General features: G+C 59.8%; 184 protein-coding genes and 3 pseudogenes (1 of these 187 cut by a window edge). 93 read left to right on the top strand and 94 right to left on the bottom strand.

Translation table 11 applies throughout. The features are described from left to right. From AF71_RS07340 to kduD, 3 genes are all read left to right on the top strand, one after another. On the top strand, positions 1–272 hold a 272-nt coding region (locus AF71_RS07340; protein ID WP_169680632.1), incomplete at its 5' end, for a 5-deoxy-glucuronate isomerase. Positions 273–282: 10 nt separating this feature from the next. Continuing rightward, positions 283–621: a cupin domain-containing protein gene (locus AF71_RS07335; protein WP_169680630.1), complete on the top strand. Its 339-nt coding sequence runs from the start codon at positions 283–285 to the stop codon at positions 619–621. Between the two features lie 8 nt (positions 622–629). Beyond that, complete coding sequence (gene kduD / locus AF71_RS07330) at positions 630–1,382, top strand: 2-dehydro-3-deoxy-D-gluconate 5-dehydrogenase KduD (RefSeq protein ID WP_169680628.1); 753 nt, start codon at positions 630–632, stop codon at positions 1,380–1,382. A gap of 133 nt (positions 1,383–1,515) precedes the next feature. On the opposite strand, the gene AF71_RS31535 is transcribed toward kduD, so the two are convergent. After that, a complete protein-coding gene (locus AF71_RS31535; protein WP_018858147.1) occupies positions 1,516–1,728 on the bottom strand; it encodes a hypothetical protein in 213 nt (70 codons plus the stop codon). A gap of 111 nt (positions 1,729–1,839) precedes the next feature. Beyond that, entirely contained in the window at positions 1,840–2,919 is a 1,080-nt protein-coding gene (locus AF71_RS07320; RefSeq protein WP_169680626.1) for a glycosyltransferase, read from the bottom strand. Positions 2,920–3,197: 278 nt separating this feature from the next. On the opposite strand from AF71_RS07320, the gene AF71_RS07315 reads away from it, so the two are divergent. Next, the gene (locus AF71_RS07315) at positions 3,198–3,977 is read left to right on the top strand and encodes a WecB/TagA/CpsF family glycosyltransferase (RefSeq protein ID WP_169680624.1); all 780 of its coding nucleotides are present in this window, start codon (positions 3,198–3,200) and stop codon (positions 3,975–3,977) included. Positions 3,978–3,991: 14 nt separating this feature from the next. Then, positions 3,992–4,852 carry a DUF6492 family protein gene (locus AF71_RS07310; protein WP_169680622.1) on the top strand — a complete coding sequence of 287 codons (861 nt, stop codon included), beginning with the start codon at positions 3,992–3,994 and terminating at the stop codon, positions 4,850–4,852. Positions 4,853–4,858: 6 nt separating this feature from the next. Here AF71_RS07310 and AF71_RS07305 read toward each other — a convergent pair whose 3' ends face one another. The 3 genes from AF71_RS07305 to AF71_RS07295 all read right to left on the bottom strand — a co-directional run bounded on the left by AF71_RS07305 (position 4,859) and on the right by AF71_RS07295 (position 8,763). Further along, complete coding sequence (locus tag AF71_RS07305) at positions 4,859–5,791, bottom strand: glycosyltransferase family 2 protein (protein ID WP_169680664.1); 933 nt, start codon at positions 5,789–5,791, stop codon at positions 4,859–4,861. A 97-nt stretch (positions 5,792–5,888) separates the two neighbouring features. Then, positions 5,889–7,277 carry an O-antigen ligase gene (locus AF71_RS07300; RefSeq protein ID WP_169680620.1) on the bottom strand — a complete coding sequence of 463 codons (1,389 nt, stop codon included), beginning with the start codon at positions 7,275–7,277 and terminating at the stop codon, positions 5,889–5,891. Next, positions 7,270–8,763, bottom strand: coding sequence for a GumC family protein (locus AF71_RS07295; protein WP_169680618.1), 1,494 nt, complete (start codon positions 8,761–8,763; stop codon positions 7,270–7,272). The genes AF71_RS07300 and AF71_RS07295 overlap by 8 nt, the downstream gene beginning before the upstream one ends. Before the next feature lie 204 nt (positions 8,764–8,967). Between AF71_RS07295 and AF71_RS07290 the strand changes: the two genes are divergently transcribed. The 4 genes from AF71_RS07290 (at position 8,968) to AF71_RS07275 (ending at position 14,011) form a co-directional block, all read left to right on the top strand. Further along, entirely contained in the window at positions 8,968–10,050 is a 1,083-nt protein-coding gene (locus AF71_RS07290; protein WP_169680616.1) for an endo-1,4-beta-xylanase, read from the top strand. After that, positions 10,047–11,465, top strand: a complete 1,419-nt coding sequence (locus AF71_RS07285) for an oligosaccharide flippase family protein (RefSeq protein WP_112666053.1) — start codon at positions 10,047–10,049, stop codon at positions 11,463–11,465. Before AF71_RS07290 ends, AF71_RS07285 begins: the two co-directional genes overlap by 4 nt. A 147-nt stretch (positions 11,466–11,612) precedes the next feature. Beyond that, on the top strand, positions 11,613–13,409 hold the full coding sequence (locus tag AF71_RS07280) for an alpha/beta fold hydrolase (RefSeq protein ID WP_169680614.1): 1,797 nt from the start codon (positions 11,613–11,615) through the stop codon (positions 13,407–13,409). A gap of 242 nt (positions 13,410–13,651) precedes the next feature. Beyond that, positions 13,652–14,011: an SPW repeat protein gene (locus AF71_RS07275; RefSeq protein ID WP_169680612.1), complete on the top strand. Its 360-nt coding sequence runs from the start codon at positions 13,652–13,654 to the stop codon at positions 14,009–14,011. Positions 14,012–14,147: 136 nt separating this feature from the next. Here AF71_RS07275 and AF71_RS07270 read toward each other — a convergent pair whose 3' ends face one another. Continuing rightward, on the bottom strand, positions 14,148–15,278 hold the full coding sequence (locus tag AF71_RS07270) for a calcium:proton antiporter (protein ID WP_169680610.1): 1,131 nt from the start codon (positions 15,276–15,278) through the stop codon (positions 14,148–14,150). A gap of 368 nt (positions 15,279–15,646) precedes the next feature. Between AF71_RS07270 and AF71_RS07265 the strand changes: the two genes are divergently transcribed. Both AF71_RS07265 and AF71_RS07260 read left to right on the top strand, forming a co-directional pair. Next, positions 15,647–16,096, top strand: coding sequence for an SRPBCC family protein (locus AF71_RS07265; RefSeq protein WP_062368954.1), 450 nt, complete (start codon positions 15,647–15,649; stop codon positions 16,094–16,096). Between the two features lie 48 nt (positions 16,097–16,144). Then, positions 16,145–17,203, top strand: a complete 1,059-nt coding sequence (locus tag AF71_RS07260) for an adenylate/guanylate cyclase domain-containing protein (RefSeq protein ID WP_169680608.1) — start codon at positions 16,145–16,147, stop codon at positions 17,201–17,203. Between the two features lie 18 nt (positions 17,204–17,221). Here the strand turns inward: AF71_RS07260 and AF71_RS07255 are convergent, their stop codons facing one another. From AF71_RS07255 to AF71_RS07230, 6 genes are all read right to left on the bottom strand, one after another. Further along, positions 17,222–17,659 carry a GFA family protein gene (locus tag AF71_RS07255; protein WP_192241017.1) on the bottom strand — a complete coding sequence of 146 codons (438 nt, stop codon included), beginning with the start codon at positions 17,657–17,659 and terminating at the stop codon, positions 17,222–17,224. A gap of 147 nt (positions 17,660–17,806) precedes the next feature. Then, positions 17,807–18,385 carry a sugar transferase gene (locus AF71_RS07250; protein ID WP_169680606.1) on the bottom strand — a complete coding sequence of 193 codons (579 nt, stop codon included), beginning with the start codon at positions 18,383–18,385 and terminating at the stop codon, positions 17,807–17,809. 43 nt (positions 18,386–18,428) lie between these two features. Then, positions 18,429–19,340 carry an NAD-dependent epimerase/dehydratase family protein gene (locus tag AF71_RS07245; protein WP_169680604.1) on the bottom strand — a complete coding sequence of 304 codons (912 nt, stop codon included), beginning with the start codon at positions 19,338–19,340 and terminating at the stop codon, positions 18,429–18,431. Positions 19,341–19,383: 43 nt separating this feature from the next. Further along, complete coding sequence (locus tag AF71_RS07240) at positions 19,384–21,309, bottom strand: nucleoside-diphosphate sugar epimerase/dehydratase (RefSeq protein ID WP_169680602.1); 1,926 nt, start codon at positions 21,307–21,309, stop codon at positions 19,384–19,386. A 6-nt stretch (positions 21,310–21,315) separates the two neighbouring features. Next, positions 21,316–22,683 carry an O-antigen ligase family protein gene (locus AF71_RS07235; RefSeq protein ID WP_169680600.1) on the bottom strand — a complete coding sequence of 456 codons (1,368 nt, stop codon included), beginning with the start codon at positions 22,681–22,683 and terminating at the stop codon, positions 21,316–21,318. Then, a complete protein-coding gene (locus AF71_RS07230; RefSeq protein WP_169680598.1) occupies positions 22,680–23,459 on the bottom strand; it encodes a glycosyltransferase family 25 protein in 780 nt (259 codons plus the stop codon). Before AF71_RS07230 ends, AF71_RS07235 begins: the two co-directional genes overlap by 4 nt. Before the next feature lie 518 nt (positions 23,460–23,977). Here AF71_RS07230 and AF71_RS07225 point away from each other — a divergent pair. The 3 genes from AF71_RS07225 to AF71_RS07215 all read left to right on the top strand — a co-directional run bounded on the left by AF71_RS07225 (position 23,978) and on the right by AF71_RS07215 (position 26,344). Continuing rightward, complete coding sequence (locus tag AF71_RS07225) at positions 23,978–24,751, top strand: DeoR/GlpR family DNA-binding transcription regulator (protein WP_025660595.1); 774 nt, start codon at positions 23,978–23,980, stop codon at positions 24,749–24,751. Positions 24,752–24,803: 52 nt separating this feature from the next. Further along, positions 24,804–25,262: a YbaK/EbsC family protein gene (locus tag AF71_RS07220; protein ID WP_112824032.1), complete on the top strand. Its 459-nt coding sequence runs from the start codon at positions 24,804–24,806 to the stop codon at positions 25,260–25,262. A gap of 86 nt (positions 25,263–25,348) precedes the next feature. Then, positions 25,349–26,344: a Tim44 domain-containing protein gene (locus AF71_RS07215; protein WP_169680596.1), complete on the top strand. Its 996-nt coding sequence runs from the start codon at positions 25,349–25,351 to the stop codon at positions 26,342–26,344. Between the two features lie 12 nt (positions 26,345–26,356). On the opposite strand, the gene AF71_RS07210 is transcribed toward AF71_RS07215, so the two are convergent. Continuing rightward, a complete protein-coding gene (locus AF71_RS07210; RefSeq protein ID WP_169680594.1) occupies positions 26,357–27,022 on the bottom strand; it encodes a J domain-containing protein in 666 nt (221 codons plus the stop codon). A 371-nt stretch (positions 27,023–27,393) separates the two neighbouring features. Here AF71_RS07210 and panC point away from each other — a divergent pair, with 371 nt between their 5' ends. Together panC and panB are read left to right on the top strand one after the other, a co-directional pair. Then, positions 27,394–28,269 carry a pantoate--beta-alanine ligase gene (gene panC, locus AF71_RS07205; RefSeq protein WP_169680592.1) on the top strand — a complete coding sequence of 292 codons (876 nt, stop codon included), beginning with the start codon at positions 27,394–27,396 and terminating at the stop codon, positions 28,267–28,269. Next, positions 28,269–29,090 (top strand): 3-methyl-2-oxobutanoate hydroxymethyltransferase, encoded by an 822-nt coding sequence (panB, locus tag AF71_RS07200; RefSeq protein WP_169680590.1) that lies wholly within the window; start codon positions 28,269–28,271, stop codon positions 29,088–29,090. The genes panC and panB overlap by 1 nt, the downstream gene beginning before the upstream one ends. Before the next feature lie 85 nt (positions 29,091–29,175). Here panB and AF71_RS07195 read toward each other — a convergent pair whose 3' ends face one another. Next, a complete protein-coding gene (locus tag AF71_RS07195) occupies positions 29,176–30,387 on the bottom strand; it encodes a TIGR03862 family flavoprotein (RefSeq protein ID WP_169680588.1) in 1,212 nt (403 codons plus the stop codon). Between the two features lie 203 nt (positions 30,388–30,590). Continuing rightward, a complete protein-coding gene (locus AF71_RS07190) occupies positions 30,591–30,794 on the bottom strand; it encodes a DUF2735 domain-containing protein (RefSeq protein WP_169680587.1) in 204 nt (67 codons plus the stop codon). Positions 30,795–31,287: 493 nt separating this feature from the next. On the opposite strand from AF71_RS07190, the gene AF71_RS07185 reads away from it, so the two are divergent. The 6 genes from AF71_RS07185 to AF71_RS07165 all read left to right on the top strand — a co-directional run bounded on the left by AF71_RS07185 (position 31,288) and on the right by AF71_RS07165 (position 37,111). Then, a complete protein-coding gene (locus AF71_RS07185) occupies positions 31,288–32,328 on the top strand; it encodes a glutamine synthetase beta-grasp domain-containing protein (protein WP_018858119.1) in 1,041 nt (346 codons plus the stop codon). A gap of 232 nt (positions 32,329–32,560) precedes the next feature. Continuing rightward, positions 32,561–34,504, top strand: coding sequence for a BTAD domain-containing putative transcriptional regulator (locus tag AF71_RS07180; RefSeq protein WP_169680585.1), 1,944 nt, complete (start codon positions 32,561–32,563; stop codon positions 34,502–34,504). Between the two features lie 125 nt (positions 34,505–34,629). Beyond that, a complete protein-coding gene (locus tag AF71_RS32110) occupies positions 34,630–34,761 on the top strand; it encodes a hypothetical protein (RefSeq protein ID WP_007795609.1) in 132 nt (43 codons plus the stop codon). A 12-nt stretch (positions 34,762–34,773) separates the two neighbouring features. Further along, positions 34,774–36,033, top strand: coding sequence for a YcaO-like family protein (locus AF71_RS07175; protein ID WP_169680583.1), 1,260 nt, complete (start codon positions 34,774–34,776; stop codon positions 36,031–36,033). Then, positions 36,030–36,776, top strand: coding sequence for a TfuA-like protein (locus AF71_RS07170; protein WP_169680582.1), 747 nt, complete (start codon positions 36,030–36,032; stop codon positions 36,774–36,776). The genes AF71_RS07175 and AF71_RS07170 overlap by 4 nt, the downstream gene beginning before the upstream one ends. A gap of 65 nt (positions 36,777–36,841) precedes the next feature. Then, complete coding sequence (locus tag AF71_RS07165; protein ID WP_018858115.1) at positions 36,842–37,111, top strand: hypothetical protein; 270 nt, start codon at positions 36,842–36,844, stop codon at positions 37,109–37,111. A gap of 29 nt (positions 37,112–37,140) precedes the next feature. On the opposite strand, the gene AF71_RS07160 is transcribed toward AF71_RS07165, so the two are convergent. Continuing rightward, a complete protein-coding gene (locus AF71_RS07160) occupies positions 37,141–37,536 on the bottom strand; it encodes a helix-turn-helix transcriptional regulator (protein ID WP_018858114.1) in 396 nt (131 codons plus the stop codon). A 368-nt stretch (positions 37,537–37,904) separates the two neighbouring features. On the opposite strand from AF71_RS07160, the gene AF71_RS07155 reads away from it, so the two are divergent. From AF71_RS07155 to nadC, 4 genes are all read left to right on the top strand, one after another. Beyond that, complete coding sequence (locus AF71_RS07155; RefSeq protein WP_169680580.1) at positions 37,905–38,807, top strand: hypothetical protein; 903 nt, start codon at positions 37,905–37,907, stop codon at positions 38,805–38,807. 69 nt (positions 38,808–38,876) lie between these two features. Next, positions 38,877–39,848 carry a quinolinate synthase NadA gene (gene nadA / locus AF71_RS07150; protein ID WP_018858112.1) on the top strand — a complete coding sequence of 324 codons (972 nt, stop codon included), beginning with the start codon at positions 38,877–38,879 and terminating at the stop codon, positions 39,846–39,848. Further along, positions 39,845–41,383 carry an L-aspartate oxidase gene (locus AF71_RS07145; RefSeq protein WP_169680578.1) on the top strand — a complete coding sequence of 513 codons (1,539 nt, stop codon included), beginning with the start codon at positions 39,845–39,847 and terminating at the stop codon, positions 41,381–41,383. The genes nadA and AF71_RS07145 overlap by 4 nt, the downstream gene beginning before the upstream one ends. Before the next feature lies 1 nt (position 41,384). Then, on the top strand, positions 41,385–42,236 hold the full coding sequence (gene nadC / locus AF71_RS07140) for a carboxylating nicotinate-nucleotide diphosphorylase (protein WP_210258172.1): 852 nt from the start codon (positions 41,385–41,387) through the stop codon (positions 42,234–42,236). A gap of 47 nt (positions 42,237–42,283) precedes the next feature. Here nadC and AF71_RS31530 read toward each other — a convergent pair. Then, positions 42,284–42,475: pseudogene (locus AF71_RS31530) on the bottom strand (ATP-dependent DNA ligase); the annotation flags it as partial. 71 nt (positions 42,476–42,546) lie between these two features. Then, entirely contained in the window at positions 42,547–43,365 is an 819-nt protein-coding gene (locus AF71_RS07135) for a ferritin family protein (protein ID WP_169680576.1), read from the bottom strand. 141 nt (positions 43,366–43,506) lie between these two features. Here AF71_RS07135 and AF71_RS07130 point away from each other — a divergent pair, with 141 nt between their 5' ends. From AF71_RS07130 to AF71_RS07100, 7 genes are read left to right on the top strand one after another with little or no spacing between them, the layout of a single operon-like run. Further along, a complete protein-coding gene (locus AF71_RS07130; protein WP_169680574.1) occupies positions 43,507–45,789 on the top strand; it encodes a NosR/NirI family protein in 2,283 nt (760 codons plus the stop codon). Between the two features lie 23 nt (positions 45,790–45,812). Next, a complete protein-coding gene (gene nosZ / locus AF71_RS07125) occupies positions 45,813–47,723 on the top strand; it encodes a TAT-dependent nitrous-oxide reductase (protein ID WP_169680572.1) in 1,911 nt (636 codons plus the stop codon). A gap of 32 nt (positions 47,724–47,755) precedes the next feature. After that, on the top strand, positions 47,756–49,096 hold the full coding sequence (locus AF71_RS07120) for a nitrous oxide reductase family maturation protein NosD (RefSeq protein WP_246733597.1): 1,341 nt from the start codon (positions 47,756–47,758) through the stop codon (positions 49,094–49,096). Then, positions 49,093–50,010, top strand: coding sequence for an ABC transporter ATP-binding protein (locus AF71_RS07115; RefSeq protein ID WP_025660615.1), 918 nt, complete (start codon positions 49,093–49,095; stop codon positions 50,008–50,010). Before AF71_RS07120 ends, AF71_RS07115 begins: the two co-directional genes overlap by 4 nt. After that, positions 50,007–50,834: an ABC transporter permease subunit gene (locus AF71_RS07110; protein WP_169680568.1), complete on the top strand. Its 828-nt coding sequence runs from the start codon at positions 50,007–50,009 to the stop codon at positions 50,832–50,834. Before AF71_RS07115 ends, AF71_RS07110 begins: the two co-directional genes overlap by 4 nt. After that, positions 50,831–51,367, top strand: a complete 537-nt coding sequence (locus AF71_RS07105) for a nitrous oxide reductase accessory protein NosL (protein WP_169680566.1) — start codon at positions 50,831–50,833, stop codon at positions 51,365–51,367. Before AF71_RS07110 ends, AF71_RS07105 begins: the two co-directional genes overlap by 4 nt. Further along, on the top strand, positions 51,360–52,352 hold the full coding sequence (locus tag AF71_RS07100; protein ID WP_169680564.1) for an FAD:protein FMN transferase: 993 nt from the start codon (positions 51,360–51,362) through the stop codon (positions 52,350–52,352). The genes AF71_RS07105 and AF71_RS07100 overlap by 8 nt, the downstream gene beginning before the upstream one ends. A gap of 161 nt (positions 52,353–52,513) precedes the next feature. Here AF71_RS07100 and AF71_RS07095 read toward each other — a convergent pair. From AF71_RS07095 to AF71_RS07085, 3 genes and pseudogenes are all read right to left on the bottom strand, one after another. Further along, positions 52,514–52,828, bottom strand: a pseudogene (locus AF71_RS07095) (Na+/H+ antiporter); the annotation flags it as partial. Between the two features lie 148 nt (positions 52,829–52,976). After that, positions 52,977–53,315 (bottom strand): hypothetical protein, encoded by a 339-nt coding sequence (locus AF71_RS07090; RefSeq protein WP_156932718.1) that lies wholly within the window; start codon positions 53,313–53,315, stop codon positions 52,977–52,979. A gap of 527 nt (positions 53,316–53,842) precedes the next feature. After that, entirely contained in the window at positions 53,843–54,622 is a 780-nt protein-coding gene (locus tag AF71_RS07085; RefSeq protein ID WP_169680562.1) for a hypothetical protein, read from the bottom strand. A 713-nt stretch (positions 54,623–55,335) separates the two neighbouring features. On the opposite strand from AF71_RS07085, the gene AF71_RS07080 reads away from it, so the two are divergent. Both AF71_RS07080 and AF71_RS07070 read left to right on the top strand, forming a co-directional pair. After that, positions 55,336–55,983 (top strand): hypothetical protein, encoded by a 648-nt coding sequence (locus AF71_RS07080; protein ID WP_169680561.1) that lies wholly within the window; start codon positions 55,336–55,338, stop codon positions 55,981–55,983. Between the two features lie 676 nt (positions 55,984–56,659). Beyond that, positions 56,660–57,943, top strand: coding sequence for an ATP-binding protein (locus AF71_RS07070; protein WP_169680559.1), 1,284 nt, complete (start codon positions 56,660–56,662; stop codon positions 57,941–57,943). A gap of 298 nt (positions 57,944–58,241) precedes the next feature. On the opposite strand, the gene AF71_RS07065 is transcribed toward AF71_RS07070, so the two are convergent. Then, positions 58,242–58,412: a hypothetical protein gene (locus AF71_RS07065; RefSeq protein WP_169680557.1), complete on the bottom strand. Its 171-nt coding sequence runs from the start codon at positions 58,410–58,412 to the stop codon at positions 58,242–58,244. 216 nt (positions 58,413–58,628) lie between these two features. Here AF71_RS07065 and AF71_RS07060 point away from each other — a divergent pair, with 216 nt between their 5' ends. The 9 genes from AF71_RS07060 to AF71_RS07020 all read left to right on the top strand — a co-directional run bounded on the left by AF71_RS07060 (position 58,629) and on the right by AF71_RS07020 (position 70,354). Further along, entirely contained in the window at positions 58,629–59,657 is a 1,029-nt protein-coding gene (locus AF71_RS07060; RefSeq protein WP_169680555.1) for a substrate-binding domain-containing protein, read from the top strand. A 187-nt stretch (positions 59,658–59,844) separates the two neighbouring features. Then, positions 59,845–61,368 carry a sugar ABC transporter ATP-binding protein gene (locus tag AF71_RS07055; protein WP_169680656.1) on the top strand — a complete coding sequence of 508 codons (1,524 nt, stop codon included), beginning with the start codon at positions 59,845–59,847 and terminating at the stop codon, positions 61,366–61,368. A gap of 16 nt (positions 61,369–61,384) precedes the next feature. Further along, the gene (locus AF71_RS07050) at positions 61,385–62,374 is read left to right on the top strand and encodes an ABC transporter permease (protein WP_169680553.1); all 990 of its coding nucleotides are present in this window, start codon (positions 61,385–61,387) and stop codon (positions 62,372–62,374) included. A gap of 1 nt (position 62,375) precedes the next feature. Then, positions 62,376–63,383, top strand: a complete 1,008-nt coding sequence (locus tag AF71_RS07045; protein WP_169680551.1) for a sugar-binding transcriptional regulator — start codon at positions 62,376–62,378, stop codon at positions 63,381–63,383. Then, on the top strand, positions 63,380–64,375 hold the full coding sequence (locus AF71_RS07040; RefSeq protein WP_169680549.1) for an aldo/keto reductase: 996 nt from the start codon (positions 63,380–63,382) through the stop codon (positions 64,373–64,375). Before AF71_RS07045 ends, AF71_RS07040 begins: the two co-directional genes overlap by 4 nt. Positions 64,376–64,387: 12 nt before the next feature. Beyond that, the gene (locus AF71_RS07035; protein WP_169680547.1) at positions 64,388–66,151 is read left to right on the top strand and encodes a glycerol-3-phosphate dehydrogenase/oxidase; all 1,764 of its coding nucleotides are present in this window, start codon (positions 64,388–64,390) and stop codon (positions 66,149–66,151) included. After that, positions 66,124–66,966 carry a class I fructose-bisphosphate aldolase gene (locus AF71_RS07030; RefSeq protein ID WP_169680546.1) on the top strand — a complete coding sequence of 281 codons (843 nt, stop codon included), beginning with the start codon at positions 66,124–66,126 and terminating at the stop codon, positions 66,964–66,966. Before AF71_RS07035 ends, AF71_RS07030 begins: the two co-directional genes overlap by 28 nt. Positions 66,967–67,172: 206 nt before the next feature. Then, positions 67,173–68,702, top strand: a complete 1,530-nt coding sequence (locus AF71_RS07025; protein ID WP_169680544.1) for an FGGY-family carbohydrate kinase — start codon at positions 67,173–67,175, stop codon at positions 68,700–68,702. A gap of 53 nt (positions 68,703–68,755) precedes the next feature. Continuing rightward, a complete protein-coding gene (locus tag AF71_RS07020) occupies positions 68,756–70,354 on the top strand; it encodes a GMC family oxidoreductase (protein ID WP_246733596.1) in 1,599 nt (532 codons plus the stop codon). A gap of 214 nt (positions 70,355–70,568) precedes the next feature. On the opposite strand, the gene AF71_RS07015 is transcribed toward AF71_RS07020, so the two are convergent. The 3 genes from AF71_RS07015 to AF71_RS07005 are packed head-to-tail and all read right to left on the bottom strand — an operon-like array spanning position 70,569 to position 73,779. Next, complete coding sequence (locus AF71_RS07015) at positions 70,569–71,435, bottom strand: TIGR01459 family HAD-type hydrolase (protein WP_169680542.1); 867 nt, start codon at positions 71,433–71,435, stop codon at positions 70,569–70,571. Then, positions 71,432–72,715: an FGGY-family carbohydrate kinase gene (locus AF71_RS07010; protein WP_169680540.1), complete on the bottom strand. Its 1,284-nt coding sequence runs from the start codon at positions 72,713–72,715 to the stop codon at positions 71,432–71,434. The genes AF71_RS07015 and AF71_RS07010 overlap by 4 nt, the downstream gene beginning before the upstream one ends. After that, on the bottom strand, positions 72,712–73,779 hold the full coding sequence (locus AF71_RS07005; RefSeq protein WP_169680538.1) for a class II aldolase/adducin family protein: 1,068 nt from the start codon (positions 73,777–73,779) through the stop codon (positions 72,712–72,714). Before AF71_RS07005 ends, AF71_RS07010 begins: the two co-directional genes overlap by 4 nt. A 174-nt stretch (positions 73,780–73,953) precedes the next feature. On the opposite strand from AF71_RS07005, the gene AF71_RS07000 reads away from it, so the two are divergent. The 6 genes from AF71_RS07000 (at position 73,954) to AF71_RS06975 (ending at position 80,670) form a co-directional block, all read left to right on the top strand. After that, on the top strand, positions 73,954–74,727 hold the full coding sequence (locus tag AF71_RS07000; RefSeq protein WP_018856003.1) for a DeoR/GlpR family DNA-binding transcription regulator: 774 nt from the start codon (positions 73,954–73,956) through the stop codon (positions 74,725–74,727). Next, entirely contained in the window at positions 74,724–76,127 is a 1,404-nt protein-coding gene (locus AF71_RS06995) for a carbohydrate kinase (protein WP_169680536.1), read from the top strand. Before AF71_RS07000 ends, AF71_RS06995 begins: the two co-directional genes overlap by 4 nt. Further along, the gene (locus AF71_RS06990) at positions 76,124–77,686 is read left to right on the top strand and encodes a sugar ABC transporter ATP-binding protein (RefSeq protein ID WP_169680534.1); all 1,563 of its coding nucleotides are present in this window, start codon (positions 76,124–76,126) and stop codon (positions 77,684–77,686) included. The genes AF71_RS06995 and AF71_RS06990 overlap by 4 nt, the downstream gene beginning before the upstream one ends. A gap of 22 nt (positions 77,687–77,708) precedes the next feature. After that, a complete protein-coding gene (locus tag AF71_RS06985; protein WP_245307374.1) occupies positions 77,709–78,683 on the top strand; it encodes a ribose ABC transporter permease in 975 nt (324 codons plus the stop codon). A 65-nt stretch (positions 78,684–78,748) separates the two neighbouring features. Continuing rightward, on the top strand, positions 78,749–79,687 hold the full coding sequence (locus AF71_RS06980) for an ABC transporter substrate-binding protein (protein WP_029792295.1): 939 nt from the start codon (positions 78,749–78,751) through the stop codon (positions 79,685–79,687). A gap of 83 nt (positions 79,688–79,770) precedes the next feature. Further along, on the top strand, positions 79,771–80,670 hold the full coding sequence (locus AF71_RS06975) for a sugar phosphate isomerase/epimerase (protein ID WP_169680532.1): 900 nt from the start codon (positions 79,771–79,773) through the stop codon (positions 80,668–80,670). A gap of 246 nt (positions 80,671–80,916) precedes the next feature. Here the strand turns inward: AF71_RS06975 and AF71_RS06970 are convergent, their stop codons facing one another. The 6 genes from AF71_RS06970 to AF71_RS06945 form a co-directional block, all read right to left on the bottom strand. Then, positions 80,917–81,663: a ribonuclease activity regulator RraA gene (locus tag AF71_RS06970; RefSeq protein ID WP_025660642.1), complete on the bottom strand. Its 747-nt coding sequence runs from the start codon at positions 81,661–81,663 to the stop codon at positions 80,917–80,919. A 22-nt stretch (positions 81,664–81,685) separates the two neighbouring features. Then, the gene (locus AF71_RS06965) at positions 81,686–82,849 is read right to left on the bottom strand and encodes a mandelate racemase/muconate lactonizing enzyme family protein (RefSeq protein ID WP_169680530.1); all 1,164 of its coding nucleotides are present in this window, start codon (positions 82,847–82,849) and stop codon (positions 81,686–81,688) included. A gap of 33 nt (positions 82,850–82,882) precedes the next feature. Further along, the gene (locus tag AF71_RS06960) at positions 82,883–83,980 is read right to left on the bottom strand and encodes an ABC transporter ATP-binding protein (protein WP_169680528.1); all 1,098 of its coding nucleotides are present in this window, start codon (positions 83,978–83,980) and stop codon (positions 82,883–82,885) included. Positions 83,981–83,991: 11 nt separating this feature from the next. Next, positions 83,992–84,882 (bottom strand): carbohydrate ABC transporter permease, encoded by an 891-nt coding sequence (locus AF71_RS06955; RefSeq protein WP_169680526.1) that lies wholly within the window; start codon positions 84,880–84,882, stop codon positions 83,992–83,994. Then, positions 84,879–85,838, bottom strand: coding sequence for a sugar ABC transporter permease (locus AF71_RS06950; protein ID WP_169680524.1), 960 nt, complete (start codon positions 85,836–85,838; stop codon positions 84,879–84,881). The genes AF71_RS06955 and AF71_RS06950 overlap by 4 nt, the downstream gene beginning before the upstream one ends. Before the next feature lie 71 nt (positions 85,839–85,909). Continuing rightward, positions 85,910–87,388, bottom strand: a complete 1,479-nt coding sequence (locus tag AF71_RS06945) for a sugar ABC transporter substrate-binding protein (protein ID WP_169680522.1) — start codon at positions 87,386–87,388, stop codon at positions 85,910–85,912. A gap of 210 nt (positions 87,389–87,598) precedes the next feature. Here AF71_RS06945 and AF71_RS06940 point away from each other — a divergent pair, with 210 nt between their 5' ends. The 4 genes from AF71_RS06940 (at position 87,599) to AF71_RS06925 (ending at position 92,173) form a co-directional block, all read left to right on the top strand. Beyond that, positions 87,599–88,309, top strand: a complete 711-nt coding sequence (locus tag AF71_RS06940) for a GntR family transcriptional regulator (RefSeq protein ID WP_062369108.1) — start codon at positions 87,599–87,601, stop codon at positions 88,307–88,309. 54 nt (positions 88,310–88,363) lie between these two features. After that, a complete protein-coding gene (locus AF71_RS06935) occupies positions 88,364–89,530 on the top strand; it encodes a mandelate racemase/muconate lactonizing enzyme family protein (RefSeq protein WP_169680520.1) in 1,167 nt (388 codons plus the stop codon). A 64-nt stretch (positions 89,531–89,594) separates the two neighbouring features. Next, entirely contained in the window at positions 89,595–90,956 is a 1,362-nt protein-coding gene (locus AF71_RS06930; protein WP_169680518.1) for a mandelate racemase/muconate lactonizing enzyme family protein, read from the top strand. 17 nt (positions 90,957–90,973) lie between these two features. After that, complete coding sequence (locus tag AF71_RS06925) at positions 90,974–92,173, top strand: mandelate racemase/muconate lactonizing enzyme family protein (protein WP_169680516.1); 1,200 nt, start codon at positions 90,974–90,976, stop codon at positions 92,171–92,173. A gap of 117 nt (positions 92,174–92,290) precedes the next feature. On the opposite strand, the gene hutC is transcribed toward AF71_RS06925, so the two are convergent. After that, positions 92,291–93,037 (bottom strand): histidine utilization repressor, encoded by a 747-nt coding sequence (gene hutC, locus AF71_RS06920; protein ID WP_029792280.1) that lies wholly within the window; start codon positions 93,035–93,037, stop codon positions 92,291–92,293. Between the two features lie 189 nt (positions 93,038–93,226). Between hutC and AF71_RS06915 the strand changes: the two genes are divergently transcribed. The 6 genes from AF71_RS06915 (at position 93,227) to solA (ending at position 99,074) form a co-directional block, all read left to right on the top strand. Then, positions 93,227–94,069: a transporter substrate-binding domain-containing protein gene (locus tag AF71_RS06915; protein ID WP_169680514.1), complete on the top strand. Its 843-nt coding sequence runs from the start codon at positions 93,227–93,229 to the stop codon at positions 94,067–94,069. Between the two features lie 100 nt (positions 94,070–94,169). Continuing rightward, on the top strand, positions 94,170–94,895 hold the full coding sequence (locus AF71_RS06910) for an ABC transporter permease subunit (RefSeq protein WP_169680513.1): 726 nt from the start codon (positions 94,170–94,172) through the stop codon (positions 94,893–94,895). 9 nt (positions 94,896–94,904) lie between these two features. Continuing rightward, on the top strand, positions 94,905–95,609 hold the full coding sequence (locus tag AF71_RS06905) for an ABC transporter permease subunit (protein ID WP_169680511.1): 705 nt from the start codon (positions 94,905–94,907) through the stop codon (positions 95,607–95,609). 28 nt (positions 95,610–95,637) lie between these two features. Beyond that, a complete protein-coding gene (locus tag AF71_RS06900) occupies positions 95,638–96,414 on the top strand; it encodes an ATP-binding cassette domain-containing protein (RefSeq protein ID WP_025660654.1) in 777 nt (258 codons plus the stop codon). Further along, positions 96,411–97,904 (top strand): histidine ammonia-lyase, encoded by a 1,494-nt coding sequence (hutH, locus tag AF71_RS06895; protein WP_169680509.1) that lies wholly within the window; start codon positions 96,411–96,413, stop codon positions 97,902–97,904. The genes AF71_RS06900 and hutH overlap by 4 nt, the downstream gene beginning before the upstream one ends. A gap of 9 nt (positions 97,905–97,913) precedes the next feature. Next, a complete protein-coding gene (gene solA, locus AF71_RS06890) occupies positions 97,914–99,074 on the top strand; it encodes an N-methyl-L-tryptophan oxidase (RefSeq protein ID WP_169680507.1) in 1,161 nt (386 codons plus the stop codon). 9 nt (positions 99,075–99,083) lie between these two features. On the opposite strand, the gene ugpC is transcribed toward solA, so the two are convergent. The 6 genes from ugpC to AF71_RS06860 form a co-directional block, all read right to left on the bottom strand. Beyond that, positions 99,084–100,154, bottom strand: coding sequence for a sn-glycerol-3-phosphate ABC transporter ATP-binding protein UgpC (gene ugpC, locus AF71_RS06885; protein WP_169680505.1), 1,071 nt, complete (start codon positions 100,152–100,154; stop codon positions 99,084–99,086). Then, positions 100,151–101,080, bottom strand: a complete 930-nt coding sequence (locus AF71_RS06880; RefSeq protein ID WP_169680504.1) for a carbohydrate kinase family protein — start codon at positions 101,078–101,080, stop codon at positions 100,151–100,153. Before AF71_RS06880 ends, ugpC begins: the two co-directional genes overlap by 4 nt. Beyond that, the gene (locus tag AF71_RS06875) at positions 101,080–102,102 is read right to left on the bottom strand and encodes an SIS domain-containing protein (RefSeq protein ID WP_169680502.1); all 1,023 of its coding nucleotides are present in this window, start codon (positions 102,100–102,102) and stop codon (positions 101,080–101,082) included. Before AF71_RS06875 ends, AF71_RS06880 begins: the two co-directional genes overlap by 1 nt. Next, the gene (locus AF71_RS06870) at positions 102,099–102,944 is read right to left on the bottom strand and encodes a carbohydrate ABC transporter permease (protein ID WP_169680501.1); all 846 of its coding nucleotides are present in this window, start codon (positions 102,942–102,944) and stop codon (positions 102,099–102,101) included. The genes AF71_RS06875 and AF71_RS06870 overlap by 4 nt, the downstream gene beginning before the upstream one ends. Beyond that, complete coding sequence (locus AF71_RS06865) at positions 102,944–103,828, bottom strand: sugar ABC transporter permease (RefSeq protein WP_018856030.1); 885 nt, start codon at positions 103,826–103,828, stop codon at positions 102,944–102,946. Before AF71_RS06865 ends, AF71_RS06870 begins: the two co-directional genes overlap by 1 nt. A gap of 75 nt (positions 103,829–103,903) precedes the next feature. Beyond that, a complete protein-coding gene (locus tag AF71_RS06860) occupies positions 103,904–105,139 on the bottom strand; it encodes an extracellular solute-binding protein (RefSeq protein ID WP_062369017.1) in 1,236 nt (411 codons plus the stop codon). A gap of 224 nt (positions 105,140–105,363) precedes the next feature. Between AF71_RS06860 and AF71_RS06855 the strand changes: the two genes are divergently transcribed. Further along, positions 105,364–106,569 carry an ROK family transcriptional regulator gene (locus AF71_RS06855; protein WP_169680500.1) on the top strand — a complete coding sequence of 402 codons (1,206 nt, stop codon included), beginning with the start codon at positions 105,364–105,366 and terminating at the stop codon, positions 106,567–106,569. Positions 106,570–106,575: 6 nt separating this feature from the next. Here AF71_RS06855 and AF71_RS06850 read toward each other — a convergent pair whose 3' ends face one another. The 4 genes from AF71_RS06850 to AF71_RS06835 all read right to left on the bottom strand — a co-directional run bounded on the left by AF71_RS06850 (position 106,576) and on the right by AF71_RS06835 (position 108,966). Further along, positions 106,576–107,061, bottom strand: coding sequence for a cupin domain-containing protein (locus AF71_RS06850; RefSeq protein WP_169680499.1), 486 nt, complete (start codon positions 107,059–107,061; stop codon positions 106,576–106,578). A 51-nt stretch (positions 107,062–107,112) separates the two neighbouring features. Further along, complete coding sequence (locus AF71_RS06845; RefSeq protein WP_169680498.1) at positions 107,113–107,445, bottom strand: chaperone modulator CbpM; 333 nt, start codon at positions 107,443–107,445, stop codon at positions 107,113–107,115. Between the two features lie 2 nt (positions 107,446–107,447). Further along, positions 107,448–108,362, bottom strand: a complete 915-nt coding sequence (locus AF71_RS06840; protein ID WP_025660666.1) for a J domain-containing protein — start codon at positions 108,360–108,362, stop codon at positions 107,448–107,450. A 97-nt stretch (positions 108,363–108,459) separates the two neighbouring features. After that, a complete protein-coding gene (locus AF71_RS06835) occupies positions 108,460–108,966 on the bottom strand; it encodes a hypothetical protein (RefSeq protein ID WP_062369021.1) in 507 nt (168 codons plus the stop codon). Between the two features lie 224 nt (positions 108,967–109,190). Between AF71_RS06835 and AF71_RS06830 the strand changes: the two genes are divergently transcribed. The 4 genes from AF71_RS06830 to AF71_RS06815 all read left to right on the top strand — a co-directional run bounded on the left by AF71_RS06830 (position 109,191) and on the right by AF71_RS06815 (position 114,177). Next, positions 109,191–110,276 carry a patatin-like phospholipase family protein gene (locus tag AF71_RS06830; protein ID WP_113161628.1) on the top strand — a complete coding sequence of 362 codons (1,086 nt, stop codon included), beginning with the start codon at positions 109,191–109,193 and terminating at the stop codon, positions 110,274–110,276. Between the two features lie 23 nt (positions 110,277–110,299). Continuing rightward, complete coding sequence (locus AF71_RS06825; RefSeq protein WP_169680497.1) at positions 110,300–111,754, top strand: GntP family permease; 1,455 nt, start codon at positions 110,300–110,302, stop codon at positions 111,752–111,754. Positions 111,755–111,942: 188 nt separating this feature from the next. Next, positions 111,943–112,710 (top strand): SDR family oxidoreductase, encoded by a 768-nt coding sequence (locus AF71_RS06820; RefSeq protein WP_062369024.1) that lies wholly within the window; start codon positions 111,943–111,945, stop codon positions 112,708–112,710. 549 nt (positions 112,711–113,259) lie between these two features. Further along, positions 113,260–114,177: an MBL fold metallo-hydrolase gene (locus AF71_RS06815; RefSeq protein WP_169680495.1), complete on the top strand. Its 918-nt coding sequence runs from the start codon at positions 113,260–113,262 to the stop codon at positions 114,175–114,177. 177 nt (positions 114,178–114,354) lie between these two features. Here AF71_RS06815 and AF71_RS06810 read toward each other — a convergent pair. After that, a pseudogene (locus AF71_RS06810) lies at positions 114,355–114,582 on the bottom strand (IS5/IS1182 family transposase); the annotation flags it as partial. 113 nt (positions 114,583–114,695) lie between these two features. Further along, positions 114,696–118,151, bottom strand: a complete 3,456-nt coding sequence (locus AF71_RS06805; RefSeq protein ID WP_169680493.1) for a TM0106 family RecB-like putative nuclease — start codon at positions 118,149–118,151, stop codon at positions 114,696–114,698. 548 nt (positions 118,152–118,699) lie between these two features. Between AF71_RS06805 and AF71_RS06800 the strand changes: the two genes are divergently transcribed. After that, a complete protein-coding gene (locus tag AF71_RS06800; protein ID WP_169680491.1) occupies positions 118,700–120,400 on the top strand; it encodes an adenylate/guanylate cyclase domain-containing protein in 1,701 nt (566 codons plus the stop codon). A 573-nt stretch (positions 120,401–120,973) separates the two neighbouring features. Here AF71_RS06800 and AF71_RS06795 read toward each other — a convergent pair. The 8 genes from AF71_RS06795 to AF71_RS06760 form a co-directional block, all read right to left on the bottom strand. Continuing rightward, positions 120,974–121,741 (bottom strand): fumarylacetoacetate hydrolase family protein, encoded by a 768-nt coding sequence (locus AF71_RS06795; protein WP_169680489.1) that lies wholly within the window; start codon positions 121,739–121,741, stop codon positions 120,974–120,976. A 79-nt stretch (positions 121,742–121,820) separates the two neighbouring features. Then, on the bottom strand, positions 121,821–123,197 hold the full coding sequence (locus AF71_RS06790) for an FGGY-family carbohydrate kinase (RefSeq protein WP_169680488.1): 1,377 nt from the start codon (positions 123,195–123,197) through the stop codon (positions 121,821–121,823). Further along, complete coding sequence (rhaM, locus tag AF71_RS06785) at positions 123,194–123,514, bottom strand: L-rhamnose mutarotase (protein ID WP_112644411.1); 321 nt, start codon at positions 123,512–123,514, stop codon at positions 123,194–123,196. The genes AF71_RS06790 and rhaM overlap by 4 nt, the downstream gene beginning before the upstream one ends. Further along, positions 123,511–124,524 carry an ABC transporter permease gene (locus AF71_RS06780; protein ID WP_169680486.1) on the bottom strand — a complete coding sequence of 338 codons (1,014 nt, stop codon included), beginning with the start codon at positions 124,522–124,524 and terminating at the stop codon, positions 123,511–123,513. Before AF71_RS06780 ends, rhaM begins: the two co-directional genes overlap by 4 nt. Continuing rightward, on the bottom strand, positions 124,521–125,522 hold the full coding sequence (locus AF71_RS06775) for an ABC transporter permease (RefSeq protein ID WP_169680485.1): 1,002 nt from the start codon (positions 125,520–125,522) through the stop codon (positions 124,521–124,523). The genes AF71_RS06780 and AF71_RS06775 overlap by 4 nt, the downstream gene beginning before the upstream one ends. A 10-nt stretch (positions 125,523–125,532) precedes the next feature. After that, on the bottom strand, positions 125,533–127,068 hold the full coding sequence (locus tag AF71_RS06770) for a sugar ABC transporter ATP-binding protein (RefSeq protein WP_169680483.1): 1,536 nt from the start codon (positions 127,066–127,068) through the stop codon (positions 125,533–125,535). Between the two features lie 73 nt (positions 127,069–127,141). Beyond that, positions 127,142–128,137 carry a rhamnose ABC transporter substrate-binding protein gene (rhaS, locus tag AF71_RS06765; protein WP_025661576.1) on the bottom strand — a complete coding sequence of 332 codons (996 nt, stop codon included), beginning with the start codon at positions 128,135–128,137 and terminating at the stop codon, positions 127,142–127,144. A gap of 50 nt (positions 128,138–128,187) precedes the next feature. After that, entirely contained in the window at positions 128,188–128,997 is an 810-nt protein-coding gene (locus AF71_RS06760; protein WP_025661577.1) for a DeoR/GlpR family DNA-binding transcription regulator, read from the bottom strand. A 200-nt stretch (positions 128,998–129,197) separates the two neighbouring features. Here AF71_RS06760 and AF71_RS06755 point away from each other — a divergent pair, with 200 nt between their 5' ends. Both AF71_RS06755 and rhaI read left to right on the top strand, forming a co-directional pair. Continuing rightward, positions 129,198–131,294 (top strand): bifunctional rhamnulose-1-phosphate aldolase/short-chain dehydrogenase, encoded by a 2,097-nt coding sequence (locus AF71_RS06755; RefSeq protein WP_169680482.1) that lies wholly within the window; start codon positions 129,198–129,200, stop codon positions 131,292–131,294. A 62-nt stretch (positions 131,295–131,356) separates the two neighbouring features. Next, positions 131,357–132,649: an L-rhamnose catabolism isomerase gene (rhaI, locus tag AF71_RS06750; RefSeq protein ID WP_169680481.1), complete on the top strand. Its 1,293-nt coding sequence runs from the start codon at positions 131,357–131,359 to the stop codon at positions 132,647–132,649. A gap of 62 nt (positions 132,650–132,711) precedes the next feature. Here the strand turns inward: rhaI and AF71_RS06745 are convergent, their stop codons facing one another. After that, positions 132,712–133,170: a carboxymuconolactone decarboxylase family protein gene (locus tag AF71_RS06745; RefSeq protein WP_025661580.1), complete on the bottom strand. Its 459-nt coding sequence runs from the start codon at positions 133,168–133,170 to the stop codon at positions 132,712–132,714. 109 nt (positions 133,171–133,279) lie between these two features. Between AF71_RS06745 and AF71_RS06740 the strand changes: the two genes are divergently transcribed. Then, positions 133,280–134,152, top strand: a complete 873-nt coding sequence (locus AF71_RS06740; protein ID WP_169680480.1) for a sigma-70 family RNA polymerase sigma factor — start codon at positions 133,280–133,282, stop codon at positions 134,150–134,152. Positions 134,153–134,228: 76 nt separating this feature from the next. Here the strand turns inward: AF71_RS06740 and AF71_RS06735 are convergent, their stop codons facing one another. Continuing rightward, complete coding sequence (locus tag AF71_RS06735; RefSeq protein ID WP_062369044.1) at positions 134,229–134,441, bottom strand: hypothetical protein; 213 nt, start codon at positions 134,439–134,441, stop codon at positions 134,229–134,231. Positions 134,442–134,569: 128 nt separating this feature from the next. Here AF71_RS06735 and AF71_RS06730 point away from each other — a divergent pair, with 128 nt between their 5' ends. Both AF71_RS06730 and AF71_RS06725 read left to right on the top strand, forming a co-directional pair. Further along, positions 134,570–135,193: a TetR/AcrR family transcriptional regulator gene (locus tag AF71_RS06730; RefSeq protein ID WP_169680479.1), complete on the top strand. Its 624-nt coding sequence runs from the start codon at positions 134,570–134,572 to the stop codon at positions 135,191–135,193. 68 nt (positions 135,194–135,261) lie between these two features. Continuing rightward, entirely contained in the window at positions 135,262–135,450 is a 189-nt protein-coding gene (locus tag AF71_RS06725) for a hypothetical protein (RefSeq protein WP_025661584.1), read from the top strand. 6 nt (positions 135,451–135,456) lie between these two features. Here AF71_RS06725 and AF71_RS06720 read toward each other — a convergent pair whose 3' ends face one another. Next, positions 135,457–135,894: a DUF1810 domain-containing protein gene (locus AF71_RS06720; RefSeq protein WP_169680478.1), complete on the bottom strand. Its 438-nt coding sequence runs from the start codon at positions 135,892–135,894 to the stop codon at positions 135,457–135,459. A 70-nt stretch (positions 135,895–135,964) separates the two neighbouring features. After that, positions 135,965–136,273, bottom strand: a complete 309-nt coding sequence (locus AF71_RS06715) for a hypothetical protein (protein ID WP_169680476.1) — start codon at positions 136,271–136,273, stop codon at positions 135,965–135,967. A 225-nt stretch (positions 136,274–136,498) separates the two neighbouring features. Here AF71_RS06715 and AF71_RS06710 point away from each other — a divergent pair, with 225 nt between their 5' ends. From AF71_RS06710 to AF71_RS06700, 3 genes are read left to right on the top strand one after another with little or no spacing between them, the layout of a single operon-like run. Beyond that, positions 136,499–137,869: an amidase gene (locus AF71_RS06710; protein WP_169680475.1), complete on the top strand. Its 1,371-nt coding sequence runs from the start codon at positions 136,499–136,501 to the stop codon at positions 137,867–137,869. 30 nt (positions 137,870–137,899) lie between these two features. After that, entirely contained in the window at positions 137,900–138,763 is an 864-nt protein-coding gene (locus AF71_RS06705; protein WP_169680473.1) for a TIM barrel protein, read from the top strand. 19 nt (positions 138,764–138,782) lie between these two features. Further along, a complete protein-coding gene (locus AF71_RS06700; protein WP_169680472.1) occupies positions 138,783–139,577 on the top strand; it encodes an aldolase/citrate lyase family protein in 795 nt (264 codons plus the stop codon). A 1-nt stretch (position 139,578) separates the two neighbouring features. Here the strand turns inward: AF71_RS06700 and AF71_RS06695 are convergent, their stop codons facing one another. Further along, entirely contained in the window at positions 139,579–140,250 is a 672-nt protein-coding gene (locus AF71_RS06695) for a hypothetical protein (RefSeq protein WP_169680471.1), read from the bottom strand. A gap of 97 nt (positions 140,251–140,347) precedes the next feature. Then, positions 140,348–140,644, bottom strand: a complete 297-nt coding sequence (locus tag AF71_RS31525) for a hypothetical protein (RefSeq protein ID WP_246733595.1) — start codon at positions 140,642–140,644, stop codon at positions 140,348–140,350. Positions 140,645–140,846: 202 nt separating this feature from the next. Between AF71_RS31525 and AF71_RS06690 the strand changes: the two genes are divergently transcribed. Both AF71_RS06690 and AF71_RS06685 read left to right on the top strand, forming a co-directional pair. Further along, the gene (locus AF71_RS06690) at positions 140,847–141,131 is read left to right on the top strand and encodes an acylphosphatase (protein WP_169680470.1); all 285 of its coding nucleotides are present in this window, start codon (positions 140,847–140,849) and stop codon (positions 141,129–141,131) included. A 204-nt stretch (positions 141,132–141,335) separates the two neighbouring features. Further along, on the top strand, positions 141,336–142,043 hold the full coding sequence (locus AF71_RS06685; protein WP_169680469.1) for a L,D-transpeptidase: 708 nt from the start codon (positions 141,336–141,338) through the stop codon (positions 142,041–142,043). A 29-nt stretch (positions 142,044–142,072) separates the two neighbouring features. On the opposite strand, the gene AF71_RS06680 is transcribed toward AF71_RS06685, so the two are convergent. From AF71_RS06680 to AF71_RS06670, 3 genes are all read right to left on the bottom strand, one after another. Next, complete coding sequence (locus tag AF71_RS06680; protein ID WP_169680467.1) at positions 142,073–143,869, bottom strand: PAS domain S-box protein; 1,797 nt, start codon at positions 143,867–143,869, stop codon at positions 142,073–142,075. A gap of 118 nt (positions 143,870–143,987) precedes the next feature. Then, positions 143,988–144,665: a dimethylsulfonioproprionate lyase family protein gene (locus AF71_RS06675; RefSeq protein WP_169680466.1), complete on the bottom strand. Its 678-nt coding sequence runs from the start codon at positions 144,663–144,665 to the stop codon at positions 143,988–143,990. Positions 144,666–144,856: 191 nt separating this feature from the next. Beyond that, entirely contained in the window at positions 144,857–146,191 is a 1,335-nt protein-coding gene (locus AF71_RS06670) for an aspartate aminotransferase family protein (protein ID WP_169680465.1), read from the bottom strand. Positions 146,192–146,333: 142 nt separating this feature from the next. Between AF71_RS06670 and AF71_RS06665 the strand changes: the two genes are divergently transcribed. Beyond that, positions 146,334–146,882, top strand: coding sequence for a cupin domain-containing protein (locus tag AF71_RS06665; protein ID WP_169680464.1), 549 nt, complete (start codon positions 146,334–146,336; stop codon positions 146,880–146,882). A gap of 5 nt (positions 146,883–146,887) precedes the next feature. On the opposite strand, the gene AF71_RS06660 is transcribed toward AF71_RS06665, so the two are convergent. From AF71_RS06660 to AF71_RS06635, 6 genes are all read right to left on the bottom strand, one after another. Next, positions 146,888–147,709 carry a pyrroline-5-carboxylate reductase gene (locus tag AF71_RS06660; RefSeq protein WP_169680463.1) on the bottom strand — a complete coding sequence of 274 codons (822 nt, stop codon included), beginning with the start codon at positions 147,707–147,709 and terminating at the stop codon, positions 146,888–146,890. Positions 147,710–147,793: 84 nt separating this feature from the next. Continuing rightward, complete coding sequence (locus AF71_RS06655; protein ID WP_169680462.1) at positions 147,794–148,336, bottom strand: hypothetical protein; 543 nt, start codon at positions 148,334–148,336, stop codon at positions 147,794–147,796. Positions 148,337–148,358: 22 nt separating this feature from the next. After that, complete coding sequence (locus tag AF71_RS06650) at positions 148,359–149,537, bottom strand: hypothetical protein (protein ID WP_169680461.1); 1,179 nt, start codon at positions 149,535–149,537, stop codon at positions 148,359–148,361. Between the two features lie 40 nt (positions 149,538–149,577). After that, positions 149,578–150,333, bottom strand: coding sequence for a TfuA-like protein (locus AF71_RS06645; protein ID WP_169680460.1), 756 nt, complete (start codon positions 150,331–150,333; stop codon positions 149,578–149,580). 9 nt (positions 150,334–150,342) lie between these two features. Continuing rightward, the gene (locus AF71_RS06640) at positions 150,343–151,557 is read right to left on the bottom strand and encodes a YcaO-like family protein (protein WP_312867214.1); all 1,215 of its coding nucleotides are present in this window, start codon (positions 151,555–151,557) and stop codon (positions 150,343–150,345) included. After that, positions 151,541–154,612: an AAA family ATPase gene (locus tag AF71_RS06635; protein WP_169680459.1), complete on the bottom strand. Its 3,072-nt coding sequence runs from the start codon at positions 154,610–154,612 to the stop codon at positions 151,541–151,543. The genes AF71_RS06640 and AF71_RS06635 overlap by 17 nt, the downstream gene beginning before the upstream one ends. Before the next feature lie 222 nt (positions 154,613–154,834). Here AF71_RS06635 and AF71_RS06630 point away from each other — a divergent pair, with 222 nt between their 5' ends. The 3 genes from AF71_RS06630 to AF71_RS06620 all read left to right on the top strand — a co-directional run bounded on the left by AF71_RS06630 (position 154,835) and on the right by AF71_RS06620 (position 157,380). Then, the gene (locus tag AF71_RS06630) at positions 154,835–155,365 is read left to right on the top strand and encodes a DedA family protein (RefSeq protein ID WP_169680458.1); all 531 of its coding nucleotides are present in this window, start codon (positions 154,835–154,837) and stop codon (positions 155,363–155,365) included. A 346-nt stretch (positions 155,366–155,711) separates the two neighbouring features. Continuing rightward, positions 155,712–157,019, top strand: a complete 1,308-nt coding sequence (locus AF71_RS06625) for a hemolysin family protein (protein WP_169680457.1) — start codon at positions 155,712–155,714, stop codon at positions 157,017–157,019. An 88-nt stretch (positions 157,020–157,107) separates the two neighbouring features. Further along, the gene (locus tag AF71_RS06620; RefSeq protein ID WP_210258166.1) at positions 157,108–157,380 is read left to right on the top strand and encodes a DUF1236 domain-containing protein; all 273 of its coding nucleotides are present in this window, start codon (positions 157,108–157,110) and stop codon (positions 157,378–157,380) included. Between the two features lie 134 nt (positions 157,381–157,514). Here the strand turns inward: AF71_RS06620 and fhuB are convergent, their stop codons facing one another. The 7 genes from fhuB to AF71_RS06585 all read right to left on the bottom strand — a co-directional run bounded on the left by fhuB (position 157,515) and on the right by AF71_RS06585 (position 166,824). Then, complete coding sequence (fhuB, locus tag AF71_RS06615; RefSeq protein ID WP_246733602.1) at positions 157,515–159,497, bottom strand: Fe(3+)-hydroxamate ABC transporter permease FhuB; 1,983 nt, start codon at positions 159,495–159,497, stop codon at positions 157,515–157,517. 7 nt (positions 159,498–159,504) lie between these two features. Next, positions 159,505–160,392 (bottom strand): ABC transporter substrate-binding protein, encoded by an 888-nt coding sequence (locus AF71_RS06610; protein WP_169680455.1) that lies wholly within the window; start codon positions 160,390–160,392, stop codon positions 159,505–159,507. A 61-nt stretch (positions 160,393–160,453) separates the two neighbouring features. Next, positions 160,454–162,613, bottom strand: coding sequence for a TonB-dependent siderophore receptor (locus AF71_RS06605; protein ID WP_246733594.1), 2,160 nt, complete (start codon positions 162,611–162,613; stop codon positions 160,454–160,456). A gap of 188 nt (positions 162,614–162,801) precedes the next feature. Next, on the bottom strand, positions 162,802–163,686 hold the full coding sequence (locus AF71_RS06600) for an AraC family transcriptional regulator (RefSeq protein ID WP_169680453.1): 885 nt from the start codon (positions 163,684–163,686) through the stop codon (positions 162,802–162,804). 78 nt (positions 163,687–163,764) lie between these two features. Then, positions 163,765–165,483 carry an ABC transporter ATP-binding protein gene (locus AF71_RS06595; RefSeq protein ID WP_169680452.1) on the bottom strand — a complete coding sequence of 573 codons (1,719 nt, stop codon included), beginning with the start codon at positions 165,481–165,483 and terminating at the stop codon, positions 163,765–163,767. Positions 165,484–165,640: 157 nt separating this feature from the next. After that, positions 165,641–166,582 (bottom strand): efflux RND transporter periplasmic adaptor subunit, encoded by a 942-nt coding sequence (locus tag AF71_RS06590; RefSeq protein ID WP_169680451.1) that lies wholly within the window; start codon positions 166,580–166,582, stop codon positions 165,641–165,643. Next, positions 166,579–166,824, bottom strand: coding sequence for a DUF3302 domain-containing protein (locus tag AF71_RS06585; RefSeq protein WP_169680648.1), 246 nt, complete (start codon positions 166,822–166,824; stop codon positions 166,579–166,581). Before AF71_RS06585 ends, AF71_RS06590 begins: the two co-directional genes overlap by 4 nt. A 266-nt stretch (positions 166,825–167,090) precedes the next feature. Between AF71_RS06585 and AF71_RS06580 the strand changes: the two genes are divergently transcribed. From AF71_RS06580 to AF71_RS06560, 5 genes are all read left to right on the top strand, one after another. Beyond that, entirely contained in the window at positions 167,091–167,399 is a 309-nt protein-coding gene (locus tag AF71_RS06580) for an MliC family protein (RefSeq protein ID WP_112644491.1), read from the top strand. 84 nt (positions 167,400–167,483) lie between these two features. Then, positions 167,484–167,807, top strand: coding sequence for a DUF6665 family protein (locus AF71_RS06575; protein ID WP_169680450.1), 324 nt, complete (start codon positions 167,484–167,486; stop codon positions 167,805–167,807). A gap of 202 nt (positions 167,808–168,009) precedes the next feature. Beyond that, a complete protein-coding gene (locus tag AF71_RS06570) occupies positions 168,010–168,465 on the top strand; it encodes a (2Fe-2S)-binding protein (RefSeq protein WP_169680449.1) in 456 nt (151 codons plus the stop codon). 4 nt (positions 168,466–168,469) lie between these two features. Then, positions 168,470–170,620 carry a molybdopterin cofactor-binding domain-containing protein gene (locus AF71_RS06565; RefSeq protein ID WP_169680448.1) on the top strand — a complete coding sequence of 717 codons (2,151 nt, stop codon included), beginning with the start codon at positions 168,470–168,472 and terminating at the stop codon, positions 170,618–170,620. Then, a complete protein-coding gene (locus tag AF71_RS06560) occupies positions 170,620–171,264 on the top strand; it encodes an Isoquinoline 1-oxidoreductase subunit (protein WP_169680447.1) in 645 nt (214 codons plus the stop codon). Before AF71_RS06565 ends, AF71_RS06560 begins: the two co-directional genes overlap by 1 nt. A gap of 88 nt (positions 171,265–171,352) precedes the next feature. On the opposite strand, the gene AF71_RS06555 is transcribed toward AF71_RS06560, so the two are convergent. The 7 genes from AF71_RS06555 to AF71_RS06525 form a co-directional block, all read right to left on the bottom strand. Then, positions 171,353–172,183 carry a shikimate dehydrogenase gene (locus AF71_RS06555; protein ID WP_025661611.1) on the bottom strand — a complete coding sequence of 277 codons (831 nt, stop codon included), beginning with the start codon at positions 172,181–172,183 and terminating at the stop codon, positions 171,353–171,355. Then, on the bottom strand, positions 172,180–173,256 hold the full coding sequence (locus tag AF71_RS06550; protein ID WP_169680446.1) for a Gfo/Idh/MocA family oxidoreductase: 1,077 nt from the start codon (positions 173,254–173,256) through the stop codon (positions 172,180–172,182). The genes AF71_RS06555 and AF71_RS06550 overlap by 4 nt, the downstream gene beginning before the upstream one ends. Positions 173,257–173,275: 19 nt before the next feature. After that, positions 173,276–174,040 (bottom strand): amino acid ABC transporter ATP-binding protein, encoded by a 765-nt coding sequence (locus AF71_RS06545; protein ID WP_281412449.1) that lies wholly within the window; start codon positions 174,038–174,040, stop codon positions 173,276–173,278. Positions 174,041–174,072: 32 nt separating this feature from the next. Further along, positions 174,073–174,714, bottom strand: a complete 642-nt coding sequence (locus AF71_RS06540; protein ID WP_169680445.1) for an amino acid ABC transporter permease — start codon at positions 174,712–174,714, stop codon at positions 174,073–174,075. Positions 174,715–174,723: 9 nt separating this feature from the next. Continuing rightward, complete coding sequence (locus AF71_RS06535) at positions 174,724–175,392, bottom strand: amino acid ABC transporter permease (protein WP_018856115.1); 669 nt, start codon at positions 175,390–175,392, stop codon at positions 174,724–174,726. A gap of 9 nt (positions 175,393–175,401) precedes the next feature. After that, complete coding sequence (gene aroQ / locus AF71_RS06530; protein WP_169680444.1) at positions 175,402–175,845, bottom strand: type II 3-dehydroquinate dehydratase; 444 nt, start codon at positions 175,843–175,845, stop codon at positions 175,402–175,404. Positions 175,846–175,947: 102 nt separating this feature from the next. Next, on the bottom strand, positions 175,948–176,778 hold the full coding sequence (locus tag AF71_RS06525) for a transporter substrate-binding domain-containing protein (RefSeq protein ID WP_025661617.1): 831 nt from the start codon (positions 176,776–176,778) through the stop codon (positions 175,948–175,950). A 248-nt stretch (positions 176,779–177,026) separates the two neighbouring features. On the opposite strand from AF71_RS06525, the gene AF71_RS06520 reads away from it, so the two are divergent. Continuing rightward, positions 177,027–178,916, top strand: coding sequence for a sugar phosphate isomerase/epimerase and 4-hydroxyphenylpyruvate domain-containing protein (locus AF71_RS06520; protein WP_169680442.1), 1,890 nt, complete (start codon positions 177,027–177,029; stop codon positions 178,914–178,916). Between the two features lie 11 nt (positions 178,917–178,927). Here the strand turns inward: AF71_RS06520 and AF71_RS06515 are convergent, their stop codons facing one another. From AF71_RS06515 to AF71_RS06475, 9 genes are all read right to left on the bottom strand, one after another. Continuing rightward, complete coding sequence (locus AF71_RS06515; protein ID WP_169680441.1) at positions 178,928–179,602, bottom strand: GntR family transcriptional regulator; 675 nt, start codon at positions 179,600–179,602, stop codon at positions 178,928–178,930. Positions 179,603–179,641: 39 nt separating this feature from the next. After that, positions 179,642–180,358, bottom strand: coding sequence for a GntR family transcriptional regulator (locus AF71_RS06510; protein ID WP_169680440.1), 717 nt, complete (start codon positions 180,356–180,358; stop codon positions 179,642–179,644). 553 nt (positions 180,359–180,911) lie between these two features. Then, on the bottom strand, positions 180,912–181,961 hold the full coding sequence (locus AF71_RS06505; protein ID WP_169680439.1) for an Ldh family oxidoreductase: 1,050 nt from the start codon (positions 181,959–181,961) through the stop codon (positions 180,912–180,914). Position 181,962: 1 nt separating this feature from the next. Then, positions 181,963–183,948 (bottom strand): FAD-dependent oxidoreductase, encoded by a 1,986-nt coding sequence (locus tag AF71_RS06500; RefSeq protein WP_169680438.1) that lies wholly within the window; start codon positions 183,946–183,948, stop codon positions 181,963–181,965. A gap of 248 nt (positions 183,949–184,196) precedes the next feature. Next, positions 184,197–185,273: a glycine betaine/L-proline ABC transporter ATP-binding protein gene (locus AF71_RS06495; RefSeq protein ID WP_169680436.1), complete on the bottom strand. Its 1,077-nt coding sequence runs from the start codon at positions 185,271–185,273 to the stop codon at positions 184,197–184,199. Next, complete coding sequence (locus tag AF71_RS06490; RefSeq protein WP_018856124.1) at positions 185,266–186,153, bottom strand: proline/glycine betaine ABC transporter permease; 888 nt, start codon at positions 186,151–186,153, stop codon at positions 185,266–185,268. Before AF71_RS06490 ends, AF71_RS06495 begins: the two co-directional genes overlap by 8 nt. 99 nt (positions 186,154–186,252) lie before the next feature. Beyond that, complete coding sequence (locus tag AF71_RS06485) at positions 186,253–187,254, bottom strand: ABC transporter substrate-binding protein (RefSeq protein ID WP_169680435.1); 1,002 nt, start codon at positions 187,252–187,254, stop codon at positions 186,253–186,255. 68 nt (positions 187,255–187,322) lie between these two features. Beyond that, a complete protein-coding gene (locus tag AF71_RS06480; RefSeq protein ID WP_169680434.1) occupies positions 187,323–188,117 on the bottom strand; it encodes a pyrroline-5-carboxylate reductase dimerization domain-containing protein in 795 nt (264 codons plus the stop codon). 7 nt (positions 188,118–188,124) lie between these two features. Then, entirely contained in the window at positions 188,125–188,754 is a 630-nt protein-coding gene (locus AF71_RS06475; RefSeq protein WP_169680433.1) for a TetR/AcrR family transcriptional regulator, read from the bottom strand. A gap of 144 nt (positions 188,755–188,898) precedes the next feature. Here AF71_RS06475 and AF71_RS06470 point away from each other — a divergent pair, with 144 nt between their 5' ends. Genes AF71_RS06470 through AF71_RS06455 form a run of 4 tightly spaced genes read left to right on the top strand, consistent with a single transcriptional unit; the run spans position 188,899 to position 193,343 of the window. Next, the gene (locus tag AF71_RS06470; protein WP_169680432.1) at positions 188,899–190,935 is read left to right on the top strand and encodes an NADH:flavin oxidoreductase; all 2,037 of its coding nucleotides are present in this window, start codon (positions 188,899–188,901) and stop codon (positions 190,933–190,935) included. Positions 190,936–190,973: 38 nt separating this feature from the next. After that, positions 190,974–191,609: a dimethylsulfoniopropionate lyase gene (locus AF71_RS06465; protein ID WP_169680431.1), complete on the top strand. Its 636-nt coding sequence runs from the start codon at positions 190,974–190,976 to the stop codon at positions 191,607–191,609. Beyond that, the gene (locus tag AF71_RS06460; protein WP_169680430.1) at positions 191,606–192,367 is read left to right on the top strand and encodes an electron transfer flavoprotein subunit beta/FixA family protein; all 762 of its coding nucleotides are present in this window, start codon (positions 191,606–191,608) and stop codon (positions 192,365–192,367) included. Before AF71_RS06465 ends, AF71_RS06460 begins: the two co-directional genes overlap by 4 nt. Before the next feature lie 25 nt (positions 192,368–192,392). Then, the gene (locus AF71_RS06455) at positions 192,393–193,343 is read left to right on the top strand and encodes an electron transfer flavoprotein subunit alpha/FixB family protein (protein WP_169680428.1); all 951 of its coding nucleotides are present in this window, start codon (positions 192,393–192,395) and stop codon (positions 193,341–193,343) included. A 44-nt stretch (positions 193,344–193,387) separates the two neighbouring features. Here AF71_RS06455 and AF71_RS06450 read toward each other — a convergent pair whose 3' ends face one another. Genes AF71_RS06450 through AF71_RS06435 form a run of 4 tightly spaced genes read right to left on the bottom strand, consistent with a single transcriptional unit; the run spans position 193,388 to position 197,597 of the window. Continuing rightward, positions 193,388–193,882 (bottom strand): DUF1643 domain-containing protein, encoded by a 495-nt coding sequence (locus AF71_RS06450; protein ID WP_169680427.1) that lies wholly within the window; start codon positions 193,880–193,882, stop codon positions 193,388–193,390. 57 nt (positions 193,883–193,939) lie between these two features. After that, on the bottom strand, positions 193,940–195,214 hold the full coding sequence (locus AF71_RS06445; protein ID WP_169680426.1) for a Xaa-Pro peptidase family protein: 1,275 nt from the start codon (positions 195,212–195,214) through the stop codon (positions 193,940–193,942). A 51-nt stretch (positions 195,215–195,265) separates the two neighbouring features. Then, a complete protein-coding gene (locus AF71_RS06440; RefSeq protein WP_169680425.1) occupies positions 195,266–196,354 on the bottom strand; it encodes an FAD-binding oxidoreductase in 1,089 nt (362 codons plus the stop codon). Beyond that, on the bottom strand, positions 196,344–197,597 hold the full coding sequence (locus AF71_RS06435; RefSeq protein ID WP_169680424.1) for an aromatic ring-hydroxylating dioxygenase subunit alpha: 1,254 nt from the start codon (positions 197,595–197,597) through the stop codon (positions 196,344–196,346). The genes AF71_RS06440 and AF71_RS06435 overlap by 11 nt, the downstream gene beginning before the upstream one ends. Positions 197,598–197,705: 108 nt before the next feature. Here AF71_RS06435 and AF71_RS06430 point away from each other — a divergent pair, with 108 nt between their 5' ends. The 3 genes from AF71_RS06430 to AF71_RS06420 form a co-directional block, all read left to right on the top strand. Beyond that, positions 197,706–198,593: a LysR substrate-binding domain-containing protein gene (locus AF71_RS06430; RefSeq protein ID WP_210258163.1), complete on the top strand. Its 888-nt coding sequence runs from the start codon at positions 197,706–197,708 to the stop codon at positions 198,591–198,593. Between the two features lie 243 nt (positions 198,594–198,836). Beyond that, entirely contained in the window at positions 198,837–199,544 is a 708-nt protein-coding gene (locus AF71_RS06425; RefSeq protein WP_169680423.1) for a GntR family transcriptional regulator, read from the top strand. 154 nt (positions 199,545–199,698) lie between these two features. After that, positions 199,699–200,137 carry the start of a dihydrodipicolinate synthase family protein gene (locus AF71_RS06420; protein ID WP_169680421.1) on the top strand. The gene runs 449 nt beyond the window's last position, so the window shows 439 of its 888 coding nt (coding positions 1–439); its start codon is at positions 199,699–199,701; its stop codon lies beyond the right edge, outside the window.

The following is a 200,137-nucleotide window of genomic DNA, read 5'->3' as shown; positions in this document are numbered from 1 at the left end:
TCTGGAACACCATGCCCTGCCACGTCCACGACCGGCGGATGGAGGCGTATCTCTATTTCGATCTGCCGGAAAAGGCCCGCGTCGTGCATCTGATGGGAGAGCCGAACGAAACGCGCCACCTGATCGTCAAGAACGAGGAGGCGATCCTGTCGCCGGGTTGGTCCATCCATTCCGGTGTCGGTACATCAAGCTACACATTCATCTGGGCCATGGCCGGTGACAATGTCGACTATACCGACGTCGACCTTGTCGCCATCGAAGATCTTAGGTGAGGAGGGGGATATGGCAGCCAGTGATCTTTTCGTGCCGGCCAAGGATGCCGAGTGGACCAGTCCGGAACCGGGCGTGACCCGTCGCATCATGGCCTACCTGCCTGAGATGATGATGGTCGAGGTGGTTTTCGAGAAGGACGCCGTTGGTGCGCTCCATTCCCATCCCCACATCCAGGCAAGCTATGTGGCTGAGGGCAGTTTCGAGGTGACGATCGAGGGCAGGACGGAAACCCTGCACCAGGGAGGCAGTTTCATCGTTCCCCCCGATCTGGTGCATGGGGTCAAGGCTCTCGAGAAGGGCCGCCTGATCGATACGTTTACGCCACATCGCGCCGAATTCCTCAAGTGAGGTCTGCTATGACCATGTTCGATCTTTCCGGGCAGGTGGCGGTCGTCACCGGTGCCAATACCGGCCTTGGTCAGGCAATCGCCGTGGCGCTGGCTGCGGCCGGCGCCTCGATCGTTGCCGTTGGCCGCTCATCGATGGACGAAACCGAGGCTGCGGTTCGCAAGATAGGTGCTGGCTTTCACGCCATCAAGGCCGATCTTGGATCGATCGAACCGACAAAGGCCATCGTCGACGAAACGGTAGCGACCTTTGGCAAGCTTGACATCCTGGTCAACAATGCCGGCATCATCCGCCGCGCCGACGCCATCGACTTCACGGAAGCCGATTGGGATGCGGTCATGGACATCAACCTGAAGAGCGTCTTCTTTCTGTCGCAGGCCGCCGCCCGGCATATGCTCGAACGAGGCGGCGGCAAGATCATAAATATCGCCTCGCTATTGTCATTCCAGGGCGGCATCCGCATTCCCTCCTACACGGCCTCGAAGAGTGGACTTGCCGGACTGACGCGTCTCTTGGCCTGCGAATGGGCGGGCAAAGGCATCAACGTCAATGCCATTGCTCCGGGCTATTTCGTGACCAACAATACCGCGGCCCTTCGTGAGGATCGTGATCGCAGCGCCGGTATCCTTTCGCGTATCCCCGCCGGACGCTGGGGAGATCCCGCGCAACTCGGTGGCGCAGCCGTGTTCCTGGCATCACAGGCGTCCGACTATGTCCACGGGATCGTCTTGCCTGTCGATGGCGGATGGCTTGCGCGCTGAACCAGCCAAGCAAGTCTTTGGCCGGGTGAACCGAGGATCGGGAAATTGTAGATAAGCGGCACAAAAGCCCAGCGTCTGGCCAGGACTGATGTCCGGGTCAGAAAATGAAGAACCCTTCCTCATCCCCCCGCAATTACGGGGAGTTGATAGATGGCAGGAAGAATTCGACTTCCCTTCGGCGACGCATTTCCAAAGCTTCGACACGATCATGCCAAAACTGCTCGGCGGCGGGCGGGTCTGCCTCCCATGCGCGGACAGTTTGCTGATTGTCGTCGATCTTGACGCGCCTCTTTCCGCCTAGCCGGAGATATTCCTCCGCAAGCTGACGGCCCTCCGTCATTTCCATCTTGAATCACGTCCTTTCGATGAGCCTCGCGACGCACCCGTCGCTGACTCAAAGAACGTTTGTCGCCGGCCATTGTTCCGCAGTCTCGGCATCGATTGCGCCGGTGCAATGTCACCAATGCGTGGCCTTCCCGCCGTCAACCGCGTCGATAACGGCACCCCACAAGGCATCGACTTCTGCCTTCGCGTCAATCGATGCCAGATGGCTTTGGCTTGCTTCCAGCACCGCGTCGGCCATGGCGTTTATGTCGGCCTGGGTGTCGACCATGCGGATCGCACCGCCCTCTATCAGCTTGCAGAACAGGCCATGGTGGGCGAGGGCATCTCGCTGTCGCGGCGCGTTGACGACGACGGGCTTTCCCGAGAAGCTTGCCGCAAGCACGCTTGCCCGGCGCGCCGTCAGCCCTTCAGCGAAGAGATAGCAGAACACGTCGACATGTCTGAAGATCCCGAAGAGCTCCTCGGCGTCGGCAACATAACCTGTTACGACGACCCGGTCTGAAATGCCGAGCTTGTCTGCGAGCGCATAAAATTCCTGCTCCACATTGTCGGTGCCGCGGATGAACGATCCGGCGAAGACCACGCCGACGTCGTGGCCAAGCGCCAGCAGCCGGGCAGCAGTCTCCAGAACTGCCGTTGACTGCTTCTTGGGATAGATCGAACCGAACTGCCCAAGGATCAGCCGCCGGGCCTTGCGCTGTGCGTCAAGTCTCCGGGCGATCGGGCCGTCGTGGAGTGTGGTAGGCAAGGCAAGATTTGGCGGGATCGGGATGACTGCTCGCCGACTGGTCGACAGGGCGGACAGAGGGCTCTTGGCAAATTCGGCGGCGACTTCCGGCGCTGAAAACAAGATCCGTGTTGCGAGCATCACCACCGGAACCAGCACCAGGCGACGCTTCCAGTCGAGAGCGTGCCATTCGTGCAGTACCACGACAAGCTGTTTGCGCTGCAGCCGGGAAACGAATGCCGCGACGACCGGCTCTGCCAGCTTTTTCTTCCAGGCAACGACAGGAAAATTGAGGATGGCGGCGTCCGCATCGTCGAGCGCGGATTTGAGCCTCCCGATATCGCCGTCAAGCACGTGCCGAGTGGCGCGCCCGTCGAGTCGCAAAGCCGCCTGTCGGGCAAACTCTTCGACACCACAGGTTTGGGCGGCGTCGGAGACGAATGCGAGGTAGCGACGTTTCGGCATATCAGACCTTTTGAACAGGCGGACGGCGGGTGACCGCGCTGCGTTGATACCGTCTTTTGGTAAAAGCCGGCTTACAATTTCAGGTTCAATGTTTGACATGCCGTCGGCAAAAAGGCCTGCCACCATCACGTGTATAGCGAGGGTTAACTATAGCTCGAGGTTTTACAGCGATGGGTCTTCGAAACAGCTAATTGTCGGATCCGTTCTTGACCGATGCTCGTTTCGAAGGTGCGTGAATGACTAGGCATAGCAGTGCATCAGCGCGTCTGAGTTATTCGATGAACGAATGGCCGACGAACCGGCTCGGAAGCCTGCCGATCGTGCGGGCCGGCATGGAAGAATCCGCAGACGCCTTCATTCAGTTGGCGCTCGAGCGCAGGGGGGCCGGCGGGCGTCCCTTCTACTCCACCTCCGCAAACGGTCAGGTCATTGCGCTTTGCGAGCATGATGCCAATTTCCGCTCGTTGACGCGTCAGGCCGACCAGATCCATGCCGATGGAATGTCGGTCGTGCTCTTCTCCAAGCTATCCTCGGCCGAGCCTTTGCCAGAACGCGTCGCCACGACCGATCTCGTTCATGCCGTGGCGGAACGCGCGGCGGAAGCCGGGGTCAGTTTCTACTTTCTTGGTGCCAGCGAAGAGGTAAATGCCCGGGCGGTCGAGAACATGTCGAAGGCATATCCGGGACTTCGCTTTGCCGGCCGACGCAACGGTTATTTTGATCGCGCCGAGGAAGAAGCGGTTGTCGAGGCGATCAATGCGGCGGCTCCGGATATCCTCTGGATCGGCTTCGGCGTGCCGCTGGAGCAGCAGTTCGTCGTTCGCAACATCAACAGATTGCACAATGTCGGCTTGATCAAAACTTCCGGCGGCCTGTTTGATTTCCTCGCCGGAGGCAAGAGCCGCGCCCCCCGCTGGATGCAGAAGGTTGGCCTTGAGTGGTTCTACCGCATGCTCCTCGAGCCGCGCCGGCTGGCAACACGCTATCTGACCACCAATCCGGTTGCCATCTACGCGATGCTCCGGCATTCGCTGCGAGCCCTTTCTGCAGGCCGGTGATCGGACCAACGATCTTGAGTTCCTCGATTTCGCTCATCACACCGAGTTATCGTGGCGACCTCGACAGTTGCCGTCTTCTCTGCGACTCGATCGACCGGTATGTGACGGGCTACGACGTGCATTACATCGTGATCGGCGACGAGGATGCGGACGCCTTCGTGAGCTTCGAAGGGGAAAAACGCCGCGTGATCGTCTCGTCCAGCCTGCTTCCATCCCTTTGGGCCCTGCCGAAATGGCGGGGGCGACGCTACTGGTGGGCACCCCATTTGCGCCTGCCAATCTACGGCTGGCACCTGCAGCAGATGCGCAAGATCGCAATGACGCTGGCGCAACCGAGCGAGCGGGTCATGTGCATCGACTCCGACAACTGCTTCTGCCGCCCACTGGATCTGAGCGCAATGGCATCGACGCCGAAGCTCGCCCACCACGTCGCGTCTGGAGATATCAATCCCACGCGACCTAGCCACGTCCGCTGGTGGCAAAATGCGCATCGGCTGCTTGGCTTGAGGGCACCTGCGCTGCCGGGCGACGATTTCATCAGCCAGATGGTTCTGTGGGAGCGGCGAGCGGTGGCGACCATGGTGAAGCGTATCGAGGGCGCTAGCCGCCTTCCGTGGTGGCAGGCGCTGGCCCGCATCCGGCATTTTTCAGAATATCTCATTTACGGTGTCGCGGTCGCCAATGACTCCGAGCTTGCGCAACGACATGAACGCATTTCGCAAAGCCCATGCCTGACCTATTGGGAGGGGCCGGCTCTAGACCGGGAAGGATTGGCGGCATTCATCGAAGGCTTGAAACCGGGGCAGACGACGATCGCGATCCAGTCGCATACGCACACACCGATCGAAGTGATCCGAAAGGCAGCTCTTGGCTGAGAGAGCCTAGTTGCTGGCCCGATATGGGGTTGGCAGGAAGCCGAGGCTTGCCAGTGTACGACCGAGCGACACGAGCAGCGGATGGCTTGCCGGCAGCAACCGCCGGGTCCTGAGGAACAGCGCCATCGATCGAAGGCAGCCGGCGCCGAGACTGAGCGCGTTTTTTGCAATCACCCTGATGGCCGACGTGCAGTGGATCCGATCGATAACATAATTGATGCTTCCGGTGCGCAGCGAGCGCGTCATCAGGAAACGGGCCGAGACGCGTTCCTCGGGTACGAATTCGCGGATAACCGCCTCGGCGCACCACCAGGTCTTGAAGCCGGCCTTGCGGCATCTCGTAAAGAACTCCATGTCCCCACCGCCCAGAAAATTGAAGCGGACATCGAAAAGCGGCGAAGCAAGACCCGCAAATACCCGGCGGTGGATCAGGCAGTTGCCGGAACCGTGGATCTGATCAATTGCCCGGGTCGAGCCTTCTATCGAGCCGAAGAGCAGATGCTGTGTGACTGCGTCGGACACTGGTACTTCGAACTGCCGGACAACAGGCCCGCCGACGATGTCGGCGCCCTCCCGCCGAGCCGTGCCAACGATTGCGGCAAGCCAACCGGGCATGGCCATTTCATCGTCATCGATCATCAGCAGAAACTCGGCCTCCGGAAAGCCAGCCGTTGCCTCGCCGAACGCACGGTTGATGGCATGGCAATTGCCCTGCCGCTCTTCCGTGGTGACCAGGAATGGCAGGCCGACCGTGGTGAGAAACTTGCGGGCAAAGTGGGCGCCGGCCGGGTTGGCTGCGTCGTTGTCGACAACGACGATGGCGAAGGGGAAATCGGTCACCTGCTCGGCGAGCGATGTCAGGGTGCGCGCCAGCCATTCCGGTCGACGAAACGTCGGGATGCAAACGACTGCCTCAACGGACCCCTTGCTTTCCTGCATCATCCAAACCTCGATCGCGCGGAGATTGTTCGCCTTGCGGCGTTAGCCGACTTGGCCCGGCCATTGGCGGTGAAGCTGTAATTGGCTGGCGCCCACTCTACAATCGACGGCTGAGTATGAGGTTAACGGGCCTTCTCAGAACCGTTGCGTCGATCCGAGGCGCGGGGACGGGAGTAACGCGCGATCCTGGTGCGTCAGCCTCCTTGACGACAAGCCCGGCATTGGCCTGCAATCTCAAACCGAAGACCGCAATCAGCATCGTGAACCAGATCGGTCCGCTATTGCCGAAGAACGGGCTTTCGAGGCAGGCGAGAAACAGGGAAAAGAGCCAGATCCGCAAGAACAGGCGCGTCAATGCCATGTCGTTGCTACCGGCAAGCGCGCGGCGGGCATAGCCGACAGGAAGGACCACCAGCCAGATGAACGTCATCACGAGCGCCGGGATGCCGCCATTGATCAACTGTTCCACGTAGCCGTTGTGTGAATTGGCGGCAGTGACGGCCCAGGTGGTCATGGCTTGGCCGCTGTTGAACAAGGCGTCGGTCTGCCAGAAGGACTGAAAGCCGTAGCCAATGATGGGCCGCTCGGCGATCGCGGAGAGTGCAAGCCGCCAGATCGAGCCACGGTCGGTAAAGGTCGGATCGATGCCCGCGGAAGCAAGCAGGCTGCTGAAGGAAGGCGAGACCGCCGCAGTCAGCAAGATCAGGTTCAAGCCGACAAGGCCGCCAAGAAGCATCACCACGCCGAGTTTCGTCCAGCGTTCAAAAATCCAGGCAAGCAGCAGGATTGCCGGAAGCATCGCGGCGGAGGTTTTCCCTCCCGCGTGAAGCACGAAGAACCCTGCTGACAATGCAATCAAGAAGCCAAGCCGGGCGTGTCCTGACCTTCTTGCATAGAGGCCGAAGAATACGGCATAGACCATCGCGGCTGCAGCAACGTTCTTATGGCCAAAATGACCGCGCCAGTCGCCGGCAAGCGACTGCTCTAGCGCGTCTGTCGCTTGATGGATGGCGAGGTGCGGCAGGAGAAGTACACCAAAATAGGAAAGGCCGATCGTAAAGGTCAGGCCAAGGCACATGAGCCTTGCAAATTGCTCGCCGTTTCTTGGAATGAAGAGCATTGCGTTCGCGCACAGGCAAACAAGGATTGCGAAAACGAGGCGCCTGAAGGCTGCGCTGGGGTCGCCGGCAAAAAGACCCGTGAAGAGCAGCCAGACGAGCAGGCCAATCAGCAGGCCATATGGGCGCAGCAGCAAGTGGCGCGCGGGATTCTGCAGGACCGTGCCAAGGACCACTGCCGACATGGCGATGACGATCAACTGATTGAAAACGTTGGACGTGCTGCCATAAGGTGTGGAAAAGCTTGTGGCATTTGGATCGGGAAACGGGCTCAATCCGATCCAGAAGTAGCCGAAGACAGCCAGGAAGAGAAAGCCTGCAAAGGTACTGCCTTTGCCCGCAACTACACTCTTGCCGCTGTCAGCCATAGGCCTTGGCCTGGATCGCGCTCAAGCGGCGATAGTCTCGCCAAAGCCCCGACAAGACCGCGATGGCAAGGCCAAGTCCGAGGCCGACAACGCCGCCGGCGCCAGCCAGCACATAGCCCCGCGGCGGAAAGCTCCGCGCTGTCGGTACGACCGCCGGTGAAACGATCCGCACGTTGGTCGTGTCGATCTGCTGGCGTTCGGCGGCTTCTCCGGCACGTGCCATGAAGGCTTCGTAGACAGTCGCCTTGGCGCGCGCTTCACGCTCCAGTTCGCGCAGGTGAATCTGCGCGGCGGTGTCCTGGAAGACCGAGGATTTCATCTGGTTTGCCTCGGAGTTCAGCGCGTCGAGTGCCGATCTTGCCTGGTCGAGTTCGGCTTTCGCGGCTTGCACGATGCGTGCCGTTTCCGCGTCGATCTGGCCCTCCAGCGCCCTGAGCTGTGGTTCGAGCGCCAGGATCATGGGATGACGCGGCCCGAGGACGGCCGATTGAGAGGTCACGCGTTGTCGCAGCGTTGAATATTGGGTGCGCAGCATCGTCATCGTTTCCGATTGCAGCGCAGAGGCGTTCAGGCGGTTCTTCGGGTTGGTGGACACGAGTTCGTTGTAACGCGACTGCGCCTGAATGACGCGCGCCTTGGCGTCGATCAGCTGCGTGTTCGTCTGATTTGACATGAGGGTGCTGACGAGTTCTCCCGAACTCGATTGCAATCCCTGTTCGCGCTTGAACGTCTCAACCGCAGCCTCTGCCTTGGCAACCTCCACCTTCAGGTCACCGAGGCGAGCAAACAGCGAGCTCGCAGCCCGGCCGGCCCCTTCCGATTCCGCCTTGGCGAGCTCTTCCTGGAAGGCGGTCGCGATGGCATTGGTGATGGTGACTGACTTGGCCGCGTCCTGCGTCCACACCGCGATATTGACGATGAAAGAGCGTTCGTCACGACGGGCCGTAACCCGCTTTGCCAGCGTGCGCAGCGCGTCACCGGCCGGGTCCTTGGCTTCAGGCGCAACAAACTCCGGGTCATCGGTGAGCTTTAGCTCGCCAATCACACGGCTCAGCACGTTACCCGATGTCAGGACCCGCAGCTTGCTTTCGACATCAAGCAGCTGCGTATCCCGCTGCATGCTCTCGGAGAAGATGTCGTCAGCGACAACCCGGAGATTCGACGGGTCGACGAGAAGGTCGATTCCGGCCGTAAAACGCGGCTTGACCACAAGAACAACCGCATAGCCGGCGACAGCGCCGAGGATGGTAAAGGCAAAGATCCAGACGAGACCCACGCGCAGCCAGTTGAGGATACGGGTCAGGTCGAACTGAAAGAGTTCTTGAAAGACCGAAGGCCAGTTTTCTGAGGAAGGGGTGGAAGCAGGGGGAGGCGCAACTTTCAGCACCGGCCGCGGCGATGCGGCACCGTCATCCTCTTCCCGGCTCGTCGTCCAGCCACGCGTACTGATGACCGGAGTCTGATGTCGGGATGCGGCTTCATACATGGCAGCGGGTTCTGATTTACGTGGGCGCGGGAGCGCAAACCTATGGTTAAGAGACCTGATTTTCCTTAAGTATCCATTAATGGCGATTTCAATTTTCGCGTGCGCGTGAAGCAGCTCTCCAATAAAAAAGCAGAAGTTCAAGGCCTTGCACGCTTGCGCGGTCGAATTCTGGTTCATTTATACGCAATCCAAGGATATCCATTTATGCGCAGGCGGGACTTCGTTCTCGGCGCAATGGGTGCCGGACTGGCATCCACAGGCGCGCTCGACCCTTTTGTCCGGGGTGATCTGACTGCCAGGGCGGTGCCTGCCAGAGGCCCCATTCCCTACGGTGCGGCCGTGCGCACCGATCTTCTCGACACCGAATTCGACTACAAGCAGGCCATCGTCGATCACTGCCAGCTTGTCGTCGGAGAGGGCGGCTTGAAGTGGTTCGACCTGCGTCCGAGCCAGGATCAGTTCGTCTTCGACCAGCCTGACCGCCTGATCGATTTTGCCGATCAAAACGGCATGCAAATGCGCGGCCACACACTTGCCTGGTATGGCGCGATGCCCGATTGGACAAACAGCATCGGGAGCGCGTCGGAAGCCGAACGCGAACTCGTCCATCACATCACCACCGTCGTCGGACGCTATCGGGGGCGGATTCCGAGCTGGGATATCGTCAACGAGGCAATCGCCGAACAGCCGGAGAGTGGTGCGACGATCCGCGGCTCGATATGGCAGGAGCGGCTCGGCAAGCGCTACATCGAGCTTGCGCTGCGCACGGCTGCCGCCGCCGATCCTTCGGCTCAGCTCGTCATCAACGATTACAACATTGAAAATCCGACACAGCAGTGCCGCGACCGGCGCCAGGCCTTGCTCGACCTGCTACGTGATCTGAAGGACCGCGATGTGCCGCTCCACGCCGTCGGTATCCAGGGACACCTCCCTGGCGACATGGACATCGACAAGGAGGGCCTATCGAGATTTGTCGAAACGTTGAAGGGAATGCAGCTTGACGTTCTCGTGACCGAACTCGATGTGATCGACAACAAGCTGCCCGCCCGTGAATATGACCGGGACCAGGTCGTCGCAGCACGCGCACGCGAATTCCTCGGTGCGATTTCCGAGGCGGCGCGCCCGAGCGCCATTCTGACCTGGGGCATCACTGATCGCTATACATGGGTGCCGATGTGGTTCAAGCGCGACGACGGCAAGCCCAACCGTCCGTTGCCCCTCGATGCCGGGTGCCGGCCGAAGGCGCTGATGAAGGTCATCGACGAATTCACGCGTGCGGCCGAATGATGTTTCGTCAGATCTCGGCATACATGATTGCGAACGCCGTTTCGGCCCTTTTCGGGTTCGTTTCGGTCGTGCTTTTCACGCGCATGCTTAGCCCGCACGAATACGGCATCTATGTCGTGGGTACGGGCGTTGCTGGTGTCATATCGACCCTGCTTTTCGGCTGGATCAAATTCTCCGTGCTGCGCTTCGATTCCGAAGGTGGATCGAAGGACGTGCGCACCACTGCCCTTTTCGCGTATGCGGGACTGATGCTTCTCAGTCCTCTTGTCATCCTCGCGACGTGGCTCTTTGCGGAGGATTCGTCGACCTATGTCGTGCCGGCCGTGTTCGTCGCCTTCATGGTAGGGTTGTTCGAATTCGTGCAGGAAGTGTTCCGGTCTCGCCAGCAGACGGGGGCCTACATGTGGTCGGTCATCCTGCGGGCGGTGCTGACGGTCGTCTTCTCTGCCGTCCTCGTAATGGTATTCGGCATGGGCGGGCAGGGTCTCCTTGTGAGCGTCGCCTGCTCCTATCTCGTGACTTTGTTGGTCTACGCGCCGGGCGTCTGGCGCCGACCGCGCCACCCGTTCGATACCGGGCTGATGAAGGAAATGATGCGCTTCGGCCTGCCGATGACCGCCTCGTCCTTCATCTTCGTGTTGCACACGGTTCTCGACCGAATGATCATCATAACCTATATCGGCGAGACGGCCGCGGGCGTCTATGGTGCCGCTGCCGATCTCGTCCGACAGATCATCCTGTTTCCGGGCGTTGCAATCGGATCCGCAACAATTCCGGTGGCGATCCGTTTGCTGGCGCAGGACGGCCATACGGCTGCCAACCGGCATCTGATGGAAACCGCCGAGGTGCTCCTGACAGTGCTGATGCCGATGGTCGTCGGACTGGCTTTGGTGGCGCCCGGTTTTGCAAGCCTGATCCTCGGCCCCGAGTTTCGCGACGCGGCTGCCATCCTCATCCCGATCCTCGTATTTGCCTGGCTGTTTCGCTCCATCTCCTATCAGTTCGTGCATGTCAGTTTCCAGCTGGCGAAGAAGCCGAGCCTGATGGGGGCGCAGGGCATGATCATTCTGGCGATCAACATCATTGGCATGGTTGTCCTCGTACCGCGCTTCCAGCTTGTCGGTGCGGCTTGGGCGCTGCTGATCGCCGAGATCGGCGGTGTAATTGCCGGCTACTTCCTGTCCTATCGCGCCCATCGCCTGCCGCTCGAACTCCGTCCGATCGTCAAGGTCAGTCTCGCAACCGCAACGATGGCGGTGCCGACCTTCATCGTGGGCAGGCTTCAGACCGGCAACGCTGTCTTCGACCTGACTGTGCCGATCGTCACCGGTGTCGTCGTCTATGCGGCGGCTGCGTTTGCGCTCAACCTGGCCGGCGTCCGCATGGCATTGACGAGGCGACCGCGGCCAGCCTGACCGGGATCACTTTCTTTTGATCTGGCGCCGAATAGAAGGCGAGACAATGCCATTCCGACTTCCGCCAATTCTTAACGTCTCAAGTATATCGGTGAGGAATACGCACGGCGGTCTCTCAGTCGGAACGCCTTGCGAGGGAGGTCAATGGTGACGCAGACGGATGTGAACTCGCAAGAAGAGAAGGGGCATTCCGCCTCTCAGCCGACGGTCTTCGGGTCGCATACCGGTTTGTTCACGGCAGCTTATGACGATGCGCCAAGGAGCGATCTAGCAGTGCTTTTCCTCAGCCCTTGGGGGCTCGAGGAGATGTGTACACGCAGGTTCTATCGCATCCTGGCGGAGCGCTTCGCAGAGATTGGTGTCGCGAGCCTCCGCTTCGACTATCCCGGAACGGTGAATTCGCTGGACGACAGGTCGGCCGAACGCGGCCTGTCGGGGTGGTCCGAGGTGATCGGCAAGGCGGCTGAAGAACTCAAGATGCTGTCCGGCACCCGCAAGCTGGTCTTCATTGGTCAAGGTATCGGCGCGAGCCTCGCGCTCATGCAGGCGCGTTCCGCGTCATCACTTGCAGCGATTGCCCTTTTGGCGCCGGTCCTGAAAGGAAGGGCCTATCTACGCGAGCTCTCGTTGTTTTCGCGGCTCATTGATGATGGTCTTGGCATAAAGCCTGAACTGCGTGACAGCGCGCCTGGATCGATCGCCGGATTGCGCATGCCCCGTACTGTCGCAGAGGACATCAAGGCGGTCGATCTCAACAGCATCGAAATCACGGCCGTACCACATGTCTTCCTCGCCGAGCGCCCGGGCTTTGAAGCCGATACGACGTTTCGCGATCGGCTGACGTCGGCTGGCTGCCAGCTGCGGGCGATACCATTTTCCGGATATGATACGCTGGTTTCCAACCCGCTGGACCAGGAACTCCCCGAAGCGCTTGTCGATGAGCTGATCGACTGGCTGAAATCGCTGCCGCAATATCAGGATCACCGCCCGCTTCCGGCGAAAAAGCCTTCGCCGATCGCATCGGTCCGTTCGGAGAAAGTTCGCGAAACGTCCGTCCGCTTCGGTCAGGATGAACGGCTCTACGGGGTCTTGTGCGAACCCGCTGAAGGTTCGATCGGCGTGACCGCCGTTATTCTGACGACGGCTTACGATCACTCAGCTGGGTGGGCACGCTCCTCGGTCGCGCTTGCGCGCGAGCTGGCGAAAGTCGGCGTATCGTCCTTGCGCTTTGACAGCGCCGGCGTCGGTGACAGCCCGCCGGTCGCAGCCCGTCGCAAACAGGTCCTCTATGACGAAGCCCAGATTGCCGATGTCGGAATGGCCCGGGATTATGTCGACAGTCTTGGTCTGGGCGACCGGACCTTACTGATTGGACGCTGCAGTGGCGCCTACGTCGCCTTTCGAAGTGTGCTGGCCGATCGACGCTGGGACTCCTGCGTGATTGTCAATCCGGTTGCTTTCCGCTGGCGCTTCAAGGGCCTGCCAAAGACATTGAAGGCCTATGTGAGGAATGCCCTCGATCTCGATACGGTTCGCCGCCTCTGGACCGGTGACGTGGACCTTGGGGCGGTGACAAAAAATATCTCCATGCGTCTGGTGGACCGGATGGCGAACAGGCTGTCTCCCATCTTCGCGCCCGCCAAGCCGATCACGCAGCTTACAAAGCAGGTGCATCGCGATTTTCAGGCCCTGGCCAGCCGCGGCACCCCGCTTTCGATCATCTATACGGAAGGTGACGAGGGGCAGGAGATGTTTCGGATCAATTTTGGCGATGCGGGCGAAAAGCTCTCTGCCTATCCGAACGTTCAACTGCATCTGTTCCCCGACGCCGACCACAATCTGACGCCGCTGCCGGCACGTGAGAAGATGATTGCGCTGGCAAAGCAACAAGCTCTTTCACTTGGCAACCGCAGCGAACGGCACATTGCAAGCGCGGTTGCCTAGTGCAGTCAGGTCGCCTCCCTCGTCCGGCACCGGATTGGCGGAGTTGGTGCCGTCCGACCGACTGTTTTAGGCTCGTGGATGACACGCTGAATACTGCCAGAACGCCGTGCATGATGATTGCAAGCGCGGGGTTTCAACTATTGTTTGGCTGTATCTTGATTTGGCTCCTGCTGCTCATAAATTCATATACTTAAGCGTGAAGTTCACGCGACGCCTGATAAGCTTCATATTGGGAGGTCATCATGGCAATCTCACTGATGGATGGAAGGAAAAGGCAGGATTGGGCTAACCTGGTTCTGGCGGTTTGCTTGTTTGTTTCGCCGTGGGTCATGGGATTCGCGGCCGAAGCAGTGCCGAGCTGGAATGCCTGGATCGTTGCCGTCATGCTCGCCGCTATGGCAACGGCAGCGCTGTCGGTATTTTCCGAATGGGAGGAATGGGCAAATCTCGTACTCGGCCTCTGGCTGATTGCGTCGCCCTGGCTGCTCGGTTTCACGGCCAATGCGAACGCGATGTGGACGGTTGTCGTGCTTGGCTTGCTCGTTGCGGCCGTATCGCTGTGGGCCGTCTGGGATGTTCATCATCCGCACGCCCACGCATAGACCGCGGCCCGGTCCGGTCACTGCGGTGGGCTAGGTGAGCCGTGTCCACCGCTCAAATGATGGTGTGGTCTTAATTCGCGACCAGCATTGATCGCGAACATATGGCAATGGTTATCGTGTCGCCGCGAACCGGCCCTCAAACTTCGAATATCAGCAGGAAATAGGCAACGAAGAGAACGAGATGCACGGCGCCCTGCATGAGGTGCGTGTAGCCGCTCGCAAACGTAATGGTGCTGAGAGCCAGAGTGAGAACGAGCATCACGGTCTCGGTGCGCTCGAGGCCAAGCACGACAGGATGGCCAATGAGGTGGCTGACGATCAGCATCGCAGGGACGGTCAAGCCGATTGTGGACAGAACGGATCCCAGGAAAATGTTGACCGACCGTTGCAGATGATTGGCGACGGAGGCCCGCACGGCGCCAATCGCCTCAGGTGTCGCGACGAGGATGGCCATGACAACGCCGCCGAGTGCCGCCGGAGCACGAATTGTCTCGATAACGAAATCGATTGGCGCTGCCAGTTGTTCGACAAGAAAAACAACGAGGGTCATGTAGGCAACCAGCAGGATGACGGGAAGCCATAAAGGTCCTTCCCTGGTCCTGACATGCTCGACTGAAACCTCACCGGTGTCTTCGATGAAGAAGCCTCGATGCCGTCCGGTTTGCAGGATCAAAAATACGCTGTAGAGCCCGACGGAGATGAAGACGAGAACCGCTTGCTGCACAGTCGAATAGGGCAGACCGTTTGTCGGGTGCGTGAAGTTCGGCATGATCATGCTGAGCGTTGCCAGGGGCACGATAACGCCGAGATAGGCATTGGCTCCCTGGAGGTTGTGGTGCTGTTCATGCCGCCGCCAGCCTCCAATCAGAAGGCACAGTCCGACCATTCCGTTGAGGATGATCATCACCACGGCAAAGAGCGTGTCGCGCACCAGCGTCGGATTGTTTTCGCCGTGACGCATGACAGCAGTGATGGCCATGACCTCTATCGACGTGATGGCTAGCGTCAGAATAAGCGTCCCATACGGCTCGCCCAGTCGCTCCGCGAGATGATCGGCATGACGCACGACCGCAAGTGCAGAACCGAGCACGACTGAAAACAACCACACAAAGATGACTGCAAGCCATATCGGATTGACGAGCAACCCGAAGAGAGACTCACCAAAGAACAGGAATATGACGCTCGTCGCAATGCTGACGGCGAGTAGCCATTCCCGGCGCATCGGCGCCGACCAGTGACGTTGCTGCACGGCCACTTCCGGGTTCATTCCTGCGGGGCCCTCGAAGTCGTTTCGATGAATACGCCACAACCCGGCCCGTCCGTCCACTCCCATCGCACAAGTGGTGTCTGGCTGACCGTGCGGCCACTGTTCCGCTAGAATAAATCCTTTCCGACATCGCTGGCCAACCTCAACCCCGAATGTCGCGTCTCCAACGTTCCTCGGTTTTGGCAGGCCATTGGCATGCGGATAACGCTATGCAACTCCAGACCGAGTTTGATGCCGCGCGGCCCGAACATGGCGCGCTGGTCTACTTGCTGGGGAAACTCTCCTGCCTATCTCCCCTCACGAGGGATCATGACAGGCGCCTTGCAGACCGTAGGCGGCCTGGATTGTGCCAATCGAAGGAGGAGTTGATGCCGGAGCCTTTTGTCGTTCATCGCGAGACACACGTCGCGGCGCCACCTTCGGCGGTTTTTGCCTTGCTCACCGATCCCGAAAAGATCCTTCGCTGGATGGGGACTGAAGCACAGGTCGAACCTCAGCCCGGTGGGCTCTATCTGGTCAACGTTACCGGCGCTCGCTTCGCGCGTGGCTCGTTCCGAGAGGTCGTGCCTGTCCATCGGCTCGCCTACAGCTTTGGCTGGGATGGCAGCGAGATAGTCCCGCCGGGGTCGAGCCTGGTGGAGATAGATCTGATCGAGAAACCCGACGGAACCCTGTTGAAGCTGACACATACCGGATTGCCGAATGCCGAGCAGTGTGCCGGACATGCCGAAGGCTGGGAGCATTATCTTGGCCGAATGGCGCAGTGCGCGGCTGGACGCGATCCGGGTCCGGATCCGTGGGCCGGTCGAACTGGATGACGGTCCGGCGTGGGTGACAGCTCTCAGCCGGCATGGCATGATTTAAGCATGGATCTGCCCAACTCGCTTGCATGGTTGATCGATGAAGCCGGCACATCGCCGGATCCCGACTGGTTCCTGGCCGAATTGGGCCGGCGGCTGCTGATAGATGGTCTGCCGCTGGCAGGCGGTGCCCTGACCCTTGCGGCACCGCACCCAATCATCGCCCGCCGCACCTGGTTATGGCGAGCCGAGACCGGAGCCGTAATCGAGGCTTTGAGCTTCACTGATATTTCACGCAATCAAGCTGGGCGTGAATGGTTGTCTGGTCTTGGGCCGGTGGCTGAGGACGTCGTGGGCCTTGCGCCGGACAGCCCGGTTCTCGGATGGGCCGGGACGCGTGCGTTCACGCCCGCGGAGGCCGGTGACCTGCATGAGGTGGCGCGTTTTGCAGCGCCATCCTTGGCCGCGTTAGCAGCTAGGGTTGGATTGACCGCGCTTCTCGAAGCCTATCTTGGCAAACGAAGCGCTGCCCGCGTTCAGGCTGGCGCTCTGTCTCGCGGTACCGGTGAGACGATACCGGCCGCTCTGCTCTGCGCGGATCTGCGAGATTTCACTGCGCTCTCGGAAGCAACCGAGCCAGCGGTGATGATCGCCACGCTCGATGCCTGGTTTGATCGTATTGCCGGTGCGGTTCATGCCTTCGGGGGCGAGGTGCTGAAGTTCATGGGGGATGGGGTATTGGCAATCTTCCCCGTCACCACTACGCCTGCCAGTGCCTGCGAGGCGGCACTTCGCGCCGTTGCTTCGGCCCGCGCTGGCATGGCCCATCTCGATACCGTGCGCCAGGGCCAGGGTTTGCCAACACTTCCCTTCGGTGTGGCACTGCATTTCGGGGAAATCCTCTGGGGTAATATAGGTGCTGCCGACCGGCTGGATTTCACCGCAATCGGCCCCGCAGTGAATTTGGTCAGCCGGCTTGAAGGCCTCTGCAAGCCCTTGGGGCGTACCGTACTGCTTTCCGGGGAGGTCGCGGCAGAGACGACCACCACCCTGGTTTCCATGGGTTACCATTCGCTGCGTGGCATTGCCGAGCCCTGTGCCGTCTTCACGCTTCCCGGCGACTGAGGTCACGGAGAGCGATCACTAGAACCAGACATCGGCGACTGTGCGCCCGTCCGACGGCAGATCCTCGAAACTGTGGAGGCCATCAAACCGCAGCAGGGGTATGTCGGCGACGTCAGCGGGCTCGGCGAGACGAAGGTTGACGGCGATTCTCGTCTGCCCGTTGTCGCCTGGCCTCAATCCACGCCAACTGACGAGATTGCCGCAGCGGCGACAGAAGTTGAAGGAAAGGCTTTGTGAGCCGCGGATGTAAGCGGTGAGTGCGTCGGTCGTGTCTTCGACGCGAATTCCTTGGCCATCATATTCATAGGCCCAGAGGACGCCGTAGCGCCGGCAAACCGTGCAGTTGCAGATCGTCGCATCGGGAATGGTGCCGCGAAACTCCCAGTGAACCGCTCCGCAATGACAGGATCCGCGGGTTATTTTGACGGCGGTCTGCTGCGCTTCCCCCGTGGTCATGAAAACTCTCCCCCGACGATTGCCTCATATCTTCTAACGCAGATGGGGCGGGTACGACAGGTGCGACGTCCCAAGTTGGGCGGCCGCAATCGCTGCCGGGTGCGTCGAGGTTGTCAAATGGAGCCGTGGATTGAGGATCGCCCCGGCCTATTTTGCGGCCGCGTCCCCTGTTCCTCGTCCTGCCAACGTACTGAGCACGAGCACGATGTCCTGCCAGAAACCAGCCTTTTGAATGTAGCGGGCATCGGCTTGCGCGAGAGCCTCAGGCGTCGACATGTCAATTCCCTGAAGCTGGGCCAGTCCGGTTATGCCAGGCCTCACGGAAAACACCTTGAGTTTACGTCGTGCGGCGATGACGTCATGCTGCGATGGGAGGCATGGGCGAGGACCGACGAAGCTCATTTCACCGCGCAGGACGTTGATCAGTTGAGGCAGTTCGTCGAGCTTGTAAGCGCGCAGCTTTCTGCCGAGCGGTGTGATCCAGGAGGAAGCCGCATCATGAGAGCCGACGTTCGGAGAACCCGCTGCCATCGTCCGGAACTTGATGCACACAAACGGTACCTCACTCCGGCCAACGCGCTCCTGAAGAAACAACGCGCCGCCAGGCGACGATCTGCGTACGAGGACCACAAGGAGGAGCAGAACCGGAGAGAGAACGATAAGTCCGAGGCACGCAGCGCAGATATCAAACAGCCGCTTCAAAGACCTGTTAAAGCTGTTGACCATCGGGATATTCGTGTTCCTGTCTCAAAAATTCATGCCAAACGTTTCAGCACGAGCGCTTCAGTGCGGTTCGCATATCAAAAGGCGGCGTCCAGTCCAATAGCGCGCGCGTATGCGAAATGTCCACTTCCAACCAGTCGGTGAGACGGTTCACCAGCTCTGCCTTGCCGGTTGCCCGGCCGAGGAAATTGAGAACGCCGGGAGGGCACGGAAGCAATCGCGCCGAACACCCCATGGCGGTCGCCAGCCGCCTCATCAATTCTGGCGTCGAGACCGCTTCGCCGTCGCCCGCCAGGAATATTTGGCCAGCGGCAGCGGGATGAGATGCGGCGGTCACGATCAGATCGGTGAGATTTTCGACGTATATCATGGATCTTCGATTGTCGATCGAAGCCAGGGGCAAAGGAATGCCGCTCCGAACGAGCCGTTTGAGCGCTCGGAAGCTTCCTTCAGCGCCACGTCCATAGACCAGCGGCGGGCGGATAATGACGATCTCCATCCCGATTGTCTTCGAAAGCGCGATCAGGGCTTGTTCCGCTTCGAGCTTTGAGACGGCATATTCTGTCGTCGGAGCAGCTGGATCATTCGACGTGAATGCACGCCCGGCGGCCGATCGTTCCCCGTTCACCTTGATCGTGCTGATGAACACGAACCGATTGACCCCTGCGGCGACAGCCTGTTTAGCAAGGTTGATGGTTCCCTCGGCGTTCACTCTACGGAAGGAACCTGGCCCCGAGTCCGACCCATCGATGACATTCTGGTTTGCCGCCGCCAGATGGATGACGACATCGACGCCGCTCAGGGCGGCTTTCCAATCCGTCTCAGCATCGATCTTCCCGACGGCAACAGACCCTGCTCGGGGAGAGCGGCTGGCCGTCCTGTAGGCGAGGTTGCGGACACGGAGTGCCTGCTGGAGATCCTGACCGACAAAACCTGTCGCGCCGGTAACGAGTAGCATTCTCAGCTCCGAGCCGATTGCAGAATGGCAAGCGATATCCCGATCAACTGGAGGCACCCTGGCGAACAGACACCAGATCGACCACTCCGTCGAACGGGTGAAAGTCCTGCACAAGCTCGCTCAGAATGCGTCGCAGTGCCTCGACATCTCCTTCGTCTGCGGCGGAACTCAATTGCTGGAGTTTCGGCATCAGCATCTCCAATGCAATGAACCGCTCCCGTGCGCGCATGATCTTGGCATGTTCCGTCAGCTCGGGATTGTCACCAATCAGCAACTCTTCGTAAAGCTTCTCTCCCGGCCGCAGGCCGGTCGTAACGATGCTGATGTCGCCGGACGGGTTTCGTTCGTCTTGGACGACCAGGCCGGAAAGTTCGACCATGCGCCGAGCGAGATCGATGATCTTGACCGGCTCGCCCATGTCGAGGACGAAGACATCGCCTCCCTTGGCCATGGAGCCGGCCTGGATCACGAGTTCGGTCGCCTCAGGCACCGTCATGAAGAAGCGCGTGATCTCGGGATGCGTCAACGTGATCGGGCCGCCCTGGCGAATTTGCTGGCGAAACAGCGGAACGACCGAACCGGAGGATCCGAGGACATTGCCGAACCGCACCATGGTGAGAACCGTCGAGGCGCCTTCGGCCGCCAACCCTTGAAGCGCCATTTCCGCGAGCCGCTTGGTGGCGCCCATGATATTGGTCGGCCTGACAGCCTTGTCCGTGCTGATCAGTATGAACCTTTCGGCGCCGGCATCGATCGCTGCCCGTGCAACCGTCACCGTGCCAAAAACGTTCGTTTTGACGCCTTCGACCGGATTTTTCTCGACCAGCGGCACATGCTTGTAGGCGGCAGCGTGATAGACCATGTTCGGCCGCCAGGTCTCCATGATCTTCTGGATACGATGTTCGTCGCAAACGCTGGCAAGCAGGGGAACGATCTGAAGCCCGCTTTCCGGGTTGCTGCCGAGAAGTTCGTTCTCCAGGGCGTAGAGCCCGTATTCATTCTGGTCGAGAATCAACAACAGAGCGGGCTTCAATCGAGCCAGTCCGCGACAAAGCTCGCTGCCGATCGAGCCGGCCGCGCCTGTGACGAGCACCACCCGCCCGCGGATGTTCCGTTCCAGCAGCGTCTGGTCGGGCGCAACCGGCGTGCGGCCCAAAAGGTCCTCGATATCCAGTTCCTGCAGATCGGTGAATTCTGCCTGGCCGCCGGCCAGGGCGTTCAGATCGGGGATCGTGCGAACGGCAACGCGCGCGCCCCTGAGCTTCTCCAGGATCTCGTTGCGACGCGATCGGTCGATCTTGGGAAGTGCCAGAAGGATCGTGCGCACGTTCAGACGTGCGCTCAATTCGACGATCTTTTCAGGATCGTAGACCGCCACGCCGCCAATGAGGCTGCCATGGAGGTTCCTGTCGTCGTCGAGATAGCCGACAACCTTCAAGTCGGCACTGCTGCTCAAGGCGCCCGCAACCTGCCGGCCACGGAAGCCGGCACCGTAGACGAGCATGTTTGTCTGCGTGCTCTGACGGAGGATCCGCTTGTAGGCTTCATGCAGGAAGTACCGCGCCGTAAAGCGCGAAAGGCCGATCGCGAGCAGCAGCAGCAGGGGTTGCATGATCCCCACCGTGCGAGGCACTCCGGGGAAGCTGATCGCCGTAAACACGGCCATGAAGACAAGGCCATAAATGGTCACGGCCTTCAGAACGGTAACGAAGGCCGACCAGCCAAGGAAGCGGAAGATGGCCCGATATAGACCCATCGTGATGAAGATCGGCAGGGCAATTATGAGTGAAACGGGAATGGTCAAGAGCTGAATTCCGGTCAGCGCCACCCATTCGTTCAATCGAAAGCAGAAGGCGAGCCAGATGGTCAGGATGCAGAGGCAGGAATCGACCAGCAGCGCCAATACCCGCTTGGCCGGCCTCGGCAGATCGAGAATGTTTTGAACGTACCTGTCGGAAAGCGCCCGCATCTTATCCTATCCGTGCACGCCCGCCGGGATTGCGTCGGACGGGCCGCTGATATCAGGAGCAACGCCACTTCGCTGACCCAAGCGCGAACGCAGCCTCATCGAACAGGCAAAACATGTGGCGGCAAACAGCAAGGAATAGGATTCGCCCATCGCAAGCCGGTTGTTCGAATTGGTCAGGATCGTGAAGCCAAAGTAAACCGCGAACGTCAGGTAGCAGGCAAAGGCACTCCTGCTGATCACGCCTGCCGATGAAGCACGATAGACACGATAGATGCCTGAGACAACGATCAGCGCCAATATCGCGAGGCCGGCGATCCCATATCGAACCAGAATCTCCAGATAGCCATCATGCAACAACGTGTATGGAACGCTGGCATAGGGTGTTGTCCGCCAGATCGTAAGCCAGCCGTTCCCGCTGCCGAAAATCGGCGAGACGGATATGACATGCAGCGCGTTGGTCCAAAGCTGCAGCCGCTCATCCATCGACATCGGGGTCTGTGGTGATTCGATTGCCTCCTTCATCACCCGCTCAAGCGGCGCGCCGCTATCCAATCGTTCCGCGATCATCACAGTGGCATTGAGCGTCGCGGCCCCGTAATGCGCGACGTTGTCACGAACCTCGTAGATGCCCCACGACAGAAGCAGGAGCCCACCGATCGCGGCGACCAGCACGGTCTTTTTCCTGAGGTAAAGGAGGGTCGTGATAGTCATCAGACCAACTGCAGGCAGCAGCGCCAGCCACACACCCTTGGACTTGGCGCCATAAATATTGAAGATCGCCAAGCCAATGACAGCCACGGCGATCGCCAGCACAATTGCCTTTGCCCGTGCGGAACTGCCAATCTCCCACTGATGCACCGCCCAGTAGAAGGCTCCGATGAAGATGAAGCCGCACCCGACGGCGCCGTGAATGGAATTATGATGGAAAGCGGGAGATATGTACTCGCCCGCCATGATCGCTGAAAACGGCGTCGAGACAGCAAGAAGGACGAGCGCACCGCAGAAGAAAGCCAACAAGATTGGCTTTATGAGATGCCAGCTCGTCTGCAGTGCCACGCCCATCGCGGGAAAGAAGATTGCGAAAGCGTAGAGCCATTCTGATGCGCCTTTCTCACCGGCTGAAATCACGCCGAAGAGGAATCTCGACAGGGCGAAGACGCCCCAGGCAATGCAGACGATCGAAAGCCAGTCACTCATTACCGGGCGGAAAGGGGCCTTGCGAAGCGTGAAGGTCAAACCCATGATGAGGATGGCAGCATATCGATAGGCATCGCTTTCTATCAACGTCACTGACATCATGGCCAGCCATAAGATACCGGTGGTGATATCGAGGGCTGACGACTTCACCAATTTGCGAAATACAGGTGCCGTCATGATAGTGCGTACCGAATTCGGCGTGCATACTCGATCACGCGAAGAAAATGCGTCGCGAGCTTGCGGGCGCCTCGCAGTTTTACGGCGCGGTATTGAGCCCGATCGGCAATCTGGCTCATAGCCGAGCGCTCGGACAACTCGACGATATTTTGTCGAACCGTGTAAATGCTGACGCCGGTCTTCCACCCGCGCTCGAGTGTCATATCATAGGGGAATTCGATATTGTCGGCGCTTTTAAGCAGCTTGCGAGCCCCTTCACGCGTGACCAGGTAGCAAGCCGCAGACCCCTGCGGACCGTGCAGACAGCGCCCGACCGCGTCTCCATACTCAGAAACAGCCACTGTCCGGCACCACCTTGATCTGTGATTAAGCAACTTTACTACCTCGGCGGAAGGCACTGCTCGCAAGATTGCCTCTGCTCTATTGGTAAAATCATGACGCAATTCGACGTCATCTTCCATGATGATGGCGTTTTCGTAGTCGCTGGAAAGAAAGGCTTCCAGGGCTCTGATATGAGCGCGATAGCAACCATATTCGCCGGGCAGCATCGCCCGGCCATTTCGGCGCAGGAACGCCTTCTCGTTGAACCCTGATCTTTGCGTCGATGGGATCACCCTTCCATCGACGCCGGGAACTCTGTTGATTTCCATGCCAGCAAGAGTTGCTTGCGACGAAACGTCCGCCCATCGCTTTGACGAACTGTCCAGATTGATCACATACGCGCCGGTCAAACCTTGCAAACGCCCCATTCCCGTCAATGTGTTCAGTTTCAGCATCTGATCCGCGTCATTTGTGGCACTTCCCTGGCTCTGCGTCGCTCCTGCCTCGAAGAGGCTGCGGATGCCACAAGCAATCGGCCGCCTTGGCCGGCTTTAATGAATAGTATTTCCGTCGATCCTTATCTACAACACCTTCTACGTGTGCATCCACAATTGCGACGGTGATCATGCCGCGTGACCGAGGCCAACGCGACAAATCACGTCCTGCTGTGGTGAACCACGCAAAATCCAGCGCAGGGCCTCCTATCTTCAACATGGCCGGTCTTTGCAAGCCAAATGTGGAACCAGTGCATCAGTTTTCGACGATTGCTGTCCCGCTCCCGAGCTTTGCCTTAACCCAATGCGTTGGGTTGGCTGGCTGTCGAAAGAGACGGCAGCCGCGAAAAGTCGCGATCGAAATCGAAACTCCCTGCACAGACATCCTGTTGCTGCCAGATCGCCCCTTGCGTGCGCTTGTGCCTCTGCTAAGCCTTCTCAGGCTGCAAAACGAAACGCAAGTGAAAGAGACAGGGCTCATGTTCCTGAGCGATCGCCAAACGGAAATAGTCGGAATGGCCAAATCGAACGGCCGCGTTTTCGTCGAGGATCTGGCTGCCCATTTCTCCGTCACGCCGCAGACGATCCGCAAGGATCTGAACGACCTCTGCGATGCACAGATCTTGACGCGTGTTCATGGTGGAGCGACCTTCCCGAGTGGTACCGAGAACGTGAAATACGAGGCGAGACGCCAGATCGCGGCCACGGAGAAACAGGCAATCGGCGTTGCAGCAGCCGGTCTCATTCCCAATAACGCCTCGCTTTTCATCAATATCGGCACGACAACCGAGGCGGTCGGGGATGCGTTGACGAACCATCACGAACTGATGGTCATCACCAACAACATCAACGTTGCCAACAGACTGCGACTGTTCCCGACGATAGAGGTCGTCATCGCTGGCGGCGTGGTGCGTGGCTCCGATGGCGGTATTGTGGGGGAGGCAGCCGTCGATTTCATCAGGCAGTTCAAGGTGGACTATGCGGTTATCGGCGCGTCTGCGATCGACGAGGATGGCGCACTGCTTGACTATGACTTTCGCGAGGTGAAAGTCGCGCAGGCAATCATCGCAAATGCGCGGCATGTCATCCTCGTTGCCGATTCAACGAAATTCGAGCGGACTGCGCCCGTCCGCATCGCGCAACTTCCCCAGGTGCATACGTTCATCACCGATCGGTGCATTGCGCCGTCGATCCGCCGCCTCTGTCAGGAAAACAGCGTGAAGTTGATCGAGACCGGATCAGCGGATGCATAGACACTGACAATTTGGGGTTCATTTCATCCAGGTCCTACGCTAGCGTTTGCCCATGAGTCTAGAAACCGTTCGCGCGTTCTTCCGCGCATATGCTCCCGACGTCGAGATCATCGAAACCGCCGAAAGTTCCTCGACGGTGGCGCTGGCTGCGGAGGCGCATGGGGTCGATCCCGCCCAGATAGCCAAGACGATCTGCCTGCGTGTCGGTGAGAAAACGATGCTTGTCGTTGCCGGCGGGCTTGCGCGGCTCGACAACAGGAAGTTCAAGGATACCTTCGGGGGCAAGGGCCGGATGCTTGGGCCAGACGAGGTCGTGGAGGTTACCGGCCATCCCGTGGGGGGTGTCTGCCCCTTCGGTTTACAAACGATTATGCCGATTTATTGCGACGTCTCGCTGAGGCAATTTGACGAGGTGGTACCGGCAGCCGGCTCCACCAATTCAGCTGTACGCATATCGACCGAACGCTTGGCCGAACTCACCAAGGCAACCTGGGTCGATGTCTGCCAATGAAGATCGTCCCCTAAGGCTTCAAACCCGCGGGGCAATCCCTATATAAGCTCCCGACATGCATCATTTGTCATGACAGGAGAGATTGGATGCCGAGTGCCGTTTCGCGTTTTGCCAAGATTGCGGCGATTGCCGCTCTGACAGGCGCTACCGTGTTTGCCTCGATCGGCGAGGCTGATGCGCGCCGGGCTGGCGGCTTCGGATTCGGCAGCCGTGGTACACGGACCTTCCAGGCGCCGCCCGTTACCCGCACCGCGCCTTCGCCTGCCGCACCGATTGAGCGTTCGATGACGCCTCGCCCGCAGACCAACGCGCCGTATGCCGGCCAGCAACCGCTCGGCGCGCAGAGGCCCGGCTTCTTCAACGGCTTCGGACGGTCGATGATCGGCGGCCTCATCGCTGGCGGTCTTCTTGGCATGTTGCTCGGCCACGGTTTTGGTGGCGGCTTCGGCTTCCTCGGCATGTTGCTGCAAATCGCTCTGATCGCGATTGCGATTTCCTTTGCCATGCGCTTCTTCGCCAATCGCCGCCAACCGGCCTACGGCGGTCCTGGTCGCGCAACGGCTAGCAATATGACTCCAGCCGGCAACGGGTCGTTTCAGATCCCGTCGATTGGATCGGGGCTAGGTTATCAACAGCCACAGGCAAGCGCGAAACCAAATGACGAGCTCGGGTTGAGTCCACGCGATCTTGATCGCTTCGAGCAACTGCTGACGGAGGTGCAGACCGCTTATGGTGCCGAAGACTACGGTACATTGCGTCGTCTGACGACACCGGAGGCCATGTCCTACCTGGCCGAGGAACTGGGGGAGAATGCGACGAACGGCGTGCGCAACGAAGTCTCCAACGTCAAGCTGCTGCAGGGCGATATCGCCGAAGCCTGGCGGGAGGATGGCGCGGACTACGCGACGCTCGCGATGCGCTATTCGTCTATCGATGCGCTTGTCGAGCGGGCAAATGGCAAGCTCGTCAGTGGGGACAACAGTCGGCCTACGGAAACAACGGAAGTCTGGACCTTCGTCCGCAAAGGGGCGGACGAGTGGAAGCTTGCCGCGATCCAGGGCACGGAGCAGCGCGCCGCGTAACCTCGCGGCGCATCAACCTTCCTGGGCAGTCGGGACGACCCAAAGCGGGCGATCGTCGCGCTTGCCGCGCAGGGCCGGCGCCGACTGGTCCTCCACGGCAAGTCCCTCTTCGCCTTCCTGAACGTCTACTTCATAGGTATAGTCGTAGAGCATTTCACAGGCGCGCTCATTGGCCTTGATCTTCGCCTCGGTCTCGCCGATTGCAGTCGAAATCGCCTTGATCCGTGCGCGCAACATGGAACCGAGGATGTCGGTCGCCGGTCGCTTCTCCAGCCGTTCCAGGTGATGCTCGATGCGTGAGGCGTGGCGCTCGAGTTCTCTTTTGCTGAAACGCGCCTTGCGCATTTCCTCAGAAAGGTCGGACCGCATGCGGGCGAGGGGATCGAACGTGCCTGGCTCGCGCTCGTCCAAGGTCAGTTGATTGACGAGCTTTTCGATGACGATAAGTGCCTGCAGATCGATGGGATCGGCCAGTTCGACATCGTAGCCGGTGTCGTCGAAGACCTTTCTGCGAACTGGATCCAATAGAAGCTCGTAGGCCTTCTGGACGCGGCTGAAAGCCTCCGGGTCGCCACCAGAGTCCGGATGCGTCGCCTTTGCGCGACGCCGATAAGCAGCCTTCACCTGTTCGTCGGTCGCGTCTCGCCGGACCCCAAGAATCTCATAAGGATTGGTCACCATCCCTCCGTCGCTGTTCGGACATTGCCGTGACACCCATGAAGGGCATTCGTCCATCGAGGCCTTCTTCTACCATCACTGGGGCGGAGTTTGGACAAAAAGAATAAACAAAATCCCCTGATTCAATGCAGGCATGACACGGTTATCGGACGCGCGATCGCGGTTGATGGAGATCCACCCGTTCAACACCCTGGCCCTTTGAGCATGCCAGGCGCGTCATCGCGCTCCCGCTGAAAATAACCCATGCCCAGTCTGCTGCTTAATCGATATAATCCCGCGGCCCGCGTTGACGCATTTCGTCAAATCGAGTTCTATCCGCCACCATTTGTCCGGCCCCTCCTGGAGGTCCCGGAGAATTCGGAGGAGGTTTCATGCGCACTATCCGCAAGATCGCAGAATTGCGCGATCAGCTTGGTGCCTATCGGCGCGACGGCAAGACGATCGGCTTTGTGCCGACGATGGGTTTTCTGCACGTCGGACACATGGAGTTGGTCAGGCGCGCGCGCGCCGAAAACGAGGCGAGCGTTGTATCCATCTTCGTCAATCCGCTGCAGTTCGGGGCCAATGAGGATCTCGCCAAATATCCGCGTGACCTGACGCGCGACAGCGCGATGCTCGAGGCCGCCGGCGTCGATATCCTGTTTGCACCTGATGTCAGCGAAATGTATCCGGAGCCGATGCTGACGGTCGTCGATGTGCCGGCACTCGGAAACCAACTGGAAGGGGAGGTCCGCCCCGGACATTTCGCGGGTGTCGCGACCGTTGTGACGAAGCTCTTCAACCTCGTGCAGCCGGATCGTGCCTATTTCGGCGAGAAGGATTACCAGCAGGTGGCGCTCATCAAGCGGATGGTCAGGGATCTCGCCCAGCCGGTTCGTGTCGTTGCCGTGCCGACCGTACGGGAGACCGACGGCCTGGCTTGCTCGTCGCGCAACGTCTATCTCAGCGAGCGTGAGCGGGCGGCCGCCATTGTCGTGCCGAATGCGCTGGCGCAAGCCGAGCGGCTCTATGCGAAGGGCTGCGATAGTCCCGAGGAGCTGGAGGCTTCGTTGAGGCAATTCATCGCGATGGAGCCGCTCGCCACGCCCGAAGTGGTCGCGGTGCGGCACCCGGAAACCCTGGAACGATTATCCTCGCTGCAATCGGCGCCTGCCCTTGTCGCGCTTTTCGTGCGAGTCGGCACGACGCGACTTCTCGACAACAAGATCATCGGGCTCAAATCGGTCAAGAATTCGAGGGCAGCGTAGTGAGCACCCATAGCAAGCAGAAGCGGCTGACGACAGCCTCGATTCGGGCGATGAAGGGCAAGGACCGTGTCGTCTGCCTGACGGCCTATACGACGCCGATCGCCCGCCTGCTCGATCCACACTGCGACCTTCTCCTGGTGGGCGATTCGCTTGGGATGGTCCTTTACGGCATGGAAACAACAGTTGGCGTGACGCTCGACATGATGGCTGCCCATGGCCGCGCCGTTATGCGCGGCGTATCGCGTGCCTGCGTCATCGTCGATCTGCCATTCGGTAGTTACCAGGAATCAAAGGAACAGGCCTTTCGAAGCGCCGTCCGGCTGATGCAAGAGACCGGATGCGACGGCATCAAGCTGGAAGGCGGCGAAGAAATGGCGCAGACGATTGCGTTCCTGACAGCAAGAGGCGTTCCGGTCTTCGGTCACGTGGGGCTGATGCCCCAGCTCGTCAACACGGCCGGTGGCTTCCGGTCGCTCGGCCATTCCGATGAGGAGGCCGCAAAGATCAGGCGCGATGCACTGGCAGTCGCAGAAGCCGGTGCCTTCGCGGTCGTGGTCGAGGGAACCGTCGAGCCCGTTGCTCGTGACATCACGGCTTCCATTCCCGTGCCGACGATCGGCATCGGCGCATCCCCTGCCTGTGACGGGCAGGTACTCGTGTCAGACGATATGTTGGGGCTTTTCAACGACTTCAAACCGCGCTTCGTGAAACGCTACGCTGATTTGAGCCCTCTGGTGACTCAAGCCGTCGAAGCTTACGCCGAGGAGGTCCGCACCGGGCAGTTCCCCACCAAGGAACATACGTTCCAACGCAAGTCATAGTGTCTAGCCGCCACCTGTGATCCCGTACGTCACGGGTGACTGGCAAGGCCTCCGCCATAGGCGCTGGAACACGGATTGGGGGCGTTTAGCGTTCGCGGAGCCAGGTGTCGATCCCTCGCGCGGCGGCCCGGCCGGTGGCGAAGCATGCCGTTAGAAGATAGCCGCCTGTCGGGGCTTCCCAATCGATCATCTCACCGGCGACGAAAAGGCCGGGGAGTGCCTTCAGCATATAGTTCCGGTCAATCTCCCCCCACTCGACGCCACCTGCCGAGGAAATCGCCTCGGCGATCGGGCGCGTTCTTTGAACGGGGATCGGCAGGGCCTTGATCAGACGCGCCAGTCGATCGGGATCATTGAGGTCTGTGGCACTTGCGAGCTCTCGCAGAAGCGCCGCCTTCACGCCATCAAGGCCAACTGCCTTGCGGAGCCGGTTTGACAGGCTTGCTTTCGGATCTTGCTTTCCAAGCGCGTTGGCGATGCGATCCTGTGTGCGTGCCGGCAGCAAATCGACGTCAAGCGTTGTGGTTTGGCCAGCCGCCAAGCTCTCTCTCAGCACGGCCGCGTGGGCGTAGACGAGGCTGCCCTCGATGCCATGCCGGGTTATCACGAATTCTCCCGGAATGGTGCCGACCCTCGAGGTTGCCGTGACCGATTTGACCGGCTCACCGGAAAAACGCTGCCGCAGGTGCCCGCTCCAATCGACATCGAAGCCGCAGTTGGCAGGCTGAAACTCATCGATGGCGATGGTCTTCTCTCTCAGCCAGGGCAGCCAGCATCCATCGGAACCAAGCCGTGGCCAGCTCTTTCCGCCAAGTGCGAGCAGGGCTGCATCTGGTTTGACCACATATGCAGCCCCCCTTGCCTCGATCACATAGCCTCCATCCGAAAAACCTGTCCAGCGGTGCCGGGTGAGGATCTGAACCCCTTGCGCCTCAAGCCTTCGCAGCCAGGCGCGCAGGAGCGGCGAGGCTTTCATGGCCGTTGGAAATACCCGACCCGAAGATCCGACGAATGTTTCGGTGCCGAGCCCGGCGGCCCAGGCTCTCACATCCGACGGCTTGAAGCCGTCCAGTGCTTGGCGGAGGCGGGCATTCGACGTGCCGAAGCGTGACGCAAAGCGGTCGTAGTCCTCGGAGTGGGTGATGTTTAGCCCGGACTTGCCGGCAAGGAGAAACTTCCGCGCAACGGTCGGCATCGCTTCATAGACTATGACGGTGTGCCCGGCCGACGACAGGCTTTCAGCGGCCATGAGGCCTGCCGGTCCGCCGCCGAGGATCGCGATTTGCTTCTTGACCATGAAATGTTGCCCAGGCTCGATCTGCAAACTCTCTCATGGCCCGCGCGAGCGCCGTGTGCAAGAGCGCTGCGATGGGTATGGGACGCTCCAGCACATCCTGTGCATTTAGATGGGGCTATGTTCTGCAGAATGCGCGCCTGCGGACAGTTAGGCACGCCGCCTTAAGCGCCGTTGTAACATGGCTGGCATCGTTTGGGCGAAGATCAATCCACGATGCGGGGCGTGAATTTCGGCTTTGCAGGCGCCTCGGCTTTCTTCATTGCCTCTTCGTGATACCAGCAACTTTCGTAAACGGATGGAGCCATCCCCTGTTCAATATCAACCGCTTGACGTGTTTCGCCTGCGCCAAAGCGCTTCTGTGGAAATGCGTAGATCGTTGCAGTCTCGTGATGCACACCAACGGCCATTTTGTGCCTCCTTGTTCACCTGCCTCCGAAGACGTCGACGCGACGATAGCACATGTGCACAGGATTTGCGCGATATGATGGAAAAAAGTGCAATATTTGTTGGAATAATGAGCATCCAAATTTGCTGCGCTTTGTATCAGAATCTTTTAAGGTACAAAATATAAGCAAACGCATAAAAAGTAATCATTGTAGGCTGGGTGCGAAAAAAATGTTGCACTTGAAGGCGCCCTGCCATCGGAGCTTCTCGACCGATGCGCCAACCATTTCCCTGGCGACTAAATGATTGAGTCCGCTATCAGTTCCACGCCCACGATCACGGCCAACTAGCCTGTAGCCCGCCGATCGACCGGCGAGCTTTGAACAGTTCGCGATGCCGTTCAAACCAAACTGGCACGCGACGTGCATATCATTTGGCAGCCCTTCGCGGCCTGGTCGCTTCAACGGTCGGTTCGCGTGAGGTTTTGCTCACGATTTATGTTTGAGAGACTCGCAAATGACCAAGTATAAGCTCGAGTACATCTGGCTCGATGGGTACACCCCGGTACCAAATCTCCGCGGCAAGACGCAGATCAAGGAATTCGACGCTTTCCCGACGCTCGAGCAGCTACCGCTCTGGGGCTTCGATGGTTCGTCCACGATGCAGGCCGAAGGCCGCAGCTCTGACTGCGTGCTGAAGCCGGTCGCGATCTATCCGGACCCGGCGCGCACCAACGGCGTTCTCGTCATGTGCGAAGTCATGATGCCCGATGGCGTCACCCCGCATCCGTCCAACAGCCGCGCCACCATCCTCGACGACGAAGACGCATGGTTCGGTTTCGAACAGGAATATTTCTTCTACGAGAACGGTCGTCCGCTCGGCTTCCCGGAAACCGGCTATCCGGCTCCGCAGGGTCCGTACTACACCGGCGTTGGCTACTCGAACGTGGGTTCGATCGCTCGCGAAATCGTCGAGGAGCACCTTGATCTGTGCCTCGCAGCTGGCATCAACCACGAAGGCATCAACGCCGAGGTGGCGAAGGGTCAGTGGGAGTTCCAGGTATTCGGCAAGGGCTCAAAGAAGGCTGCCGACCAGATCTGGATGGCACGCTATCTGCTGCAGCGCCTGACGGAAAAGTACGGCATCGACATCGAGTATCACTGCAAGCCGCTCGGCGACACAGACTGGAACGGCTCGGGCATGCACTGCAACTTCTCGACCAAGTTCATGCGCGAAGTCGGCGGCAAGGCTTATTTCGAAGCGCTGATGGCGCAATTCGAAGCGAACCTGATGGACCACATCAACGTCTATGGCCCTGATAACGACAAGCGCCTGACCGGCAAGCATGAGACGGCTCCGTGGAACAAGTTCTCCTACGGTGTTGCTGACCGTGGTGCCTCGATCCGCGTCCCGCATTCCTTCGTCAAGAATGGCTATCGCGGTTATCTGGAAGATCGTCGTCCGAACTCTCAGGGTTGCCCCTACCAGATCGCTTCGCAGGTTCTGAAGACGATCTCGGAAGTTCCGACTGCCGGTTTTGCTTCGGCCGCGGCCTAAGCCAGCAATCTTGCGTTAGATTTGGTGGCGCCGGTCGACTGATCGGCGCCATTTCCTTGACAGGCGGCCCGCTGACACCGAATTTGCAGGGCAAGCGCCTTGGCAGGCGCCGCTGCGATCCATCCACCAAAATCACCCGGTGGTTGAAAAGTCCAGCCGGACAAGCATAATCCTTTTGCGTTGTCGGTGTTTGGTCCTATACTCTTGGCGGATCCTCCAATCGCGAGTTGCCGTGACAAGGAAACACAGCCACTTCCTCCGCTTGCTCGGAACGCCTGCGCTTTTTGCAGAGGGGCACGAGATTGCATTGCCGGAGAAGGCCTACGCGTTGCTTGCCCTCCTGTTGAGCGCGCCGCAATATTCCATGGACCGCGAGATCCTGCGCGGCATACTCTGGCAATCGGATCAATCCAAACAGCGTGCCGGCAGCTTGCGCCAGCTACTTGCGCGTATCGATCGCAGCATTCCTGATGACATGCCCCGCCTTGTCAAGACGACCAACAGCCATGTCTCGTTCAACGACGAGGGATGGATTGCTGACGTCCTGGTCTTGACCAATACGGCCGCGCCGTTGCCACGTCCTGCGTGGGATTTGCTTGGCGGCGATCTTCTCGAGGGGTTCAAGGCGCCGACGATTGAAGCGGAAGAGCGCATCGGTGTGGAGCGACAGCGCATCGCCGGCCGTCGCGAAGCCCATATCATTTCACTGCTTGAAACGCCGGAAAAGCGAACCTCTGACGATGTCCTCTTCCTCGCGGGTCTGCTCGTCGAGGCCGACCCTGCGAACGAGGTCGCTTGCCGGGCGCTGATGAAAAGGCACGTTGACGCGGAAGATCTTGCAGCCGCGCGCCAGGCATATTTTCGCTGCCGTAGCGAGCTGAAAACCGAATATGGTGCGGAGCCGGATGGCGTGACGCAGGCCCTCGCGCAGGAACTCGGCATCATCGCTCCAGCAATGCTTGCCAGTTCGCCCATGACTGTGCCAGCGATCGCGTCCACCGATCCGGTCGGGCAGCCCCGTGTCCTCATTTTGCCGCCGGATTCGATTTTGTCCGACCCGATGCTGCAGCGTGTGGGGCGAGCCTTGCTGGAGGAGGTAACGATCGGGCTGAGCCAGCAACGTGGCTTCAAGGTTATTGCCGCTCATACCAGTCTGGAAATCGTCAATCGCAATCTTGCGGGCATGGCTGCTCCGCCGCCGCCTGAACTGCGCTTTGACTATACGGTCTATGTCACCATCCATGGCCGTGATGACGACATTTATGCGACCTGCCGATTGACGAAGACTTCAACGGCCGAGGTGCTGTGGGCAATCGACCTGCCGCTCGCCATGCAGAAGGTCAATCACTCGTTCGGGCAGCTTGCGCGGCGTATCGTGATGACGCTTGCCGACACGATCGAGCGCCGCGAGCTCCTGGACATGACGCACGACGTCAACCCGTCGGCATATCGGTTGTACCTTGAAGGAAAGCGTCTCGTTTCGAAGACGGATCTGCAGCATCTGCGGCAGGCGCGCAAATGGTTCAAATCGGCGCTGGCCCGCCACGACAGATTCTCATCCGCGCACGCCGGAATGGCGCGCGTACTCGGCATGGAGTGGCTGGTGCGCGGGATGAAGGACACGCAATTACTGGAGGACGCCGACCGGTCCGCCTGGCTTGCGCGCGACACCGACCCCAATAGCGGCCGGGCGATGCGTGAGTTGGGCTTTGTCGCTCTTTACCGTCGCCGCTTCAGCGACAGCCTCGATTTCTTCGCGGAAGCGCAGATGCTCAACCCGAATGACGCCGATATCCTCGCCGACCACGCGGATGCGCTTTTGCATGATGGACAGAGTGACAGGGCACTGGAGTTGAGCCTGGCGGCGATCAAGCTCAATCCGCTGCCACCGGATTACTACTACTGGAACCTCGGTGGGATTCACTTCGTCCAGGAAAATTACGCAAAGGCGATCGAGGTTCTCGATCGCGTCAAGGATCGTCCGGCGACCTCGCGCCTCTTGGCCGCAGCACATGCGAAGAACGGCGACCTCCGGACCGCGTCGCGTTATGCCGCCATTGTCCTCGAAAATTTCCCGGATTTCCGTACGGATGACGTCTGGCAATTCGTGCCGGATCGCAATCCGGAGGACACGCGTCAGCTGATCGACGGTCTTCGCATCGCCGGACTGTCCTGAAGCGCTACAACTTCGGCGTTTTCCCTCTTTTCTGATGAAAATCTCGGTCACGCCGAAATAACGCCCGTTGGTGCATCTTCTCTGTGTCCGCAGCGCGATGCTGTTTTCAAACAGGAGATGAAACAATGACGACGACACAGATCAAGCCCGTTGCAGTCCGTCTTTCGGCAGCCGCTCAGGCCGTCCTTAAACAGGAAGCAGTGCAGCTCGACACGAACGCGACGGCAAATATCGTTCACGCCCTGAAGTTCCGTTGAGGATTGATGCGAATGTCTGTTCAGACCGCACTCGAGCGCCTGGCGCAAGATCTCAGCCTTTCATCGGCCGGCATCAACAGCTATCACGACCGCTCGTTGACGCCTGGGCAGACATTCGCGGCGATCAAGCCGCATTTCAAGGAACTCGGTATTACAAGGGTGGGTCTGCTCACCGCGCTGGATCTCCTTGAGATCCCCGTTGCCTTTGCCACGCGACCGAACAGCTATACGCTTTCCGTCTTCCAGGGAAAGGGTATCGACGAGGAGGCGGCAATGACCTCGGCTGCGATGGAGGCGGTGGAGACGCGTGTTGCCGAAAGCCAGCCCAGCGACCTTGTCATTGCGACCGTCGCCGGCATGAGGGCTGAGCATGCGCCGATGATCGACCTTGATTCGGTGGCCCGTTGTGTCCCTTCTGAGATTGGTTCCGAGCCGATCGCCTGGGGCGAGGGCCTCGATATCATGTCCAACCGTCCCGTCTTCGTTCCCTGGCCGCTCGTCGGCCTCGACCATCGGGGCACCCGGCCGTCCGGTTTTGAGCAGTCGAGCGACGGTCTCGCTTCCGGAAACCGGCCGGCGGAAGCCGTGCTTCACGGTCTTTGTGAACTGGTTGAACGCGACGCGTGGGCGCTGACGCAGTTGCGTCCCTATGAACAGCTGCGCGGCGCGCGAATTGATCCGATCGCGTTCGGCGACCCTGTGCTCGATATCATTGTCGATCGCATCCGGCGCGCTGGAATGCGTCTATTGCTGCTCGACATGACGACCGATATTGGCGTTCCGAGCTTTCTGGCAGTTATCATTCCCGGCAATCTCGGCGAGCGCGTGGATGCCCGCTGGACCCATGTTTGCGGGGGATGCGGATGCCATCCTGATCCTGTTCGCGCAGCACTGCGAGCAATCACCGAGGCCGCACAGAGCCGACTGACGGCGATTGCCGGCAGTCGTGACGACTTTTCCCCGCGTGTCTATCAGAGGCTCGATGATGGTGGCCCGATGCAAGAGCTCATCAATCTCTGCGACGAAGCCCCGGTTGCTCCGAAATTCTCGCTCGAAGCTCCGCAGCGCACCATGCAGGAAAACATCGGCCGCATTCTCGATCGCCTCAGGTCGAGGGGTATCGATCAGGTGGTGGCCGTGCCGCTTTCCCATCCGGGTCTGCCGGTCTCGGTCGTTCGTATGATCGTTCCTGGCCTTGAGGTGGATGTCAGCGGCGAATTCATTCAACTCGGATTGCGGGCCGTGAGCGCCATGCAGGGAGCGATGCAATGAAGGTCATTTTTGGCGGTCCGAGTTTTGGCGCCGACATCGATAGGCTTCGGGTAGAGAATCCGTCGGTCCTCTTTCGTGGGCCCGCTGCACGCGGCGACATATTTCAGGCGGTGCGAGATGGAGCGCATGCGATCGGGATTGTTGACGGCTACTTCGGGGAAGTGCCTTCTGTGTGGCACAAGGAAATCCTCTATGGGCTGCAGCACAATGTCATCATTGTCGGGGGTGCCAGCATGGGCGCGCTTCGCGCAGCCGAATGCGACGCGTTCGGGATGGTTGGGGTCGGCACGATCTACGAGGACTATGCCGAGGGCCGCCTGATCGATGACGAGGCCGTCGCGCTCGTGCATGCGCCGGAAGAGCTCGGCTGGTTGCCGCTTTCGGTTCCGTGGGTGGATTTTCAGCCGACGATCGACGGTCTGTATCGGCAGGGCGCACTTTCGCCTGCCGAGCACAAGATGCTGTTGCTCGCAGGCCGTTCGATCCATTTCTCAGAGCGTACTTATCCCAAGGTCGTCGAAGGCTGCACCCTTTCCGGTGACGGCCGTGCCAAGGAGATCCTGCGGCTGATTCGCGCCGGAAAGGTCGAGCGCAAGCGTCAGGACGCCGAACTCGTCCTGCAATATCTGCTGGAGGTGAGGTTTGCTCCCCAGTCGCGTGACTGGGGCTTCGCCGCCACCTCGCATTGGGAGCTTTTGCGGGCGGAAGTCACAGGTGCTGTCACGCCTGTAACGCCCAAGTAACGCCGGACCTGAATGATGGATATCGCTGAAGCCCGGAAGGCTCATCATTGGAGAAGGCAGTGACAATGAACATTCTGACGCGGGACGAGGGAACGGGTAGCGAGTACGCGAGAATCTTCCGGTTGCTCTCGGCGGCAAAGGATGAGGCCCAGAAGCTCAAGCTGAACAATCTGATGCACTTGACCAACATGGCTCTTCTTCAGGTGGTCATCGACTGGGACGGGATTGACCCCGAACGGGAGCTCGACGTCAACCTCGAAAAGCTGATCGGCACCAAGACGCAGGTCGCAATGAAGGACGCCAGCGAGAATCTAGTGCTTCTCGACTGCCACTGACGGACCGGGGTGACGTTGGGACTGCGCCTTTACTCGCCGTCGTCCAGCTGTTCCATGCCGGCAATTGCCTGTACGAGCTTTACGATCTTCTTGCGAACATGCTCGTTCTTGATCGACAGGAAAGCGGCATTGAGCAGCACGCCGTCGCGGGAAACAACGAATTCCTCGCTGGGCGTCGGATTATCGTTGGCCGAGTTGGGGTTGACGTCCTCGAAGAAAGATCGGACGTCGACATCGAGGGCACCGGCAATTTCGACCAGCATGCTCGCGGAAACGCGGTTTGATCCCTTTTCATATTTCTGGATCTGCTGGAAGGTAACGCCGACCCGATCACCAAGTTCGGTCTGCGATACTTTACGCATCAGACGCTTTATGCGGATTGTCTTCCCGACGTGAACATCAACTGCATGGGGACCTTCCTTCATCGCTCTCTCCTTCCAACGCCGGTTGTTACGCGACTATTCTGCCAGCAATCAACCTAACGGAGATAATTGAACGGATCAATTGCGTTGATGTGTTTTTTATCCCGCATAGAGAGCCGATGGGCAACATATTGGATATTCGGCTTTCGGCCCGATTTGCGAGGGGTTTAAATCGCAAATTTCTGTCACGGGGAGCAGCAACCACAGGTCGTGCTCAGCCGGCCGTTTTAAGTTGACGGATTCCTTCGCGTCGAGTAGCGGCAATCCTGTGTGCTGGCGAGCCTTTCCGCCTCCAAACTCCCGAGCGCTTTCGCGTCGCGATGTGGTATGCCACTGATAGATCAGTCGATACAGATGGATTCGTAGCTGCCGTGACGATCGGGTTTGCTCATGCCGAATTGATAGCCGTACTGGTTGCGGTAACGGGTGGCGAACCGCGTGTCATGACGATCCGATCCGGTGATGCACTGCCGTCCGGTCCGTTCGAAATGGGACATCGCACACTGCAAAGCGGTCTGCGTGAATGGGTTCAGGAGCAGACGGGCCATCCGGTCGGCTATCTGGAACAGCTCTACACCTTCGCCGACCGCGACCGAAACAACGAAATCCTGGGCGGCCGGACGATTTCGATCAGCTACCTCGGCCTCGTGCATGAGCAAGCGACGCTAGGCGGCGGCCGCCCCGGCTGGCAGGGCTGGTATGGCTATTTTCCGTGGGAAGACTGGCGCACCGGGCGACCGGCGGTCCTCGACCACCTGGTCGACTGCCTTATGGTGTGGGCCGAGCGTGATCCGTCCCGTCGTGAGGATCGGATCCGACGGGCAAATTTCGCCTTTGGGCTCGGCGAGGCCTCATGGAACGAGGATCTTGTATTGCAGCGTTACGAGCTCCTCTATGAAGCGGGCGTTGTGAACGAGTCGGGCTGTGCGGCCGAGACCAATCCGGGCCGGGCAATGTTCGCGGACCATCGGCGTATCCTTGCGACAGGCATTGCGAGATTGCGTGCGAAGATCAAATATCGCCCGGTGGTTTTCGAGCTGATGCCGGTGAGCTTTACGCTGCTGCAGCTGCAGCGCAGTGTCGAAGCGCTTGCCGGGCTGACGCTGCACAAGCAGAATTTCCGCCGGCTGATCGAGCAGCAGGAACTTGTCGAGGAAACCGGCGAGACGACGAGCGAAACGGGCGGACGCCCCGCAAAGCTTTTCCGTTATCGCCATGCTGTCCTGGAAGAACGCGCGCTCGCCGGATCAAAGCTGCCAATCTCCCGCAATTGACATATGCTCATAACGAGAATATCTATGCGCTCCAGATATACTCTGATTGAGTATAAATAGGAGCCGGCCATGAACCCCAGCGTTTCCGCATCATCGCTCTACGAGCGCGTTCGTCGCGTCATCCCCAAGGCGGAGTGGATGTCGTTCGAAGATGACGTCGAGGCGATCCTTGAGCTGAAGCGGCGGCGAAACGCCGTCATTCTTGCGCATAACTATCAAACGCCGGAAATCTTCCACGGGGTTGCCGATATCGTCGGCGACAGCTTGGCGCTGGCGCGCAAGGCAATTGACGTCGAGGCGGATATCATCGTGCTTGCCGGTGTGCATTTCATGGCCGAAACGGCCAAGCTCCTCAATCCCGACAAGACGGTGCTCATCCCGGATATGGGGGCCGGTTGCTCGCTGGCGGATTCGATCACGCCCGAGGATGTGGCGCTTCTACGCCAAGCCCACCCCGGCGTGCCTATTATTACCTATGTGAACACCTCGGCGGCCGTGAAGGCGGCATCGGACATTTGCTGCACATCGGGAAATGCCAGGCAGGTTGTCGAGTCTCTCGGCGTGCCGCGCGTGCTGATGATTCCAGACGAGTATCTCGCCCGAAACGTCGCCCGCGAAACGTCGGTCGAGGTGCTTGCCTGGCATGGTCACTGTGAGGTCCATGAACTGTTCACGGCGGATGATGTCAGGCAGCTTCGTGAGAATTATCCCGGGGTGACGGTGCTGGCGCATCCAGAATGTCCTCCGGATGTCGTTGCCGAGGCGGATTTTGCCGGGTCGACGGCAGTCATGTCGGATTTTGTCGGGCAGCAGCGTCCGGCCCGTGTCGTGCTCCTCACTGAATGCTCGATGAGCGACAACGTCGCCGTGCACCATCCTGATGTTGAGTTCATCCGCCCCTGCAACCTTTGCCCGCACATGAAACGGATCACGCTCGCCAACATCCGCGCTGCACTCGAGGAAAACCGCCACGAGGTCACCGTCGACCCTAAAGTTGCCGTTTCTGCAAGGCGTGCGGTCGAGCGGATGCTTGCGATATGACCGCGCTTCTCGGGTCATTGAGCGGGCAGGTCGTCGTCGTGGGAAGCGGGCTCGCCGGTATGATGACGGCGCTGACGCTGGCGCCGCAGCCGGTTGTGCTCATTACCCGCGGCGCCATTGGTGCGCAGACCTCGAGCGCCTGGGCGCAAGGGGGGATTGCCGCAAGCCTTGGCGAGAATGACAGCACCGAGTTGCATCTGTCCGATACACTTGCTGCCGGCGACGGCCTGTGCGACCTGCAAGCCGCATCCGAGATCATCGAAGAGGGGCCGGCCGTCATCGCCGCCCTGGAGCGCGCCGGCGTTGCTTTTGATCAGGACAGTCAGGGTCGCCTGGTCCTTGGCCTTGAGGCGGCACATTCGCGTCGACGCATCGTGCATGTATCCGGGGACGGGTCGGGTGCTGCGATCATCGCCGCACTGGTGCAGGCAATCGCCAACACGCCCTCGATTACCACGCTCGATGCAACCGAGGTGCGCTCGCTTTTGAGCCATGACGGATCTGTCACCGGTGTGGTCATTATCCGGAGAGGGCAAACCGCTGCCATCATGACCAACCGGGTGGTGTTGGCCACAGGTGGGATCGGCGGACTCTACGATGCCACGACCAATCCCATTTGCAATTTCGGCCAGGGGATCGCGCTGGCGGCAAGGGCGGGGGCCAGGCTTGCCGATATGGAATTCGTGCAGTTTCACCCGACCGGCCTTGACTCTGCGCGGCGGCCCTTGGCGCTTGTCAGCGAGGCCGTGCGCGGCGAAGGAGCTGTTCTCGTCAACGACAGGGGGGAGCGCTTCATGACCGGTTTCGACGGCGCCGAGCTTGCTCCGCGCGACGTCGTTGCGCGCGCCATCAGCGACGAGCTCTCGCTGGGGCGGCGTGTCTTTCTCGACGCCCGTGCTGCGCTCGGCAATCGCTTTGCCTCCCGCTTTCCAACGATCCATGCACTCTGTCAGGACGCCGGAATCGACCCGGCAATCGATCTCATTCCAGTGCGCCCCGCCGTCCACTACCACATGGGCGGTGTTGCGACCGATTTGACGGGGCGCAGTTCGGTCCCCGGTCTTTGGGTCATCGGCGAAGCCGCCTCGACCGGACTGCACGGCGCCAATCGTCTGGCCAGCAATTCGCTGCTCGAGGCGGCAGCCCTTGGTATTCGGGCCGCCCGTGATATTGGAGCGACATTGCCCGGCACCGTTCGGTCGGCGCCGGCAGTCTCAGCCGGGCCAGCACCGGATGCGTCTGCGGTGCGCGCGATCGTGTCGCGTCATCTCGGCGTGCTGCGCAATGCTGGGGCTCTCCAGGGTGCGATCGCCACCCTGCTGCCGCTCGCGGAATCCGACGGACCCGCTGCTGACCCGGCGATCGTTGCATTGACAATTGCCGTCTTCGCAATGCTGCGCAAGGAAAGCCGCGGAGCGCATGCCCGCACCGATTTTCCGCTGAAGCTGCCTGTCGCCGAACGCCGCTTCATGACATTTGCCGATGTGCTCGATGTCGCACATGCCGCCACCCATTCTTTCGCCCGGAGTGCCTGATATGTCCCTTGCCCCGTTGCCGCGCCTTATTATCGAACCGATGGTGCGCACAGCCCTCTTTGAGGATCTCGGCCTTGCCGGCGACATTACCTCGGCGGCGGTCATCCCCGCCGATCATCGCTCGTCTCTGGTTATGGTGGCGCGGCAGCCCGGCGTCGTCGCCGGCCTGGATGCGGCTGAACTCGCCTTCCAGCTGGTCGAGCCAACGATCACCATGGCCCGTACTATGGAGGATGGATCCCCGGTCAGGCCCGGTGACATCATCGCGGAGATCACTGGACCGTCGCGTGGGTTGCTGACGGGGGAGCGCACGGCGCTGAACTTTCTTGGACATCTGTCCGGCATCGCGACGGTGACGGCAAGCTTGGTTGAGGCGGTCAGGGGCACGACGGCGTCGATTGCCTGCACCCGCAAGACGACACCTGGGCTGCGGGCCCTGGAAAAATACGCGGTGCGCGCCGGCGGGGGCATGAACCATCGGTTTGCGCTTAATGATGCCGTCCTGATCAAGGACAATCACGTGGCGATTGCCGGCGGCGTGGCCGAGGCGATCCGTCGTGCCCGCGCGGGCGTTGGGCACATGGTCAAGATCGAGGTCGAAGTGGATACGCTCGAGCAGCTCGGTGAAGCGATGCGAGAGGGTGTTGATGCGGTCTTGCTCGACAATATGACGCCGGTGCAGCTGCGCGAAGCCGTCGCAATCGTCGATGGTCGCGCGATCACCGAAGCCTCCGGAAGTGTAACGCTTGCAACCGTTGCCGCGGTCGCCGCCTCAGGCGTCGACCTCATCTCTGTTGGCTGGTGCACGCACAGCGCGCCGACGCTGGATATCGGGCTCGACGTGCAAGGCTGACCGATATCGTTGGCAAATTCGTCGCGTGTCACGATTTCTGCAGCGCGCTACGAAGACCGAAAGGACCTGCTCGAGACGGCTCGGAGTTTCCCGTCGTGTGTCCAGGCGCGATATTCGATTTCAGAGATGAGCGTTGGCTGCGCCGACACGAGGTTCTTTCCTCGACCTGAATAGTCGAAGGATGCGCGCTTCCTTTTGAAGCGATCGAGCATCCTGCGGAGGTGTTCGGCGTTCCTTTCGGCGAGCAGGCAGGCTGGAAGCCCTTAGGAGTTCTTCGACCCTTGCCTGTTCATCCTTGAAAATATCGGCATCATTGTCGCAACAATGCCAAGGTCGCGACGAGCTGACCCGCGTAAAGCTGAGCGAGGTTACGGGTCTGCTCATCCCTGGATCGCTCCGCCTCGCCGAGATAAAAATCAAGAAGCAGTTCTGCTAGCGCAGTGGGTGGGATATCTGCCACCCCCACCGAGTTCTCAAACTTCAATATGCGTCCCCCGAACGCTGCAACGCGCTGCGCCCAGCCATTCTGTCGCAGTGTCGTCGGCTCTCGCGAGGGCGGATGATCATTTCGAACGAGTGTTCGAAGGTGAGCGTCAAGTCTGGTTTCAAGTTCGCGCAGGAGGATCGTTTCAGTCTGCGCGTGCTTCTGAAGATGGAAGGCCAAACGCCGTTCGCGGCGTAAAACAGAGACGTGCCCGAGCTCTTCGCGTGCCATACGTTCCGCCGCCTCGGCAATCTCCTGTGTTGGCGCGTGGGCCGAAACATACGTCCAGAAGAGGAAGGCCCGTTCCTCGTTTCGCACAGCGACCGAAAAGGCCCGATAGGCCGAAAGCAGCGCGGGGTCCGTGAGGTTCATACCTTCATCGTCAAAGACGTCCTCCGGTTCGGCGCCCGCAGCGACGCTGGCCATTCCCATTTGACCTGACCAATCCTCTACGGAAGCGAGATGGCCGCGTTCCTCTGCAGCCAGTCGTTCGAACACGGCAACCAGGTCGGGCTTTCGCGATCGACGCATATGGTCCGCCAGCGTCTCATAGCCAGCAATGGCTTCAGTCTCCATAGCCTTCGCCGTTGCCAGCAACTCCGGTATCGAACGGATGGTCATCGGTTCTCTTGGCAATTCTGTCATGGTTCGCTCCTGAGACGCGCCGTCTTGCGGAAACGGTTATCAGAAGGAAAGATTTTCCCGTTTGATACATGTCAAAGAGGGGCTGCTGCGTCGCGACTACACCTTTCACCGTAAACCGCCAACGTGGGTGTACGGGGAAGAATGCTTTTGAAATCGAGACCTTGGCTGCAAGCCTGCTTGCAAGCGCTACTCGTGCTTGCTGCAATCTGGTTTTCTGCCGTTGCTTGCAGCGCCGCTGATCAGCTTGCGACCTACATCCAAAAGGTAGAGCCCTCAGAACTTTTCCAGGGAGCGGACAGCTTCGGCCCGCCGCAGGGAGAGCCCCCGATCGCCCCGGTGTTCCGCGGGAGCGAGGTTCTCGGTTACGCATACCTGAACTCGGACTTCACGGCGTCCGCCGGCTATTCCGGAAAGCCAATCCACATCGTGGTTGGCATTGCGGCCAATGGCGTCATTCGCGGTATCAAGCTCGTCGATCACAAGGAGCCGATCGTCCTCATTGGCATTCCGCAGGCCCGTGTCGTCGCGGCATTGAATTCGATCATCGGCAAAGATCTCGGACGTGTCGCCGCTGGCCTCGATCGTCCTCCACAGGTCGACATCGTCAGCGGTGCGACAGTGACCGTCTTGGTCATGGGGGATAGCGTAGTCCGCTCGGCCGTGAAGCTTATTCGTGCCCATCGGCTCGACAGTCAGCAGCAAACCGCCGGAACGCCGGTCGCAACGGAAGTCAAGCGTGTCGACGAGGCAAAGGTAGGCACGCAGGATTGGGAAACGCTCCTTGGAGACGGGTCGATCCGCAGCCTGCGGCTGACAGTGGGTGAGGTCTCGGAGGCTTTCCGCACATCGAATAAGGACGCGGCTGCCGCAAGACCGGAAGCGACGCCCGAAACCGAACGATTCATTGATCTCTACGTTGCTCCGGTCAGCGTTCCAATCATTGGCCGCAGCCTGCTCGGTGACACCCTGTATGAACGGCTTCGCAAGCAACTGCAGCCGGATCAGGCAGCAATCCTCGTTGCCGGCGATGGTGCTTACTCTTTCAAGGGGTCAGGATATGTGCGCGGCGGGATCTTCGATCGGATAGAACTCCTTCAAGACGGGCAAGGTGTCAGATTCCACGACCACGACCATACCCGCATCCCGGCGCTCGCAGCAGCCGGCGCACCCCGACTGAGGGAAATCGCCCTCTTCGCCGTTCCCAAGGATTTCACCTTCGATGTAACCGAACCCTGGGAGCTGCAGCTCCTGGTACAGCGCGCCGGCGAGGGCACACAGAAGGCCGTGCTACCCTATAACCTCGGCTACTCGCTCCCCACACCCTATGTGAAGGTCGAGAAAGCAAGCCAGACGCCTGCTGCCGCCCCTGTCTCCACAGCGCCGCGCGTGCCGCAGCCAGAAGCAACCGTCGACGAGGGCGAAGCTCCGCTCTGGATATCGATATGGCAGGGAAGCCGCGTCAAGATCGCGATAACGATCGGTGCGCTTTTGACGCTGACGGCAATCTTCTTCTTTCAGGACTGGCTTGTCCGCCGGCCGAAACTGTTCGCCTACGTCCGGAACGGCTATCTGCTATTTACCCTTGTTTGGCTGGGGTGGTTCGCCAACGCGCAGCTTTCGGTCGTCAATGTGTTCACCTTTGCCAATGCTCTCGTGACGGGGTTCAATTGGCAGTTCTTCCTGGCAGCCCCGCTCATTTTCTTGCTCTGGGCAGCGGTTGCGGCGGCGCTCTTGTTCTGGGGCCGCGGACCCTTCTGCGGGTGGCTTTGCCCGTTCGGTGCACTGCAGGAGCTTACCAGTAACGTCGCCAAGAAGCTCAAGGTGCCGCAGGTCAAGCTGCCGTGGGGTCTGCACGAGCGTCTCTGGCCATTGAAGTACATCATTTTCCTCGGTCTCTTCGGCCTTTCCTTCTATTCGATGGCTCTTGCCGAGACGTTCTCCGAGGTGGAGCCCTTCAAGACTGCGATCATCCTGAAGTTTGCACGCCAGTGGCCGTTCGTGCTGTTCGCGGTCACACTTCTGGTCGCCGGACTCTTCATCGAGCGCTTTTACTGCCGTTACCTGTGCCCGCTGGGCGCAGCACTCGCCATTCCTGGGCGGATCAGGATGTTCGAGTGGCTGAAGCGTTGGCCTGAATGCGGCTCGCCGTGCCAGCGTTGCGCGAAGGAATGCCCGGTTCAGGCCATTCATCCCGAAGGTCAGATCAATGTGAACGAGTGCATCTACTGCATGCACTGCCAGGAGCTGTACCAGGACGACCACCGCTGCCCGCACATGATCCAGGTGCGCCTCAAGCGCGAGAAGTTCATGGCGCTGTCGACACCTGAATCCAGAGGAGAGGTCACCACCAAGAAGAAGGTCGAGGTTACCTATAAGGGTACTCCAATCAAGAAAGCAGATTCCGCGTCGGATCAGCCGGCGTGAACACACCCACCAAGGAGACGCAAATGACAACTCAAGAAAAGCATCCATTGTTCAACAGACGGCAACTTTTGGGGACGACTGCATTCGCGGCGGCAGCCGGCGCGGCCGGGGTCGGTGGCGCTCTGACGCTTTCCGGAGCCACGGCTACGGCGGCGCGCGCGGAAGGCTTGAACCATGAGGTCAAGCCTGGCGAACTCGACGAATACTACGTGTTCGTGTCCGGAGGGCAATCGGGCGAAATCAGAGTGGTTGGTCTCCCATCCATGAGAGAACTCATGCGTATCCCGGTTTACAACCGCTGCAGCGCGACCGGCTGGGGTCTTACCAACGAAAGCCGCAAGGTACTCACGGACGGTCTGCTTCCTCAAACGCGCGAATTCTTGTCCACTCGCGGCGGTGTCTACCACAACGGCGATCTGCACCATCCGCATCCCTCCTTTACCGACGGGACCTACGATGGGCGCTACCTGTTTGCCAACGACAAGGCAAACACGCGCGTCTGCAGAATCCGTCTGGACGTCATGAAGTGCGACAAGATCATCGAACTTCCGAACCAGCACACGGTCCACGGACTTCGTGTGCAGAAGTACCCCAAGACCGGATATGTGTTCTGCAACGGCGAAGATCGCGTTCCGATCCCGAACGACGGCAAGATTCTCGACGATACCAAGCAGTACCATGCTGTCTTCACAGCCGTCGACGGCGAAACAATGAAGGTTGCCTGGCAGCTCATCGTCGATGGCAATCTCGACAATGTCGATGCCGACTATCAGGGGAAGTACTGCTTTGCGACCTGCTACAACTCCGAAGAAGGTGTCAATCTTCCGGAGATGATGGCAAAGGACCAGGACTGGGTCGTTGTCTTCAATCTCAAGAGGATCGAAGATGCCGTCGCGCGGGGCGACTTCAAGGAGATCGGCGGCGTTCCCGTTCTCGACGGCCGCCACGGTTCCGCCTACACGCGTTACATCCCGGTCTCGAACAGCCCGCATGGCATGAACACGGCTCCGGATGGAATACATGTCGTCGCCAACGGAAAGCTGTCTCCTACCGTCACAGTGTTCGACGTTCGCAAGTTCGATGACCTGTTCGAGGACAAGATTCAACCGCGCGACACGGTCGTCGCCGAGCCTCAGCTTGGCCTCGGGCCGCTCCATACGGCCTTTGACGGGCGCGGCAATGCCTACACCACCCTGTTCATCGACAGCCAGATCTGCAAGTGGAATATTGAAGACGCTATCCGCGCCTTTAAGGGCGAGAAGGTCGACCCGATCCGTCAGAAGCTCGACGTTCAATATCAGCCGGGTCACAACCACACATCGATGGGCCAGACCAAAGACGCGGACGGAAAGTGGCTCATTTCGCTGAACAAGTTCTCGAAGGATCGCTATCTTAACGTCGGCCCCCTGAAGCCGGAGAATGATCAGTTGATCGACATTTCCGGCGACAAGATGGTTCTCGTTCACGACAATCCCACCTTCGCCGAACCACACGACGCGACCATCGTTCATTCGTCGAAGATCAATCCCGTAAGTGTCTGGAAAAGGGACGACGTCTTCTTCGCCGATGCAGTCGCTCAGGCCAAGAAGGACAACATCGACCTCCTGTCGGACTCCCAAGTTATCCGGGATGGAAACAAGGTGCGGGTCTATATGACGTCGGCGGCCCCGGCGTTTGGCCTTGAATCATTCAATGTCAGGCAGGGCGACGAGGTGACCGTCTACGTTACCAATATCGATGACGTGGAGGATCTTACTCACGGCTTCTCGATCGTAAACTACGGTATCCAGATGGAGGTCGCGCCGCAGGCGACCGCGTCGGTGACATTCACCGCCGATAAGCCAGGCGTCTATTGGTACTATTGCTCGTGGTTCTGCCATGCAATGCATATGGAGATGCAGGGTCGCATGCTCGTTGAACCAAAGGCAGCATGATGCCGCCGCTTGGCAAAATAGCACTCCTCGGAATGGCGGTCGCAACGACCGCCATTCCGGCCCATGTTGGCGCCGCAGAATTCCAGCTTGCGGCGGCGGATGCCGCAACCGTTCAACGTGTCCTTGATGCCGCCGCAGATGGAGACATCGTACGGCTGTCCCCTGGCCGGTATGCCGGACCATTGACTGTCAGCAGGCAGATCGTGCTCGAAGGCCAGTCTGGCGCGGCCATTGTGGGCAATGGCAAGGGAAGCGTGATCACGATCACGGCGCCAGGAGCCGTTGTGCGAGGTCTTGAGATTGAAGGATCCGGCTCTGATCTGTCTGCGCTCGATTCCGGGGTGTTTGTAAGCCAGAGCGCTGACCATGCGGTGGTCGAAGACAACACGATCAAGGGAAACCTGAACGGCGTCTATCTGCACGGTGCCGCCGGTTCCGTCGCCCAACGCAACCGGATCATTGGAATGGCGTCGGGTCGGATGAGCGAGGCCGGCAACGGCGTCTCACTGTGGAACGCCCCGGGGGCAATGATCGTGGACAATGACATTAGCCTCGGCAAGGACGGCATCTCGACGAACGCGAGCAAACGCAACGTCTTCAAGGGAAACCGTTTCCGCGACCTGCGGTTCGCCATCCACTACATGTACACCAACGACAGCGAAATCAGCGACAACGTCTCGGTGGGCAACCTGGTCGGCTATGCCATCATGTTTTCGAACCATCTGAAGATCACCGGAAATGTCTCCGATGGCGACCGGGATCACGGCTTGCTCCTCAACTTTGCCAACGGCTCGACCATAAGGCAAAACAGGGTCACCGGCCGCCTCCAGCCATCAGATCGATGGCTGTTGGGTGGAACAAGGGCTGACGCCAGCGACATGCCTGGCATCGAGACGCGACTTGCCGAAGGGCAGGGGACGCAGCTCGGACCGGAGAAGTGCGTGTTCATTTACAACGCAAACCGGAATGTCCTTGAAGACAACGTGTTTGAGAACTGTGCCATCGGCATACATTTTACAGCCGGCTCCGAAGGAAACGCCATTGCCGGCAATGCGTTCGTAGGCAACCGGAATCAGGTAAAGTACGTCGGGTCGCGTTACCTCGATTGGTCGAAGAATGGTCGAGGTAACTACTGGAGTGACAATCCCGCGTTCGATCTCGATGGCGACGGGATAGCAGACAGTCCCTATCGCCCCAATGACATCATCGACACCGTTCTTTGGACAGCCCCGCAAGCCAAGGTTTTGACCACAAGTCCCGCGGTTCAGATCATCCGATGGGCGCAGTCCCAATTCCCTTCGCTCCTGCCGGGCGGCGTGATTGACAGCAAGCCCCTGATGGGGCCGCCCGTACCCTTGGAGAATGCACGATGACGGCGACAATTTCTCTCGAACACGTTTCGAAATTTTATGGCGATACCGCCGCGATCAACGATGTTTCGTTTTCCCTTGGCGAGGGAGAGCTGGTTGCACTTGTCGGTCACAATGGAGCCGGCAAGACGACGTTGATCAAAGCGATCCTGGGGCTTCTTCGACCGACCGACGGAAAGGTGCGCGTCCTTGGCGAGGACCCGGTTTCCGGGAACCTGATCGTGCGCAGGGAGGTCGGATATCTCCCCGAGAGTGTCACTTTCCATCTGGCGCTCACTGGACGTGAGGTTCTGTCGTTCTATGCGAAGCTGAAGCGCGTGCCGGCGGATCGATGGCGAAATCTCTTCGATCAGGTCGGCCTGGCGCAGAACGCTGCCGACAGGACGGTAAGAACCTATTCGAAGGGAATGCGCCAACGATTGGGCCTGGCACAGGCACTTCTCGGAGAGCCACGCCTTCTCCTGCTGGACGAACCCACCAGTGGATTGGATCCAGCGCTACGACGCAGTTTCTACGATCTCATCCTCGACTTCCAGAAGAAGGGAACGACCGTACTTCTCTCCTCCCACGCCCTCAGCGAGCTTGAGGAACGGGCCGAACGCGTCGTTATCATCAACGGCGGTAACAAGATCGCCGACGGAACGCTTGACGAACTGCGGCGGATTGCGTGCCTGCCGACCCAGATCCGGTTCAAGCCGAGCAGCGAGTCCGCTGCTCACTCGTGGTTTGACGGGCCGGTGCGATGGACCGAGCGCAAGGATAAATTTCTGGAAGCCAGTGTCGACCATAGCGAGAAGATCGCGGTTCTGTCGGCTGTAACATCCGATCCGGCTGCACTGACCAGCATGACTGTCATCGAGCCGACACTCGATGACGTCTATGCGCATTTCCTCCAACGACAGGGAAGAAAGCCGTGAACAATATCGTGATCATTGCCCGAAAGGAGATCCAGGAGGGGTTGAGAAACCGCTGGGTCATCGCGGTGACCTTGCTACTTGCGTCGCTGGCGCTGACGCTTTCGTTTCTGGGCAGTGCGCCGACCGGCAATGTCGGCGCGGGCCGTTTGGATATCGTCATCGTCAGTCTTGCCAGTCTCACGATCTTTCTTGTTCCCCTCATTGCCTTGCTGCTTTCGCACGATGCGATCGTTGGAGAACTGGAGCGTGGAACACTTCTCCTGCTTCTGAGCTATCCGGTAGCACGTAGCCAGATTGTGTTCGGAAAATTCCTGGCGCACATACTCATACTCTCTTTCGCCACTCTGTTGGGCTACGGCGCGGCGGGTCTGGCGCTCGTTGTCGCCGGGACGCCGACCACTGCGGACAGTTGGACGGCGTTCGGCGCCATGATTGGATCCTCGATCCTGCTTGGGTCGGTCTTCACCTCTATCGGATATCTCGTCAGCGCGACTGTCAGCCAGAGGAGCACGGCCGGGGGCATCGCCTTGGGAGTATGGCTGTTTTTCGTCATCATCTACGACATGGGTTTGCTGGGTGCGATCGTGTCGACGAAGGGCGTTGGATTTTCGCCGGGGCTGCTAAGCATACTTCTGATGGCCAATCCGACCGATGCCTACCGTCTGCTCAACCTGGGATCGGAAACGGCCGGCTCTGTCTCGGCACTGTCTGGTCTCGCAGCGAGTTCGAAGCTGTCTCCGACCGTCCTGATGGCATCCTTGGCCCTATGGGTTGCCGTCCCTCTATCGTTGGCCATGCTTCGTTTTTCCAGGAGAGAACTTTGAACCGCTCGTTCGCAATATCAGTCGTCCTTATGGCATCTCTGTTAAGCGCTTGCGAGAAGGCCGAGACCATCGTGCCTCCTCCGTTGGAGCTTACCTCCGATGCCGTGGATCATTTCTGCGGCATGAACGTGCTGGAGCATGCGGGGCCGAAGGGACAGGTTCTCCTAAAAAATGGCGGAAAGCCGGTCTGGTTCAGTTCGTCGCGTGATGCCGTTGCATTTACCCGGCTTCCGGAAGAACCAAAGGACATTGCTGCAATCTACGTATCGGACATGAGCCACGCTACCAGTTGGGAAGCGCCGGGAAGTCAAAACTGGGTGGAAGCCGATCGCGCATTCTTCGTTGTGGGAAGCAAGGTTCACGGCGGGATGGGCGCACCGGAAACCGTTCCTTTCTCCGTTCGGGCAGACGCCGAAGAGTTTGCGAAAAAGAACGGCGGCAGAGTTTCGATCCTCGGGGAAATCAAGGATCAGGATGTTCTCGGAACGCCTACCAGCGCACCCGCGAGCTCGGAGATTGAATCCAATGGTTAGAGCCGTCACCAGGCGACGTGCCATAGGAATTATCGCAGCGGCAGCCGGACTTCCGCTGCTTTACTCCAGCTCCCAAGCGAAAGCCAATGCGCCGGTCTTCGTCTGGACCGGTCAAGCACTCGGAGCGCGGGCCAAGCTGGTCCTGCATCACGGCAATATGGCGAAGGCTCGGCGGTTAATAGATGAGATCGTTCTTGAAGTTGCTCGGCTAGAAGGAATTTTCAGTCTCTATCGGGACGATTCGATCCTCGCGGAACTCAATCGGGTAGGTGGGGTTGCCGTGTCTTCGCCAGAGATGGTGTCCTTGCTCGACCAGTGTCTGCGGGTCTGGGAAAGGACCGGCGGGTTGTTCGATCCTACCGTGCAGCCGGTATGGGAGGTGTATCGCGATCACTTTGCATCGGGGCATGGAGATGAACTCGGGCCCAGCCAGACCAAGCTGAACAGGGCTCTCGGCAAGGTCGGCTTCGAAGCCGTAAGGTATGGCTCGGACCGCATCGCCTTCGCCGAGCGGGGAATGGCGATGACCCTGAATGGCGTTGCCCAGGGGTTCATTACCGATCGAGTAGCCTATATGTTGCGGAACGAAGGCTTCGACAGTTGCCTTGTGAACATGGGCGAGGAACGGGCGGTCGGCGCACAATCGGATGGAACGCCATGGCATGTCGGGTTGGCCACAACCGAAGACAGCCTGGATCCCGATGCGGTGCTGTCCATCGTAAATCGGGCGGTCGCCACGTCCAGCCCGACTGGCTTCGTCTTCGACGAAGACGGCAAGTTCGGGCACATCCTCCACCCTAAAACGGGCAGCGCGCCGATGGCCTATCGGAGAGTAACCGTTATCGCTGATGACGCGACCACGGCAGATGCGTTGTCGACAGCATTTAACCTCATGGACGTGAATTCAATAAGGTCCGTATTGAAGGACTGGCCCGGAGCCTCTGCCGATCTGGTCGAACCAACTGGCGAAAGGCACCGGATCTAGGCGCTAGATTCATGGCGTGTTTGCCACTCTGCCAGCCCTGGCATTGGTCAAACCTGGTCGAGTAACGTGAGAACGTCGCCGACCGTCATGTGGGCCAACCGTTTGCTGCAGGAGAATTGTACTTCAAGGCTCAGCGAGATTTAGGTCATGATCCGCGACAGCTAGGACTTGGCGGAAAGCGCGCTCAATTCTTCGAGATCGAGGTCTCGTTCGAGTTCGTGCAGCGTTTCGTCGTCGATATCACCGGCGCGGTGAAGACGGATCAGTTCACGGCGTCCGGTGGCGATCGCCGCCAGAACGACATCGAAATGGGCATGGAGCAGAACGTCGTGGTGTTCCGTTTTCTGGATATAGTCGACGATCACCTTGGCCGTGAGTTGATAGCGCTCCAGCAGACGAGGATGGATGAGATTGCCGTCCGCGTCATAGGCCCTGTCCTTTACGGTCGCCAATTGCGCCTGAGCCATGGCGGCTTCGATTGCCCGTGGACAGCCGGTTTATCGGGCCTATGGCGACATCTATGGCGCTGGCAAGCGGGGGTCACGCAGGCAAGCGCTGCCACGCGACCATGACCAAGCATGACGCTACACCCTCCATCGCTTCGAGCTAACGCCTCGTCGCCGGTCATCTGTTACCCTTCTTGGCCCTTGGCTTCACCGGTACAGGCAATGGTTTGGCCCTTGCGACCACGTTTGAATACTTCCAACCCTGCAGCACCATACAGTTGGATTTCAGCCGAGCGCGACGGATGAGCCCACCGATAGCCCCACCAATCATGGCACCGGCCACGAAATTGGGGTTACCAAAAGCGACCATGCCCCGGCCACCGTTCATGGCGTAGAGTTCGCAATAGGCATCGGCCTGTTCATAACCGAGCCCCGGTCCGATGCGTTGCCACTCCCCAGCCGACGCGTTCGACGCGACAAGAGCGATTACGATTGCAGTTGCAGTAATGCGTTTCAATTGGCGGTTTCCTGTTGTTCGAGCAGCCATCTTCGGATGCGCCATGCTCAGGCGCATGACCGGTGAACCCGGTTTCGGCTTAGGTTTCCCTCGACCTAGGAGAGGCTGATGAGGGCGGCGGCGCCGCTCCAAGTTGAAGGTGCCGCCGCCATTCGGTCTGCGTTCCTCCCAAAACGCATCGCCGAGGACGCGGCGATCACGACGCGAGCGGCGGCGGCATTCCCGACGACGACCATCCCCCCGTCCGGGCCCGTCGGGAAAAGTTACCGGTTTCTAAGATGCTCGTATCAATCCAACCGCGACACGAGCACGAGACGGATGCCGCCCGGGCCGTGGGGCGATCGCACAATTATCCAATCGGCGCCAGACGCCAAACCTTTTGGAACGGGAGGGGCGGAACCCCCTCCCTATCATAGGCATTGTTGGCTTCTGCTATCGCCAGAGTTGCCCAACGCGGCGTGCGCCCAGACCGTTCGTCAGTCTCGGTCGCTCCTCATGGGGCGGCTATCCACCTAGGCTGTTTGGCATCACTTGCCCTTGTTGCCGGTGCCATGGTTGCCGCCGCCCTTGCCTGGGTTGGACGGATCGGTATGGTTGGGATCGTTGCCATGACCGTTGTCACTATGTGTGGAATTGTCCTTCCCGTTCCCGTCGATCGCATTTCCGCTACCCTGACTCGGTTTGGAGGGGGGGACGCCATTGTCACCGGGTGCGGGATCGGGGCTTGTTTTGCCCCCACCGCTTTCGGTTCCATTCTGGCCACCTTGGCCTCCACCCTGATTGCTGGCGCCGCTACCCTGCTGGCTATTGTTCCCTGAGAGAGAGCCACTCGTCGAGCCGCCTAAGGCGCTGCCCTGCGAGGATCCGGAGGTTCTGCCACCGGAGAACCCGACGTCGGTGGAGGTGTTACCCCAGAGAGCAGAGGAGCTTATGCTGGCGGGTCGTCCGGTGCGAGCGACGAAAATGCTACCCGTATAGAAGCCCACGTCAATCTCCGAATTTGGAAGTTTCGCGCGGGTTTTAGAGACCTGATTGGCGCCAACATAGCTGTAGGTGCAGCTTCTCCAGAATAGGAAAACCCATCGGCATTCCTTCTTCAGCGCGGTGGCGGTGTATTCATGGTGGCGCGTTGTCTGGCCTGCATAGGAGGCAGAGGAAAGCAACGCGACAGCTGCCAGAACAGAAGCAACAGTTTTGGCAGTAGTTTTGAGCAGGCGTTTCATATTCTGGTAGTCCTTGGGTTTGTCTTCAATGAGAGACAAATAGCTACCCAATGGACGCGCCGATTGTTTCTGGCTGCCAATCATTTGCTGGCGACTGCCACGGCGCTGATCGCGGCTCCTGCACGAGGCCACCGCAAGGCGAAAAACGGATCAGAACGTCGTACCATTGGACAAGCACCCAAAGGCTGTTGCTCTCCAACAGTGCGTAGCCGAAGCGTCAAAGAAGGCTGACGCGTCTTATCAGTCGAGCGCGCGGGCGCGTGCTGGGTTATTCGCCGCCCGACGCAGCGTGCAGACAAAATGCCTCTCAGCGCTTTGTGCTCTGCACAAAGGCTCGTCCACTCGCGGTGGATTGCAGGATATTAACATAACGATTTCAATCTGGTGCGAGCGACGGGGATCGAACCCTATACCTTGCGGTGAGGGATTTTAAGACCTTTGCCCTGGCACAGCGTTTCGAGGCGGCAGCGAGAGACGTCACGGTCGCAGGGTGGACGGCACGTCGCAAAGGCTTGCCGTACATCACCTCGAGACATACGCCAATCGAAGTCGTCACCCTTCTGTAGGAGGCGCTCATCGGGCTCGGGTGGTGTCTTTCCTAGCCGCCAGGCGCTGACCAGGATCGCGGCGCTTCCAAGCCAGCTTCTCGGCTTCCGCTCCGTCAAATTGACACAGCACGGGATAAAAGGGACCCTAGTGCAAGCGATTCGGTTCGCTGCCAACTTGTATGCGGCGATCAGCGTTGCCCAGCCCTTGTTTCTCGTTTGGTGTTTCAAGACTCTCAAAGGAGAAGTGCCGTGATCCCATCCGGTCTCTTTTACGACCTCGTTGATTCCCAAATTGCGTTCAAGATCGTGCAGAGGAATTTCAACAGTCCCAACTTCATCTTCAGCGTACCTCGCGTAAAGGACGGGCAGCTCCGCCTGACGATGCTCGGAAGTCAGCCCCTTGTCGGGTCCGCAGATGCCATACTGGCCCGCCTTAACGCCCTTCTCTGCGAACACCCTGTCCGCCAGCCGAACGCCCATGCCTTCAGGCCGGCCACCAGCAATGCCAAGATCGTTGGCTATTCGATCTTTCCCGAGGCCGAGAAAGGCAAGCAGCACGGGTTACCGGAAGAGATGTCCGTCGAATGCCGCATCATGCCGGCCGACCGTTCAAGTCCCGGGCGGGAAATCTCGATGGTGAGCGTGATTGTCGATGGAAAACATAGCCTTCATCTGATGGAGACGGTCGGCAAGGATAATCTTCAGGAGATCAGTCGGCTTTCCCCGCATGCGCTGCCCATGGAAATCCACGGGGGACTGGCGGCGAATGGCTACTATCAAGAGAGCTTCGTGACCTTATATGGAGAGGAGGCCCTTGAAGAGGCAAAAACGAAGTTGAGAGAGGCCTGCAACCGAGCGGTTTCCGCCGGTACCGACGCCCGACACGCACATCACTGATATCGCTCTCTCGTTGTGAGATTTCAGTCGGCCTGATCGTCAAATGTGCGGGTCCGTGTTCGCCTGATGACGTTGACTTGTTAGCGCCAACGGATGTGTGCGCGATTTTGGGGGTTTGGGTAGCAAATTCCACAAGGTTGGTGTCCGAAGGGAAAAGCAGCCCACGCCTACCAGACCGAGGACGGTACCGACACCAACAGGATCGAGAGTTTCTTCGCCCGCGCCGAGCGCTCGTACGACGGCATCCACCACCGCTTCTCGGTGAAGTACCTGGATTGGTACATGGCGATGGTCGCCTGGAAGGAAGACACCCGCCATATGGGTCTGCGCTGGCAGCTCGCCGACGTGCTGCGTACGGTCACCCACCGCACGCCGTCTGATCACCTCTGCGGGATACTGGCAAGGTGCGTCAGAGCGTATCGAAGATCAGGTGTGGACTGAGGACACGACGGTCGAGAAGCAGCACTGCCTGCGGTGATCGATCTGGGCTTCGTCATTTCTCCGACGTGTACTGTCAGGTTCACCGGGACGCTATTAACGGTTTCACCGGATTCCTATTGAAGGTTTCCCCCGCATCCTATTGACACTTTCCCCCAACTTCTATTGACACTTTCACCGCAACTCTATTACAACTTTCCCCACATCGAATTGCGTCCACTGTGAGGTGACCACCATCATGGACGAGAGTCTCCTCCCGCGTCATCTGCAGTCCCAACTAAAGGCTGCACTTGCATCAGCGCGAGTGGTTAACATTATTGGACCGCGCCAGGTCGGGAAGACGACACTGGTACGCGATCTATTGAGCGCTGGAAAATTCATCACCTTGGATGACGAGGGTGTGCTTGCAGCTATTGAGGCCGATCCAAAAGGACAGCTGGATTCCCTATTGGCTGAGACGAAAGCGGGTCCCCTCATTATCGACGAAGCCCAACGATCAACGAAATTAGCTTTGGCGTTGAAGAGAATCGTGGACGAGAACCGAGCAATGGGTCAGTTCGTCCTGACAGGCTCATCCAACGTTTTCATTTCCGCGCACGTGGCGGACTCGTTGGCAGGTCGGGTCCATACAATGACGATGCTTCCGATGAGTGTCGCCGAAACAAAACGCATGGGGCCTGCGAAAATTCTCGACTGGGCATCGGCGAATGACCGTCCCGATCCGCTAGACCTGCCTAAAGCAGAAACGTTGTCCCGGGCACAATACATCGACTTGATAGTCGCAGGCGGTTTCCCCGAGATACGAACTCTGGAAGAGCGCTGGAGGCAAAATCGATACAGAGACTACGTTGACAGTGTCGTGGAACGCGACGTCGCGTACATCTTAAAAATAAGAAAATCAGACGCCATGAGGCGAATGATCGATCAGCTAGCTACGCGTGTCGGAAACGAGCTGAATATAGACGAACTGTGTTCAAAGATCAGTTTACAACGGAATACGACCGATACCTACCTCGATATTCTGACCAAGCTCTCCCTATTGCGACGATTGCCTGCGTGGACCTCTGGAGAGACCGGGCGCGACATACGCCAGCCAAAAATCCAGCTTGTGGATACTGGGATCGTCGCAGCTTTGAGGAGCATGAACACCCAGAGCTTCAATATTGGCGCGAATCCCACAGCGCTTGGCGGCCTGTTCGAAAATTTCGTTTTCAATGAAATGTGGAAATCCGTCCCCCATCAAATGCGTCAGTGGCGACTTTATCATTGGAGGCATCAACGCGGACGCGAGATAGATATCCTTGCTGAGTCAGACAGAACGATAATCGGCTTCGAGATGAAGACATCGACTACGGTTGAAGCAAAGGACTTCCAACATCTGCGATGGTTTCGAGATGAAGGCCCAGGGGTGAACCGTCCCTTCGTCGGCATCGTCGTCTACATGGGAGAGCGCGTACTCAGTTTCGGCGAAAACATATTCGCGCTCCCTCTTTCGATATTTTGGTCATTCGAAGACAGCTAGCCTGAGTGGGCAGCCCAGATTAATCCTCAAATGCTTTCCTGGCGATCTACCACAATCTACGACGACCATCGGGAGCACCTGACAAGCGAACAAGGCCCGTCTGCTCCATGCGTACGAGCAGGCCAGAAAACCTTCCAGCCAGATTAGAACCGATCCCGTCAATCTGGCCCCAAAGTCTTCGCGTTCGGCAGCCTGTTTCGACAGATCACCCGCAAGGACCGGTTCTTCGGCATCTCGGAGTAGCTCGAGGACGCCGCGGCGGATATCACGGCCTTCGAGGAGGTCGGTGAAGCGGCGGCTAGGGCTCGGACGCTACTCTTGGATCGAAGACCTTGATCACGGTCACGAAAGCGACCTTGTGCGACGCCTCCAAGGCGAGCGCTTGCGCCTTGATCTCCTCAAGTCTGGCTTCCAGTTCAGCCAGCTTGGCCTCAGTTCCTCGACGACCAACACCTTGTGCTTGTGGCATTTGCTACCTCAGTCCGCGATTTTGGTCGATTGCCCGCTGTCTTCCCTGCGGATATGAAATATATTTCATTGTGTGAATTATATTGACATCGCGTTTGATCTTCGCCTTTATTGCTCTCATCGGACTTCGAGGAGGAAGTTCGATTTCAACGCGATCAGCGGCGTCAACGTGACGCCCTCAGGCTTTTGGGAGGGGCTTCGGCCTCAAGGAGGAATCTTGCGCAAATTAATCAGCTCGACCGCCATGGTGGTCCTTGCAGCAACGCTTTTTGCGGGCACGGCATCCGCGGAAACGGACAGTCCGTTCCGCTGCAAGCCGGGTGAAAAATACGTCATGAACGTCATGGTCTCGGGCGTGGAATACTGGTTCCCGGTCTACGAGATGTTCAAGCAGGCCGGTCAGCAGCTCGGCTGCGAAACTGCATATACCGGTACACCGGAATATGACGTCAACAAGCAGATCGCCACCTTCGATCAGGCGCTGGCCCAGAACCCGGCCGGCATCCTTGTCCATCCGATGAATTCCGATCCGTTCATCGAGCCGATCAACCGCGCCACCGAGCAGGGTACCGCCGTCGTCACCTTTGCCGCCGACTCGCCGCTTTCCAAGCGCGTCTCGTTCATCACTTCGGACAACACCCGCGAAGGCATCTATGCTGCCGACGCAATCGCCGAGAAGCTGGGTGGCAAGGGCGAATATGCGGTTCTGGAAAATCCGGGCCAGGACAATCATGACAAGCGCATCGCCGCCTTCATCGGCCGTATGGAGGAAAAGTGGCCCGACATGAAGCTGGTCGGTCGCGCCGCTTCCAACCAGGACCCGACCAAGGCCTATCAGGGGCTTTCGAGCATCATCCAGGCCAATCCGAATCTCGGCGCGGTCTTCATGCCGGAAGCGAACTCCGCTATCGGCGCCTCACAGGCGTCCAAGGAAAATGGCGGCAAGGTTCTTGTCATGTGCGCCGACGTCAACGCCAACATTCTCGACATGATCAAGGCCGGTGAAGTCTTCGGCTCGATCAACCCGAACCAGGGCATGCAGGGCTACATGGGCTTCATGCTGTTGTGGCTTGCCAAGCATCCGGAGCTGATCGACCCGATGAACGACGCCAAGCGATCGGGCTTCAACCCGATGAGCATCCCGGTGGTCGACAATGGTCTTTCGATCGTCACTGCCGAAAATGCCGACGACTTTTATTGGGACAAGTACCTGAAGCGCCGCGGCACGAAGGGTATCGAGGAGTAAGGGCATCGGCCATTGTCACCTTCGGAAAGAAGGTGCGCCTGGAGGGCCAAATGAGGGGGATGGTTGGGCCAGAACTTGCCGCACTACCCCCTCAACGCCTTGTAACCTCGGCTTTTTCCGTGCTGGGAAGAAGACAGATTATCGCAGCCGTCTCGATCGGGGACCGGTCATGAATAAGGAAATTACGATGGCGGAGCCGGTGCTCACCATTCATGGCATAAGCAAGCATTTCGGGGCGATCCGGGCGCTGACGGATGTCAACTTCACGCTCGAGCGCGGCGAAGTCCATGCGCTCTGCGGCGAAAATGGCGCCGGCAAATCAACGCTGATGAACATCATCGCTGGCGTGCTGCAGCCGACCGAAGGCGAAATCCGCGTCGATGGAAAGCCCGTCCGCATCGCTTCACCGGCTGCCGCGCAGGCGCTCGGAATTGGTCTGGTGCATCAGGAAATCGCCCTCTGCCCTGATGCCACGGTGGCCGAGAACATGTTCATGGCCGCGACCAACCGCCGGCGTGCCCCTTTCATGAATTACCGCACTTTGGAGCGCGATGCCCAAAAGGTGATGAACCGGCTCGCCGCCATCGACGTCCGCCAGAAGGTCGCGGACCTGCCGATTTCCAGTCAGCAGCTTGTCGAGATCGCCAAGGCGCTGACGCTCGACTGCCGCGTGCTCATTCTGGACGAGCCGACCGCAGCGCTTACCGAAACCGAGGCGCAGCAGCTCTTCGCCATCATCGGCGACCTCAAGGCGAACGGCATCTCGATCATCTATATCAGCCACCGCATGGCTGAGATCTTCAGCCTCTGCGACCGCGTGACCGTTTTTCGTGACGGTCGGTATGTCTGCACCGACAAGATTGACGATGTCACGGCTGATGATGTGGTGCGCCGCATGGTTGGCCGCGAGATCACCCAGCTCTATCCGGAAAAGCTCGGGGCCGAAGTCGCCTCTCGCGAAACCATCCTCGAAGTGGATGGCCTCGGTGATGGTGCTCGATTCCATGATATCAGCTTCGATCTGCGCCAGGGTGAAATCCTCGGCATCGGGGGCCTGATCGGCTCCGGCCGCACGGAGATCGCCGAAGGCATTTGCGGGCTACGCCATGCCGCCGGCGAAGTCCGACTGCATGGCAGGCCGCAGGCAATCCGCGCCTATGCGGATGCGGTCAAGGCGGGCATCGTCTATCTGTCGGAAGACCGCAAGGGCTCCGGGGTGTTCCTGGAAATGTCGATCGCCCAGAATATCTCGGTGCTGAACTTGAAGGCACTCACCAACCATGCCGGCCTGCTCAACGGTCGCGCCGAGGCGGCGCTGGCGCAGGATTTGGCGCGGCGGCTTGCGGTGCGCATGGGCGGCGTCGAGGCCCCGGTCAAATCGCTGTCAGGCGGCAACCAGCAGAAAGTAGCGATTGCCAAGCAGCTTGCCGTCAAACCAAAGGTGATCCTGATGGACGAGCCGACACGCGGCATCGATGTCGGCGCGAAGACCGAAATCCATCGGCTGCTGCGCGATCTCGCGGGCTCGGGCATCGGCATCGTCGTCATTTCATCGGAAATGCCGGAACTGCTCGGGCTCTGCGACCGCGTTCTGGTCGTGCGCGAAGGGCGCATTGCCGGCGAAGTGGGCGGGGACGATATGACGGAAGAAACGGTGATCCGCCTTGCATCGGGGGTCAGTGCGGCAAGGACGGCTGATCATGCCGCGTAAGGAGAAAGAGACGGGAATGGCAATCGACACGATAACGGCGGATATCACGAAAACGGGGCACTTCAAACGCATCGGCAGCATGCGCGAAGCGGGACTGATCGCGATCATCCTGGCGCTTTGCCTCGCCATGAGCTTCGCCTCGCCACACTTTCTGACGCTCGGCAATTTCCGCGCCATGCTGATGAGCTTTTCGGTGGAAGGCATCGTCGTCGTCGGCATGACGATCCTGCTCATCGTCGGTGGCATCGATCTCGCCGTCGGCTCGGTCGTCTGCTTCGCCATGGTGCTCTCCGGCTCGCTGTTTCTTGCCGGGCTCGATCCATGGACGGCCTCACTGATCGGCATTCTTGCCAGCGGCGTAATCGGCGCGATCATGGGTTTCTTCGTGACCGTGGTGGGGCTCAACCATTTCATCACCTCGCTCGCCGGCATGGTGATCGTGCGCGGGCTGTGCCTCATCATCACCAAGGGCACGCCGCTCTCGCTCTTTACCCTGCCGGCAGGCTTCAAGGCGGTTGGACAGGGCACCTTCCACGGCATTCCCTACGTCATCCTGATCTTTGTCGCCGTCGTCGTCCTGTTCGATTTCCTGCTGCGCCGGGCCACCGCCTTCCGCAAGGTGTTCTATACCGGCAGCAACGAGAAGGCGGCGCTCTATTCCGGCATCAGGACCAACCAGGTGAAGTTCTGGGTGACGGTTCTCTGCTCGACCCTCGCGGGTGTCGCAGGGGTGATCTACATGTCCCGCTTCGGGGCGGCGATCCCGACCTTCGGCGTGGGCATGGAACTCAACATCATCGCGGCGGCGGTCATCGGCGGTGCCTCGCTCAATGGAGGCTCCGGCACGATCTTCGGCGCCATCCTCGGCATCGCGCTGCTCTCGGTCGTCACGTCGTCGTTGATCCTGCTCGACGTCTCCGTCTATTGGCAAGACATGATCAAAGGCTGCATTCTTCTCGCCGCCGTTTCCATCGACCATTTTCTGCACAAGCGGAAGGCTGCCTGATATGCCAATCGCCAAACTGAAACAAAAGACGACAGCACCGCGCGAGGAAATCGTCATCGCGCGCCAGATGCACCAGGCGCTCGTGCTGCATTTTCTCGAGGGCCTGACGCAGGCACAGATCGCCGACCAGCTCGGCATCTCGCATGCCACCGTCAATCGGCTGATCAAGCGCGGCCGCCAGCTCGGCCTCGTCGAGATCAAGATCAAATCGCCGGTCGAGCCGCTGGTGGATATGGAAGAGCGGTTACTGGCGCTCGGCGGCATCAGCCGCGCCGTGGTGGTGCCGACCGTATCCGACAATCCCCAGACGGCGCTGCAGGCTGTGGGCGAGGCGGCGGCTCGCCTGCTGATCGAGGAGATCGCCGATGGCGACACCATCTGCATCACCGGGGGCAAGGGTGTCGGCGCCGTCGTCGCCGGCCTGCAGCCCGCTCGTCGCTTCGATGTCGAGGTGATCCCCGCGACCGGCTGCGTGCAGGGCAAGCACTATACCGACGTCAACCACGTCGCTACCCTGATGGCGGATCGGCTCGGCGGACGTTCCTACCAGATCCACGCGCCGCTCTTTGCCGATGATGCCGAGCAGCGGGGCATGCTGATCAACATGCGCGCCGTCGCCGATGTCTTCCAGCGGGCGCGGGAAGCCAAGGTCGCCGTCGTCGGCATCGGCTCGATCCTGAGCTCGGATTCGACCTATTACGACCTGCACCCCTCTTCCAGCGAGGACCGCAAGGCCATCGAACATTCCGGCGCAAGGGCGGAACTGCTCGCCCATCTGCTCGATGGCGAAGGCCGGGTCTGCGACTACAGTCTCAACCGCGCACTAGTTTCGCTGACGCTTGAGGAATTCGCGGCGATCCCGACCAAGATCGGCGTGGCAAGCGGCCTCAGCAAGGCCGGCTCCATCCTGAGCGTGCTACGCGGCAACCATCTCGATACGCTCGTCACCGACGAGGCGACCGGGGCGCGTATCCTTGAAATGGCATCCGGGGAAGGGTTTTCGGCATGAGCGGCGAGCAGTTGATCCGCGAGATCGGGCGCTCCGGCGTCGCGGCCTCGGCCGTAGGGCTGGGCACCTGGGCGATCGGCGGTTGGATGTGGGGCGGCACCGATGAGGCGCAATCCATCGCCGCCATCCAGGCCTCGCTTGATGCCGGCGTGACCCTCATCGACACGGCGCCGGCTTACGGCCTCGGCCGCTCGGAGGAGATCGTCGGCAAGGCCATCGCCGGCCGCCGCGACAAGGCCGTTATCGCCACCAAATGCGGCCTTGTCTGGCATACGCAGAACGGCAAGCATTTCTTCGATCAGGATGGCAAGCCGGTTCACCGCTATCTCGGGCGCGACTCGATCATCCATGAGGTCGAGCAAAGCCTGCGCCGGCTCGGCACGGATTATATCGACCTCTACATCACCCACTGGCAGGACGTAACGACACCGATCGAGGAGACGGTGCGGGCGCTTGAAGAGTTGAAGGCGGCCGGCAAGATCCGTGCCATCGGCGCCAGCAATGTCGATCGCCCTGAGCTTCGGCAATACATTCAAACCGGATCACTCGATGCGATCCAGGAGCGGTTCAGCATGATCGATCGCGGGATCGAGGCGGACCTGCTGCCGCTCACTGTTCAAAACGGCGTGTCGACGCTCAGCTATTCCTCGCTGGCACTCGGCCTGCTCTCCGGTACCATCGGACCGGATCGCATTTTCTCGGGTGACGACCAACGCAAGGACAATCCGCGCTTTTCCGTCGCCAACCGGCAGAAGGCGAAGGATTTCTCGGAGGTGATCCGACCCGTCGCCGAGCTGCATGGCGCGAGCGTCGCCCAGGTGGTGATTGCCTGGACGCTGGCGCAGCCGGGCGTGACTTTTGCCCTCTGTGGTGCGCGCAACCCGGCACAGGCATTCGACAATGCAAGCGCCGGCACGCTCCGGCTTTCGGTTGACGATCTCAAGGCCATCGACGCGGCGCTGGCGGCGAAACTGGCCCACATGGACGGATAACAGGCTGTCATCATGAACCGTGAAGAGACATGGAACGGGTTTCGCAAAAGCCCGAAGGTGGATGTGTGCGTCCTCGGCGGCGGCATCAATGGGCTCAGCGTCTTCCGCGAGCTGGCGCTGCAGGGCGTGAACGTGCTGCTGGTCGAGAAGGGCGACTATTGCTCCGGCGCGAGTGCCGCGCTGTCGCGCATGGTGCATGGCGGCCTGCGTTATCTCGAAAACGGCGAGTTCGACCTCGTGCGGGAATCGCTGGTCGAGCGCGACCGGCTGTTGCGCAACGCGCCGCATTACGTCGCACCGCTGCCGACCACAGTACCGATCTTCGACATTTTCTCCGGCCTCGGCAACGGCATCGTGCGGTTTCTCGGCCTCACCCGCCGCCCGAGCCGCCGCGGTGCCATCGCCATCAAGACGGGCCTTGCCATCTATGATTTCCTGACCCGCAAACGGGCCTTGATGCCGAAACACCAGTTTCGCGGCCGCCGCGGCACGCTTGCCAAATGGCCGGCGCTCAACCCGGCAATCCGCAGCGCCGCGACCTATTACGATGCCTGGGTAAGCCACCCGGAACGCATCGGCATCGAGCTTCTGCTCGACGGGATTTCGGCTGGTCCGAACGCGCAGGCCCTCAACTATGCGACGCTCGAACACGCCCCCGCCGGCCACTTTCTCCTGCACGATGCCATCTCCGGACAATCGCTGCCGATCAGGCCCGCGCTGATCGTCAACGCCACCGGCGGCTGGATCGACATCGCCAATGGCTCGCTCTTCCCCGAGGATGCCCGTCCCGCGCCGTTGATGGGCGGCACCAAGGGCTCGCACCTGATCATCGATCATCCGGGTCTGCGCGACCTGCTCGATGGCCACATGATCTATTACGAGAACGAGGATGGTCGCATCTGCATCCTCTTTCCCTATCTCGGCAAGGTGCTGGTCGGCTCCACCGATATCCGCGTCGATGATCCCGGCACGGTGCGCTGCGAGGCCGACGAGCGCGATTACATTCTGCAATCGCTGGCCTTCGTGCTGCCGGGCATCGTCATCCGCCCGGAAGAGATCGTCTTCCAGTTCGCGGGCGTTCGGCCGCTGCCGGCCAGCAACGACAGCTTCACCGGCCGCATCCCGCGCGATCATTTCTGCACGGTCGTCGAGGGCCGCGATCTCGGCCCGCCGGTGCTCTGCATGATCGGCGGCAAGTGGACCACCTTCCGGTCCTTCGGCGAACTCGCCGCCGACATGGCGCTCGACCGGCTCGGCCGCAAGCGCCGCATCGATACCGCCGATCGCACCTTCGGCGGCGGGCGCAGCTTTCCCAAGGATCGCAGCGACTGGCTTCGGCAGCTTTCCGGCGCGACCGGCCTTAAGGAGGATCGCATCGCCACCCTCTTCACGCGCTATGGTACCGACGCGGCCGAAATCGCCCGCTTCCTCGTCGCAGCGGATCATGCCCTGCCTCCCGATCACGCCCTGCCGCATGCCGGCTACAGCGCCCGCGAGCTCATCCATCTCATCCGCTCGGAAGCGGTGGAGCATCTGGACGATCTTCTTTTGCGCCGCACGACGCTCGCCATCACCGGCGAACTTTCGCTCGACATGGCCGATGCCACCCTCGCCATTCTCGCCGCCGAAAAAGGCTGGCCGCCGCAGCGCGCGACCGAGGAGCGCACCCGTTTTCTGACCCTCCTGAACGACCGTCACGGTGTTTCGGAGCAAACCCTTTCCGCAAGGAACGAACAAAGGAGTGAACAATGCGAGACGTCAGCAAGGTCCGGATGAACCGGCTGTTCGGCAACGGCCGTTGCCTCGATGTGGCGATCGATCATGGCGTCTGTAACGAGCCGTCCTTCCTTGACGGCCTGGCGAACATGCCGGCCGTCGTGAAGGCGCTGGTCGACGCGAGGCCCGACGCGATCCAGATGAATTACGGCCAGGCCGACCTGCTGCAGGACCTGCCCGGCAAGGACAAACCATCGCTCGTCATGCGTCTCGACATGGGCAACCCCTACAACCGCATCCGCCATCGCGATATGTGGGCCGTGTTGCAAAACGAGGCCGAGCCGCTGATCGGCGCGCTGCAGATGGATGCGGCCTGCGTCGTCGTCAATCTGTTCATGCTGCCGGACGAGCCCGATCTCTTCCGCCAGTGCGTCCAGAATATTTCGCGCGTGCGTGCCGATTGCGAGAAATACGGCATGCCGCTGATGATCGAGCCGCTGGTGATGCAGCCTGTGACGGAGCGCGGCGGTTACATGGTCGATGGCGATGCCGACAAGATCGTGACGCTGACGCGGCTTGCCCGCGAAATGGGCGCCGATATCGTCAAGGCCGATCCCACGACCAACCCGGAGGATTTTCATCGCGTCATCGAGGCGGCGCGTTGCCCGGTTCTGGTCCGCGGCGGCGGCAAGGAGGATCTGTCCGCGGTCTTCGCGAAGTCCGCGGCCTTGATGCGGCAGGGTGCGATGGGCATGGTCTACGGGCGCAACATCTATCAGCACGCCAATCCAAGCGCCGTCGTGCGCGGTCTGATGGCGATCATCCACGAGGATGCAAGCGGCGAAGAGGCGTTTGCAGTTTATCAGCGGGGGTGAGGACTTGTGGTTCCCTTGATCCCAGCGCGAGAAGTGCCGAGCGTATGCGAGGCGATGAGGGCGTGCTGCGGCAAATCCTGAGCATGCAGCGAGCCCTTCATCCGGCCCTTCGGGCCGCCTTCTCCCAGATGGGGAGAATTGGGGATCTGCGCTAGGCTTTCGGCTAAAACCACGCAAGACTGACAGAACCTTGGGAGGGGTTCGCAATGGCAAAATATCTGTTGGGGCTCGATGCCGGAAACACCGTCATCAAGGCGGTGATCTTCGATCTCGAAGGCCGGGAGCTGGCGCATGCCGCGGAGGAGGGCCATAGCCGCATGCCGTGCCCCGGCCATGTCGAGCGCGATCTCGGCGAACTCTGGGCCAATGCCAAACGAGTGATCCGCACGTGCCTCGACAAGGCAAACATTGCTGCCTCCGAAATTGCCGCCATCGGCTGCGCCGGCCATGGCAACGGCCTCTATGCCCTTGATCGCGATGGCCAGCCGCTGATCGCAATCCAGTCCCTCGACACGCGTGCAACAGGACTTGTCGAGGAATGGGCGGCTGAAGGGGTCGGCGACCGCACCGCACCGATCGCCCGCCAGCGCCCCTGGCCATCCCAGACGCCGACGCTGCTTGCCTGGCTGAAACGCCATCGTCCCGACCTCTTCCAGCGTATTGGTACGGTTTTCTTCTCCAAGGATTTCGTCGTCAACCGGCTGACCGGCAGCCGCGTCAGCGAGGTCTCCGATATGTCCGGCGCCGGCCTGCTCGATCTCGCCGCGCGTCGCTACGACAAGGCGCTGATGGCCGCTTACGGCCTTGCCGAGAGCATGCACATGCTGCCGCCGCTGATCGAAAGCGCCGATATCGCCGGTTATGTGACGCAAGAGGTCGCGACTGAGACCGGGCTTGCGGCCGGCACACCGGTCGTCGGCGGGCTGTTCGATGTCGTTGCCTCGGCGCTCGGCTCGGGCGTGTCGCGCACCGGCAGCGCCTCGATCATCGCCGGCACCTGGAGCATCAATCAGGTGATCATCGATGGTCCCGACCTTGATGGCCCGGTTTTCATGTCCTCCACCTTCGACCGCAGCCGCTACATGGCGATGGAAAACAGCGCCACGTCCGCCGCCAATCTTGAATGGCTGGTTCGGGAATTCTTCGAGGACGAGCATCCAGAAGGCGTCTCGCCCTTCGATGCGGCTTGCGCGCTCGCGGCTGCGGTCGCGCCGGCTGCGGATGATCCGCTCTATCACCCCTTTCTCTATGGCGCCCAGCAGAACGGCCATGCGCGGGCCGGTTTCTATGGCATGGCTGGCTGGCACACCAAGGGACATCTGATCCGGGCACTTCTCGAAGGTGTCGCCTTCGGTCATCGCCAACATATCGAGACCATCCGCAAGGCGGGTGCGAACTTCGAGGAGGCGGTGCTCTCTGGCGGTGGCTCGCGCAGCAGGCTCTGGCCGCAGATATTTGCGGATGTATTGGGTGTTCCCGTCACTGTTGCCGTGTCGCGGGAGACAGGGGCGCTCGGGGCTGCGATTGCGGCCGGCACGGGTGTCGGGCTGTTTGCCGATTTCACCGAAGGCGCCACCGCCATGGTGCGGACCGATCGGCACTATCAGCCCAATGCTGTGCTGTCGGCCCACTACGCCACCCGTTACAGGCTTTACACGGATATTAACGAGGCGATGACGCCGCTGTGGCGGCGGCTTTCGGAGGCCCAAAGCCTCGCAACAGGAGTTGCAGCGTGACCATGCCCATGAATGAAGCGCCCCTGAAACAAGCGCCCCTGAATGAAGCGCCAATGGATGAAGGCGTTTACGATTTCATCGTCGTCGGTGCGGGGTCGGCCGGCTGCGTGCTGGCAAACCGGCTCTCGGCTGACCCGAGAAACCGGGTGCTGCTGATCGAGGCCGGCGGCTCGGATCGGTATCACTGGGTGCATGTGCCAATCGGTTACCTCTATTGCATGGGCAATCCGCGCACCGACTGGATGATGAAGACGGCGGCCGAGGCCGGCCTCAACGGCCGGGCGCTCAACTATCCGCGCGGAAAGGTGCTCGGCGGCTGCTCCTCGATCAACGGCATGATCTACATGCGCGGGCAGGCGGCGGATTATGACGGCTGGCGGCAGGCAGGCAATGCCGGTTGGGGCTGGGATGACGTGCTGCCCTGGTTCCTGAAATCGGAGGACAATTATCGCGGCAAATCGGCCTTGCACGGAGCGGGGGGCGAGTGGCGCGTCGAACGACAGCGGCTGTCCTGGCCGATCCTCGATGCCTTTCGCGATGCGGCCGAGGAACTCGGCATTCGCAAGACCGGAGATTTCAACGGCGGGGACAATGAAGGGTCCGGCTATTTCGAGGTCAATCAGAAGGGCGGCCTGCGCTGGAACACGACGAAAGCCTTCCTGCGCCCGGCGATGAAGCGGGTAAACTTGCGCGTGCTGACAGGCGCGGAAACCGAGTGGCTGGAATTTGACGGCAAAGCTGTATCCGGCGTGCGCTTTCGCCTCAATGGCCGCTCCTGCGTCGCCCGCGCGTCGCGCGAGGTCATTCTATCTGCGGGTTCGATCAACTCTCCAAAAATTCTGGAGCTTTCGGGCGTCGGGCGGCCGGATGTGTTGTCGAGCCTCGGCATTCCCGTGCATCATGAGCTCCAGGGTGTCGGCGAAAACCTGCAAGACCATCTGCAGATCCGAACCGTCTTCAGGATCGAGGGTGCGCGCACGCTGAACCAACTTTACCACAACCTGTTCACCCGAGCCGGCATGGCCTTGCAATATGCGATCAGCCGTTCCGGTCCGCTCTCGATGGCGCCAAGCCAGCTCGGGATCTTCGCCAAGAGCGATCCGTCCGTCGCTACCGCCGATCTCGAATATCACGTCCAGCCTCTCAGCACCGACCGGCTCGGCGAGCCGCTGCATCGTTATCCTGCCGTGACTGTCTCCGTCTGCAACCTCCGGCCGGAAAGTCGCGGCACCGTGCATATTACGACACGTGATGCCTCGGTCGCCCCTGAAATTCGTCCTAATTATCTTTCGACCACGGGCGACAGGCTGCTCGCGGCAAGTTCAATTCGCCATGCGCGCAGCTTGATGGAAACGACGGCTATCTCCCGTTTTCGACCGCAGGAGATGCTGCCGGGCCGGGAATATCAGAGCGATGACGAGTTGATCCGGCGTGCAGGTGATATCGCCACCACGATCTTTCATCCTGTCGGCACCTGCAGGATGGGAAGCGATCCAATGGCGGTGGTGGATGCCAAGTTGCGCGTGCATGGGCTTGAGAAGCTGCGCGTTGTTGATGCCTCGATCATGCCGACGATCGTGTCCGGCAATACGAACTCCCCGGTGATCATGATCGCGGAAAAAGCAGCGGAGATGGCGCTGAGGATGCAATAGCTGGACGATGTTTTCTTTGATCCGATTATCTCGCCGCCTGACGATCACGCCTCGCCTCGGCATGCATCAATAAGAGCTCTCGAAAGTGCCTTGCCCGTACACCTTCTGATACCAGAAATCTTCGAAATCGACACAGTTCACGATGATTTGGAGCATTGTGTCGGCAGTCTGTGTAAGGCCGATTTCGTCAAACAGCTGACGTCATTCGCGGCTGTCAGCGGCCGCCTGGCTGACGGCACCTTCCTGCCGGGGCAAATTCGTGCATGAGATAGGTTGGAACCGCCTCGCAGCTTTTCATGAGCGCGAATAATTCCTTGTCGGACTTGCTCGCCAGTATTCCGGTGCGGACAAGTACCGATGCGAGTCCGATATTGGCTGCGCCTTTGATATCGTGCTCGATACTGTCGCCGATGCAGACGACCTTTGCTCGATCGGGACTCCCCCATACTGACATGGCGTGGCTGTAAATTTGATGATACGGCTTGCCGATCCACTGGACCTTGCCGCCGAGTTCCTCATAGATCCTCGCGATTGCTCCCGCGCCAGGTGCGTTCTTGCCGCCCGCCAGCTTGTGAATGTCAGGATTTGTGCAGATGCAAGGCGTGTGATTGGCCGCTGCGGGTTCCAGCATGCGCCGGTATACATCGAGCGTTATGCGTTCCGCCTCGCTGCCCGAGATGATAACGAGATCGGCATCATTCGATCGAGGCACAGTCGTCAGATGAAGACGGTCCGCGAGGTTTTGGTCATCGCCGCTGGAAATTGTGAAAGCTCGCATCCCGCGCCGAATGTCCTCAGAACGGGACAGAATATCAAAGGCGACGTCGCCCGACGTCACGAACCGCTCAAACAGGCCACGCTCGAAGCCGAGGCGAACGAAGCGTTCGGCATTATAGTCGCCGCTTCGCCCGGAGTTGGAAAGCACGATCACCCGCTTGCCATTCTCTTTCAGCCTCTGCAACGCTGCAGCGGCGCCTTCATAGGCGCCCTCGTCATCACGCAGCACGCCAAACTGATCGATCAGGAAATAGTCGTATTGATTGATCAGGTTTGCGAGCGATGTCTCGGGAACAGAGCTCACTGGTTCTTCCTTTGCCATTGAAGAATGAGCGCTGCGGTGCCGATTGCAGCCTCCGTCGACTTCGAAGGCTTAAAAGCGATACCAAGCGCGGCTTGCCGCATGCGTGTCCACGTCGGATTCTTCGAGCCGCCGCCAACGGTTCGGATCGATTTCAGCTGCGCGGCACCAAGCTCCGCCAGCCTGTCATATCCCAACCGTTCAATTTCCGAGATTCCTTCAAGCACTGCCTGGAAGAAAATTGCGTCATCCTCCGGGCGAGGCTCCAGGCGAGGGGCATAATCCGGATCGCTGAAGGGGAAGCGTTCCCCGCGTTTAAGTAACGGATAGAAGTTCAAACCCGTGGGTCGCGAGAGATCAAGGCGAGCCGTCAACTCGGCGAGCCGGTCATCTCCGAACAGTGATTTGATGACGGCACCACCCGTGTTGGAGGCGCCGCCGGGGAGCCAGAAATCGAGTACCCTGTGCGAGTAGATGCCATATTGCGGTGCGTTGATCGGCCGTTCGGAAGCGAGCTTGAGGACGAGGGTCGAGCCGAGCGCGGTAACGCCATCGCCGATCTGCGAGGCGCCGGTCGCCAGAAACGAGGCGCAGCCGTCGGTCGTGCCGGCGTGAAAGCGGCAAGTCTCTGCAATGCCAAGCTTGGCAGCGAAACCTTTGACGCGCGAGAGCGCAGCACCGGCACGGTAGACCTTGGGAAGCAGCTCGCGATCAAGGCCGGCCATCTCAATCCAGTCCGGCCATTTTTCCCGTTGCAGGTCGTAACCGGTCTTCAAGGCATTGTTTTCGTCTGTTGCTGCTTCCTGAAGACCGAGCTTCAGCAACAGCCAGTCGGCCTGATGAACGACCTTGGATACACCTGGCTGACGGGCAAGAAAGATTGCTCGCGCAAGAGCCGAGCTCGCTCCTTTCGCGGGGCTATCGGCCGGCGCATGCCGGGATATCTGTTCGACAATATCGCCATCGGGGCAGTTATCATTGTACATCAACGGCGCGCCCACCGGTTCGCCCATGCGATCGAGCGCAAGGACGGTTCCGGAAGTTCCGTCGATACCGATTGCTCCGACGGATGCGAGGCTTGTTTTTGCGGCAAGTTGCGTGAGCGCGGTTGACGTTCTTTCCCACCATATGGAAGGGGTGCGGCCTTCCTCAGCGGTGAAAAACGGAGTGCTGGCGAGAGCAACAACCTCACCGTTGTCGGAAATTGCGGCCGCGCGTACGCCGGACGTGCCGATGTCGATTCCTATGACAGTTGCGGGCAATGGATTGGGCGAGCTTGTCACGAGGTCACGGCTCCGCGGTCAAGCGCCTGCCTGTACTGCTCAGCCTCCCAGTTTGTCAGCTCGTATTCGTCCGCTTCGGAAAGATAGTTGACATCGGAATCGTCGGGGATGCGTGCTACGACTTCTGCAAGACATCGAGCCATCGCCTGGCCGCCAGTCGTCAACTCGTTCGACAAGAGTACGCCGGAGCCAGGCACGATGATCATTTTCGGCGGGCCTTCTCCTGTCAGTGCCAAGCTTTCGAGGTAAGCGGTCACGGATTGGTCTGCGTCCAGGAGGCCGATCTTCACGCCGAGGAAAATCACGTGATCCGGATACATCGAACCGGCTGTCGCCAGCCGGACGCTTTCCTGTGAGAGCGCTAGCTGATGGGTCTCGGTGTCGTTTGCTGGAGAGTACCTGCTATCCCGGCTCAGCCGCTCGAGTGTCTCGATGGACGGGGAGGGAACTTGCCGTTCAGGCATTTCCAGTGCAGCGGAGACCTGCTCGATGCGGCGCGCAACCTCGTCAATGGTGGCCCCGGTAATGATGATGCCGTGATTGTACAGGACTAAAACGTCGGGACGCGTTGCGGCCGCCAAGTCGACCTCGCGGGCAAGCGGCGTGCCGGGGCGCCTGTAGGGAACCGTCACCCAATTCAACCCGGTCACGTCCAGCCTTGCTTTCAGCAGCCGATCGCGATCGTTCAGAACCGAGAGCGCGATCGAGTTGACGCAGTGGTAATGCGCGACGACTGCCTGGGGCAAGGCCGCGTGAAAGCTCGTCTCAATGGATGGTCGCAGGCCGCTTGTATTCAGTGACGCAATAACGAAATCGGTGGCCTTTTCGGCGCGTTGGTCGCCTTTGCGAAGAGCTTGGACGAGCGGCGCGACACGGACCGGCACCATGATATCGCGATCCCCGGCCTGAGCGAGCCAGGTGCCGGATGCTTTGACCCACATGGTATCGCCATCCTTAAGCGAGGTATTCCCGCCTGCTCCCTGAGTTTTGAGGATGTCGGTTCCGATCTGCTTCGACAGCGCCAGAAACCGGTTGAACTCGCCCTCCGAGCTACCTACCGCCATCAAGACCTCCGCGTTTGAGATGTTCACTCACAATAATGAGCGAATTTTTCATCGATCGTATGTAAGCGATTGAATATCGTCAATGATGAAGTTTTTGCGTCACATTGGCTTGCGGATGAGGTTTCGTTGTGATTATCTTTAATCATCGGCAGGGAGCGGCCGGGAGGAAACACAGTGAACGATGCCAGCCGGCATAAACTCATCACCGACCTTCTTCGCGAAACACCGTTCGCTTCGGTTCGCGACCTGCAAGTCCGCCTCGGCGTTTCCCCGGCGACCATCAGACGCGATATCGACAAGTTGCACGAAACAGGGCGAGCCAAGAAGGTCTACGGAGGGATCTCGGCTTTCGAGGTCGGCGGCCGGCTTGCGGCCCGACCATACGACGAGAATCGCGATATTGCGGTCGAGGCCAAACGCGCGATAGCGCAAAAGGCCGCCTCGCTGGTGCGGGACGGTGACTCCATTATCGTTCATGCCGGTTCTACCTGCTTTCAGCTGGGCGTGCTTCTGGCTCGCCGCAACTTGCGCATCTATACCAATTCGATGCCGCTTGCTGCCTATCTCGGCGAACACGGCAGCTGCCATCTCAGCCTTTCAGGCGGCGAACTCTATCGCGAGCCGGGGATCATTCATGATCCGGCCTCGGGTGCGCCCGATTACTTCGCTTCGCGGTTCTTCGTTGGCACGCAAGGCATCGATTCACAGGGGCTTTTGGAGTCACACCCGCTGCTCGTCAAGGCGATCGGCGAGCTCAGCACCTGCGCTGATGAAGTGGTGCTGTTGGCAGACAGCCGAAAGTTTTCCATTCAGCCACGTAACCTGGCTTTGACGCTGTCGCGCGTCGGAACGATCGTGACCGACGACGGTTTGTCCGACGCAAACGCCAAGATGCTTGAGAATGCCGGTGTGACGATCCTCATCGCAGATGTCGGAGGCGTCATTTGACAGAGCATTGTCCAGTTGCGGTCTTTGACCTCGGAAAGACCAATTCGAAGCTGTTCGTCATCGACGGCAAGGGCGATGTCGTAGCGGAGCGACGCGCCAAGCCGGTGTGGCGCGAGCACGGCGACATTCGTGTCCTCGATGACGAAGCTCTTTTTTCCTGGATGCAGGACGAGCTCAGCCAGGCCGTCGAAGCGCATGGCGTTCGCCATGTGACGTTTTCCGCGCATGGCTGCACGTTCGCGCTGATCGGAAAAGGCGAACTTTGCCATCCGATACTTGATTACGAACAGGAGCCTCCGGCATCGGTCGCAGCCAGGATTGATCCGCTCATTCCACCGTTTTCTGAAACCTACTCACCCCGTCTGCCGCTCGGGTTGAACTACGGCCGCCACATTCTGTGGCTTCAGGACAGGGATCCGAGCACGCTCGACGCTACCGATGCGATCCTTGCCTACCCTCAGTTCTGGTCATGGAAATTCTCCGGCAGCGCCGCCTCCGAAGTGTCCTATCTCGCTTGCCATTCCCATCTCTGGGCACCGTTGGCCGATGACTTCAGCAGCCTCGTCGACCAAGAGGGTTGGCGCGCGAAAATGCCTGATCTTGTGTCGGCAGGTTCCTCACTTGGGACATACCCCGTCACGGCAGCAGGCGAAACTGTGGAGGTTATGGTCCACAATGGTGTCCATGACAGCAATTCCGCACTGTTCTACTACAGGTCCGTCGGCTTTGACGATTTCACGCTGATCTCGACTGGCACCTGGGTGATTATCTTCAATCAGGCGTGCCCTTTGAATGCCCTCGATCGTGAGCGCGACATGCTCGCCAATGTCACGGTAGACCATGCACCTGCCGCAACGATCCGGTTCATGGGTGGTCGCGAATACGACGTGGCAAGCCAAGGCTGGACAAAGCCGATCAGTATCGAAGCGGTAGAAGCGGTCATCGCCAAGGGCAGCTTCGCCCTGCCATCTTTCGCCGCCGGTGGGCCGTTTCCGGGTTCAGAAGGTCATTTCCTCGGACCAGCCGTTGACGGCGAGGAGCGGGCGGCCGTGGCGTTGCTCTACGTGATCCTGATGACGGATCTGTCACTCGACCTTATCCGTTCGCAAAACGACATTGTGATCGATGGCGGCTTGGTCAAGGCCGACCTCTATGCACCATTGCTTGCGGCCTTGCGGGATCAGACCGTCTTTACCAGTGCAAATCCCGAGGGCAGCGCCTTCGGGGCGGCTGCGCTCGTATTTCGCCAGTCCAATGTCCGGCCCTTCAAAAATCAGTGTGAGCGTATCCGTGCTGTCGAGATCGCCGGCCTTGGCGACTACAGGCGGGAATGGAGGCGTGCGATAGAGCTGAGGCGTGACGTGTCGCAGCCGGCCATGCTGAGCGAGGGGATCCGATGAACCCAGTTGTAGCATCGTCCCCGGCCATTGCTCCCGTTCTCGAAATGCAGAACATCAGCAAGACCTTCGGCAATACGCGCGCACTGACGAAAGTCTCCTTGACCGTGTATCCCGGTGAAATTCATGCGTTGATGGGTGAGAACGGCGCCGGCAAGTCGACGCTGATGAAGGTTCTCTCCGGTGCTTACCTCGCGGATCCCGGCGGTACGATTCTGGTCAGCGGGCGGGCGGCGGTCACCGGCGACCCGATCAACGCAAGAGCCAACGGCATTGCGGTGATCTATCAAGAACTGTCGCTCGCTCCCAATCTGACTGTCGCCCAGAACATGTTTCTCGGGGAAGAGCCGTCACGTCTGGGGTTCGTCGACCGCGCGGATATCAGGAAGCGCGCCGAGCCCATTCTGAAGCGCCTCGGCATCGGCTTTTCTCCCAATCAGCTTGTGTCGTCCCTTTCCTTGGGCGAGCGTCAAATGGTCGAAATTGCCCGCGCTCTTACCACGGACGCGCGCATCATCGTCATGGACGAACCGACGACATCGCTGACGAGCCGGGAAACCGAAAAGCTTTTCGAGGTGATCGCCAGCCTCAAGGCACATGGAATTGCGATCATCTACATCAGCCATCGCATGGAAGAAATCTACGCGCTTGCAGACCGCGTCAGCGTGCTTCGCGACAGTGCCTATGTTGGAACGCTGAAGCGCAGCGAACTGTCGGCCGAGCGGCTCGTCTCCATGATGGTCGGCCGCGACCTGTCGTCGTTCTATAAAAAGGAGCACCGCGCTGCCGAGCACGATCGCCAGGTCGTGCTTGCCGTCAAGAATGTGGGAGACGGGCGGCGCGTGCACGATTGCTCTTTCGATGCCTGTTCCGGAGAGGTGCTGGCCATCGCAGGCCTTGTCGGTTCAGGCCGCACGGAGCTTGCGCGACTGATCTTCGGTGCGGACCACAAGGCCACCGGCGTCGTAACCTTGAACGGTCAGGAGCTTTCGCTGCGCGGCCCCCACGATGCGCTTAATGCCGGGATTGCCTACCTCACCGAGGATCGCAAGGCACTTGGCCTGTTCCTCGACATGACGATCAACGAGAACATCAATGTCGGTGTGATCGCCAGGGATGCGCGACCAGGCGGGTTCCTCGATTTCGGCAAGGCGAAGAAGCGCGCCGATGACGCCGTTTCGTCCCTGTCGATCCGAACGAAGAGCACGTCCATCAATGCCGGGGCCCTGTCGGGCGGCAACCAGCAGAAGGTGTTGCTGGCGCGCCTTCTGGAGACCAAGCCGCGGGTCGTCATCCTTGATGAGCCGACGCGCGGCGTCGACGTCGGTGCGAAGTCGGAAATCTATCGGATCATCGACGAGCTTGCCGAAAGCGGCATCGCCATCATCGTGATCTCAAGCGATCTGCCCGAGGTGATTGGTATCGCCGACCGCGTGTTGGTGATGCGCGAGGGACACATCGCCGGCGAGGTCGTCGCATCGCCGGACCGACCGATCGAGCAGGAGACCATCATGGCCCTTTCGACCGGTCCGGTCGGTCGAGACACAATGAGCGCGACATAAGAGAGAACCTGAAATGAGCGCAATGCAGAGCGGACAGACAGCAACAGACAGGATGAGGTTGAGGTCGACCTTGACCGCCCTTGGTATGCTACCCGTCCTCATTCTTTTGGCCGTCGGCTTTCATCTTCTCAGCGGTCGCTTCCTGAGCGTCAACAATCTGTCGATCGTCATGCAGCAGGCATCGATCAACACCGTGCTTGCGGCCGGTATGACATTCGTGATTCTGACGGGCGGCATCGATCTTTCCGTCGGATCGATCCTTGCCGCCTCAGCCATGGTCGGTGTCATCGTTTCGCTGTGGCCGGATGTCGGCATGCTTGGGATTCCCGCAGCAATTGCGGTCGGACTGGGATGCGGCCTCATCAACGGAGTTATCATCGCGTTTTTGAAACTCCCGCCCTTCATCGTCACGCTGGGTTCGCTAACGGCAATGCGCGGTATTGCCCGTCTTCTCGGCAACGACACGACCGTCTTCAATCCCGATCTGCCCTTCGATTTCATCGGCAATGGCAATCTGTTCGGCGTGCCATGGCTGGCGATCATCGCATTGGTGACGATCCTGGTGTCCTGGGTGATCCTCAAGCGGTCGGTGCTAGGAACCTGGATCTACGCTGTTGGCGGTAATGTCGAGGCTGCACGCCTTACGGGCATCAAAGTGCCGCTGGTGCTTTTGTTCGTCTATTCGATGTCGGGCCTGCTATCGGGCCTCGGCGGTGTCATGTCGGCGGCCCGCCTGTACGCGGCAAACGGATTGCAGCTTGGCCAGGCTTATGAGCTCGACGCGATTGCAGCCGTCATTCTCGGCGGTACCAGTTTCGTCGGCGGCGTCGGGTCGATCTGGGGCACGCTGATAGGGGCTTTGATCATCGCTGTCCTGTCGAACGGTCTCATCCTCGTCGGGGTTTCCGACATCTGGCAGTACATCATCAAGGGACTTGTCATCATCGTTGCCGTCGGGCTCGACCGCTACAGGCTGAGAGGGCTTAGCCGCACCTGAGCTGCGGCTGAAGGAACCGGGTTACCGGATAACAAAGGCGCAGGAGGCGCCATAAGGAGGAAAGCATGCGCATGATCTCTAAACTGCTCACCGCCACCGCGCTCGCCGCGGCAATTGCAATGCCGGCCGCGGCAAAGGATCTTCAAAAGATCGGCATTTCGGTCGGCCTCCTGGGCAATCCATTCTTTGTCGCGACCATCAAGGGCATTGAAGACCGAGCCAAGGAAATCAATCCGAATGTTCAGGTGACCTCTGTTTCTGCCGATTACGACCTCAACAAGCAGGTTTCGCAGATCGACAGCTTCATTGCCGCCGGCGTTGACATCATCATGCTCAACGCTGTCGACGCCAAGGCAATTGCACCGGCCGTCAAGAAGGCTCAGGCCGCCGGCGTTATCGTCGCCGCCTTTGACGTGTCCGCACCCGGTGCAGACGTCACCGTCATGACAAACAACGTCAAGGCAGGCGAAGAAGCCTGCCAGTACATCGTCGACAAGCTCAGCGGCAAGGGCAATGTTGTCATCATTAACGGCCCGGCCTCGTCCTCGATCCTCGATCGCGTCCAGGGTTGCAAGAACGTCCTGTCGAAGAGCCCTGACATCAAGATCCTTTCTGACGACCAGAACGGCCAGGGATCGCGCGATGGTGGTCTTGCTGTCATGCAGGGACTGCTGACGCGCTTCGACAAGATAGACGCCGTTTTTGCAATCAACGATCCGACCGGCATTGGCGCAGAGCTTGCCGCAAAGCAGTTGAACCGGAACGAGTTTTTCATCACCGCAGTCGACGGCGCTCCTGATATCGAAAAGTCGCTCGCCAGCGGCAACTCGATGATCAAGGCCTCCGCTTCGCAGGATCCCTACGTCATGGCCGGCGACTCGCTGAAGATGGCCGTCGACGTCCTGAATGGCAAGAAGCCGGCCGAAACGACGGTGCTTCTCGACCCGAAGTTGATCACGGCTGAAAACCTCAAGGATTACAAGGGCTGGACGGCAGCCCGCTAAGGTCTCCTCCCGAGTGGCCCGCCGTTGCCGCGTGCACGGCGGGTCGCCTTCCCTCAATGAAAATCTCAGGAAGCGGTTTGCCCATGTCCAAGATCGGTGTCCACTCATTTGTCTGGAGTGCCGGCTCGTCGAAGGATGAGCTCGATAAAGCTCTATCGAGGTCCCACGAACTTCAGTTCAAGCTTATCGAGTTTTCGTACCTCGATCCGAAACAGGTGGACGTGAAGTGGCTGGCGTCTCGCATCGAGGAACTTGGCCTTGATGTCGCAATCAGCATGGGGCTGCCCTTGGAGGGTGACATCTCCAGTCATGATCCGGCAGTTGTTGCCAAGGGCGAGGATATTCTCGACCGCGCTGTGGCACTCGTGCGCGATCTGGGCGGTACCAAGCTTGCCGGCATATTGAGCTCGGCCCACGGCAAGCAGGAACATGCGCTGACGAAGAAGGGATGGGATACGAGCGTCGCCACCCTGTCGAGAGTGGCAGATCGAGCCAAGGCTGCCGGCGTTACGCTCAACCTCGAAATCGTCAATCGCTTCGAGAGCAATATGCTCAATACGGCGGCGCAGGGGATGGCCTATATTTCAGATACAGGCGCTGCGAACGTCTTTCTGCATCTCGATACCTTCCACATGAACATCGAAGAGGCCGACGTCGGCCTTGCAATCCGTCATGCCGCGGACAAGATCGGCTATGTCCATATCGGGGAAAGCCACCGCGGTTACCTCGGCACCGGAAATATCGATTTCGCCACCATCTTCGACGCTCTCGTGGCGATCGGTTGGGATGACTATGTAACCTTTGAATCTTTCTCCACTGCGATCGTCGACAAGGACCTCTCATTGAAGACGGCCATCTGGCGCAATCTCTGGGACGATAACGTTGCGCTTGCGAGGCATGCCCGTCAGTTTATCGAACTTGGGCTGGAAACCGCCGAGCGCAGGGCCGAACTGGTCAAGCAGACGCATTTGACATGGTCGTAGGAATGGGCCCTACCGCATACTCATGCGGTAGGCGCATTGAGCGACGGCTTTTCAATCGCACGAACCGTCCCCGGAACGGCTGGCTTCGCGCATAGCCGTTCTTCAGGAAATGCGGCGCGCCAGACATACCGGTTGTCCTTTCGCCCGCTGGGCCGCCCGGTCAGGCGAAATTTGGTTCCATGCTTTTTGTGTAGACGCCGGCGATATCCGGAGAAAGTTCGCCGCCCGCCTTGGGTAATCCCTTGGCTAGGTCGTTCCCAAGCGATTTGTTTTGCGCCACTCTTCGTACTCTCCGCGGGCATCGTCATGCAGCGGATAGTAGCGTTGCAACGATCCGCCCTCCATGAGTTTCATTCGCGAAAACTCCTCCCAGTCGTGATGCTTTTGCGATTCTTCGATTACGCTCGCAGCCATTGCGACTGGAAGCACGACCACCCCGTCATCGTCGGCGACGATGATGTCTCCGGGGATTACCGTGACACCGCCGCAGGCAATTGGAACGTTGACGGCGTTGGGATAGATGCCGGTCTGCACATGATAGTTGGGCGTCCAGCCGCGCAGCCATAGAGGCAGATCCAGCTTCTCGACATTGGGCCGGTCGCGCATGCACCCGTCGATCACGATGCCAGCGCCGCCTCTGCCTTTGAAATAGGTCGACATCATATCGCCGAAGACGCCCGAGCTCATGTCGCCGCGCGCGTCGACGACGACCACATCGCCCTCCTGCACGTGGTAAAGCACATGGCGGTGCAACTGCGTCTCCGGATCTGCATATTCTCCCTCGGTGAAGAGGTCGGGCCGCTGCGGCATGAATTGAAGCGTCAAGGCCGGCCCGACGATCGACTTGCCGTGATTTTGCGGCACAGGACCGACCATGTGCGGATTGCGGAAGCCCATGTGGCCTAGCGTGCCGGAGATCGTCGCGGCGCCGATTTCCTTCAATGCGTCGATCATCTCTCTGGGCGGTCGCGTAATCTCGGGCATATGTGTCATTCCAGGCTCCCGTTGGATGAAACTACCAGTTTGTGACAGAACCGTCGCGGCGCTTCAGGTGAGGCGCTTCCCAGAAACGAAAGCTCTCTGCCTTGACCGCCTCTTCGTTGACCTCGACGCCGAGCCCTGGCAGATCGCTGACCGGATAGTCGGGGCCGTCGAGCCTTGGTTGCACGGGGAAGAAGTCGGAATTGTCGAAGCCCAGCTTTGCTTCGGGCGCCCTGGTCTCGAGCCAGGCGAAATTCGGTACCGCGGCGGCGAGATGGATGGTCGCGGCCGTGCAGACTGGGCCGAGGGGATTGTGCGGCATCAGGTCCACGTAGTGCGCCTCGCTCCAGCCGGCGACCTTCATCGCCTCGGTGAGCCCGCCAACATTGCAAACATCGAGCCGGTTGAACTGATGGATGCCACGCTCGATGTAGGGCAGGAATTGCCACTTGCTGGCAAATTCCTCGCCGATGGCGAACGGGATGTCGGTCATCCTGCGCAGGGACTCGTAGGCTTCTGGTGTCTCGTCGCGTATCGGCTCCTCGAGGAAATCAAGCACGCCATGGCCGAGCTTGTTACAGAAGCTCGCCGCCTCTGCCACCGACAGCCGATGATGATAGTCGATGCCGAGGACGACCTCGTCGCCCAGCGCCTCGCGCGCCTTGTTCAGCATAGTTGCGGTAACGGCGATCGACTCCCGCGGCTCAAAGATGTCCTTGCTGTTTTGCCCGACGGGGAAGAAGCGGATCGCCTGCCACCCTTGTGCGCGCAGTTCGCGGGCCCGTTCGATGGCAACATCGCCCTCGGCCTCGTCGCCGGTCGAGGCGAAGGTGGGAATCCGGTCGCGCTGCTTGCCGCCCAGCAGTTCGTAGGCCGGCACCCCAAGCGCCTTGCCCTTGATGTCGTGAAGGGCAATGTCGATGGCGGAAATCGCGGCCTGCAGAACGCGCCCGCCTTCGAAATATTGGCTGCGATAGACTTCTTGCCATATCCGACCAATCTGCATCGGGTCGCGGCCGATGAGAAACTCGCGATAGTGCTCGATCGCGCCGGCGACGGCCTTCTCGCGACCGCTCAAGCCGCTCTCGCCCCAGCCGAAGATGCCGTTGTCGGTCTCGACCTTGACCAGCATCTGGTTGCGCGTTCCGACCCATACCGGATAGGGCTTGATCGCCGTGATTTTAAGCTTCGTGGTCATCCACGCCCTCGGTTCACACGCATCCGCTTGGTCTCAGTCGGCCTTGAGGGCCATTTCCGTTTCGCCGTCGAACAGATGCATCCGCTCCTGATCGAACTCGAGCCAGATCTGTTCGTCGGGCGCCACGGCAATGGTCGGCGGCACGCTGACATTGACGATGGCTCCGGACAGAAACGCCTGTACGAAGGTGACGTCCCCGGTCGGCTCCACCGTGTAGGCCTTGGCGGGGACGCATCCAGGCATCGCACTCTTGTGCAGCCTGATCGTCGAATGACGTGCGCCGAGCACAACTTTCCTGGTTGTTGCCCTTGCGACCTTCTGGGCGTTGATTGGCGAGAGCTCGAGGCACCAGCCCTCCGGGCTTGTCAGCACAGTATTGCCGCTTGCCGTTGATGCCTCCAGCGGAACAAGGCTCATTGCCGGGCTGCCGACGAAGCTCGCGACGAACATGTTCACCGGATGGGCAAAGACCTGTGCCGGTGAATCGTATTGCTGCAGGTAGCCGCCATTCATCACCGCCATCCTGTCTGCCATCGTGACCGCTTCGAGTTGGTCGTGCGTCACGTAGATGACCGTCGCCTTGAGGTCCTGGTGGAAGCGCTTGATCTCCGAGCGCATCTGCACGCGCAGCTTTGCGTCGAGGTTGGAGAGTGGCTCATCCATCAGGAATACCGCCGGATCGCGAACGAGGGCGCGGCCCAGCGCCACGCGCTGCTGTTGCCCGCCCGAAAGTTCGCGTGGCTTGCGCTCGAGCAGCTGGGTCATGTCGAGCACTCGCGCTGCTTCCCTGACCTTCTTGTCGATCTCGTTCCTTGGCAACTTGCGCATCTGCAGCGGGAACGCCAGATTTTTATAGACCGATTTCTGCGGATAGAGCGCGTAGTTCTGGAACACCATTGCGATGTCCCGGTCCTTGGGGTCGAGATCGTTGACCACCTGGTCGCCGATGACGATGTCGCCGGAGGTGATGGGGATGAGCCCGGCCACAAGATTGAGTGTGGTTGTCTTGCCGCAGCCTGAAGGGCCGACGAGCGCAACGAATTCGCCGTCGTTGACCGTCAGCGAAACATTGTTGACAGCTTTGAAGCTGCCATAGGTCTTGACCAGATTCTTGAGGACCACGTGGGCCACCGGCAACTCCCCTAGTGCTTGACTGCGCCTTCTGTGAGTGCGCGTACGAAGTATCGTTGCAGGACGAGGAACAGGACCACGACGGGCACGCTCATCATGAAGCTGGCCGCCATCAGGCCCGGAAAGTCCGTTGTATTTTCCGAGAAGAAGCGCTGGATGCCGACGGGCAGTGTCAACTGCTCGTTCTTGGAGAGGAAGGTGTAGGCGTAGATGTACTCGTTCCACGCGCCAATGAAGGAGTAGATCGCCGTGGCGATGATGCCTGGCGCCGAGAGCGGCATCACGATGAGGACAAATGCCTGGAACCGCGTGGCCCCGTCGATGCGCGCCGCCTGCTCGAGTTGCACCGGGATGTTGTCGTAGAAGCCCTTGAGGAGCCAGATTGCCAGCGGCAGGCCGAATGTGAGGTAGGTAAGGATGAGCGACCCATGCGTATTCACGAGTCCGATCGCGCGCATCAGGATGAAGAGCGGCACGAGAAAGATCACCGCCGGGAACATGTTCCGAAGCAAGACGGTGAAGAACAGAAAGTTCCGGCCCGGGAAGGTGAAGCGTGAAAAGGCGTAGGCAGCAGGAACTGCCACGATCACCGAAAGGATGGTTGTGGCGGTGGAGACGAAAAGGCTGTTCCAGAAGAAGCGCAGGAAGTCCTGGCCGACGCTGTTTTGCGGGTCGAGCAGCTTCTGGTAGCTGGCAAGCGTGGGCTGGTCCGGCCACCATTGCGGCGGGAATTGCATGGCCGCGAAACCTGACTTGATCGAGGTGATCAGCATCCAGATCATCGGTAATGCGGTGTAAAGCAGCATGAACACAAGGAAGATGCGTCCGCCCCAGCGCCATCCATCAATGCGCCTGCGGCGGCGCGCCTGCCCTCGATGAGCAGTTTCGGCAATCGTGCTCATTCATTTCCATCCTTCTGTTCGTTGCCGCTCAGCGCACGGACGTAGAAGTAGCCGAGCGACATCAGGATCACGAACAGCAGCACAGAATAGGCCGACGCCACCCCCCAGCGCTGGCGGCCGAAGGCGAGTTCATAGATGTGGGTGATCCAGATATGCGATGCATTCGACGGCCCGCCGCCGGTCATGATCCAGGGAATGATGAAGGAATTGAAGTTGGCCACCGCCAGCAGAAGGATCGTCACCGTCGAAACGTTTCTCAGGTGCGGAAAGGTGACGTGCCAGAACCGCTGCCATGCATTGGCCCCGTCGACTTTTGCGGCGCGCAGCAACTGGTCGGGAACCGTCTGCAGGCCGGCCATCATCATGATCATCGCAAATGGAAACTCTCGCCAGATATTGACGACGATCAGCGAGGGCAGCACCGTGCTGACGCTGTCGATGAAATTCGGCGGCCGGTCGGCCAGTCCGAGGCCGACAAGCACCGCGCCAATGATCCCGAAGTCCGAATGGTAGATCCACTTCCAGATATAGGACGCGGCAACCGCGCTGATGACCCAGGGAATGATCAGGATGGCACGCAGGATGCCCCGGCCGATAAAGTCGCGATGGAGCGCCAGGGCACAGGCAAATCCCAGGACAAATGAGATGAAGGTCGATCCCAGTGTCCAGATGAGAGTGTTCGAGGTGACCTTCCAGAACACCGGACTTGTGAGGATGGCGATGTAGTTGTCTAGGCCGACGAAGATCTTGTCCCGAAGCTGCAGGCCAGGCGGTGTATTGAAGAAAGACAGCTCGACCGTGTAGTAGATGGGGTAGGCTATGACGACAAGCATCACAGCAATCGCAGGAAGCACGTATGCGTAGTCAGCGCGATGCTCCCACATCTTTCGCAGCACGCCGGACCTGTCGGGGTGCAGTCTTCGGCTAACCTCGGCCTTGCCAGTCAAGATCGTCACTGTGCCGCACCCTTGTTCTTCGGAGCAAACCGGCTGCAATCAGCGCAGCCGGTCAGATCGTCAGGCCCGGACTAGAGTCCGCCATCCGTCAGGTCTTTTACCTTCTTGGCTGCGTCGTCCGCTGCTTGGTCGACGGTCATGGCTCCGGTCAGGGCATTCTGCAGCATGTCCGGGACGATGATGTTCATGATCTCGGGGGACTGCGGCAGCGCCGGGAACGGGATGCCGTATGGCAGCATCGAGGTGGTGACATCGAGGAACTTGATGCTGTCAAGACGTTCCTTCATCCATTTGGTCTTGAAGCCGTTAAGGTTTCCCGGGTTCGAGCCGGCATAGGCCATCTTCAGCGACCATTCCGGGCTCGTCCACATGCAGATGATAGCCTTTGCAGCCGGCTCGTCTACCTTGCCGCCCTCCACATATTCGGGCTTCAGGATATGAATGTTGGAGCCGCCAAACACGACGGCACGCTTGCCGTCCGGGCCGGTGGGAATGAGGCCATAGCGCATGTTGTCGATTACCGTCTGCGCCTTGACCTTGTCGGTATCCGTCGCCTTTTTCTGCAGGTCGAGCATGACGTTGTAGTCGGACGGGTGCGAGATCATCATGCCGAGCTGGCCAGCGAGGAAGAGGGGCTGGTTGTCGGCCTGCTGGTTGGTAAGCGCCGAAACCGGAACCGACTTGTCGCGCACATACATATCGTAGGAGGCTTGCAGTGCCGCCTTGCTCTGCGGGGAGTTCAGCTCGACCACCTTATACGTCGGGTTGGCCGTGGCTTCGTCGAAGACGCCGCCGCCATAGGCCCACAGCTGAGGCATGAAGCGGTACGGTGTATTGCCGGCATTCTTGCGCGCCACGAGGCCATAGCCGGCAATGCCGAGCTTGTCGTGGATCTGCTTGGAATACTTGACGACGTCGTCCCAGGTTGCCGGAGCCTTGTCCGGATCAAGGCCTGCACGCTTGAAGATGTCGGCGTTCCAGATGAAAGCCATCGTTTCGTTGTTGGTGGGTATGCCGTAGGTCACCCCATCCCAGGTTACAGCCTTCATTGCGCCCGGCCAGAAATCCTCGGTCGAATACCCTACATCCTCGGGTTTGAGCGGCTGCAAATAGCCCTTTGAGGCAAACTCCGTGCCGCCGAGGATCTGCAGGCGGACCGCCATCGGTGCTGCATTGCCAAGGAGTGCGGTCCGGAACTTGTCCAGCAGGTCGTTATAGGTGAGAGCCTGTTCCTCAAGCTGGATGTTTGGATAGGTTTTGCGGAAGGTCTGGAAGAAGTCCTTGTAATACTCGCGCAGGAGGTCGGGGTCGCCCTCGAACACGCCCTGATACCAGAAAGTCAGTCGCCCCTTATAGTCGAGCGGGGTGACCTTGGCGCAATCGCCCGCCGTGTCAAAATTCTGGGTGCCGGCAATGGAGCGCACATATTGCGGCGACCACTTGCTCAAATCGATCGACGCACCGAGCGCCGACGCAGACATCAACGATATCATCAAAGCGGTTGAGACAGTGCCGCGCAGGACGGCACCTCCGAGTGAAATCCTCGTCATAGGTATCCTCCGGGTTCGCTCCCATGCCGCCCTGCCTCAAGGCGAGCGGTCTTTTGCTCCTCGGCCCCAGGACGTTTGTATCCAGTGTATGCCTTAAAGCTAATCATACGTTTTCAGATCGTCGATTGCCTGTCAACCGGCGAAATCGTACATTGTTTGGAGGAGCCTCGCGTGATATTTAAGCAAGGCGTGTATTAATTGGGGACAGTCTTGGCCGATACGAGCGATTTCAAAGCACAGCCACCCGAAGGGATCGACGCGATCGGGGCCTCCAGCGAGGGTGCCTCGCTCTATCAACTGATCAGGGAAGACATCATCGAAGGGCGGCTCGCCGCCAACGAACGGCTGGTGGTCACCGATCTCGCCCGACGTCACGGCACCTCGACCAACCCCGTGCGCGAGGCTCTGCAGCTGCTGCGCGGGGAGGGCTTTGTGACCCTTGTTCCCAACCGCGGAGCGCGCGTCCGGCCGATTGACCAGGATTTTGTTCGGGACATCTACGAGATCGGAGTCTTGATCGAGCCGGCACTGACGCGATGGTTCGTCAGCATGGCGACCGTCGAAGACATTGCTGAACTCGAACGCATCCAGGCGCTGATTGAAGAGAACGACTTCGCCGACACGCTCAGGCACAGTGAGCTCGACACCGCCTTTCACACCGTAATGTACCAGAGGCACTATAACCGCCATGCCGCCGAGCTTTGGTGGAAGCATCGCGAAGTGCTTCGAGCCGTGAGCCGGCGTTTCAACTTCACACTCGCCCGGCGTGCGGCGATCCTTAGCGAGCATCGAGAGCTCATCGAGCACGTAAAGGCGGGCAACGCGAACGAGGCAGCCGAGCTTATTGCGCGCCATGTCGAGGGCTCCGGCCGACATATCCTCGAACACATGCGTGCACGCAACGCCGCTCGGGCAGGATAGAAAAGATCGCCTGGAATATCGTTATCCCAACCACTTCGGATAAAGGCAGTTGAGATGAAAATCACAAGCGTGCGGCCGTGGCTGATCAAGTCCGATGCTTCTTATTGGGGAGAGTTTCTGTTCGTCGAAGTGACGACGGATGAGGGGGTGAGCGGTTGGGGAGAGATCACCACAACGACAAGGCTTGCCAATCGCGCCCTCTGCACGATCCTGCGGCAGATCGGTGCCGCCGTAGCCGGCGAGGACCCGGCGCGTATCGAGTATCTGTGGCACAAGATATTCCGCAGCTTCACCTACATGGGCAGTCGCGGGGCCGCGGTCGAATGCGTGAGCGCCGTTGACATTGCTCTCTGGGACATACGAGGCAAGGTACTCGGCAAGCCGATTTACGAGCTGTTGGGTGGAGCTGTGCGCGATGAAATTGCGCTCTACACCCACCCCAACCAGGCCAAATTTACCAGCAAGGAGGCTGTCGTCCGCGAAATTCGCGATATCGTCGAATCCGGCCACACTGCCCTCAAGTTCGATCCCTTCCCCTACCAAGGGCGCGTCGCCGATGGCCAGCCTCGCGAACAGCGGGACGGGTACCTCGATGGCAGCATGTCCCGCAAGGATGAGCGCGAAGCCGCCGAACTCACGGCTCTGATCCGGGAAACGGCAGGCTCTGATGTCGACATTCTCATCGATGCGCATGGCCGGTTCGACGTTCCGACGGCCATTCGCCTTTGTCGAAGCCTCGAGGAAGCTGGTCAGATCGACTGGTTCGAGGAGCCCTGTCCGCCGGAGAGCCTCAATGCTCTCCGACAGGTCCGTGAGAAGGTCAGCGCCGCCATCTCGTGGGGCGAGCGCGGCCACACCAAGTGGGATTTCGTGCCGGTGCTGGAAAACAGGCTCGCTGACTACATCATGCCTGATGTCACCTGGACCGGTGGCATTACTGAACTCAAGAAGATTTCTGCCCTGTGCGAAGCCTACTACATCCCGGTCTCGCCGCATGACGCCGCAGGGCCGATCAACGTGGTTGCTGGAGCGCAGGTGATGATGACCGTTCCCAACTTCTACAAACTCGAAACGTCGGAGTGGAACCTCGGCAAATACGATCACCTCATCGACAGACCACTCGATGTTTCGAACGGCAGCCTCAAGCTTGCGCCGAGGCCCGGTCTCGGCGTTGAAATGAACCGCGACTACCTTCAAGACCACGAGATAGAGCTGGCCTAGCAACGCTTTACGCCGCCCCAGCGAGCGCGGCGACGAGCCCCACCCACCAAAACGAGGACAAGTCATGCCAGAGGCAAATGGAGCCGACGAGGCGCTCAATCGGGTGAACATGCATTCCAAGCCGTCCGACCTTCGCATCACCGACATGCGGGTAGCCGAAATTGTCGGCGCGCCGTTCACCTCGGTGCTGCTCAAGATTTACACCAACCAGGGCATCGTCGGGCTTGGCGAGGTGCGTGACGGTGCCAGCGCCACCTACGCCCTGATGCTGAAGAGCCGGTTGCTTGGCGAGAACCCTTGCAACATCGATCGACTGTTTCGCCGGATCAAGCAGTTCGGCGGACACGGCCGGCAGGGCGGTGGTGTATCGGCGGTTGAAATCGCGTTGTGGGATCTGGCCGGCAAGGCCTACGGCGTCCCAATCTACCAGATGCTCGGCGGCCGGTTTCGGGAAAAAGTGCGTGTCTACTGCGATACCGACGCCACCGTGCCGAGCGGCACCGAGACCGGAAAGCGCCTCAAGCAGCGCATGGAGCTCGGCTTCACCTTCCTCAAGATGGATCTTGGGCTGATGCAGATCGCGGATGTGCCCGGTGCGGTCGTGTTTCCGGCCGGCTCACTGGAAGGCTACCGCCAAAGTCCCACTCGCGGGCCGCTGAAGACCAATGACGAGCGGCGCGTCCGCAACGCTGCGTACGATTTGCATAACGTCCAGCACCCGTTTACCGGCCTTCACTTTTCCGACAAGGGCCTCGACCTGCTTGAGCAATACATCGCCGAGGTTCGGGAGGTCATCGGCATGGATGTGCCGCTCGCGATCGACCATATCGGCCATATCTCGTTGCAGAACGGCATTCGCCTCGCCAGGCGAATTGAAAAATACGTGCCAGCCTGGCTCGAGGATGTGATCCCTTGGCAATACACCGAGCAGTACCAGCGACTGCAGGAGGCCACCACGGTGCCGATCTGCACCGGCGAGGATATCTATCTCAAGGAGGGCTTCGAGCCTCTGCTCAAGAGCGGCGGCGTCTCCGTTATCCACCCGGACCTGCTCACCAGCGGGGGCATCCTCGAGACCAAGAAGATTGGCGACATGGCGCAGGACGATGGTGTCGCCATGGCCATCCATATGGCGGAAAGTCCAATCGCCGCAATGGCTGCGGCACATGTCGCGACCGCGACCGAAAATTTCATGGCGCTCGAATACCACTCCGCCGATGTCGACTGGTGGGACGATATCGTCACGGGCCTTCCCAAACCGCTGGTGAAGAACGGCTTCATCACTGTTCCGGACAAGCCGGGGCTCGGGATTGACGACGTCGTCGACGAGGTGATCTCGCGGCATCTGCAGCCGGGTGTCACCGGCATTTGGCAGCCTACGGATCACTGGGACAATGAGTATTCCTGGGATCGCACCTGGAGCTGAGGAACAAAGGAACGAAGATGAAGATCACCGATCTGCGCTGCGCCGTTATCGGCAAGCACCCGATCGTCCGCATCGTTACGGACGAGGGCCTCTATGGCCTGGGCGAAGTCGAATTCACCAAGTCCTACCTCAAGCCCTTTGTGCTGCATTTCCGCGAGGCGCTGGTCGGCGAGGACCCGACCGACGTCGAGAGAATAATGCTGAAGATCCGCCAACGCGGCTCCTTCAAGCCGTACGGCGCCGCGGTGAGCGCTATTGAGCATGCGTTGTGGGATATTGCTGGCAAGGCCGCGGGCGTGCCCGCCTATAAACTGCTCGGCGGCAAGGTGCGGGACAAGGTGCGCGTCTACAACGGTTCGGTTCGCCAAAAACGCACAGGCGACCGGCCGGAGGATTACGCCGCTGACGTCAAATGGATGATGGAGCAGCCGCAGAACTTCTTCATGATCAAGCAAGGGATCTCGTTCCACTCCAACATGAAGGACACCATCGAGGGCTTCCACTACGGCGTGACGCAGAAGAAGGCCGGCTATCACGGCGCCATGGATCAGGGCATGATCAGCGAGCGCGGTTTCAATCACATGATCGACTGCGTGATCGCAATGAAGGAAGTGCTGGGCGACAAGGTCAGCCTGGCGCTCGACTGCGGCCCCGGCTGGATGCTGCCCGATGCGATCAAGTTCGCCCGCGCGGTCGAGAAGTACAATTTGATGTGGCTCGAGGACATGCTGACTGGCGACTACGTGCCATGGGTCAATCCGCAGGCCTATCGGGAGCTGACCACCTCCACATCGACGCCAATCCACACTGGTGAGCAGATCTACCTGCGACACAATTTCAAGGAGCTGATCGAAACGCAGGCGGTACGCGTCATCGGCCCCGATCCAGCCGATGTCGGAGGCATTGCCGAGCTCAAATGGATCGCAGAGCACGCCTACATGCACTCGATCCTGATGGCGCCGCACGGCACTGCCAACGGTCTGCTCGGCCTCGGCGCGTTGATCAATGTCTGCGCCACCTTGCCGGCAAATTACATCGCCTTCGAATATCCCACCGCCTCCGATCCCTGGTGGGAGGATCTGGTAATCGGCTTGCCGCCGCAGATCGTGAAGGACAGCATGGTGGACCTGCTGGAAGCGCCGGGGCTAGGCCTCGATATCGACGCTGAAGCGGCCAGGAGATATCTGAGGGAAGAGGATGCGGGCTTTTTCGACTGAATCTTTCTCCACTTGCCCGCAGTAGCGATATGAGCGGCGAAACCGGTCCGCGTCTTCTATATTCCCGCATCCTTAGGGGTGGCTTCTCGTAAATCGTGTTCCATATACAACTGACCACTATTCCTCGAATACCTTGCCGGTGCGAGCCTCGAGCCGGTAGCGGTTGCCGGGATAGATGAGGCGGGCGGTGGAGACGACGTGCCGCCCGGACCAGGTGCGGCGGCGGATGGCCAGGCAAGGCTCGCTCTTCAGGATCGTCAGGAGCTTGCACTCCCAGGACTGCGGCATGGCCGCCTCGACGATGTGCTCGGATCCGCTCAGCGGGGCGGCAGCCGTCAGATAGGCGTTTGGGGTCAGAGAGGCAAAGTCCTGCGCCAGATAGTCGGGGGCTGCTGCCGGATTGACGAACCGGTCTTCGATCTGCACCGGCACGCCGTTTTCGCTGTGCACGATCAGGGAGTGAAAGACAGGTGCGCCGATGTCGAGCTCCAGCGCGTCGGCCGTCTCGGGAGATGCTGTCTCCTGCGCCAAAATCACCACCGAGGCCTCATGCGCGTTGCCGCGCTCAGCAATCTCTTCGGCAATATTGCGCACCTCGAACAGGGCCGAATACCCCTTGCGCTCCGCGACAAAGGAGCCGACGCCCTGGATGCGAACCAGCTCGCCTTCGTTTGCGAGTTCACGCAATGCCCTGTTGGCGGTCATCTTGCTGACGCCGAGTTCGTTCACCAATTCGTTTTCGGAAGGCACGCGATGCTTCGGAGGCCACTCGCCGCTATGGATGCGGTCGAGTATCATCTGCTTGACGCCGGCGTAGAGCGGTGCGGTATCGTTATCCCTCATCATCTCGCTTGGACGCTTCATTGCCTATTCCCTTTGCAATCGCGGAATCCGCTCGATAAGTCGACTTTCCTCTTGCATAACACAAAATATCTCATATGGTACCATATACAACCTCTCGAAAGATCGATCAACAAGGTCGGCGTCGAGCAAGCCGGCGAAGACCGGTGTCGGACCGCAAGGTCAATCGTCACTTCAGAGGAGATAGAACCAATGAAATTCAGCGCGCTTCTTCTTTCCAGCGCCTTTGCGCTCTCGGGCTTCGTCGCGCCCGTCGCCGCCAAGGACTGGAAGACGGCCACCATTACGCTTGAGGGGGCCTATGCGCCCTGGAACATGACCAATGCCGACGGCACGCTCGGTGGCTTCGAGCCCGAACTTGCCAAGGTTTTGTGCGAACGTGCCAAGATCGACTGCAAGCTCGTCGCATCCGACTGGGATGGCATGATCCCGGCACTCAATGCCGGCAAATTCGACGTCATCATGGATGCGCTGTCGATCACCGATGACCGCAAGAAGGTCATCGGCTTCACCATCCCTTATGCTGCGACGCCGGCCGCCTTCGCGACCGCCAAGGACAGCCCGCTTGCCAATGCAGCCGGTACCGGTGCGACGATCAAGATGACGCCCGGCCAGACCGGCGTTAAGGAAGTCGATGCGCTGAAGGAGGCCTTCAAGGGCAAGACGATCGGAATTCAGGCCGCGACCGTTTACGCGAAGTTCGTTTACGACAATTTCGGCGATATCGCGGAGATCCGCGAGTACAAGACCGGCGCCGACCGCGATCTCGATCTGCAGAACGGCCGTATTGATCTTGGCTTCGACGATGCCGTGTATTTCGCCAATGCCTTCCAGTCCGCAAACGACACGCTGGCCTTTACCGGCCCCGAGATCGTTGGCCCGATCTGGGGCGAGGGCGAGGGTCTCGGCATCCGCCAGGCCGATACCGACCTTCGTGACAAGTTCAACGAAGCGATCAAGTCCGCACTTGCCGACGGTACCGTGAAGAACCTGTCGATGAAGTGGTTCAAGGTCGACGTCAGCCCTCAGAACTGATTTCCGGCAAAGGCCGGAGGTCCCGGTCTCCGGCTTCAAGGCCGGGGACCGCATGCTATTCTGACACCGCCGGGACAGCGGCGGGCGCGGGGAACATGATATGGCAACACTGGAACTGATTGGGTTCGGCTCGACCGGATGGGGGGCGCTGCTTCTGCTCGCCGCGTTGATGACGCTTGCCGTGACCGCAAGCGCGCTTGCGATCGGCGCGGTGCTCGGCGCGATAATTTCTGCTGCCAAGCTCTCCGGCAAGGCCTGGCTTGTTGCGCTCGGCAACGTCTACACGACTGTCTTTCGCGGTGTGCCGGAATTGCTGATCATCTACCTGATCTATTTCGGAGGGTCCTCCGCAGTCACCTCGATCGGCAAGGCGATGGGCTATGAGGGCTTCCTCGGGCTGCCGTCGTTTCTTGCCGGTGCGCTGGCTGTGGGGATCATCTCCGGCTCCTATCAGGCGGAAGTATTCCGCGGGGCTTACCTTGCCATTTCCAAGGGTGAATTGGAGGCGGCATCAGCGATCGGCATGCATCGCGGCCTGCGCTTTCGCCGGATCATCATTCCGCAGGTGCTGCGCTTCGCAATCCCCGGTCTCGGCAACGTCTGGCAGCTCAGCCTCAAGGATTCCGCACTGATCTCGGTGACCGGTTTGGCGGAACTGATGCGCACCAGCCAGGTCGCTGCCGGTTCGACACGACAGTATTTCCTGTTCTTCATCGTCGGCGGCATCCTCTACCTGATCCTGACAAGCCTCTCCGACCGGGTTTTCAATGGCGCAGAGCGGCGCGCCAATCGCAGCATGCCGACAGCGGCCATGGGAAAGGCGTGAGGTAACACGATGGATTTCGCTTTTCTCGCCCAAACGATGTCGACCCTGCTCAAAGCCGTCCCGATGACCTTGGCTCTGTTCTCCCTGTCGGTCTTCTTCGGTGGTCTTCTGGCCCTGCTGATCGTCTGGATGCGTGTCGCCGGCAATCCGGTGCTGTCGTCGATTGCCAAGGGATACATCTTCATCTTTCGCGGCTCGCCGCTGCTGATCCAGATGTTCCTCGTCTTTTATGGCCTCGGCCAGTTCGGCTTCATCCGCTATTCCTTCCTTTGGCCGTTCCTGCGTGAACCGTTCGTTTGTGCGGTACTGTCACTGGCACTCTGCACCGCCGGCTATTCCGCCGAGATCTTCCGTGGTGGCATTCGCGCCGTCTCGCCGCGCGAGATCGAGGCCGCTCGCTCGATCGGCATGTCCGGTGCTCTTCTCGTGCGCCGCATCCTGGCGCCGATCGCATTCCGGCACGCGCTTCCGGCCTACTCCACCGAGATCGTCCTGATGATGAAATCGACGGCACTCGCAAGCCTGGTCACCGTATGGGAAGTGACCGGCGTGGCACAGCGGCTGATCTCGCAAACATACCGCACGATGGAAGTGTTCCTCTGTGCGGCGATCATCTATCTCGTTCTCAACTTCATCATCCTGCAGGCGATGTCCCTGCTTGAATATTCGCTCTCACGACACCGCCGTGCGATCCCGCCGGCGCTGAAAGCCTGAGAGCCCTCCGGACACGATTGGAGCTTCCATGCCAGGCGTTACCCGACTTTCCGTCCGCAACATCCGCAAAAGCTTCGGCACGCACGAAGTCTTGCGTGGCATCTCGCTCGATGCCGAGGATGGCGACGTCATTTCCCTGCTCGGTGCCTCGGGTTCCGGCAAGTCCACCTTCCTGCGCTGCATCAACCTGTTGGAAACGGCAACCGACGGCGAGATCTGGGTGGATGGCGAGCAGATCCGCATGATCCACAAGGGCGGCACGAGCCGGCCGGCGAGCCAAAAGCAGGTCGACCATATCCGCTCGGAACTGGGCATGGTCTTCCAGTCCTTCAATCTGTGGTCACACATGACGATCCTGCAGAATGTAATCGAGGGACCGGTCCACGTGCTCAAGCGTCCGCGTTCCGAATGCGTCGCCGAGGCAGAGGCGCTTCTCGAAAAGGTCGGCATTGCCGACAAGCGCCACGCCTATCCAGCGCACCTATCGGGCGGCCAGCAGCAGCGCGCAGCGATCGCCCGGGCACTCGCGATGAAACCGAAAGTCATGCTCTTCGACGAGCCGACGTCGGCGCTTGACCCGGAGCTCGTCGGCGAGGTGTTGCGTGTCATGCGCGCGCTTGCCGAGGAGGGGATGACGATGCTGGTCGTCACGCACGAGATGAGCTTTGCGCGCAATGTTTCCAATCGCGTTGTCTTCATGAAGGAAGGCCTGGTCGAAAGCAGCGGCGCACCGGACGATATGTTCGGGGGAGGCGCGTCACCGGCCTTCCGGCAGTTCATCGGTCATTTCGGAAGCGGGCAATGACGGTCACCATCGACACACTGATCGGCTGGCGTGACATTGCACGCGTTGCGGCCGGCGAGACGCTTGCGCTATCACCCGCAGCCTGGGGTCGCGTCGACAATGCCAGCGGGATCATTGAACGCATTGTCGAGACAGGGATACGTGCCTACGGCGTCAATACAGGCGTCGGCGCGCTTTCAGATACGGTCGTCGATCGCAACTCCCAAAGCCGGCTGTCGCGCAACATCGTCCTCAGTCACGCCTGTGGCGTCGGCGAACTCCTGGCGGGCCGCGAGGTCCGGGCAATCATTGCGGCGCAAGTCGCCAATTTCGCGCATGGCCATTCCGGCGTACGGGCGGATATCATCCGCCACCTCACGGCATTTTTGGAGCACGATTGCGTGCCTGATGTCCCGTCGAGGGGCTCAGCCGGTTACCTCACGCACAATGCCCATACTGCGCTCGTCCTCATCGGGGAAGGAAGCGCATCGGTGGCGGGCAAGCGCATGAACGGCCTCGAGGCTCTCGATGCCATTGGTCTTGCACCACTCGTGCTCGGTGCAAAAGAGGGATTAAGCCTCGTCAACGGAACGGCCTGTGCAACGGGTTTAGCCAGCGTCGCGCTAGCACGCGCGAACCATCTGCTCGACTGGGCCGATGCTGTGGCAGCCCTGACGCTGGAAGCTTGCGGGTGTCAGATGGCGGCCTTCGACGAGACGGTGCTAGCGCTTCGTCCGTCGCGCGGCATCGCGCATGTCGGCGCTTCCTTGAGGCGGCGCCTGGAAGGCAGCGGGCTGATCGCAGCCGCGCTCGCAAAACGCACGCAGGATGCGCTCAGCCTACGCTCGGTCCCGCACGCCCACGGAGCAGCTCGCGACGTCTTTGACAATGCATCCGACGTTGTCGATCGCGAACTTGCCTCAGTCACCGACAATCCGGCGGTCTCGGGAACACCTGAAAATCCTGTCGTGTCGTCGGAGGCTCATGCCGTGGCGCCAGCCCTCGCGCAGGCGTCCGACAGCCTTGCGATCGCCCTTGCGCAGATATCGGCCATGAGCGAGCGCCGTATGGATCGGCTCGTCAATCCGCTGATCAGCAACCTCCCGCCTTTTCTGGTGAGCGATGCCGGCAGTAATTCCGGCTTCATGATCGCGCAATATACCGCTGCCGCGCTCAGCAACGAGAACCGCAGGCTGGCCGCACCCGCTTCCACCGATGGCGGCGTTACCTCCGGCCTGCAGGAGGATTTTCTCGCGCATCCAACGGCTGCGGCAAATAAGCTCCTTTCGGTCATCGACAACGCCGAATACATTGTCGCCATCGAGTTGATGGCGGCAGCCCAGGCGCATGACTTCCTGGCGTCGACAGCAAAGCGCGCCAAGGCCACGGACGCAATCCACCGTGCGGTACGTCAGGTCGTCCCGCATTACGCCGACGATCGCCCGTTGGCTGCCGACATCGAAGCGCTTCGTAGCTTTATCCGGCAAGAAGCACCGCCCGAATTGATCTGAGGAGCAGAAATGACAGCTGATTTCGACGTTGCCGTGATCGGCCTCGGCGCCATGGGAAGCGCTGCCATCTCCTTCCTTGCGGCGCGCGGCGCCAGGACGATTGGCATCGACGCCTATTTTCCTGCCCATGCGCTCAGCTCTTCGCATGGGGATAGCCGCCTGATCCGGATGGGCTACTTCGAAGATCCGTCCTATGTGCCGCTGCTGCAGCGCGCCTATAGCAACTGGCGCGCTTTGGAGGCGCGGCTTCGCACGGAAATTCTGACGATCACCGGCGTTCTCCAGATCGGGGCTGAAGACAGCAAGATTGTTACAGGCACACGCGCGTCCTGCAAGATGCACGGCCTGCCGCATGAGGTCCTCGACAAGATGGACGTGGCGCGTCGGTTTCCCGCCTTCCAACTGGATGACGAGGACATTGCTGTCCTCGATCCGGAGGGGGGCTATCTCAGGCCCGAGGCGGCTGTCATGGGCTATCTCAAACTTGCAGCGCAGGATGGTGCGGTTCTTCACTTCGGCGAACGGGTAACAGCGATCGAGCCGGGCGACGGCGGGGTGACGATCCGATCGGCTGAGGGCCACTATCGTGCCAAAAAGGTGGTGGTTGCCACCGGCTCGTGGATCGCCGAACTCATTCCCGATTTGAAGGAACACGCAGTACCGATCCGACAGGTCGTCGCCTGGTATCAGCCGCAGGACGGATTTGCGACGGAACCGCAGCGCATGCCGTGCTTCCTTCGGGATGAGGGGGCAGACGGCTCTTACTTCGGTTTTCCGGCGATCGGCATGGACAGCGTCAAAGTCGGGAGGCACGCGCATTTCCGCGAGCCGATCGATCCCAACCAGCCCAATCCGCCCGTTAACGACAGAGATACGGCACTCCTCGATAGCTTTATCGCCAGGCGGGTGCCGGCCGCTGCCGGACCGCGGGTCAGCGCCGTGACATGCCGCTACACGATGCTGCCGAGTGAGGATTTTCTGCTCGACGTTGCCCCTGGCAACCCGAACGTCGTCGTCGCGTCGCCCTGCTCCGGCCATGGCTTCAAGTTCACGAGCGTCGTCGGCGAGATTCTCGCCGACCTGGCGCTTCAAGGTGGAACCAGCTTGCCGGTTGCAGCCTTCTCGTTCGATGCGATGAACCGCTTCGTCTCGGCCCGCAAATCGGCGTAACGCTCCAGGCTAGCTGCAGCGCAATCCGGTTTCCGCATTGAATAGGTGGATTGCTTGCGGATCGAAGGTAAGCGTCAGCATCTGACCATTCTCCAAAGTCGTGCGCGGCGGCAGGCAGGCCATGATCCGTTGCGTGCCCGCAAAAGCGGTGACGACAAGCTCCGGTCCGGTCAGTTCGGCAACCTCGCATTTCGCCGGTAGCGTGAGGCCGGACGATCCAAGTCGAAGTGCTTCCGGCCGTATTCCGACAATCAGCTTCTGGCCATCTCTGGGCTCGGCTTGAAGTCCGCCCGGAAGAGGTAGCACGATGTCGCTGCCCTCGATCTGAAGTTCGCTGCCGCGAACCGTAGCGTTCAAAAGGTTCATTGGCGGCGCCCCGACAAACGTGGCGACATAAAGAGTTGCCGGCCGATCGTAAATCTCCGACGGGCTGCCGAGCTGCTCGATCCGCCCGTCGCGCATAACCGCGATGCGGGTGGCGAGCGTCATGGCCTCGATTTGGTCGTGCGTCACGTAGACGACCGTGGTCTTGAGCATCTGATGCAGGCGCTTGAGTTCGGTGCGCATCTCCATGCGCAGTTTTGCGTCCAGGTTGGATAGCGGCTCGTCGAACAGGAAGACTTCCGGCTTGCGCACAAGGGCGCGGCCGATCGCAACGCGCTGGCGCTGGCCACCCGACAGTTGACTTGGCCTGCGGTCGAGCAGGCTTTCGATCTGCAGCAATTTCGCCGCATCGCGTACCGCCGTGTCGCGCTCGGCGCTCGGAACTTTGCGCATTTCCAAGCCGAAGCCGATATTGCGGTGGACAGTCAGGTTTGGATAGAGCGCGTAGGACTGGAAGACCATGGCGATGTCACGATCCTTCGGATGCACGCCGAGGACCGAGCGTCCGCCGATACGCACGTCGCCGCTTGTTGCTTCCGCCAGCCCCGCGATGATGTTGAGCAGGGTCGATTTTCCGCAGCCGGAAGAGCCGAGCAGGACGAGAAACTCGCCGCTCTCGAGCGCGATGTCGATGCCCTTCAGGGTTTCGACATCGCCGTATGTCTTGCGGATGTTGGCAATTTCAAGAGCACTCATCGAGCGGGCTCCTCAGATGTGGATGGTCCGCCGTAGTTGCGGGGAAGGGTCGAAATTGCCCGTGATGCGACCGCGGTTCCGGCCCGCAGGCAGTCAGCGAGAGGTTTTTCTTGCGCCAGCGCCGCCAGAAAACCGGCGTTGAAGACATCGCCGGCGCCGATCGTATCGACAACCGTGACTAAGGGAGCCGCAGCGGCGATGCACTGCCCGTCCGCACCAATTGCGAGCGCTCCGTCCGGTCCGCGCTTGACGACGACGATGGCACCCTCCGGCATATGGGATCGGATTTCGGTCCCCGCTTCGACAGGGTCGTCGAGGCCGGTGAGGGTGGTGGACTCCACTTCGTTGAGCAGCGCAATCGCGCAGCGGGAAAGCCAGTTTCGCGTGGCCTCGCAATTCTCGTTCGTCCAGCCGTCGAGCGGCCAGCCAGTGTCAAGCGCAATCGCAATCTGGTGCTTGTCGGCCCAGTCGAAGAAAGCATCGTACTCGCGGGTCAGATCTTCCGTCAGGAATGAGCCGCAGAGCAACACGAAGCCCCCCGACAGCGTCGTGCCATCCAGGACGGCAAAGACATCGGAAAGGCTGAGGCGGGGCAGGTGACCGCGGGTGGTGAAGAACGTGCGCTCTCCATCGGGATGGGTGATGCCAACCGACAGTGTCGTCTGCTCAGGGCGCACCGGCCACTTCGCGGACCGCTTGCCGAAAGCCTCGGTCAACCAGCGACCGAACTGGTCGTTGCCAACATTGGCGGCGATCTCGAATTCGACGCCAAGACCTTCCCAGGCGAGGGCGCTGTTGCCCGCTGCCCCGCCGACGCGCAGTTCGTCGTGGTCGACGATGATCTCGGTGCCAGCCTTCGGCCAGGGAGCAGCAGGGCCGAGAATGAGGTCGATATTCACGTTTCCGACGACGGCAAGCGGGCGCATCATTCGCTCCGGGTGATCTTTGTCGAGCGCACAGGCGTGCCGGCGTTCTCGACACGCGCATCGGCGAAGGCGACCATGAAGCGCTGTGCCACGGGCAGCATTGCGAAGACTGCAGCCAGGCCCGAAGCTGGCTTGAAGCCGATGGTCACCGCGCCCGCAACCGGGGCTTCACCCGATGCATCGAAGATGATGACCGGAGCGCCGGTTTCGACGGCTGATACGGCCATGGCCGTGACCAGACCGGCGGTGCTGTCCTGTCCCCGGAAAAGAACGACACCGACGGCCGGGCCGAGCATCTCCATCGGTCCGTGCCGCAACTGCCCGCCTTCGAGCGAAAAGCAGGGAAGGCGGGAGAGTTCTGTCAGGCCAAGGGCCAGCGCTTCGGCAAGACCCTGCAGGCGCCTGCCCGAGGTAACGACCGTCGCCACGTTATCGAGAGCTGCAAGAGCGATGTCGATGCTTGGTGTTTCCGGGGCGGTGAGTGCGGCAAGGGCTGCCGCGGGATCCTCGCCAAGGGCTGCCAGCACCGCAAGATGCAGGGCAAAGGAGACTGTCAGGCTGCGCGTTGCAGCAAACGCCAATTCCGTGCCGCCCGCTCCGATGAGGGAAGGCGCCGTACGCGCCAGGAATGATCCTTGCTCCAGCGTCAGCCCGAATGTGTCACCACTGCCTCCTGTTTCAAAGAACCAGCGCACCACCTCGGCACTTTCGCCAGATTGCGAGGTGATAATAACTGTTCGGCCGTCGAGCGCGAGCGGTTGTCCAAGTTGCTCGGAAAGCGGTAGAGCGATCGCGTCGATGCCGCAGGCACGGTAGAGCGGCTCGACGGCCCGGCCAACGGCATGAGATCCGCCCATGCCGAGAAGAAGCAGCCTGGCGTTTTTCTTCAGCGATTCTGCAATGGCCTGAGCGGTTTGCTTTGCATTGTCATAGGATGTGAGCGCATCCGCATGCTGACGCGCCATTTCGCGATCAATTGCAATCAGGCCGGCTGGTCGTGTGTTTTCCATGGTCATTGTCATCCCTTGACGCCGCCGCTTGTCAGCCCCGATATCAGGGCGCGTTGCATGACGAGACCAACCAGCACCGGTGGCAGAGCGGCGAGCACACCGGCAGTCGCGATCAGTCCGTAATCGGAGACACGGCCACCGGCCAGATCGGCGATGGCAACCGTGAGTGTCTTGGCGCGCTGATCGGAGGTGAAGAGCAGCGCATAGAAGAACTCGTCCCAGCCGAGCAGGAAAGCAAACAGCGCCGAGGTGGCGACAACAGGCATGGCCAGCGGCAGGGTAATGATCTTCCAGGTCTGGAACAGGCCGGCACCGTCAATCATTGCCGCGGCTTCGATCTCCTTCGGAATGGAATCGAAGCCGGATTTCATGAGCCATGTCGTGAAAGGGGCGAGGATCGTCAGATAGACGAGGGCGAGGCCGAAGACGTTGTTCAGCATGCCGAGATAGGCCAGGCCCATGTAGAGCGGCACGGCAAGCGCAACCGGTGGCAGCATGTAGGTGGCGATGACCATTGAAAGCGACCAACCGACGGAAGGTGTTCGCGACACGGCCCAACCGGCCGGAATCGCCAGCGCGATAGCGGCGATCGTCGCCATGCCGGCAACCTCGATGCTGTTTCTGAGCGACGATGTGAAGGCGGCGCCGGCGCTGTTCTCGATCGTCGACAGCAAGGCGGCGTAACGGGAGAAGTCGGCCGTTTGCGGCCACCAGCGGAGCGGCTTGGCGGCCAGATCGGCGGCCGGCGAGATGCTCATGATGAACAGCCAGATGATCGGTGCCAGGATCACGGCCGCAAGCAGCAACGCGCAGACGTAGATGAAAGCTGTAAAGAATGGGCTCTTGCGTTCCATCAGGCGGCACTCCCTGCGGTCTTGCGCACCAGCGTGGCATAGGCGAGAGCCAGCACCGTTACCAACAATGTGACGATCAAGGCCAATGAGGCGCCGGAGCCGGCCCGCTGGAAGGAAAACGCTTCCTGATAGACGAGGATCGACAGCGTCCTCGTACTGTTGGCCGGGCCGCCGCGGGTCATGACCCAGATGATGTCGAACACCTTGAAGGCCTCGATGGTGCGCAGCACCAGGGCCACCATCAGCGGACCCGCGAGATAGGGCAGGATCACGAAGCGGAAGCGGGCGAAGGGACCGGCGCCGTCGACCAGTGAGGCGGCAGTGACGTCACGCGGCACCGCTTGTAAGGCAGCAAGCGCAATGAGCGCGACCAGCGGGAAGTTCTTCCAGCAATCGGCGACGATCAGGGCGGCAAGTGCAGTGCCCGGTTCGCCAAGCCAGGAGCGATAGGCGTCGATCAGCCCGACTTGCATCAGCGCGGCGTTGAGCGCGCCGTATTCCGGATTGTAGATCAATCGCCAGAGCGTGGCGTTGACGACGGTTGGCAGTGCCCAGGGAAGGATCATCAGGGCGCGCAGCACCGCGCGGCCCCGGAAATCCTGGTTGAGGAGAAGTGCTGCAAGCACGCCGATCACCATCTCGGCAGCAACCGAAATGACCGCGAACCAGGTGGTCGTGATCAGGGTCCGCTGAAAATTCGAACCGGAGATCATCTTCACGTAGTTGTCGATGCCGACAAAATTGCCTGATGTGCCGACAAGCTTGGCGTCTGTGAAAGACAGGCCGACGGTGTCGACCAATGGCCATCCGATGACGGCGATCATCACGACAAGCAGCGGCAACATCAATAGCCACGCGCGGGTTGTCATCCAGGTGCCGGACATGAGGCGCCCTCTCAATTCATCGGACTGGTAAAGTGGAAACCAGGCGGCACGGCGCCGCCTGGACGGTTACATCGCTTAGAGACCGCTGTTGTCGGCAGCCGACTTCAGGGCGTCCTCCGGCGAAGACTGGCCGAGCAGGGATTCCTGGATCGCCTGCTGCAGAGCCGTGGAAAGCTCCTGATACTTCGGCGTGGTCGGGCGCGGATACATCGCGGCAAGACCGACCTTGGCCGCAGCGATCAGTTCTTCCTGGCCCTTCGTCACGGCCGGATCCTGATAAGACGATGCCCAGATCGGCAGGCTGAGCTTGGCATACTGGTTCTGCGTCGGCTGCGAGGTCATGAAGGTGACGTACTTCCAGGCCTCATCCGGATGCTTGCTGGCCGTGGTGACACCAAGGCCCATCGAGCCGTTGACGGCCGACGCTTCGCTCTTGCCCGCGACACCCGGAGCCGGGACAACGCCGACCTTGCCCGCGACCTTGCTGTCCTTCGGGTCGTTCGCCATGTTGTACATGTAGGTCCAGTTCAGCGCAAAAGCAGCATCGCCGTTCTGGAAGACCTTTCGCACATCCTCTTCCAGGAATTCCTTGGAGTTCGGGTTGGTCAGGCCGGATTTGTAGCTGGAAACCATATAGTTCAGCGCGTCGAGACCGCCGCCACTCTGGAAGGCCGGCTTGCCGTCCTTCAGGAAATCGCCCTTGTAGGCACTGACGAGCGTCGTGTAATCGCAGATCGCGGCTTCGGCTTGCGACCAGCTCCAGGCGATCGGCGTTGCGAGAAGTCCCTTGTCCTTGATCGTCTTTGCCTGCTCGGCCAGTTCGTCCCAGGTCTTCGGCGGTGTCTTTATGCCGGCCTTCTCGAGGATTTCCTTGTTGTAGAACAAATACTTGGTGTCGAGGATCCACGGCATCCCGTAGTACTTGCCGTCATACTGAACGGTCGTCCATGCACCAGGAAGGACACCCTTCTTCATATCGTCGGTGATGCGCGCGGTGACGTCGACGAGGACATTGTTGGTCGCGTATTCTGCCGGCCAGATCACGTCGAAGAGGACGACGTCGTAACCGCCGGACCCCTGGGCGAGCACCGTCTTGTCGTGCAGGCCTTCGTAAGGCACGAACTCGAGATTGACCTTGACGTCGGGGTTTGCCTTGGAAAATGCATCCGTCATGGCACGGACGTCAGCCTCGCTATAGGCCGCTTGTGCCATAAACAGCGCATTGATCGTCGTTTCGGCAAAGGCGTGCGGCGCGAAAGATGCGCCGATCAGTGCTGCGCCAAGCAGCGTCTTGTTCAGGGATTTCAACATTCCAGCCTCCAGTTTTTTGACATTCACGCGTTTGTCCGAAGGCGGCTGTCGTCGCCATCGGTTGTTGAAAAGGCGCCGGTTAGCCGGCTGCCGGATTCGGAGCGTCGTCAGAGCCGCTTTCGGACTCTCTTGCGTTCCCTGGAACTCTTTTGGTTCCTTATTAAGTCAATTGTCTTGACTTATTTCTTCTTCAATATTCTACTGCTGTCAAGAGGGAATTCGGAATGAACGAAGCGCGCCCGATACGGGCAAAAGCAGGCACCAATCATGAAGGCACAAGCGCCCATAACCGGCGGGTGATGATGGATGCCCTGAGAGTGAATGGAGCACTCTCGCGAGCAGACCTGGCGCGCGCCACCAAGCTCACCAAACAGACCGTGTCGAACATCATCGACGAACTCGAACAGGAAGGGCTGGTCACCGCGCAGGAAGCTGTTCGCAAGGGCAGGGGGCAACCGTCGACACCCTATCGCCTGGTGCCGGAAGGGGCTTTTGCGATCGGGCTGCAGATCGATCGTCACATAACCCGGGCCATAGCTGTCGACCTTGTCGGCAACATACGCACGCGGGCCGAGGCGAACCTGCCTCCCGACGGGCCGTCGCGCGGTGCAACCGTAATTCTCGAGCTTATCGAGAAGGTTCGCCGTGACCTTGCCGGCCTCGTTGCTCAATCGGAGCGGCGGCTCGTTGGCCTGGGCGCGGCGATGCCTGGTCCGTTCGGGATCGAGGCGACGGGTGACGATCCCTGGATGATGGCCGCCTGGCAAAAGTTTCCGCTGTTGGAAACGCTGGCGGCAGGCACGGGTCTTGGCGTTCGTCTGCAAAACGATGCGGCCGCATGCGCCACGGCGGAGCGGATGGTTGGCGCCGCCCATGGGCTCGACCATGCCGTTTGCCTCTATCTCGGCTACGGTATCGGTGCTGGTCTGATCCTCGGCGGGGAACTTTACAGCGGTGCAAACGGCAATGCGGGCGAAATCGGCATGGCGCTGCTTTCGGCAAGCGGCAGCCCGACGCCACTCGAGCATCGTGCCTCGCTCGCCTCGCTCTACCAGCACCTGGCGATCGACCCGGCGGATCCCGGCGTCTATGCGATGGTGAACGAACTGGCGCTGAAGAACGATGCGAGAATCCAGAGCTGGATCGAAGAAGCCGTGATGGATCTTCGCTGGAGCGTACATCTGATCGAATCGATCTTCGATCCGCAAACCGTAATTCTCTGCGGCGGTGCGCCTGAAGCCCTGGCGCGACGTCTGGTCGAGGCGATGCACCCTCTGCCGCCATCGATCGCCGATCGCCGTGGCCGGGTCATTCCTCGCTTCCAGCTTGGAATGACTGATCCCTGGGCCGTTGCGCTTGGCGCTGCCGCCGACCCGATCAGCCGCGCTTTCGACCCGAGCTTTGCGGCCATTCTCAAGGGTTCGCTGTAAAAGCGCTCATGCGCGATGGATCGGGTCGATCCATAAAACATCTTCCGGCTGTTCGACCGGTTCGATATCGAGATTGACGACGACCGGTTCCTGGCCGGAGCGCACAAGAACACATTCGAGCGTCTCGTCGCGGCTGGCGTTGATCTCTTGATGGGGAACGTAAGGCGGCACGTAGATGAAATCACCGGGACCGGCCTCTGCCGTGAATTCGAGGTGTTCGCCCCAGCGCATGCGTGCCTTCCCTTTCACCACATAGATGATGCTTTCGAGATCCCCGTGGTGATGGGCGCCGGTCTTCGCATTCGCATGGATGGTCACGGTGCCGGCCCATATTTTCTCCGCCCCGGCACGCGCATGGTTGATCGCCGTCGCCCGGTTCATCCCTGGGGTCTGGGCGGTATTGGGATCGAGTGAATTACCCGGAATGACCTTCACGCCATGTTCGCGCCAGTCGATCGGATGGTGGTCGTGATCATGCGGAACCTCGGTCATTGCATCTCCTTCCGGCAATCAGGTGTTGCCATCGTGTTCCCTGGCTATTGGCTAAAGGCCGTGGATGCCGGAGAGCTCATCGAGCTTGCCGCGCAATCTGCGCTTTACCTCCTCGTCCTGCCCTTCCATGGCGGCGAGCATTTCGCGAAGCGTTCCGCGCAGTCCATGGATCTGATCGATGAGATCCATGATCAGATCGACGCCGGCATCGTTGACACCCATGTCACGCGTCAGGTCGAGGATGAGCTGCGCCCGCGCGACATCGGTGTCGCGAAAATCGCGAGCGCCGTCACGTGTCTGAGGCAGCAGCCATCCCTGCTCGACCCACACCTCCAACACCCTCACGTCGATTTTAAGAAAACGGCGGAATTCAAGATCATCCATGGCTATTCTCCCATGCCCTTTCTCGGATCCTGCTCGTCGCCAGCTGTCCAGCCGGTCATGAAATCGGTCAGCTGCTGATCCGGTCCGTTCGGCAGCACGATTTTGAGAGAGATGTAGATGTCTCCAGCACTGCCGTCTTTCTTCGGAACGCCCTTGCCCTTCAGGCGCAAGACCTTCCCGGTGTTGGAGTGCGGCGGCAATGTGAGGTTGACCGGACCTGACGGCGTCGGCGCGCGCACCTTGCCGCCGAGCACGGCCTCGCGCAGCGTAATCGGCAGGTCGAAGCGAATGTCGTCGCCGTCACGAACATAGAAGCGATGCGGACGCACGCGAATTTCGACAAGCGCATCTCCCGGCCGGCCGCCGCCAATACCGGCCTCGCCTTTGCCGCGCAGTCTGAGCGTCTGGCCGTCGCGCGTGCCAGGCGGTATCTGCAGGTCGAGCGCCGGCCCGTCCGGCAAACGGATCTGGGTCTTCGTGCCGTTGACGGCATCGAGGAAATCGACCTCCATCGAATACTGCCGGTTCTGGCCCTGTGCATGGAAATCGCCTCCGCGTGTTCGTCGCGAAAAGAAGCTCGAGAAAATATCGTCGCTGTCGCCGAAGTCGGCATAGCCCGCGCTGTTGTGATAAGGGTTGCCGGCGTTTCCTGCAGACGCATAGTCGCGATAGTAGTGGCGCGGCGCCTGCTCGGCACCGGTCATGTCGATCTCGCCGCGGTCAAAGCGCCCACGCTTTTCTTCATCGCTCAGCAGCTCGTAAGCAGCGGAAATCTCCTTGAAGCGGTCCTCTGCCTTCTTGTCGCCGGGATTGAGATCGGGGTGAAGTTTCTTGGCGAGCTTACGAAATGCGCTTTGAATGTCTTTCTGCGTGGCGTCCTTCTTCACGCCGAGAAGCTCGTATGGATCGCGGCTCATGCATATCTCCGGTTCAGCCGGCGGACATCACCGGCATTTTGCCATCTATATAGGTTTTCGCCGCTGCTCCGACGAGAGGTTGTATCGGCCTGGGCACCTAATCGCGCTGCAGGTTGATCTCACTGGTCACCACCTGCTGGCCGGACGCCGGATCCTTGTCGACCGTCCGAATGCGGATCGCATTGGCATCGACACGCTGGATGGTCATGTTGGCGCTGCGGTCACCGTTTATCACCTTTGACCAGCGCACCGCGAGATTGATGGCGTCGCCGCGGCGGCTTCCCTGAAGACCGGATACGCCACCGGACGGACCGACGTAACGACCGGCATACTGTGTTCCGGTGACCGTGATATTGGCCGACACCGGTCGCGTGATAACGATCATCCCCCGGCAGGTCCCCTTCATCGAAAGCGCCTCGCCACTCGCCTGGGATGTGAAATTACAACTCAGGTTGATCGGGGACGAGGAGGTCGTGCGTTTCATCATGCCTCCGCCCGTCCAATCGCCAGCAAGCGACTGGAGGAAAGGCGCCTCGTCGGCATATGCGAAGCCTGTGACCAGCCAGAACAGCGCGGCCACAGCAGCATGTCGGCAGCACTTCATGACGTCCTCCCCTTGGAGATGATCAGGAATGCCTCAGAATGCTTGAAAGTTCCTCCCAATGCAGGAACTCGGCCAAAATGTCCCAATGCGATGGGGTAACGCAAGCGAATTCCTCTTGGTCGTGAGGTCCGACCTCATCGAGAGAAATTTTTGTCGGTTGAGAACTGCTATTGCTGCACTGCAATAATCGCCATAAGGTAGAGACGCTGAACTCGGAGGTCCGAATGCCGCCAAGACCGTACAGCAATGCCCGTGCCACGCGATCCGATCGCGATCCGATCGCAATTGATCTGGCGCTCCAGGGAGGTGGCGCGCACGGCGCTTTCACCTGGGGTGTGATCGAACGGCTCATCGATGAACCCTGGCTGGAGATTTCAAGCATAACCGGCACCTCGGCCGGTGCAATGAACGCGGTGGTACTTGCGCATGGTTATGCGCTTGATGGTCGAGAGGGTGCGAAGGTGGCTCTCGAGGCATTTTGGGCCCGGGTCAGCGACGTGGCGCGGTTCAGCCCGTTTCAGCGAACGGCGTTTGACGTGATGACCGGTAACTGGTCGCTTGACCACTCGCCCGCCTATCTCTTCTTCGACCTTATGAGCCGCTTGTTTTCGCCCTATGAGATCAATCCGGCAAACATCAATCCGCTCCGCGACATCCTCGAGGAAAGCGTGGATTTCGAGGCCTTGAAGCGCTCTGAGATCAAGCTGTTTGTCAATGCCACGAACGTGCGAACCGGGCTGCCGAGGGTGTTTCGCAACGACGAACTGAGTGCCGACGCCGTGCTGGCTTCGGCATGCCTGCCGATGCTGCACCAGGCGATCGAAATAGACGGTGATCCCTACTGGGACGGTGGGTTTTCGGGAAATCCGCTGCTTACGCCGGTCGTCCGCGAGAGTGCGGCACGCGACATTTTGCTTGTTCAGGTCAATCCCGTAGAGCGCGCGGGCGTTCCAAGGACTGCACGTGAAATTCTCAATCGCATCAACGAGATCTCCTTTAACTCCAGCCTGAAGAAGGAATTGCGAGCGATGGCCATACTCCAGCGGATGCTTTCGGAAAGCGGCGTTGCGCCGGATGAAATCGCCTGGGCGAAGGAATGGTCAAGCATACGTCTCCATCGAATTGCAACGCCACCGCGCATGGTGGAACTCAGCGCGTCATCCAAGATGAACGGCGAGTGGGAGTTTCTTTCGATGCTGCGGCAGGAAGGGCGCGAGACCGCGCAAGAATTTCTCGCCAGCCATGGCACGGATATTGGAAAACGGGCGAGCTTTGACATCGAAAGCCTGCTCGATACCGTCCTGCAATAGACGTCAGAGCGCAAAGCCCCGTCATGGATATTGTTGGCGTCCTTATCGCTCTTGGTGTTCTCGTCGCGCTCGCTTACCGCGGCTGGAGCATCCTTCTTCTCGCACCCCTTTGTGCCCTGCTTGCCGCACTGTTGGCTGGCCAGCCGTTGCTTGCCAGCTGGACGCAGACTTTCATGCGCAACGCGGCGGATTTCATTGCCCAGTTCTTCCCGATTTTTCTGCTTGGCGCTCTTTTCGGCAAGCTGATGGAAGCCAGTGGTTCGGTTGAGGCAATTGCCGTGAAGATGACCGAGAAGCTCGGGGCAGGACGAGCCATATTCGCCGTCGTGCTTGCTGGCGCCTTCGTGACCTATGGCGGCGTCAGCCTGTTTGTCGCTTTCTTCGTCCTTGCTCCAATGGGGCATGCTCTCTTCAAGGCGGCCGACATTCCGCACCGGCTCATGCCGGCAGCAATCGCCCTTGGAACATCCACCTTCACCATGTCTGCCATGCCGGGCACGCCGGCGATCCAGAATGCGATCCCGATGCCATTTTTTGGCACCAATCCGTTTGCTGCCCCCGGGCTCGGCGTCATTGCCTCGGCGGTCATGCTTGGTTTCGGCATGTGGTGGCTGCAGATGGCGCGGCGAAAGGCGAAGCTGGCAGGGGAGACCTATCGCTATGCTGGCTTGACGGCCTCTGATGCCATTTCCCATGACGACAGGATGCGGGAGCGTGGCGCAGTCGCGCATGACTTCGATCCGGGTGAAATTGCGCGCGGCGGTCATGCGGCGATGCGACCAGGCTTTTTGATCGCAGCGCTGCCGCTGGTGGTCGTCGTTGCGACCAATCTGGTGATGACGTTCGCCGTTTTGCCGCGTATCGACGCGCATTATCTGGCGGAAACTGCGTGGGGCTCAACCACACTTTCAGCGGTTGCGGGAGTCTGGTCGGTGATTGTGGCATTGACGGCGGGTATTGTGGCGCTCCTCGTTACCAACTTTGACCGCCTTCCTGGTCTCCGTTCCATCATCGATGCCGGCGTCAACGCGGCTGTCCTGCCGATCATGAGCGTTGCCAGCCTTGTTGGCTTCGGAGCCGTTGTGGCTGCCCTCCCTGCATTCGAGACGGTGAAGGTCTGGGTCCTGGGCATCGAGGGAGGGCCACTGGTCTCCCTTGCGATTGCGACGAATATCCTTGCTGCATTGACCGGTTCGGCGTCAGGCGGGCTGACGATCGCGCTCGATGCCCTGGGGCCGACCTACATGGAAATTGCCCACCAGACCGGTCTCGATCCCGAACTGATGCACCGGGTTGCGGTCATCGGCGCCGGCACGCTGGACAGCTTGCCGCACAACGGCGCTGTCGTGACGCTCCTTTCTGTCTGCGGTGTCTCGCACAAGGATGGTTACCTGGATCTCGCCATGGCCGCCATCGCAAGCGCCCTTGTTGCGCTGGTCGTCGTCATCACGCTCGGAACTCTTGTTGGTTCGTTCTGACCAGCTGCGACACCACATCCGGGAGTGCGTGGCTGCTTCCACTCGATCGCGACGATAGACGGGCGACGGTGCCTCTATCGGCTCCCAGCGTCAAGGTGTACTCAAGGCAACAGGCTGTACCAGCTAGACTGAACTCCGCGTCAGCCTTTCGGGCGGGTGCGCATGTCGAATGCACTGGAGAGTACATGATGGGTTTTCCGCTTTTCGATCTCAGCGGCAGACGAGCATTGGTAACCGGCTCGTCACAAGGCATTGGTTTTGCGTTGGCCAGGGGGCTTGCCGAGCATGGCGCATCCGTCGTGCTGAACGGGCGGGATGCGTCGAAGCTGGAGGCGGCCGCGAAGGCTCTGCGAGAAGCCGGTTACGATGTTGCCGTGAATGCCTTTGATGTGACCGATGCTGACGCAGTCAAACATGGCATCGACGAGATCGAGAGCGCCATTGGTCCAATCGATATTCTCATCAACAATGCGGGAATGCAGTTTCGCACGTCGCTGGAGGATTTTCCGGCCGATCGCTGGGAGCAACTGCTGAAAACCAACATCTCCAGCATCTTCTATGTCGGGCAGGCCGTTGCCCGGCACATGATCACGCGCGGCGCAGGAAAGATCATCAACATCGCCTCCGTCCAAAGCGAACTCGCTCGTCCGGGCATCGCCCCCTACACCGCCACAAAGGGCGCTGTGAAGAACCTGACCCGCGGTATGTGCGCCGACTGGGCCAAGTTCGGAATCCAGGTGAATGCCCTCGCGCCGGGCTATTTCAAGACGCCGCTCAATCAGGCTCTCGTGGATAACGAGGAGTTCTCCTCATGGCTTCAAAAGCGCACGCCTGCCGCCCGCTGGGGTGAGGTGGATGAACTGATCGGTGCGGCGGTCTTCCTGTCCGGGAAAGGATCATCCTTTGTCAACGGACACACTCTCTATGTCGACGGTGGCATCACGACTTGCCTCTAGTGATGCCCGTCGCCGTTGCGCCCGCTGAAATCAGGTTCAACGCCATGAGGCGTCTGCCCAATGGCAGCGAGTACGAGAAATACAGCATAGCGGCGACCCTCGGATTTCAGAGCCTCAGTGGGTCGGACAAATTCACCGGGCAGGTCCAACCGGCCTATTCTGCACGTCCGCAAATACGGTTCCGGGTCGTATGCCTTGCCGAGCGTTCGCGCGCGGCTTGTCTGGCCGCGGAATAGCGAAATTCAATTGTAGCGTGCCGTCCTTCGACGTGGCAGACCGTGGCTCGTGGCCGCTGGGTGGTGTGCATGGCGCCCTTCGACAGGCAAGGGCACCTACGCCTTCAGCCCAGCATGTCCACCACCAAATCTTCGCAGCCGTCCTCCCCATGCACAGGCTGCCCTGTCCTCAGGTGTAGCTCGACCGCCAATACGCTTCGACCTAGCGTCCGCTACGGGCTCGGGACCGACATGTCTCGATCACGCAAAATAGGAGCACACCATGTCACAGGCAGAAGCAGAGAGCCGCAGGATTGGGCAGGAGGAGGCGAACATGACCCAGCACAACGCCTCACAACCCGCCAGAGCACGGTCCGAAGAGTTGGTCCCGTCGCGCTATGCGGTGCGGGTCGGCGAGATTGACGTCCTGGTTATCAGCGATGGGGTACTGCCGCTTCCAACCGCCATGTTGGGACATAACGCCGACCCTGCCGTCCGAGCTGGCTGGCTCGACGATATGTTCCTGCCGCAGGACGCTTTCGACTGGTCGCTGAATGCGGTTCTTGTGCGCAGTGGCGGGCAGACCATACTCATCGACGCTGGACTGGGATTGGACCCGGACTTGAACTTGCCGCGGGCCGGGCAGTTGACCAAGCGACTGGAGGCGGCTGGCATCGATCTTGGATCCGTCACCGACATCGTGCTGACCCACATGCACATGGACCACGTTGGCGGGCTGCTCGTCGACGGGGTGAAGGAACGGCTGCGGCCGGACCTGCGGATCCACGTGGCGGCCGCCGAGGTCAAATTCTGGGAGGCGCCCGATTTCTCCCGCGTCTCGATGCCGCCGGGGTTCCCGGACGCGCTTCGGGCGGCCGCCAAACGGTTCACCGAAGAATACCGCAGCCATCTGCGGCTGTTCGATGAGGAGCAAGAGGTGGCGCCGGGCGTGGTCGCCACACGTACCGGCGGCCACACCCCGGGCCATTGCGTGGTTCGCGTGGCGTCCGGCGGTGATCGGCTGATGTTTGCCGGCGACGCCGTGTTTGCGGTCGGGTTCGAACACCCCGACTGGTATAACGGTTTCGAACACGACCCAGAAGAGGCGGCCCGCGTCCGCGTCCGACTTTTGCGGGAGCTGGCGCAGACCGGCGCACAGCTCGTCGCCACGCACCTGCCGTTTCCGTCCGTCGGCCACGTGGCGGTTGATGGCGATGCTTTCCGCTGGGTCCCGGCCTTCTGGGACTACTGACCGCTTGGGTCGACCATTCCGCGTAAGCGCCTCGTCGACCGAGCGCCCATGCGTAAACGGTCGAACTTGCACTGGAAAAAACCGACTAGGCTCTTGATGGGCCTAGTCGCTGCTGCAGTCTAAGGCAGCAAAAATGTCCCAAATGAACTGCGCCAACCGCTAGCCGGCACCGCACCGCGCCCGGATCGAATAAAAGGCTTGCAGAAGCATCGCGCGAAGAAGCTTTTCTGGCGCAATCGACGGCCGCCCGATCGGCGAATAAAGCGCTGCAAAATCTTGTTCCAATAAAACGAGCGCTTCGTTCACGACCTGCCGGATGGCCCGTAGAGGATGATCTTCTCGAACACGAGCCTTCAGATCCACATAGCTGAAGAGTTCGCCTGTCCTCACATCGCCGCCACGCATCCATCAGCTCCAAATCGCAATAAAGCGAGTGAATCACGACAGGAGCCTATGCGCCAATGCCTTTTTCAACAGCCTGCTAGGCCAGCCAGCACTTCATCCTTGCACGGGCGTCTTCAGGGGGTGCCGACGAATAAGCGCTGTTTTTGGCTGGGAAGCGGAGAGTCGCCGACCACTTCGGCCAGTTCTAAATACCTGCAGAAAGCGTTGGCCAACTGCATCTGTCTCGGTGTCTTGCAGTCGGCATCGAAGATTGCCGGGGAGGCGACCAGGATGGCTAAGCACTTCGCCCGCGAGATAGCGACGTTGAAACGGTTGGCGCTATAGAGGAACTCCATGCCCCGGGGAGCTTCGGCATAGCTCGAAGTTGCCATGGTATAGATCGCAATTGGCGCTTCCTGGCCCTGGAACTTGTCGACCGTTCCCACTCTGGCAGTGGGCAGTCGTTTCTGGATTTCGAGGGCCTGAGCATTGTATGGCGTAATGATCACAATATCGTCGATGGAAAGCGATGCCACCTGGCCGTTTCGGTCCAGCCACGTTGGTCCGCACTCGAGGATCCGGGATACCAAAGACGCTACGGCATTGGCTTCTTCGATCGATGAGCTGGCGTTGCCCGAGTGCTCGACAGGCAGGTATCTCAAGCCCGATCCCTTTATCGGCCCTTCGGAGAGGATTTCTTGCTGGCCGCATGAAGCGATCGGGGCCAGTTTCCCTTCATAGAAAAGCTCGGAAATGAAATCACAGACGTCTGGTTGCATCCGCCAGGTCTCGGCGAGAAACAGCCCTTGATCGCGATCAATAGTCTGCCGTTCTCCGAGAACATGCTCGAGCGACGAAACACCGACGCCATCGGGATGGGTGCCTTGGGTGGGCTGGTCGAGTTGTTGTGGATCGCCGAGCAACACCAATCGTTTGGCTGCGTGGGACACCGCGAGCACATTAGCAAGGGACATTTGGGCGGCCTCGTCAACGAATAGAACGTCCAGCACGTCTTCGGCGTCCGAGCGAGCCCAGAGGAAACTGGTTGCCCCGGCAACGTCTCGTTGCCCCGACCTCATCGCGTCCAGCAGATCTTCGTTCTTTTTCGCAAAGAGAAGCCGCGCGGTACTCGCCTCGCTGTTGCCAGCCTCGGGCTTCTGGACGCAACGAATATCGATGGCCATCTCCTGCGCGGCTTCCATTACCTTGTCGAGGAGGTTGCGGATCACCTTGTGGCTGTTGGCCGTTATTCCGACCTTCTTTCCGTCGGCAACGAACTGACAGATCATTCGCGCACCTGTGTGCGACTTGCCCGTGCCTGGCGGACCTTGAATCGGCAGGACGCCTCGTTCCATCTTGGCCGCTATGCGGATCGCCGCGTCGAGAGTCCTTTCCCCTTCGTTTTGCAGAGGCGCGCCACCGATATGCGGGGGCACGCGGAGCAGCAGTTCCCGAGCTGCCTGATATCGGCCTTCACCCGTTATGCCCTCGTCAGCCACATACTCGCCCAACCGCAGAAGCGCCTCGGCCTGCTCGTCGGCAGGGATATGCTCATGGACAAACACAGCTTCGGGATGGACAGTGGTGGTATCCGCTCTCTTCTTGATGTCTATCGTGAATTGGTCGCTGGCGATGTCAAGAGCGGTCCCGAGCGGAGCGCCGCCGGGCTGAAAAAGCGACTTTTCTGCGCGAACGTCGGTATCCTGAGGCGGGAACGTGTAACGGTGAACCGGGATCTTACCTTTGCCTCCGGCGACCTCCTCAACAAAGGAAAGTCCGGAAATCGCCGCGCGCTCGTCCAGTAGTTCATCAACGCTGAGATCCCTCAGCCGGAATTTTTCCCAGTAAGACGCCTTGTCTTCACGACGATGCCAATCGAGGATGTTTGCGAGGATCCATTGCGCCTGCTCTTGTGGAGAACGCTGTTCTGGATCAACTGAGATACCGGTTAATAGGCGTTCGGACAGTTCGGCGACGCGCCGTTGGCGGGTGGATACTTTTTCGCTTGGGGCTTCGTCCATGAGCGGTCGACGAGGAACAGTGACGCCGGTCGCGACAAGCGCGTCGCGCCGCTCTTCGAGCCAGTCCCTGAGATACCTGGTAGAGACGCAGTCATCCTCATTGTAGCCTCGAACGATATCCTTTTCGCCCTGCGTAATTGATGAGATGTCTTCAAGCTCCAGCCCGGCTTGGAGCGACGCCAATGCCACGTTTGCGTCCCGTAGAGCTATCGTGCGCTCGTATCCATAAAACTGTTCAAGCCGTTTGATGGAGTAGCTCTCCACACTCGCACGCAATGCGTTTCGAATGACGCTGTACAGATCCACGAAGACGAGATTCCGAAGAAGCTGATCGATCTCCTCTTCACGGGAAGCGTAGCGCCCCATCAACCTCTTCAAGGCAGCCGGTTCATAAGGAGCGAAGTGGTATATGTGGAGGTCAGGATAGGCCTCCCTTCTCTCGACGATGAAATCGATGAAGCGCTCAAACGCCGCCTTCTCGGCCTCTCGATCGAGTGCCCAATCACATACATACTCTGCTTTGCCATCAGCGCCCCAGTATTGATACCCGAACAGGTATTCCAATCCATGTTCGCCAACAAAGGGGTCACCTTCGAGATCGAAGAACACGTCGCCGGGATTGGGTTCGGGCAACGCGGACAATCCGAGACCTGGTTGGACTTCAACCAGCTCAAACCGAGGCTCTCCCGATTGCCTTGATTCCGCCTGTATCCGCGCTTGCTCCCGAACCCTTGTGAACGACTGCACCGCCCCACGCTCTGGCTTCCAATTCATGGGTAGCGGCATCTGGGCGAGCTGGTCGAGCGTCCTGATATCGTGCTCAGCGAATTCCGCTATCTGGTTCCGGGAAATACCAGCGACGAAGGAGAGGTGATCGTCATTGCGTCGGCGTTTGTCGCAGGCATCGTACCAGCGACAGATGTCGCAGTGTGACGTCGGGTGAGGGTAGGTCTCCGCCGATTCAGCCAGCGTCGCCGCTTCCGCCGCCCGCTTCGCTTTTCGATAGTAGGCTCCATAGTCGTCCAGGCGAAAGCGCTGCGGCTCGAAGTCAGACCATGGCGCGACAACATAGGCCGCATGGGGTTGCAGTCCCTGGGTGGATGCCAATAGCTCCGAGTACAGACAGAGCTGCAGTACGGTGCCGCCTCGAGTCTCCCGGGCCAGCTTGGTATCCATAACTTCATAAGACCACTGTCCGAGATCGCTTGGCTGCTCGACGCGTCTCAGAATGTCAGCGCGACCAGCCCAGCGACCATCGTGAAGAGCGCCCTGCACTATGATATCGGGGCCTCGGCGCATGGCAGCCAGGGTCTGTGCCACCCAGACGTCTTCGATGCCGACGCCGTCGATCTTTTCGACAGAGAGACCGCTTGAGGTGAGGTGATCAACAAAGGCTGCCTCGTGCCTAAAGCCGCGCTCCCTCAGGATGTCTAGAAGTGGATCCCACTGCACCGGCTTTGAAACCGCGCCGGACATGACCTGTAGGTCGAGGGACGTAAGATGCTCGCAGTTGAGATGGCCGACGAGATCCGACGCCGAAAGTTGAATTTGGTTGAGAAGCGTCTTCATTTGCTCATCTTACGCGAGAGTAGCCTTCGCAGCGAGCTTATTGAAAGCGAAGTTCGTTGAGGTCGATGCGCGGATGCAAACAATAGGATGGCATTGGCTTACTGTGCCGCAGGAGATTTATCGCTTAGTTTATTGAATATGTGTAGTTTCGGTATTTCCCTGGGAGTAGCTCTCTTATTTTCCGGTGCGCCGCCTCCTTAGCCGAGTTATTAGCTGCAGTGCTTCGGACGGAGTCAACTTGACGCTGCTTGACCAAACTTCACCTGAACAACCCGTCGCGGTGTGAATCACCGCGTAGAGGCCATGCTCGTCTATGTGGACTTGATAACGCGGCGCACGATCGATCATAGTAAGGTGTACCGATTGAGAGCGACCACATGTTCGTGCTGGCATCTCCCGATGTCAATCAGACTTCCTCACGTCGAACTTCATGACGGATTTCGACTTTAAACCTAATTGAAAGCCCGCTCCCTGCGGCGTAACGTCTATGGATGCCAGGCGATAGCGAACCAACCTTGGTTTCTGCCGGACCCGAGAGGAGACTGGCAGTGATACTTGCGGCGGATGTCGCAGGCTATAGTCGTTTGATGGAACGTGATGAGGAAGATACTCACGCACGGCTCCAAAAGCTCTTGCGAGATATCATCCGGCCCGCGGTGGGAAGCCACAGGGGACGCATTTTCAAAACAGCAGGGGACGGACTGTTTGTCGAATTTGCCAGTGCCATCGAAGCCGTCCGCTGTGCCGTTGACCTGCAGCGCGCAATTGCGGAACGAAACGAGGGGGTTGCTTTAGACCGACGGCTCGCATTCCGCATAGGCATCAATCTCGGCGACGTCCTTTCTGACCAAGAAGACCTGTTCGGAGACTGCGTCAATGTGGCGGCGCGGTTGGAAAGCATGACCGAACCCGGCAGCGTACTCATCAGTCACAGCGTCTACGATCACGTAGATCGCAAGCTGCCCCTGCGCTTTGATGATCAAGGCGATTGCACGCTGAAAAACATCGCTCGACCAATTCGCGTTTACAAGGTCTGTTGGGATGAGAAGCCGCAGGTTGATTCAGCAACTCCTCTCGAGCTCCCTCAACTCGCCTCCATCGCTGTGTTGCCATTTGCCACGTCCAGCGATGACCGAGAACAGGAGTATTTTGCAGAAGGTCTCGCCGAGGACCTAATCACTGATCTCTCAAAGGTGAAGGGCCTCCTTGTTATCGCCGCACATTCTAGTCTTGCTTACAAGGACAGATCCATTGATGTACGCCGGATCGCCGCGCAGCTCGGCGTGCGGTATCTCGTCGAAGGCAGCGTCCGGCGTGCGCAGACGCGCACCCGGATTAATACGCAACTCATCGACGCAACGCATGGCAACTGCTTGTGGGCCGAACGGTTTGATCGTGATCTCGCTGACATATTCGCGCTGCAGGACGAGGTCGTAAGTAAGGTCGTAACGGCACTCGCGGGCACGTTGCCTGCTGCAAGACCTGCTCCAAGTCACAGAACCACGAACCTGCAGGCATACGACCTGTTTGTTCGCGGTCGGGCGCTCGCTACCCAATCTCTCCGAGAGACCAGGCTGGCTCGCCCGCTTCTGACCAGGGCCATCGAGATCGACCCTGAATTTGCCGGGGCGCATGCTTGGCTAGCGATGAGCCATCATTTCGACGCGCTATACTATGAAAGCGAGACGGTGGAGCACCGCGCCTTTGCGCGAGTGGCAGCTGAAAGGGCTGTCGAGATCGATTCAGAGAACGCGGACGCTCATATTGTTCTGGGTTATCTGCGAGCTTATGAGGGAGAATTCGAAGCTGGCATCGCTCAGTTTGAGCACGGGCTTCGGCTCAATCCCAACCACGCAGAGGGCTGGTCGCTGCTTGCAGATCTCAGGGTTTTTCAAGGACGTGCGACTGAAGCAGTAGAATCCGCCGAGAACGCTTTCCGGCTCAACCCATCCCCTCCGGGCGACTATTACTCGTTTCTGGGCTGGGCTCAGTATGCGGCTCGTCGGTATCAAGAAGCTGTCGCTACACTTCGCCAGCCGCAAGCGGGTGGTCCAGGCTCGAAACGCAATCTGGCTGCAGCACTCGCCCGGCTCGGGCTCATCGACGAGGCCCGAGCGACGGCGTGTGACTTCCTCTCAGAGTTCCCCAATTTTTCGGCCGCGCACTGGGGAAGAACGCAGCCCTTTGTTGACGATAACGACCGTCAGCACTTCATTGAAGGCTATGCCATGGCCGATCTTCCTAAGTGACTGGTAAAGATGCGTCTCCTCTCTCCCAGGTCCGCCCGCAATGGACGCTTGGCTGGGCTGCCCGCCGATGCCTTCGCGTTGGTTTGCTAAGTTGTATTGGTCCAAGCGGGAGAGCGATGGACATAGCCGTCGATAAAGAGCGACCACCGCGCCGTCGGCCTCATCCTTGTGCGTTGGGAGATCGCCTTGTGACCGCACCGAACGCGCTTGACCATGATACAGGCCCGCGAATGATTGACCGTTCCTCGAACATCTGCGATCGCCAAGAGTACGCTGACCGCTTATCGCGTCTGCCGCTTTCCAGTGAGTGCCCAAGCGTTGCGTATCTTCTGAAGCCGCGAGGAATTCTGCTCCTTTGGGGGGAGAGGCCGATATTCCATTGCGAAAATCAGCCAAAGCCTGAGCCTCCAGCCTCGTTCTCCCGGCTGATCCATCCCGGTCACCGATTGGCCTGCCAAGCTGGTGATCTACGACTGACCACGTCCCGTTTTCAAATGTTGTATCCGATAGCATCGCGTTCTCAAGCCATTGATTTGGTGTGGCAACATCAGCCTGAGATCACTTTGAACGCAGTTAGACGAGGGCCAGGCGCAAATAGGTAGACCCACCAAAGGCAATTTCGATTTCGCCTGGCGTGAGAAGTTCGATCGCGCCACAGAGCGTGCCCGTCGTGATGAGCGCGCCAGCCTTGAGCGATGTGTTTGGCCGCATCCCATCATTTGCGTAGTCCAGGAGCCACGTCAGGACATCCCCCTTGGGATGCTGGGCGGGCGCGTCACAGAGTGGCTTGCCGTTGAACGTCACCTTAAGTGGCGTTCCGCTTGCCGTGTCGACCGCCGACTTTGGCACGCGCGGACCGAGCACATAGCCGCTGTTTCCCAGTCGATCGGCCAGAAACAGAAGGAACGAGATCTTGCCGCTCTCCTCAACGGCGCTGGCCAGAAGTTCGGCGCCGAGATGAACGGCGTCGATCGCGTCGACGATGTCGGCTCGGCTGTAGCTGCCCTCCCGGCGGATCGGCAGGTCACGGCCGAGGCGAACTGCGATCTCTGCCTCGAATTTGGTGCCCCTCTGCCACGGAATTTGCGCCCCTGAGTCAGCCTGCACATAAGGGTGCAGTGGCGCGGTTACGGCCTGCCCATCCGGCGAGACGGTCACCTTCCAGGCGTTGCTTTCGATCGCCTCATCGGCGGCGAGAAAATTCTGCGCGTCCATCGCGTGCCGGAGATCGGCAGGCAGGCAAAACCCCGCGGTCGGTGCCTGGATTCGTGAACGGCGCAGACCGTGTAGTTTTGCTGCAAGCGCGCGCGGATCAAAGGGTGCGGCGGCCGAATCTGCCATGAGGTCTCCTCCTTTTGCTTTGAGTCGCGAGCCTATAGCTAACGCTAAGATGGAGCGAGGGGTCTCTATGGAAAGACTGCTATGCCATCGCTGCATGCCAAGCTCGACGGTAGGCGTCGAGACCGGAGACAGGGCTTCGCGTGACATGGCGCTCGGCGCCGGCAGGTGGCTTGATGCCGGTCAGCAGAGCGGCGCCCTGGCTTGTGCCGGTCGAGCCGGGGACGGCGATGACTTCGCGGTTGGTTAGAGCCGCAAGCAGCGTCAGATACGTATCGTTGAGCGCAAATGGTCCTTCCACGATGACCGGGCCCCGCGCGCCGATCAGATCGAGGCAGGCCTGGTTCATCATGGCGAGATAGAGGCAGAGCGCGGCGTAGCGTTCTTCGGGTGTCACGCCTTGCGCGTTGACCCAACGCGCGCTTTTGCCGGGGAATGGGCCGGAGCCTGGTGCAACATTCGCAAGCAGCATCAGGCGCTTTGTTATCGCCTGCTCGACCGCCGAGGCGACCTTTTCCTTGTCAACCTGTCCGATTTCGCCTGAGATCGTTTCATATTCGCGTCCGCCCATGAAGCGGGAAGAGGGAACGGCGCGGCCATAGGCATCGACATTGGCGAGTGTGTCGCGCTTGGGATCGAGATGATCGAGATCGCCGCCGACCCCGAAATTGATCACCCATGTGCCCGTCGAGACAACTGCGAAGGGCGCCGGGCGGTCAAGCAGATGTGGCAGAAGCGACGCGTTGGAATCGTGAATGCCACAATAGACCGGGATTTTGCGGGTGAGGCCGATCGCGTCGGCAATATCAGGCAGGACCGGTCCGAGCGGATCGAAGGCCGAACGGATCGGCGCCATCAGGTCACGGATGCCGAGAGTGTCGACCAGCGAGGAATAGCGGCCGTCGCGCGGGTTCCAGAGGTCGGTGTGGCAGCCGAGTGAGGTCACCTCGTTCGACACGACACCGGTCAGCCGTGCTGTCCAGTATTGCGGGTAGGTGAGGATCGTTGCCACCTTGGCAAAATCATCAGGGAAGGCGGTCTTCTGGTAATGCAGCTGCGCGCCGATGTTCAGGCCCATCGTTTGGTGCGGCGAAAAGGTTTCTTCGAAGGGTGGGCGCAGTCGCGCATATGCGTCGCTGATGTCTTCGGGATATTCGTGCTCGTAGTCGAGCACCGGCATGGCCAAATTGCCCGTCCTGTCGAGAAGCGCAGCCGAGGCTCCATGGGTCGTGATCGAGATGGCGTCGAAACCCGGCTCCCTGGCGAAGGAGCGAAGGGCATCCAACGTGAAGGACCACAGCGTATCGATATCGTAGTGCGGATAAAGTCCACCCTTGAGAACCGTGTTCGGAGTTCTCGCCACGGCGATTTCGTCGCCGGTCGCGCTGTCCAGGACCACGACCTTGGCATTGGTCTTGCCGATGTCGAGAACGGCGATGCGGCTGTAATTCGGCGTCATGGCATATGGAAGACGGTAACGAGGTCGCTCTGGACGGGAGAATTATCCGGGTTGGTTGCCATGATGTCGGCCATGTGAGCCCACCACTTCTTCATGACAGGGTGGTCTGGCAGGCTTGCCATCGCATGATCGACGGGACGGGTCAAAACGCCAAACAGGGTGTTCGTCTCGCGGTCGAGATGGATCGAGTAGTCGCTGGCGCCGGACTGGTGCAGCAGGTCGACCAGCTCCGGCCAGATTTCGTCATGCCGCTTCCTGTACTCGGCTTCCATGCCGGGGTTCAGCGTCATCTTGAAGGCGTGCTTTTCCATCTTCATTTGGAACTCATGGCTTTGAGACGGCGGGCGACGATCGGGATCGCGATGGTGATGATCAGCAGCAAGCCGATGAAGATCGACATGACGATGCCGGGCACGTTCAAGAGGCCGAGGCCGAAGGTGACAAGGCCCATGACGAAGGCGGCAATGACGACGCCGCCAATCTTGCCGGAGCCGCCGAGGATCGAGACGCCGCCGAGCACGACCATGGTAACGACTTCGAGCTCCCAGCCCTGAGCGATCGAGGGGCGGGTGGAGCCGAGGCGTGAGGTCAGGCAGACGGAGGCGACGCCGCTCATCACGCCCGTCAATATGAACAGGATGAATTTCACGCGCTCGACCGGGATGCCGGAGAACCGGGCGGCGAAGTCGTTATTGCCGATCGTATAGACCTGACGGCCGAAATTCGTGGCATGCAGCAGGATCGCAAAGGCGATTGCGAGCACAATGAAGAGCACGAACTCGAAGGAGAAGACCCAGACGACATAGCCCTGGCCGAAGAAGGCGAAATCGTCCGGATAGCCTCCATAGGCCTGATCGCCCAGGACGATGTAGGAGATGCCGCGAAACAGGCTCATCGTGCCGATCGTCACGACGATCGACGGCAGCTTCATGACGGAAACGAGAAACCCATTGAACATGCCGCAGAGCAGGCCAACGCCGATGCCGATGAGAACGAGGCCGGGTGCCCCGACACCGACTTGCGCTGCCGCTCCCATGGCGGTCGAAGCAAGGGCGATAATGGCGGCAACCGACAGGTCGATCTCGCCGGCAATGACGAGCAGCGCCATGGCAAATGCGATCATTGCCTTTTCGGTGAAATTGAAGGTCGCGTCCGAAAGGTTCCAGGCGTCCAGGAAGTAGGGGGATGCCAGCGAGTTGAAGATGAAGATCAAGACAGCAACGCCGAAGAGGAGGACTTCCCAGCTCGACATGATGCGCTTGAACGGCGTGCCCAGGCGGTCCGGGATGACGCGCTTTTCGCGCGGGGTGGAAACGACGGTGCTCATGCTGCCACCTCTGCTGGTGTCTCTGCTGCGGCCTTGTCACGCAGGATGATGCGGCCTCGATTGCGCTCGCGCCTTGCATTGAAGACGACGGCAAGGATGATGACGGTGCCGGAAATCGCCATCTGCGTGAACGGCGAGATGCCGATGACGGGAAGGGCATTCTTGATGACACCGAGGAACAGGGCGCCAAGCACGGTACCGATCACCGAGCCGACGCCACCGGCAATCGAGATGCCGCCGATAACACAGGCTGCAACGCTGTCGAGTTCGAAGCCGTTGGCGATATCGACATAGGCGACCGCATAACGCGAGACCCAGAGATAGCTGGCAAGCCCGGCGAGCGCTCCCGACAGAACAAAGGCAAGGAACTTCGTCCAGCCGACATCGATGCCGGCGTAGACCGCAGCCGTCGGATTGCCGCCGGCAGCATAGGTGGAGCGGCCAAACTGGGTGTGTTTCAACAGCATGTAGATCAGCGCGACGATGATGATCGCGGCCCAGCTCAGGATCGGCATGCCGAGGACGACGGTGCGCGGCACGTTGAGAAAGGTCGGCGTCATCTGGTGCGCGTTGACCCATTCGCCGCCTGACAGGACGAAAGCCATGCCGCGATAGATGGTGAGTGTGCCAAGCGTGACAACGATTGGCGGAACTTCCAGCGCCCAGACAAGGAAGCCGTTGATCGCACCGAGAAAGGCGCCGATCAGGATCGCGGCGAGGATCAAGGCGATCAGCGGCAGGTCGGGATAGGCGGCGTTCATCATCGCAATGGCCATGCCGGTGAAGGCAAGGTTTGCAGCAACCGACAGGTCGATCGACTTCGTCAGGATGACGGTCATCTGAGCGAGCGCAAGGATGATCAGGATCGACGTGTCGTTGAAGATGGCAGCAAGGTTGCCGGGTGTCGCGAAATCCTGGGCTCGCGTCGAGAAGGTCGCAACCATGATCGCGATAATGATGAAGAGCAGGGTTTCGCGTTTTTTCAGGAGTCTCGACATTCCGATTACCTCAAGCATTACCGGTCGCGGCGCGAACCAGCGTTTCCGGCGTCAGATCCTTGCGCTCGAAGAGGCCGGCCATGAGGCCTTCCTTCATGACGAGGACCCGATCGGACATTCCAATGATTTCCGGCAGTTCTGACGAGATCATAATGATCGACAGTCCCTCGGCGGCAAGCTCGCTGATGAAACCGTGCACGGCCGCCTTCGAACCGATGTCGATGCCCTTCGTCGGCTCGTCGAGGATGATCACCTTCGGCAATGTTGCCAGCCACTTGCCGATGACCACCTTCTGTTGGTTGCCACCCGACAGTGTTCCGACCGGAACCGAAAGCGCTGCAGCGCGCAGGTCCAGGCGCTCGGCATATTTGCGTGCCAAGGCAAATTCATTGGCCGCCTTCAGGAAACCCTTGCGCGATGTGCGCCCGAGCGACGGCAGCGTCATGTTCTGGTAAATCGGCATCGGCAGTGCCAGGCCGTGGCGGCCGCGTTCTTCCGGCACGTAGACGATGCCGGCGCGGATCGCATCGAGTGGCGAGTGGATTGTCAGCGCCTGGCCCCCAAGCTTCAGCGTGCCGGATGCGGGTTTGGTGATACCGAACAGCGACTGGCAGAGCTCGGAGCGACCGGCGCCGATCAGGCCGTAGATACCAAGGATCTCGCCCTTTCGAAGCGTGAACGAAATGTCGCGAAACTCTGTCTGGTGACAGTATTTCTCGACCTCGAGCACCGGACCGCCGATGGCCACGTCAACCTTGGGAAATGCATTTTCGACATCGCGACCGACCATGAGACGGACGATATCGTCCTGCGGCGTCTGCTTGAGTTGGCCGTGGCCAACAGCGCGACCGTCGCGGAAAACGACGTAATTGTCGGCGATCTCATAGAGCTCGTCGAACTTGTGGCTGATGAAAAGGATCGCCTTGCCCTGTGCCTTCAGGCCCTCGACAATGCGGAAGAGGTCATCGATTTCCTTGCGCGACAGTGCTGCGGTAGGTTCGTCCATGATGACGATGCGCGCTTCGATGGAAAGTGCGCGAGCAATTGCGACAAGGTGACGCTGAGCAATCGAGAGATCCTTGAGACGGATCGTCGGATCGATGTTGCTTTCAAGCGAATGGAGCAATTCCTTCGACCGACTGTTCATCAGTTTCCAGTCGATCGTGCGGAACTTCGTGCGCGGCGCGTGGCCGAGGAAGATGTTTTCAGCAACAGTCAACTCGTCGAAGAGCACGGTTTCCTGGTGAATGGCGGTGACGCCGACGTCGATGGCGGCCTGCGCATTGGCGAAGGTGGTCGGCTTGCCGTCGACGATGATCTCGCCTTCGTTCGGCCGGTAGATGCCGGTCAGGATCTTGACGAGTGTGGATTTGCCGGCGCCGTTCTCACCGATCAGGGCGGTAACCTTGCCGGGGTAGAGGGCGATGCTGACGTTATCGAGCGCCTTCACGCCGGGGAAGATCTGTGAAATGCCGCGCATTTCGAGGATCGCGGGCGCCTCGTCCGTCTTGAAACCCGCGACGGATTGTTGAAGGGCAGTGTTCATCAGCGTTTACCAGTGTTCAAATGAAAAGTCCCGGCGGCGCGAACCGCCGGGTTTTTGCTTGGATGAGCGAGGCTTAGAAAACCTTCGAGAACTGGTCGATGTTCGAAGCGTTGTACACGAACGGATCGGACATGGCGGCTTCGCCCTTGTCGTCGATCTTGATCTTGCCCATGCGGCCAGCTTCGATTTCGGTGCCCGGCTTGCCGGTCGCGTCACCCTTTACGAGGTGGTAGGCGATCTGCGTGGCAGAGTAACCGAGGTCGATCGGGTTCCAGATGGCGAATTCCTTCGTTGCACCAGACTTGATCGCGCCAGCCATTTCAGACGGCAGGCCGAGGCCGGTCACGTAGACCTTGCCGACAAGACCCTTGTCTTCGACAACCTTGGAAGCGGCCAGAACGCCGACCGTCGTCGGAGCGACGATGACCTTGACGTTCGGGTTCGACTTCAGCAGGCCTTCGGCTTCGCGATAGGACTTGTCAGACAGATCGTCGCCGTAGACTGTCGTGACGAGGTTGAGGCCCGGGAAGTCCTTGAGCTGCTTCTTCATCTGGTCGATCCAGATGTTCTGGTTGGTCGAGGTGGTCGTTGCCGACAGGATTGCGAAGTCACCCTTGCCGCCTTCCAGGTGGTCCTTGGCGAGCGTCAGGCACATCTTGCCGATCAGCTCGTTGGACGACGGGTTCAGCTGCAGGATGCGGCCGTCCTTGTTGACGCCGGAATCCCAGGAGATGACCTTGATGCCGCGCTGCTTGGCCTTCTTCAGGGCCGGTACGACAGCGTCCGGGTCATTGGCGGAGATGGCGATGGCATCAACGCCCTGGGCGATCAAAGAGTTGATGACTTCGATCTGGCCCTCTGCCGTCGTCGAGGTCGGGCCGGTGTAGATGACTTCCACGCCGCCGAGTTCCTTTGCCGCTTCCTGCGCGCCCTTGTTGGCGGCTTCGAAGAAGCCGTTGCCGAGAGACTTCACGACCAGGCCGATCTTGACGTCCTTGGCGCTTGCGGCGCCTGCCATCAGGGCCACCGCAAAGGCGACGCCGACGGCGAGTGATTTTGCGAATTTCATGCTTTATCCTCCCACGTTGATAAGACTTAACTACATCCTGACGGGGCCCCTCAGGCAACCGACGAGGAATCCTCCTTCATTTGCGAGATCGTGCTCGCAATGACGAGCTTGATGCCCGCATCCTCGATCATCCGGACGGAGTCCTCGGGAACACCGTCGTCCGTAATGATCGTCGAAACACGGTCGAGCGGGCACAGAATGAGGCTCGACCGGCGGTGAAATTTGCTGGAATCGACCATGACAACGAGTTCGTCGGCCTGGTGCATCAGCTTCTGTTCGCTTTGAATGATCTGCGCGTCGGATTCCATGATGCCGAGCGGACCGACGCCCTGCGCGCCGATGAAGAAGCGGCGAGCGTAGAAATTGCGGATCGCATCATTGTCGAATGGCGACAGGATCAGGCTCTGCTCGCGGTAGATCACACCGCCGGGGACCGTTACCGTGTTCTTCGAGTGTTTGACCAGATGCTCGGCAATCGCAAACGAGTTGGTCATCACCTGCATGCGATGGGCGGCCATGAAGTGCACCATCTGAAACGTGGTGGTCCCACCATTGATGATGATCGCATCGCCCTGATCGCAGAGATCAACGGCAGCGCGCGCTATTGAGCGCTTTTTATCGATGTTGACTGATTCCGAAACCCTGAAGGGCCGCCCGGCCAGATTGCCGAGTTGCGGCGGGTGCACAGCCTCTGCGCCACCGCGTACTCGCCGGATCTTTCCCTGCACATGCAGAGCCGCGATGTCACGCCGGATCGTCGCCTCGGAAGCCTCGGTCAATTCGGAAATATCCTGAATCGTAACGACCGACTTTTCCTGAACGGCGCTCAATATGATGCGATGGCGTTCGCGTTCGTGCATGGGGTTCCTCCTAGCTTGCTTATTTCGCAGTTGTGAGAATGTGTCAATCAAAAACGATCATAAAATTTCATACTGCGCTGCAACATAATCGATTTTGATCGTTTTCGATTGACAATGTCCGTTTTGATGAGCGATACCGTGACCGCAAAGGAGCGTCGAGTTCGTTCGCGCGTCCAAGAAATTTCACATGGGAGGATGACATGGCGGCAACCGTCCGGCTTCTTGATAACCGTTGGGACGATTCATACGCGGCAGGCCTCGATGAGCCTGGAAAGCTGCTCTATCGCTCGAATTTGCTGGGTGCCGACAAGCGCATCACCAACTATGGCGGCGGGAACACCTCTGCCAAGGTCATGGAAACCGATCCGCTGACCGGCGAGAAGGTCGAGGTTCTCTGGGTCAAGGGTTCGGGCGGCGACGTCGGGACCATCAAGCTTGACGGCTTCGCCACTCTTTATCAGGACAAGCTCGTTTCCCTGAAGGGCATCTATAAAGGCGTCGAAGACGAAGACCGCATGGTCGGTTTCCTCCCGCACTGCACCTATAACCTCAACAGCCGCGCCGCCTCGATCGACACGCCGCTGCACGGTTTCGTGCCCTTCACCCATGTCGACCACATGCATCCGGACGCGATCATCGCAATCGCTGCCTCCAGGAACTCCAAGGAATTGACGAAGCAGATCTTCGGCGACGAAATCGGTTGGCTGCCGTGGCGCCGCCCGGGCTTCCAGCTCGGCCTCGACCTCGAAGCCTTCGTCAAGGCGAACCCGAATGCCAAGGGCGTCGTGCTCGAAAGCCACGGTCTCTTCACCTGGGCAAACGATGCAAAGGCCTGCTACGAGCTGACGCTCGACATCATCAACAAGGCGATCGTCTGGTTCGCGGAAAAGACCGAAGGCAAGACGATCTTCGGCGGTGCTGCCACCCAGAGCCTGCCGGTCGAGCAGCGCCGCGCCATTGCGGCCCGCCTGATGCCTGAAATCCGCGGTCGCATCGGCAAGGCGGAACGCAAGCTCGGCCATTTCGACGATCAGGATGCCGTTCTCGAATTCGTCAATTCGAAGAATCTGCAGCCGCTTGGCGCGCTCGGCACCAGCTGCCCGGATCATTTCCTGCGCACCAAGATCCGCCCGCTGATCGTCACCTTCGATCCGGCAAAGCCTGACGTGGACGCGATCATTGCCGGTCTCGACAAGGCGCTCGAAGACTACCGCGCCGACTACGCGCGCTATTACAACGACTGCAAGCATGACAATTCGCCCGCCATGCGCGATGCGAACCCGGTCATCTTCCTCGTTCCCGGCGTCGGCATGCTGTCGTTCGCCCGCGACAAGGCGACAGCCCGCATCGCCAGCGAATTCTACGTCAACGCCATCAATGTCATGCGCGGTGCCTCGACCGTTTCCGAATATCAGGGCCTGCCGGAGCAGGAAGCCTTCGATATCGAGTACTGGCTGCTCGAAGAAGCCAAGCTTCAGCGCATGCCGAAGCCGAAGAGCCTTGCAGGCAAGGTCGCCTTCGTCACCGGCGGTGCCGGCGGCATCGGCCGTGCGACCGCTGCCCGCCTGATCGGCGAGGGGGCCTGCGTGGTCCTGGCCGATATCGACCAGGAAGCGCTCGACAACACGAAGGCCGATTTCGCTAAGCAATTCGGCGCCGACGCCGTGCGCGGCGTCAAACTTGATGTAACCAAGGAGGACGGCGTGATCTCGTCCTTCGCGGAAGCCTGTGTTGAGTTCGGTGGCGTCGATATCCTTGTATCGAATGCTGGTATTGCTTCGTCCGCCCCGATCGAAAGTACTGAGCTTTCGATGTGGAACAAGAACATCGACATCCTGGCGACCGGCTACTTCCTCGTGTCGCGCGAGGCGTTCCGCCTGTTCCGCAAGCAGGATCTCGGTGGCAACGTCGTGTTCGTCGCCTCCAAGAACGGTCTGGCATCGTCGCCGAATGCTGCTGCCTATTGCACGGCCAAGGCTGCCGAGATCCATCTTGCCCGTTGCCTGGCGCTCGAAGGCGCAGAAGCCGGTATTCGCGTCAACACCGTCAATCCGGACGCCGTGCTGCGTGGTTCGAAGATCTGGAGCGGAGAGTGGCGTGAACAGCGGGCGGCATCGTCCAAGATCGAGATCAACGAGCTCGAGGAGCATTACCGCAAGCGTTCCATGCTGAAGCTCAATGTCTTCCCCGAGGACATCGCCGAAGCAATCTACTTCCTGGCGTCGGATCTCTCGGCGAAATCAACCGGCAACATCATCAACGTGGATGCCGGCAACGCCCAGAGCTTCCCGCGCTAAGTCCAACTGCTGCGGCGGGCAAATGCCCGCCGCCTTTCATCCACATGTCCGGGGAGGAACCCATGGCCGAGTCAAGAATCGCGCAGGACCTGATTGCGCAGGAAAACGACAAGCGCGCAGCAGCGCTCAAATCCGACTATGAAGCGCTCGGCGCCAATCTGTCGCGCCGCGGCATCGACATTGAAAACATCACGCGCCGGGTATCCGAGTTCTTCGTCGCTGTTCCGTCCTGGGGCGTTGGCACCGGCGGCACCCGCTTTGCCCGATTCCCCGGCACCGGCGAACCGCGCGGCATCTTCGACAAGCTCGACGACTGCTCCGTCATCAACGAGCTGACGCGCGCCACGCCGAACGTCTCCCTGCATATTCCGTGGGACAAGACAGATGCCAAGGAACTGAAGGCAAAGGGCGATCAGCTCGGCCTCGGTTTCGACGCGATGAATTCGAACACCTTCTCCGACGCGCCGGGCCAGAAGCATTCCTACAAATTCGGTTCGCTCAGCCACACCGACGCTGCAACACGTGCGCAGGCGGTTGAGCACAACATTGAATGTATCGAGATCGGCAAGTCGATCGGCTCGAAAGCATTGACGGTCTGGGTTGGCGACGGCTCGAACTTCCCCGGCCAGAGCAATTTCACCAAAGCATTCGAACGCTATCTCGCTTCGATGGCCGATATCTACAAGGCTCTGCCTGACGATTGGAAGCTCTTTTCCGAGCACAAGATGTATGAGCCGGCCTTCTATTCCACAGTCGTGCAGGACTGGGGCACCAACTACCTCATCGCCCAGACGCTCGGCCCGAAGGCGCAGTGCCTGGTCGACCTTGGGCACCATGCACCGAACACCAACATCGAAATGATTGTGGCTCGCCTGATTCAGTTCGGCAAACTCGGCGGCTTCCACTTCAATGACTCGAAGTATGGTGACGACGACCTCGATGCCGGTGCGATCGAGCCCTATCGCCTCTTCCTCGTATTCAACGAGCTGGTCGAGGCAGAGCAGCGCGGTGTCAACGACTTCAATCCGGCCCACATGATCGACCAATCGCACAACGTGACCGATCCGATCGAAAGCCTGATCAACAGCGCCAACGAAATCCGCCGTGCCTACGCGCAGGCGCTAATCGTCGATCGCAAGGCGTTGGCTGGCTACCAGGATGAAAACGACGCGCTGATGGCGACCGAAACGCTGAAGCGCGGCTACCGCACGGACGTCGAGCCGATCCTTGCAGAAGCGCGTCGCCGTTCTGGCGGTGCGATCGATCCTGTGGCGACTTACCGCGCGAGCGGCTACCGCAGGAAGATTGCCGCCGAACGCCCGGTGTCGATTGCCGGCGGCGGCGGCATCATCTGACCCTTAGCCTCCCAAGGCCGTTCTATCGGGCCGCTGTCGACGAGACAGCGGCCCGATTCCGTTTATGGCCTCCATTCACCGGCAATCTGACGGGTGGCGATGTTCAGCCGGTTCCAGACGTTGATGTTGGCGATGGCGATGACGAGGGCTGCCAGGCTCTTGCCGTCGAAATGCCGCGTGGCTTCATCCCAGATGTCGTCAGGCACTGGGTCGGCGCGATCGCTGACGCGGGTGACCGCCTCCGTCAGCGCAAGGGCTGCGCGTTCGGCCGGCGTGAAATAGGGCGTGTCACGCCAGGCGCTGACGGCAAACAGGCGCTCGTCCGTCTCGCCAGCCTTCTTGGCGATCCGTGGATGTCCGTCGATGCAGACGCTGCAACCATTGATCTGGCTGGCGCGTAGATTGACGAGTTCCAAAAGGATTGGCGACAGACCTGTTTTGGCGGGTATCGTCCCGAGGGCATGCAGCGCCTGCATTGCGTCGGGAATGACGATCGCCGGATTTCCCATTCTTGCTTGCATCACGTTTCTCCATGGTGTGTTTTCCAAACTGACGCCGCCGGACGTGCTGTCACATCGGCCGGCTTTTGTTCGTCATGGAGTTGACGGAACACAGTGGAGGAATGTGACAATGGATGAGAAAAATTGGTTGGCGGGAGAATTTGAGGCGAATCGGGCGCATCTGGGCGCCGTCGCCTATCGCATGCTGGGCTCCCGCGCCGAGGCCGACGACGCTGTTCAGGAGGCCTGGCTGCGCCTCGGTCGCTCTGATGCTGACGCGATCGACAATATCGGCGGCTGGCTCACGACGGTTGTGGCGCGCATCTGCCTCGACATGCTGCGGTCGAGAAAGACACGCCGGGAAGAGCCGTTCGATCTACCCGTCCATGAACGCCTGGCCGACACGTCCAAGACCGTTGATCCGGAGCGGGAAGTGGCTTTTGCCGACTCCGTCGGCATGGCGCTACTCGTTATCCTCGAGACATTGGCGCCGGCCGAGCGCGTTGCCTTCGTGCTGCACGATATGTTCGATCTCCCCTTCGACGACATTGCGCCGATCATTCATCGCTCTTCGGCGGCAACGCGACAACTGGCAAGCCGTGCTCGCCGTCGGGTTCAAGGCAGGACCGATGTGCCGGAGGCGGACGCAGCGCGCAAGAAGCAGATCGTCCACGCATTCCTTGCGGCTTCGCGCCTCGGTGACATCAGGGCGTTGCTGTCAATCCTCGATCCGCAGGTGGTGTTCACCCCGGACACTGCGGCGATGCGGTACAACCCTTCGGTTCGCGAGCTTCGCGGCGCAGATGCGGTGGCAGAGACGTTCAGGGGTCGGGCTCAGGCGGCGCAGCCGGCGATGATCGATGGAGAGTTCGGGCTGGTGGTGGTCGTGGGGGGACACCTGCGCGTCGTCCTGCTTCTGACCTTCGACGGGGAGAAGATCGCCGGGATCGATGCCGTCGCCAACCCCGACTATCTCGCCAGCTTGAAATACGACTTGCTCTAAAAATAACAGTCCAAACGAAAAGAGCCGTCGCTTGGCCAGCGACGACTCTCACAGGGGCAGGGAAGCGCCCGAAACTTCAGCAATAGCTGCACATGGCAGCCGGGTTGTTGTTGGGGATCACGTTCAGAAACTTGCCCACTGGAGAGGTCCGCTGTTCGCGCTTCCTGGCGGCCGTCTCAAGCAGACGCTTGAAATCGTCAAGTTTCACGCCGTCGGCACGGAGCACCATGGCGATTAGGGGGTCGTGAAGGGCTTCGGTAATGGTCAGGTCTTCTCTGGTCTTGCTCATGGTTTGCCTCCTTTCGTGGGCGGTAGCCCGTGTTCCACCCCGCTCCGATCAAATCAACCACGTTGACTTCGGCAGAGAGTGGTGTTACCGGTAAGTAACAATGCATTTGTTACCGATCGGTCACATGGATGTCAAGGACCTTGTCCGCGAAAAAATCAGAATCATTGAGCCTGCTGTCTCCCGCAAACACTGACGAGAAAATCCCGCCACGGGAGCGCATCGTCTCCACCGCCGCCGAGCTTTTTCGCGAGCACGGCATCCGTGGCATCGGTGTGGATGCGATCGCAGATGCGGCGCTGACCAACAAGATGACGCTCTACCGGCATTTCGGCTCGAAGGACGAGCTGGTCTGCGAGACGCTGCGCCGCGCTTCGGAAAGAGCCGAAGCAATCTGGCGCGATCTCGAGGCAACCCATCCCGGCGACCCGAAGGCGCAGCTCAGGGCATGGATCGAAGCGCGAACGCAAAGCCTTTGCGGCGAGCACGTCGGCTGTGATCTCGCCAATGCGGCCATTGAGCTGAAAGGTGAGGGGCATCCCGCCTATAGCGTGATCGAGCGCCACAAGGCTGAGCAACGCGACCGGCTCGAAGCGCTCTGTCGAGCAGCCGATGCGCGCGAACCGAAGCTGCTGGCCGATACACTGACGCTCCTTCTGGAGGGGGCTCGCGTTACGCGGCAAGCCATGGGCAACGACACATGTTGCAATCATTTCTCCAAGGCCTGCAACGCTGCCATCGCCGCCTTTGCGTGATGGGACCCGCCGATCGGCGGGAACCATATGCCTTTATGCTCGTTTCGGAAGATGCGGGAAGCAAAGGCATGGACTATCTCTATCTCCATCGTCTGTATGCAAAACGAGCCGAGCTCGAGGCAAAGCTCGAGCTCTATGAGGCGCGCGATTGCTTCGGTGACGAGGAGATCGATGATGGCACCGATCAGGAGCTGCGAGAGAAGCTCAGCGAAATTTCAAGCGAGATCGACACGCTGGAGCGCTCGCGCGCGCCCTGAACGGCTCTAGCTACTGGCATCCAGAAGCTGAATGGTGCGGTCGTCGAACTCGCCGCGATAGAGCCGATCAACGACTTTGTGAAAAGCCGACCCGTGCTCGCTGATCGCCGCAAAGAGGGTCATGGACGACCGCAGCTTGAGATCATCAGGAGACCCGAAGATCTCGTGGGCGGATTTTCCCTCGATCGAAAGGACGGCATCGACACAGCGCAATAGTCTGCTACCGAGGACGGGGTCCGCGAGATAGGCGGTGGCCTCTTCCGCCGAGCGGATGGCGTATTTCTCTGCCATGGACGATGAGCCGAGCCCGGCGATCTGGGGAAATATGAACCACATCCAGTGGGATCGCTTGTGTCCTGCTCTCAATTCCGAAAGCGCTCGCTCGTAGGTACCATTCTGCGCATGAACGAAGCGATCCAGATCATAATCAATCTCATCGGGCATCGACGATCCTCCCCTGGCGCATAACTATATCATGGGGGAGGGTTGTCCATGCCCGGAACTCGACAGGTCCTCAGCAGGACCTGTCCGGGTATGGGCTGTGCTCCCGGCAATAATCGACCGAGGGTAATGAATCCGAGATTGACCCGACAGCTGCCGTGTCGAGGCCCGATGCCATGGGCACCGTGAAATGGACCGTCAGTCCGGCAATGCCTAGTAGCGCAAAGGCCGCAAGAACGATGAAGCGTTCTGATATTGAAGGTTTGTGTGCACCAACATGCTCGGCGTATTCGCGTTCACCCATGCCATTCAACTCGTCATCTGTCGCGTGGTGGTGTACCACGTCGCCACGCGCCGCGTTCCAACTCTCGCTGTTTGTCATTTTGTTAACTCCTACACTGATGCGTGCACCGACACATGATCGTCCTCTCGCCGGCGAACAGCACGAAAACGCATGTGTGTTCTTTTGGGCCGAGATTGAAGACCGGATACACAAACGCAGTGTTCATAAAATCGAACCAATCGGTTTGATTTGGAACTTTGAGGGCTTGGCTCCTCGACAAAATTCAGCTTAGTTCGGATGATCAGTCAGATTGCGGATGCCCCCATGACCAAATCATTTGGCGCGATGTCCATCGCACAACTTTCCAGTCTCATTCAAACAACAGCGGTCGATCCCATCGAAGTGACGGAAGCTGTTATCGACGGCATCGAGGCCTATGCCGACCAGGCGGCCTTTACGGCAATCTTCAAGGATCGCGCAACGGAAGAGGCGAAGGCCTCATCGAAGCGAATGAGAGAGGGTCGCTCTTGCGGAATGCTGGACGGCATACCGATCGCCTGGAAGGACCTGTTTGACATCAAGGGGCGGACAACGACGGCCGGGTCGACAGTACTGGCCAGAGAGCCGGCTGCGCAGGCGGACGCGGCTGTCGTGGCAACGCTGAAACAGGCGGGCATGGTCTCGATTGGCTGCACGAACATGAGCGAGTTCGCCTTCTCCGGGCTCGGCCTCAATCCACACTACGGCACGCCGCGCAATCCACGCAGCAAAGATGTTCCGCGCATTCCGGGTGGCTCATCGTCCGGCGCTGGCGTTGTGGTGGCAGCTGGCCTCGTGCCGGTGGCGATGGGGACGGACACGGGAGGTTCGGTGCGCATCCCGGCTGCCCTCAACGGTATCGTCGGATACAAGGCAACGCGCGGTCGCTATCCGATGGCAGGCGTCTTCCCGCTGGCAAAGAGCCTGGATTCGCTTGGTCCGCTCTGCAGGACCGTTCAGGACGCGGTGTGGATCGACGCGGGAATGCGAGGCGCGTCAGCGCCGTCAATAGCCGCTCGCCCACTCAAGGAGTTGGACATCGTTATCCCTGACAATATCGTTTTCGATGGCGCTGAAGCTGGCGTGGTCGCAACTTTCGAGACGGCGGTCGATTGGCTGGAGGCGGAGGGTGCATCGATCAGCCGGATCAAGATCCCGGCTTTTGACGAGATATTGGCGCTGATGGCTCGATATGGTGCCCTGGTCACGGCCGAAGCCTATGTGCTTCACCACGAGCGATTGGCTGGGCCTGCGGCTGACGACATGGATCGCCGCGTGGTCGTGCGCACTCGACTGGGCGAGAAGACCACGCTTGCGGCCTATCTGGCGATCCTTGAAGCCCGCGAGCGGTTGATCGCCGACGTCGACCGCCTTGTCGGCGACAGCTTCGTTGCGTTTCCGTCGGTCGCCCATGTGGCGCCGCCGATCGCCCCATTGGAAGCCGACGACGATTTGTTTTTCGCAACCAACGGGAAGACCTTGCGCAATACGCTTTTCGGCAACTTCCTCGATTGGTGCGGCGTATCGATCCCCTGCGGGACGGGAGATGCCGACATGCCGGTCGGCTTCCTGCTTTCTGCCGTGGGCAAGCGGGACGAAGCGCTCCTTGGCGCGGCGCTTTCGGCGGAGACAGTTATCCGCGGAGAATTTACGTGAGATCGCAGGCATTGCTCCCGGGAGGAGAACATGACTGAAAGCAATTTGGAGAATGGACGTTTTGCAGTTTCGACGTGGTCGCTGCATCGGCTGCTGGGGGCCGTCTATCCCTACAGCCCCGATCCGGGGAAAAGTGCAGCGCGCAAGGAGCCATATGGGCCGGGGAGTTCCCCGCTGACCGACATTCCCGGGCAACTTGCCAAACGTGGTATCGGGCGGCTTGAGATATGCTCGTTCCATCTGCCAAGCATCGAAGCCGCCTATCTCGCGGAGATGCGCTCAGCGCTTCAGGACGCCGGCATCCTGCTTCAGACACTCCTCGTCGAAGATGGCGATCCCAGCCATCCAGAGACCGCGGAACGCGACATTCAGTGGATTGCCGGCTGGATTGGGGTCGCGAAAGCGCTTGGCGCCAGGAACATGCGGGTGATCGCCGGCAAGCAGATGCCGACCGCAGAAAACCTTGAGCGGGCCGCGGGCCATCTCGGTTGGCTTGGAAAGCAGGCCGAGAACAGCGGCGTTCGCATTGTCACAGAGAACTGGTTCGACCTTCTGCCTTCGCCGAAGGAAACCAATTGGCTGCTCGATACACTGCAGGGCAAAGTCGGCCTGAATGGCGACCTCGGAAACTGGGCTGCGCCTGAAAAATACGCAGGGCTTTCCGACATCATGCGCCGTGCGGAACTCTGCCACGCCAAGGCCAATTTCAATGAAGCGGGGCTTGACAGCGCGGACTACCGCAAGTGCCTGGAAGCGTGCCGGACGGCAGGTTACGACGGACCGTATACCTTGATCTACGATTCACCATTCTTTGCCGATGAGTGGGACGGTATCCTGCTTGAAAAGGCATTCATCGAGGACTTCCATCAGGAAAAGCAGCGCGCGGCTGGCTAAACCGCGAAAGGAGCATGGCATGACTGGCGCAACGACGATCGACGGCTTCGCAAGGCGGATCAGAAGCGGTGGGGGCGGATTGATTTCCGCGTGGATCGGCATTCCCGATCCGCTTTTCGTCAATCATCTGGCGCAAGAGGCCTTCGATGCCATCGTGCTGGATATGCAGCATGGCGTCTGGGATATCGGATCGGCAGCCGTTGGCATTGGCCAGGGGCGGCTCGCCGGCAAGCCGGTGCTCGCCCGAATTCCGGTCGGTGACTTCGCATCGGCCTCGCGTCTTCTCGATGCGGGAGCCTCGGGCATCATTGCGCCGATGATCAACTCGGTGTCTGATGCCGAGGCCTTCGCCAGGGCCACCAAGTATCCGCCGGTCGGCGAGCGCAGCTGGGGGCCGACGCTGGCGATCAACCACACGGGACTTTCGGCCGCTGAGTATCTCGCGACCGCGAATGAAGAGACCGTGGCCATTGCCATGATCGAGACGCGTGCAGCCCTTGATGCTGCGGATGAAATCATGCGTGTTGAGGGAATTGACGGTATTTTCGTCGGCCCGTCCGATCTCTCGATTGCCCTGTCAAATGGAACGAAGCTGGCACCTGACACGGCGGAGGTCGACGGCGTTCTCAAGCACCTCATCGCCCGTTGCCGTGCTCACGGCAAATTCGGCTGTGTCTTCGGCAGTAACGGCGAGCGGGCCGGAGAATTGTTGAAGATGGGCTTCGATCTCGTCATTGCCGGGGCCGACACGCAACAGCTACGGTCGGGCGCCGCGAGCGCGATTGCCGCCGCGCGACGCGTTCAGGCAAGCTGAACTACTTGACGGCCAGCCAGATGACATGACGCGCGCCTCCGCGTTTTCCGTTGGCGCGCGTATTGACGGCCTCGACGGCAAAGCCGCAGTCACGAAGCCGACGGGTGAAACCGGCATCCGGCCCGGATGACCAGACGGCAAGAACACCTCCGGGTCGCAAGGCATCGCGTGCGGAACGCAGGCCAGCGAAATCGTAGAGGCTGTCGTTGGAACGACGCGTCAGGCCGTCCGGCCCATTGTCGACGTCAAGCAGGATGGCGTCGAATTTCGCCTTGCTTTGCCGGATCAGTTCGCCAACATCGCCATGATGGATGGCGACGCGCGGATCGTCGAGACACCCCTGAAAAACCGCTGACATTGGACCGCGTGCCCATTGCACCACCGCCGGCACCAGTTCTGCAACCGTGACGGATGCATCCTCCGGCAGGGCCGAGAGGGCGGCGCGCAGTGTGAACCCCATTCCGAGACCACCGATCAACATATTCGGGCGCGCACGCCCGGCGATCTTTTCGCGGGAAAGCCTTGCGAGCGCCTCCTCCGAGCCGCTCAGGCGGCTGTTCATCAGCTCGTTCGAGCCCAGCATGATCGAAAATTCGCTGCCTCGTTGTTTGAGGCGCAATTCGCCACTTTCTCCGGGAATGGGCGCGGAATCCAGTTGGACCCAGGGGAGCATGTCTGTCGTGCCTCGCGTTGCGCGCTTCCCCTAGCACAAAAGAAGTTCCCCGCGAACCGCCAGCGAGGCGCGCGGGGGACGTTTTAGCAGTGATTGCTCAATTGTTGTTCCGGCACGCCTGATTGGTAACGGTGTTGGTTCCACCCCGAACCGTTCGGTGTTGGCCCTCGGGGCAACCGGTCCACTGTATGGAGTTGGTACTCGTCGTCGTGGTACCAAAGTCGATCGGTATCGAGAACCCGCCTCCACCTGTTCCTTCGGTATCAGGCGAGGTTCCAAGTGGCGGCGACCCGTCGAGGCGGCCGCTGCTGTCCATCCCCATATTTGCTTGCGCAAGGGCCGAACCAGCGAAACTGAGGAGGAGCACTGAAGTCACTGCGATAAGCCTGCGCATGATCGAGATCCCTTCAAGTTGAAGCACTTACCAATGTAGCGCGTCATTCTGTTTCGTCCAGCAAAACAAGCAGTTATGGCGTTGAAAATCGCAGTATATCGGCCAATGCTTAACGATTGCGTGGGCCTGGGTGCGGGGCAGTCCTTGAATTCTCTCGGTATGCGCCAGATTGCTTAGACGGGCGCGACCAACGGAGGCGAGCATGAGCGAGAATCCTGAAGCCGTTCGGGTGAGGATATCCGGCCTCGTCCAGGGCGTCAGTTTTCGAGTTTGGACGCGGGCACGGGCTAAGGAGTTCGGCCTTGCGGGCTGGGTCCGCAACGAGACCGATGGATCCGTGACCGCGCTTATTGCGGGACCGGAGACGGCCGTCTCGGCGATGCTGAAGGAATTTTGGAAAGGCCCCCCCGGCGCGTCGGTGCAAGCTGTCGAGGCCGAACCGGTATCCCCGGACAGCGTCCCCTCCGGATTTCGGATTACGGCATAGCGCGGATTGGGAGAAACCGCGAGCTCCTCGCCGCGGCTATGGGCAACAGCCAATTGTTGTCCTCTTTCAACAGTCTCGCCTTAACGCGACCTCGTCCTGCATTTCTGATGACCGAAAACACATTTCAGCCATGGTATGAGCGAGTAGGGATGTCTTGCCTGACTGAAACATGAATCGGAATCTTTGAAATTGCATGCCACGTCCATGATCCGACCGCTGTTGGCAGCGGCCGGCGCCTTGCTTCTTGCGGCTTGTACGCAACTCCCCGCAGAACGAATTGTCGCAACTGCCGCAGCCCCTGCGATGGAGGCGGTCACGCCTGTGCCGGAGCCGCAGCCCCAGATCCCGCCGGTGGAGGGGGCTGCCGAGAAACCGGACTATTCCATCGCCTATGCCGAAGTCGACGAGGGTGAGTTTCGCTGGCCCGCGATAGATCACACGGCGGTCCATCCCGACTATTTGCGTCAGGAAGTCGATTATGCGACCGACGAGCCGCCGGGCACCATCGTGGTTGAGACCGAGAAAAAGTTTCTCTACCTGGTGCTGAAGGACGGACGAGCTATTCGCTACGGTGTGAGCCTCGGTGCCCAGGGCCGGGCATGGAAGGGGCGTGCAATCATTCAGTGGAAGCGAAAGTATCCGACATGGACACCGACACCGTCGATGATCAGTCGCAATCCGAAACTCGAACAGTGGAAGCAAGGCATGCAGCCCGGCGTGAACAATCCCCTCGGGGCACGCGCACTATACATCTTTCAGGACGGCCAGGACACGCTCTATCGCATCCACGGCTCTCCGGAATGGCAAACGATCGGCAAGAACGCCTCGTCTGGCTGCGTACGGATGTTCAATCAGGACGTCATCGACCTTTACGAACGTGTGAGAGGCAAGGCGCCACTGGTTGTGAAGTGAACACCGCCTGACGCAGGCGGTGTTCGCCATTACGGCGCTGGATCGCTCGAACGATCATGGTCCCAACCGGCGCCGACAGCGGCGTCGACCTCGCAGATGACGCCGGCTGGGTCGTAGCTGATCGTTACGTCACCCTTCAACTCGGCCGCCAGCAGGTTTTCGATCAGGCGCGAGCCGAAGCCCTTTCGCGACGGAGGAGTAACGGCCGGCCCGCCCTTTTCCTGCCAGCGCAACCTCAGCCTGTTATCGCCGCCAAGCGACCATTCAATCGAAACGTGGCCTTCCGGTGCGGACAAGGCCCCATACTTGGCTGCATTCGTCGCCAATTCATGCAGAGCCAGCGAGATAGACACAACCGCCCGCGGCGCCAGTTGGATGCTCGGGCCCGAGATCGAAAACCTGTCACGCTGATAGTGAGACAGAGACTGCTTGATGACGGCTTCCAGTTCGGCCTGCTCCCAGTTGCCGTGTGTCAGGAGATCATGTGCCTTGGCCATCGAGGCCAGTCTGGCCTCGAAAGCGTCCACGCCGGCCCGGGTTGCCTCCTCGCGTCCGAGCGTCTGTCGCGCAATCGCCATCACGGTCGCGAGCACGTTCTTCACACGATGGTTCAGTTCGCCCACGAGAACTGTCTGGAGCCGCTCGGCCTCCTTTCGGGCGCTGATGTCGTGCGCTATTTTTGAGGCCCCGACAATCCTGCCATAGGCGTCGAAAATAGGCGAAACGCTGAGTAGGACGTCGACAAGGCCGCCATCCTTGCGGCGGCGCTTGGTCTCATAAGGCTCTACCTTCCGGCCGGCACTGACCTGCCTGATGATCGCAGGCTCCTCTTCAATCCTGTCATCCGGAACCAGAATGATGACCGATCGGCCGATCGCTTCCTCAGCGGAATAGCCGTAGAGCTTCTCCGCTCCGATATTCCAGCTCGTGATCCTCATGTTCAGGTCGGTGCCGAGAATGGCATCGTCGGACGAAGCAATGATTGCGGCAAGCCGGCGTTCGACCTCCTGCGCCCGCTTGCGTTCAGTGATATCGACGACGACCGCTGCGGTTTGCCGTATGTCGCCGTTCTTGTCGCGAAGAGGCGAGACGGAACTCGCCACCCAAACGAGGCTGCCATCCTTGCGAACGTAGCGTTTCTCGATGTCGAAGCTCTCGCCTGTTTCCACCATCCTCCTGAACGATCGGACATAGTTGTCCAGATCCTTGGGAAATGTGATGTCCTGGACCCGCATCTTCAGAAGCTCGGCTTCCGTGTAGCCGACGATTTCGCAGAAACGGCTGTTGACCAAGAGCAGACGCCCCGCGAGATCAGACTGGCCCATGCCTGCAGCAGTCTGCGAGAATATGGCACGAAACCGCTCCTCGCTCTCCCGCAACGCGGTCTCGAATCTAACGCGTTCTGTGGTCTCGCTGACGATGCAGAAGACGCCACCGACGTTCCCCACTTCGTCCCTTATCGGTGAGTAAGAGATGTCGAAGTGCGCGGTCTCGGGATAGCCGTGCCGCTCGATATAGAATGGGCGGTCCTTGGCAACCACCGTCTCTCCGTGATCAAGAACCCGTCGCAGGAGCGGTTCCAGATCGCTCCATAATTCGCTCCAATGCTCGCGGGCGGGGCGGCCGAGCGCTTGAGGATGCTTGCGCCCGATTGTCGGCGCATAGGCGTCATTATAAAGAGCGATGAAATCCCGGCCCCAGAATATGACGATCTGCGCCTTGGCGGGTAGCATGATGTCGACGGCCGATTTCAATCCGGCCGGCCACGAGGAAAAGGGGCCGAGGCCGCTTGCTTCCCAGTCGTGGCCGAAAATGCGACCGGCCATCTCGCCCGATGCGGTATATGTATCACTGCTGCGCAGGGGTCTCGTCCTCTCTAGAGTGCCCTTGTAATTCAAAGGTTTGGCGCGCAGACGTCAAGAGGCAATGCAAGGGAGCGGTCAGTTATCGCTCGACATGGCACCAGGCGGCGAGAAGCGGACGTGCGGTGCACCGCATCGCGACATTGTGCCCCGCTTCGTTGAAGAAAATCGAACCGATGGAACCGCGCTGCCAGCCCTTGTCGTCGCAGGAGAATTCGCAGTCGGAGAGCGCCAGAAAAACCCGGGAGCGATACTGTATGTGGTCAGGGAAACGGCTGTAAGGCGCCATGATGGTGAGGCCGAGAGCCACGTCGCTTCGCTCTTCCACGCCGGATATGCCGGCCACGACCGCATGCGCATGCGTATGTTCTATGTTGATGCTGGCAAATGGGCCGGTTTTGCTCGCAACCCATTCGAGGCTCTTGGCGATGTCGTTGATGGCCGCAGCGACTTCTGCGAAAGGCTCACCCTTTGAAGCCAAATTGCGCAGCGCAAACTGCAATTGTGGAGCCAGGGGCAGGGAGGTGGCCGGCTTGTTTGCGATGGCGCCCGGTTCCTGCAGCAGGTGGAATACTTTCCCCGCAACAAATTTCTCCATGAAAGGAGCAGCGTCGGACAGCATGATGTTTCCCAACGCGCCGATCAGGCGTTGCACGGCGACAGGCCTGCGCGCGCGGCTTACGGGATAGTCGCCGCTGGCAGCCCTGGTCCCACGATGCAGAAGGAGATCTGCTTCCCTTCTCAACCGGGATTTCGACATCGGTATGGAACGCTCCTTGATCACATGAGGCGATCCTTATCCCGGCCGGATCAAAAAGCAAACTGTTCGAAGCGCCTTTTGCGAACATGCTGACCGCGGCTGGATGCGGTTGCCAGGGATCCTTTGCTCGAAGGCTTTGAGTTTCTGTTTGGCGGTTGACCGCCAAACAGAAACGACGCCGCGCCGATCCTTTATTCTGCCCGTTTCAGTGCATCTCCCAGAACCGAGACGATCTTCCAGATCTCGTCGCTCTCAATGATCAGCGGCGGAGAAAGCGCGATCGTATCCCCCGTGACACGGATCAACAGCCCCTTCTGGAAGCAGTCGACGAAGACGTCATAGGCACGCGCACCTGGCGCGCCGTCGCGTGAGGCAAGCTCGATTGCACCGACGAGCCCGAGGTTGCGGATGTCGATGACATGCCTCAGCCCCTTCAAGGAGTGAAGGGCGTCCTGCCAGGTGTCGGTCAAGGAGGCGGCACGGGTCAGCAAGCCTTCCTCCTCGTAGATCTCAAGCGTAGCAATGCCTGCAGCACTGGCAACCGGGTGGCCGGAATAGGTATAGCCGTGGAAGAGTTCGATCTGGCTCTCCGGTCCCGCCATCAAGGCGTCGTGCACTTTCCGGCTCGCAAAGACCGCGCCCATCGGAATGGCGCCGTTCGTCAGACCCTTGGCGGTGGTGACGAGATCGGGAACGACACCGAAATAGTCGGTCGCAAATGGCGTTCCAAGCCGTCCAAAGCCGGTAATGACCTCGTCGAAGATCAGGAGGATGCCATGCTTGTCGGCAATAGCGCGCAGACGCTCCAGATACCCCTTCGGCGGCAGGATGACGCCGGCGGATCCGGACATCGGCTCGACGATGACGGCGGCGATCGTTTCTGCGCCATGCAGCGCAACCAGCCGCTCCAGATCGTCGGCCAGCTCGACCCCATGCTGCGGGAGCCCCTTGGAAAAACCATTTCGCTCGATGTCGAGCGTATGGCGCATGTGGTCGGCCGGTATCTGCGGGAAGACGCGCCGGTTGTTGACAAGACCGCCGACCGAGATGCCGCCGAAGCCGACGCCGTGATATCCCTTCTCGCGACCGATGATGCGGGTGCGGGTGCCCTGGCCGATGGCGCGCTGGTAGGCGATCGCAATCTTCAACGCCGTATCGACCGATTCCGAGCCGGAGCCGGTGAAGAACACGCGATCGAGTTTTGCGCTCGGGCCGCCCGGCGCGATCCTTGCGAGCCTTTCGGCGAAGTCGAAGGCGACGGGATGGCCCATCTGAAAGGTCGGGGCAAAGTCCATTACCTGCAGCTGGCGAGCAACGGCATCCGCGATGCGCTGGCGACCGTGGCCGGCATTGACGCACCAGAGGCCAGCCGTGCCGTCCAGCACCTTGTTGCCATCAATATCCGTGTAATACATGCCTTCGGCTGAGGCGAGCAGCCGGGGTGCGGTCTTGAATTGGCGGTTTGCCGTAAACGGCATCCAGAAATTATCGAGGGAAGGCCGGTTGGAAATGTTGATCTGGTCCACCGCTATAGTCTCCATTGTGCGTGGCGACATGTTCGGTGATTTGCGTCAAGGGACAAGTCCTTTTCTTTGCGTGTGTAAGCACTTGAAATGTATAGCCACGAGTTGAATATGTTCGATATTCGCAACAGGTGAAACGCGCCCCATGTCCGTCGATATCGGCAACCGCCTTCGTCATCTGAGGATGATGCACAATCTCTCTCAACGCGAACTGGCCAAGCGCGCCGGTGTCACGAATTCAACGATCTCGCTGATCGAGTCGAACACCTCCAACCCTTCCGTCGGGGCGCTGAAGCGCATACTTGACGGCATCCCCATCGGTCTTGCGGAATTCTTTGCCTTCGAACCGGAGCGGCCACGAAAGGCATTCTATGCAGCCGAGGAGCTCGTCGAGATCGGCAAGGGGCCGATCTCCTATCGGCAGGTTGGAGAAAGCCTGTTTGGGCGAAGCCTGCAGATCCTGAAGGAGTGCTACCAGCCAGGCTCCGACACCGGCAAGGTCCTCCTCGTTCACGAGGGAGAAGAGGGCGGTATCGTTCTCTCCGGGCGGCTCGAAGTGACGGTTGACGACGAGCGTCGGATCCTTGGACCGGGCGATGCCTATTATTTCGAAAGCCGGCGACCGCACCGGTTCCGATGCGTCGGGCCGATTGCATGCGAGGTCATCAGCGCCTGCACACCGCCGACATTCTAGACCTTTCAGGCTTTGGCGCCCTGTATCCTCGCCAGGACGCGGTCAAGCGCCGAGATCAGGGCATCGCGCCCGCCGTTTTTCTCAAAGTCGGACAACACCTGTTCGTTGAGGCCGCCCTTCGTCGCAAACTCGCTGCTGAGTTCTTTAAGCGGAACGGTTTTCGAGCGCAGCGCAGTCTGCGTGAGATTGGTAAACAGCGGCGCGATATAGGCGCGTCCCTTGCCTTTGGTGAGGCCACGTTGTTCCAGCCACGCAGCCGAAATGTCCATGATTCCGAGGACGGTCGACATCAGGGAGCTGGCCGCCGCCAATAGGTCGTACTCCTCCTTGGTCTCGCATTCGACCGCGGTACCCATAACGGTAAAGAGCGCCGCAATGCGAGAGTCCGGCGGAAAAACGGCCGTCACGCCTTCGCGGTCGGCCACAAAAGGCAGTGGAATGGCCTGGACGAGGTGAACATCAGCCCCGATCCATTCAAGAAGTGTCTTGCGATCGGTGGCTGCAATGACGCTGAGAACGGATTGACCCTTTCGGAACGTCAGTCCGCCGAGAACCTCCTTCGCAATTTGCGGGCGCACCGCCAGGACAATCACGTCGCTCGCGTCGATGACGGCCTGATTGTCGGCGGCAATCGAGACTTCTGAAAAGTCCGCAGCCAATTTTTGGGCGATCGCGGCGTTGCGAGGCGAAATGGTCACCTGCGCGACGGCGGCTGGCTTCGTCAACAGGCCCCTGACCATGGCGTCGCTGATTGCCCCGGTCCCGATGAAGCCGATTTTTTCTGTCTGCACGCCACTCTCCCCACGCTGCGCGGTCAGGCCGGACATTGCCCGCACCGCGAAATAGCGTTCCGCGCGCCATGTGGCAAGGCAGGCGGGCCGCTCGGACGATCGACCCGCAAACCGAAATGACTACTCCCGCGCCCGCATGGGTGCCAGCGACATGGAATGTGAATAGGCCTGCGGCGATCTGTTTCCGGGCATGTTTTCATCGAGTACGAGCGTCTTGAGGTCGTCCGTCCTGACATCGAGGGTAACGACACTCTGCCTCTTATCCAGCTGCCAGACGAGGTAGCCAAGGGCCGGCGAGTAACCGCAATCACAGCCACAATCGTCGTATGCAATCGGTTTTGGCTTCTCTGGAAGCAGCATGATCAGCGGTTTTGGCATCTTGTAGCATTGCCCTTCGTAGGCGTAGCCATAGATAACGCCAATGCTCTTGAGATAGCCTTGGCAGGGGTCACCAAACCTGACCCACGGCAGCCCCACTGCGATCGGCAGGCAGATTGCCTCATGATCATGCAGTAGCGAAATGTTCACGCTCGCTTTCGCCTTTTCGGCGTCTTTGGCATCGACTTTGACGCTTTCCGTTGCAGGGCGTCCATATAGTCGCACCTCACTCGGGTCGTAAGGGCCGGACGTTCCGACGTTTGGATTTCTGCAGCAATCGCTCATTGTCCTCTCCTTTCGGGTTGCCTCAATAGGTGATTTCACGCCATGCAAAACTTGCCCTGAAAGCTTCCGCCACAGCACCGTCGGCGGCATCAACGATCGACCCTGCGGCCTGGTTGAATGTCAAAGTCCGAGCGTCGAGATTCTTCAGCGAAGTGGCGAGCGCACGTCCGACGTCGTCCCTCGCCTTCTCCAAAGCCAGCTGAAAATAAAGGGGTCTGGTGCGAAAAGATTGCGCCGTCAGTTCGCGGAAGCGATCAAACTCGTCAAGTGTCAGATGGCGCAAATCCACCTCGAGAAGCCGCCGTTCGGCAGAACCGTTGGCCACGAGATTGCGATGGTAGAGTTCGACGATCGTGTCGAAGACGGCGCCGACGAAGGGCAGCGCGCGGTCGTGCGGGTCGCGTGTGACTTCCGACATGCGTCTGAAGTTGGTCGCGAGGCGGATCTGGGTTTCCGGGCTGGTTTCGGCGAAGCGATTGAGCTCGTTGTAGAGCAGCAGATCTCCCTTTGTCCTTCGCAGCAACCGGTCGATAGCGGAATCGAAGGAGAGAAAAGAGATCAGCGATACACAGTCGGAAAAGCCTTCCGAGAAGGGAAAGAACTCGCTCTCGCGGGAGGCTCCGACCGGAATGCCTATTTCCGAGAAGATGATCAGGTGCCCGACCTCATGGGCGATCGCATCGAAATTCAGCGCGTAAGGTCTTGGCGTTCCACCGACATCCGAGCGTCCAAGTTCCAGAAAGCCATAGCCTGCCTGGGCGTTGTCCCAGTCGACCAAAGGGATGATCTCCAGTCTGGGAAGCGTGGCATCGAAAAACCACTGAACCCGATGACCGAGGTAACTCTGCCAGATTTCGAGCACACGATGGATGCAGGCATAGGCATGAACGCCGAGATAGGGTCGCGACAGCGGATCCAAGCTGTCGAAATGTCCGTCAGGGCCCGCATGCACTGGTGGACGCCTGATGCCGTTAAAGGGTGGCAGGCGCGAATAGCCGTAGGGCTGCTTGCTGTAGAGCGGATCAGCCACATACATGCGGGCATCGCTCGGCCCAGGGAAAATCTCGTTGGGTAGAATCGACAGCCAGACGCGATCTGGCTGCTCGTAGCCAGGGATGAACGGAGGCTGAGGAAAAATCCAGAATCGAGTTCCTGTGCCGGCCTCGGTAGAGGCCGCCATAACATGCGGGTGCAAATCCATGTTGGTCTCGCCCCATATGTAAAAGCAACTTTACGTTTATTTAGTAAATATTAATTAGATCAGTGTCAATATTGGTTGCTTCGAGATCGCGAATGAAAGTATTCGTTGCAACCCAGGCTTCAGCTGGGCGCCGGCCGGAAAATCTCTCAGACAACTCTGGCGCGAATTTGAGTGCCGCTAGTGCATCAAGACCCTTCTGTCGGACGAATTGATGACGCAAGCGGCCGATTTCTTCTCGCGGCCACCCCTCTGCGCGAAGTATCTTCTCAATGGATCGATCGCGAAAATTCATTCGCCGGGCAGTTTCGGTAAGGCTGTCGCGTTGAGCGGCGCTTATATGGCCGAGCCGCATCAGATGGGAAAAAGTTCTTTGCAGATCGATCAATGCATCTGTCACCGGCGGGAAGCCCAATTCGGCCGGCCCCGACTGAACGGCGACGGCATCGTCTGGGGTCAGCACCCAGCGCCTGTACCACCGGAAAATCAATCCGACGCCGATCATGCCGTATGGACCCAACTCCGCAGCCCGAAGCGCTCCCATGCTTGCTGCTCCGATCACGACGATCCCTTGCGCCAGCGCCCATAAAATCTCCTTGTGCCGGACCGATGGGCGGTCTTCGAACTGCCCGTCGATGATGACCATCGCTCTTGGACGAAATGCATGGGCCGCAAGCAGGATGTCGCCCTGTGCCACCGGCTGCAGGTAAACGGCATCAAGTGCCGCCTGAGCCTCAGGCAGTCGCAGTGTCGGCCCCAGAAAAACCAGTATCGGTCCGGCTAGATCTGCCGCACTCATTTTGACCTCCTAGCGCACGACGTTGAACGGGCGGGCTCGGGGCATCAGCATCCTGACGCAACGAACGGGCCCGCCTGGATGTGAACCCAGGGGAACCGCAAGAACGGGTCCAAGCTCGGCGTCTTCGATGCGGTCGAGCAGATCCTGGAGGCTCGAAATAGGAGGGGCGTCAACGATTTGCGTGAAAGAAACTGGATTGAGGATGAGCTGCCGGGCCTTTGCAACAATGCTATCGACCCGCTTGTGATAGTGTCGCGTCGTCTGATCGTCGCGAGCGCCTGAGATGGCTCCGGCACGGGCCGCCAGCGCCTCGCACAAGGCATTTTCTGCCGCCTCGGCGAGGTCTTTTCCAGCCGAATAACCTTCCGTCGGCAATGCGAGCAGGGGATGGCCGCCACCGAGCTCGATCGTCTGGCACCAGACGACGCTAACGCCAGTCGGGGAGGGGGCATGCCAGAACCCGGCCGATATATTGTGTTCCGCAAGAAGACCGGTCAGGTGATCGACGGCGGGACCGAGGCTTCCGGGGGAAAGCCGGTATCTGTCGAAGAAGCCGTGCGTGTCGAATGCCCGGGCAATTGCGTCGCGTTCTATACACTCGAGGAGCGCATGTGCGGTCGCTTGATGCCAGGTTGAATGGCAGGCTAGACCGGTGGTGGTACGCAGGAAGAGCCCGTCGAAATCCGGGGGCGGATCCGTATAGCGTGTGTGCACGAGTTCAAGAGGAACCATTTGGCTGTGTCGGAGGCAAAGGTCATAGCCCATGATCCAGAGGGTTGGTTTCGACCGCCAGGCCGATGTTGCGTGGTCGTCAAGCTGACGATCGAAGAGGCCCTCCGGGATGGCGAGCTCATCGGCGCTTCCAAGGACGGCGCTGGTGGCGGGAACCAACTCGGCGTAATGGCGCTCAAGTGTCTCCATGATCGCGCCGATGGCGGCATGAACTATGGATCGGCCGCGGCCAAGCGAGGTCACTTCGGAAAGGGCAGCTGGGCGGATTGCCTGGACCGTGGGAAGCCCCAACCGGTCAAGGCCGGTGAGGTCTGCGACGCGTGTTATTCCTGCATGCCGGCAGATTGGCAGGAGCCTTCGCAGGTAATCATCTGGCGGATCGACCTCGGCCCTGCCCAACGATGCCCCCCGGTTGGCGGTGACCTCTGCCGCAAACTCGTCGAAGAGGCCGCCCCCTGAAATGGCGCCGTTGGGCTCATCGGTCGACAACAAGGCCAAACTCCTCGAGCGACTCCCTTATTCTGTCCTGGAGTGCGGCCGCCCCCTGCGTTTGGGCGATCTCTGCAGCAAGACGCAAATCTTCCATGACGAGCTCGCGCATCGCGCCGGAGCGGGCGCGCAGCATGGCCCGAACGCGGTACAATTCCGCGAGCCAATAGGCGTGACCTGTTTCCCTTGCTTTGACGATCGCCTGGCTGGCGACCTCGATGGCGCGATCGACCTTACCGTCAAGGCCGAGCATTGCGGCCTGCATCGAGAGATAGATCGGCAGGTCGATGACCGTGCCGAGCTCTCCCAAAAGGTCAAATCCCTTGCAGAACCTCTCATAACCGCCTGCGACGTTTCCAAGATGTGCTTCGGCCCATCCGCCGAAAAGGAGCGAGAGTCCGGCCAAAGATTGCATTTCATTCTGTCTGGAAAATTCAGACATCTCTTCCGAGATGGCTGTCAAGCGTTTGTAATCATTGCGATAGAATGCCGCGACAGCCTCCACGTCGAGAGAGTGTGCTTTGCTCGGCAGGTGGGAAATGCCATTCACGAACTGGATCATCTCTTTCAGTACGCGGTCTGATTCATGCGTTTTGCCTGTCAGCCACAGCGAGTGGGCCAGTTGGCCCAGGCCACAGGCACAGGCATCGTGCCCACCGTAGATGGTTCGCGCTTCGGTCGCCCTTTGTGCGTCGTAGAGAGCCAGGCCTTCCCGCACAGCATTCTGCGTTTCCCTGTGGCGTCCGAGGTTGAAGTCGATCGCCCAGATGCAGTGGTTCATCTGCAGGCGTACCTCCGGGTCCCGGATGCCTGCCAGCATGACCTGAACCTCCATGGCGCGTTCGTGCATCGTCAAAAAATCGGAACCCGTCAGCCACCAACCCCAGTAGATTGGAAACCATCGCGACTTCTCTTCCAGCGGTTGTCGATTGGCGATTTCCACCCCATCTTCGTAAAGCTTTCGCGCTGGCGGCGAATTCAGGCCGATTGTCCCGGTAAGCACTGGTCCCAATGCAATGACGGCCGATAGCCGCAGCCGATCGACCCGCTCGTTCATGCCGAGCTCGTCGCAGATTGAGAGGCCATGCTCGAGATGATGGCGAGCTTCGACCAGGGCCGACCGACGTGCGGCCTCCTGGCCGGCCGTAATGAACAATTCCACGGCGGTCTCCTTGAGACCCGCACGTTCCGCATGCTCGGCACGCGCACCGCCATCGATCCACGGTGCGATCGTGGGGTCTTCGGTCAGTGCTTCGAAGAGGCGGCGATGAAGCGCCTGGCTTTGTCGCCGTAGCAGCAGTTTGTATATCGTCTCCTGGATCAGTGAATGGCGAAAGCCATAGGTAACCGTTCCGCCGGCTCGCACATGCGTTACGAAGCCGGTGTTACAAAGTGTATCCGCCGCGTTTGCCAGCGCCTTCCTGTCATAGTCCGGAAGCAGAGTCTGAAGAAGCGACAAGGTAAAGCGGGAGCCAGCAACGGCTCCGGCGCGTGCCACGTCTCTAATTGGGCCGAGATTGCCGAGCCGTGCTTCGAGGATCTCTTCAAATGTCGAGATATGCGCCGACGCTCCGCTTTCCGGGATCGTGACACCCGTAATCGTGGTCTCGGACATCCATTGGCATATCTGCTCGATGAAAAGCGGCACGCCGCCCGAAATCCGCTCGGTTACCTCAACCAGGTCTTCAAACTCCGCCGCTCTGTGCTGTGGCCAGTTGCGCTCGATTGCAAGCCTCGTCTGGTCTGCATCGAGAGGGTTTAGAGGCAGTCGCGATGGACGGGCGTCCTCTGGCCATTCCATGGTCGCCTCAGGGCGTGTGGTCGCAATCAGGAGGATCGGTAGCCCCAGGATGGCGCGGGCCGCCTCAATCAAAAACTCTCGAGAAGTCGGATCTATCCAGTGAACGTCCTCGACGACAAAGAGAAGGGGCCCGTTTTCACAGAGTGCCTGCATCGCTTTCGGGATTGCCTGTCGCGCTCTCTCCCGGATCAGTCTGGGATTGCTGCCGGCGAGGTTTTCGCTCTGCCCCTCGGCTCCGAGCAGATAGGAGAAGAGCTCGGCGATGTCATTGTCCCGTATGCCGTGGCGGCGAAACCGGCTGGCGACTGCGGATGCCGTCAATTTCGTCTGCCCACCCGTCTCGGGCATGCCGGTAAGGCTGTTGGCCAAAGGATGCAGTGTCGAGTGAAAGCCGCCGGGCACGCATTGGAAGAAGAAGGATTTCGATCGCTCTGCACGGGTCAGTCTGCGGAACTCATGCAGAAGGCGTGATTTTCCAATGCCGGCGTCCCCCTCGATAATGACCGTCTGTCCGTTCCCGGCAACGACGCTTTTCCACGCTTTCGATAGCGTGCCGAGCTCCTCTACGCGGCCCACGAAAGGATTGCCGAGCCTCCCGAAGGCATAGAACCTGTCCACTTCATTCTTATGACCGAGTGCGCGCCATGCTCGTTCCGGCGCCTCGAACCCCTTGAGGTTCCAGATGCCCTCGAAGGAGAACGCATGCGAGCGGCCCGCCAGCCTGCAGGTTTCGTCAGACACGAAGACTGTATTGGGAGCAGCGACGGTCTCAAGACGGGTGGCGAGCGCAAGTGCCACGCCGACAACAGGCTCATGGGTCCAGCTTTGCTTCTGAGGCTCCTGAACAAGGGCGACGGAGGTGGCAATGCCCACACGAACTTGCAGATCCGAACGACCGGCCGTCTCCCCGACGCGCCTGCAGGTCTCGATGATTTGCAAGCCCGCACGAATGGCAAGGGAAGCGGCATCCCGCGCTCCGATATCAATCGGAAACAAGGCGAGCCCGCCATCGCCAGCCTCCACCCGAACTACGCCCGATTGGGCGACGATTGATTTGTTGGCGGCTGCCTGAAACGCGGATATCAACTCGCGATAATCTTCGAGATCCATGCGGTGGAAGAGTTCCGTTGAATCGACAAGATCGTAGCAAAGCGCCGTCACAATCCGGCGCTCGATCGCGCTGGATACGACCTCTGGATTCCTCCGGACGTTTCCGGCCGGTGGTTTTCTGGCGCCATTCGGATCTTTGTCCTGCATCGCGCTTTCCCCAAGCCGCTAGGCCAAAGCCGCCTACTGACGAGGCTAACACATTCTTGGCGTGTTGCGTGAGTGTGTCGTTGTGCTCAGGGCAACTACTTTCGCAACAAACCGGGGAAATGGCAGCTTGGCGCTCTTCACGCCTCGAACACGCCTGCGGACGTTGCTGCACGACGCAATTCAGGGCAGATTGCGGGTTGTAGGGCGGCCGGAGGCTAGGCATTGCTGGAGAGGCTGATTGGCGAGTACGGCGTCTTGGCCGTTTTTATCGGGGCCGGTGTTGAAGGGGAAACGGCAGCGTTTCTGGGTGGTGTCCTCGCTCATCGGCAGCTTGTTCCATATTGGCAGGTCGCTCTGGCAGCGTGTCTCGGATCCTTTGCTGCAGACCAGTTCTTCTTCTTGTCAGGTCGCTACGCCACCAAGTGGTCCTATGTTCAAAAGTTGCTGGAATCGGACCCGATCGCGAGAGTGACGAAGCTCCTCGAAGCACATCCGACAGGCTTTATCCTCGCCTTTCGCTTCATCTACGGCATGCGAACGATCAGCCCCGTTGCAATCGGCGTCTCGAACGTCTCGGCACGGAAGTTCATTATACTCAATGCGATCGCCGCGCTGATCTGGGGCGTTGCGATAACGGCGATTGGATTCCTGGCCGGACACGCCGTTGAGATATTGATCGGCCGGCTGGAACTTCATTTGCACGTGTTGATCGCGCTGGCTTTGGCTGCAATCCTCGTCGCGGTCAGTGCTTAAGCGGTCAGGCGCGAAATGGCGCGACGCTCCGCGCGCTCGGGCACTTGGAGACGCGGGTGACGGTCTCAGCCGAAACGCTCGGCTTCGTCGAGCCGCGTGGACCGTGTCTCGGCGTCGAATCTGTTGGCGCTGCTTCATACCACAGATGAAAGCCAGCCTTGCTGGCCTCAGGCTTCTGTGGCCAACGAACCACCTTTTCCGCACCTGCGGACCGGCGATCGGGGATTCTCCAATCCAGCGATCCCGGAATAAGCGAAGAAACCATCATTACGCGTGGCTTGCAGCTGGTGTTCTGTGGGAGAATGCCTATGTTTCCCGTAGTTTCGAAAATTACAGGGTTCCTTTTTTGCTTCTCGAAATTTCAATCGTTGCCATTCTCACCATCTTGAATGGCGTCCTTGCCATGTCGGAACTCGCGGTCGTATCCTCGCGTCCCGCACGCCTCAAAGTGCTGGCCGACCAGGGAAGTCGTGGGGCCGCCATTGCCATCCGACTGGGCGAGGAGCCAGGGCGGTTCCTGTCGACCGTGCAGATCGGCATTACCCTCGTCGGCGTGCTGTCCGGTGCGTTCTCAGGTGCGACGCTTGGTGCGAGACTTGCCGGCTGGCTCGGCACGCACGGCCTTTCACCGGCCGCTGCCGATGCGCTTGGGGTCGGCTCGGTCGTTGTCGCAATCACATACCTGTCGCTGATTGTCGGTGAGCTGGTGCCGAAGCAGATCGCGCTTCGCGCGCCGGAGACAGTGGCAAGCAAAGTCGCCCCGGCAATGATGTTCCTGTCGCGCCTGGCCGCCCCACTCGTCTGGTTCCTCGACGCTTCCGGTCGCCTCATCCTTCGTGTTCTTGGTCAATCGGGCAAGTCCGCCGATATGGTCACCGACGAGGAAATCAAGACCGTCCTGGCAGAAGCGCAGAGCGCCGGTGTGATTGAGACGGAAGAGTCGGCGATGATTTCCGGCGTCATGAGGCTGGCGGACCGAAGTGCCAGAGCCTTGATGACACCTCGCCGGGATGTCGAGGTGATCGACGTCGAGGACGGTTTCGATGAGATCCGAGATCAGCTCCGCCGGAGCGTTCAGGCGCGATTGCCGGTGCGCAGAAACAGCTCCGATGAGATCATCGGGGTGCTTTTGACCAAGGACTTCTACGACGCAATTGCTTCGTCCGGCTATGCCGACGTCGCCACCCTCACCAAGGAAGTGCCGATTGTGTCGGACTTGTCGGGCTCGCTTGACGTCATCCAGGCCATTCGTCGCTCACCCTGCCACATGGTGCTGGTCTACGACGAATACGGCCACTTCGAAGGCGTGATTACCTCTGGCGACATTCTGGAAGCAATCTTGGGCGCCGTTCAGGAGGACGCGTTTGGAGAGAAGGCCATCGTTCGCCGCCACGACGGCAGCTATCTCGTATCCGGCTGGACGCCGATCGACGAGTTTGCCGACTTCATGAGCTTCCAGGTCGAGGACGACCGGGAATATCAGACGGTTGCCGGACTCGTACTGGAGGAGATGAAGCACCTGCCGGAAGTGGGCGAAAGCTTTGTCATGAACGGCTGGCGATTCGAGGTCGTCGATCTTGACGGGCGCAGGATCGACAAGCTCCTCCTGACCGCCGAAGTGCCCCCAGGGGACGCCAGCCGAACGCTCCAATAATGCCGATCGGCGCTGCTCGTCGTGAGAGAACCTTCACGTGAAAGGGGAGTTCCCCTTTTCACACATGGAGGTAGATATCAAAGCTCTCATGACAGCAGCAATCACAGGACTTGTGTTGGCCGCTCCCGCTTCGGCTCAGACCACGGTCGTGACCGTGCCTGGCGAGGTGAGGACCTACATAACCGAACAAGAGGTTCCGTCGGTCGTTTATGATGGCGACATCATCGTCGGGACGGAATTGCCGTCTTCGGTAGAAATCCACACCATCCCCAGCAACGATGCATACGGTTACACCGTGGTCAACAATCAACGTGTCATCGTTGATCCGCATACCCATCGCGTGATCGAAGTCATCAGGTAATCAATCGGTTGTCGGCGACAGCTGACACCACACTTGCACGCGGATACATCGGCCCTGCCGTTACGCAATGTAGCCTTGGTCGATGTTGCCGTGTGCAAGTGATCTTCTTGGCGCAGTTGGAGCGCCGCAACGATTTAGAATGAGGCAAGCGGTTCCTTTCGACCGAGAAGCCAAAGAAGATATGGCCCTCCGATTAGCGCGGCGAACAGGCCGACGGGAACCTGGTAGGGGTATATGATGACGCGGGATAACCAGTCGGCCAGTACCAACAGACCGGCGCCGATAAGCATGGCTGCGAGCAGATGGTCGCGGCTCCGGTGAAAGCCGATCAACCGCGATAGGTGGGGTGCAATCAGGCCGGTCAGACTGAGCGGTCCAATGAGGAAGGAAGAGATCGCCGTCATTGCAGCGGCGAGTGCGGCAAGCAGAAACCGTGTCGATGTGACACGAAGTCCGACACTGCGCGCCAGCCCCGCGCCAAGCGGCAGGATGGCAAACCAGCGTGTCATCAGGAAGAGCGGTGCTGTCAGAACGGCCAGTGAGATGATCGCGGTCCAGGCTTCGAACGTGCCGGCGCGGTTGGTCGAGCCCGAAATCCAGGTCAGAAGAATGTAGCTTCGCATGTCGCCTTGCGAAAGCACCACGCTGATGATTGCAAGGCAAAAAGCGCTGATGGCGACGCCTGAAAGCAGGAGCACGTCCGCCGATAGGCCAGCGCGTCGCGCAATGGCGATCATGGCCAGGAATGAGACGAGTGCGCCAAGCGACATGCCGGCGATCATGATCGCCGGAGAAGGGAAGGCGAATACGAACAGCGTCACCGTCAGTCCAGCCCCGGCGCCGGAAGAGACACCGAGCACTTCGGGGCTTGCGAGCGGATTGCCGGTCACGCGCTGCATGACGAAGCCGGCCGCGCCGAGCATCGCGCCTGTTCCGGCGGCCACGACAATCCGCGGCAGCCTGAACGGCAAAAGATCTGAAAGTAGCGAGCCGACGGCAATTTGCCAGCCGCCATCGGTCGGTCCAACGACAAGAACAGCCAGGAAGACAACCAGAAAGGCGACACTGAGGAGCAGAAGCGCCAATGCCCGTCGCGACAGACGTCGCGCGGGCCCGTTCGACGTTGACGTGGGCACCGCCCGCCCGTGCACGCGCGGCAGCAAAAACAGCAGCAGAGGGCCACCGATGAGGGCGGTAGCAGCTCCTGTCGGCGCAAGGTCGGAAAAGCCGGGACCAAGCAACTGCGTCAGACAATCCGTCAGAAACAGCACAGCAGCACCGGCAAGGGGCGCCGTTGTCATCACCTGACGCGTGGTGCGGGCGCCGCAGAGCCGCGCAATCGCGGGTGCGGCAAGCCCGAGGAAACCGATGATGCCGACTGTGGCCGTAACGGAGGCCGAAAGCCATACGGCAATCATCAGGACCGCGAACCGTACGGCGTGCAGCGAAACGCCGAGACCCTTGGCGCTCGCATCGTCCAAGGCAAGCACATTGAGCGGCCTGAAGAGAAGCAGAGCGGCGAGCATGCCAGCAGCAAGCTGGGGTGCAAGCGAAGCCACGCCGGCCCAATCCTGCTGGTTTAGGGCACCGGCGCCCCAGATATGGATCGACATGGCATACTCGCCCCGCGCCAATGTCAGCGTGACACTGAGCGAGGCTGAAACCATGCTGACGATCATGCCGCAGATTGCAACGGTGACCGGATCGAGACCGCGGCGCCAGCTCAAGGCGAGCACAAGGCCAACGGCGCAAAGGCCACCGGCAAAGGCGACAAGTTCGCGCGAGACACCGGCCAGGATGGGCGAGATGCTCAAACCAAGCGTCAGCGCCAGTTGTGCGCCAGAAGCGATACCGAGCGTCGAGGCGTCGGCTATCGGGTTGCGCAGAATGCGCTGCAGAAGTGCGCCTGCAAGACCGAGTGCTGCGCCCGAAATCAGCGCGATCGCAGCCCGCGGCATGAGGCTGCTCCAGAAAAGGATGGCATCAAGCGTCTTGGCTTGCTCGGGATCGCCAGGCACCTGAGGGCGCAAGATCAAAAGCAGGGCAAAAGCTGCAACGCATGCAAAGGCAAGCGCCAAGGCCGGGATGATCGCCTTGCGTGAATATATATACGGCATTGAAAGGCTAGCCGTTTCGGACACGGGAAAATCCTTCGGCGAGAAAGTCAGCGAAGCGACTTGCGGCTGGAAGCGCGCCATAGGGGTTGACCGAACCGAGGGTCAGGACGCGGTTCTCCCGCACGGCCGGAAGAGCCTTCCAGAATGCACTTCCGGTGAGGGCTTCGAACGCGTCTTGCGGATGCGGCGGAATGAGGATGATCCATGCGTCCGGCGTGGATGCCAAGGTCTCGATGCCGACAGGTGCCGTAGCGGAGTAGCTTGTGGCACCGGCCCAGGCATTGGCAATGCCGACGCGCTGCAATACCTCGCCGAACATGCTGTCGGAACCGAACACCCGGTAGTGGCGGGCATCGCCGAGATTGATCGGCAGGACGGAACGTCCATCGCCGTTGGCGGCGAATTGAGACTTGTAGCGATCGAGTTTTGTCGCAACACCTTCCACCAGTTTTCCGGCCGCCGGGAGCGCCAGACGCTCTCCGATCGCGAGCGTTGCCTGTTCGGCCAGCCTGTACGGGCTCTTTCCCGGCATGTAAATCGCGTGGCTTTCGACCGTGGCGATACGGCTCATCAGCGCATCGGCCCAGGCGTAGAAGTTGGAATTGAAGATCACGTCGGGGCGCGCGAAGCGCAGGACCTCCAGGTTCGGCGTCCCGCGAAGTCCGAGATCGGCGACTGTATCAGGCACTTCAGGCGTTACGGCGACCTGTCGGAACTGGCGCAGTTCCGTTGCCGCGACCACATTGGCGCCGATCGCGAGCAGCGTTTCCAGGAGCGCCCAGTCGAGCGTGGCAACCCTCGGCTGGAACGGCTGACCTTGCGCTACGCCTCCGACAAGCGTGGCTGCTCCGGCCAGAAAGGTCCTGCGTGTGAGCCGTGCTGCGCTCAATTTCATCTCCAGTCAGTAAGGGAGGCCCAAGCCAGGCCTCCCTGAAAGCGATCATCAAAACAACGGGTTACCAGGTCTTGCTCAACTTGAACCATACGGTGCGCGCGTCGCCGTAGCCGCAGGTGAATTCGCCGCCGCAGCCCTTCACATATTCCTTGTCGAAGAGGTTGGTGACGTTGACGGAGCCTTCCCAGCCTTGCTTCTTGTAGCGGATCGCCGCGTCAAACACGGTTGCATCAGGAACCTTCAACGTGTTCAGCCGATCTGCCCAGCTTTCGCCCTGGTAACGCACGCCGCCTCCGACGCTGACACCCTCCAATGCGCCCTGCGTTACGGTATAGTCGACCCACAGTGCGGCGGTCATATCGGGTACTAGATAGGGCTTCTTGCCAACATAGGCTGCGACAATGTCCTCCTTCACTTCGAGATCGGTGTAGGAGAACGAGCCGAGAAGCTTCCAATTGTCGTTGAGGTTGACCTTGGCCTCCAGCTCGATACCGCGGGATTCGACTTCGCCGATCTGATTGGCAAGGAAAGTCGCCGGGTCAGTCACGACGACGTTGCGACGGTTCAACTGGAAGAGGGAGGCCGTGAATGTGCCGTCGATAAAGGTCGGGTCGTACTTCAGGCCAATTTCGTACTGCTCGCCTTCTTCCGGTTCATTGTTCGGGGTGGCGCTCGGAGCGACCGTTGGATTGAAGAAGGTGCCCACGCTGGCGTAAGGCGTGAGACCATTGTCGAATTCGTAGGCGATGCCGATGCGGCCGCTGGCCGCCGAGTTGTCGTAGCTATAGCTGCTATTGGTCGAACTGTAGGCCGTCGGGCGGTTGTCGGTGTCGGTATTGACGAAATCGTAGCGCCCGTTGAGCGTAATGAGCCAGCCGTCGTCGAAGCGGATCTGGTCCTGTGCGTAGATGCCGAGCTGTTGCTGGGTGATCAGCTGGTTGCTGTAAATCCGGTTGATCGGCTGCGGGGCACCATAGACGGGGTTGACCGGGTCAATGGACGTGGCGAGCGTGGATGCCTGCACGTTGTCGAGCTGATAGTACTTGTAGTCGAGGCCGACCATGACCTCGTGATCGAGGGCGCCAGTCTGAAAGTCGCCTTCCAGATGGTTGTCGATTGCGAACGTGTCGACCTCGGAATGCCCTTCGAAGCCGAGACGATTGAGCTGGAAATAGCCCGGATCGAGAGGGTCCGTTGTATTGACATAGCCATAGGCGTAGGGACCCACCTCGTATTTCTGCAGGTGGCCATAGCGGGCATTCGATGAGAACTTGATACCGCTGTCGAACTCGTGTTCAAACTCGTAGCCCCCCATCTGCTGGTCATATCTGCCGGTATCGATGTCCGGTTCACCAGGGAAGAAGGCGCGATCGATCTTGCCAAATGGAGCATCGACCACGGTCCCGACATAGGGGAAAAATCCGTTGCCGACGTGAACCTGATTAAGCGCTCCCGCATAGGCCCAGGCCGTGAGCGTCGTGCCATCGTCGGGCGAGACGGTCACCTGCGGCATGACGAATCCGCGCAGGTCGTGGGAGAAGTCCGAATAGTTGTCGCCACCCGCGATCTTGCCTGTGAGGCGATAGGTTACCGTGTCACTTTGGCCAAGCTTGTCCGATATATCGAAGCCGGTGAAGGCATTTCCGTCGGTGTTGATGCCTGCCTCGGTGTAGTAGAAGGGCTCGTCCGTGGGGCGTTTGCGGACATAATTCACGATGCCGCCAGCGTTGCCTCCGCCATAGAGCACCGATGCCGGACCCTTCAGCACCTCAACCCGCTCCAGCATGAAGGGATCGATCTGGAAGCCACCGAAGCCATAGGTAAAGAGCTGCAGTCCGTCGAGATAGACGCCAGTCTGCGTCGCGTCGAAACCGCGAATATAAATCCAGTCGGTGTCGGCATCGACACCGAAAGGAGCAGCCGTGACACCGGGCGTATAGCGCAACGCCTCGTCGACCTTGTTGACGACGCCGCGGTCGTCCATTTCCTGCCTTCCGATGACGGACACAGCCTGCGGAACTTCGTTGAGCGGCGTGTCGGTCTTGGATCCCGTCGTCGTTTCCTTGGCGACGTAGCCCTTTACCGGCCCGATAGCGCCGTTGCCGACGCTCTGGCCCTGAACGACGATCGGCGCAAGCGCTGTGTCGGCGCTCTCTGCCTGCGCCGCCGCTGCGGCGCAAAGACCAATCATCGCTACGCTCGTGCCCAGAGCGCGTCGCATGCGCTGTAAACCTTTTACTTCATGCATTCCAAAGACCCCACTCATGCTATTCGTCGGCCGCCGTTAGGCGTCGGCTTAATAAGATGAGCGATTAACTCAAATTTAATGGCCAGGCTTGGCGCGATCGGTGGCGATTGAATGATTTTGGGCGTTTCCAAAATTCGTGGGCAGATCTTTGCAAAAATGCATCACTTGCACTGCGATCTCTGCCAGCGAGCCGGTGTCGTGCCGAGATGTTTGCGAAAGACACGGGTGAAATGCGCCTGATCGGAAAAGCCGGTCTCTGCCGCGATGGCTGTCAACGCCTGCGCCTCATGGCGGAGCAGCTGCTTGGCTCGCTCAAGCCTGGCATTCATTTGCCAATCATGCGGGCTCGTGCCGGTAGAGGCCTTGAACGAATGGCTGAAATGCGACTGTGATAGCCCCGTCAGTTCCGCCAGCTCGTGGAGACGTATGTTGCGGGCGCAGTTGTCCTCGATGAACTCGGTGGCGCGCCGCAACTGCCACGAAGCCAGGGCACCGCGTTTGCGCGGCGTCGTCTTTGCCATCTTCAGGACGTCGATCAGTAGTGAAAGCGCCAGGCCGTCGCCATAGAGATCGTGGAGTGGAGCAGCGCTTGCAATCTCCGAAGCGATGAGCTCTGCGAGGGCCATGATCCGCTGGTCGAAGAAGAGCAACTGCGGATCCTTCAGCTTTTGCGGATCGATATCCTCCATCAGCCGCTGGCCGAGGACGTCGGCATCGAAATGGATATCGAGATGGCGCATCGATTGCACGTCTCTGATGTCTACCCAGAGCTCCATCTCCGCCGGGATATAGGAAATCGGGCTCGCCCGTCGGTCTTGGGGAGCGCCGGCGGCGGTCGAGGAAAGCTTGACGGAGGGGCGGCCGCGTCCGAGATGGTCGAGAAGGATGAAGAGACGCGGATCGCGTGCCACGTAGTGACCACCCGCGTAAGCGCTGCACTCGACATCCCAGAGATCGGCGGTAATGCCGTTCCAGTTGCGACGCCTGAGCCCGCCAACGACCGAGAAACCCTCGATCGCGTTCTGCATGCGCGGCTGAAATGTCATGGCGATGTCCTGTAGGCGTAAAACATGTGCGTAATTATCAAGTTTATTGCATCGCATCAATCGCCACGTTTTTGTTTTTCAGTGGCTCCTCATCTGCGCGTCATGCAGACGGTTGTATGCGCCGCGTTTGGCGATGAGGTCCTGATGGGTGCCTTGCTCAACAATTCCGTTGGCGTCGACGACGACAATGCGATCCGCGCCCTGGATGGTGGCAAGCCGATGAGCGATGACCAGCGTCGTGCGTCCCTCAGACAATTCGCTCAGCGATCGCTGTATTGCTCGTTCCGTCTCCGTATCGAGAGCAGACGTCGCTTCGTCGAGGATCAGGATCGGAGGGTTCTTCAGGAACATGCGGGCAATCGCGACGCGCTGCTTCTGGCCGCCTGAAAGCTTGACGCCGCGCTCGCCGATGACCGTATCGAGACCGGCGGGAAGGCCCGCAAGCATCTCTTCCAGCCTCGCCCGCCTGGCGGCTTCGAGGATGTCCTTTTCGCTGGCGCCCAGACGGCCGTAGGCGATGTTCTCGCGAATCGTGCCGCCGAAGAGGAAAACGTCCTGCTGTACGATGCCGATCTGTTGGCGCAGCGACACCTTTGTCATATCCCTGATGTCGACGCCGTCAATCGTGATGCGGCCACCGCCGACCTCGTAGAAACGCGGCAGCAGCGAACAGATAGTCGTCTTTCCGGCCCCCGAAGGGCCGACGAAGGCAATCGTTTCTCCGGCATCGATCGTCAGATCGACATGCTCGAACACGGGCGCTTCCGGATTGTATCCAAAAGAGACATCCTCATAGGCGATGGCGCCCTTGAGGTGATCAACCGCAATGGCGTCCGGCGCATCGGCGATATCCGGCTCGGTATCGATAAGCTCGGTGAACCGGCGAAAACCGGCGATTCCCTTTGGATAGGTTTCAATGACCGAGTTGATCTTTTCGACAGGACGGAAAAAGACGCCAACCAGAAGCAGGAAGCCGATGAAGCCGCCGGCCGTCAGGGTACCGGAAAGCACGAAATAGGCCCCGGCGATCATCACCACCATCTGCGTCAGCCGCATGCTCATGTAGCTCAGTGAACTGCTCGCTGCCATGAGCTTGTAGGCGTCGAGCTTGACGCGCCGGTAGTTCTGATTGTCTTTTTCGAAAAGTGTGCGCTCGTGGTTCTCGTTGGCGAAGGCCTGCACCACGCGGATACCGCCGACATTTTCCTCGATCCGCGTGTTGAAGTCGCCAACCCGCTCAAAGAGGCGCCGGAAATTTTGGGTCATGCGGCTACCGAAGTGGCTCGTCACCCAGGCCGTCAGCGGCACGACGACAGCCGTTATCAGCGCCAGTTGCCAGTTGACCGAGAACATCAGCAGCAAGGCGCCGGCAAAAGTCATCAGGGCGATGAACAGATCCTCAGGCCCGTGATGGGCGACTTCGCCAATCTCTTCAAGATCCTTCGTCAGCCGCCCGACGATGTGCCCGGTCTTCTGGTTGTCGAAAAAGCTGAACGACAATTTCTGTATATGATTGAACGCCGCACGACGCATATCGGTTTCGATATTGATGCCGAGCATATGGCCCCAATAGGTGACGACCGCCATCAGACCGGTGTTGATTACATAGATCGCAAGAAGGGCGGCAGACGCTAGCAGGATCAGCAGCCATTCCTGGCTGAGCAAAAGCCGGTCGACGAACAACTTCACGGCCATGGGAAAGCCGAGTTCGAGCAGCCCCGAAACAATCGAACAGGAGAAATCGAGAATGAAAAGGCCTCGATAGGGCCGGTAATAGGAGAAGAAGCGACGCAGCATTCAAATACTCGCAAACGAATGGGGATTGGACTGGTCGGCCAAGAGCCCGCATCGTAAAAACATGACTGGATTTCTCCATATTGTGGAGCCGCCCGGCTGATAGAGCGTTGCGCGACCAAAAGCAATACGAAGCGGTTCGAGCCCACAAAGGGCCAGGTTACAGCGGATTGATGTAATTGGTGATCGCAACCTGGCGAAGCAAGACGCGGCGGATCACATGCGCTGCCTTGACATGATCGGTAAAGATTGCTGCGTCACCGGTGCTGCCGGCGGGCAGGGCGGCAGCAAGAGCCGGATCATCGAGACGAATGCGAACGACAAACGGCAGGCTCTGAATGGCCGTGGGTGCGATTGCCGTGCCTGACGTTCGGACCTGGCCGCTGGCGACGGCCTGGATCACGCTTTCGACCTTGCCGGTATAGACCTTACCTGGAGCGAACTTGAAAGTTGCCTCCACAATCTGGCCAGGCTCGATATAGCGCGCGTTGATCTGCGGAATCTCAACGCCGATGATGGTGTCCGAGGTGTCAATGAACGCCATGACTGGAGACAACGGCAGGCTGGTAACACGCGCTCCCTTGCGAAGCGCAAGATTGGTGACGTAGCCGTCAGCCGGCGCACGCACCACCGTCTTGTCGAGATCCCATTGAGCGCCCGCTATTTGGGCCGTCAGCTGTTCGACCTCGGCCTGGCGCTGCTCGACGTCATAGGTTCGACCGGCACCGCTTGTCTGCAGCCGTGTCGTCTCTGCCAGTCTTTGCTTGTTGAGGTCCAGCTGTGCCTGAAAGGCGTCGAGCTTCGCTTGATAGGGCAATGGGTCGATCTTGAAGAGAATGTCGCCGGCCTTGAGCGGGGTATTGGCTATCACCGGCACCTCCGTGACCTCCCCGGCGACATCGGGGACGATTGCGACCGAATTGCGTACCACCAGCACCTTGCCCTGCGGCACGCCCCAGCCCATTGGGACGAACAGCCCGATGAGGAGGAACAGAAGGACCAGGACCGGCGAGACTTTCCAGAACAGATTGAAGGGTACGATCCGGAATTTCACGAGGCAAAAGAGAATAACAAGATAGACGTTGAGAAGTACGACGATCATCGCAGTGCCTCCGGCTTCGAGGCATGCGGAACGTCAACATGGGCCCAGATCAGGACGAGGGGCCAAAGCGCGAAGCCGAGAAAGAGCGTAACCCAGCCGCCGACGGCGACCGCATCCTTCCAGGGATGGTTCCGGCGCTTGGCGATAATGCCGGGAAGCATCGCCATAAAGACGATAACGAAAGCAGTACTGGCCGTCAGCACGACGAGCACGATCCAGGCGAAGATATCTATGATCATGATGTCATCTCTTGTTGATCCTGCGGAAGCCTGGTCTCGTTCAAGCCGTAACGGAAGTACACAACGGTAAACGCACTCGTAAACGCTGCTCGCCTGACCATTGCGATGGGCGTCTGGACAAGCGCATCGGCTCTTTGAGAGTCCGCGTGCGTCTGAAAAGCCGAACCCGGCCTCGGGAGAAGGCTAAGGATGCACCTCTTCCTTCACGAGCGGAGCCGCGTTAAATTGGCTCGATTAGATGAAATGTGTCCGCCGGCGAAGGAGGCGTGATGCCCGCGAGGACGACCGTGATGTTTGCGCTTGTTGCGCTTCCGGCTTTCGCGGCCAGTCCCGGCCCGATCGAAGCGCACTACGAGTGCTCGACCGGTACGCGTCTCAGCGCAACTTTTTCCTCGCCTAATGTGTCGCCGGGAAGTGTCATCCTTGTCTTTGCGGGCGCACGACGCTTGATCATACTGCCGCAGGTCGTTTCGGCCGATGGCGGCCGTTACGCCAATAGCGATATGGAATTCTGGATCAAGGGCAAGGAAGCCACATTGACGCGCGAAGGGAAGCGAGAAACGTGTCACGCCGACTGAGCCTGTTGCTAGGCGTCGGGGAAGGTCGCCGCAGCGCATCGCACGGTGCAGGGTGACCTGAATATCCGGGAAAAGGAGGCAATCGTGAGTCTCAGGCCGCCACGATCAATCTCAGGACAGTCGAGCACCGGGTTGAGCCCCTTGGAATACGAACTCGCTTCCGCGCGGGCGGACGCATTGGGCCGCCAGGGCCGCAAGACGGAGGCCGCGTTGGCCAGGCTTGCCTCCTGGTCGCCGGAGACCGATTGCGGGACCGACAGACAAACCCTCCTCGATGACGCTTCCGACGCCGTCTGGGCCTTGTTCATCCAGCGCGAGATGTGCGGCTTCCACAATGATAGGGATGTGATAAGGCTTTATCAGATACCCGGCGAGGTTCTTGCAAGGGTTGGCGCAGCCCACAAATGACAAGCATGTTGTCGAACCCCCATCGCGAAACCTGGCGTTGCGCCCTCGCGAGCTCTGCAATGGCCGAGGCTGCCGACCATGTTCCTTGTGGTTGCGCCGTATCCTAACATTCACAAGAATGTAACTGGCGGATTTCCCCGCTTTGCTGCTAGCTTGCCTGAGCTGCATGTGCGTTGGGGGACGGCTTTCAGCCGGTAGTTGTATGTCTTACGATCTCGAGGTGAATGGTAAGAAATACGCCGTCGATGTGGATGGCGATATCCCGCTTCTATGGGTTCTTCGCGACAGCATAGGTCTCACCGGAACGAAATTCGGCTGTGGCATTGCCATGTGCGGTGCTTGCACGGTGCATGTCGATGGCGTGTCAGTCAGGTCGTGCGTGATGCCGGTTGCCGATGCGGTGTCCAAGTCGATCACCACCATCGAGGCGATTGGCGAGACTGCCGAAGGCGCACGGATCCAGAAAGCCTGGCTCGACATCGATGTCGTTCAATGCGGTTATTGTCAGTCTGGACAGATCATGTCCGCGACAGCGCTGCTGGCGGCAAATCCGTCGCCGACAGACGATGATATCGATGCGGTCATGGCCGGAAATATCTGTCGGTGTGGCACGTATCCGCGCATTCGAGCCGCGATCAAGCTTGCTGCGGCGGGGTGATGTGATGTCTCTTCACGACAAAATCAACCTTTCCGTCTCACGCCGGCACTTTCTGATCGGCGCATCGCTAACGGGAGCGGGCCTCGTCATTGGCCTGCGCCCTTCACCCTCATACGCAGCAGAGGCGTTTGAGCCCAACGCCTTCATTCGAATCCCTGCCGAAGGCAAGATTGTCCTGGTCATGCCCTCCGTAGAGATGGGACAAGGGATCTACACTTCGGTTGCGATGCTGTTGGCGGAAGAGCTGGAAGTCCCTCTCGATCAGGTGGTCCTCGAGCATGCGCCTGCCGATCCCACGCTGTATTCGAACCCCTTGCTGGGCGATCAGATCACTGGCGGTTCCCTTGCCATTCGCGCCGTTTACGACCAGATGCGCAAGGCGGGAGCCGCTGCGCGCATCATGCTCGTGAATGCTGGTGCCCGTGGTTGGGGTGTGGAACCGGATAGCTGCAAAGCCGAGGCGGGACACGTCGTCCATACGGCGAGTGACCGCCGGAGTACCTATGGCAGCCTGATTCAGGCTGCTGCGTTGCAGCCTGTTCCGCAGGAAATGCCATTGAAGCCTGCGTCGAGCTTCAAGCTGATCGGCCAATCTATCAAGCGTCTGGACAGTCCGCAGAAGGTCAACGGTACCGCGAAGTTCGGTATCGATGCCCGTCCGGAAGGCGTGTCCTACGCCGCAATCACCATCTGTCCCCATTTTGGCGGCAAGCTGCGTTCGGTCGACGACGGACCGGCCATGGCGGTAAAGGGCGTCAAGCAGGTCGTGCGCATTGAGGATGCGGTCGCGGTCGTGGCCGACAATACGGGTGCCGCACGCAAGGGGCTGGCAGCACTTTCCGTTGAATGGGATCCGGGCGTCAGCGGGGATCTCTCGCTTGCCGATCTCGAAAAGCGCATGGAAGATGCCATCAGCGGCAATGCTCTGCCACACATAAATGAAGGCGACGTCGCCAAGGCGGAGGCCGAGCACGGACCTCCCGTTGAGTTCATCTACCGCCTGCCGATCCTCACGCATTCGGCGATGGAGCCAATGAACTGCACGCTCCACGTCCGAAGCGACGGTTGCGACGTGTGGGTGGGAACCCAGGTCCTCGGACGTGCGCGGCAGGCCGTCGCCGATGTGACGGGGCTGCCCTTGGACAAGGTCATCGTACACAATCATCTTTTGGGCGGCGGCTTTGGGCGCCGGCTTGATGTCGACGGCGTCATTCTGGCGGCGAAGATCGCCAAGCAGGTGCAGGGCCCAGTCAAGGTCACCTGGAGCCGCGAGGAAGATATCCGCCACGACTGTTACCGCTATCTCAACTACAGCAAGGTCACGGCAACACTCGGTGCCGACGGCATGCCCGTTTCCTGGCGGCACCGGGTGATTGGGCCGTCCGTCATGGCGCGCTGGCTGCCGGCTTTCACCCGTGACGGTATTGACCTCGATAGCATGGGCGGCGCGGAGTCGCCCTATGCAATCCCTAACAAATATACGGAATTCGCCCGACACGAGGCGCCTGATGGAATGCTGACGGGCAACTGGCGCGGCGTCGGCGCGACACGCAACATCCCCGTCATTGAAGGCGGGATTGACGAGTTGGCCCACGTCGCGAACATTGATCCGCTCGAATACCGCAGGCGGCTGCTTGAGCATAAGCCGCGTCTCCTCGCAGCGCTCAATCTCGCGGCGGAGAAGGCCGGTTGGTCAACCACCCTTCCGCAGGGAAAGGGAAGAGGTATCGCCATTTCGGAGGATTTTGGTAGCTTTGCAGCCACGATCTCGGAGGTAAGCGTCGGAGAGGACGGCACGCTCAAGACCGACCGTATCGTTTGTGCCGTCGATTGCGGCCAGGTGATCAATCCTGACACGGTGGAAGCCCAGATACAGAGCGGCATCATCTACGGGCTGAGTGCAGCCCTCTACGGTCGCATCACGGTCCGCAATGGTGCTGTCGTGGAAGGCAATTTCGATGACTCTCCGGTTCTCAGAATATACGAGACGCCGAAGATCGAGGTCCATATCGTGCCGAGTTCCGAGGCCCCAGGTGGCATAGGGGAGGTCGGCACACCCGGTGTCGCGCCATCGCTTTTCAATGCGATCTTCATGGCAACCGGCAAGCGGTTGCGCTCGCTGCCAATCGACCAGAACGACTTGCGGAGGGTGTGATGGTGAAGAAGCGGATCGTCGCTGTGCCGTTGGCCGCCATTCTCGGCACGGCAGCTATTGCTGCCCTTGTCGGCCCCCTGAACGGCTACGCCGAAACATCGGACGGCGGAGCCCTCAAGGCCGTCTCCGACTTTGATGCCATCGCGGACACCAGCGCGCGCTCGAAGGCCATCTTCGAAGAGGCGAGCCGGGTCCTGACGCATCCGCGCTGCATCAACTGCCACCCGGCGACGCGTAGCCCGACGCAAGGTGAAGACAAACATCCGCATGTGCCATTGATGAACGCCAGCCAAGGTCCGTTGGGCCCGCCGGGGCTTGCCTGCAGCACGTGCCACGGTGCCGAGAACCGTCCGATCGTTGGCAGCCGCCTGAAATCCATTCCGGGCAATGCGCACTGGTCGCTGGCACCGGCCAGTATGGCATGGCAAGGGCTAACGGTGGGTGAAATATGCAGGCAGGTGCAAGACACGAGCCGGAACGGCAATCGGTCTCATGCCGATCTCGTTCGCCACATGGGTGAAGACCATCTGGTAGGGTGGGCATGGCATCCGGGCGCGGGACGTAGCACACCTCCCGGCTCACAGGAGGCACTTGCCGCCCTGATCGCCGCGTGGACGAACACAGGTGCCGAATGTCCCGATTGATCTCTTGCCGCTCTTCGGCGACAGGGCCCGTTTCGGCTCTTCAGTTGCAAGCAGTTTGCACCCGTTACTGACGCCTGCGGCAGCTTTCCTACGGAAGCTGTGCGATCGACCGCAGGTATTCTGCGCTTGTCGTGGGAAAGCCAAAGAACTCCAGATAGGCCGGTATTTGCTCGAACAGCATGTCCGTCCCGACCTGAAAGGCGCACCCCCGTTCGCGGGCTGCCGCGAGAAACGGCGTGATTTCCTCTTTCATGACGACTTCGCCGACGAAAGTGGTGGGTGAAAGGCGCGATACGTCAAGCGGCAGGGGATCGTCCTTTCTCATCCCGAGGGGGGTCGCGTTGACGACGATGTCGAAACCGGCTGGATCGGTTGAACCCATGCTCACCTCAGTCATTGGGTAGTGTGTCTTCAGCCGGTTGCCGAGTCCCGCTGACGTAGCGGGGTTGTCATCGTAAAGCGCAATCCGTCGCGCGCCGGCTCCTGCCAACGAGGCAGCGATCGCGGAGCCGACGCCGCCAGCACCCACGATCAGCACCTGGGCTCCCGCCACCCATTGTCCCTTGCGCAACAAGCCGCGGACAAAGCCTTCACCATCGAACATATCGCCGATTAGCTTGCCATCCGGCTGAAGTCGTACGGCATTGCAGGAGCCGGCAACCTTGGCGTTGGTCGAGACCCCATCGAGCAATCCGATCGTCGTAATCTTGTGCGGCATGGTGATGAGGGCACCATGGATGTTCGAGAGCCTGAAGATAAGCTTGAGAAACGAAGGATAGTCTTCCGGCTTGCAGCCCATCGGTACGACGACAGCGTCGATGCCGCTCTTTTCGAAATAGGGATTGTAGATGAGGGGTGCCTTGAAGGATTCTGTCGGATAGCCGAGGTGCGCGATAAGCTTTGTGGTTCCGGTGATCATATCAGGGGCCTCACACTGTGTTCACCCAGCTGGATCGTTTCGCCCGAGCGCGCGGATGACTTGATCGCCTCGATGACGCGCAAGGTGGCGAGACCTTCCGCTCCGCTAACAAGCGGTTCTGCCTCGCGGCGAATGACGTCGCAGAAGTGACGAAGCTGTATCGCCAGCGGGTCGGCTGGTTCAAATGGCACGCGCTCTTGGACAAGCGGCTCCAGCCAATCCGGTTTCGACGCATTGGTCCAAAGCGTAAGCTGGGGAATGGCGAGCGATCCTCCGGTCCCACCGATCTGGTAGCAAGATTGATCCTGCTGCGGAAAGGCGGGGTTCTCTGCCGTCGTCATCTCAAAGCTCCAGGGAGACGGGACGGCGTCGGATGCATTTAACGTTCCAAGGACACCGCTCGCGAAACGAAGCAGGACAGCAATGCTATCCTCGACGGAGTGCATGCGGACCGAATTCGCCTCCATCGCATGGACAGCTTCCACCTCTCCGAAGAAATAGCGGAAGAGATCAACGTCATGGATCAGGTTGATGAAGGCCGGCCCTGCACCTTCCGCCCGGCGCCAGGAGACATCGAAGTAACCGTCCGGCTTGGCAACCCAGAATGTTCCCTGAACGGTCAGGATCTTCCCGAGCCGACCACTGTCCAGGATTTGCTTTGCTTGTCGTATCATCGGGTTGTGGCGGCGATGGTGACCAACTAGGATAGGGACACCTGCCTTTGAACCTGCAGCGACGAGAGCCACCGCTGCTTGCGCCTTGTCAGCAATCGGCTTTTCGACAAGGACCGGAATTCCTGCGGCGATGACATTAAGGGCGTTGGTGACATGAAGCTGGTTCGGGGTGGCAACGATGACGCCGTCCGGTCGGTCGCGTGCTATGGCTTCGGCAAACGTTGAAAACCATGCAGCACCCTTGCTTGTCACAAAGTCGCGCCCGGCATCGGAGGGATCGATCACTGCCGATAGTGTCGTGCGCGGCTCGGCCAGAATGCCTTCGATATGGCGCCTTCCGATAAGACCGGCACCCATCACCGCGATCTTCAGGGGAGGCGTCTGAGATTGTGCTGACATGAAAATTCCCTCACAGATCCTAGTTGCGCAGGATTTCACCGAGGAATTTGCGTGTGCGCTCATGGCGGGGGTTGGTGAAGAATTCCCCGGGTGGCGCTTCCTCGACGATCGCGCCGCTCGCCATGAAAATGACGCGGTTTGCAACTTGCCGGGCGAAGCCCATTTCATGCGTCACGCAGACCATCGTCATGCCTTCGTCAGCAAGGCTGATCATGGTGTCGAGGACTTCCTTGACCATCTCCGGATCGAGTGCCGAGGTTGGCTCATCGAAGAGCATGATCTTCGGCCGCATGCAGAGCGCCCGCGCAATCGCGACACGCTGCTGTTGGCCGCCGGAAAGCTGCACAGGATATTTGCCGGCCTGTTCGAGGATCTTGACGCGGGCGAGCAGAGAGCGTGCGCGGTCCTCTGCCTCCGCCTTTCCGATGCCAAGCGCCCGCATCGGTGCCAGCATGCAGTTTTGCAGCACGGTCAGATGCGGAAAGAGATTGAACTGCTGGAAGACCATGCCGACGTCGCGGCGGATCGCATCGATCGCCTTTGCCTGGTTTCCGAGCAGGATGCCGCCGACGCGGATTTCGCCCTTCTGATAGGTCTCCAGATGGTTGATGCAGCGGATGAGCGTCGATTTTCCACTGCCGGAGGGGCCGCAGAGCACGATTCTCTCGCCCTTGCGAACGGACAGGTTGATGTCGTGCAGGGCCTGAAAGGCGCCATACCATTTCTCCACGTGGCTCATGGTGATCATGGTCTCGGCGGTCGATGCGGGCGAAGGACTGTTCATGGTTCCGTCTCTTTCGTGGTCGTCGCCGGAGATCACCGCGATGCCGCGGCGAACTTCCGTTCAAGACGGGCACCGAAGATCGTCAGCGGGCAGCACATCAGGAAATACAGTGCGCCTACGATCCCGAAGACCGTCAGCGGCTCGAAGATCTGGTTGGAAATGATGTTGCCGGCGCGGGTAAGCTCCGTGAAGCCGACGATGGAGGCGAGCGAGGTTCCCTTGATCAACTGCACCAGGAAACCGATTGTTGCCGGCAGCGAGATGCGCAGTGCCTGTGGCAGGATCACGTCCCTCATGCGCGAGACATATTTGAGGCTGAGTGCTCTTGCGGCCTCGCTCTGGCCGCGCGGAACCGCTTCGATCGAGCCGCGCCAGATTTCGCCCAGATAGGCGCTGGCATGCAGGGTCAGACCGATGGCAACTGCCACCCAGGCATCGAGCTTGAAGCCGATGAGGGCAAGGCCGTAATAAACCACGAAGAGCTGCATCAGGAGAGGAGTGCCTTGGAAGACCGCGATGTAGCCGGCCGTCACTCGTACCAGCAGCGGAATTTCCGAAGTCCGGGCGAGCGCCACACCAAGCCCGGCAACGCATCCGCAGACAAAGCCAACCGCGGACAAGACGACCGTCCATTTCAGACCGATCAGAAGGAAGACGAATTCTTCGCTGCCCATCGATTGCTCCTACTTGACCGGATAGGTGAAGTAACGTGCCGAAAAGAACGCAAAGAGGCGCATCATCAGCCAGGAAATGACGAGGTAGAAAACCGTCACCGTGAAATAGACCTCGAAGCTGCGGAAGCTTTCGGACTCGATGCGCTGCGAAACCGAGGTGAGCTCATAGGCAGAAATTGCCGAGGCAATGCTGGTCGACAGCGTCAGCAACACGAACTGGCTGGTCAGCGATGGATAGATCGCCCTGAGCGCCGGCTTGAGGATGATCAGCCGGAAGACCTGCGCCTTGTGCAGGCCAAGAGCGAGGCCGGCCTCCATCTGGCCCTTGGAAATCGACTGGACGCCACCGCGGATAATCTCGATGGCGTAGGCGCCGCCGTTGATCCCAAGAGCAATGATCGCTGTTGGCGTCGGATCGAGCCTGATGCCTGCAAGGGGAAGGGCGAAGTACAGGAAGAAGATCTGAACCAGGAACGGCGTGTTGCGGATGAGCTCGACAAAGCTGATCACCAGCCAGCGCAGCGGCTTGTAGCGAGAATCCCGCAAGGCCACACCGCCTATGCCGATCACGATTGCCAGCAGCATGCCACAGATTGCAAGCAGCAACGTGCCGAGACAGCCAAGCAGCAGGCTTGGCAGGCCGTCAATGACAGGCGTGAAATCCAGCGTGTAGTTCATCGCGTCTCCTCAATCGCGTCCGACCATGCCAGCCATGGCCTGGATCGCCAATTCATAACCAGCCGCTCCAAAGCCGATCATGATTGCCGTCGCGACGCGAGAGATAAGGGAATTATGGTAGATGCTCTCGCGCGCATGCACGTTCGAAATGTGGAGCTCGATCTTCGGGTGATCGAACGTCTTCAGCGCGTCGAGTAGCGCGATCGACGTGAACGTGTAGCCCGCCGGGTTGATGATGATGCCGCAGGCCTCGTTGCGGGCCTGATGCACGCTCTCCACCAGTTCGCCCTCGAAATTTGTCTGGCGAAAGTCGACGTCGAATCCGAGGTCATTCGCCTTGGCGAGGCATTTTTCCTTGATGTCCGCAAGCGTTGTCGTGCCGTAGATGGTGGGCTCGCGCTGTCCGAGCAGGTTCAGGTTTGGCCCGTTGAGCACAAAAATCGTCTTGTTCATGATTGCGCTCCTCGAAACGCGCAAAGCCGTGCGTTCGGCGTCGCGACACCGTCGGCGGGCATCGAAACGCCCGCCAGTTTGCTTTTGCTCACGCGCTGTGGCTCAGTTTGCGGTGAACGGAATGCCTTCGAGGCTCGCGGGGAATTCCGGAACCGGCACCTTCATCCACTTGTCGTAGATCTTCTTGAGCTCGCCATTGGCCTTGATCTTGTCGATGAAGGCATTGATCGAAGCGTTGATTTCCTTCTCGCCAAGCCGCGTGCAAGCGCCATTGTAAAGCTTCTGGAACTCAAGCTTGTTTTCGAACTCGCCTGGACGAGCCTTTTCGACACGGTCCATGTAGAAGATGTTGCCGCCAAGCGCCTGAACCTGGCCGGACACAAGCGCCTGGACGCTGGGCGCATCACCGTCGAAGCGGCGGATCGTGGCGCTCTGGGGTGCATTCTTGGTGACCTGGGTATCTTGAGCCGCACCCTTGGCAACGCCAATCGAAAGATTGGCCATGTCATCATTCGTCTTGACCGACATGGACTTCGGCGCAATCAGCACGATGGCGTTGGCAACGTAGGGCTTGCTGAACTGAACGGCTTTGGCACGCTCCGGCAGCATGGCCATCGTCGCGAAGAGAACATCGACACGACCAGTTGTCAGGGCGGGAATGCGGTTGTTGACTTCCAACGGCACGAACTCGACAGAGACGCCGAGTTCCTTTGCGTAAAGCGTTGCAATATCGGCATCGAGGCCGTCCTGCTTGCCGCCTGATGTCACGAAGCCCCATGGCGGGTTGTCGCCCTGAATGCCAACGACGAGCTTTCCTTTGGCCTTGATTTCTTCGGGGGTGACTGCGGCAGCGGGGGTGGCGAGCCCGATCGCAGCCACGACAGCAGCGACACCCAGCATCGCGTTTCGGCGCGTCAGCATCGACTTGAACATTGATTCCTCCTCCTTTGAACGGTCGCTTGGACCCAACAGTCTTCCTCTCCCGACTGCATGTTCAGCTTTTTGCCAGAGGATCGTGCGCAAATCAACCGAGTTTTTGAAAATCATATGAGACTTTTGATTTGACCAATTGATTTGAAATGCTCACGACATTTGACATAATGCCATGATCGGGGGCTGCGCATGAGGCGAAATCGGCTGCTCGCAGCGCTCTCGTGGCGCCAACGGAAAGGTATTGGGTTATGAAGACCTCGATTGCGACGGTGACGCTCAGCGGTGAACTGCCCGACAAGCTTGAGGCCATTGCACGAGCAGGGTTCGATGGCGTGGAAATTTTCGAAAACGACTTCCTTGCCTTTGATGGAAGCCCCGCCGATGTTGGCAAGATGGCGAGCGATCTGGGGCTCAAGATCACGCTCTTCCAGCCCTTTCGCGATTTCGAAGGCATGCCCGATGCGCTTCGAAGCCGCACCTTCGATCGGGCGGAGCGTAAGTTCGACGTCATGCAGGAGCTCGGAACCGACATGGTTCTTGTCTGCTCGAATGTCTCGCAGGCGGCCCTTGGCGGCATTGATCGCGCGGCCGCCGACTTTCACGAACTGGGTGAACGAGCCGCTAGGCGCGGCCTCAAGGTGGGCTATGAAGCGCTTGCCTGGGGGCGCTATGTCAATGACCACCGTGATGCCTGGGAAATCGTGCGGCGTGCCGATCATCCGAATGTCGGGCTCATCCTCGACAGCTTCCATTCGCTCTCGCGCAAGATCGACATCAACTCGATCCGCTCCATTCCAAAGGAGAAGATCTTCATCGTCCAGCTCGCCGATGCGCCGCTGATCGACATGGATCTGCTCTATTGGAGCCGCCATTTTCGCAACATGCCAGGCGAGGGCGATCTGCCGGTGACAGCGTTCACCGAGGCGGTCGCCTCGACCGGGTATGACGGCTATTTCTCGCTCGAGATCTTCAACGATCAATTCCGCGGCGGCTCGACGCGGGCCATCGCTGCCGATGGCCATCGCTCCCTGATCTATCTGGCAGATCAGGTTCGTCGCAATGTCCATACCCCGATCGGCGCCGCCATGCCGGAGCGGGCAGTGGTCAAGGGCGTCGGCTTCGTCGAATTCGCCACGGACACAGACGAGTCCGTCGAACTGGTCTCCCTCTTGCGGACCCTCGGTTTCCGCGAGACGGCAATCCATCGGTCCAAGAAGGTCACGCTGTTCGAACAGGGCAGCATTCGCATTCTGGTCAACACAGATCCGCTTGGCTTTGCCAGCGCAGCCTATGCGGTCCACGGCACATTTGCTTATGCGATCGCACTCAATGTCGAGGATGCCGCAAAGGCCTATCAGCGTGCCCTTGCCCTGGACGCAGAACCATTCCGACAGCCTGTTGTCGCTGGGGAGCTCGAATTTCCCACTGTCCGGGGTGTCGGCGGCGGCCTGATCTACCTCATCGACGACACGAGCCCGCTTGGCCGGTTCCCGGAGATCGACTTCGAGGCGGTTTCGGATGAAAGCGGCATCGTTGGCGCCGGACTGCTGCAGTTCGACCACGTCGCCCAGACGGTTGCCTATGACGAAATGCTGACCTGGCTGCTCTTCTACACATCGATCTTCGAAACCAGAAAAACGCCGATGGTCGATATCATCGACCCGAGCGGCATCGTGCGTAGCCAGGTCGTCGAGAATGAGCCCGGTACGCTGCGGATTACCATGAATGGTGCCGAAAACCGCCGTACGCTGGCGGGGCACTTCATCGCCGAGAAATTCGGTTCGGGCATTCAGCATCTGGCGTTTTCCACCGACGACATTTTCGTCACCGCCAGATCACTCCGTAGCCAGGGCTTCAAGCCACTCCATATCTCGCCCAACTATTATGATGATATTGAAGCCCGCTTCGGACTTGACCCCGATCTGACCGAGCGCCTGAAAGCAGAAAACATCCTCTATGACCGTGACGAGCACGGAGACTATTTTCAGCTCTACAGCGGCACCTATGGTGAGGGCTTCTTCTTCGAAATCGTCGAACGACGCGGCTATCGGGGCTATGGGGCACCGAATGCCATTTTCCGTATCGCAGCACTCAAGAAGCAGATGCGGCCCGAGGGCATACCGAAGGACGCCGTCTGAGCGGCGCCTCGTCAGGTAATGCGCCCGCTCCTCAGAACGTGTGCCACGCCGCTCTCTACATGTCGGCGGATGACAGAACGGGCTCCTTCGACGTCGCGCTTCAAGGCGAGTTCGAAGAGGAGCTTGTGGTCTTCGACAACCGCCCGACCGCGAAAGCTCTGGGCAAGCATATGATAGCGCAGAAACCTGTCGAACACCGAAGATAGCGCCGCCATGAGCGTGGCCGAATTGCAGGCCGATACGATCGCCTGGTGAAACTCCCAGTCATAGCGAACCCAGTCGATAGTACGCGAGGCATCGCCCGCAAGCAGCTTCTTTTCCGCAGCCGCCAGCTTATGGTGGGCGGCAACGATGCGTCCCTCCCACTCGAGATTTCCAGCCGAAAAGGACAATCCGATCGCATGCGTCTCCAGCACGGTGCGAAGATCGGCAAGCTCCTCGAGTTCCTTGCGGGTCGCGGGACTGACTTCGAACCCGCGCTGGCCCTCGGCCAACACCAGGTTCTCCGTGGTCAGGCGGCTCAATATCTCGCGCAGTGACGAGACACTGATGGAATACCGCTCCTTGGCCTGCTCAAGCTTGATCTTTGCACCAGGCGCCAAGGTCCCCGAAATGATATCCTGACGGATCTGTCGAAAGACGATGTCGCTGACAGTCTCGGCTGTTTCAGCAGCAATTTTGAGCATGAGATCCTCTGCTTTGATCAAGCGCCAGGTCGGCATCGATCACGTTTGTGACGGAAGGGCCGATAGCGATCCCTTTTCGAGCGCATGCTCGACGCCGCCTTGTATGTGACGCTGCAGGATTTTCTTTGCCGTCTTGCTGTCGCGTTGCAGGGCGGCTTCCAGGAGCTGCCTATGTTCCTGCTCGGCAACACGTCCACGGTAAGACAGCGCAACCATCTGATAACGCAAGTACTTGTCGAAGACGGCCGAATGGGTCTCCATGAGCAGACGCGATCCACAGGCGGAAATCAGCGCTTGGTGAAACTCCCAGTCATAGCGCTTCCAGTCTTCCGCCCTGCTGGAATCGCCCGAAGCCATGACCTCTTCCATGCGTGCCAGCTTGTAGTGGGCAGACACCAGCCTCGCTTCCCACTCTACATCGCCCTGTTCGAACGACTGCTCAAGCGCATGCTCTTCGAGAAGCAAACGGAGAGCCGCAACCTCTTTCAGGTCAGCAACCGACACGCGGGCAACCTCAAAACCCCGCTGTCCTTCAGCCACGACGAGCCCTTCGGACGTCAGGCGGTTGAGAATTTCCCGCAGAGTGCTGACGCTCGTCTCGTAGGCACTCTTCAAATTCTCAAGCTTGAGCTTCAGGCCCGGCGCAAGGCGGCCGAAGATTATGTCCGCCCGTATCTGCCTGTAGCTGCTTTCAGCGACAGTTTCGTCCGCAGTCTCTCTCCGCACGTCTATCTCCGATATTTTTCCTTTCGTCATATATATCCGCATGACTAGGTCGAAGACAATGCCGATCGTCTGGTGTCGGATCCGCCTAGAATGCGCAATCAGTTGGCCGGCACGCAGCGGTCAAGACATGGCTCGAAGGAAGAAACATTTCACATTGCCGGAACGGCAATCGCATCTTGCTGTAATTTAGCAACGCCTTAACGAAAACAGTGTGGCATTGTCGAAATTCGCGCGCTGGTTGGTGGTGCGGCGCCATGCTGGATTCTACCTTTCTAGCAGGCTTCGGTTGAGGGAGTGAGATCGATCGAAGCTCGGCATACAGCAGGGGCATTCAACCGTGCCAAAAAAAGGTCCGGTCCCCTGGAAGTGTGTGAGGAGTTCGAAGGGTGGCCGGGAATGAGTGCTCGTAGACATCAACATTTCCACTCTTCGAAAGCGGTCTATCGAGTTGCTGCGTAAGCGCGATATCGCCTGGCGACAAAGGCATATCTTAGCCGAGTGAGCGCTTCAACGCAGCGCGGTCGAGGAGGGGATGATGAGCGATCGTGCAATGGGCTACTTGGTTGCGACAGAAGTGTGTCTGCTATTTTGGATAGCCGTCGCAATGTTTGCGGTTGGAGGGCTCCCCGTCTAAAGCTGGCTTGGCGATGGTGGCGATCTTTTCATATACGCTTCGGGGGATGGAGAATTCTCCTGATGTGTGAGTAGAATTAACTCCCGTAACGCCCGGCACGAACACGCTTTTTTCTTGCAGGCGTTCGACTTGGCGAAGTGCCCGCTCGATCCGTCCGTCAGCTCCCGGACCGGGCATGATTGCAATCACGCTGAGCCCCACCGCGGGCGACGTGGTCCCCGACCTGAAATCCGGCGTGTCCAGAGACCAGGGGCCACCGGAAAGGCCAGCAGACAGCATCTCCACCAGCAGCGCTACATTGGCTCCTTTGCGGCCGCCGAAGGGCAACAGAGCTCCCGTCAGCGCCTCTTCCGCATCCTCAGTCGCGTTGCCGCTTGCGTCGACTGCCCAACCCTTCGGGATTGGGTCATTCTCTTCGGCCGCTCTGACGATGTTGACGAAGGCGGTGGCGCTCGACGCCTGATCGATGATCATGGGCGGCATGTGCTCGCCGAGCGGAAATCCGAATGCCATCGGATTTGTGCTGTAGACGACAGGTCCGCCGGCTTGCGCGACCATCATGGCATTTGCGTTGGTCGCCGCCAGTCCAATCACACCCTCATTGCAAAGTCTGCGGACGTAGTATCCGAGTTCGCCGGTGGTGTAGCTGTTGGTTTGCGTGAAGACAGCAACTCCAAAACTGCGAACCGCGTCGAGCAGATCTTTAAAAGCGAGATCGAAGCCTAGCTGAGCGATGCCGCGATCTGCATCGGAAACGAGAAATGCGGGGAAGGCGCGGTCCAATCGCGGCTTGGGCTCGCGATTTATTCGTCCCTCGCGAAATCCATCGAGATAATCCACGAAGTGCGGAAACCCGAGGGTAGGGGGACCGTAGCTTGCCGCCGAAAGCGTGGCGTCCACGAGAGAGCGTGCGCACGCGCGAGCCGCGCCGGAGGCCAGGCACGCCTTCATTGCAAGTTCCTCGGCGTCCTTCCTTTTGAGCACGATCTCCTCGGACATGTCAGATCTCCAATCCTGCTTTTCTGCCTTCGTAGAAGGCGTAAGGAGCTTGCCGCGGTGCCGCGCAATCGCCGATCTGTCGCGCGGGAACACCCAGTTCGAGCAGACCTGGCATCAGCCAGTCCATCGGATGATTTGTCGTTGCGCTGACCAGGCTGTCCGCCTCTACAAAGTTGCGCTCACCGGTGTTGTGATCCAGAAGCGTTGCACCGTTTCCGTACCATTCAGTGATGCTGACCTCCGTGATCCACTGCACGCCAAGCTTTTTCAAAGCCTGCCGCATCGGAACATCGGCAGCCGTTCTTTGAAGCTCCTTTCCGACGAACGGGTCGGGTGTGACGATCGTGACCTGATGGCCGTCCTCCGCCAGCTTCCAGGCCGTCCCGCAACCGCGCCATCCGCCGCCCTCGTCCAAGAGAAGGACGTGCTTGCCTGGCCTTGCCTGCCTTGCCATGACTGCCTCGACGGTGAACACGCCGCCCTTGTCTAGCCCCGGCATCGCCGCAATCGTCGGCAATGCCTTCTGGAACCCGGTCTCCGGAGAATAGGAGCCGGTCGCGACGATCACGACGTCCACCTTCGACGGGTCGATGTCATCTGCTTCCACATAGCTATTCAGTCTGACGTCAACGCCAAGCTTTTCCAGTTGGCGTTCATACCAGGCAAGCAGATCAAGGATCTGGGCACGCCTCGGCTGCAGGCCGGCGAGCAGGAAATTGCCACCGAGACGCGTTCCGGCTTCCGAGAGGACGACCCTGTGGCCGCGTTCAGCCGCTACCCTTGCCGCTTCGAGCCCCGCCGGGCCGCCACCGATGACAAATACGCGTTTTGGATTGGATGTCTTGGTGAAGCGATCGCCTTTCCATTCGAATTCTCGTCCCGCCGAAGGATTGATCAGACAGCTTATCCAGTAGTCCCGGGAACGGCGCCCCCAGCACATCTGGTTGCAGGATATGCAGCCGCGGATGTCTTCGGGGCGGCCTTCACCGGCCTTGCGTGCCAGGTGAGGGTCGGCGATCTGTCCACGAACGATCGACACAAGGTCGCACGCGCCTTCGCCAAGAACTGTCTCCGCATTTTCAGGTGTTCGGATATGGCTTTCGGCAATGACGGCGGAATTTCTCACGACCTTCTTGAGGCAGGCGGCAAGATCGGCGCCGAGCTTTTCAGGATAAATGAATGTCGGCATGAGCTTGTAGAAGTCGAGGTATCCACCAGACCCGCATGTGACATAGTCCATCAGGCCGAGCTCGTCGTGCAGCTTCACGATCTCCGCGAGCTCGTCTCGCTGCAGCGCGGCCTTCACATCCGGCTCGTCGCTGACTGCGAGGCCTATGATGAAATCTGGTCCGCATGTCTCTCTGATTCGGGAGAGAATCTCGCGAGACATGCGCGTGCGGTTTTCGAGCGAGCCTCCCCACTGGTCTTCGCGTCGATTGCTCCAAGGCGTCCAGAATTGGTCGACCATCCCCAGATAGGCTGCCCATACTTCGACACCGTCGAAGCCGGCCTCGCGACATCGGCGCGCCGCCTGAACAAACCCGTCGATCGTCTCCCAGATCTCCTCTTCCGTCATTGGATGCGAGCCGTCACTATCGTGGTAGCTCGGCAGACCGGACGGCGACCAATGGGGATGAAAGGAGTTGTCGGAGTCGCCATGCGCCCCGACGTGGTAGAGCTGCTGGATTGCGACGGCTCCATTCTCCTTGATGGCGCGAACAAGCCTGGCAAAGTGCGGAATCACGCTATCGTCGCAATGACGGAAGTTTCTTTGCGTCAGAACCGCGGCAGCATGGACCGGCATCGGTTCGACGACAATCATCCCGGCGCCGCCGATAGCACGCTCGGCGTAGTAGGCGACATGGCGCTCCGTCGGCAGCCCGTCGACAGCCATGTTCGCGGTGTGAGCGCCAAACACGATGCGATTGCGGAGCGTGTGCCCACGAATCTGAAGCGGACTGAAGAGGCGGGGAAACTTTTCGGGCATGGCCGCTCCCGGATGTAGGTCGTTGCTAGGTTGTGGCTATGACGGTCTTATCGACGCCGTGGCCTTGGGCAGGATCCATTGACACCTGGCGGAGGGAGGCGCCACGCGTCTTTGTCTGGACTGAACTTGCTTTGAGGGGGCCTGACGGGCCGAACGATTATCCCTTGGGGAAGTGTGGGCACGGAACTCGCGATGAATTCCGCGCACGCGTTCAGCGGACATCAGGGCCGGACCTCTTCGCGGGAGCCTTACTGCGCGATTGCAATGGCATCCTCGCGCGGTTGGACCGTATCCGAGTTGACCATCGCGGTCGCAAGCTGGCGGAAGGTGACCATCCCGACGGGACGAGATCCTTGCCCGATGACGGTCACATCGCCATCCGGAACCGACGCAAGCAGGCGAACGGCCTCCTCGACCGTCGTCGTGGCATCGACGGTGACACCGCTGACGGCAGCTCCGGGTCGCATCGGACTCATGATGGCGCTGACCTGAACCACGCGGCCGCGGTTGACCTCCTTGACGAAGTTGGCGACGTATTCGTCTGCCGGTCGCAACACGATGTCCTGACTGCTGCCTTGCTGGATGATTTCGCCATCGCGCAGGATGGCGATCTGGTCTCCCAGTCTCAGCGCCTCGTCGAGATCATGCGTGATGAAGACAATGGTCTTCTTGATCTCCCGCTGGATGTCGAGCAGCACCGACTGCATATCCGTGCGGATCAGCGGATCGAGCGCGGAATAGGCCTCATCCATCAAGAGAACGGGTGCGTCATTCGAAAGGGCGCGCGCCAGGCCGACGCGCTGCTGCATCCCGCCCGAAAGCTGGTTTGGGTATTTCTCCTCGAAGCCCTTCAATCCGACGCGCTCCAGCCATCGCATCGCCACGTCGACTGCCTTCGAACGCTCCACACCCTGGACTTCTAAGCCGAATAGCGTGTTGTCGAGAACGTTGCGATGCGGCAGGAGGGCGAACTTCTGAAACACCATCGCCGTCTGATGCCGGCGGAATGTGCGAAGCTCGGTCTCATCCATCTTGACCACGTCCACGCCGTCGACAAGCACTTCGCCAGCGGTCGGATCGATCAGTCGGTTGATGTGACGAATGAGCGTCGACTTCCCCGAGCCGGACAGGCCCATGATGACCTGGATGGAGCCCGACGGCATTTCGATATTGATATCGCGAAGCCCAAGTACGTGACCGTGCTTCCGGTTCAACTCGGCCTTTGTCAGTCCGTTCTGGACCGCCTCGATGTGCGATCTCGCGTTCGGACCGAAGATCTTGAAGAGATGGCGGATCTTGATGCCGCCGAAATCGTGATCACCCATGAACGATCTCCCGATGCTTCTGGAGCCGCTTGCCATATGCCTGGCTGACCCGATCGAAGATGATAGCAATGCCGACAATGGCAAGGCCGTTGAAAATGCCCAGTGTGAAGTACTGATTGGCGATCGCCTTCAGGACCGGTTGTCCAAGGCCCTGGACGCCGATCATCGAGGCTATCACGACCATTGCCAGCGCCATCATGATGGTCTGGTTGATCCCGGCCATGATGGTTGGCAGGGCAAGCGGCATCTGCACCTTGAAAAGCTTCTGGGAATTTGAAACCCCGAAGGCGTCAGCTGCCTCAAGCACGTCCTTGTCGACCAGTCGAATGCCGAGGTCGGTCAATCGGATCATCGGCGGAATTGCATAGATCACGACGGCGATGAGACCGGGAACACGGCCAATCCCGAGCAGCATGACGACGGGGATGAGATAGACGAAACTCGGCATGGTCTGCATCACGTCGAGGATCGGATGGACGACGCGCTGGAACCGGTCGGATCGCGCCATCACGATCCCGATGGGCAAGCCGAGCGCGATGGACAAGACCGTGCAGACGAAGATCATCGACACGGTCCGCATCGTGTCTTCCCACATGTCGAAGTAGCCGATGAGCAGCAACGTCACGAGACAGCCCAGCACGATCTTCAAGCTGCGGCTTCCGAGCCACGCAACAACGAGGACCATCAGCGTTATGATCGGCCACGGCGTTTGGGTCATGAAGCGGTCGACGGCGATCAGGAAGTGTTGCAACGGAGAAAAGAAGCTCTCGATTGAATCGCCGTATGCCCTCGTGAAGGCGCGAAATCCGTCGTCAATCATCTTCTTGAGGTCGCGAAGACTGTCGTCATTCATGTGCGGAAATTTGTAAAACCATTCCATTCGGTTCCCCTTTCTCTGAAAGAGCCGTGACAAGTCTTCTGGTTGTTTTCCGGCTTCTGAAGTGGCGGCGCGTGTCAAAACGCGCCGCCCATTCAACAATCAAAGCGAGGCTTCGATTTTCTTTGCTGCGTCTTCCGACACCCACTTTGCCCAGATGTCTTTGTTTTCCTTCAGGAAGTGCTTGGCACCGTCCTCGCCGCTCGCCTGATTGTCCGTCATCCATGCCATCAGCTTGTTGACGGTGTCATTGCTCCACGAGCGTTTCTCCAGGTAGGCCATCACATCGGGCCCGGCCTTTTCGGAGAATGGCTTTGCAACGAGCGTGACGATTGTATCGACCGGCCATGCGTTCGGCTTCGGATCGGCACAGTCAGCAACGGTATTGCAGCGTTTCCACTCGGCAGCGTCGGCTGGGACGCCGGCTTCGAGCTTCACCATTTCATACTTGCCAAGCAAAGCCGTCGGGGCCCAGTAGTAGCCGACCCAGCCCTGCTTGCGCTCGTATGCCTTTGCGATCGAGCCATCGAGGCCCGCGCCGGAACCAGTGTCCACGAGCTTGAAGCCCGCCTTTTCAGCATCGAACGCCTTGAAGAGCTGCGACGTGACCACCGTGCCGCCCCAGCCCTGCGGTCCGTTGTAAATTGCTCCCTTCGAGGCGTCTTCCGCGTCCGGGAACAATTCCGGGTGCTTGAGCATGTCAGGAATCGTTTTTACATCAGGATGGGCGTCCGCCAGATATTTGGGGATCCACCAACCCTGGATGCCTCCATCGGGAAGTGGCGAACCGACCTTGATGATTCGTCCCTCATCTGTGCCCTTCTTCACGACCTCAGGAAGAAGGTCTATCCAGGCTTCGGGAGCGATGTCGGGTTCGCCCTTCTCCGCCATCGACGTGATCGTTGGAACGGTATCACCCACAGTGATTTCCGCCTGGCAGCCATATCCCTCGTTCAGGATGATCTTATCCAGATTCGACAGGACTTCGGCACTCTGCCAGTTCATGCTCGCGATTGTGACGCTGCCACACTCTGCTGCATTTGCGTAAGAGGCCACTCCCAGCAGCCCAAATACCATGCACGTAGAAGCCAATAACTTGGTCATTATCGTTCCCTTTTTTTAGCGGCATGTATTCCTGAGCGGGACGCCGCGAAAACCCGCTGCAACGGTCGTTAGGAAGCGTCTCCCATACTCACCGATTTCTTGAAGGCTGCGGACAAGCCATTGGAAACAGCATCGTCGAAGCCCGAAGCGCGCATCTCTTCAATGCCCGCCGCGGTCACGCCGCGATATTCGAGAAAGCGATTGACGATCTCGGCCGGGTCGTCCTGCTGTCGTTCCAGCAGGCGTCCGGTTCCCGTCAGCATCGTCAGGACAGCTCGCCGGGCAATCTCCCCAGGCAAACCTTGACTGATCGCGTGCTTCATCATTGCCGCGGCAAGGAGCGCGGGAAAGGCGGGGCCGGTGCCAGACATGCCCGTCAGGTAATCGATCTGCGTTTCGATGCCCACTTCGTCTTCGACACCACAGGCGCCAAAGATCTTTCGCACCAGACTGCGATCATCCGTATCGACACCGGCCGATGCCATCCAGGGTGTGTAGGAACATGAGACTTCGGCGGCAGCGTTGGGGAGGGCTCTGACAACTCTTTCGGTCGCATGTCTTTCGATGAGCGCCGAGATGCGAATACCAGCCATGACCGAGATCAGGAGCTTGCGCTCCAGCATCACAGGCACCGAAGCCCAGTCTTCCGGGCGCACAGACAAGATCACCACATCCGAACGGTCTGCAAGGAGCTGATTGTCCGTTGTCCAGTGTGAGGCGGCGAAGCGGTCTGGCCGAGAGCGGCGATAGGAGAGCGTCAGATCGTCAGGATCGGCGAGGCCTGTGCGAAGGATCGCCTCTGCGATGGAACCGCCAAGCCAACCTGCGCCACCAATGATCCCGATCCTTGCTTTTCCGCTCATCTCATCCCTAGCCTGGCTTGTAGCTATGTCTAGCAAAGAACCGGTCAAGCTCGCGCTGCTGCGGAATTTCACCCGTGTAGATTGCGATATATTCGGGGATGCGCTTCATGCGGACGCTGATACTTTCGTTCGACTGCATTGAAATATAGCCGATCTGAACGAGGTAGGTTGTCCGTGCGCGAACATCCGCGCCGATTTCTGGATGGCCAAAGCGTTTGAACATGCTGGCAAGCGCGTCCATCCGCGTTCGATCGGCCTCTTGAACCTCCTGAAGGATCTCCTCCGACTGTAGCGCCCAGCTTCGCACGGCAAACTCGAACTTGCTGTCGAACAGCCGGCTGTCCAGCCAGCAGTCGAAGACGTTCAGCATCGCTTCCGCCAGGGTCTCCGCATAGGCTTCCGACTGCTTGACGATCGAACCTGTATTCTTCTCCCGCCAGCGCGAGACCAACCCGTCCAGAAGCTCTTCGCGATCCTTGAAGAACCAATAGAAGCTGGTGCGCGACAGGTTGAGCTTCTTTGCCAGGGGCAGGATCTTCACGGAGTCTATCCCGGACTCCAGCAGGGAGTCATAGGCTGCCTCGAGCCATCCCTCCTGCGATCCACGCCAGCCACTGTCGCTCAAATTCTGGTCCATGTTCAATTCCTAGCAAATCGTTAAGCTCCGCACAATCAAAATGTACATGACTGTCGATTAAATTTGACTGTCGTGTTTTCGTCGTTGACACATGTGTACATTCCGCCTAGCGTTCGGACCACTTCCTAATTCGGAGCATGACAGATGTCGAACGATCCCCTGCTGCAGCCGTATCAACTCAAGCATCTGACGTTACGCAACCGCATCATCGTGACATCCCATGAGCCGGCCTATCCCGAGGATGGCATGCCCAAGGAGCGCTACCGGGCCTATACGGTCGAGCGGGCCAAAGGCGGCGTTGCCATGACAATGACTGCCGGATCCGCAGCCGTGTCCAAGGACAGTCCACCGGTCTTCAACAATCTCCTGGCGTACAAGGACGAGATCGTACCCTGGGTCAGGGAGATGACGGACGCCGTCCACGAAGAGGGCGCTGCGATCATGATCCAGCTCACGCACCTCGGCAGGCGAACGCGCTGGGACAAGGGCGACTGGCTTCCCGTCGTTGCTCCATCTCACCACCGCGAAGCTGCCCATCGAGCATTTCCGAAGAAGCTGGAAGATTGGGATATCGAGCGCATCATCAAGGACTTTGCCGACGCCGCCGAACGCATGAAAGCCGGCGGGATGGACGGCGTTGAACTCGAGGCCTACGGCCATCTGATCGACCAGTTCGCTTCGCCATTGACCAACGAACTTGAGGGCCCTTACGGCGGATCGCTCGAAAACCGCATGCGCTTCTGTCTCGATGTCTTCAAGGCGATGCGCGAGAGAGTCGGCAACGACTTCATCCTTGGTGTCCGCTACACCGCTGACGAACGCCTTCCTGGCGGCAACGGCAAGGAAGAGGGCATTGAAATCTCCCGCAGGCTTCGTGACAGCGGCCTTATCGACTACCTGAACGTCATTCGTGGCCATATCGACACGGATCCGGGGCTGACGGATGTCATTCCGATCCAGGGAATGGCCAATTCGCCCCACCTCGACTTTGCCGGGGAAATCAGGGCGGCGACCAACTTCCCAACCTTCCATGCCGCCAAGATCCCCGATGTCGCCACGGCTCGTCACGCAATTGCGGCCGGGAAGGTCGACATGGTCGGCATGACGCGTGCGCACATGACCGATCCTCACATCGTCCGCAAGATCATTGAGAAACGGGAAGAGGACATTCGGCCGTGCGTCGGCGCCAATTACTGTCTTGACCGCATCTATCAGGGCGGCATGGCGTTCTGTATCCACAACGCCGCCACCGGACGAGAGGAGACGATGCCCCACGTCGTCCCAAAGGCCGAAGTTCGCAGGAAAATTGTCGTAGTCGGCGCTGGCCCGGCCGGACTCGAAGCCGCTCGCGTCGCCGCCGAGCGCGGTCACGAGGTGATCGTCTTCGAGGCGGCAAGCAATCCGGGTGGACAGATCCGGCTGACCGCCCAGAGCGAACGTCGCCGAGAGATGATCAGCATCATCGACTGGCGGATGGCCCAGTGCGAAAAATACGGCGTCGTCTTCCATTTCAATACATGGGCCGAAGAAGACACGATCACCGCGGAGAAGCCAGACGTCGTCATCATCGCGACAGGCGGCCTTCCTCACACGGAGGTTCTGACCAAGGGCAACGATCTTGTCGTGTCGTCCTGGGATATCATCTCAGGAGACGTGAAGCCGGGTTCGAACGTTCTCGTCTTCGACGATGCCGGAGACCACGCGGGCCTGCAGGCCGCCGAATTTCTGGCCAAGGCCGGAGCAAAGGTCGAGATCATGACGCCCGATCGTTCCTTCGCGCCCGAGGTCATGGCCATGAACCTTGTTCCTTACATGCGATCTCTTCAGAAGCTGGATGTGACATTCACAGTTACATTCCGCCTCGAGGCCGCCGAAAGGAACGGGAACCAGATCATTGCCAGCGTCGGAAGTGATTACGGCGGCGTATCGAAACAGCGCGTCGTCGACCAGATTGTCGTCAACCATGGCACGATCCCGCTCGACGACCTCTATTTCGACCTCAAGCCTCTGTCGAGCAATCTCGGCGAGACCTCGTACGACCAACTCCTGTCAGGCGAGCGGCAGTCCGTCGTCCGCAATGTGGAGGGGACATTCCAGCTCTTCCGCATCGGCGATGCGGTCGCAGCGCGCAATACCCATGCAGCCATCTACGATGGCCTGCGCATCGCGAAGGATCTCTAGACCACGAAAGACGCGTCCTAGCAGACGGAGGTTTGTCAGTGGCACAACGGGCCGAACAGCTACAGCTTCTAATCGACGCCGCCGATGTGGCGTTCGATGAATATGCCAGGGATCCGGAAGCCCGCCGTTCGCTCGGTCAGGCATTTTCGGTGCTTCAGACGTCAGGCGGACAGCTGTCGGAAAACGGGCGACAGCTACCGGTGTGCCAGTTCTTGCCGAAGATTTCGGTCGACGTCGGTTCGCCGGTGCTTGGGGAACTCCTCGCGCGCTTCCAGGCAGTTGAACCCCTCCTTATCTGGCGGCATCGCCAGGACTTATCCGGCACCGCAAGCGAAAACTTTCAGGACGGGCATGCGAACGCGATGATCGTCGGGCCGGGAGGCTTGGAGGAGCGCAACGACGTCTGGTTTGGTGCCACATTGATGGCGCCGAATGTGCGATATCCCGATCACGACCATGCCCCCGAAGAAATCTATCTGGTGATGTCCGAGGGAGAGTTCCGGCATGGGGACTCTGGCTGGTTCTCACCGGGTATCGGCGGATCCTTCTACAACCCGCCAGGGATAAGGCATGCCATGCGATCGACGGATCAGCCGCTGTTTGCGTTCTGGGTGCTCCTGCCCGAACGAGGCGTTGGTTCGACCCCGAACTCTAACGGACAGGTGCTGCCATGAAAATTCTCGTCCCCGTCAAGCGGGTGGTTGATTACAACGTGAAGATCCGCGTGAAGCCGGATGGCACAGGCGTCGAACTTTCGAATGTGAAGATGTCGATGAACCCGTTCGACGAGATCTCGGTCGAGGAGGCGTTGCGGCTGAAGGAAGCCGGCAAGGCCGAGGAGGTGATCGTCGTCTCGATCGGTCCGGCCAAGGCCGAAGAGACGCTGCGCACAGCACTTGCCATGGGTGCCGACCGCGCCATCCTGGTGGAGACTGACGATGCCGTCGAGCCGCTCACTGTGGCCAAGATCCTCAAGGGCGTCGTCGACGCCGAACAGCCGGGCCTGATCATCACAGGCAAGCAGGCGATCGATGACGACTCCAACCAGACCGGCCAGATGCTGGCGGCGCTGCTCGGCGCGGCGCAGGCGACCTTCGCCTCGAAGATCGAGATCGAAGCTGCTGGCCCTGGGGGCAAGGCCCAGGTAACCCGCGAGGTCGATGGCGGCCTGCAGACGATCGAGGTCAAGCTGCCGGCCGTCGTCACATCAGATCTGCGCTTGAACGAGCCGCGCTACGCCTCGCTGCCGAACATCATGAAGGCGAAGAAGAAGCCGCTCGACAAGAAGACGCCGGCCGACTTCGGCGTTTCCACCGCGCCACGTCTGAAGGTGCTGAAGACCGAGGAGCCGTCCGGCCGCAACGCGGGCGTCAAGGTCAAGTCGGTCGCCGAGCTGGTCGAGAAGCTTAAAGTCGAAGCCGGCGTGCTCTAAAGGTTCGAGAAAGGGAGATATATCCATGGCCATTCTTCTTCTGGCTGATCACGACGGCAGCCACCTTTCCGACCAGACCGCCAAGACGCTGACGGCGGCGACACAGATCGCCAAGGAACAGAGAAGCGAAGTGACCGTGCTTGTCGCCGGCGCCGGCGCCAAGGCTGCAGCCGAACAGGCTGCCAAGCTCTCGGGCGTGTCCAAGGTGCTGGTTGCCGAGGACGCAAGCCTTGCCAACAATCTGGCCGAGCCGCTGGCCGCCCTGATCGTTTCGCTGGCCGCAAGCTATGATACGATCATCGCCGCCGCCACCTCGACCGGCAAGAACGTCATGCCGCGCGTCGCCGCCCTGCTCGATGTCGCGCAGGTCTCCGAGATAACAGAGGTGGTCTCCGCTGACACCTTCAAGCGGCCGATCTATGCCGGCAACGCCATCCAGACGGTGCAGGCGACCGACGCCAGACGAGTCATCACCGTGCGCACCGCCTCGTTCTCCCAGGCCGTTCCCCAAGGCCTAACTGCTGCCGTCGAGGAAATCTCGACGGCAGCTCTTTCTTCATCGCCACTGTCGACCTTCGTCAAGGACGCGCTGTCGGCCTCCGACCGTCCGGAACTGACGTCTGCGAAGATCATCATCTCCGGTGGCCGTGCCCTCGGCTCTGCCGAGAAGTTCAGGGAAGTCATCCTGCCGGTCGCCGACAGGCTCGGGGCCGCCGTCGGCGCCTCGCGCGCTGCCGTCGATGCCGGCTACGCGCCGAACGACTGGCAGGTCGGCCAGACCGGCAAGGTGGTCGCCCCTGATCTCTACATCGCCTGCGGCATCTCGGGTGCCATCCAGCACCTTGCCGGCATGAAGGATTCGAAGGTCATCGTCGCCATCAACAAGGACGAGGAGGCCCCGATCTTCCAGGTTGCCGACTACGGCCTCGTCGCCGATCTCTTCGACGTCCTGCCGGAACTGGGGCAGTCCGTCTAGCCCAGCGATAATGCGCCTTGTCGATCGGGTGCGGCTGGGGAAAGTCACTGGTTTACGATTTGGAATGGCTTTGGCTCGGCTGCGGCGGAAATATAGAGCGGGTGGGACGGGTACCCGCCCGCCGTGACCTCAAGCGCGTAGAGCTTCGATGTTGCAAGCATTCGACAAACGCCGGAGGCTCGATCAAGGTAGGCGCCATGTCTTCCCCAACCGCAGACGATGCGCTCGCAGCTTTCGGGCATCTTACGCAAGTAGCGATCGTTTTCCGGCCCCACGGGGTCCGCGCATTCGTAGATCAGTCTTGGCTTGGGCGATCGGAGAGCAAAGAGATTTCCGATAACAAGACCACCGAACCCCCATGATCTTGCAAAGGCGATACATCTGCGAAGCGTCGGATCGACGCTGTGGGCGTCGGCGGTGGACGGATTGAGCATCAGGAAGCCAACGGCTTCCTTCCGAGGGTCCCACTGTCGCTCCAGCCGGTATCGGTAGCAGCCACATTCTGAAACCAGTGCAGACGAGATGGTGAAGTCGCTCATTCGCCTTTCCGTTATCTGCCAATCTGATGCGTTGCCAGACCGGGCGCACCCACTGCTTCAGATGTCCTCCCAGGGGAAAGAGTCCAGCCGCTCCACCCCACGGGATGTGACAAGCACTTGAGTTTCCAGCTTTATGCTCTCCGAGCCTGCCTCCGCGATCAGACTTTCGACATTGAGAACCATGTTCTCTTCAATGAAACCGCCGAAGTTCTGGTCGAAATCGGGGTGGAGCAGGATGCCGGGCCATTCGTCGGCCATTCCTGTCCCATGCACTGCCAGAGTATAGCGATAAGGCTGGTACTTTTCAGGAATGCGCCAGCTCCTTTCGTTGAATTCGACGAATGTCATGCCGGGACGAATGATCGACAGGTTGTGCTCGATCTGGTCCAGTGCTGCGGAATAGAGCTCCCTTTGCCTGTCATTCATTGCCACATGGCCGCAGGTCCATGAGCGCGAGAGGTCGGCGCAATACCCGTATGGTCCGATCATGTCGGTATCGAAAGAGATCATCTCGCCGCGCTTTGTCACGTAGTCGGAGCATTCTTGGTACCAGGGATTGGTCCGTGGGCCGGCGGTCAACAGCTTCGTCTCGAGCCACTCGCCGCCGCTTCGGGCGTTTTCAAAGTGTAGCTCCGCCCAGATTTCACGCTCGGTTCGTCCGGGCTCGGACATCTCGTACATGCGAGCCATGCCGGCTTCACACACCCGGATCGTCCAGCGCATCAGTTCGATTTCTTCGGGGCTTTTGATCGAGCGCGCTCGTTCGGCCAGTTCCTGGCCGTCGAGCAACTGAAAACCGCGCTTTCGAAGCTCGGATGCCGGCGCTGGTTCCAGCCTGTCGACCGCTAGCCTCTTGTTGCGACCATGGGACGTCAGGATATCCGCGATCTCGTCGGCCCAATCCTGCATCCTTTGCTCGACCAGATTGCCTGACGTGAAGAACAGGAAGGATTTCGACGTCCGGATTTCGTCGATACCGGGAAGGCCGTCATTGACGTGCTCCGCGCCCTCGAATTCGAACATGATTGCCGGGCCATCAGCCAGAATGAGTGCATATCGGGAGGGATTATGCATCGTCCAGATGCTCATGTTCGATGAATCGAACGCATAACGGATGTTGACGGGATCGTATAAGAGCAGCGCCGAACAATCCCATTCCCGCATTTTCGATCGAAGGCGGTTCAGACGATATCGCCGCGCGGTATCGAGCGTCTGGAGGGGGATCGGACTGATGAGCGGCCGGTCGGCTCCTGCCGGATTGAGATAGGCCTGCTTGCGTTCGTCCTTGAATACCGAGGAGCCCTGGTCGGAAATGCCGTCGCTGAGCAGCATGGTCGATCCCTCATTGTTGTCGAAGGGTAGGGTGCCGGACCTCTGCCGGCCCTAGCGGTCAATCACCAAGTCGCTGAGAGGCTTGGAGCAGCAAGGCAGGAACAACCCGGCATCGATCTCTCTTTGCCTTATGCCGCCATTGTGGTTCATGTCCACCGCACCGGAAACCAGCTTCGACTTGCAGGTACCGCAGACGCCGTTGGAGCAGGATGACGGCAGCCGCACGCCCGATTTCTTGGCGCAGGAAAGCACCGTCTGGTCGTCTGCGACCTCGATCTTTTTCGATTGTTTGGCGAACTCGACCTGGAAAACCTTGTTTGGGATCGTGGCCTCGCCGATGGCCGCCGGTTCCTCGATGATGGCGGCATCGAAGCTCTCTTCGATGTAGCTCCCCTGGGGCACGCCGAGTTGCGCGGTGATCGAGCGTGCCGCGGCCATGAAAGGTGCTGGACCGCAGCACATTATGGTTCTTTCCGCGATATCCGGCACGGCGAGCTTCAGGAATTCGGGCGAGATGCGCCCCGTCAGCCCCGGCCAGGATGGCTCTCCATCGACGCTTTCGGGCAGAAACTGCAGGCGAAGACCCTTCATTCGTGCCGCAAGACAGCTCAACTCATCGCGAAAGATCAGGTCGACCGGCGAGCGGGCGGCATGAAGAAAGACGATGTCGGCAGGCTCGCAGCGATCCGCAAGACCGCGCAGAATGGACATCACTGGCGTAATGCCGGAGCCGCCGGAAAGAAGCAGAAGCTTCGGCGCGGCAACGCGCGGGCAGACGAAATAGCCGAGCGGGCCCTGAGCCTTCACGGTCATCCCGCTTTGCATGTTGTCATGAAGCCAGTTCGATATTCTTCCGTTCACGACGCGCTTCACCGTCACGGTGAAAGCGTTGGAGCGGTGCGGTGACGAGGAGATGCTGTAGCAGCGGGCCTCGGCGTCATCGCCAATCGGGAAGTCGAAGAGGAAGTATTGCCCGCCGTCGAAGCTGAAGCGCTTGCCTTGCGGCGACGCAAAGGTGAAGCTCTTGACGTCATGAGTTTCCTGATGGACGTCCAGGCACACCAGTGTGTCGTCGTGCTCGGGATCCCATGTATCGCGCGAGACTGAGCCGTCCTGCTTCAGTGCGAAATCAATATCCATTTGCGCGCATCCGATCGATATACCAGATTGCGAACTTGTCGAGGTTCGTCTCCGAGAATTGCGAGTAGGGGCCCGGCAGATAAGCAGGATCGAGCGCGCCGGCATGGGAGCGCGCCACCAGGTCAGCGTCCTGGTCGGTTGTTGCAATCCAGACGTCAGTGAGCTTGTCATGATCGTAATCGACGCCCTCGACTGCATCCTTGTGCACCAGCCACTTCGTCCGCACGAGCGTCTTGCCAGCGGACAGCGGGATCACGATGGCGATCACAGCATGATCGCCCATGAAGTGGTTCCAGGAGTTGTGACCCCAGAGATGTGTGTCCCCCAGGTCCTTCCGGGTCATCTGGCCGAGCAGCCGCGATGATGCGGCGGTGGCGTCATGGGTCTGGGACTCGCCTGCGCCGGCGATGATCAGCCTTTGCGTGCGGAAATTCGTGGCGCAGTCGGAGAGTTGCTCGACGGCGGCAGATGGGAAGCCATCCGCCTCCCATGCCCTGGTCCGCTCCTCATACAGCCGGAAATGCTCTTCAGCCTGCGCGCGATCCTCAGGGTTCAAGGTTTCCGGGTCAAAGCCGAAGTCGAGGTCGACGAAGGACACGCAGAGCTCGGGATGGTTTGCCGAACAGTGGTAGCACTCACGATTGTTCTCCATCGTCAGCTTCCAGTTGCCCTCCTCGATCACATCAGTCTGATGCGCAACCCTCGCATTGCGGATATCGTAGGGAGCAAGGCGCTCGACCATCGTGCTTTCGAGGACGTCGATGTCCTCTGGTGGGGTGTCGGAAAGGCAGACATAGATAAGCCCGCCGATCGACTTGAAGGTCACAGGCTTCAGTCCGTGACAGTCCTTGTCGAAGTCCTTGCCCATGTGGGGAGCATAGCTGAGCTCTCCCGTAAGCTCGTAGGTCCAGGTGTGATAGGGGCAGACCAGCTTTGAAACGATCGTTTTTCCTGCGTCCAACAGGCGCGAGCCACGGTGGCGACAGACGTTGTGCAGCACCCGAATGTCGCCGTCGTCATCTCGCAGAAGGATGAGGCTCGTCTTGCCGATGTCGATGACAGTGGCATCGCCAGCTTCCGGGACGTCGCAGTCGAGACCGATGCAGATCCAGTGTTTGTGGAAGAAAACGTCGATGTCCGCTTCGAAGACGTCTTCACGCGTATAGAGACCGGCGGGCAGCGAGTGCCCGTTCGTGCGAGCGTCGAGAAGGGCGGAGATGGAAGAGGGAAGTTTGTTTAGCATGAGAGTCCCTTATGCTTGCCTTCCTGCAGACTGCTCTTGCTCCCAAGGCTCTTCAACGGCATAAATTCTCAAGTTCGCATAATGAATGGTAATGTGACGGGGCATGAAATGCAGTTTCGCAGGCGTTTGCCGTCGATGACGGCGCTGATCATGCTGGAAGCGGTCCTTCGCCGAAAAAGTTTTACCCTTGCGGCAGGCGAGCTCGGGGTTACCCAGGCGGCCGTCAGCAGGCAAATCGCGCTGCTGGAAGAAGAGCTGGGACAGCCGATGTTCGTGCGCAAGCACCGCGCGATCGAGCCGACTGCCGCCTGCCTCGTGCTGGGGGCGTCGCTCGGGCAGAGCTTCTCGAACATTTCCGATGCGATCGATGCCATCAAGGGGGCGGCCCAGGATGTCGTCACCATCGGCGCGACCGTGGCCTTCTCGTCTTTCTGGCTGCTTCCGCGGCTCGCCGATTTTCGCGCTCAGAATCCGGGCATTCAGATCCGCGTCATCTCTCAGGATGCGAAAATCGATCTGGACAGCGGTGCCGTCGATCTTGCCATCCGTTTCGGGCTGCCACCTTTCAACGACGCAACGGTGATCGCCTCGCGCGGCGACGTCATAATGCTCGTCTGCTCGCCGGACTACCTCGACCGGCGTGGCAACGGCCCATTGGCCGCGACTGACGAGTTCATCGAGACCGATGCTGAAGACCGATCCTGGCTGTCGTGGGGCCAATGGCTCGCCGAACTTGGCGTGCACTTCGAGGTGAAGCCGTCTCTGCGCTTCAGTCACTACACGGAGACGATCTTCGCTACGCGCGCCGGTCAGGGGGTTGCGCTTGGCTGGGGCACCCTTGTTCAGACATTCCTTGATGACGGCACGTTGGTGGCGCTCGATGAGACGAGACTGTCCCCGGAAGGCCGGTACAATGTCCTGCTGCCATTGAAATCCAGAAGGACGGTGGCGATCGACCGGGCCTCGTCGTGGCTTACCGCTGCGCTTCACAAGTGATTGTGCTGCCGTCCTGAGCGACAATGGCCATTGGCTCCAGTCGTGCAAGAAATCTGACTCCCAGCCATTTCTTGCGCAGCCAAGCGCGCCGGCCGGGCACCAAGAGCACGTTCGAAGCCATCCCGAAACTGTCGTTGATATCTAGCGTCCGAGCTTCCTTGAGCAGATCCAGGAAGAGGAAATTTGACGTGTGACTTGACTGTCTATCATATGTCTACATAATGTCTTCAAAAAGGAGATCCAATGATTGACGGCATGATCACCGACCCTCCGAACATCGACCGCAAGGCCAGCCTCGGTCTTGCGCTGCGACAACGGATCCTGACCATGGAGCTTGCTCCGGGCGCGGTCCTGGACGAGGTGGCGCTCAGCGAGGAGTTCGGCCTGTCGCGCCCGCCGGTGCGAGAACTGATGCGCCAGATGGCCGGCGAAGGCTACATCGAGTTGGAGGCCAACCGGGCTGCGCGGGTCAGCTCGATGAGCTACCAATCCCTGCGGGATTTCTTTCTTCTGGCGCCGATGATCTACATCACGGCAAACAAGCTTGCCGCCGAGAACCGGACCCGGGCGGAACTCGACGCTCTCAGGCAGATCCAGCAATCCTTCCAGAAGGCGATCGATGCCAACGATGTGGACGGTCGCGTGTTCTACAACGATCAGTTTCATCGCCAGCTCGGCGAAATGGCTCACAACGTCTATCTCGTTCCGAGCCTCCGCAGGCTTCAGATCGACCACGCCCGGATCGGGAAGATCTTCTACACGCATCCAAATACGCCGCGTATGCAGGAGGAGCTCGAACTTGCTTCCAGGCAGCACGAGGAAATGATCGAAGCCGTCGAACGGCGCGACGTCGACGCTGCGGGTGAGCTTGCGCGCCTGCATCTCGAACTCTCTCGCAGAAACATGGCGATGTATGCCACCCCGGAGGGTCTCGAGGCGCCGACGCTCTAGAGGCCGACATCGCGACCTCATCGGCGCGCTTGCCGGGGGTAAGATTCTGATCATGCGGCGCGCGACATTCGATGTTCGCGCGGCCGAACAATGCGGGCTGCTCACGGCAATCTTGCACGAGCTTCCGACAGGTTACCTCAGGAGGATCAAACGAATGTCAGAGTTCCAGTTTCAAGGCCTCAATCTCGCGATCACCACGCCTTTCGACGACGCGGGGCGGATCGACTACATCAGTCTGGAGCGCAACATTGAGCGATATCTGGCGGCTGGCGTTCGCAGCTTCCTCCTCAGTTCGGGAACAGGCATGCACGTCTATCTTTCCAAGGAGGAATCCGAGGGGCTGATCAGACGTGGGGCGCGGATCGTGAATGGTAGGGCCAAGATCATCGCCCAAACCTCTGCGCTTCTCGTTGAAGAGGCCGTGGAGCGCACGGCGCGCGCCCGCGATGCCGGCGCCGAAGGCGTGATGGTTCTTCCGCCGTTCTTCGAAGGGCCGACCGACGACCAGGGCATCGTCGACTTCTACGCCGAGGTTGCCGGGGTTGGCCTTCCGGTGATCGGTTACAACGTTCCGCAGGCTGTCGGTGTCGCGA

This window comes from Rhizobium sp. 57MFTsu3.2 (genome assembly GCF_012932765.1).
In the GTDB taxonomy this organism is placed as follows: Bacteria; Pseudomonadota; Alphaproteobacteria; order Rhizobiales; family Rhizobiaceae; genus Rhizobium; species Rhizobium altiplani.
The sequence above is the reverse complement of the archived record's forward strand: the minus strand, read 5'-3'. Positions and strand labels throughout refer to the sequence as shown.

Coding starts and splice junctions, on each gene's coding strand:
- AF71_RS07335 (WP_169680630.1), top strand. CDS start 283: ATGGCAGCCAGTGATCTTTTCGTGCCGGCCAAGGATGCCGAGTGGACC.
- kduD (WP_169680628.1), top strand. CDS start 630: ATGACCATGTTCGATCTTTCCGGGCAGGTGGCGGTCGTCACCGGTGCC.
- AF71_RS31535 (WP_018858147.1), bottom strand. CDS start 1,728: ATGGAAATGACGGAGGGCCGTCAGCTTGCGGAGGAATATCTCCGGCTA.
- AF71_RS07320 (WP_169680626.1), bottom strand. CDS start 2,919: ATGCCGAAACGTCGCTACCTCGCATTCGTCTCCGACGCCGCCCAAACC.
- AF71_RS07315 (WP_169680624.1), top strand. CDS start 3,198: ATGAACGAATGGCCGACGAACCGGCTCGGAAGCCTGCCGATCGTGCGG.
- AF71_RS07305 (WP_169680664.1), bottom strand. CDS start 5,791: ATGCAGGAAAGCAAGGGGTCCGTTGAGGCAGTCGTTTGCATCCCGACG.
- AF71_RS07300 (WP_169680620.1), bottom strand. CDS start 7,277: ATGGCTGACAGCGGCAAGAGTGTAGTTGCGGGCAAAGGCAGTACCTTT.
- AF71_RS07295 (WP_169680618.1), bottom strand. CDS start 8,763: ATGTATGAAGCCGCATCCCGACATCAGACTCCGGTCATCAGTACGCGT.
- AF71_RS07290 (WP_169680616.1), top strand. CDS start 8,968: ATGCGCAGGCGGGACTTCGTTCTCGGCGCAATGGGTGCCGGACTGGCA.
- AF71_RS07285 (WP_112666053.1), top strand. CDS start 10,047: ATGATGTTTCGTCAGATCTCGGCATACATGATTGCGAACGCCGTTTCG.
- AF71_RS07275 (WP_169680612.1), top strand. CDS start 13,652: ATGGCAATCTCACTGATGGATGGAAGGAAAAGGCAGGATTGGGCTAAC.
- AF71_RS07270 (WP_169680610.1), bottom strand. CDS start 15,278: ATGAACCCGGAAGTGGCCGTGCAGCAACGTCACTGGTCGGCGCCGATG.
- AF71_RS07265 (WP_062368954.1), top strand. CDS start 15,647: ATGCCGGAGCCTTTTGTCGTTCATCGCGAGACACACGTCGCGGCGCCA.
- AF71_RS07260 (WP_169680608.1), top strand. CDS start 16,145: ATGGATCTGCCCAACTCGCTTGCATGGTTGATCGATGAAGCCGGCACA.
- AF71_RS07255 (WP_192241017.1), bottom strand. CDS start 17,659: ATGACCACGGGGGAAGCGCAGCAGACCGCCGTCAAAATAACCCGCGGA.
- AF71_RS07250 (WP_169680606.1), bottom strand. CDS start 18,385: ATGGTCAACAGCTTTAACAGGTCTTTGAAGCGGCTGTTTGATATCTGC.
- AF71_RS07245 (WP_169680604.1), bottom strand. CDS start 19,340: ATGCTACTCGTTACCGGCGCGACAGGTTTTGTCGGTCAGGATCTCCAG.
- AF71_RS07240 (WP_169680602.1), bottom strand. CDS start 21,309: ATGCGGGCGCTTTCCGACAGGTACGTTCAAAACATTCTCGATCTGCCG.
- AF71_RS07235 (WP_169680600.1), bottom strand. CDS start 22,683: ATGACGGCACCTGTATTTCGCAAATTGGTGAAGTCGTCAGCCCTCGAT.
- AF71_RS07230 (WP_169680598.1), bottom strand. CDS start 23,459: ATGCTGAAACTGAACACATTGACGGGAATGGGGCGTTTGCAAGGTTTG.
- AF71_RS07225 (WP_025660595.1), top strand. CDS start 23,978: ATGTTCCTGAGCGATCGCCAAACGGAAATAGTCGGAATGGCCAAATCG.
- AF71_RS07220 (WP_112824032.1), top strand. CDS start 24,804: ATGAGTCTAGAAACCGTTCGCGCGTTCTTCCGCGCATATGCTCCCGAC.
- AF71_RS07215 (WP_169680596.1), top strand. CDS start 25,349: ATGCCGAGTGCCGTTTCGCGTTTTGCCAAGATTGCGGCGATTGCCGCT.
- panC (WP_169680592.1), top strand. CDS start 27,394: ATGCGCACTATCCGCAAGATCGCAGAATTGCGCGATCAGCTTGGTGCC.
- AF71_RS07195 (WP_169680588.1), bottom strand. CDS start 30,387: ATGGTCAAGAAGCAAATCGCGATCCTCGGCGGCGGACCGGCAGGCCTC.
- AF71_RS07190 (WP_169680587.1), bottom strand. CDS start 30,794: ATGGCCGTTGGTGTGCATCACGAGACTGCAACGATCTACGCATTTCCA.
- AF71_RS07185 (WP_018858119.1), top strand. CDS start 31,288: ATGACCAAGTATAAGCTCGAGTACATCTGGCTCGATGGGTACACCCCG.
- AF71_RS32110 (WP_007795609.1), top strand. CDS start 34,630: ATGACGACGACACAGATCAAGCCCGTTGCAGTCCGTCTTTCGGCAGCC.
- AF71_RS07175 (WP_169680583.1), top strand. CDS start 34,774: ATGTCTGTTCAGACCGCACTCGAGCGCCTGGCGCAAGATCTCAGCCTT.
- AF71_RS07170 (WP_169680582.1), top strand. CDS start 36,030: ATGAAGGTCATTTTTGGCGGTCCGAGTTTTGGCGCCGACATCGATAGG.
- AF71_RS07165 (WP_018858115.1), top strand. CDS start 36,842: ATGAACATTCTGACGCGGGACGAGGGAACGGGTAGCGAGTACGCGAGA.
- AF71_RS07160 (WP_018858114.1), bottom strand. CDS start 37,536: ATGAAGGAAGGTCCCCATGCAGTTGATGTTCACGTCGGGAAGACAATC.
- nadA (WP_018858112.1), top strand. CDS start 38,877: ATGAACCCCAGCGTTTCCGCATCATCGCTCTACGAGCGCGTTCGTCGC.
- AF71_RS07145 (WP_169680578.1), top strand. CDS start 39,845: ATGACCGCGCTTCTCGGGTCATTGAGCGGGCAGGTCGTCGTCGTGGGA.
- nadC (WP_210258172.1), top strand. CDS start 41,385: ATGTCCCTTGCCCCGTTGCCGCGCCTTATTATCGAACCGATGGTGCGC.
- AF71_RS07135 (WP_169680576.1), bottom strand. CDS start 43,365: ATGACAGAATTGCCAAGAGAACCGATGACCATCCGTTCGATACCGGAG.
- AF71_RS07130 (WP_169680574.1), top strand. CDS start 43,507: ATGCTTTTGAAATCGAGACCTTGGCTGCAAGCCTGCTTGCAAGCGCTA.
- nosZ (WP_169680572.1), top strand. CDS start 45,813: ATGACAACTCAAGAAAAGCATCCATTGTTCAACAGACGGCAACTTTTG.
- AF71_RS07120 (WP_246733597.1), top strand. CDS start 47,756: ATGGCGGTCGCAACGACCGCCATTCCGGCCCATGTTGGCGCCGCAGAA.
- AF71_RS07115 (WP_025660615.1), top strand. CDS start 49,093: ATGACGGCGACAATTTCTCTCGAACACGTTTCGAAATTTTATGGCGAT.
- AF71_RS07100 (WP_169680564.1), top strand. CDS start 51,360: ATGGTTAGAGCCGTCACCAGGCGACGTGCCATAGGAATTATCGCAGCG.
- AF71_RS07085 (WP_169680562.1), bottom strand. CDS start 54,622: ATGATTGGCAGCCAGAAACAATCGGCGCGTCCATTGGGTAGCTATTTG.
- AF71_RS07070 (WP_169680559.1), top strand. CDS start 56,660: ATGGACGAGAGTCTCCTCCCGCGTCATCTGCAGTCCCAACTAAAGGCT.
- AF71_RS07065 (WP_169680557.1), bottom strand. CDS start 58,412: ATGCCACAAGCACAAGGTGTTGGTCGTCGAGGAACTGAGGCCAAGCTG.
- AF71_RS07055 (WP_169680656.1), top strand. CDS start 59,845: ATGGCGGAGCCGGTGCTCACCATTCATGGCATAAGCAAGCATTTCGGG.
- AF71_RS07050 (WP_169680553.1), top strand. CDS start 61,385: ATGGCAATCGACACGATAACGGCGGATATCACGAAAACGGGGCACTTC.
- AF71_RS07045 (WP_169680551.1), top strand. CDS start 62,376: ATGCCAATCGCCAAACTGAAACAAAAGACGACAGCACCGCGCGAGGAA.
- AF71_RS07040 (WP_169680549.1), top strand. CDS start 63,380: ATGAGCGGCGAGCAGTTGATCCGCGAGATCGGGCGCTCCGGCGTCGCG.
- AF71_RS07035 (WP_169680547.1), top strand. CDS start 64,388: ATGAACCGTGAAGAGACATGGAACGGGTTTCGCAAAAGCCCGAAGGTG.
- AF71_RS07030 (WP_169680546.1), top strand. CDS start 66,124: ATGCGAGACGTCAGCAAGGTCCGGATGAACCGGCTGTTCGGCAACGGC.
- AF71_RS07025 (WP_169680544.1), top strand. CDS start 67,173: ATGGCAAAATATCTGTTGGGGCTCGATGCCGGAAACACCGTCATCAAG.
- AF71_RS07020 (WP_246733596.1), top strand. CDS start 68,756: ATGGATGAAGGCGTTTACGATTTCATCGTCGTCGGTGCGGGGTCGGCC.
- AF71_RS07005 (WP_169680538.1), bottom strand. CDS start 73,779: ATGGCGGTAGGTAGCTCGGAGGGCGAGTTCAACCGGTTTCTGGCGCTG.
- AF71_RS06990 (WP_169680534.1), top strand. CDS start 76,124: ATGAACCCAGTTGTAGCATCGTCCCCGGCCATTGCTCCCGTTCTCGAA.
- AF71_RS06985 (WP_245307374.1), top strand. CDS start 77,709: ATGCAGAGCGGACAGACAGCAACAGACAGGATGAGGTTGAGGTCGACC.
- AF71_RS06980 (WP_029792295.1), top strand. CDS start 78,749: ATGCGCATGATCTCTAAACTGCTCACCGCCACCGCGCTCGCCGCGGCA.
- AF71_RS06975 (WP_169680532.1), top strand. CDS start 79,771: ATGTCCAAGATCGGTGTCCACTCATTTGTCTGGAGTGCCGGCTCGTCG.
- AF71_RS06970 (WP_025660642.1), bottom strand. CDS start 81,663: ATGACACATATGCCCGAGATTACGCGACCGCCCAGAGAGATGATCGAC.
- AF71_RS06965 (WP_169680530.1), bottom strand. CDS start 82,849: ATGACCACGAAGCTTAAAATCACGGCGATCAAGCCCTATCCGGTATGG.
- AF71_RS06955 (WP_169680526.1), bottom strand. CDS start 84,882: ATGAGCACGATTGCCGAAACTGCTCATCGAGGGCAGGCGCGCCGCCGC.
- AF71_RS06945 (WP_169680522.1), bottom strand. CDS start 87,388: ATGACGAGGATTTCACTCGGAGGTGCCGTCCTGCGCGGCACTGTCTCA.
- AF71_RS06935 (WP_169680520.1), top strand. CDS start 88,364: ATGAAAATCACAAGCGTGCGGCCGTGGCTGATCAAGTCCGATGCTTCT.
- AF71_RS06930 (WP_169680518.1), top strand. CDS start 89,595: ATGCCAGAGGCAAATGGAGCCGACGAGGCGCTCAATCGGGTGAACATG.
- AF71_RS06925 (WP_169680516.1), top strand. CDS start 90,974: ATGAAGATCACCGATCTGCGCTGCGCCGTTATCGGCAAGCACCCGATC.
- hutC (WP_029792280.1), bottom strand. CDS start 93,037: ATGAAGCGTCCAAGCGAGATGATGAGGGATAACGATACCGCACCGCTC.
- AF71_RS06915 (WP_169680514.1), top strand. CDS start 93,227: ATGAAATTCAGCGCGCTTCTTCTTTCCAGCGCCTTTGCGCTCTCGGGC.
- AF71_RS06910 (WP_169680513.1), top strand. CDS start 94,170: ATGGCAACACTGGAACTGATTGGGTTCGGCTCGACCGGATGGGGGGCG.
- AF71_RS06905 (WP_169680511.1), top strand. CDS start 94,905: ATGGATTTCGCTTTTCTCGCCCAAACGATGTCGACCCTGCTCAAAGCC.
- AF71_RS06900 (WP_025660654.1), top strand. CDS start 95,638: ATGCCAGGCGTTACCCGACTTTCCGTCCGCAACATCCGCAAAAGCTTC.
- hutH (WP_169680509.1), top strand. CDS start 96,411: ATGACGGTCACCATCGACACACTGATCGGCTGGCGTGACATTGCACGC.
- solA (WP_169680507.1), top strand. CDS start 97,914: ATGACAGCTGATTTCGACGTTGCCGTGATCGGCCTCGGCGCCATGGGA.
- ugpC (WP_169680505.1), bottom strand. CDS start 100,154: ATGAGTGCTCTTGAAATTGCCAACATCCGCAAGACATACGGCGATGTC.
- AF71_RS06880 (WP_169680504.1), bottom strand. CDS start 101,080: ATGCGCCCGCTTGCCGTCGTCGGAAACGTGAATATCGACCTCATTCTC.
- AF71_RS06875 (WP_169680502.1), bottom strand. CDS start 102,102: ATGACAATGACCATGGAAAACACACGACCAGCCGGCCTGATTGCAATT.
- AF71_RS06870 (WP_169680501.1), bottom strand. CDS start 102,944: ATGGAACGCAAGAGCCCATTCTTTACAGCTTTCATCTACGTCTGCGCG.
- AF71_RS06865 (WP_018856030.1), bottom strand. CDS start 103,828: ATGTCCGGCACCTGGATGACAACCCGCGCGTGGCTATTGATGTTGCCG.
- AF71_RS06860 (WP_062369017.1), bottom strand. CDS start 105,139: ATGTTGAAATCCCTGAACAAGACGCTGCTTGGCGCAGCACTGATCGGC.
- AF71_RS06855 (WP_169680500.1), top strand. CDS start 105,364: ATGAACGAAGCGCGCCCGATACGGGCAAAAGCAGGCACCAATCATGAA.
- AF71_RS06850 (WP_169680499.1), bottom strand. CDS start 107,061: ATGACCGAGGTTCCGCATGATCACGACCACCATCCGATCGACTGGCGC.
- AF71_RS06845 (WP_169680498.1), bottom strand. CDS start 107,445: ATGGATGATCTTGAATTCCGCCGTTTTCTTAAAATCGACGTGAGGGTG.
- AF71_RS06840 (WP_025660666.1), bottom strand. CDS start 108,362: ATGAGCCGCGATCCATACGAGCTTCTCGGCGTGAAGAAGGACGCCACG.
- AF71_RS06835 (WP_062369021.1), bottom strand. CDS start 108,966: ATGAAGTGCTGCCGACATGCTGCTGTGGCCGCGCTGTTCTGGCTGGTC.
- AF71_RS06830 (WP_113161628.1), top strand. CDS start 109,191: ATGCCGCCAAGACCGTACAGCAATGCCCGTGCCACGCGATCCGATCGC.
- AF71_RS06825 (WP_169680497.1), top strand. CDS start 110,300: ATGGATATTGTTGGCGTCCTTATCGCTCTTGGTGTTCTCGTCGCGCTC.
- AF71_RS06820 (WP_062369024.1), top strand. CDS start 111,943: ATGGGTTTTCCGCTTTTCGATCTCAGCGGCAGACGAGCATTGGTAACC.
- AF71_RS06815 (WP_169680495.1), top strand. CDS start 113,260: ATGACCCAGCACAACGCCTCACAACCCGCCAGAGCACGGTCCGAAGAG.
- AF71_RS06805 (WP_169680493.1), bottom strand. CDS start 118,151: ATGAAGACGCTTCTCAACCAAATTCAACTTTCGGCGTCGGATCTCGTC.
- AF71_RS06795 (WP_169680489.1), bottom strand. CDS start 121,741: ATGGCAGATTCGGCCGCCGCACCCTTTGATCCGCGCGCGCTTGCAGCA.
- AF71_RS06790 (WP_169680488.1), bottom strand. CDS start 123,197: ATGACGCCGAATTACAGCCGCATCGCCGTTCTCGACATCGGCAAGACC.
- rhaM (WP_112644411.1), bottom strand. CDS start 123,514: ATGAAGATGGAAAAGCACGCCTTCAAGATGACGCTGAACCCCGGCATG.
- AF71_RS06780 (WP_169680486.1), bottom strand. CDS start 124,524: ATGAGCACCGTCGTTTCCACCCCGCGCGAAAAGCGCGTCATCCCGGAC.
- AF71_RS06775 (WP_169680485.1), bottom strand. CDS start 125,522: ATGTCGAGACTCCTGAAAAAACGCGAAACCCTGCTCTTCATCATTATC.
- AF71_RS06770 (WP_169680483.1), bottom strand. CDS start 127,068: ATGAACACTGCCCTTCAACAATCCGTCGCGGGTTTCAAGACGGACGAG.
- rhaS (WP_025661576.1), bottom strand. CDS start 128,137: ATGAAATTCGCAAAATCACTCGCCGTCGGCGTCGCCTTTGCGGTGGCC.
- AF71_RS06760 (WP_025661577.1), bottom strand. CDS start 128,997: ATGCACGAACGCGAACGCCATCGCATCATATTGAGCGCCGTTCAGGAA.
- AF71_RS06755 (WP_169680482.1), top strand. CDS start 129,198: ATGGCGGCAACCGTCCGGCTTCTTGATAACCGTTGGGACGATTCATAC.
- rhaI (WP_169680481.1), top strand. CDS start 131,357: ATGGCCGAGTCAAGAATCGCGCAGGACCTGATTGCGCAGGAAAACGAC.
- AF71_RS06745 (WP_025661580.1), bottom strand. CDS start 133,170: ATGCAAGCAAGAATGGGAAATCCGGCGATCGTCATTCCCGACGCAATG.
- AF71_RS06740 (WP_169680480.1), top strand. CDS start 133,280: ATGGATGAGAAAAATTGGTTGGCGGGAGAATTTGAGGCGAATCGGGCG.
- AF71_RS06735 (WP_062369044.1), bottom strand. CDS start 134,441: ATGAGCAAGACCAGAGAAGACCTGACCATTACCGAAGCCCTTCACGAC.
- AF71_RS06730 (WP_169680479.1), top strand. CDS start 134,570: ATGTCAAGGACCTTGTCCGCGAAAAAATCAGAATCATTGAGCCTGCTG.
- AF71_RS06725 (WP_025661584.1), top strand. CDS start 135,262: ATGGACTATCTCTATCTCCATCGTCTGTATGCAAAACGAGCCGAGCTC.
- AF71_RS06720 (WP_169680478.1), bottom strand. CDS start 135,894: ATGCCCGATGAGATTGATTATGATCTGGATCGCTTCGTTCATGCGCAG.
- AF71_RS06715 (WP_169680476.1), bottom strand. CDS start 136,273: ATGACAAACAGCGAGAGTTGGAACGCGGCGCGTGGCGACGTGGTACAC.
- AF71_RS06710 (WP_169680475.1), top strand. CDS start 136,499: ATGACCAAATCATTTGGCGCGATGTCCATCGCACAACTTTCCAGTCTC.
- AF71_RS06705 (WP_169680473.1), top strand. CDS start 137,900: ATGACTGAAAGCAATTTGGAGAATGGACGTTTTGCAGTTTCGACGTGG.
- AF71_RS06700 (WP_169680472.1), top strand. CDS start 138,783: ATGACTGGCGCAACGACGATCGACGGCTTCGCAAGGCGGATCAGAAGC.
- AF71_RS06695 (WP_169680471.1), bottom strand. CDS start 140,250: ATGCTCCCCTGGGTCCAACTGGATTCCGCGCCCATTCCCGGAGAAAGT.
- AF71_RS31525 (WP_246733595.1), bottom strand. CDS start 140,644: ATGCGCAGGCTTATCGCAGTGACTTCAGTGCTCCTCCTCAGTTTCGCT.
- AF71_RS06690 (WP_169680470.1), top strand. CDS start 140,847: ATGAGCGAGAATCCTGAAGCCGTTCGGGTGAGGATATCCGGCCTCGTC.
- AF71_RS06685 (WP_169680469.1), top strand. CDS start 141,336: ATGATCCGACCGCTGTTGGCAGCGGCCGGCGCCTTGCTTCTTGCGGCT.
- AF71_RS06680 (WP_169680467.1), bottom strand. CDS start 143,869: ATGGCCGGTCGCATTTTCGGCCACGACTGGGAAGCAAGCGGCCTCGGC.
- AF71_RS06675 (WP_169680466.1), bottom strand. CDS start 144,665: ATGTCGAAATCCCGGTTGAGAAGGGAAGCAGATCTCCTTCTGCATCGT.
- AF71_RS06665 (WP_169680464.1), top strand. CDS start 146,334: ATGTCCGTCGATATCGGCAACCGCCTTCGTCATCTGAGGATGATGCAC.
- AF71_RS06660 (WP_169680463.1), bottom strand. CDS start 147,709: ATGTCCGGCCTGACCGCGCAGCGTGGGGAGAGTGGCGTGCAGACAGAA.
- AF71_RS06655 (WP_169680462.1), bottom strand. CDS start 148,336: ATGAGCGATTGCTGCAGAAATCCAAACGTCGGAACGTCCGGCCCTTAC.
- AF71_RS06650 (WP_169680461.1), bottom strand. CDS start 149,537: ATGGATTTGCACCCGCATGTTATGGCGGCCTCTACCGAGGCCGGCACA.
- AF71_RS06645 (WP_169680460.1), bottom strand. CDS start 150,333: ATGAGTGCGGCAGATCTAGCCGGACCGATACTGGTTTTTCTGGGGCCG.
- AF71_RS06635 (WP_169680459.1), bottom strand. CDS start 154,612: ATGCAGGACAAAGATCCGAATGGCGCCAGAAAACCACCGGCCGGAAAC.
- AF71_RS06620 (WP_210258166.1), top strand. CDS start 157,108: ATGACAGCAGCAATCACAGGACTTGTGTTGGCCGCTCCCGCTTCGGCT.
- fhuB (WP_246733602.1), bottom strand. CDS start 159,497: ATGCCGTATATATATTCACGCAAGGCGATCATCCCGGCCTTGGCGCTT.
- AF71_RS06610 (WP_169680455.1), bottom strand. CDS start 160,392: ATGAAATTGAGCGCAGCACGGCTCACACGCAGGACCTTTCTGGCCGGA.
- AF71_RS06605 (WP_246733594.1), bottom strand. CDS start 162,613: ATGCGACGCGCTCTGGGCACGAGCGTAGCGATGATTGGTCTTTGCGCC.
- AF71_RS06600 (WP_169680453.1), bottom strand. CDS start 163,686: ATGACATTTCAGCCGCGCATGCAGAACGCGATCGAGGGTTTCTCGGTC.
- AF71_RS06595 (WP_169680452.1), bottom strand. CDS start 165,483: ATGCTGCGTCGCTTCTTCTCCTATTACCGGCCCTATCGAGGCCTTTTC.
- AF71_RS06590 (WP_169680451.1), bottom strand. CDS start 166,582: ATGATCGTCGTACTTCTCAACGTCTATCTTGTTATTCTCTTTTGCCTC.
- AF71_RS06580 (WP_112644491.1), top strand. CDS start 167,091: ATGCCCGCGAGGACGACCGTGATGTTTGCGCTTGTTGCGCTTCCGGCT.
- AF71_RS06570 (WP_169680449.1), top strand. CDS start 168,010: ATGTCTTACGATCTCGAGGTGAATGGTAAGAAATACGCCGTCGATGTG.
- AF71_RS06565 (WP_169680448.1), top strand. CDS start 168,470: ATGTCTCTTCACGACAAAATCAACCTTTCCGTCTCACGCCGGCACTTT.
- AF71_RS06560 (WP_169680447.1), top strand. CDS start 170,620: ATGGTGAAGAAGCGGATCGTCGCTGTGCCGTTGGCCGCCATTCTCGGC.
- AF71_RS06555 (WP_025661611.1), bottom strand. CDS start 172,183: ATGATCACCGGAACCACAAAGCTTATCGCGCACCTCGGCTATCCGACA.
- AF71_RS06550 (WP_169680446.1), bottom strand. CDS start 173,256: ATGTCAGCACAATCTCAGACGCCTCCCCTGAAGATCGCGGTGATGGGT.
- AF71_RS06545 (WP_281412449.1), bottom strand. CDS start 174,040: ATGAACAGTCCTTCGCCCGCATCGACCGCCGAGACCATGATCACCATG.
- AF71_RS06540 (WP_169680445.1), bottom strand. CDS start 174,714: ATGGGCAGCGAAGAATTCGTCTTCCTTCTGATCGGTCTGAAATGGACG.
- AF71_RS06535 (WP_018856115.1), bottom strand. CDS start 175,392: ATGAACTACACGCTGGATTTCACGCCTGTCATTGACGGCCTGCCAAGC.
- aroQ (WP_169680444.1), bottom strand. CDS start 175,845: ATGAACAAGACGATTTTTGTGCTCAACGGGCCAAACCTGAACCTGCTC.
- AF71_RS06525 (WP_025661617.1), bottom strand. CDS start 176,778: ATGTTCAAGTCGATGCTGACGCGCCGAAACGCGATGCTGGGTGTCGCT.
- AF71_RS06520 (WP_169680442.1), top strand. CDS start 177,027: ATGAAGACCTCGATTGCGACGGTGACGCTCAGCGGTGAACTGCCCGAC.
- AF71_RS06515 (WP_169680441.1), bottom strand. CDS start 179,602: ATGCTCAAAATTGCTGCTGAAACAGCCGAGACTGTCAGCGACATCGTC.
- AF71_RS06510 (WP_169680440.1), bottom strand. CDS start 180,358: ATGACGAAAGGAAAAATATCGGAGATAGACGTGCGGAGAGAGACTGCG.
- AF71_RS06505 (WP_169680439.1), bottom strand. CDS start 181,961: ATGTCCGAGGAGATCGTGCTCAAAAGGAAGGACGCCGAGGAACTTGCA.
- AF71_RS06500 (WP_169680438.1), bottom strand. CDS start 183,948: ATGCCCGAAAAGTTTCCCCGCCTCTTCAGTCCGCTTCAGATTCGTGGG.
- AF71_RS06495 (WP_169680436.1), bottom strand. CDS start 185,273: ATGGGTGATCACGATTTCGGCGGCATCAAGATCCGCCATCTCTTCAAG.
- AF71_RS06490 (WP_018856124.1), bottom strand. CDS start 186,153: ATGGAATGGTTTTACAAATTTCCGCACATGAATGACGACAGTCTTCGC.
- AF71_RS06485 (WP_169680435.1), bottom strand. CDS start 187,254: ATGACCAAGTTATTGGCTTCTACGTGCATGGTATTTGGGCTGCTGGGA.
- AF71_RS06480 (WP_169680434.1), bottom strand. CDS start 188,117: ATGAGCGGAAAAGCAAGGATCGGGATCATTGGTGGCGCAGGTTGGCTT.
- AF71_RS06475 (WP_169680433.1), bottom strand. CDS start 188,754: ATGGACCAGAATTTGAGCGACAGTGGCTGGCGTGGATCGCAGGAGGGA.
- AF71_RS06470 (WP_169680432.1), top strand. CDS start 188,899: ATGTCGAACGATCCCCTGCTGCAGCCGTATCAACTCAAGCATCTGACG.
- AF71_RS06460 (WP_169680430.1), top strand. CDS start 191,606: ATGAAAATTCTCGTCCCCGTCAAGCGGGTGGTTGATTACAACGTGAAG.
- AF71_RS06455 (WP_169680428.1), top strand. CDS start 192,393: ATGGCCATTCTTCTTCTGGCTGATCACGACGGCAGCCACCTTTCCGAC.
- AF71_RS06450 (WP_169680427.1), bottom strand. CDS start 193,882: ATGAGCGACTTCACCATCTCGTCTGCACTGGTTTCAGAATGTGGCTGC.
- AF71_RS06445 (WP_169680426.1), bottom strand. CDS start 195,214: ATGCTGCTCAGCGACGGCATTTCCGACCAGGGCTCCTCGGTATTCAAG.
- AF71_RS06440 (WP_169680425.1), bottom strand. CDS start 196,354: ATGGATATTGATTTCGCACTGAAGCAGGACGGCTCAGTCTCGCGCGAT.
- AF71_RS06435 (WP_169680424.1), bottom strand. CDS start 197,597: ATGCTAAACAAACTTCCCTCTTCCATCTCCGCCCTTCTCGACGCTCGC.
- AF71_RS06430 (WP_210258163.1), top strand. CDS start 197,706: ATGCAGTTTCGCAGGCGTTTGCCGTCGATGACGGCGCTGATCATGCTG.
- AF71_RS06425 (WP_169680423.1), top strand. CDS start 198,837: ATGATTGACGGCATGATCACCGACCCTCCGAACATCGACCGCAAGGCC.